This window comes from Mycolicibacterium frederiksbergense (genome assembly GCF_012223425.1).
In the GTDB taxonomy this organism is placed as follows: Bacteria; Actinomycetota; Actinomycetes; order Mycobacteriales; family Mycobacteriaceae; genus Mycobacterium; species Mycobacterium frederiksbergense.
In genome coordinates, this window is sequence record NZ_CP038799.1 from 3,486,543 (window position 1) to 3,710,251 (window position 223,709).

General features: G+C 67.7%; 228 protein-coding genes, 1 tRNA gene, 4 pseudogenes and 1 riboswitch (2 of these 234 cut by a window edge). Of the genes and pseudogenes, 112 read left to right on the forward strand and 121 right to left on the reverse strand.

The window, feature by feature from the left end:
- Together EXE63_RS19910 and EXE63_RS19915 are read left to right on the forward strand one after the other, a co-directional pair.
- Window positions 1-208, forward strand: partial view of an NCS1 family nucleobase:cation symporter-1 gene (locus EXE63_RS19910; protein WP_168143348.1) — the 3' end only. Its footprint begins 1,340 nt before the window's first position; only the last 208 of its 1,548 coding nucleotides appear in the window; its start codon lies beyond the left edge, outside the window; it ends in the stop codon at window positions 206-208.
- The gene (locus tag EXE63_RS19915) at window positions 205-921 is read left to right on the forward strand and encodes an aspartate/glutamate racemase family protein (RefSeq protein ID WP_168143349.1); all 717 of its coding nucleotides are present in this window, start codon (window positions 205-207) and stop codon (window positions 919-921) included. Before EXE63_RS19910 ends, EXE63_RS19915 begins: the two co-directional genes overlap by 4 nt.
- A gap of 93 nt (window positions 922-1,014) precedes the next feature.
- On the opposite strand, the gene EXE63_RS33020 is transcribed toward EXE63_RS19915, so the two are convergent.
- The 7 genes and pseudogenes from EXE63_RS33020 to EXE63_RS19945 form a co-directional block, all read right to left on the reverse strand.
- Window positions 1,015-1,287 (reverse strand): HNH endonuclease signature motif containing protein, encoded by a 273-nt coding sequence (locus EXE63_RS33020; protein WP_234904190.1) that lies wholly within the window; start codon window positions 1,285-1,287, stop codon window positions 1,015-1,017.
- Window positions 1,288-1,352: 65 nt separating this feature from the next.
- Window positions 1,353-2,381 (reverse strand): annotated as a pseudogene (locus tag EXE63_RS19920) (DUF222 domain-containing protein); the annotation flags it as partial.
- A gap of 203 nt (window positions 2,382-2,584) precedes the next feature.
- A complete protein-coding gene (gene puuE / locus EXE63_RS19925) occupies window positions 2,585-3,493 on the reverse strand; it encodes an allantoinase PuuE (protein ID WP_168143350.1) in 909 nt (302 codons plus the stop codon).
- Window positions 3,490-4,452, reverse strand: a complete 963-nt coding sequence (alc, locus tag EXE63_RS19930; protein WP_168143351.1) for an allantoicase — start codon at window positions 4,450-4,452, stop codon at window positions 3,490-3,492. Before alc ends, puuE begins: the two co-directional genes overlap by 4 nt.
- On the reverse strand, window positions 4,449-5,660 hold the full coding sequence (locus EXE63_RS19935; protein WP_168143352.1) for a DUF6986 family protein: 1,212 nt from the start codon (window positions 5,658-5,660) through the stop codon (window positions 4,449-4,451). The genes alc and EXE63_RS19935 overlap by 4 nt, the downstream gene beginning before the upstream one ends.
- Before the next feature lie 17 nt (window positions 5,661-5,677).
- Window positions 5,678-6,838, reverse strand: a complete 1,161-nt coding sequence (locus tag EXE63_RS19940; protein ID WP_168143353.1) for a pyridoxal phosphate-dependent aminotransferase — start codon at window positions 6,836-6,838, stop codon at window positions 5,678-5,680.
- Window positions 6,839-6,848: 10 nt separating this feature from the next.
- Window positions 6,849-7,328, reverse strand: coding sequence for a MarR family winged helix-turn-helix transcriptional regulator (locus EXE63_RS19945; protein WP_168145667.1), 480 nt, complete (start codon window positions 7,326-7,328; stop codon window positions 6,849-6,851).
- A 45-nt stretch (window positions 7,329-7,373) separates the two neighbouring features.
- Between EXE63_RS19945 and EXE63_RS19950 the strand changes: the two genes are divergently transcribed.
- A complete protein-coding gene (locus tag EXE63_RS19950; protein ID WP_168143354.1) occupies window positions 7,374-7,802 on the forward strand; it encodes a RidA family protein in 429 nt (142 codons plus the stop codon).
- Window positions 7,802-8,716: a zinc-binding dehydrogenase gene (locus EXE63_RS19955; protein ID WP_168143355.1), complete on the forward strand. Its 915-nt coding sequence runs from the start codon at window positions 7,802-7,804 to the stop codon at window positions 8,714-8,716. The genes EXE63_RS19950 and EXE63_RS19955 overlap by 1 nt, the downstream gene beginning before the upstream one ends.
- Here the strand turns inward: EXE63_RS19955 and EXE63_RS19960 are convergent.
- The 3 genes from EXE63_RS19960 to EXE63_RS19970 are packed head-to-tail and all read right to left on the reverse strand — an operon-like array spanning window position 8,709 to window position 12,141.
- On the reverse strand, window positions 8,709-9,560 hold the full coding sequence (locus EXE63_RS19960) for an NmrA/HSCARG family protein (RefSeq protein ID WP_168143356.1): 852 nt from the start codon (window positions 9,558-9,560) through the stop codon (window positions 8,709-8,711). The genes EXE63_RS19955 and EXE63_RS19960 overlap by 8 nt on opposite strands.
- A 20-nt stretch (window positions 9,561-9,580) precedes the next feature.
- Window positions 9,581-11,002, reverse strand: a complete 1,422-nt coding sequence (locus tag EXE63_RS19965; RefSeq protein ID WP_168143357.1) for an APC family permease — start codon at window positions 11,000-11,002, stop codon at window positions 9,581-9,583.
- Between the two features lie 41 nt (window positions 11,003-11,043).
- On the reverse strand, window positions 11,044-12,141 hold the full coding sequence (locus tag EXE63_RS19970; protein WP_168143358.1) for an alcohol dehydrogenase catalytic domain-containing protein: 1,098 nt from the start codon (window positions 12,139-12,141) through the stop codon (window positions 11,044-11,046).
- A 129-nt stretch (window positions 12,142-12,270) separates the two neighbouring features.
- Here EXE63_RS19970 and EXE63_RS19975 point away from each other — a divergent pair, with 129 nt between their 5' ends.
- The gene (locus tag EXE63_RS19975; protein ID WP_168143359.1) at window positions 12,271-13,719 is read left to right on the forward strand and encodes a PucR family transcriptional regulator; all 1,449 of its coding nucleotides are present in this window, start codon (window positions 12,271-12,273) and stop codon (window positions 13,717-13,719) included.
- 11 nt (window positions 13,720-13,730) lie between these two features.
- Here EXE63_RS19975 and EXE63_RS19980 read toward each other — a convergent pair whose 3' ends face one another.
- Together EXE63_RS19980 and EXE63_RS19985 are read right to left on the reverse strand one after the other, a co-directional pair.
- Entirely contained in the window at window positions 13,731-14,300 is a 570-nt protein-coding gene (locus EXE63_RS19980; protein WP_168143360.1) for a VOC family protein, read from the reverse strand.
- Window positions 14,297-15,703 carry a cytosine permease gene (locus EXE63_RS19985; RefSeq protein WP_168143361.1) on the reverse strand — a complete coding sequence of 469 codons (1,407 nt, stop codon included), beginning with the start codon at window positions 15,701-15,703 and terminating at the stop codon, window positions 14,297-14,299. The genes EXE63_RS19980 and EXE63_RS19985 overlap by 4 nt, the downstream gene beginning before the upstream one ends.
- A gap of 108 nt (window positions 15,704-15,811) precedes the next feature.
- Between EXE63_RS19985 and EXE63_RS19990 the strand changes: the two genes are divergently transcribed.
- Window positions 15,812-17,386, forward strand: a complete 1,575-nt coding sequence (locus EXE63_RS19990) for a PucR family transcriptional regulator (protein WP_168143362.1) — start codon at window positions 15,812-15,814, stop codon at window positions 17,384-17,386.
- Here EXE63_RS19990 and EXE63_RS19995 read toward each other — a convergent pair.
- From EXE63_RS19995 to EXE63_RS20005, 3 genes are read right to left on the reverse strand one after another with little or no spacing between them, the layout of a single operon-like run.
- The gene (locus tag EXE63_RS19995) at window positions 17,377-18,222 is read right to left on the reverse strand and encodes a polysaccharide deacetylase family protein (RefSeq protein ID WP_168143363.1); all 846 of its coding nucleotides are present in this window, start codon (window positions 18,220-18,222) and stop codon (window positions 17,377-17,379) included. The genes EXE63_RS19990 and EXE63_RS19995 overlap by 10 nt on opposite strands.
- Window positions 18,219-19,331, reverse strand: a complete 1,113-nt coding sequence (locus EXE63_RS20000; RefSeq protein ID WP_168143364.1) for an NADH:flavin oxidoreductase — start codon at window positions 19,329-19,331, stop codon at window positions 18,219-18,221. The genes EXE63_RS19995 and EXE63_RS20000 overlap by 4 nt, the downstream gene beginning before the upstream one ends.
- 2 nt (window positions 19,332-19,333) lie before the next feature.
- Window positions 19,334-19,951: a DUF1989 domain-containing protein gene (locus tag EXE63_RS20005; protein WP_168143365.1), complete on the reverse strand. Its 618-nt coding sequence runs from the start codon at window positions 19,949-19,951 to the stop codon at window positions 19,334-19,336.
- 117 nt (window positions 19,952-20,068) lie between these two features.
- On the opposite strand from EXE63_RS20005, the gene EXE63_RS20010 reads away from it, so the two are divergent.
- From EXE63_RS20010 to EXE63_RS20020, 3 genes are read left to right on the forward strand one after another with little or no spacing between them, the layout of a single operon-like run.
- Window positions 20,069-21,337, forward strand: a complete 1,269-nt coding sequence (locus EXE63_RS20010) for an amidase family protein (protein ID WP_168143366.1) — start codon at window positions 20,069-20,071, stop codon at window positions 21,335-21,337.
- 4 nt (window positions 21,338-21,341) lie between these two features.
- Window positions 21,342-22,082, forward strand: a complete 741-nt coding sequence (locus EXE63_RS20015; protein WP_168143367.1) for an SDR family NAD(P)-dependent oxidoreductase — start codon at window positions 21,342-21,344, stop codon at window positions 22,080-22,082.
- Between the two features lie 19 nt (window positions 22,083-22,101).
- Entirely contained in the window at window positions 22,102-22,875 is a 774-nt protein-coding gene (locus EXE63_RS20020) for a helix-turn-helix transcriptional regulator (RefSeq protein ID WP_168143368.1), read from the forward strand.
- A 2-nt stretch (window positions 22,876-22,877) separates the two neighbouring features.
- Here the strand turns inward: EXE63_RS20020 and EXE63_RS20025 are convergent, their stop codons facing one another.
- Genes EXE63_RS20025 through urtA form a run of 7 tightly spaced genes read right to left on the reverse strand, consistent with a single transcriptional unit; the run spans window position 22,878 to window position 29,145 of the window.
- Window positions 22,878-23,576, reverse strand: coding sequence for an urease accessory protein UreF (locus EXE63_RS20025; protein WP_168143369.1), 699 nt, complete (start codon window positions 23,574-23,576; stop codon window positions 22,878-22,880).
- Window positions 23,557-24,051, reverse strand: coding sequence for an urease accessory protein UreE (locus EXE63_RS20030; protein ID WP_209999771.1), 495 nt, complete (start codon window positions 24,049-24,051; stop codon window positions 23,557-23,559). Before EXE63_RS20030 ends, EXE63_RS20025 begins: the two co-directional genes overlap by 20 nt.
- Window position 24,052: 1 nt before the next feature.
- Window positions 24,053-24,856 carry an urease accessory protein UreD gene (locus EXE63_RS20035; protein WP_168143371.1) on the reverse strand — a complete coding sequence of 268 codons (804 nt, stop codon included), beginning with the start codon at window positions 24,854-24,856 and terminating at the stop codon, window positions 24,053-24,055.
- Window positions 24,853-25,470, reverse strand: a complete 618-nt coding sequence (ureG, locus tag EXE63_RS20040) for an urease accessory protein UreG (RefSeq protein ID WP_168143372.1) — start codon at window positions 25,468-25,470, stop codon at window positions 24,853-24,855. Before ureG ends, EXE63_RS20035 begins: the two co-directional genes overlap by 4 nt.
- Before the next feature lie 13 nt (window positions 25,471-25,483).
- On the reverse strand, window positions 25,484-27,199 hold the full coding sequence (gene ureC / locus EXE63_RS20045) for an urease subunit alpha (protein WP_168143373.1): 1,716 nt from the start codon (window positions 27,197-27,199) through the stop codon (window positions 25,484-25,486).
- Window position 27,200: 1 nt separating this feature from the next.
- Window positions 27,201-27,902 (reverse strand): urease subunit beta, encoded by a 702-nt coding sequence (locus EXE63_RS20050; RefSeq protein ID WP_168143374.1) that lies wholly within the window; start codon window positions 27,900-27,902, stop codon window positions 27,201-27,203.
- 4 nt (window positions 27,903-27,906) lie between these two features.
- Complete coding sequence (gene urtA / locus EXE63_RS20055; protein ID WP_168143375.1) at window positions 27,907-29,145, reverse strand: urea ABC transporter substrate-binding protein; 1,239 nt, start codon at window positions 29,143-29,145, stop codon at window positions 27,907-27,909.
- A 186-nt stretch (window positions 29,146-29,331) separates the two neighbouring features.
- Here urtA and EXE63_RS20060 point away from each other — a divergent pair, with 186 nt between their 5' ends.
- The 3 genes from EXE63_RS20060 to EXE63_RS20070 all read left to right on the forward strand — a co-directional run bounded on the left by EXE63_RS20060 (window position 29,332) and on the right by EXE63_RS20070 (window position 32,453).
- Window positions 29,332-30,339 carry a helix-turn-helix transcriptional regulator gene (locus EXE63_RS20060; protein ID WP_168143376.1) on the forward strand — a complete coding sequence of 336 codons (1,008 nt, stop codon included), beginning with the start codon at window positions 29,332-29,334 and terminating at the stop codon, window positions 30,337-30,339.
- Between the two features lie 111 nt (window positions 30,340-30,450).
- Window positions 30,451-31,470, forward strand: coding sequence for a LacI family DNA-binding transcriptional regulator (locus EXE63_RS20065; protein ID WP_168143377.1), 1,020 nt, complete (start codon window positions 30,451-30,453; stop codon window positions 31,468-31,470).
- A gap of 62 nt (window positions 31,471-31,532) precedes the next feature.
- Window positions 31,533-32,453 carry a substrate-binding domain-containing protein gene (locus EXE63_RS20070; protein ID WP_168143378.1) on the forward strand — a complete coding sequence of 307 codons (921 nt, stop codon included), beginning with the start codon at window positions 31,533-31,535 and terminating at the stop codon, window positions 32,451-32,453.
- Here EXE63_RS20070 and EXE63_RS20075 read toward each other — a convergent pair.
- Window positions 32,440-33,567, reverse strand: a complete 1,128-nt coding sequence (locus EXE63_RS20075; RefSeq protein ID WP_168143379.1) for an MFS transporter — start codon at window positions 33,565-33,567, stop codon at window positions 32,440-32,442. The genes EXE63_RS20070 and EXE63_RS20075 overlap by 14 nt on opposite strands.
- Complete coding sequence (locus EXE63_RS20080) at window positions 33,564-35,072, reverse strand: aldehyde dehydrogenase family protein (protein WP_168143380.1); 1,509 nt, start codon at window positions 35,070-35,072, stop codon at window positions 33,564-33,566. Before EXE63_RS20080 ends, EXE63_RS20075 begins: the two co-directional genes overlap by 4 nt.
- A gap of 267 nt (window positions 35,073-35,339) precedes the next feature.
- Between EXE63_RS20080 and EXE63_RS20085 the strand changes: the two genes are divergently transcribed.
- The 6 genes from EXE63_RS20085 to EXE63_RS20110 are packed head-to-tail and all read left to right on the forward strand — an operon-like array spanning window position 35,340 to window position 42,302.
- The gene (locus tag EXE63_RS20085; protein ID WP_168143381.1) at window positions 35,340-36,551 is read left to right on the forward strand and encodes an amino acid ABC transporter substrate-binding protein; all 1,212 of its coding nucleotides are present in this window, start codon (window positions 35,340-35,342) and stop codon (window positions 36,549-36,551) included.
- A gap of 31 nt (window positions 36,552-36,582) precedes the next feature.
- Window positions 36,583-37,464 (forward strand): branched-chain amino acid ABC transporter permease, encoded by an 882-nt coding sequence (locus EXE63_RS20090; RefSeq protein WP_168143382.1) that lies wholly within the window; start codon window positions 36,583-36,585, stop codon window positions 37,462-37,464.
- Window positions 37,461-39,341 (forward strand): branched-chain amino acid ABC transporter ATP-binding protein/permease, encoded by a 1,881-nt coding sequence (locus EXE63_RS20095; RefSeq protein ID WP_168143383.1) that lies wholly within the window; start codon window positions 37,461-37,463, stop codon window positions 39,339-39,341. The genes EXE63_RS20090 and EXE63_RS20095 overlap by 4 nt, the downstream gene beginning before the upstream one ends.
- Complete coding sequence (locus EXE63_RS20100) at window positions 39,338-40,096, forward strand: ABC transporter ATP-binding protein (RefSeq protein WP_168143384.1); 759 nt, start codon at window positions 39,338-39,340, stop codon at window positions 40,094-40,096. The genes EXE63_RS20095 and EXE63_RS20100 overlap by 4 nt, the downstream gene beginning before the upstream one ends.
- Before the next feature lie 20 nt (window positions 40,097-40,116).
- Entirely contained in the window at window positions 40,117-41,061 is a 945-nt protein-coding gene (locus EXE63_RS20105; protein WP_168143385.1) for an NAD(P)-dependent oxidoreductase, read from the forward strand.
- Window positions 41,058-42,302 (forward strand): M24 family metallopeptidase, encoded by a 1,245-nt coding sequence (locus tag EXE63_RS20110; protein ID WP_209999773.1) that lies wholly within the window; start codon window positions 41,058-41,060, stop codon window positions 42,300-42,302. Before EXE63_RS20105 ends, EXE63_RS20110 begins: the two co-directional genes overlap by 4 nt.
- Here EXE63_RS20110 and EXE63_RS20115 read toward each other — a convergent pair.
- From EXE63_RS20115 to EXE63_RS20130, 4 genes are read right to left on the reverse strand one after another with little or no spacing between them, the layout of a single operon-like run.
- Window positions 42,299-42,886, reverse strand: coding sequence for a carboxymuconolactone decarboxylase family protein (locus tag EXE63_RS20115; protein ID WP_168143386.1), 588 nt, complete (start codon window positions 42,884-42,886; stop codon window positions 42,299-42,301). The genes EXE63_RS20110 and EXE63_RS20115 overlap by 4 nt on opposite strands.
- Window positions 42,887-42,888: 2 nt before the next feature.
- Entirely contained in the window at window positions 42,889-44,265 is a 1,377-nt protein-coding gene (locus EXE63_RS20120; protein WP_168143387.1) for an NADP-dependent succinic semialdehyde dehydrogenase, read from the reverse strand.
- Between the two features lie 23 nt (window positions 44,266-44,288).
- A complete protein-coding gene (locus EXE63_RS20125) occupies window positions 44,289-44,951 on the reverse strand; it encodes a GntR family transcriptional regulator (RefSeq protein WP_168143388.1) in 663 nt (220 codons plus the stop codon).
- A gap of 1 nt (window position 44,952) precedes the next feature.
- On the reverse strand, window positions 44,953-45,477 hold the full coding sequence (locus EXE63_RS20130; RefSeq protein WP_168143389.1) for a VOC family protein: 525 nt from the start codon (window positions 45,475-45,477) through the stop codon (window positions 44,953-44,955).
- A 157-nt stretch (window positions 45,478-45,634) separates the two neighbouring features.
- On the opposite strand from EXE63_RS20130, the gene EXE63_RS20135 reads away from it, so the two are divergent.
- The 5 genes from EXE63_RS20135 (at window position 45,635) to EXE63_RS20155 (ending at window position 53,742) form a co-directional block, all read left to right on the forward strand.
- Window positions 45,635-47,821, forward strand: a complete 2,187-nt coding sequence (locus tag EXE63_RS20135; RefSeq protein WP_168143390.1) for an alpha-ketoacid dehydrogenase subunit alpha/beta — start codon at window positions 45,635-45,637, stop codon at window positions 47,819-47,821.
- Window positions 47,821-49,026 carry a dihydrolipoamide acetyltransferase family protein gene (locus tag EXE63_RS20140; protein WP_168143391.1) on the forward strand — a complete coding sequence of 402 codons (1,206 nt, stop codon included), beginning with the start codon at window positions 47,821-47,823 and terminating at the stop codon, window positions 49,024-49,026. The genes EXE63_RS20135 and EXE63_RS20140 overlap by 1 nt, the downstream gene beginning before the upstream one ends.
- 57 nt (window positions 49,027-49,083) lie before the next feature.
- On the forward strand, window positions 49,084-50,190 hold the full coding sequence (locus tag EXE63_RS20145) for an alkene reductase (protein ID WP_168143392.1): 1,107 nt from the start codon (window positions 49,084-49,086) through the stop codon (window positions 50,188-50,190).
- Window positions 50,191-50,376: 186 nt separating this feature from the next.
- Entirely contained in the window at window positions 50,377-51,585 is a 1,209-nt protein-coding gene (locus EXE63_RS20150; protein ID WP_168143393.1) for an acetyl-CoA C-acetyltransferase, read from the forward strand.
- A gap of 9 nt (window positions 51,586-51,594) precedes the next feature.
- Complete coding sequence (locus tag EXE63_RS20155) at window positions 51,595-53,742, forward strand: 3-hydroxyacyl-CoA dehydrogenase NAD-binding domain-containing protein (protein ID WP_168143394.1); 2,148 nt, start codon at window positions 51,595-51,597, stop codon at window positions 53,740-53,742.
- On the opposite strand, the gene EXE63_RS20160 is transcribed toward EXE63_RS20155, so the two are convergent.
- Window positions 53,700-53,921 carry a hypothetical protein gene (locus EXE63_RS20160; RefSeq protein ID WP_168143395.1) on the reverse strand — a complete coding sequence of 74 codons (222 nt, stop codon included), beginning with the start codon at window positions 53,919-53,921 and terminating at the stop codon, window positions 53,700-53,702. The genes EXE63_RS20155 and EXE63_RS20160 overlap by 43 nt on opposite strands.
- A gap of 71 nt (window positions 53,922-53,992) precedes the next feature.
- Between EXE63_RS20160 and EXE63_RS20165 the strand changes: the two genes are divergently transcribed.
- The 4 genes and pseudogenes from EXE63_RS20165 to EXE63_RS20180 all read left to right on the forward strand — a co-directional run bounded on the left by EXE63_RS20165 (window position 53,993) and on the right by EXE63_RS20180 (window position 58,815).
- Window positions 53,993-55,018 (forward strand): helix-turn-helix domain-containing protein, encoded by a 1,026-nt coding sequence (locus EXE63_RS20165; protein ID WP_168143396.1) that lies wholly within the window; start codon window positions 53,993-53,995, stop codon window positions 55,016-55,018.
- A gap of 99 nt (window positions 55,019-55,117) precedes the next feature.
- Window positions 55,118-56,350, forward strand: coding sequence for an ICP22 family protein (locus tag EXE63_RS20170; RefSeq protein ID WP_168143397.1), 1,233 nt, complete (start codon window positions 55,118-55,120; stop codon window positions 56,348-56,350).
- Between the two features lie 22 nt (window positions 56,351-56,372).
- Window positions 56,373-57,828: pseudogene (locus tag EXE63_RS20175) on the forward strand (class I adenylate-forming enzyme family protein).
- A gap of 15 nt (window positions 57,829-57,843) precedes the next feature.
- Window positions 57,844-58,815, forward strand: coding sequence for a GGDEF domain-containing protein (locus EXE63_RS20180; RefSeq protein ID WP_168143398.1), 972 nt, complete (start codon window positions 57,844-57,846; stop codon window positions 58,813-58,815).
- On the opposite strand, the gene EXE63_RS20185 is transcribed toward EXE63_RS20180, so the two are convergent.
- Window positions 58,801-60,009, reverse strand: a complete 1,209-nt coding sequence (locus tag EXE63_RS20185; protein ID WP_168143399.1) for an FAD-dependent monooxygenase — start codon at window positions 60,007-60,009, stop codon at window positions 58,801-58,803. The genes EXE63_RS20180 and EXE63_RS20185 overlap by 15 nt on opposite strands.
- A gap of 75 nt (window positions 60,010-60,084) precedes the next feature.
- Between EXE63_RS20185 and EXE63_RS20190 the strand changes: the two genes are divergently transcribed.
- Entirely contained in the window at window positions 60,085-60,657 is a 573-nt protein-coding gene (locus EXE63_RS20190) for a TetR/AcrR family transcriptional regulator (RefSeq protein WP_168143400.1), read from the forward strand.
- On the opposite strand, the gene EXE63_RS20195 is transcribed toward EXE63_RS20190, so the two are convergent.
- Window positions 60,621-61,046, reverse strand: coding sequence for a pyridoxamine 5'-phosphate oxidase family protein (locus EXE63_RS20195; RefSeq protein ID WP_168143401.1), 426 nt, complete (start codon window positions 61,044-61,046; stop codon window positions 60,621-60,623). The genes EXE63_RS20190 and EXE63_RS20195 overlap by 37 nt on opposite strands.
- A 3-nt stretch (window positions 61,047-61,049) precedes the next feature.
- Window positions 61,050-61,730, reverse strand: a complete 681-nt coding sequence (locus EXE63_RS20200; RefSeq protein WP_168143402.1) for a furin-like repeat-containing protein — start codon at window positions 61,728-61,730, stop codon at window positions 61,050-61,052.
- Window positions 61,731-61,843: 113 nt separating this feature from the next.
- Here EXE63_RS20200 and EXE63_RS20205 point away from each other — a divergent pair, with 113 nt between their 5' ends.
- On the forward strand, window positions 61,844-62,833 hold the full coding sequence (locus EXE63_RS20205) for an LLM class F420-dependent oxidoreductase (protein ID WP_168143403.1): 990 nt from the start codon (window positions 61,844-61,846) through the stop codon (window positions 62,831-62,833).
- On the opposite strand, the gene EXE63_RS20210 is transcribed toward EXE63_RS20205, so the two are convergent.
- Entirely contained in the window at window positions 62,814-63,176 is a 363-nt protein-coding gene (locus EXE63_RS20210) for a YybH family protein (protein ID WP_168143404.1), read from the reverse strand. The genes EXE63_RS20205 and EXE63_RS20210 overlap by 20 nt on opposite strands.
- A complete protein-coding gene (locus EXE63_RS20215; RefSeq protein WP_168143405.1) occupies window positions 63,176-63,886 on the reverse strand; it encodes an SDR family NAD(P)-dependent oxidoreductase in 711 nt (236 codons plus the stop codon). Before EXE63_RS20215 ends, EXE63_RS20210 begins: the two co-directional genes overlap by 1 nt.
- Window positions 63,887-64,006: 120 nt before the next feature.
- Here EXE63_RS20215 and EXE63_RS33300 point away from each other — a divergent pair.
- Both EXE63_RS33300 and EXE63_RS20225 read left to right on the forward strand, forming a co-directional pair.
- A pseudogene (locus EXE63_RS33300) lies at window positions 64,007-64,213 on the forward strand (LysR family transcriptional regulator); the annotation flags it as partial.
- 28 nt (window positions 64,214-64,241) lie between these two features.
- A complete protein-coding gene (locus EXE63_RS20225) occupies window positions 64,242-64,586 on the forward strand; it encodes a cupin domain-containing protein (RefSeq protein WP_057168497.1) in 345 nt (114 codons plus the stop codon).
- A 13-nt stretch (window positions 64,587-64,599) separates the two neighbouring features.
- Here EXE63_RS20225 and EXE63_RS20230 read toward each other — a convergent pair whose 3' ends face one another.
- Entirely contained in the window at window positions 64,600-65,013 is a 414-nt protein-coding gene (locus EXE63_RS20230) for a DUF5313 domain-containing protein (RefSeq protein ID WP_168143406.1), read from the reverse strand.
- 44 nt (window positions 65,014-65,057) lie between these two features.
- Between EXE63_RS20230 and EXE63_RS20235 the strand changes: the two genes are divergently transcribed.
- The 4 genes from EXE63_RS20235 (at window position 65,058) to EXE63_RS20250 (ending at window position 67,211) form a co-directional block, all read left to right on the forward strand.
- A complete protein-coding gene (locus EXE63_RS20235; RefSeq protein ID WP_168143407.1) occupies window positions 65,058-65,537 on the forward strand; it encodes a MarR family winged helix-turn-helix transcriptional regulator in 480 nt (159 codons plus the stop codon).
- 79 nt (window positions 65,538-65,616) lie between these two features.
- Window positions 65,617-66,375: an EspA/EspE family type VII secretion system effector gene (locus EXE63_RS20240; protein ID WP_168143408.1), complete on the forward strand. Its 759-nt coding sequence runs from the start codon at window positions 65,617-65,619 to the stop codon at window positions 66,373-66,375.
- Window positions 66,376-66,377: 2 nt separating this feature from the next.
- Complete coding sequence (locus tag EXE63_RS20245; protein ID WP_168143409.1) at window positions 66,378-66,707, forward strand: ESX-1 secretion-associated protein; 330 nt, start codon at window positions 66,378-66,380, stop codon at window positions 66,705-66,707.
- An 18-nt stretch (window positions 66,708-66,725) separates the two neighbouring features.
- Entirely contained in the window at window positions 66,726-67,211 is a 486-nt protein-coding gene (locus EXE63_RS20250; RefSeq protein ID WP_234904191.1) for a YbaB/EbfC family DNA-binding protein, read from the forward strand.
- Between the two features lie 14 nt (window positions 67,212-67,225).
- On the opposite strand, the gene EXE63_RS20255 is transcribed toward EXE63_RS20250, so the two are convergent.
- The 4 genes from EXE63_RS20255 to EXE63_RS20270 all read right to left on the reverse strand — a co-directional run bounded on the left by EXE63_RS20255 (window position 67,226) and on the right by EXE63_RS20270 (window position 72,129).
- Entirely contained in the window at window positions 67,226-67,567 is a 342-nt protein-coding gene (locus EXE63_RS20255) for an MmpS family transport accessory protein (RefSeq protein WP_168143410.1), read from the reverse strand.
- A gap of 249 nt (window positions 67,568-67,816) precedes the next feature.
- Window positions 67,817-68,164 carry a VOC family protein gene (locus tag EXE63_RS20260; protein WP_168143411.1) on the reverse strand — a complete coding sequence of 116 codons (348 nt, stop codon included), beginning with the start codon at window positions 68,162-68,164 and terminating at the stop codon, window positions 67,817-67,819.
- Window positions 68,161-69,810 carry a DNA repair helicase XPB gene (locus tag EXE63_RS20265; RefSeq protein WP_168143412.1) on the reverse strand — a complete coding sequence of 550 codons (1,650 nt, stop codon included), beginning with the start codon at window positions 69,808-69,810 and terminating at the stop codon, window positions 68,161-68,163. Before EXE63_RS20265 ends, EXE63_RS20260 begins: the two co-directional genes overlap by 4 nt.
- A 42-nt stretch (window positions 69,811-69,852) precedes the next feature.
- Entirely contained in the window at window positions 69,853-72,129 is a 2,277-nt protein-coding gene (locus tag EXE63_RS20270; RefSeq protein WP_168143413.1) for a helicase-associated domain-containing protein, read from the reverse strand.
- Between the two features lie 65 nt (window positions 72,130-72,194).
- Between EXE63_RS20270 and EXE63_RS20275 the strand changes: the two genes are divergently transcribed.
- From EXE63_RS20275 to EXE63_RS20290, 4 genes are read left to right on the forward strand one after another with little or no spacing between them, the layout of a single operon-like run.
- Window positions 72,195-72,374 carry a hypothetical protein gene (locus EXE63_RS20275; RefSeq protein ID WP_209999775.1) on the forward strand — a complete coding sequence of 60 codons (180 nt, stop codon included), beginning with the start codon at window positions 72,195-72,197 and terminating at the stop codon, window positions 72,372-72,374.
- Window positions 72,375-72,419: 45 nt separating this feature from the next.
- Complete coding sequence (gene moaC, locus EXE63_RS20280; protein WP_168145670.1) at window positions 72,420-72,848, forward strand: cyclic pyranopterin monophosphate synthase MoaC; 429 nt, start codon at window positions 72,420-72,422, stop codon at window positions 72,846-72,848.
- Complete coding sequence (locus EXE63_RS20285; protein WP_168145671.1) at window positions 72,845-73,324, forward strand: MogA/MoaB family molybdenum cofactor biosynthesis protein; 480 nt, start codon at window positions 72,845-72,847, stop codon at window positions 73,322-73,324. The genes moaC and EXE63_RS20285 overlap by 4 nt, the downstream gene beginning before the upstream one ends.
- Window positions 73,314-73,775 (forward strand): molybdenum cofactor biosynthesis protein MoaE, encoded by a 462-nt coding sequence (locus EXE63_RS20290; protein WP_168143415.1) that lies wholly within the window; start codon window positions 73,314-73,316, stop codon window positions 73,773-73,775. The genes EXE63_RS20285 and EXE63_RS20290 overlap by 11 nt, the downstream gene beginning before the upstream one ends.
- Window positions 73,776-73,827: 52 nt before the next feature.
- Here the strand turns inward: EXE63_RS20290 and EXE63_RS20295 are convergent, their stop codons facing one another.
- The 4 genes from EXE63_RS20295 to EXE63_RS20310 all read right to left on the reverse strand — a co-directional run bounded on the left by EXE63_RS20295 (window position 73,828) and on the right by EXE63_RS20310 (window position 77,280).
- Window positions 73,828-75,129: a transglycosylase family protein gene (locus EXE63_RS20295; RefSeq protein ID WP_168143416.1), complete on the reverse strand. Its 1,302-nt coding sequence runs from the start codon at window positions 75,127-75,129 to the stop codon at window positions 73,828-73,830.
- A 9-nt stretch (window positions 75,130-75,138) separates the two neighbouring features.
- Window positions 75,139-75,322: riboswitch (cyclic di-AMP (ydaO/yuaA leader) on the reverse strand.
- Window positions 75,323-75,569: 247 nt separating this feature from the next.
- Window positions 75,570-75,827, reverse strand: coding sequence for a MoaD/ThiS family protein (locus EXE63_RS20300; protein WP_105362109.1), 258 nt, complete (start codon window positions 75,825-75,827; stop codon window positions 75,570-75,572).
- A gap of 2 nt (window positions 75,828-75,829) precedes the next feature.
- Window positions 75,830-76,885 (reverse strand): GTP 3',8-cyclase MoaA, encoded by a 1,056-nt coding sequence (gene moaA, locus EXE63_RS20305; RefSeq protein WP_168143417.1) that lies wholly within the window; start codon window positions 76,883-76,885, stop codon window positions 75,830-75,832.
- Complete coding sequence (locus tag EXE63_RS20310; protein ID WP_168143418.1) at window positions 76,882-77,280, reverse strand: YccF domain-containing protein; 399 nt, start codon at window positions 77,278-77,280, stop codon at window positions 76,882-76,884. The genes moaA and EXE63_RS20310 overlap by 4 nt, the downstream gene beginning before the upstream one ends.
- Window positions 77,281-77,400: 120 nt before the next feature.
- Between EXE63_RS20310 and EXE63_RS20315 the strand changes: the two genes are divergently transcribed.
- A complete protein-coding gene (locus EXE63_RS20315; protein ID WP_105362106.1) occupies window positions 77,401-77,811 on the forward strand; it encodes a cold-shock protein in 411 nt (136 codons plus the stop codon).
- A gap of 35 nt (window positions 77,812-77,846) precedes the next feature.
- Here the strand turns inward: EXE63_RS20315 and EXE63_RS20320 are convergent.
- Window positions 77,847-78,721 (reverse strand): annotated as a pseudogene (locus EXE63_RS20320) (endonuclease domain-containing protein).
- 119 nt (window positions 78,722-78,840) lie between these two features.
- Between EXE63_RS20320 and EXE63_RS20325 the strand changes: the two are divergent.
- A complete protein-coding gene (locus EXE63_RS20325; RefSeq protein ID WP_168143419.1) occupies window positions 78,841-79,845 on the forward strand; it encodes a glutathione S-transferase family protein in 1,005 nt (334 codons plus the stop codon).
- Here the strand turns inward: EXE63_RS20325 and EXE63_RS20330 are convergent.
- The gene (locus tag EXE63_RS20330; protein WP_168143420.1) at window positions 79,830-80,363 is read right to left on the reverse strand and encodes a DUF2771 domain-containing protein; all 534 of its coding nucleotides are present in this window, start codon (window positions 80,361-80,363) and stop codon (window positions 79,830-79,832) included. The genes EXE63_RS20325 and EXE63_RS20330 overlap by 16 nt on opposite strands.
- Window positions 80,360-81,973 carry an MFS transporter gene (locus tag EXE63_RS20335; protein ID WP_168145672.1) on the reverse strand — a complete coding sequence of 538 codons (1,614 nt, stop codon included), beginning with the start codon at window positions 81,971-81,973 and terminating at the stop codon, window positions 80,360-80,362. Before EXE63_RS20335 ends, EXE63_RS20330 begins: the two co-directional genes overlap by 4 nt.
- Window positions 81,974-82,123: 150 nt before the next feature.
- On the opposite strand from EXE63_RS20335, the gene EXE63_RS20340 reads away from it, so the two are divergent.
- Window positions 82,124-82,909, forward strand: coding sequence for a DUF3027 domain-containing protein (locus EXE63_RS20340; RefSeq protein WP_372513132.1), 786 nt, complete (start codon window positions 82,124-82,126; stop codon window positions 82,907-82,909).
- A 30-nt stretch (window positions 82,910-82,939) separates the two neighbouring features.
- Here the strand turns inward: EXE63_RS20340 and EXE63_RS20345 are convergent, their stop codons facing one another.
- Both EXE63_RS20345 and EXE63_RS20350 read right to left on the reverse strand, forming a co-directional pair.
- Window positions 82,940-83,395: an SRPBCC family protein gene (locus EXE63_RS20345; RefSeq protein WP_168143422.1), complete on the reverse strand. Its 456-nt coding sequence runs from the start codon at window positions 83,393-83,395 to the stop codon at window positions 82,940-82,942.
- 15 nt (window positions 83,396-83,410) lie between these two features.
- Window positions 83,411-83,662, reverse strand: a complete 252-nt coding sequence (locus EXE63_RS20350; protein WP_168143423.1) for a DUF2530 domain-containing protein — start codon at window positions 83,660-83,662, stop codon at window positions 83,411-83,413.
- A gap of 44 nt (window positions 83,663-83,706) precedes the next feature.
- On the opposite strand from EXE63_RS20350, the gene EXE63_RS20355 reads away from it, so the two are divergent.
- The 3 genes from EXE63_RS20355 to EXE63_RS20365 all read left to right on the forward strand — a co-directional run bounded on the left by EXE63_RS20355 (window position 83,707) and on the right by EXE63_RS20365 (window position 85,224).
- Complete coding sequence (locus EXE63_RS20355) at window positions 83,707-84,141, forward strand: Rv0880 family HTH-type transcriptional regulator (RefSeq protein ID WP_105362100.1); 435 nt, start codon at window positions 83,707-83,709, stop codon at window positions 84,139-84,141.
- A gap of 109 nt (window positions 84,142-84,250) precedes the next feature.
- Complete coding sequence (locus EXE63_RS20360; RefSeq protein WP_234904192.1) at window positions 84,251-84,958, forward strand: TrmH family RNA methyltransferase; 708 nt, start codon at window positions 84,251-84,253, stop codon at window positions 84,956-84,958.
- Window positions 84,955-85,224, forward strand: a complete 270-nt coding sequence (locus tag EXE63_RS20365; protein ID WP_168143424.1) for a DUF2537 domain-containing protein — start codon at window positions 84,955-84,957, stop codon at window positions 85,222-85,224. The genes EXE63_RS20360 and EXE63_RS20365 overlap by 4 nt, the downstream gene beginning before the upstream one ends.
- Here the strand turns inward: EXE63_RS20365 and EXE63_RS20370 are convergent.
- The 3 genes from EXE63_RS20370 to EXE63_RS20380 are packed head-to-tail and all read right to left on the reverse strand — an operon-like array spanning window position 85,221 to window position 89,419.
- The gene (locus tag EXE63_RS20370) at window positions 85,221-86,006 is read right to left on the reverse strand and encodes a TIGR03620 family F420-dependent LLM class oxidoreductase (protein ID WP_168143425.1); all 786 of its coding nucleotides are present in this window, start codon (window positions 86,004-86,006) and stop codon (window positions 85,221-85,223) included. The genes EXE63_RS20365 and EXE63_RS20370 overlap by 4 nt on opposite strands.
- 18 nt (window positions 86,007-86,024) lie before the next feature.
- The gene (gene helR / locus EXE63_RS20375) at window positions 86,025-88,208 is read right to left on the reverse strand and encodes an RNA polymerase recycling motor ATPase HelR (RefSeq protein ID WP_168143426.1); all 2,184 of its coding nucleotides are present in this window, start codon (window positions 88,206-88,208) and stop codon (window positions 86,025-86,027) included.
- Window positions 88,209-88,237: 29 nt separating this feature from the next.
- Window positions 88,238-89,419, reverse strand: coding sequence for a glycosyltransferase (locus EXE63_RS20380; RefSeq protein WP_168143427.1), 1,182 nt, complete (start codon window positions 89,417-89,419; stop codon window positions 88,238-88,240).
- 243 nt (window positions 89,420-89,662) lie between these two features.
- On the opposite strand from EXE63_RS20380, the gene EXE63_RS20385 reads away from it, so the two are divergent.
- Window positions 89,663-91,144, forward strand: coding sequence for a DUF222 domain-containing protein (locus EXE63_RS20385; protein WP_234904193.1), 1,482 nt, complete (start codon window positions 89,663-89,665; stop codon window positions 91,142-91,144).
- Between the two features lie 61 nt (window positions 91,145-91,205).
- Window positions 91,206-91,331 carry a hypothetical protein gene (locus EXE63_RS33305; RefSeq protein ID WP_272955789.1) on the forward strand — a complete coding sequence of 42 codons (126 nt, stop codon included), beginning with the start codon at window positions 91,206-91,208 and terminating at the stop codon, window positions 91,329-91,331.
- Window positions 91,332-91,365: 34 nt separating this feature from the next.
- Here EXE63_RS33305 and sepH read toward each other — a convergent pair whose 3' ends face one another.
- The 3 genes from sepH to EXE63_RS20400 form a co-directional block, all read right to left on the reverse strand.
- Entirely contained in the window at window positions 91,366-92,310 is a 945-nt protein-coding gene (gene sepH, locus EXE63_RS20390; RefSeq protein ID WP_168143428.1) for a septation protein SepH, read from the reverse strand.
- A gap of 78 nt (window positions 92,311-92,388) precedes the next feature.
- Window positions 92,389-93,495, reverse strand: a complete 1,107-nt coding sequence (gene serC, locus EXE63_RS20395) for a phosphoserine transaminase (protein WP_168143429.1) — start codon at window positions 93,493-93,495, stop codon at window positions 92,389-92,391.
- A 28-nt stretch (window positions 93,496-93,523) separates the two neighbouring features.
- Window positions 93,524-94,516, reverse strand: a complete 993-nt coding sequence (locus EXE63_RS20400) for an SPFH domain-containing protein (protein WP_234904194.1) — start codon at window positions 94,514-94,516, stop codon at window positions 93,524-93,526.
- Between the two features lie 243 nt (window positions 94,517-94,759).
- Between EXE63_RS20400 and EXE63_RS20405 the strand changes: the two genes are divergently transcribed.
- Both EXE63_RS20405 and EXE63_RS20410 read left to right on the forward strand, forming a co-directional pair.
- On the forward strand, window positions 94,760-95,791 hold the full coding sequence (locus EXE63_RS20405; RefSeq protein ID WP_168143430.1) for an AurF N-oxygenase family protein: 1,032 nt from the start codon (window positions 94,760-94,762) through the stop codon (window positions 95,789-95,791).
- A gap of 3 nt (window positions 95,792-95,794) precedes the next feature.
- A complete protein-coding gene (locus EXE63_RS20410) occupies window positions 95,795-97,441 on the forward strand; it encodes a 4Fe-4S binding protein (protein WP_168143431.1) in 1,647 nt (548 codons plus the stop codon).
- On the opposite strand, the gene EXE63_RS20415 is transcribed toward EXE63_RS20410, so the two are convergent.
- The gene (locus tag EXE63_RS20415) at window positions 97,438-97,863 is read right to left on the reverse strand and encodes a nuclear transport factor 2 family protein (RefSeq protein ID WP_234904195.1); all 426 of its coding nucleotides are present in this window, start codon (window positions 97,861-97,863) and stop codon (window positions 97,438-97,440) included. The two genes, EXE63_RS20410 and EXE63_RS20415, sit on opposite strands and share 4 nt — an antisense overlap.
- An 82-nt stretch (window positions 97,864-97,945) precedes the next feature.
- Between EXE63_RS20415 and EXE63_RS20420 the strand changes: the two genes are divergently transcribed.
- Complete coding sequence (locus EXE63_RS20420) at window positions 97,946-100,447, forward strand: family 1 glycosylhydrolase (RefSeq protein ID WP_168143432.1); 2,502 nt, start codon at window positions 97,946-97,948, stop codon at window positions 100,445-100,447.
- On the opposite strand, the gene EXE63_RS20425 is transcribed toward EXE63_RS20420, so the two are convergent.
- From EXE63_RS20425 to EXE63_RS20435, 3 genes are all read right to left on the reverse strand, one after another.
- Complete coding sequence (locus EXE63_RS20425; protein ID WP_168143433.1) at window positions 100,428-100,880, reverse strand: VOC family protein; 453 nt, start codon at window positions 100,878-100,880, stop codon at window positions 100,428-100,430. The genes EXE63_RS20420 and EXE63_RS20425 overlap by 20 nt on opposite strands.
- A gap of 107 nt (window positions 100,881-100,987) precedes the next feature.
- A complete protein-coding gene (locus EXE63_RS20430) occupies window positions 100,988-101,596 on the reverse strand; it encodes a maleylpyruvate isomerase N-terminal domain-containing protein (protein ID WP_168143434.1) in 609 nt (202 codons plus the stop codon).
- Window positions 101,593-102,720, reverse strand: coding sequence for a citrate synthase 2 (locus tag EXE63_RS20435; RefSeq protein WP_168143435.1), 1,128 nt, complete (start codon window positions 102,718-102,720; stop codon window positions 101,593-101,595). The genes EXE63_RS20430 and EXE63_RS20435 overlap by 4 nt, the downstream gene beginning before the upstream one ends.
- A 54-nt stretch (window positions 102,721-102,774) precedes the next feature.
- Between EXE63_RS20435 and pdxH the strand changes: the two genes are divergently transcribed.
- The 6 genes from pdxH to EXE63_RS20465 all read left to right on the forward strand — a co-directional run bounded on the left by pdxH (window position 102,775) and on the right by EXE63_RS20465 (window position 108,145).
- Window positions 102,775-103,434 (forward strand): pyridoxamine 5'-phosphate oxidase, encoded by a 660-nt coding sequence (pdxH, locus tag EXE63_RS20440; protein ID WP_234904196.1) that lies wholly within the window; start codon window positions 102,775-102,777, stop codon window positions 103,432-103,434.
- A 40-nt stretch (window positions 103,435-103,474) separates the two neighbouring features.
- Window positions 103,475-104,164, forward strand: a complete 690-nt coding sequence (locus EXE63_RS20445; protein WP_168143436.1) for a TetR/AcrR family transcriptional regulator — start codon at window positions 103,475-103,477, stop codon at window positions 104,162-104,164.
- Window positions 104,157-104,852 (forward strand): TetR/AcrR family transcriptional regulator, encoded by a 696-nt coding sequence (locus EXE63_RS20450; protein ID WP_168143437.1) that lies wholly within the window; start codon window positions 104,157-104,159, stop codon window positions 104,850-104,852. The genes EXE63_RS20445 and EXE63_RS20450 overlap by 8 nt, the downstream gene beginning before the upstream one ends.
- Before the next feature lie 45 nt (window positions 104,853-104,897).
- Window positions 104,898-106,226 (forward strand): citrate synthase, encoded by a 1,329-nt coding sequence (locus EXE63_RS20455; protein WP_234904197.1) that lies wholly within the window; start codon window positions 104,898-104,900, stop codon window positions 106,224-106,226.
- 94 nt (window positions 106,227-106,320) lie between these two features.
- Entirely contained in the window at window positions 106,321-107,742 is a 1,422-nt protein-coding gene (locus tag EXE63_RS20460; protein ID WP_168145677.1) for a DHA2 family efflux MFS transporter permease subunit, read from the forward strand.
- Window positions 107,735-108,145, forward strand: a complete 411-nt coding sequence (locus tag EXE63_RS20465) for a MarR family winged helix-turn-helix transcriptional regulator (protein ID WP_168143439.1) — start codon at window positions 107,735-107,737, stop codon at window positions 108,143-108,145. The genes EXE63_RS20460 and EXE63_RS20465 overlap by 8 nt, the downstream gene beginning before the upstream one ends.
- Here the strand turns inward: EXE63_RS20465 and EXE63_RS20470 are convergent.
- The gene (locus tag EXE63_RS20470; RefSeq protein WP_168143440.1) at window positions 108,142-109,698 is read right to left on the reverse strand and encodes a phytoene desaturase family protein; all 1,557 of its coding nucleotides are present in this window, start codon (window positions 109,696-109,698) and stop codon (window positions 108,142-108,144) included. The two genes, EXE63_RS20465 and EXE63_RS20470, sit on opposite strands and share 4 nt — an antisense overlap.
- A gap of 32 nt (window positions 109,699-109,730) precedes the next feature.
- Between EXE63_RS20470 and EXE63_RS20475 the strand changes: the two genes are divergently transcribed.
- Genes EXE63_RS20475 through arfB form a run of 3 tightly spaced genes read left to right on the forward strand, consistent with a single transcriptional unit; the run spans window position 109,731 to window position 111,194 of the window.
- Window positions 109,731-110,093, forward strand: coding sequence for an FKBP-type peptidyl-prolyl cis-trans isomerase (locus EXE63_RS20475; protein WP_168143441.1), 363 nt, complete (start codon window positions 109,731-109,733; stop codon window positions 110,091-110,093).
- A 17-nt stretch (window positions 110,094-110,110) separates the two neighbouring features.
- The gene (gene arfA, locus EXE63_RS20480; protein ID WP_168143442.1) at window positions 110,111-111,076 is read left to right on the forward strand and encodes a channel-forming protein ArfA/OmpATb; all 966 of its coding nucleotides are present in this window, start codon (window positions 110,111-110,113) and stop codon (window positions 111,074-111,076) included.
- 1 nt (window position 111,077) lies between these two features.
- Complete coding sequence (gene arfB / locus EXE63_RS33625; RefSeq protein ID WP_436277612.1) at window positions 111,078-111,194, forward strand: channel accessory protein ArfB; 117 nt, start codon at window positions 111,078-111,080, stop codon at window positions 111,192-111,194.
- Window positions 111,195-111,267: 73 nt separating this feature from the next.
- Here arfB and EXE63_RS20485 read toward each other — a convergent pair whose 3' ends face one another.
- From EXE63_RS20485 to EXE63_RS20495, 3 genes are read right to left on the reverse strand one after another with little or no spacing between them, the layout of a single operon-like run.
- Entirely contained in the window at window positions 111,268-112,626 is a 1,359-nt protein-coding gene (locus EXE63_RS20485) for a sensor histidine kinase (protein WP_168143443.1), read from the reverse strand.
- A gap of 15 nt (window positions 112,627-112,641) precedes the next feature.
- Window positions 112,642-113,346, reverse strand: coding sequence for a response regulator transcription factor (locus tag EXE63_RS20490; RefSeq protein ID WP_087027092.1), 705 nt, complete (start codon window positions 113,344-113,346; stop codon window positions 112,642-112,644).
- A gap of 46 nt (window positions 113,347-113,392) precedes the next feature.
- Window positions 113,393-114,136 (reverse strand): potassium channel family protein, encoded by a 744-nt coding sequence (locus EXE63_RS20495; protein WP_234904198.1) that lies wholly within the window; start codon window positions 114,134-114,136, stop codon window positions 113,393-113,395.
- A 146-nt stretch (window positions 114,137-114,282) separates the two neighbouring features.
- Here EXE63_RS20495 and EXE63_RS20500 point away from each other — a divergent pair, with 146 nt between their 5' ends.
- The 3 genes from EXE63_RS20500 to EXE63_RS20510 are packed head-to-tail and all read left to right on the forward strand — an operon-like array spanning window position 114,283 to window position 118,675.
- Complete coding sequence (locus EXE63_RS20500) at window positions 114,283-116,070, forward strand: ABC transporter ATP-binding protein (protein WP_234904199.1); 1,788 nt, start codon at window positions 114,283-114,285, stop codon at window positions 116,068-116,070.
- A complete protein-coding gene (locus EXE63_RS20505; protein WP_168143446.1) occupies window positions 116,067-117,887 on the forward strand; it encodes an ABC transporter ATP-binding protein in 1,821 nt (606 codons plus the stop codon). The genes EXE63_RS20500 and EXE63_RS20505 overlap by 4 nt, the downstream gene beginning before the upstream one ends.
- Window positions 117,884-118,675 carry a nitrilase-related carbon-nitrogen hydrolase gene (locus EXE63_RS20510; protein ID WP_168143447.1) on the forward strand — a complete coding sequence of 264 codons (792 nt, stop codon included), beginning with the start codon at window positions 117,884-117,886 and terminating at the stop codon, window positions 118,673-118,675. Before EXE63_RS20505 ends, EXE63_RS20510 begins: the two co-directional genes overlap by 4 nt.
- Here the strand turns inward: EXE63_RS20510 and EXE63_RS20515 are convergent.
- Window positions 118,672-119,484: a LuxR C-terminal-related transcriptional regulator gene (locus EXE63_RS20515; RefSeq protein WP_168143448.1), complete on the reverse strand. Its 813-nt coding sequence runs from the start codon at window positions 119,482-119,484 to the stop codon at window positions 118,672-118,674. The two genes, EXE63_RS20510 and EXE63_RS20515, sit on opposite strands and share 4 nt — an antisense overlap.
- A 59-nt stretch (window positions 119,485-119,543) precedes the next feature.
- Here EXE63_RS20515 and EXE63_RS20520 point away from each other — a divergent pair, with 59 nt between their 5' ends.
- Genes EXE63_RS20520 through EXE63_RS20545 form a run of 6 tightly spaced genes read left to right on the forward strand, consistent with a single transcriptional unit; the run spans window position 119,544 to window position 126,901 of the window.
- Window positions 119,544-121,229, forward strand: a complete 1,686-nt coding sequence (locus EXE63_RS20520; protein WP_168143449.1) for an AMP-binding protein — start codon at window positions 119,544-119,546, stop codon at window positions 121,227-121,229.
- Window positions 121,229-122,863, forward strand: a complete 1,635-nt coding sequence (locus EXE63_RS20525; protein WP_168143450.1) for an AMP-binding protein — start codon at window positions 121,229-121,231, stop codon at window positions 122,861-122,863. The genes EXE63_RS20520 and EXE63_RS20525 overlap by 1 nt, the downstream gene beginning before the upstream one ends.
- Window positions 122,864-122,912: 49 nt before the next feature.
- Entirely contained in the window at window positions 122,913-123,302 is a 390-nt protein-coding gene (locus EXE63_RS20530; RefSeq protein ID WP_168143451.1) for a hypothetical protein, read from the forward strand.
- Window positions 123,303-123,323: 21 nt separating this feature from the next.
- A complete protein-coding gene (locus tag EXE63_RS20535) occupies window positions 123,324-124,202 on the forward strand; it encodes a rhomboid family intramembrane serine protease (RefSeq protein WP_168143452.1) in 879 nt (292 codons plus the stop codon).
- 20 nt (window positions 124,203-124,222) lie between these two features.
- On the forward strand, window positions 124,223-124,888 hold the full coding sequence (locus EXE63_RS20540) for an ATP-binding cassette domain-containing protein (RefSeq protein WP_436277616.1): 666 nt from the start codon (window positions 124,223-124,225) through the stop codon (window positions 124,886-124,888).
- 18 nt (window positions 124,889-124,906) lie between these two features.
- Window positions 124,907-126,901, forward strand: coding sequence for a YhgE/Pip domain-containing protein (locus EXE63_RS20545; RefSeq protein WP_209999807.1), 1,995 nt, complete (start codon window positions 124,907-124,909; stop codon window positions 126,899-126,901).
- Here EXE63_RS20545 and EXE63_RS20550 read toward each other — a convergent pair.
- Together EXE63_RS20550 and EXE63_RS20555 are read right to left on the reverse strand one after the other, a co-directional pair.
- Window positions 126,898-127,305: a DoxX family protein gene (locus EXE63_RS20550; RefSeq protein ID WP_168143454.1), complete on the reverse strand. Its 408-nt coding sequence runs from the start codon at window positions 127,303-127,305 to the stop codon at window positions 126,898-126,900. The genes EXE63_RS20545 and EXE63_RS20550 overlap by 4 nt on opposite strands.
- Window positions 127,306-127,380: 75 nt before the next feature.
- On the reverse strand, window positions 127,381-127,791 hold the full coding sequence (locus EXE63_RS20555) for a DoxX family protein (protein WP_168143455.1): 411 nt from the start codon (window positions 127,789-127,791) through the stop codon (window positions 127,381-127,383).
- A gap of 204 nt (window positions 127,792-127,995) precedes the next feature.
- On the opposite strand from EXE63_RS20555, the gene EXE63_RS20560 reads away from it, so the two are divergent.
- Window positions 127,996-128,700, forward strand: coding sequence for a response regulator transcription factor (locus EXE63_RS20560; protein WP_168145679.1), 705 nt, complete (start codon window positions 127,996-127,998; stop codon window positions 128,698-128,700).
- A complete protein-coding gene (locus EXE63_RS20565; protein ID WP_168145680.1) occupies window positions 128,700-130,193 on the forward strand; it encodes a sensor histidine kinase in 1,494 nt (497 codons plus the stop codon). Before EXE63_RS20560 ends, EXE63_RS20565 begins: the two co-directional genes overlap by 1 nt.
- Here the strand turns inward: EXE63_RS20565 and EXE63_RS20570 are convergent.
- Window positions 130,172-131,626 carry an acetyl-coenzyme A carboxylase carboxyl transferase subunits beta/alpha gene (locus tag EXE63_RS20570; protein ID WP_168143456.1) on the reverse strand — a complete coding sequence of 485 codons (1,455 nt, stop codon included), beginning with the start codon at window positions 131,624-131,626 and terminating at the stop codon, window positions 130,172-130,174. The two genes, EXE63_RS20565 and EXE63_RS20570, sit on opposite strands and share 22 nt — an antisense overlap.
- A 26-nt stretch (window positions 131,627-131,652) precedes the next feature.
- Here EXE63_RS20570 and EXE63_RS20575 point away from each other — a divergent pair, with 26 nt between their 5' ends.
- The 8 genes from EXE63_RS20575 (at window position 131,653) to EXE63_RS20610 (ending at window position 142,646) form a co-directional block, all read left to right on the forward strand.
- Entirely contained in the window at window positions 131,653-132,387 is a 735-nt protein-coding gene (locus tag EXE63_RS20575; protein ID WP_168143457.1) for an enoyl-CoA hydratase, read from the forward strand.
- Window positions 132,387-133,481, forward strand: a complete 1,095-nt coding sequence (locus EXE63_RS20580) for an MBL fold metallo-hydrolase (RefSeq protein WP_168143458.1) — start codon at window positions 132,387-132,389, stop codon at window positions 133,479-133,481. Before EXE63_RS20575 ends, EXE63_RS20580 begins: the two co-directional genes overlap by 1 nt.
- Window positions 133,482-133,499: 18 nt before the next feature.
- The gene (locus EXE63_RS20585; protein WP_168143459.1) at window positions 133,500-135,068 is read left to right on the forward strand and encodes a serine hydrolase; all 1,569 of its coding nucleotides are present in this window, start codon (window positions 133,500-133,502) and stop codon (window positions 135,066-135,068) included.
- 5 nt (window positions 135,069-135,073) lie between these two features.
- Entirely contained in the window at window positions 135,074-137,437 is a 2,364-nt protein-coding gene (locus EXE63_RS20590) for a cation-translocating P-type ATPase (protein ID WP_209999812.1), read from the forward strand.
- Window positions 137,438-137,447: 10 nt separating this feature from the next.
- Window positions 137,448-137,705, forward strand: coding sequence for an antitoxin (locus EXE63_RS20595; RefSeq protein ID WP_168143461.1), 258 nt, complete (start codon window positions 137,448-137,450; stop codon window positions 137,703-137,705).
- Window positions 137,706-137,708: 3 nt separating this feature from the next.
- A complete protein-coding gene (locus tag EXE63_RS20600; RefSeq protein ID WP_168143462.1) occupies window positions 137,709-138,140 on the forward strand; it encodes a type II toxin-antitoxin system Rv0910 family toxin in 432 nt (143 codons plus the stop codon).
- A 124-nt stretch (window positions 138,141-138,264) separates the two neighbouring features.
- Window positions 138,265-139,032: a VOC family protein gene (locus EXE63_RS20605; protein ID WP_168143463.1), complete on the forward strand. Its 768-nt coding sequence runs from the start codon at window positions 138,265-138,267 to the stop codon at window positions 139,030-139,032.
- 689 nt (window positions 139,033-139,721) lie between these two features.
- Complete coding sequence (locus EXE63_RS20610) at window positions 139,722-142,646, forward strand: cadherin-like domain-containing protein (protein WP_168143464.1); 2,925 nt, start codon at window positions 139,722-139,724, stop codon at window positions 142,644-142,646.
- Window positions 142,647-142,684: 38 nt separating this feature from the next.
- Here EXE63_RS20610 and EXE63_RS20615 read toward each other — a convergent pair whose 3' ends face one another.
- Window positions 142,685-143,125: a cupin domain-containing protein gene (locus EXE63_RS20615; RefSeq protein WP_168143465.1), complete on the reverse strand. Its 441-nt coding sequence runs from the start codon at window positions 143,123-143,125 to the stop codon at window positions 142,685-142,687.
- A gap of 42 nt (window positions 143,126-143,167) precedes the next feature.
- On the opposite strand from EXE63_RS20615, the gene EXE63_RS20620 reads away from it, so the two are divergent.
- Both EXE63_RS20620 and EXE63_RS20625 read left to right on the forward strand, forming a co-directional pair.
- Window positions 143,168-143,602 (forward strand): hypothetical protein, encoded by a 435-nt coding sequence (locus EXE63_RS20620; protein ID WP_168143466.1) that lies wholly within the window; start codon window positions 143,168-143,170, stop codon window positions 143,600-143,602.
- The gene (locus EXE63_RS20625; RefSeq protein WP_168143467.1) at window positions 143,599-144,189 is read left to right on the forward strand and encodes a GNAT family N-acetyltransferase; all 591 of its coding nucleotides are present in this window, start codon (window positions 143,599-143,601) and stop codon (window positions 144,187-144,189) included. Before EXE63_RS20620 ends, EXE63_RS20625 begins: the two co-directional genes overlap by 4 nt.
- Here EXE63_RS20625 and EXE63_RS20630 read toward each other — a convergent pair.
- Genes EXE63_RS20630 through EXE63_RS20640 form a run of 3 tightly spaced genes read right to left on the reverse strand, consistent with a single transcriptional unit; the run spans window position 144,160 to window position 147,712 of the window.
- Window positions 144,160-144,999, reverse strand: coding sequence for a winged helix-turn-helix transcriptional regulator (locus EXE63_RS20630; protein WP_168145681.1), 840 nt, complete (start codon window positions 144,997-144,999; stop codon window positions 144,160-144,162). The genes EXE63_RS20625 and EXE63_RS20630 overlap by 30 nt on opposite strands.
- A 23-nt stretch (window positions 145,000-145,022) precedes the next feature.
- Window positions 145,023-146,510, reverse strand: coding sequence for a carotenoid oxygenase family protein (locus tag EXE63_RS20635; RefSeq protein ID WP_168143468.1), 1,488 nt, complete (start codon window positions 146,508-146,510; stop codon window positions 145,023-145,025).
- On the reverse strand, window positions 146,507-147,712 hold the full coding sequence (locus EXE63_RS20640; protein ID WP_168143469.1) for an acetyl-CoA acetyltransferase: 1,206 nt from the start codon (window positions 147,710-147,712) through the stop codon (window positions 146,507-146,509). The genes EXE63_RS20635 and EXE63_RS20640 overlap by 4 nt, the downstream gene beginning before the upstream one ends.
- A gap of 130 nt (window positions 147,713-147,842) precedes the next feature.
- Between EXE63_RS20640 and EXE63_RS20645 the strand changes: the two genes are divergently transcribed.
- From EXE63_RS20645 to EXE63_RS20665, 5 genes are read left to right on the forward strand one after another with little or no spacing between them, the layout of a single operon-like run.
- Window positions 147,843-148,265, forward strand: a complete 423-nt coding sequence (locus EXE63_RS20645) for an RNA polymerase sigma factor (RefSeq protein WP_234904612.1) — start codon at window positions 147,843-147,845, stop codon at window positions 148,263-148,265.
- Window positions 148,262-148,849, forward strand: a complete 588-nt coding sequence (locus EXE63_RS20650) for a methylated-DNA--[protein]-cysteine S-methyltransferase (RefSeq protein WP_168143471.1) — start codon at window positions 148,262-148,264, stop codon at window positions 148,847-148,849. Before EXE63_RS20645 ends, EXE63_RS20650 begins: the two co-directional genes overlap by 4 nt.
- A gap of 49 nt (window positions 148,850-148,898) precedes the next feature.
- Complete coding sequence (locus EXE63_RS20655) at window positions 148,899-150,110, forward strand: MFS transporter (RefSeq protein WP_234904200.1); 1,212 nt, start codon at window positions 148,899-148,901, stop codon at window positions 150,108-150,110.
- A 27-nt stretch (window positions 150,111-150,137) separates the two neighbouring features.
- Window positions 150,138-150,500: an STAS domain-containing protein gene (locus tag EXE63_RS20660; protein ID WP_168143473.1), complete on the forward strand. Its 363-nt coding sequence runs from the start codon at window positions 150,138-150,140 to the stop codon at window positions 150,498-150,500.
- A 32-nt stretch (window positions 150,501-150,532) separates the two neighbouring features.
- Window positions 150,533-150,979: an ATP-binding protein gene (locus EXE63_RS20665; RefSeq protein ID WP_168143474.1), complete on the forward strand. Its 447-nt coding sequence runs from the start codon at window positions 150,533-150,535 to the stop codon at window positions 150,977-150,979.
- Here the strand turns inward: EXE63_RS20665 and EXE63_RS20670 are convergent.
- The 3 genes from EXE63_RS20670 to EXE63_RS20680 are packed head-to-tail and all read right to left on the reverse strand — an operon-like array spanning window position 150,952 to window position 154,171.
- On the reverse strand, window positions 150,952-151,395 hold the full coding sequence (locus EXE63_RS20670) for a response regulator (RefSeq protein WP_105363231.1): 444 nt from the start codon (window positions 151,393-151,395) through the stop codon (window positions 150,952-150,954). The two genes, EXE63_RS20665 and EXE63_RS20670, sit on opposite strands and share 28 nt — an antisense overlap.
- Window positions 151,392-152,960: a sensor histidine kinase gene (locus tag EXE63_RS20675; protein ID WP_168143475.1), complete on the reverse strand. Its 1,569-nt coding sequence runs from the start codon at window positions 152,958-152,960 to the stop codon at window positions 151,392-151,394. The genes EXE63_RS20670 and EXE63_RS20675 overlap by 4 nt, the downstream gene beginning before the upstream one ends.
- A 2-nt stretch (window positions 152,961-152,962) precedes the next feature.
- Window positions 152,963-154,171, reverse strand: coding sequence for a PP2C family protein-serine/threonine phosphatase (locus EXE63_RS20680; RefSeq protein WP_168143476.1), 1,209 nt, complete (start codon window positions 154,169-154,171; stop codon window positions 152,963-152,965).
- Window positions 154,172-154,370: 199 nt separating this feature from the next.
- On the opposite strand from EXE63_RS20680, the gene EXE63_RS20685 reads away from it, so the two are divergent.
- Entirely contained in the window at window positions 154,371-154,823 is a 453-nt protein-coding gene (locus EXE63_RS20685; RefSeq protein WP_168143477.1) for a carboxymuconolactone decarboxylase family protein, read from the forward strand.
- Here EXE63_RS20685 and EXE63_RS20690 read toward each other — a convergent pair.
- The gene (locus tag EXE63_RS20690; protein WP_168143478.1) at window positions 154,805-155,986 is read right to left on the reverse strand and encodes an MFS transporter; all 1,182 of its coding nucleotides are present in this window, start codon (window positions 155,984-155,986) and stop codon (window positions 154,805-154,807) included. The genes EXE63_RS20685 and EXE63_RS20690 overlap by 19 nt on opposite strands.
- 24 nt (window positions 155,987-156,010) lie before the next feature.
- Between EXE63_RS20690 and EXE63_RS20695 the strand changes: the two genes are divergently transcribed.
- On the forward strand, window positions 156,011-156,613 hold the full coding sequence (locus EXE63_RS20695) for a TetR/AcrR family transcriptional regulator (protein WP_168143479.1): 603 nt from the start codon (window positions 156,011-156,013) through the stop codon (window positions 156,611-156,613).
- A 273-nt stretch (window positions 156,614-156,886) separates the two neighbouring features.
- A complete protein-coding gene (locus tag EXE63_RS20700) occupies window positions 156,887-157,177 on the forward strand; it encodes a hypothetical protein (protein ID WP_168143480.1) in 291 nt (96 codons plus the stop codon).
- 53 nt (window positions 157,178-157,230) lie between these two features.
- Here the strand turns inward: EXE63_RS20700 and EXE63_RS20705 are convergent, their stop codons facing one another.
- The 10 genes from EXE63_RS20705 to EXE63_RS33505 all read right to left on the reverse strand — a co-directional run bounded on the left by EXE63_RS20705 (window position 157,231) and on the right by EXE63_RS33505 (window position 164,122).
- Entirely contained in the window at window positions 157,231-158,688 is a 1,458-nt protein-coding gene (locus EXE63_RS20705; protein ID WP_168143481.1) for a phage major capsid protein, read from the reverse strand.
- A gap of 14 nt (window positions 158,689-158,702) precedes the next feature.
- A complete protein-coding gene (locus EXE63_RS20710) occupies window positions 158,703-159,230 on the reverse strand; it encodes an HK97 family phage prohead protease (RefSeq protein WP_168143482.1) in 528 nt (175 codons plus the stop codon).
- A gap of 169 nt (window positions 159,231-159,399) precedes the next feature.
- Window positions 159,400-159,678: a hypothetical protein gene (locus EXE63_RS20715; protein ID WP_168143483.1), complete on the reverse strand. Its 279-nt coding sequence runs from the start codon at window positions 159,676-159,678 to the stop codon at window positions 159,400-159,402.
- Complete coding sequence (locus tag EXE63_RS20720; RefSeq protein WP_168143484.1) at window positions 159,671-159,964, reverse strand: hypothetical protein; 294 nt, start codon at window positions 159,962-159,964, stop codon at window positions 159,671-159,673. The genes EXE63_RS20715 and EXE63_RS20720 overlap by 8 nt, the downstream gene beginning before the upstream one ends.
- 201 nt (window positions 159,965-160,165) lie before the next feature.
- Window positions 160,166-161,950: a hypothetical protein gene (locus tag EXE63_RS20725; RefSeq protein WP_168143485.1), complete on the reverse strand. Its 1,785-nt coding sequence runs from the start codon at window positions 161,948-161,950 to the stop codon at window positions 160,166-160,168.
- Complete coding sequence (locus EXE63_RS20730; protein ID WP_234904613.1) at window positions 161,947-162,717, reverse strand: bifunctional DNA primase/polymerase; 771 nt, start codon at window positions 162,715-162,717, stop codon at window positions 161,947-161,949. Before EXE63_RS20730 ends, EXE63_RS20725 begins: the two co-directional genes overlap by 4 nt.
- Before the next feature lie 5 nt (window positions 162,718-162,722).
- Complete coding sequence (locus EXE63_RS20735) at window positions 162,723-163,001, reverse strand: hypothetical protein (protein ID WP_168143487.1); 279 nt, start codon at window positions 162,999-163,001, stop codon at window positions 162,723-162,725.
- Complete coding sequence (locus EXE63_RS20740) at window positions 162,998-163,354, reverse strand: hypothetical protein (protein WP_168143488.1); 357 nt, start codon at window positions 163,352-163,354, stop codon at window positions 162,998-163,000. Before EXE63_RS20740 ends, EXE63_RS20735 begins: the two co-directional genes overlap by 4 nt.
- Complete coding sequence (locus EXE63_RS20745; protein WP_168143489.1) at window positions 163,351-163,578, reverse strand: hypothetical protein; 228 nt, start codon at window positions 163,576-163,578, stop codon at window positions 163,351-163,353. Before EXE63_RS20745 ends, EXE63_RS20740 begins: the two co-directional genes overlap by 4 nt.
- Window positions 163,579-163,768: 190 nt before the next feature.
- Entirely contained in the window at window positions 163,769-164,122 is a 354-nt protein-coding gene (locus tag EXE63_RS33505; RefSeq protein ID WP_366515287.1) for a helix-turn-helix transcriptional regulator, read from the reverse strand.
- A gap of 166 nt (window positions 164,123-164,288) precedes the next feature.
- Between EXE63_RS33505 and EXE63_RS20755 the strand changes: the two genes are divergently transcribed.
- Window positions 164,289-164,717 carry a hypothetical protein gene (locus EXE63_RS20755; protein WP_168143491.1) on the forward strand — a complete coding sequence of 143 codons (429 nt, stop codon included), beginning with the start codon at window positions 164,289-164,291 and terminating at the stop codon, window positions 164,715-164,717.
- On the forward strand, window positions 164,707-165,867 hold the full coding sequence (locus EXE63_RS20760; protein ID WP_168143492.1) for a site-specific integrase: 1,161 nt from the start codon (window positions 164,707-164,709) through the stop codon (window positions 165,865-165,867). Before EXE63_RS20755 ends, EXE63_RS20760 begins: the two co-directional genes overlap by 11 nt.
- 46 nt (window positions 165,868-165,913) lie before the next feature.
- Here the strand turns inward: EXE63_RS20760 and EXE63_RS20765 are convergent.
- The 18 genes from EXE63_RS20765 to ku all read right to left on the reverse strand — a co-directional run bounded on the left by EXE63_RS20765 (window position 165,914) and on the right by ku (window position 181,776).
- Window positions 165,914-165,986: transfer RNA gene (locus EXE63_RS20765), tRNA-Arg, on the reverse strand.
- Window positions 165,987-166,015: 29 nt separating this feature from the next.
- Window positions 166,016-166,627 carry a DUF2867 domain-containing protein gene (locus EXE63_RS20770; protein WP_168143493.1) on the reverse strand — a complete coding sequence of 204 codons (612 nt, stop codon included), beginning with the start codon at window positions 166,625-166,627 and terminating at the stop codon, window positions 166,016-166,018.
- A complete protein-coding gene (locus tag EXE63_RS20775; RefSeq protein ID WP_168143494.1) occupies window positions 166,624-167,046 on the reverse strand; it encodes an LIC_13387 family protein in 423 nt (140 codons plus the stop codon). The genes EXE63_RS20770 and EXE63_RS20775 overlap by 4 nt, the downstream gene beginning before the upstream one ends.
- Before the next feature lie 56 nt (window positions 167,047-167,102).
- Window positions 167,103-167,768, reverse strand: coding sequence for a response regulator transcription factor (locus EXE63_RS20780; RefSeq protein WP_168143495.1), 666 nt, complete (start codon window positions 167,766-167,768; stop codon window positions 167,103-167,105).
- Entirely contained in the window at window positions 167,765-168,934 is a 1,170-nt protein-coding gene (locus tag EXE63_RS20785; protein ID WP_209999813.1) for a sensor histidine kinase, read from the reverse strand. The genes EXE63_RS20780 and EXE63_RS20785 overlap by 4 nt, the downstream gene beginning before the upstream one ends.
- Before the next feature lie 69 nt (window positions 168,935-169,003).
- The gene (gene mbp1, locus EXE63_RS20790; RefSeq protein ID WP_168143496.1) at window positions 169,004-169,240 is read right to left on the reverse strand and encodes a microaggregate-binding protein 1; all 237 of its coding nucleotides are present in this window, start codon (window positions 169,238-169,240) and stop codon (window positions 169,004-169,006) included.
- 168 nt (window positions 169,241-169,408) lie between these two features.
- Window positions 169,409-170,575: an AI-2E family transporter gene (locus EXE63_RS20795; RefSeq protein ID WP_168143497.1), complete on the reverse strand. Its 1,167-nt coding sequence runs from the start codon at window positions 170,573-170,575 to the stop codon at window positions 169,409-169,411.
- 87 nt (window positions 170,576-170,662) lie between these two features.
- Window positions 170,663-171,460 (reverse strand): TIGR03621 family F420-dependent LLM class oxidoreductase, encoded by a 798-nt coding sequence (locus EXE63_RS20800; RefSeq protein ID WP_168143498.1) that lies wholly within the window; start codon window positions 171,458-171,460, stop codon window positions 170,663-170,665.
- 18 nt (window positions 171,461-171,478) lie between these two features.
- Entirely contained in the window at window positions 171,479-172,198 is a 720-nt protein-coding gene (locus EXE63_RS20805) for an anti-sigma factor (RefSeq protein ID WP_168143499.1), read from the reverse strand.
- Window positions 172,195-172,773 (reverse strand): sigma-70 family RNA polymerase sigma factor, encoded by a 579-nt coding sequence (locus EXE63_RS20810; protein ID WP_168143500.1) that lies wholly within the window; start codon window positions 172,771-172,773, stop codon window positions 172,195-172,197. Before EXE63_RS20810 ends, EXE63_RS20805 begins: the two co-directional genes overlap by 4 nt.
- A gap of 28 nt (window positions 172,774-172,801) precedes the next feature.
- Window positions 172,802-174,076, reverse strand: coding sequence for a class I SAM-dependent methyltransferase (locus tag EXE63_RS20815; RefSeq protein WP_168143501.1), 1,275 nt, complete (start codon window positions 174,074-174,076; stop codon window positions 172,802-172,804).
- A complete protein-coding gene (locus EXE63_RS20820) occupies window positions 174,073-174,816 on the reverse strand; it encodes a DUF1365 domain-containing protein (RefSeq protein WP_168143502.1) in 744 nt (247 codons plus the stop codon). The genes EXE63_RS20815 and EXE63_RS20820 overlap by 4 nt, the downstream gene beginning before the upstream one ends.
- Window positions 174,810-176,114, reverse strand: a complete 1,305-nt coding sequence (locus EXE63_RS20825; protein ID WP_168143503.1) for an NAD(P)/FAD-dependent oxidoreductase — start codon at window positions 176,112-176,114, stop codon at window positions 174,810-174,812. The genes EXE63_RS20820 and EXE63_RS20825 overlap by 7 nt, the downstream gene beginning before the upstream one ends.
- A gap of 61 nt (window positions 176,115-176,175) precedes the next feature.
- Window positions 176,176-177,183, reverse strand: a complete 1,008-nt coding sequence (locus EXE63_RS20830) for a poly-gamma-glutamate hydrolase family protein (RefSeq protein ID WP_234904614.1) — start codon at window positions 177,181-177,183, stop codon at window positions 176,176-176,178.
- 84 nt (window positions 177,184-177,267) lie between these two features.
- Window positions 177,268-178,512: an Nramp family divalent metal transporter gene (locus EXE63_RS20835; RefSeq protein ID WP_168143505.1), complete on the reverse strand. Its 1,245-nt coding sequence runs from the start codon at window positions 178,510-178,512 to the stop codon at window positions 177,268-177,270.
- Window positions 178,513-178,569: 57 nt separating this feature from the next.
- Complete coding sequence (locus EXE63_RS20840) at window positions 178,570-179,646, reverse strand: NAD(P)H-dependent amine dehydrogenase family protein (RefSeq protein WP_168143506.1); 1,077 nt, start codon at window positions 179,644-179,646, stop codon at window positions 178,570-178,572.
- Between the two features lie 9 nt (window positions 179,647-179,655).
- A complete protein-coding gene (locus EXE63_RS20845) occupies window positions 179,656-180,447 on the reverse strand; it encodes an SDR family oxidoreductase (protein ID WP_168143507.1) in 792 nt (263 codons plus the stop codon).
- Between the two features lie 396 nt (window positions 180,448-180,843).
- A complete protein-coding gene (gene ku / locus EXE63_RS20850; RefSeq protein ID WP_168143508.1) occupies window positions 180,844-181,776 on the reverse strand; it encodes a non-homologous end joining protein Ku in 933 nt (310 codons plus the stop codon).
- Window positions 181,777-181,807: 31 nt separating this feature from the next.
- Here ku and EXE63_RS20855 point away from each other — a divergent pair, with 31 nt between their 5' ends.
- Complete coding sequence (locus EXE63_RS20855) at window positions 181,808-184,114, forward strand: ATP-dependent DNA ligase (RefSeq protein ID WP_168143509.1); 2,307 nt, start codon at window positions 181,808-181,810, stop codon at window positions 184,112-184,114.
- A gap of 13 nt (window positions 184,115-184,127) precedes the next feature.
- Here the strand turns inward: EXE63_RS20855 and EXE63_RS20860 are convergent, their stop codons facing one another.
- The gene (locus tag EXE63_RS20860) at window positions 184,128-185,549 is read right to left on the reverse strand and encodes a serine hydrolase domain-containing protein (RefSeq protein WP_168145683.1); all 1,422 of its coding nucleotides are present in this window, start codon (window positions 185,547-185,549) and stop codon (window positions 184,128-184,130) included.
- Between the two features lie 173 nt (window positions 185,550-185,722).
- Here EXE63_RS20860 and EXE63_RS20865 point away from each other — a divergent pair, with 173 nt between their 5' ends.
- Entirely contained in the window at window positions 185,723-186,799 is a 1,077-nt protein-coding gene (locus EXE63_RS20865; protein ID WP_168143510.1) for a GGDEF domain-containing protein, read from the forward strand.
- 109 nt (window positions 186,800-186,908) lie between these two features.
- A complete protein-coding gene (locus EXE63_RS20870) occupies window positions 186,909-187,739 on the forward strand; it encodes an LLM class F420-dependent oxidoreductase (RefSeq protein ID WP_168143511.1) in 831 nt (276 codons plus the stop codon).
- Here EXE63_RS20870 and EXE63_RS20875 read toward each other — a convergent pair.
- The 3 genes from EXE63_RS20875 to EXE63_RS20885 all read right to left on the reverse strand — a co-directional run bounded on the left by EXE63_RS20875 (window position 187,736) and on the right by EXE63_RS20885 (window position 189,490).
- Window positions 187,736-188,326 carry an Rv1733c family protein gene (locus tag EXE63_RS20875; protein ID WP_209999816.1) on the reverse strand — a complete coding sequence of 197 codons (591 nt, stop codon included), beginning with the start codon at window positions 188,324-188,326 and terminating at the stop codon, window positions 187,736-187,738. The two genes, EXE63_RS20870 and EXE63_RS20875, sit on opposite strands and share 4 nt — an antisense overlap.
- Before the next feature lie 88 nt (window positions 188,327-188,414).
- A complete protein-coding gene (gene rnhA, locus EXE63_RS20880; RefSeq protein ID WP_168143513.1) occupies window positions 188,415-188,867 on the reverse strand; it encodes a ribonuclease HI in 453 nt (150 codons plus the stop codon).
- Complete coding sequence (locus EXE63_RS20885; protein WP_168143514.1) at window positions 188,864-189,490, reverse strand: VOC family protein; 627 nt, start codon at window positions 189,488-189,490, stop codon at window positions 188,864-188,866. Before EXE63_RS20885 ends, rnhA begins: the two co-directional genes overlap by 4 nt.
- 55 nt (window positions 189,491-189,545) lie before the next feature.
- Here EXE63_RS20885 and EXE63_RS20890 point away from each other — a divergent pair, with 55 nt between their 5' ends.
- From EXE63_RS20890 to idi, 4 genes are all read left to right on the forward strand, one after another.
- On the forward strand, window positions 189,546-190,739 hold the full coding sequence (locus EXE63_RS20890; protein WP_234904202.1) for an FAD-dependent monooxygenase: 1,194 nt from the start codon (window positions 189,546-189,548) through the stop codon (window positions 190,737-190,739).
- Window positions 190,740-191,089: 350 nt separating this feature from the next.
- Window positions 191,090-192,799: an HNH endonuclease signature motif containing protein gene (locus EXE63_RS20900; protein WP_168143517.1), complete on the forward strand. Its 1,710-nt coding sequence runs from the start codon at window positions 191,090-191,092 to the stop codon at window positions 192,797-192,799.
- Window positions 192,800-192,850: 51 nt separating this feature from the next.
- Window positions 192,851-193,381 (forward strand): hypothetical protein, encoded by a 531-nt coding sequence (locus tag EXE63_RS20905; RefSeq protein ID WP_234904203.1) that lies wholly within the window; start codon window positions 192,851-192,853, stop codon window positions 193,379-193,381.
- A gap of 55 nt (window positions 193,382-193,436) precedes the next feature.
- Window positions 193,437-193,982 (forward strand): isopentenyl-diphosphate Delta-isomerase, encoded by a 546-nt coding sequence (gene idi, locus EXE63_RS20910; protein ID WP_168145685.1) that lies wholly within the window; start codon window positions 193,437-193,439, stop codon window positions 193,980-193,982.
- Here the strand turns inward: idi and EXE63_RS20915 are convergent.
- From EXE63_RS20915 to EXE63_RS20940, 6 genes are read right to left on the reverse strand one after another with little or no spacing between them, the layout of a single operon-like run.
- Window positions 193,906-194,976: a Rieske (2Fe-2S) protein gene (locus EXE63_RS20915; protein WP_168143518.1), complete on the reverse strand. Its 1,071-nt coding sequence runs from the start codon at window positions 194,974-194,976 to the stop codon at window positions 193,906-193,908. The genes idi and EXE63_RS20915 overlap by 77 nt on opposite strands.
- Complete coding sequence (locus EXE63_RS20920) at window positions 194,973-196,508, reverse strand: FAD-dependent oxidoreductase (RefSeq protein WP_168143519.1); 1,536 nt, start codon at window positions 196,506-196,508, stop codon at window positions 194,973-194,975. Before EXE63_RS20920 ends, EXE63_RS20915 begins: the two co-directional genes overlap by 4 nt.
- Window positions 196,505-197,215, reverse strand: a complete 711-nt coding sequence (locus tag EXE63_RS20925; protein ID WP_168143520.1) for a class I SAM-dependent methyltransferase — start codon at window positions 197,213-197,215, stop codon at window positions 196,505-196,507. The genes EXE63_RS20920 and EXE63_RS20925 overlap by 4 nt, the downstream gene beginning before the upstream one ends.
- Window positions 197,212-198,183 carry a phytoene/squalene synthase family protein gene (locus tag EXE63_RS20930; protein ID WP_105361851.1) on the reverse strand — a complete coding sequence of 324 codons (972 nt, stop codon included), beginning with the start codon at window positions 198,181-198,183 and terminating at the stop codon, window positions 197,212-197,214. The genes EXE63_RS20925 and EXE63_RS20930 overlap by 4 nt, the downstream gene beginning before the upstream one ends.
- A gap of 13 nt (window positions 198,184-198,196) precedes the next feature.
- Window positions 198,197-199,708, reverse strand: a complete 1,512-nt coding sequence (gene crtI / locus EXE63_RS20935; protein WP_168143521.1) for a phytoene desaturase family protein — start codon at window positions 199,706-199,708, stop codon at window positions 198,197-198,199.
- Complete coding sequence (locus EXE63_RS20940) at window positions 199,708-200,823, reverse strand: polyprenyl synthetase family protein (protein WP_168143522.1); 1,116 nt, start codon at window positions 200,821-200,823, stop codon at window positions 199,708-199,710. The genes crtI and EXE63_RS20940 overlap by 1 nt, the downstream gene beginning before the upstream one ends.
- A gap of 251 nt (window positions 200,824-201,074) precedes the next feature.
- Here EXE63_RS20940 and EXE63_RS20945 point away from each other — a divergent pair, with 251 nt between their 5' ends.
- Window positions 201,075-202,301: a nucleotide disphospho-sugar-binding domain-containing protein gene (locus tag EXE63_RS20945; RefSeq protein WP_234904204.1), complete on the forward strand. Its 1,227-nt coding sequence runs from the start codon at window positions 201,075-201,077 to the stop codon at window positions 202,299-202,301.
- Here the strand turns inward: EXE63_RS20945 and EXE63_RS20950 are convergent.
- A complete protein-coding gene (locus EXE63_RS20950) occupies window positions 202,282-202,743 on the reverse strand; it encodes a nitroreductase/quinone reductase family protein (RefSeq protein ID WP_168143523.1) in 462 nt (153 codons plus the stop codon). The two genes, EXE63_RS20945 and EXE63_RS20950, sit on opposite strands and share 20 nt — an antisense overlap.
- 52 nt (window positions 202,744-202,795) lie before the next feature.
- Here EXE63_RS20950 and EXE63_RS20955 point away from each other — a divergent pair, with 52 nt between their 5' ends.
- Window positions 202,796-203,188 (forward strand): DUF5709 domain-containing protein, encoded by a 393-nt coding sequence (locus tag EXE63_RS20955; RefSeq protein WP_168143524.1) that lies wholly within the window; start codon window positions 202,796-202,798, stop codon window positions 203,186-203,188.
- Here the strand turns inward: EXE63_RS20955 and EXE63_RS20960 are convergent.
- Window positions 203,175-204,395: an MFS transporter gene (locus EXE63_RS20960; RefSeq protein ID WP_168143525.1), complete on the reverse strand. Its 1,221-nt coding sequence runs from the start codon at window positions 204,393-204,395 to the stop codon at window positions 203,175-203,177. The genes EXE63_RS20955 and EXE63_RS20960 overlap by 14 nt on opposite strands.
- A gap of 99 nt (window positions 204,396-204,494) precedes the next feature.
- Between EXE63_RS20960 and EXE63_RS20965 the strand changes: the two genes are divergently transcribed.
- Window positions 204,495-205,637, forward strand: a complete 1,143-nt coding sequence (locus EXE63_RS20965; protein WP_168143526.1) for an ROK family transcriptional regulator — start codon at window positions 204,495-204,497, stop codon at window positions 205,635-205,637.
- Window position 205,638: 1 nt separating this feature from the next.
- Here the strand turns inward: EXE63_RS20965 and EXE63_RS20970 are convergent, their stop codons facing one another.
- From EXE63_RS20970 to EXE63_RS20980, 3 genes are read right to left on the reverse strand one after another with little or no spacing between them, the layout of a single operon-like run.
- A complete protein-coding gene (locus EXE63_RS20970; RefSeq protein ID WP_168143527.1) occupies window positions 205,639-206,010 on the reverse strand; it encodes a nuclear transport factor 2 family protein in 372 nt (123 codons plus the stop codon).
- Between the two features lie 24 nt (window positions 206,011-206,034).
- Window positions 206,035-206,916 (reverse strand): LLM class flavin-dependent oxidoreductase, encoded by an 882-nt coding sequence (locus tag EXE63_RS20975; RefSeq protein ID WP_168143528.1) that lies wholly within the window; start codon window positions 206,914-206,916, stop codon window positions 206,035-206,037.
- Between the two features lie 49 nt (window positions 206,917-206,965).
- Window positions 206,966-208,159 carry a diiron oxygenase gene (locus tag EXE63_RS20980; RefSeq protein ID WP_168143529.1) on the reverse strand — a complete coding sequence of 398 codons (1,194 nt, stop codon included), beginning with the start codon at window positions 208,157-208,159 and terminating at the stop codon, window positions 206,966-206,968.
- A gap of 115 nt (window positions 208,160-208,274) precedes the next feature.
- On the opposite strand from EXE63_RS20980, the gene cobF reads away from it, so the two are divergent.
- From cobF to EXE63_RS21025, 9 genes are all read left to right on the forward strand, one after another.
- The gene (gene cobF, locus EXE63_RS20985; protein ID WP_168143530.1) at window positions 208,275-209,024 is read left to right on the forward strand and encodes a precorrin-6A synthase (deacetylating); all 750 of its coding nucleotides are present in this window, start codon (window positions 208,275-208,277) and stop codon (window positions 209,022-209,024) included.
- Window positions 209,025-209,029: 5 nt separating this feature from the next.
- Entirely contained in the window at window positions 209,030-209,425 is a 396-nt protein-coding gene (locus EXE63_RS20990) for a phage holin family protein (protein ID WP_168143531.1), read from the forward strand.
- Window positions 209,426-209,579: 154 nt separating this feature from the next.
- Window positions 209,580-210,434, forward strand: coding sequence for an Fpg/Nei family DNA glycosylase (locus tag EXE63_RS33355; RefSeq protein ID WP_168143532.1), 855 nt, complete (start codon window positions 209,580-209,582; stop codon window positions 210,432-210,434).
- 10 nt (window positions 210,435-210,444) lie between these two features.
- On the forward strand, window positions 210,445-211,959 hold the full coding sequence (locus tag EXE63_RS21000; RefSeq protein ID WP_234904205.1) for an MFS transporter: 1,515 nt from the start codon (window positions 210,445-210,447) through the stop codon (window positions 211,957-211,959).
- The gene (locus tag EXE63_RS21005) at window positions 211,952-213,175 is read left to right on the forward strand and encodes a threonine/serine exporter family protein (RefSeq protein ID WP_234904206.1); all 1,224 of its coding nucleotides are present in this window, start codon (window positions 211,952-211,954) and stop codon (window positions 213,173-213,175) included. The genes EXE63_RS21000 and EXE63_RS21005 overlap by 8 nt, the downstream gene beginning before the upstream one ends.
- A 41-nt stretch (window positions 213,176-213,216) precedes the next feature.
- The gene (locus EXE63_RS21010) at window positions 213,217-213,966 is read left to right on the forward strand and encodes an SDR family oxidoreductase (RefSeq protein ID WP_168143533.1); all 750 of its coding nucleotides are present in this window, start codon (window positions 213,217-213,219) and stop codon (window positions 213,964-213,966) included.
- Between the two features lie 85 nt (window positions 213,967-214,051).
- A complete protein-coding gene (locus tag EXE63_RS21015; RefSeq protein ID WP_436277633.1) occupies window positions 214,052-214,447 on the forward strand; it encodes a hypothetical protein in 396 nt (131 codons plus the stop codon).
- Window positions 214,448-214,602: 155 nt separating this feature from the next.
- Window positions 214,603-214,890, forward strand: a complete 288-nt coding sequence (locus tag EXE63_RS21020; protein WP_168143534.1) for a helix-turn-helix transcriptional regulator — start codon at window positions 214,603-214,605, stop codon at window positions 214,888-214,890.
- A complete protein-coding gene (locus EXE63_RS21025) occupies window positions 214,887-215,420 on the forward strand; it encodes a hypothetical protein (protein ID WP_168143535.1) in 534 nt (177 codons plus the stop codon). Before EXE63_RS21020 ends, EXE63_RS21025 begins: the two co-directional genes overlap by 4 nt.
- On the opposite strand, the gene pgi is transcribed toward EXE63_RS21025, so the two are convergent.
- On the reverse strand, window positions 215,417-217,066 hold the full coding sequence (gene pgi / locus EXE63_RS21030) for a glucose-6-phosphate isomerase (protein ID WP_168143536.1): 1,650 nt from the start codon (window positions 217,064-217,066) through the stop codon (window positions 215,417-215,419). The genes EXE63_RS21025 and pgi overlap by 4 nt on opposite strands.
- 50 nt (window positions 217,067-217,116) lie before the next feature.
- Here pgi and EXE63_RS21035 point away from each other — a divergent pair, with 50 nt between their 5' ends.
- Window positions 217,117-218,565 carry an NAD-dependent succinate-semialdehyde dehydrogenase gene (locus EXE63_RS21035; protein WP_168143537.1) on the forward strand — a complete coding sequence of 483 codons (1,449 nt, stop codon included), beginning with the start codon at window positions 217,117-217,119 and terminating at the stop codon, window positions 218,563-218,565.
- A gap of 7 nt (window positions 218,566-218,572) precedes the next feature.
- On the opposite strand, the gene EXE63_RS21040 is transcribed toward EXE63_RS21035, so the two are convergent.
- Window positions 218,573-218,830, reverse strand: a complete 258-nt coding sequence (locus EXE63_RS21040; protein WP_105362487.1) for a chorismate mutase — start codon at window positions 218,828-218,830, stop codon at window positions 218,573-218,575.
- 84 nt (window positions 218,831-218,914) lie between these two features.
- Between EXE63_RS21040 and pcrA the strand changes: the two genes are divergently transcribed.
- Complete coding sequence (gene pcrA / locus EXE63_RS21045) at window positions 218,915-221,254, forward strand: DNA helicase PcrA (RefSeq protein WP_168143538.1); 2,340 nt, start codon at window positions 218,915-218,917, stop codon at window positions 221,252-221,254.
- A gap of 31 nt (window positions 221,255-221,285) precedes the next feature.
- On the opposite strand, the gene EXE63_RS21050 is transcribed toward pcrA, so the two are convergent.
- Complete coding sequence (locus tag EXE63_RS21050) at window positions 221,286-221,846, reverse strand: hypothetical protein (RefSeq protein WP_168143539.1); 561 nt, start codon at window positions 221,844-221,846, stop codon at window positions 221,286-221,288.
- 34 nt (window positions 221,847-221,880) lie between these two features.
- Window positions 221,881-222,972 carry a M23 family metallopeptidase gene (locus EXE63_RS21055; protein ID WP_168143540.1) on the reverse strand — a complete coding sequence of 364 codons (1,092 nt, stop codon included), beginning with the start codon at window positions 222,970-222,972 and terminating at the stop codon, window positions 221,881-221,883.
- A gap of 275 nt (window positions 222,973-223,247) precedes the next feature.
- On the opposite strand from EXE63_RS21055, the gene sucC reads away from it, so the two are divergent.
- On the forward strand, window positions 223,248-223,709 hold the 5' portion of the coding sequence (sucC, locus tag EXE63_RS21060) for an ADP-forming succinate--CoA ligase subunit beta (protein ID WP_105362490.1). It continues 702 nt past the right edge of the window; the window shows 462 of its 1,164 coding nt (coding positions 1-462); it begins with the start codon at window positions 223,248-223,250; its stop codon lies beyond the right edge, outside the window.

Consider the following 223,709-nt stretch of genomic DNA (forward strand, 5'->3'; position numbering starts at 1 on the left):
CTGGTACACCAAGGGATACAACAAAGTGGCCGTCGTCGCCACCGTCATCGGTGCCATCTTGGCCATGATCCCGGTGTTGCTCGGTGGTTCCGTGGCGGGCATGGCTGCCGCCGCCCAGTACAGCTGGTTCATCGGTTGCGGAGTCGGCTTCGCGATCTACTACCTGTGGGGTAAGCGGGACGTCCTGGTGGCAGAATCGGTGTCGTGACACGTATTTGGGTGATCAACCCGAACACCACCCGGGCAATGACCTCGACGATCGAGGTCTGCGCCCGGGCGGTGGCGGCTGCGGGGGTGGATGTCACCGGTGTGACCTCCGAGTTCGGGCCGCCGTCCATCGAGAGTCATTACGACGAGGCGATGAGTGTGCCCGGCCTGCTGGCGGCGATCCAGCGCGGTGAGGCCGAGGGCGTCGACGGTTATGTCATCGCCTGTTTCGGGGACCCAGGCCTGGACGCCGCACGGGAACTGGCCACCGGGCCGGTGATCGGTATCGCCGAGGCCGCCATGCAGACCGCGAGCCACCTGGGCCGCGGGTTCAGCATCGTGACGACGCTGGGCCGTACCATCGGGCGGGCCGAGGAACTGGCCGAACGCTACGGGATGAGCCGCTTCTGCCGCGGCTATCACGCCTGCGAAATACCGGTCCTGGATCTCGAAACCGATCCGATGGCAACGAAACTCGTCACCGAAGCCTGCCGGGAGGCGGTGGAGCGGGACCGTTCCGACGCGGTGGTGCTGGGCTGCGCGGGGATGGCCGATATGTGCAAGCGTATCTCCGAGGAGATCGGTGTGCCCGTGGTCGACGGTGTCACCGCCGCCACGCTCACGGTGCAGTCGCTGGTGACGATGGGGCTGCGTACCGGCAAGCGCGGCGAGTTCGCGACGCCGCCGGCCAAGGAGTACGTCCACAAGGCCTAATCCGTGGTGGCGGGTCCGGCGGCGGGTTCTGCCGCCGGACCCGCTGCGCGGGCTGTTTCACTGTGGAGTTGTCAAGGTGCCGTGTGGTTTTGGTTATGCGGCGGTGGGCAGGGTGGTCATGGTGCGGCGCGCATGCGATCTCAGGTGCGCGGGTTCGGGTTCATCCGGGCGGTGCGGTGGGATGAACCAGGGGTGGCGGTCGGCGCCGAGGTAGACCTGCCAGCCGCCGTGGTGGATCGCGGTGTGGTGCAGTCGACACAGCAGCACACCGTTGTCGATGCTGGTGGTGCCGCCGCTGGCCCAGGGTTGGATGTGGTGGGCATCGCACCAGGAGACGGGTCGTCCGCAGACGGTGGGTGCGCGCACCCACCGTCGCGGACCGCCAACCCTTTACGGATCAGGGGCGTAAACAACCTTTCGCTGCGTCCGACGTCCAGGGGTGCACCCGCGCCATCGACAGTCACCGTCGTGAGGGTGCTGTCGCACGAGACAAGCTCTGCGGTGCCTGCGGTGATGGGGCCGGTGAATCCGAGGGTGTCGACGAACCCTGTTGCGGTGGGGCGGATCAGGGTGACGTGCGGGAGCACACCACCGCTCATCGGGCGCTGCGAGCTCGACAGGTAGGTGCGCATGATCTGTCCGAATGCGTCGGCGCGACGCTTACCGACTGGGCGTGGGTCCGGGGATCCGTCGGGCAGCGGTATCGGCCGGCACAGCGGGTCCAGTGCGGTGAGCAGCTCCTCCGCGGTGAGTGCGTCGAGATCCAGGCTGGCGGCGACCCGGCCGTCCTCGGTCTGCACCACGGTCATGTCGTTGAGGTCGGCGTTCTCCGCGACCGGCACCATGCCCTCGTCCTGCGGCGATGTGGCGGCCTGCGCGATGGCGATCTCGCGGGCCTTCTTGGCCACCCCGGAGGGGGTGGTCTGGATCATCAGCGTCGTCACGACGCCCGCCCGGTCTTCCTCGGACAGGGCGACTCTGGCGCTGATGTGGGCTATTCCTTTTCCGACGGCGTCGGCGAATTCGATGCCGATCCCACCGAGACGCTGCTGCTGGGTCAGCGCAGTCAGGGTGTGCGCTGCACGACCGACCCGGGCGGCCCGGTACGCCGCGCCCGGCGCCACACCCAGACTGGTGAGCAGATCGGCCCCCGAACGCAGGTGCTTGCGTGCCGGAATGCCCACACGCTCAGCCGCCGCGACCGCCTGGGCGATCACATGATCGAACAGATTGCGGGCGGTGACCGCGGCCACCAACACCGCCAACAAAGGCTGCTCATCAATCACCCGGCGGGGAGCGTCGAGCAGATGAAACGGAGTGCGATCCTCATCCCGCACAGGCGAGGGGGTGAGATCATCGATCAGCGCATCGATGACCGTGTCGAGATCAGTGGCGTCCATGTGGATACCGGCTTTCACAGAAGGTGCCCAAAGGGCACGATCAGTCACAACGGCTCGCATAATCCCGCGGGACCATCGAACCTCTCGGCGACCGGAGTCGCGGTCTGAAGCTCACCGTGGCGCTATGGGAGCTACGTCGCATTCGAACTTGTGTTCGATACTACGCCGAATCAAGGCCTCGCGCAAGGGAGATGCATCAAGATATCGGTGACACTTTGACGGCTGACGGGCCGGCCGCGGCGCTCGAAGCGCGGCACGACAAGCTACAGGTCCGGCGCCGGGTGGACCGCCCGCCAGTGTTCGGCGATCTCGATGCGTCGTGCCACCCACACCCGATCGTGTGACTGCACGTAGTCCAGGAACCGCTGCAGCGCCGCCGCCCGGGCGGGCCGGCCGACCAGCCGGCAGTGCAGGCCCACGGACAACATCTTCGCCTGTCCGGCAACACCTTCGGCGTAGAGCACGTCGAAGGCATCGCGCAGGTGCGCATAGAACTCGTCACCGTTGGCGAACCCGGCCGGCGACGAGAACCGCATATCGTTGGTGTCCAGGGTGTAGGGCACCACCAGATGATCGGTGTCGCGGACCCTCACCCAGTACGGCAGATCGTCGGCATAGGAATCCGAGTCGTAGACGAACCCGCCGTGCTCCACCACCAGCTCGCGGGTGTGCGGGGAATCCCGACCGGTGTACCAGCCCAGCGGCGCCGCGCCTGTCAGTTCGGTCAGGATCTGCATGGCCTCGGTCATATGGGCGCGTTCGGTGTCCTCGCCGATCAGCTGATAGGACTTCCAGCGCAGTCCGTGACAGGCGATCTCGTGACCCAGCTCCGAGAACGCCGCCACCGCTTCGGGATTGCGTTGCATGGCACGTGCCACCGCGAAGATCGTGAGTGGCAGGCCGCGCTGCTCGAAGATCCGCAAGATCCGCCACAGCCCCGCACGTGAGCCGTACTCGTACATCGACTCCATGCTCATGTGCCGGCTGCCGAACGCTTCGGCCGGGGTGATCTCGGACAGGAACGTCTCCGACGCGGGATCGCCGTCCAGGATCGAGTTCTCGGCGCCCTCTTCGTAATTCAGCACGAACTGGACGGCGATCGCGGCGCCGCCGGGCCACCGCGGATCTGGGGTGTGGCGCCCGTACCCGATCAGGTCGCGGGGATACGTCACGCCAGCTCCCCGTACAGCCGCAGCCGTGCGAGCCCGCCGTCCGGGTAGATGTCCAGCCGTACCTCGGTGAGCACGTCGTCGGCGTCGATGAGGAACTTGTGCCGGGTATCGGGCAGCAGATCGGTGCGTGGCAACAGTTCCACCCGGTCACCGTTGGCGCGGAACCCGGTGAGCGCGGCCGAGCCGGGGGAGTTGCCGATGAAATACGAGGTGTCGATCTCGGCCAGATTGACGCGGCCGGGACCGGCCAGCCGGAACCGCACCCAGTCGTTGGCGTCATCGCGGCGGCGTGCGGTCTCCCAGCCGTCGCCCATCACCTGGGCGTAGCCGGGGAAGATCAGGTTCTGCGGGGAACTGTAGAACCTGTTGGAGCAGTCCAGGACCAGGCCCCCGTTCTCCAGCGCGGCGAGGTCCAGCGGGCCGACACCGAAGAAGCGCTTGTCCGGCAGGCCTTCCCCGTGCACCCGCAGCCGCGCCACCCCACCGTCGGGGTAGATGTTGAGTCGCACATGGGTCCAGCGGTTTTCGGAACTGACCTCGAAGTTGTTGCGGGTGTCCCCGTAGGCGCGGCTGCGTTCGATCAGCGGCGTCCAGTTCTCGTCGGCGGCCAGCTGTTCGGCGGTGGGGTAGCCGTCGACCTCGAGCGCGTCCAACGAGATGGCGGGCGGGTAGTTGCCCTTGAACCATGCGGTGTCCACCACCACGCCGCGGATCACTCCGGGTACCCCGAGCCGGACGATCGCGGTGTCATGGCCGGTTTCGCGGCGGCGCCGGGTCTCCCAGCCGTCGTACACCTGGCCCTTGTGCCCGAACGAGGCCGGCCGGTACGTAGACGGTCCCTGCGAGATCAGGTTTTCCTTCTCGGCGAACGACTCGTCATTCGCCCAGACAACGGCGCCGCCGAGAGTGCGCAGCGCCAGATCCGGCAGCCAGGTGAAGTCGGGGAGAGATTCGGTCATATCAGCTTCCGGTCCTTGAGCTTTCGCAGTACATCGATGGTGGCCGCGGGGGCCAGGGTCGCGACGTCGTCGGAGTCGAACGCGCCGCAGTCCAATCCGCGCAGGACCACCGTCGACAGCGCCTCCGCGGTGGCGGGCTCATCGGCGATGGCGCCGCCCCGGCGGTCCAGGTAGGCCTGCAGCCGGGGTGCGGCCGCAACGACGGCGGCGCGGAAGAAGGTGAAGGTGGCCAGCCATCGGGTCACCAGATGGCCGGCATGCATATCCCAGCCCTGGTAGTAGCCGCGTTCCAGGGACCGGGTCACCAACCGGTGATGTCTGCGGATAGCGGCCACCACCTGGTCGTCGGAGCCGACCGGGAACACCTGGGTGGATCCGTCGGCGATCCACACCCCGGTCTGGGCGGCGGCGGTCTGCATGACGGCCTTGGCGTGGTCGGCGATGGGATGGTCCAGGGACTGCTGCTGCGGTGCGATACCGCAGGCTGCGCTGTAGTCGTAGGTGCCATAGTGCAATCCGCTGCATCGGCCGTCGGCCAGATCGATGGCCCGGGCCACTGTCGCGGTGCCGTCGGGTCCGATGACCGCCTGCGGGCTCTCGATCTGCAACTCGAACTGGAGGGCGCCCGCGGGCAGACCGTGCACCTGCTCCAGAGCCTCACACAGCCAGACCGTGGCGGTGACCTGTTCGGCCGCACGCAGTTTCGGCACGGTGAACACGAAACCCGGTGGGACGCCGCCGTCGAGCACCAGTTCCAGGGTGCGCACCGACCGTCGCCGATCCGCGGCGGTCAGCCCCTTGATCCGGATCCCGGAACAGTCCAGCGCCAGCGCGCGCAGGGTGTCTCCGGCCCGCACCGCGTCCGCGTCCTCGGCATCCTCGGCGCGCCGCCCGTACCCGTCCTCGAAGTCCAGCCGCAGATCCGCGATGGGTGCGGTGCGCAGCCGGTCCCTGACCATTGCCAGGGTGGTCTCATCCCCGAGTTCGGCGAACACCTCGGGGTAGCGGTCCAGCAGTTCGAGCGCGTGCGCGCCCCACTCGATGACGGTGGCCGGGCCGGCGTCCGCGGCACTGAGGTACACGGTGTGCACCGGCTGGCTGCCGGAGCGGTCCCCGGGGTAGCGAGCGGCCAACGCGGCGTCGACACCCTCGAGCAGGGCGTCGAGACGTGTGAGCGTGTCCTCGGGGACTCGGCGCACAGTGGGCATCGGTCCATCCTGCCGTGTCAGCGCGACTTGAGCACCCCGAGGCGACGGATCGCCTCGTTCATCGTCTCGTCGCGTTTGCAGAAAGCGAAGCGCACCAGGTGATTCCAACCGTGATCGCCGCTGGTGAACGCCGACATGGGAATCGCGGCGACGCCGGCGCGCTCGGGTAGTTCGGCACAGAACGTGGTGGAGTCGGAGTATCCGAGAGGCCGTGGGTCCGCACACAGAAAATAGGTGCCGTGGCTGTCGTGCACCCCGAACCCGATGTCGGTCAGGGCCGCGGCCAGCCGGTTGCGCCGGGCCTGCAACGTATCGCGCAGGGCCAGCGACCAGCCGTCCTCGTCGTTGAGGGCCCGGGCGACCGCGGGCTGGAATGGCGCGCCGCCCACGTAGCTCAGGTACTGCTTGGCCGCCCGCACGCCCGCGATGAGGTCGGCGGGGCCGCATGTCCACCCGATCTTCCAGCCGGTGACGTTGAACATCTTGGCCGCACTGGAGATGGTGACGGTCCGCTCCGCCATGCCGGGCAGCGCCGCGAGCGGCAGATGCCGCAGGCCGTCGAACACCAGGTTCTCGTACACCTCGTCGGTGATGACCAGCAGGTCGTGGGCGATCGCCAGTTCGGCAATCGCGGCCAGCTCCTCTGCGGAGGCCACGCTGCCGGTCGGGTTGTGCGGTGAATTGAGGATGAGCGCCCGGGTGTTGGGCGTCACCGCGCCCCGCAGGGCCTCGACGTCGATGGCGAAGCCGCTGCCGTCGGCCACCATCGGCACCGCGACCCGGTGGCAGCCGGCCATCGCGATCACCGGTGAGTAGGAGTCATAGAACGGCTCGATCACCAACACCTCGGAACCGGGCTCGACCAGCCCGATGACCGATGCGGCGATGGCTTCGGTCGCCCCGACGGTGACCAGGATCTCGGTGTCCGGGTCGTAGTTGACGCCGTACAGCCGGCGGCGCTGCTCGGCGATGGCCGTACGGAGCGCAGGGATACCCAGGCCGGGCGGGTACTGGTTGATGCCCTCGGCGATGGCGTCCTGGGCGACCTTCAGCATGCCGGCGGGGCCGTCCTCGTCGGGAAAGCCCTGTCCGAGATTCACCGCGCCGATGCGGGCCGCCAGTGCCGACATCTCGGCGAAGATCGTCACCGCGTACGGCTGGAGTCTGCGCACGGTCATGGCCTCGACCCTATCCGTGCTGGGATCTGAACCCGGGTGGCACCACCCGCAGCTTGGCGGCGATCCGCGTCAGCGCCGCCAGGTCGGTGCCCGTGAGTGGGTCGATGATCAGTTCACGGACCGCACGCACGTGGATCGGCGCGGCCTCGACGACCAGCCGGTGGCCGTCGTCGGTGAGCTCGGCCAGCGTGTAGCGGCCGTCGTCGGGGTCCGGGAAGCGGGTGACCCAACCGCGCTGCTCGAAGCGTTTCACCACATTGGACAGCCGCGACAGGGATCCGTTGGCCAGGAACGCCAACTCGCTCATCCGGATTCGCCGGTCCGGTGCATCGGAGATGTGGCTGAGCGTCAGGTACTCGAAAAGGGTGAGGTCGACGTGGCGCAGCGGAGCCTCGAGTTTCCCGGGCATCAGCAGGATCAGCGAGATCAGACCCGTCCATGCCTGCTTCTCGTCGTCGGACAACCACTGGGGTGCGTCGGTGCTCGCCATCGGGATGACTTTACGCATGAAGTCATCGGGTGTACGTTTGACTTCATGCATGAAGTGAAAAATGATATCGAGTTCTTCGTGACGCCGGGCTACGGGCAGAGCGCCCTGGCCGAACGGCACTATCACCAAGCCGTGCGGATCGGCGACAGGGTGGAGATCTCCGGGCAGGGCGGCTGGGACGACGATCTCAACTTCCCGGAGTCACTGGAGGACGAGATCGTCCGGGCTTTCGAGAACGTGGAGCGCACCCTCGCTGCGGCCGGCGCCTCCTGGCGAGATGTCGTGCACGTGAACTCGTACCACGTGCTCAAGGAGCCGGACGAGAACTTCGACGCCCACAACGAGGTCATGTTCGCGCAGCTTCGTCAGTGGATGCCGGACCGGCCGCCCATCTGGACCGAGATCGGTGTCACCGCGCTCGGGGCACCGAAGATGCGCATCGAGATCCGTGTCACCGCGGTGGTCGAGAGCTGATGCGCGCCATCGTCTTCGACCCCGATGCCCCGCGCAAGTTCGCGTTTGCCGATGCCCCCGACCCGGTGCCCACGGCGCCGAACGAACTGCTGATCGACGTCAAGGCCATCTCGCTGAACTTCGGTGAGGTGTACTACGGTGACAACGCCGAACATCCCGGGGACATCCCCGGCTGGGACAGCGCCGGCGTCGTGACAACCGCCGCCGCGGACGGTTCCGGTCCGCCGGTGGGCACCAGGGTGGCCGGGGCTTCCTGGTCGCAGGGCTGGGCGCAACGTCGGGTGCTGGCGTCGGAAAACGTTGCGGTGATCCCCGATTCGGTCGATTTCGACACGGCGGCCGCGCTGCCGGTCGCCGGGGTGACCGCCGTGCAGACCATCCGCCGGCTCGGTCCGGTACTCGGCAAGCGGGTTCTGGTCACCGGAGCCTCGGGTGGTGTCGGCCGACTGGCCGTGCAGTTGGCGGCCCGGGCGGGTGCGCATGTGATCGCCGCGGTCGGCAGCCCCGAGCGCGGTGCGGGCCTGCGCGAACTCGGCGCCGACGAGATCGTGGTCGGCCTCGACGGGGTGGAACCGGTGCATGGGGTGCTCGAACACATCGGCGGCACCATGCTGGCCGATGCGTACGGACTGCTCGCCGACGGCGGCACGCTGATCTCGGTCGGATCGGCGTCCGGCCAGTCGACGCTGATCGATTTCGAGGCGGCGCGAATGGCCAGGAAGAACAACAGGATCGAGTCGTTCATGGCGAACTGGCCGTTGGGCGAGGAACTGCAGTACGTGCTGGATCTCACCGGCCGCGGGCTGCTGGACGCCCAGGTGGGCTACCGCGACTCCTGGGACAATCTCGATGCCGCGATCGACGCCCTGCTCGGCCGGCGGGTGGCCGGCAAGGCGACGCTCACGGTCAGCTGAGCAGCGGACGCAGATCGGTCTCCAGCCAGTCGGTGAAGCTCTGCCAACCGATCTGCGGGTACCGCGTATGCAGTGCGGCGATATCGACGGTGTAACCGCCGGAGGCCAGGAAGGTAAACATCGCCCGCATGTCATCGGAGGCGATGAGCTCAGGATCGCGGGTCACCAGTTCCACGGGCCTGCCCAGCGTCTCGGACAGCGCGGCCGCCATCTCCCGGCCGGTCGGCTGATCGGAGGCGATATCGATCCGGGCGCCGCGCACCGGTTCGGGATCGGTGAGCACCGCGCCGACGAACCGTCCCAGATCGCGACGGGACAACTGCTGCAACGAGGCATCGGCGGGCAGCGGAAGCTCGAACACGCCGGCCTTGATGGCGTCGAGGCCGCCCAGCATGTTGTCGTAGAAATACGACGGTCCGACGATGGTGTACGACAACCCGGACCGTGCCAGCGCCGCCTCCACCGCGACCTTGCTGTCGAAATGCGGTATGCCGGTGTGCTGGTCGGCATCGGCGACCGAGGAGAACACCAGGTGCGGCACCCGCGCTGCCAGCGCTGCATCCAGGATGGTCCGGCCCTGGGCGATCTCGGCCTCGGGACCGTCCTCGAACGGCGTGGTCAACGCGTAGGCGCCGTCGACCCCGGTGAAGGCCCGTGTCACCGAGGTCTCATCGGACAGGTCCGCGGCGACGACCTCGACGCCGGCTGCGCTGAGCCGCTGAGCCGACGCGGAGTCGGTACGGCGGGTGATCCCGCGGACCGTCGCCCCGCTTTCCAGTAGCGCCCTGACCACGGCGCCACCCTGCGCGCCGGTGGCGCCCAACACTGCGAAATGTCCTGTCATCACTACAGCCTAATGGCCGGTTACCCAACGCCTTCCAGGGTGTCCGTCTCGGTCTGACCGATCCGGGCGATGACCTCGGGGCGATTGCGCACCAGGTGGTAGTACCAGCCCAATGCTACGGCGACGGTCGCCAGGAACAGGTACGGCAGGATGTTCAGCGGGAAGCTGGGCACCGGGTATACGTTGGCGAAGAAGGTGTAGGCCATGGCGAGGATCGCGACGACGGCGGTGACCCACACCAGCCGGTTCGGTTGGCCGGTGCGCCGGGTGTAGACCACACAGGCGGCGGCGACCAGCGAGTAGGCGACCATGTATCCGTAGGTGGCGTAGGTGTCGACCCACACCACGATGTCCATCGGATGCACACCGGCGGCGAGCAGGACGACGTCCAGGGCGATGGCCGCCGGCCCGGCGATCAGCAGCACCCGGTGCGGCGTCAGGTGGCCTTCGTGGGTGCGGCCGAACCTGTCCGCGACCACGCCCTCCTTGCCCATCACGTACACGATGCGGCCGACGACGTTCAGTGGGGCGACCACCACCGCGAAGAACGAGGCGCCGACACCGAACAGCAGGATTGGGTTGAACCAGGAGGGCATACCGATCAGAATCGCGATGTCCTGCAAAGGATTGGCGCTGTCGGCTAGCCCTTCCTGCAGCACCGCGATCTGCGTGTAGGCGGCGAACACATACAGCACACCCACCACGAGCGCGCTCCACATGATGGCGCGGGGGATGGCGGTGTACGGGTTGCGTGCCTCCCGGCCCAGCGCGTCGGCCGAGGAGAACCCGACGAAACCGAGGATGCCGAGCACCATGCCGGCGGCCACACCCTGTCCGGGGATATCGCTGAACGAGAACTGGGACGGATCCCAGGCCGCGGGTCCCGCCCATACCAGGGCGAGCACCAGCAGGACCACGATGATGGTGACCGAGACCAACTCCAGGGTCAGCGATACCCGCGCCGAGAGCCGGATCCCGCGGATGGTGAACAGCGTTGCCAGACCGCCTAATACGATCGCAAGCACGATCGTCGACCCGACGCCGCCCGCCGGAATCCCCAGGGAGATCAGGAAATCGCTGGTGTAGGAGACCGCCCCGCCGAGCGAGCCGGCGGCGATGCCCCAGCAGCCCACCAACAGCGCCACTCCCGCGAGGTAGGCTCCGAACGGCCCGAGGCCCTTGGACACATAGGTGTACAGCGAGCCGGCCGACGCGTTGCGGCGGGCGAACACCACCACGCAGTAGCCGACCGACAGGATGACCACCGTCGCCAGCGCGAACGACACGATGGTGCCGGTGCCCGCGCTCAGATAGATGGCCGCCGCCGTGAAGGCGATGACCGCGCTGGGCGCGATGTTGGCGATGGCCTGCGCGGCCAGTTCGGGACCGGACATCACTCCGTGACGCAGGCCGGCGTCGACGGGAGGGGTTTCGGTGGCCATTCGGCTCCTTGAGATTCGAAAGTTGTTGTCGATGAGGATTTTCAGGGAATGAGCAGGGTGCGCAGCGCTTCGCCGGACTCGAGGTCGTCGAACGCTGCGGCCGCCTCCTCCAACGGTCGGCTGGCCCAGACCAGCGCATCGAGTTTGAGCTGGCCGTCCATGTAGCGATCGACGAGCGCGGGGATGTCGATGGAGGGACGCACCGATCCGTAGTTCGAGCCGAGGATGCGCTGGTCGGCTTCGGCCAGCACCAGCGGTTCGAACGACGCCTTGGCCCCGGTGGGCGGCAGACCGACCACGACGGCCGCCCCGCCCAGCCCGAGCATCCGGATGGCCTGCTCGGTGGTGCCGGTGTGACCGAATGCGTCGAACGCGTAGTCGACACCGTCGGGGATCAACTCCCGCAACTGCTCCTCGGCATCGCCGGCGGCGGCGTTGATGCGGTCGGTGGCGCCGAACTGCACGGCCATCTTGGTCTTGTCGTCGCGGACGTCGATGGCGATGATCCGGCTGGCGCCGGCCAGCTTCGCGCCCTGGATGACGTTGAGGCCGACGCCGCCGCAGCCGATTACCGCAACGGAGGCACCCGGTTCGACCGCGGCGGTGTTGAGCACCGCGCCGACACCGGTCGCCACGGCGCAGCCGACCAGGGCGATGACGTCCAGCGGCGCATCCTCGCGCACCTTCACCGCGCCGGACGCGGGGACGACGACCTCCTCGGCGAAAGAGGACACCCCGAGATAGTGGTGCACGACCTCGCCGTTGCGCGACAGGCGCGATGTGCCGTCGAAAAGGGTCCCCAGCGGTGCGACCACGGTGGCGACCTTCTGGCAACGCGCCTCGTGGCCGGACCGGCAGTAGCGGCATTCGCCGCACGGCGGCACCCAGGAGAGCACCACATGGTCACCGACCGCGAGCGTGGTGACGCCCTCGCCGAGTTCGGTCACCACGCCGGACCCTTCGTGCCCCATGACCAGAGGCGCGGGCGCGTCCCACTCGCCGCGTTTGACGTGCAGATCCGAGTGGCACACGCCGGCGGCAGCGATCCGCACCCGCACCTCGCCCGGTTTGGGACCGGCCAGGTCGACGTCCACGTACTCGATGGGCGTGGCGGGATCTCGGAAGACGATCGCTTTCACGGTGCTCCTTTACAAGCGGAATCCATCGACTAGGGGAATCCACCGAATCGTAGGGAGCGGGCAGCTCCGAGCACAGCCGCAAAAAGTGTGATCAGTGGAGCCAAATCCATCATTTTGTACACTCCGGGCGTGGCCTATGACGTGCGGGCGATCGCCGAGCATTTCGGTGCCGAGCTGATCGCCGGTGCCGTCGACGGGGCGACGCCGGTGGAGGGCAGCGTGGCTCTGGCCGACCTGGTGCTGGCGAGCTCGCCCGGCTACGCCACGCTGGTGGTGGCCGCCCCGATGGACTGGGCGGCAGCGCTGGCGTCCAGAGACGGGCGGACGCCGCTCGCCGGATCCGTCGCGATCATCGCCGGGGGCACCGCCGCCGACACGCTCCGCACGGTCCTCGTCGACAGGGCGATCACCGCAGTCGTGGTGCCCGATCTGGCCGCCGACGTGCTGCATGCCAGGCTCACGGCTCTGGTCGCGGCCGACCAGGCCGCCGAGGACCGCAGGGTCACCACCGGGACCAAGGTGCTCACCCAGGTGGCCCGGCGCGGAGGCGTGGTCGCGGTGGTGGCCGAGCTGGCGCACCGGATCGACGGCTGGGCAGTGCTTCTCGACGCGCACGGTGAGGTGATCACCACCGCCGGCGCCGGCAGCCTGCACGTACGGGACGCGGGCTCGGTGGCGTTCGGGCGCCGGGTGCGGATCCGTCACCCCGGGCTGCAGGTGCACCCGGTCGGGCAGGGCGAGGATGTCAGTGCCTACCTGGTCATCGGCGCCCGGGGTTCCACCAGCCGCAGCCGTGATCTGGCTTCCCAGGTGGCCGCCCTGCTGGATCTGCTGCTGCACACCGCCGACCATCCGGCAACCGAGCGGCTGGGCCGAGAGGTGATGATGTCGACGCTGTTGCGCGGCGGCGCCGAGGCGGCAACGCTGTTGCGCCGGTGGGGCGTTCGCGAACAGTCGCTGACGGCGTTCGCGGTGGCGTCGAGATCGACCGCCATCGATCCGGAGCGGCAAGCGATCCGCTGGCTCGACGAGCTCGGAGCCGTTCACATGGTGTCGGCCGAGCGCGGGCAGGTGCTCGGTTTCATCGGAGCCGACCGTGCACCGGAACTCGCCGCCATGGTGGAGCGGCTCACCGCCGACGCAAGTCTGCCGCTGCGGATTGGGCTGGGATCGGCCGCGACGCCACAGCTGTTGGGCCGCAGCGCCGCCGAAGCCAGGCAGGCACTGGAGACCGCGGTGGTCGACTCCCGTCCGGTCGTCTGGTACCGCACGCTGGCCACCGTCTCGTACGTCTTGGACCATCTCGACCATAGCGCGATGACCCGCGTCGCGGCGGTGCTGGATCCACTACGCGACGACGGCGGGCACCACGGCGCGCTGACCCGCACGTTGGAGATCTACCTGGCCGAGCACGGCGCGTGGGGTTCCTCGGCGAGCCGGCTACACGTGCACCGGCAGACGCTGGCGGCGCGGATCCGCCGGATCGAGGAGCTGACCGGATTGTCGATGGCCAGCCCCGACGACCGGGCGGCCGCCTGGCTGGCCATCCGTGCCCTCAAGAGCCCGGCGCTGGGCTGAGGTGCGCTGCGCTACTGCTCGCGCACCGGCGGCGCCTGTCCCTCCGGAGGAGGACCGGGATACCACTCCTCGGGCTCGGGCCACACGAAACCCCTTGGAATCGAATATGTCTCGAACGTCGTACCCGTCGCTTCGGCGGTGTCGAAGAACGCGAAGGCGTTGGCGTCCATGAACCGGCCCGACTGGCTGAGCGGGAACCCGCGGCCGGCGAACTCGCCGAGCCGCCGGGCCCAGGGCAACTCATCGCAGTCGAAGGCCACATGCTGGATGCCCTCGCCGTGAGTGTCCAGATACTCCTGGAAGATCGACGGGCCGTAGAGCGGTTGCATGATCTCGACCGCCAGATCGCCCACATCGGCGAAGCACACCTTGATGGCGTAGTCGGCGGCCGCACCGCGGTAGGTTCGGTCGGTGACCGTCGCCGAATCGAAGGTGTACACCCGCCACGGCCCGATGCCGAGGCGGACCAGGCCCGCCATCGTCCGGCGGTGATCGGCGGTCACGAAGCAGATCTCGATCAGCTTGCCCAGGAAGCTGTTCGACAATTCGGTGGCGCTGACCACCGTCGGCAGCCCGGTCATGCCCGTACCTTTCGGTTCAGGGCGTAGTACAGCCCGCCGGCGACCAGACTGCCCGAGAGCCAGGAGAAGTCGGTGTTGCCCAGTGCGATGGCCAGCGGTCCCTGCATGGCGGGCACCAGGCCGTACTGCCAGGACCAGCCCGCGACGATGCCTGCGGCCAAGCTGATGAGCCCGGCCGCGTGGTACCTGCCGTGCTCGGTCCCGTACAGCGAACCGACGTCCAGGGCGCCGCGCCGGATCACCAGATAGTCGACCAGCATGATGGCCGCCCACGGGCTGATCCACACCAGGATGGACACCATCCAGTTGTCGAAGGCGTGCGCGAAGCTCTCGGCGTTGACGAACACCGCCAGCACCATGGTGGCCACCACACCGGCGATCAGCGTGACCTTCCAGCGTGCCGCCCGGACGCCGATCGACAGAGCGGCCAGCGAGCACGAGTACAGATTGAGGATATTGGTCGCGATCGGGCCGTGAATCAGCAACAGCAGCACCGGGATCGCCATCACTCCGAAGGTGCCGACCACCAGCGTCGACGGATCGCTGCCGTTACCGGCACTGGCCAGACACGCGCCGAGCGCGGCCAGCCAGACCGTGGGGATGTACATCCCCAGCGAGGACGACCAGAACACCGCCCGCGGGGTGGCGGATCTGCGCACGAACCGGCTGTAGTCCGAGGCGTAGGGAATCCAGGTCAGCCCCCAGCCGATTCCGATGGCGGTCAGCAATTGGGTGATGGCCGTGAACTTCTCACCCGGTTCCAGCGCCGTGCCCGCCAGGGACCAGTTGACGTCGGTGGTCGCGATGGCCATCGCGGTCATCGCCGCCATCACCAGCACGGTGGCCGGCACCGTGTACTTCTCGAAGCTGCGGATCGCGTAGAAGCCGTACAGCGCCAGGCCTAATTGCACCGCCATGATGCTCGAGGCCACCACGAAGTCCAGCCAGACACCGCCGGTGACACCGACCTCGGCGAGGATCGCCATCACCAGATCCAGCACCACCCAGGTGTTGACGCCGACCCAGCCCATCGTCAGGAAGAACTGCACGACTCCGGGGATCACGGCACCGAGCCGGCCGAATGGCGCGCGGCCGAGCACCATCTGGTTGACCGCCGTGCGGTGCCCGATCACATTGAAGACGCCGAAAACCGTGCATCCGAGCAGGTTTCCGGCGGCCACCACGATCAGCGTCTCGACCAGACTCAGGCCCAGGGTGATGCCGAGCGCACCGAGTACCCAGTTGATCGGCGCGATGTTGGCCCCCGACCAGATCCAGAACAATTCCCAGGGCGAACAGTCGCGGCTGTCATCGGGTATCGGTTCGATGCCGTGGGCGTCGAAGCGCACGGACGCATCCTGGTGCGACTCATCGGGCGCGATATCGGCGGGACTGGTTGTCATGTGGCTCTCCTCACGAGCGTGACTTGGACCATCGAAACACCGCCGCAGACGGCTGAGCAGTGTATAAAGATCCATCATCAGAGGATCTGATTGGATGTAGATACAGCCATGCTGAGTCTGAATGCGCTGCTGGACGAGCCCACCTTGGAGCTCCGCGTGCTGGTACCCGGCCCCGCCGGCGCGCTGGACCGGGAGGCGTTGTGGCTGCACAACACCGAACTGCCCGACCCGTCGTCCTATATCCGCGCCACCGAAGTCGTGCTGACCAATGGACTGTGGCGCGACAGCACCACCGCCACCGCGTTCGTCTCGGCATTGCAGCGCGGCCGGGCAGGCGGCCTGATTTTCGGTCTGACGGAGCAGAATCCGGGCGTTCCCGGCGATCTGGTGGACGCCTGCGAAGCCGCAGGTATGCCCCTGGTCTCGGTGTCGATCGCGGTGCCGTTCACCGCCATCACCGAGACCGCCGCCCGGATTCAAGGCGCGGCCCGTCAGGACGCGCTCGCCACCCTGGCCAGGCGAGGCGACGCACTGGCGATGTCGATCGCCCGCGGCGGCGGCGCCGAAGGGGTGCTGGCGGTGCTGCGCCGCGATCACGATCTCCCGCTGTTGGTGGTGGACCGGATGGGGCGGAGACTGGCGGGCACGGTGGATGTTGCCGGCGTCGATGCCGACGTCGTCGACCGCAGTGCCGCGGCGGCGCTCGCGCGCAGGCCACCGCCGCTGGAGGCAGAGCTGCCCGGTGTCGGTTCCGCCGCCCTGTTCCTGATCGAGGGCGCGATGGGCGACATCGACGCGGCGGTGTTCTGCCTGCGGGCGGCCAAGGACATCTCGGCCACCGAGCGCGATGCGGTGGAGCAGGCCGCCCGGTTCCTCAGCCTCGAGGTCACCAAACAGCAAGCACTGCAAGCGATCGAATCACGTTTCTCCAGTGAGCTGCTGGAGATGGTGCTCTCCGGTGTCGGCCGTGCCGGCGACGTGCAGGACCGGCTGCGTGCGTTCGGTATCGATCCGTCCGCGCAGCTTGCCGTCATCACGATGGTGGTGGGCGACGGTCCGGTGCGCCCGGCCGGATCGACCGACGAGATCGAGAAGTTCTTCCGGTCCCGCGGCGTGCCCGCGATCGTGGTCGCCGGCAGCCAGGACACCGTGGTGGTCTTCCCGTGGGGCGGCCGGGACACCGAGTTGGTGCATCTGTGTACCCAGTTGAGTGCTGCTGTGCGGCAGCGCTTCACCGATGACCGGGTGGTGATCGGCGTGGGAGCACTGGCCGCCGGGTCGGGTGCCCTGCGGGAGCCGCTGATCGGTTCCCGTGAGGTGTGCCAGGTGCTACGCCGACGGCATATCGACTCGCGGGTGGGCACTTTCGCCGACGTGAGCACCTATCGGATGCTGTTGGGGCTGCACGAGCGCAGTGTGCTGCGGCGCTTCGCCGACGATATCCTGGCGCCGCTGCGCCGCCACGATGAGCAGAGCGGAACCGAACTGGAACGCACACTGCGGGTCTTCCTGGGACACGACGCGCACTGGTCGACCACCGCCCAGGATCTCTACATCCACGTGAACACGCTGCGCAACCGGGTGGCGCGGATCGGGGAACTCACCGGCCGGGATGCCAACCGGCTCGATGACCGGGTGGATCTGTTCCTGGCGCTGGAGGCCGACGCGCTGGCTCAGGGATAGCCCTGCGGTGGCGCCAGCCTCCGTGGCGCGATGTCGGCGTCGGCATCGACGGCCGCCGCCAGATCACGGCACCGCATGAAGCTGACATCGCCGAGTTCCAGTGCCTCCTCGATCAATCCGCGCAGAGCGACGATCCGGCTGGGCCGCCCGGAAAGAAACGGGTGCACACAGAGATTGAACAGGCATCTGTACCGGCGCATGGCATCGAGCTCGGCGCGCCACATCTCGGCGACCTTGAGCGGCGACTCGATGACTGCGCCGATATGCGGGTCGGGCAGGAACGCGTACTGCTCCCAGTCGTCCAGCGACCAGTGCACCGGCAGTTCCACGATGGGTCCGCCGCCGGTGGCGATCCGGTACGGGCGGTCATCGCCCATCAGCGAAGAGTCATAGGTCAGCCCGTGACTCGCGATGAGCTCGGGTGTCTGCCAGCTCGCACCCCACAACGCGGCGCGGTGCCCCGCGATCTCGATCCGCTGTGCGGCGAACACCTCGAGTGCCCGTTCGAAATCTGCGCGCTCCTCGGCGGCGGTCATGGTGACCGGGGAGCGGTGGCTGTAGGAATGGTGAGCCACCTCGTGGCCGTGGTCGACGATCCGGGCCGCCAGTCCCGGGCGCTGTTCGGCCACCCAGCCGGGCATGAAGAAGGTTGCCGCCACGCCGAGTTCGGCGAGCATGTCCAGGATGCGAGGCACTCCCACATCGGGCCCGTAGGACTGGTGTGACATCACCATCATGTGGTCGGCGTAGTGGCCGCCCTGGGCCAGGATGGGGGACTCGGCGTCCACATCGAAGGTCAGCGTGGCCACCGCGGCGGCGCCACCGTGCCAGCTCACCGGCCGGCCGTCCAAGCGCGGGTGTTGCCGAGGGTGGCCATCGGCGAGAGCATCGCGTGATCGAACGTATCGAGATCGACCCCGGCTGAAACCTTCAGCGGCAGGTCGGGATTGGCCAGCGCGCCGCGCCCGAGTGTCAGCAGGTCGGCGTGGCCGCCGTCGAGCACGTCGGCAGCCTGCTGCAGGTCATGCATGCCGCCGTTGGCCAGCACCGGAAGACCGGTCACCGTGCGCGCCAGCGCGGTGATGGTGCGGCCATCGGAGAACCGGGCCGTGTCGATGAAATTGCGTCCCTCGCTGGCGATGTGCAGATAGTCGACGCCGGTGCCGGCCAGCGCGCCGAAGATGATCTCGGCCTCGGTGGCCCCGCCTGCCCAGCGATGGGTGAAGTCGTTGACCTTGGTCTGGGACAGTCGCACGCCGACCAGGAAATCCGGGCCCAGCGCGGTGCGCACCGCGGTGAGAACCTCCGCGGTCAGCCGGACCCGGTTCACGGTATCGCCGCCGTACTGGTCGTCGCGGGCGTTCGTGTAGTCGGTGAGGAACTGATCGAGCAGATAACCGTTCGCGGCGTGCACCTCCACCCCGTCGAAACCGGCCTCCCGGGCCCGGACAGCCGCGGCGGCGAAAGCCGCTGTCACCGTCTCGATCTCGGCGGACGTCATCGCGACGGGAGTCGGCCAGTCACCGGAACCGCCGTACTCTTCCAGCTGCTTGCCCCGCGGGGTGATCGCCGAAGGTGCGATGGTGTGCCGGCCATAGGAGTTGCCCTGCGACAGCGCGCCGGCATGCATCAACTGGGCGACGATCGGGGCACCGTGTGCGTGTACCGCGTCGACCGCCGGCCGCCAGGCCCGCACATGCACGTCGGTGGCCAGGCCGGGCTGGTTGAGGTAGCCCTGGCTGTGCGCGGTGTCGGTGTAGATGCCTTCGGTGATGACCAGACCGAAGCCACCGCTGGCGAATGTGGCGTAGTAGTCGGCCATCTCGGTGGTGGCGTCCCCATCCGGGGTGGCCGAGACCCGTGTCATCGGGGCGACGGCCAGCCGGTTCGCCAAGGCGAGAGGGCCGAGCTTCTGTGCGGTGAGGGCGGGGTGGCGGGTGGTCATGATCAAACCTCCTGTTGTGGGTGGGTGGCGATGGCCAGCGCAGTGGGCCGCTCGCCGTTGATGGCGTTCAGATCCATCGGGCAGGCCGACACCACCACCACGCAGTCCATTTCGGCCACCAGGGTGATGGCGTCGCCGGGCCCGGATACTGCGGGCAGCCACCGCAGTTCACCACCGTCGTGGACGGGGATGTTCATGAAGACGTTCACCGGCTGCGGGATCACCGCTGTCGTCAGGTCGAGACCGGCCAGGGCCAGCCGTAGATTTGCCGCGCACGACGCGTGGACGTCGGCACCGAGTATGCGGTAGCGCTCCGCGTCACACGCGGCAATCAGCATGTCGTGCACACCGGGGGAGGTGTCCGCGGCCAGGGCCAAGATCGGCCGGCGCCGGTTGGTGAAGAACTGCTCGCCGATGCGGGGGAACAGTCGACCGGTTGCGGTGCGGGTGTGCGACGCGGACAGGTGCTCGGAGGTGTCGGCGGCTGCGAAGGCGAAGAGATCGCCCACCTGGGCGCCGTCGACGTCGATCACCTGCACCGTATCGCCTGCCCGTAGCCGGACCGCGCGGCCCTGCCCGGCTGGGACGTCCACTTGAGTGGGGATGCGTGCGGTCTCCATGCCTGCATTCAACGGAGCGTTGACCCGGGCTCGTCATGGCCTTTCCTATAGCGTTCAGCTTGATCGGGTGGAGGTTCATCCATCGCTGCGGGCAAATCGGCGACATATCGTGCGGCTATGCGACCGAACAGTGCGCAGCAGGCGGCCGAACTGGCATTGAGCCGGGCCCACCGGCCCACCATGGTGGCCGTCACCACCGAGCGTGCCCGGCGGGAAGCACGGGCGAGCGATCGCCGACCGCGGCGGCTGAGCCCGCTGGACGGCACGCCGGTGGTGTGGAAGGACCTGTTCGATATCGCCGGTGTCCCCACCACCGCTGGGTCGGCGCTGCTGGCCGGGGCGCCCCCGGCGGCCCGGGATGCGGCGTTGGTGCGCAGACTGCGCGACCTCGGGATGGTGACCATCGGCAAGACCAACCTCAGCGAATTCGCCTTCTCCGGTCTCGGTATCAACGGGCATTTCGGCACCCCGGTGAACCCGCTGGACCCCGCCCGGGTACCCGGGGGTTCGTCCTCGGGTGCGGCGGTCGCCGTCGCCACCGGAATCGCTCCGCTGGCCGTCGGAACGGACACCTCCGGCTCCATCCGGGTGCCCGCTGCGTTCACCGGCACGGTGGGCTATCGCGCCAGTCATGGACGCTATGGCCGCAACGACTTTCGGGCGCTGTCACCGACGCTGGACTGCATCGGATTTGTGGCCCGCTCCGTACGCGGGATCCGGCTGCTCGACCATCTGCTGGCACCGCCGTCCGACGGTGCGCCCGCGCACCGGGCGGTGATCCCCACCGGGGAATGGCTCGACGATTGCACCCCGGATATCCGGTCGGCTTTCGAGGACGCTGTGCATCGGCTGCAGCGCACCGGCATCACGGTGACCACGAGAGGGGTACCGGCACTGGATCAGGCGCAACGACTGCTCGACGAACACGGCACCATCGTCGGCGCCGAGGCGTATGCCACCTACGGAGGACTCACCGGCGTCGAACCCGCCACGGCGCGTCGGTTGCGGCACAACGCCAACGTCACAGCGGAACTGGTGCAGCGCGCGATGCCGCAGCTGCGCAGCAGCTTTCGTACCGATCTGGCGGGCGCGGTGCTGCTGTGCCCGACGGTCCGCCATGGTGCTCCCCGCATCGCCGAGCTGCTGGCCAGCAACACCGCCTATGACGCCGCCAATGCCAGCACCCTGCGCACCACGATGGCGCTGAGCTACCTGGGAGCCTGCGGGGTGTCGCTGCCTGTCCCCGGCGCCGGAATTCTGGTCTCGGCGCCCGAAGGGAAGGACGCCACCGCGTTGGCCACGGCGCAACTGTTCGAGCGAGAGTTATTCCCGCACGAGGGGGTACATCGTGTGACTCCCCGGTCTGCCCGCGCCGAGCTGAAATGAGTACATGACCAACACTGATGACCCCATTGCCTTGGTGACCGGTGCGAACACCGGTATCGGCTTCCATCTGACTCAGCAACTCGCCCGCGCCGGCGTGCGCGTGCTGCTGGCATCGCGTGATCCCGAACGCGGGAAATCGGCCGCGGAGCAGCTGGCGGCCGAAGGTCTCGATGTGGACCTGCTGACCCTCGATGTCACCGACGACCAGACCATCGCCGACGCCGTCGGCCACATCACCGACACCTATGGTCGGCTCGACATCCTGATCAACAATGCGGCGATCGTCGGCGACGGGTTGCCGGCGTCCCAGGTGAGCCGCGCCTCCCTGTTGAAGACCTTCGACACCAATGTGGCCGGTATCTCCGCCACCACGAACGCGCTGCTGCCGCTGCTGCGGGCCTCGTCCCGGCCGCGGATACTGAACGTGTCCAGTGAGCTCGGATCGACCCGATTGGTCAACGATCCCGACTGGCCGCACAGCGATGTGGCCGCAGCCGCGTATCAGGCGTCCAAGAGTGCGGTGGACATGCTGACCGTGTTGTACGCCAAAGAGCTGGCGCACGAGAGCATCTCGGTGGTATCGGTGAGCCCCGGCTACCGGAGGACCGGTCTGAACAACGGCGAGCCGATGGAGGGGGCCGGTGATCCTGCCGTGGGGGCGGCCGGCATCGTCGGGGTTGCGCTGTCCGCTGAATTCCGCACCGGTCAGTTCCTCAGCGATCAGGGGGAGCTCGTCGCCTGGTGAGTCGTGCCAGTATCGAGGCATGGATGGACAGGCGGCCGGGGAGTTCCTGCGGGCGGTTCGGGAAAGCCGCGACCCCAGTGCCTTCGGGTTCGCCCCGAACGGGCGGCGCACCAGTGGGCTGCGGCGCTCCGAAGTGGCGGAGCTGGCGCACATCTCGGTGGAGCACTACACCAACCTGGAGCGTGGCCGGGGTAGCGGCCCGTCCGAGCAGGTGCTCGGTGCGCTGGCCGATGGGATGCGGCTGGGAGCCGATGAGCGGCGGCACCTGTTCCAGCTCGCCGGCCGCAACGTCCCCACGGGGAGCGAACCCAGCACGGAGGTCAGTCCGAGCGTGGTGAAGTTGGTGCAGGGTCTCGGGAGCACCGCGGCTCTGGTGCTCAGCGCGCGTTTCGACATCCTGGCCTGGAATGCCGCTGCCGCGGAGTTGATGGAGGATTTCGGCGCGCTGGCGCCGGCCGAGCGCAACATCGCACGCCGCCATTTCCTGTCCGAGCAGGGGCATTACGGCATGAGCGAGGCGCAGGAGTTCTCCCGGATGGTGGCGGGCCAGCTGCGCGCCACGGCGGCACGCTATCCCCGGGACGCGCGAACGCAGCAGTTGATCGGCGATCTGCTGGCCGGCAGCCCGGAGTTCACCGGCATCTGGTCTGACGCCACGGTGGTCAACACCACCCACATGATCAAACGGCTCGACCATCCCGAACGTGGACGCCTGACGCTGTCCTGCGACGCCCTGATGGACCCGCACCGGGATCAGACCATCGTGATGTTCTCCGTGATCGAGGCGGGCTGAGGTCAGGTGGCGAACAGCCGCGACGTGCGCTGCTCGTGACGCATGCCGCTGATCTCCAGGGCGGGGGACACGCTGCTCAGCTCTGACAGCGGACGCTCGCAGACCGAAGCCGCCACCCGGGTCATCGCCGCAGCATGGCGCAACTGGATGCGCTGGCTCTGCAGCGGCCCGAGCCGGCCCAGCCGCACTGCGGCGCTGAGCATCGAGGCCATCAGCGAGCGCAGCGAACCGAGGACGGCGAGTTGCTCGGTGACACCCAGATGGGCCTGCACCACCCCGTCGACGACGGCCGCATGACCGGGGGTGCTACCGGCCAGCACGGCGCGCAGGTATGGGTGCTGCTCGGCGATACCGATATCACAGGCCGTCGCGGTCAGCTGTCTGCCCGCCGACACCGACGCGGTGCGGGCGTTGTCGAACAGCTTGTAGGACGCGATCAACTCATCGAGCTCGGTCAGGCGCTGCGCCGACTGCCAGTCCCGCCATGCGGCCCCGGTGACGGTGGCATCCAGCGTCGCGTAACCGTGGGTGAGGTAACCGCACACCGCCGTCTCGATCGCATCCGCGCCGGCATCTGGCCGCTGCGCCAGCCATTCCTCGAGGCCGTGGCTGTGCACCAGCCGTCCGGCCGGAAACGCGCTGTCGTGCAACTGCACCCACAGCGCGATCGCGGTGGCGGGGTCAGTGGTGATGGCCGGCATGGTGATGGGCTGCGCTGTGGTCGGATGACGTCGCAGACCACCCGTCGGCGGCCATCGCCATCTCGGTGACCTCGCCGATCACGCCGAGCCCGGCGAGCATCTCCCGGGCGGCGGCCGCGCTGGTGAACAGAGGTGCGGTCAGCGTGTCATGGTCGACGTCGATGGGCGCGTGCTGATTGCCCAGCGTGTGGCCGAGCAGCAGCATGGCGCGTGCGGTGTTGTCCGCGAAGCGGACCCGGATGGCCGGTTCGCGCGGACGTCGCACCACCACGACATGGACGCCATCGTCGGCGATCACCATGTCGTGGCGCAGGAAGGCGCCGCGCGGCAGCATGATCCGCACCTCGATCCCGGTATCGGCGGTGACGAGCTGGCGATGCTTGCCGGCATCACCCCAGCCGATGTCGACATGGTGGCGGAGGCGCCCGGCGAAGGCCGGGTCGCCGACGGTTCCGAGAATGGTATCGGCCAGCACGTCAGGCGCTCCTTGCAATCGGTGGGTCCAGCACGGTGTGGCGGGCCGCGGCATGCAGCGCGCGGCAGACTTCGTTCAGCTCGGGGGCCCGTGCGGCGGTAATCCGCGCGAAAATGCCAGCCCGGTAGGGGAGTTCACCCGCGCCGCCGAGCGCACCCGGATGCCCGGCCAGGGCTGACCGGACCGCGGCCAGCGCCGGTTCGGGCGACAGGCCGGGTGTGACGATGAGCAGGGTGGCCAGGTAGTCGCAGTCCAGACCCGCCCGCGCGGTGATGAGCTGGCGGTCCCGTGCGACCACCCGGCCGCCCACCCGCACGGTGAACGCGGTGTCGATGGTGGCGTACCGGAACCGTTCACCGTGGGCGATGCGGCCCGCGGCGATGGCGTCCCAGCCGATGTAGGTCCCGCCCTCGTCGACGTCCACGTCGATGCTCTGGGTGAGCGTCGAATCCGCCTGCGGGATGACTGTTTTGGGAAGATACTCCAGCACGGCGCGCGGCTCGACGCTGAATCGCAGCCGGTGCCGGGCGCCCGGGCCGGTCCCGGCGAATACCTGGGTGGCGGCCTGGCTGGTCATGTGGAGATGGGTGCCTGCGGCGCAATGGACGGTGGTTTGCAGATCGTCATCGGAGAACGTGCCGCCGCTGGGGCTCTGCACGCACAGCACCGCGGCGTGCGGGTAGTCGGCGTCGGTGTGCAGTGCGGTGGTCACCCGCTGGGGATAGCGTTGCCGTAGTTCGGCGATCCGGGTGGTGCCGGTGGCGTCGGCCAGGGTGTGCACCGTCAGCTCGCCCGGCGCGATCATGTGCTGGCCGTGAGCATCACACCGCGCAGCAGTTCCTCGGTCAGCGCGTCGAGTCCGGTTCCGGAGCGGAGATCGGTGAACACGGTGGGCTTGACCGGACGGGCGATGGCGCAGTCGCGGCGCATCCCCGCCAGATCGGCGCCCACCAGCTCGGCCAGGTCGATCTTGTTGACCACCAGCAGATCCGCCTGCAGCAGTCCGATGCCCTTCTTGCGGGGGATGTCGTCACCGCCCGCGGTGTCGATGACGAAGATCCAGTAGTCCACCAGGTCGGAGGTGAAGGTGGCCGCCAGATTGTCACCGCCGGACTCGATGAGGATGATGTCGAGATCGTCGAACTCGGCGCACAACCGGCGTGCGGCGGCCAGGTTGGCCGACGGATCTTCGCGGATGGCGGTGTGCGGGCAGGCCCCGGTTTCGACGGCCAGCACGCGATTCGGGTCGATGACACCGCTGCGGCGGACCCGTTGGGCATCCTCGTCGGTGACGAGGTCGTTGGTGATGACCGCGACGCCGAGGCCCCTGCCGATGAGTTGGGGCACCAGCATCTCCACCAACCGGGTCTTGCCCGAGCCGACCGGCCCGCCGATGCCGACGCGGAGTACCTCAGACATGGTGATCTCCCTGCTATTTCAGTGTGTAGCGGCGGCCCAGCGGCACCGTCGTCATCGGTGTACTGGTACACACCTGACCGTCGACCATCACCCGGTAGGTGTCCGGCTCGATGGTGATCTCGGGCAGGTAGTCGTTGTGCAGCAGGTCGGCCTTGGTCAGCGCCCGGGCACCGCGGCAGGCCACCAGCGGGGTGCTCAGTCCCAGCCGGGAGCCCAGCCCCGCCTCGATGGCCGCCCCCGCGACGAAGTTGACCGACACATCGGCCGGGGTGCGGCCATAGGCGGCCCACTGCGGCCGGTACTTCAGCGGCTCGCAGGTCATCAGGGAGGCGTTGGCCTCGCCCATCACCGACCAGGCCGGGAACCCGCCCTTGAACACCACCTCGGGGCGGATGCCGAAGAACTTGGGTTCCCACAACACGATATCGGCGAGCTTGCCCGGTTCCAGCGATCCGACCTCGTGATCGATGCCGAACAGTTTCGCCGGGTTGATGGTCAACTTGGCGATATAGCGCAGGATGCGGGCATTGTCGGCTCCGGTGCCCACATCGGCCGGTAACGGTCCGCGGGTGGCCCGCATGTGGGAGGCCAGTTGCCAGGTGCGCGCGATGGTTTCACCGATACGGCCCATGCCCTGGGAATCCGAACCCATCGCCGAGATGGCGCCCAGGTCGTGCAGCACGTCCTCCGCGGCGATGGTCTCGCGCCGGATCCGCGATTCGGCGAAGGCCACATCCTCGGGAATCCGCGGGTTGAGGTGGTGGCACACCATCACCATGTCCAGATGCTCGTCGAAGGTGTTCAGCGTGTACGGGTTGGTCGGATTCGTCGAGGAGGGCAGGCAATACGGCTCACCCACCACCCGCATGATGTCGGGGGCGTGACCGCCGCCGGCGCCCTCGGCGTGGTAGGTGTGGATGGGCCGGCCGCCGATCGCGGCCATGGTGTCCTCGTAGAACCCGGACTCGTTGAGGGTGTCGGTGTGGATCTGCACCTGCAGGTCGAGTTCGTCACCGGCGTCCAGGGAGGCCCGGATGGCGGCCGGGGTGGCGCCCCAGTCCTCGTGGATCTTGTACCCGATGGCGCCCGCGAGGCCCTGTTCGATCAGCGGTGCGGTGCTCGACGCGCTGCCGTTGCCGATGAAACCGAAGTTCATCGGGAAGGCCTCGGCGGCACCGAGCATGCGGGCCAGGTTGTTCGGGCCCGATGAGGTGATCCCGACGGTGACCGGTCCGAGACCGCCGCCGATCATGGTGGTGATCCCGCTGGAGATGGCCTCCTCGACCAGGCCCGCGCTGTCGAAGTGCACGTGCACATCGATGGCCCCGGCGGTGGCGATCATGCCCTCACCGGAGCGGATGTCGGTGCCCGCGCCGATGATCAGTTCCGGATCGACCCCGTCCATGGTGCGCGGATTGCCGGCCTTGCCGACCCCGACGATGCGTCCGTTGCGGATGCCGATATCGGCCTTGCGGATGCCCAGTACCGCGTCGATGATCAGCGCGTTGGTGATCACGAAGTCCAGGGCACCATCGGCATTGGTGAGGTCGCCGTGGACCGCCATCCCCTCGCGCATGGTCTTCCCGCCACCGAACACGGCCTCGTCCCCGTAGACCGTGGCGTCGGCCTCGACCTTGGCCAGCAGTTCGGTATCGGCGAGGCGGACCCGGTCACCGGTGGTGGGTCCATACAACTCGGCGTAGCGGGCCCTGCTGATGCGGTAGGCCATGTCAGGATCCCGCGTCCAGGAATCCGAGCGTGTGCATCCTGGTCATGAGCTCCTCGCTCGGGGTCGTGTCGGTGCGTGCGTTGGTGACGTCGTTCTGCCCGATAACCAGCCGTTCACCGCCGTAGCTGGTCAGCGAAACCACTTGTGCTTCACCCGGTTCGAAGCGCACGGCGGTGCCGGACGGGATGTCCAGGCGCATGCCGTAGGCCGATCGTCGGTCGAAATGCAGCGCCCGGTTGGTCTCGAAGAAATGGAAGTGCGATCCGACCTGGATGGGGCGGTCGCCGGTGTTCTCCACCGTGACCGTCGCGGTCGGCCGGCCGTCGTTGAGTTCCAGCTCGCCTTCGGCGGGAAACACCTCACCGGGGTTGACGGCGAGTTCCTCGGCGCTGCGGTTGCCGGGTCCGATGGCGTCGTGCACGGTGACCAGCTTCTGCCCGTCGGCGAAGAACGCCTCCACCTGAACCGAACCCAGCAGGGTGCGCACCCCGGGCAGCACATCGTCATCGGTGAGCACGCGCGCCCCGTGCGCCGCCGCATCGGCAACGTTCGCACCGGCGCGGGCGGCCTCCACGACCTCGTCGGCGATCAGGGCACGGGCCTCGGCGTAACTGAGTGCCAGCCCGGCCGCGCGGTGCTTGCGGGCCAGTTCGGCGGCCAGGAACAGCAGCAGCCGGTCTTCGTCCTTCGGGGTCAGATGCATCGTGTCAGCCCGTGATGCCCTCGGCCCAGGGGTATTCCTTGAGATACGGGTCCGGGGTGATGGGCTGCGGGGATTCCCACACCTGCTGGATCAGGCCGTCCGGGGAGACCTTCCCGATGCGCGCGGTCTTGGTGACGTGGTGGTTCTCCCCGTCGATGGTGACGGTGCCCTCGGGTGCGTCGACGCTGACGCCGGCGGCCGCGCCCTGGATGTCGGGGACCGCGAACGATTGCGCCTTCTCGACGCTCGCCTGCCACAGTCTCACTGCGGTGTAAGCGGATTCCATCGGATCGGAGGTCACCCGGTCGGCGCCGAAGCGTTCCTTGAAGTCCGCGACGAAGGCGGTGTTCGCCGGTGTGTCCAGAGTTTGGTAGTAGTTCCACGAGGACAGCTGCCCGACCAGCGAGTCGGCGCCGATGCTGCGCACCTCTTCCTCGCCGACGCACATCGACATCACCGGCATCGTCTCCGCGGTGAGCCCGGCGCTGTTGTATTCGCGGAAGAAAGAGGTCAGTGACCCACCGACCACGACGTTGAACACCGCGTCGGCGTCGGCGGTGCGGATCTTGTTGACGATGGTGGAGAAGTTGGTGCTGTCGAGCGGCACGTAGTCCTCACCCTTGATCTCGATGCCGTTGGCCGCGGCGTAGGCCTTCACGATGGCGTTGGAGGTGCGCGGGAACACGTAGTCGCTGCCCACCAGGTAGAGCGATCTCACGCCCTGCTCCTTGAGATAGTCCAGCGACGGGATGATCTGCTGGTTGGTGGTGGCACCCGAGTAGTAGATGTTGGGCGAGGATTCCAGCCCCTCGTACTGCTGGCCGTAGTACAGCAGCGCATCCGAGCCTTCGAAGACCGGCAGCATCGCCTTGCGGCTGGCCGAGGTGTAGCCGCCGAAAACCGCTGCGACACAGTCGCTGTTGACGAGCTTCTGGGCTTTCTCGGCGAACGTCGTCGGCTCGGAGGCACCGTCCTCGGAGAGCAGGTCGAGTTGCTTGCCCAGTACCCCACCCTCGGCGTTGATCTGCTCGACGGCCATCACGATGGCGTCGTGGATCACCGATTCGCTGACCGCCAGGCCGCCGGACAGCGAGTTGACCGCCCCCACCTTCACGCTGGGGCCCGAGGTGTCCACACAGTCCTGTGCGGCCGCGGTATCCGTGTCGCCGGCGCGGCTGCCGCATCCGGCCGTGAGCATCGTGATCGCCGCGAGCAGTGCCACGCCGACGCGCAGTCGTTTCATGAGGGGCCGCCTTCGAGGTCAGGGATCGTTGGCGCCCAGCGTAGGAATTCCCGGTGGCCGGGGGCTATGGGAGGAATCTCCCATTTGTGCCGCCGCCGTTGCGTGTCCGCCGCAGCCCGGAAACATCCTCGAAACATGGCCTGCACATGATGCTTTCGAGGGGCAGAACCGTACGAAGGATGACCGATGGGTGCATACGGCGAGGTACTGGGCAGCACGTCCAGTATCGAAACCCGGGCGCACGACATGCTGGACGCGCTCAGCGCCAAGGCCGCGTCATCGGCATCGGCGATCAGTCTGTGGGATCCCATCCGCCGCTGCCATGTCGCGGTGGCCAACCACGGCTATCCCGACGCGGTGATGGACCATCTGAACACCTGGTTCATCGACCACGATCCGCTCTTCGAGACCATGCGGGCGCGCGGTCTCGGCGCGCTGCGGTGGCGGGACTTCCCCGAGTACCGCGATACCTATTCGGTCCAGGGTGTTTTCGCGCCCGCCGGGTTCGACGAGGGACTGTCGGCACGACTGATCACCGCCGACGGAACCTATGCCGGCACCATCCACGTCAACTGTGACGATGCCCGCTATCCCAGTGATGACGATGTGGGCGAGATCAATTCGTTGCGCGCGCAGATGGCCGAGCATCTGGACTTCTCGGTGCGGCCCCGGATGGTCGCCGATCTGCTGGCGCCCCGGGCCCAGGCGTGGGCGGTGGACGCCGGCGGTCGCGCCCATCTACTGAGCCTCGGAGACACTTTCGACCGGCCGATCGACCGTGATCTGGTGGCCGATATGGCGCTGGCCGCGCACACACCCGGGCTGGGCTTCCGTCCCGAGGCGACCCGCTGGCACGACGGCACCGGATGGCTGCACGTCCGCCACATCGCCACCGCCCCGCGCTACCGCCACGACAGCCTGGACGCGGTGGTCCTCATCACCTCCGACCCGTTGCCCTTCGCGATCACCCCGCGTGAACTCGACGCACTCACCTTGGCGATCCAGGGTCTGACCAACAACCAGATCGCGGCGCGGTTGTTCATCAGCGTCCGCACCGCTGGTCATCACCTAGAGAGTGCAATGGCCAAACTGGGTGCGGGAAATCGGGCGGCCTGTGTGTCGCAGGCGGTCTCGTGGGGTCTGGTGTCCGGCAGGCTGCTGGCCGGCAACGATGCGGCCGCGCGCACCGCATAGACCCGAATGCGATCGATTGCACCACCTGCCGGGAACGGCGGATGTGGCGCGGTAATCTGACCCCTGAGCCCGACAGCCGGGGCTCTGAGCAGGGGTGGGGGAACGCCGAGCATGCCGCGACGAGTGACCATCGACGATGTGGCGCGCCTGGCAGAGGTGCACAAGGCCACGGTGTCGAGGGCGCTCAACGCCCGCACGCGCGATCAGGTCAACGCCGAGACGCTCAAACGGGTCAAACGGGCTGCCCGACAACTGGGTTACGTTCCCAACGCCATGGCTCGCAGCCTGCGGACCAGCAGGTCGATGACGATCGGCGTGATCATCCCGGATCTGATGAATCCGATCTTCCCGCCGATCATCCGGGGGATCGAGCATGTGCTGCAGGCGCAGGGTTACACCGTGCTCATCGCCAACACCGATTCCCACGATGACGTCGAGATCTCGGTCTTCGAGTCGCTGCTGCAACGCCGGGTCGACGGTTTCCTGCTGGCCACCGGCCGGCTCGACGACCAGTCCGTGGTCGAGGAGGCGGCGGCGGCCGCCGTGCCGGTGGTGCTGGTCAACCGGGACGCCGGACTCGGTGACTTCCCCCTGGTGACCGGTGACAATGCGCGCGGTATCGAGTTGGCGCTGGAGCATCTGGTCGAGCTCGGGCACCGCCGGATCATCCACGCCGCAGGGCCGACGAATTTCTCCACGACACGTTCGCGGGCCGAGGCGTTCGAGGCCGCGGCCACCAGGGCCGGTGTGCAACATCAGACGATTTACGCGTCGGCGCTGACCATCGAGGCCGGGGTGGCTGCCGCTGACCAACTGCTGGCCCACAACACGATCAATCCCACGGCTCTGGTCGCGGGCAACGATCTGGTGGCGCTGGGCCTGATCCGCCGGCTGCGTGCCGAGGGTCTGCACTGCCCGGAGGACGTTTCGGTGGTCGGGTTCAACGACATGCCGTTCGCCGGTGACTTCTGGCCGCCCCTGACCACGGTGCGGATGCCGCTGCGCGAGATCGGCGCCGAGGCCGCCCGCCTGTTGCTACGCGGAATCGAGGCGGGCGAGCAGGAGGCGGCGACACTGACGCTGCCGGTGTCGCTGGTGGCGCGGGGTTCCACGGGGCCGACGAAGAACTGACCGGTGTTCGGCCGGGTCGCGTTAGGCTCCGGTGGAGCATTCCTACAATCGATTGCAGGGCCATGGATCAGATCACACTCGGAGTGTTCAGCCCGTCGGTGCTGCTCGACGTCGCCCGCAGCACCGGTCGACTCTCCGACGCCGGGCTCGAGGTGCGCGATGTGCCGGTGCCGTCGTCGCCGGCGCAGTTCACCTCCCTGCGAGCCGGCGAGTTCGATGCCGTATTCACCAGTCCCGACAACGTTCTCGCCTATCGGTTCTTGCCGAGAAACCCGTTGGGGGAGATGCTCGACGTCGAGATCGTCGCCGGTATCGACCGCGGGCTGCGGTTGTGTCTCGCCGCGCGGCCGGGCGTGACAGGACTCAGCGAGGTCGCCGGCGGACGCCTGGGTGTCGATGTCCCGAACTCGGGATTCGCCTTCGTCGGCTACGCGCTGCTCGCCGAGCTCGGGATCTCCCGGGACAACCTGGAGGTGATCGCGCTGGGTTCCACACCCAAGCGGGCCAACGCCTTACACAGCGGCGGCTGCGATCTGACGGTGCTCAACGCCGGCAACGAGCTGACGGCGCGGGCGCACGGCTGCCTGCTGCTCGCCGAGGTCACGCGGTTGGGTCCCTACCTGGGTACCGTCGTGGCCCGGCTGCGTGACGGTGCCGGCGCCGGCGCCGTCGACCGGCTGGTCGAGGTGCTGGGGGAGACCGCGCGGGCCATCCGTTCCGGGGCGCTGGACGGTCCGGCCGGAGAGGCCGCCGCCCGGTTGCTCGATCTCGGGCCGGAGCTGGCCGCCGAACATGTTGGTGTGCTGAAGGATCCCCTGCGGGGACTGATCGGCAACGGTGCGGTGGATGTGGCCGCGCTGGGCACCCTGGTCGGGTTGCGCAGGCAGTTTCTGCCGATGCCGGAGCTCGACGGTCTCGCCGCGCGATTCGGCGAGGTGGTACGCCCCGGCGTGCTGGTGGGCGCAGGAGTCAATCCCGGATGATGTAGCGGGCGCGGGCCACGGTGGTGACGGCGGCGTAGACCATTGACGCGACCGCGGCGAGTGCGAACAGTGCCCCGAAGCGGTCGGCGCCCGCCGCGATGTTCCCTGCCGCGGCGCCGGCGGATGCGCCGACGAACAACGCGATCGAGAAGAACGACATGCCGATGGCGCGGCTGTCGGCCGCAGCGTCGGTCATCCAGGTCTGCATCGTGGTGTGCCCGCAGGCCCAGGCCACCCCGAGCAGGATCGCGGCGGCCGATACGGTGCCCAGCGAGATCTGAAGCGCCACCGCCACATACGCGGTGACCGTGCTCAACCCGGCTAGCAGCATCAACACCCAGGTGGGCCAGCGGTCCAGGATGAGCTTCATGGACTGGCTGACGATCACGACCGCGGCGCCGAACATGGCGGTCGCCACCCCGGCCACCAGCACCGAGGCCCCCGTCGTCTGCAGAGCCACCGCGAGGTAGTTGAACACTCCGATCAACAGCGCACCCTCGGCGATCGTGAACGCCAGGATCGCCAGGGCCCACCGATTGCCCGCCAGCCTGCGCAGCGACGGGATCAGGCGTTCCGGCACGTCGTTCGCCGACGCCTTGAGTCGCGTGAAGCCCAGTGCCAGAACCAGCGAGATCGCGGATATCACCACGTACACCCAGCGCCAGCCCAGCCATTGGGCGATGACGCCGGCCCCCACCGTGCCCGCGGACAGACCGATCGCGATGGCGGCGGCGAGGTTGGCGGTGGCCACCGCGCGCTGTCTGATCGTCAGGGTCTCACCGTAGTAGATCAACACTGTCGTGATGGTCGCCGCGAACGCGGCTGCCGATGCGGCGCGCGCGATGCTGTAGGACGCGGCGTCATGGGTGAATGCCGTTGCCAGGTTGGCCAATCCGCCGAGCATGGTCGAGATCACCAGGATGCGGATCCGGCCGTAGCGGGCCGCCAGCGTGCTCCAGACCAATTGGGACGCTGCGTAGACCACCGCGTAGACCGTCAGCGAGTGGCCGATCGCCTCGATCGAGGTACCGAAGTCCGCCGCGATGACGGGGACCAGTGGCGGCATCACCGAACGGTCGATCAGGGAGACGAACGCGCCGATGATCAGGATCATCTAGGCGGCCACACCGGAACCTCCCCACGACCGGACCGGAACCGGACGGCCTTGGACCGGACGAACTCGTGCAATGTCTCCGGAGCGTTCTCCCGGCCGAACCCGCTGCCCTTCTGGCCCCCGAACGGTGACCCGAGGAAGGAACGGCGCATGTAATTGTTCACGAACACCATGCCGGCTTCCAGACGTTGCGCAATGTGCCAGGCCGCAGCCTCGTCGCGGGTGATCATGGCGGCAGTGAGGCCGTAGGCCGTGCCGTTGGCGATCTCGACCGCCTCGTCCAGGGTGTGATACCGCATCAGCAGCGCGATCGGACCGAAGATCTCCTCCTGTCCGACAGTCGAATCGGGGGCCACGTCGGCGAGCACCGTCGGCGGCACCCAGTAACCGTCGGCATAGGGCGCCGCGGTGGGCACCGTGCCCTGCCCGACGATGCGGGCGCCCTCGTCGAGGGCGGTCTGCAGGTATTCCAGCACCCGGTCGCGGTGTCTGGCATCGACCATCGGACCGATATCGGTCTGCGCGTCCAAACCGTCACCCACCACGAGCGCTGTTGCCGCGGCGGTGAACTTCTCCAGGAAGGTGTCATACACCGCGTCCTGCACCAGGATTCGTGCCGTCGATGTGCAGGCTTCGCCCTGGTTGTAGAACATCGCCTCGATCGCCACCGTGACCGCAAGGTCGAGGTCGGCGTCGGGAAAGACCATCAGGGCGTTCTTGCCGCCGAGTTCCATGGTCGCATAGGTCAGATTCTGTGCGGCCGTCTCCAGCACGCGCCTACCGGTGGCGGTGGCACCGGTGAAGCTGATGCGCTCGACGCCGGGGTGGCCGGCCAGCGCGGCCCCGGCGGTCAATCCGGGCACCGCGTTCAGGACACCCGGCGGCAGGACCTCGTTGGCGATCTCGACGAGCCGCAGCACCGTCAGCGGGGCTTGCTCGCCCGGCTTGATGACCACGGTGTTGCCCGTGATCAGCGCCGGTGCGCCCTTCTTGGCGAAATGGATGGGCGGCCAATTGAACGGCAGGATGCAGGCGACGACACCGTAGGGCTCATAGACGACCCGGGTCTCGATCGGGCCCTGGTCGATGATCTCGCCGGGCAGGCTGTCGCCGAGGCCGGCGAAGAATTCGAAACAGTTCGAGCTGAAGGCCACGTCGTTGGCCAGCGCATCCCGTTTGGGCTTGCCGTTCTCCCGGGACACCAGCTCGCCCAGTTCGTCGGCGTGGGCGCGGATGCGCTCGGCCACCTGCTTGAGGTAGGCGCCGCGCTGCCGGCCCGACAGATTGCGCCAGGCGGGCAGTGCCGCCCGGGCCGACCGCACCGCGCGGTCGACCAGGGCGTCATCTGCGCAGACGACGGTGGCGATGGCCGTGGCAGTCGACGGCTCGACCACCTCGAATGTCGGCAGGCCGCCGACCGGGACGAAGCCGCCGTCGATGAAGGCGCCCCATTCGGAGCGCGGCAGCGCCGCCGGCCGGGTGGTCCTGGTGTCGGCCTGGGTCATGGGCGCTCCGTCGCGAGTCGGTGGTACTGCAATCGATTGCGGTCGACTATAGACCGGGCCGTAGCTCTGTGGAAGCCCTTTGTCGCAGATGGCGGGGCGATTGCGCCGTATATGCCGTTGGGAGTGTGCGGTTGCCGTGGCGGACTGCCGGGAACCTGTTGACTACGCATCGACACTGTGTGACGATTCACTGCAATCGATTGCAAGTGATGTGGGCAACACTCGGCCACCGCCATCGGGGCAATCGGTCTGACAGAGAGGTTGGACATGCGCTTTACCAAAGTAATTCGCGCGATTGCCGCGACTGCGGCGATCGCGTTGACCGTGTCGGCGTGTTCTGCGGACGGGGGCGGTGACGGCGATACCCTCCGGATCGGCGCCTCGCTACCGCTGACCGGCGAGTTCAGCCAGGGTGGCCTGGACACCCAGCGGGGCTATGAGACCTGGGTCGAAATGACCAACGAAAAGGGCGGACTGCTCGGCAAGCAGGTCGAGATCATCGTCAAAGACGATGCCACCCAGCAGGAAACAGCGGTCAGCAACTACAACAACCTGATCTCGCAGGACAGGGTCGACCTGTTGCTGGGCAGTCAGTCGTCGCTGCTGAACATCCCGGCCTCGGCGATCGCGGAGAAGAACAAGAAGCTCTTCGTCTGCCCATCCTGCGGTTCGCCGGACATGTTCAGCCGCGGATTCTCCTACATCTTCTTCTCTCAGCAGGCCATAGCCACCGACCAGGCCAAGGTGTTCGCCGAATGGGTCGCCGCGCTGCCACCGGAGCAGCGCCCGGCGACCGCCGCCTACCCGACGCTGGACGACCCCTTCGCCGGGCCGGTGGTCGAGGGCGCCGAGAAGATTCTGTCCGCAGCCGGTATCCGGACCGTCTACAAGGACAAGTACCCCGCCACCACCAAGAACTTCGACTCGGTGGTCAACGCCATGCGTGATGCCGGCGCCGAAATCGTGGTGCAGGGAGCGCAATTCGAGGACGGGGTCAACATGATCCGGTCGATGAACCGCGCCAACTACCAGCCGACGATTCTGTACCAGAGCAGCTCGCCCACCTACGGCCAGCAGTACCTCGACGCCGTCGGGGCCGACAACGCCGAGGGAGTGTTCTTCTCCTCGAGCTACAGCCCGTTGTCCGACACCACCGACAACGCCGAGTTCGTCGAGCGCTTCGAGGAGAAGTTCGGCCAGAGCCCGCCCGAGGACGCCGCCGACGGGTTCGCCGCCGGACAGGTACTCGCGGCAGCGGTCACTGCGGTCGGCTCCATCGACGACCAGGCAGCCCTCGCAGACTGGTTGCGCAGCAACAGCGTCGACACCCTGCTGGGCACCCTCAGCTGGAACGAGGACGGCAGCCCCAAGGGTGACTTCCTGGTCGGGCAGTGGCAGGCCGGAGTCTCCCAGGTCGTCCTTCCCACCGAGGTGGCCACCTCGGATCAGATCCTCCGCTGGCGCGGCGGGGATATCTGACTCCGGCACACCTGATTAGGAGCCATTTCTCATGACATCCCTCGTGCAAACGCTCATCCTCGGGGTGCTGGTCGGCGCGCTGTACGCGCTGATGGCATCCGGACTGACCCTGATCTTCGGGGTCATGCGGGTGATCAATCTGGCCCACGGCGCGTTCGCGGTGCTCGCGGCGTTCCTCACCTTCACGCTGTGGCGCAGCCTCGGCCTGGACCCGCTGCTGTCCATCCCCATCGTCATGGTGGTGATGTTCGGGTTCGGCTGGCTGGTGTACGTGCTGGTCATCCGGCATGTCCGCGGTGCCCACGTGACGATGACGGTGCTGGCCACCTTCGGAATCGCGCTGATGCTCGAGGGCATCATGGGCTTCATCTGGGGCAACACCTCGACCACGGTGGTGGTGTCCTACACCGACGCGTCGCTGACCCTCGGATCGATCTACATTCCGCAGGCCATGCTCATCGCCGCGGTCATCGCGGCCGCGGTGATGGGCGCGCTCTACCTCCTGCTCAATCACACCTGGGCGGGCCGGGCGATCCGTGCCGCGTCCTCCAACGAGAGTGGTGCGCTGCTGGTGGGGGTGAGCGTCGCGACCATCGCCGCACTCACCTTCGCCATCGGCGTGGCCACCCTCGGCGCAGGCGGCGCGATGCTGTCCACCATCTACCCATTCCTGCCCGGCACCCATTATCAGTGGATTGCGCGACTGCTCGCGATCGTCGTCCTCGGTGGCCTCGGCAGCCTGCCGGGCGCGGTGCTCGGCGCACTGGTGATCGGCATCGGTGAGATGGCGGCCACCGCCTACATCGGAGCGGCCTGGCCGGTAGCGGTGCCCTTCCTCGTCATCATCGTCGTGTTGATCACCCGGCCACAGGGTCTGATGGGCACCCGACTCCGAGAGGACGCGGTCGCATGAGTACCTCCGATACCAGGTCACAGTTGCTCGATCCCGTACTGCACACGAGGGTGAGCCGCGGTGTGCTCACCGTCGCGGCCGTCGTGATCCTGCTGTTCCCGTTGTCGCCCAGCATGTCCGCGCAGAACATCGTCATCCTGTCGCTGGTGCTGGCCATCGGGGCCAGCGGGCTGAACATCATCACCGGATTCACCGGGTACCTGTCCCTGAGCCAGGGCGCATTCATCGGCATCGGCGCCTATGTCGGCGCCATCATGGCCAACCGGTTCCCCGATATCGAACCGCTGGTGTGGGTTCCGGTGGCCGGCGTGATCGCCGCACTCATCGCGATGCTGCTCGGACTCGTCACCTACCGGTCCCGCGGCCCGGCGTTCGTCATCATCACCGTGGCGTTCCTGTTTCTCATCCAGTTCGTCGCCATCGAATGGGTGTCGGTCACCAACGGCAGTTCGGGTCTGACGCTGCCGCTGCCGGATTGGCCTGCGGCGTGGGGTAACTGGCCCTTCCATCTGATCCTGGTCGCGCTGCTGGCCGCCTCCGTGTCGATGACGTGGTGGATCCGGCGCACCAAGTTCGGCATGGGCCTGATCGCCATCCGGGAGGACGAAGGCAAGGCCGGCACCATCGGCGTGAACGCACCCGTCTACAAGCTGCTGGCCTTCGGTCTGTCCGCGCTGTTCGTCGGGATGGCAGGCTCGGTGTACGGGTACTACCTGTCCTTTGTCGACCCGATCGGCATGTTCTCGATCATCACCAGTGCGCTGATCGTGCTCGCGGTGATCCTGGGCGGCCGCGGCACGCTGTGGGGCCCGGTTCTGGGCGCCTTCATCATTCAGCCGGTCAACATCTATGCCAACCAGGCATTCGGTGGCGGCAACGCGCGGCTGGTGCTCTTCGGCGGTCTGCTGGTACTGCTGGTGATCCTGCTGCCCAGGGGCATTCTGCCGACCGCGGCTGCATTGATCGCGAAGGCCAGAACCAAAGGTACCGTCGGCCTTTCCGGTGCCCGCCTCAATCCTCTCGACCGCCCACTGGTCCGCACCGAGCTGCGCGGGCCGGAGCCGACAGGCAAGACGATCCTGGAGGTGCGCGGGCTGTTCAAGAGCTTCGGTGGCAACCACGCGGTCAACGACTGCAGCTTCACCGTTCCCGAAGGATCCATCACCGCACTGATCGGACCCAACGGTTCGGGTAAGACGACGGTGTTCAATCTGATCTCGGGCACCATGGCCCCGGACAAGGGCGAGATCCTGTTGGGCGGCGAGCACATGGAGGCGCTCTCACCGTGGTCGCGGGCGCACCGCGGCCTGGGCAGGACGTTCCAGATCACCCGCCTGTTCCGCGAGATGACGGTGCTGGAGAACGTCGTCGCACCGCTGCGGGATTTCTCGGTGTCCCAGCTGGGGCTCGGCGCGGTCAGCGGCACGGAGGCCGCTCGGGCCGAGGAACTCCTGGAGTTCGTCGGGATGGCCGCCTACCGCGATGCGCAAGCCGGTGAATTGTCCTATGGCCAGCAGAAGCTCGTCGAACTCGCCCAGGTCCTGATGCTCGATCCGAAGTTGATCCTGCTCGACGAACCCGCAGGCGGCATCAACCCGACGCTGATCGAGCGGATGGGCGATCTGATCCGCGAACTCAACGCGGGCGGCAAGACCTTCCTGCTGGTCGAGCACAACATGCCGTTCGTGGTCGGCCTGTGCGATCCGATCCGGGTGCTCGCCCGCGGAGCGGTGATCGCGCAGGGCAGTCCGGAGCAGATCCAGAAGGACCCGCTGGTGCTCGACGCCTACCTCGGTGACGACTACCTGCTCGAAGCGCCTTCGAAGGGCTCGAAAGCAACTGTCGCTCAAGGAATCCGAGAAGGGAATCCAGCATGATCAAACTGGAAGGGGTGGTTGCCGGCTACGGCGGCGGCAATGTCCTGCAAGGTGTCGATCTCGAGGTGGGACCGGGCGAACTCGGCTGCATCGTCGGTCCCAACGGCGCAGGCAAATCCACGGTGCTGCGTGCCGTCAGCGGCATCCTCAAGCCCAGTGCGGGCCGGATTCTGCTGGACGGCAAAGACATCACCGGCCTTGCCCCCGATGAGGTGCTCGGCTGCGGCGTCACACAGGTGCCGCAGAGCAACGGGTTGTTCCCGACGCTGACCGTCAAGGAGAACATCCTGATGGGCGCCTACGTCATTCGCAGGCAGCGGGCTCTGGTCAAGCAACGCTACGACGAGGTGCTCGCCATGTTCCCGCTGGTGAAAGACAAGACGGGGATCCGCTGCGGCAACCTTTCCGGCGGACAGCGCCGCATGGTGGAATTCGCGCGCTCGCTGATGCTGGACCCGAAGCTGGTTCTGCTCGACGAACCGTCGCTGGGCCTGGATCCCAAGTCGCTCACGGTGATCGACGAGGCCGTCGCGATCATGCGGTCGCAGGGCAAGGCCATCCTGATGGTGGAACAGAACGTCCGGTTCGGACTTCGGATGGCATCGACCGGCATCGTGATGGAAAGCGGCCGGGTACTCCTCACCGGCCCTGCACGATCCGTCCTGGAAAACCCTGAGATCGCCGATCTCTACTTCGGTGGTGCGGTGCATGCACCCAGCACATCCGACACCCCGGCAACACAACCGACAGCCTGAGAAAGAAAAGGAACCAGAACATGTCTACCTCGAATCTGAAGATCGGCTGGATCGGCGCAGGCCGGATGGGTGCCCAGCTCGTCACCCGGCTGCTGGACGCGGGCTATGACGTCACCGTGTACAACCGCACCGCTTCCAAGGCCGCCGCGCTGGTCGAGAAGGGCGCCAAGGTCGTCACCAAGCCGGTGGACCTGGCCGATCGGGACCTGGTGTTCGCGATGGTGTCCACGTCAGCCGACCTCGAGCAGGTGATGCTCGGGGAAGGGGGTCTGCTGACCGGTAGCGCCTCGCCGCGGGTCATCGCCGACTCCTCGACGGTCTCCGCGGAGGCCAGCGCCAAGATCCGGGAAGCGGCCAACTCCCGCGGGTGCGATTTCCTGGCCACCCCGGTCAGTGGAAACCCGAAAGTCATTGCGGCCGGCAAGCTCACCGTCGCGGTCTCGGGCCCGCGTGAGGTCTTCGAGACCGTGGAACCGGTGCTCGCTGTGTTCGGCCGCAGTGTCACCTACGTCGGCGAAGGGGAGGTGGCGCGGTTGGTCAAGATCGCCCACAACCTGATGCTCGGTGTGGTGACCCAGTGCCTGGCCGAGATCACCGTCCTGGTCGAAAAGGGCGGTGTGAGCCGCGCCGACTTCTTGGCGTTCCTGAACGACTCGGTGATGGGATCGACCTTCACACAGTACAAATCGCCTGCCTTCGTCAACCTCGACTTCACCCCGACGTTCACCATGGGCCTGCTGCAGAAGGATTTCGATCTCGGACTGGAAGCCGCCTACCAGCTCAAGTCGCCCATGCCCATCGCGTCGGCGACCCGGCAGATCGTGGCCCAGGCCGCCGGCGCCGGTGTGGGTGTCGAGGAGGACTTCGCGACACTGCTGCTCGAGGTGGCCCGCGGCGCGGGCCTCGAGCTCGCGGCCGAGAATGTCGCCGTCGATGACGGCCTGACCCCGCCGGTGCACACGTGAGCACCACGCGGCAACTGGGGGCGCCCGGCCACATGGGCGTCGACTACGAGGAGCGCGTCGACTTCGCTCGGCTCCGGGACTACCGGATCTCCCGGGCGAAGGCGGCGCTGGAGGCCAGTGGCTGTGGCGCCTTCCTGTTGTTCGATTTCTACAACATCCGCTACACCACGCAGACGTGGATCGGCGGGGCGTTGGGCGACAAGATGATTCGCTACTGTCTGCTGACCCGCGACCGGGATCCGATCCTGTGGGACTTCGGTTCGGCGGTGCGCCATCACAAGCTCTACAGCCCGTGGCTGCCGCAGGAGAACTGGCGGGCCGGGTTCCTGGGCTTCCGCGGGGCGGTGGCCCCGGACGCGGGCCTGATGCGGGACGCGGTCACCGAGATCAAATCCATCCTCGTCGAAGCCGGGGTCGCCGACGCGCCGGTCGGCATGGACATCGTGGAGCCGCCGTTCCTCTTCGAGATGCAGCGCCAGGGTCTGTCGGTGGTGGACGCGCAGCAGAGCATGCTCGATGCCCGGGTGATCAAGTCCTCCGACGAGATCATGCTGCTCAACCAGGCGGCGGCCATGGTGGACGGGGTGTACCAGGACATCGTCGACGTGCTCAAACCCGGTGTGCGCGAGAACGAGATCGTCGCGCTGGCCAACAAGCGACTCTACGAGCTCGGATCTGATCAGGTGGAGGCCGTCAACGCGATCTCCGGAGAACGGTGTAATCCGCATCCGCACAACTTCACCGACCGGATCATCCGCCCGGGGGATCAGGCCTTCTTCGATATCATCCACTCCTACAACGGGTATCGGACCTGCTACTACCGCACCTTCGGTGTCGGGTCGGCAACCCAGAGTCAACGCGATGCCTACAAGACCGCGCGGGAGTGGATGGACCGCTCGATCGAAGCGATCCGCCCCGGTGTGGGGTCGGATCACATCGCCCGGCTGCTGCCCAAGGCCGAGGACTTCGGGTTCGAGAACGAGATGGCGGCCTTCGGTCTGCAGTTCGCGCACGGCCTGGGGTTGGGATTGCATGAGCGGCCCATCATCTCGCGCCTGAACTCGCTGGAGAATCCGGTCGAGTTGCAGGCCGGCATGGTGTTCGCGATGGAGACGTACTGCCCGGCTTCGGACGGGACGTCGGCGGCCCGGATCGAGGAGGAAGTGGTGGTCACCGACGACGGTCCGGTGATCCTCACCAAGTTCCCGGCCCAGGAGCTGTTCGTGGCCAACGAGTACTAGCCCCGCAACCGTTCGGCGACCTCGGGGGCCAATCCGGCGAGGCTCTCCACACCGAGATCCCCATGGCGCAGGTCCAGGGTCTTGAGAAACTTCTGCTGGCCCATGGTCAGGGCGATGAAATAGCCCAGTTCGACCAGTTCGGGTTCGGTGAAGTGGGCGTGCAGTTGCGCCCACAGCGTGTCGTCGGCCAGGTTGGGATCCCAGGCGATGGCCTCGGCCCACATCAGCGCCGATTTCTCCCGGTCGCCGAGCACGGTCGAATCACGGAACTCGATCACCTCGTCGAACTCCCGCTCGGTCAGGCCCGCCTCGGCGCCCAGGTGTGACCGCTGCCCCGCGCAGTAGCCGCAGTCCAGACTCTTGGCGATGAACACACGCGCGAGTTCCTTGATCGAATGGTCGAGCACACCGTCGCGGAATGTCTGCTGCCACGATGCGGTGAAGGTGCGCAGCACAGCGGGCACATGGGCGCGGATGGCCTGACTCTCCAGGCGGGGCGTGCCGAAGGTGCGGGACTGCGCCAGGATGTCGACCAGATCGGGCTCGGTGACGCTCTCCGGCCGGACATAGCTGATACGTGCCATCTTTACGCCTTCCAGACCGTCTTGAGGTTGCAGAACTCGCGGATGCCGGCCGCGGCGAGTTCGCGGCCGTAGCCGGAGTCCTTGATGCCGCCGAACGGCAGCTCGGGGTAGGACACCGTCATGCCGTTGAGGAACACCGCACCGGCATCGAGGTTGGCGACGAACCAATCCTGTTCCTCCGGGTCGTTGCTCCACACCGCCGAACTCAACCCGAAGGTGGTCTGGTTCGCGATGCGGACGGCTTCTTCGCGGTCGGCCACCTTGTACACCGATGCCACCGGTCCGAATGTTTCCTCCAGCACGATCCGCATCTCGTCGGTCAGCCCGGCCAGCACGGTCGGGTTGTAGTACCAACCCGCCCGGTCGGGTGCGCTCCCGCCGGCGAGCACCTCGGCCCCCTTGACCACGGCGTCGTCGACCAGTTCGGCGACGTCCGTACGGCCGGACTCGGTGGCCAGCGGTCCGACATCGGTGGTTTCGTCCAACGGGTCACCGACCTTGAGTGCATTCATCTTGGCGACGAACAGTCGGGTGAACTCGTCGTACACGTCAGCGTGGACGATGAAACGCTTACCTGCGATGCAGGATTGACCGTTGTTGGAGATGCGGGCCTTTACTGCGGTGGTGGCCGCTGCTTCGATATCGGCGCTGGGCATCACGACGAACGGGTCGGAGCCGCCGAGCTCGAGGACAGCCTTCTTGATCTGCTGGCCCGCGATACCGGCCACCGAACGCCCGGCGGGTTCGGAGCCGGTGAGCGTGACGGCGGTGACCCGGCTGTCCTCGATCACGGCCGCGACGTCACCCGCACCGATCAGCAGGGTGCGGAACGAGCCGGCCGGAAAACCACCTCGCTCAAAGAGGTCGTCGAGATAGAGCGCAGACCGCGGGACGTTCGATGCGTGTTTGAGCAGCCCGGTGTTACCTGCCATCAGTGCTGGGGCGGCGAACCGGATCACCTGCCACAGCGGGTAATTCCACGGCATCACCGCCAGCACCACGCCCAGGGGCTGCCACACCGTGCCCGCCGCCGACGCCGTCACCGACGACGGATCGGCCAGCTCCTCCGCGGCCAGGAAGGACTCGGCGTTGTCGGCGTAGTAGCGGATGTTCTTGGCGCACTTGAGCACCTCGGCCCGCGACTGGGCGATGGGTTTGCCCATCTCGATGGTGATCATCTCCGCGGTCTTGTCGACCTCGGCCTCCAGCAGGTCTGCGGTGGCGTGCATCCACCGGGCGCGCTGCGCATAGTTGGTGGTGCGCAGCTTCTGACTGGCCTCGAAGGCTTGCGCGATTCGTCGCTGCACCTCGTCCGCGGGATGCGCTTCGAAGGTCTCGACCGTCTCACCGGTCGCCGGATTGATCGTTGCGATTGCCATGAATTCCTTCTCTCGGGGACGGTTCAGTCGAAAACTTCTGGGTGGCGCGCGAGTTGGCGCCGAGTGCGCCGGATATGGCCGAGCAGAACGCGTTCGGCCTCCTCGGAGTCCTGATCGCGGATCGCCGCGACCAGCATGTGATGTTCGTCGTGCACGATGCGGTGGCTGTCATCGTCGAGCAGCCGGGTGAACGCGCGACGGTAGTGCTGGGTGGTGTTCCACAGCCGCTCCACGGTGGGCCCCAGGAAAAAGGTTCCGGCACCTGCATAGCTGCCCAGGTGGAACTCGCGGTCCAGAGCCAGGAACTGCTCGACGTCGCTGGTGCGGCGCATCTGCTCGGCGAGTTCGGCCAACCGCTGGACGCTCAGGTCGTCGAGGTGGGGCAGGCTGTAGCGCAGCAGCAGCGGCTCGATGCGCTCGCGGACCTGGTAGAGCTCCACGCATTCGTCGAGGCTGAGCGAGGCGATCCACGCCCCGGCGTTGGCCACCGTCGTCACCAGGCCGTCGGCTTCCAGGATGCGCAGCGCTTCCCGAACCGGCACCCGGCTGGCTCCGTACCGTTCGGCCAGCGCCTCCTGGCGCAGCCGGGTGCCCGGCGGGTACCCACCGGTCAGGATGGCTTCGCGCAGTTCGTCGGCGACTCGGGCCCCGGTGATCCCGTCGCGCACCGGCGGAGGTTGAGTCATGTCAGCTCGCCGGGTGATTCGGATTCCACAGCAACACCGGTGCATTGGCCTCGTACGCTTTGCCGCCCGGGAAACTGACCAGTTCGAATTGCATGCCCCACGGGCTCAAAAAGTACACCCAGCGCTGACCCTCGCTGGCGTTTCTGCTGGCGGTCGGGGCACCCAGCACGCGGATACCCTCGGCCCGCAGATAGGCGACAGCGGCGTCGATATCGTCGACGTAGAACGCCAGGTGGTGCCCGCCGATATCGCTGTTGCGGGGTTGCGCCGCCTGGCCGTCAGCGGCCTCGTACTGGAACACCTCGAAGTTGGCGCCGGTGCCGCACCGGTAGAACCGCAACTCGCGCATGACCGTGCGGGGGTGGACGTTGAGGTGCTCGGCCATCCAGTCGTCGTCATGGGCGTAGGGGCCCAGCGTGTAGACGTGTGCGCACCCGAGCACGCGGACGAAGAAGTCGTGCGCCTCGTCCAGGTCGGGCACGGTGAATCCGATGTGGTCGGTACCGACCAGGCCGGGCAGCGGCATGCAATCAACCTTCCCTAATGGATCCAATAGTAGGCAATCATACCGCTCGAGGCGGCGAATTTGGCATGAATATGGCCAAAGTGGATCCAAATGAGCTACCGTGGGAGCTGCATCACATACCGCCACCCGGACGTCCGGCCGATGGAGATTGAGGGCAATGCCAACCGAAACCCGCCTGGAGACGGGCTCTCCGTGGATCGAACTCGGCACCACCGACGCGGACTACGACGCCGCCGACCCGGTGCTGCTCGGCACGATGCTGGGCCAGCTGCACCTCATCCGGGCCTTCGAGGAAACCGTCCTGGAACTGGCCGGGGAAGGGTTGGTGCACGGGCCCGCCCACTCCAGCATCGGGCAGGAGGGCGGCGCGGTCGGGTCCATCGTCGGGCTGCGGTCCACCGACGCGGTCAACGGTTCTCACCGCGGTCACCACCAGTTCCTGGCCAAGGCGCTCACCCACGTGTCGGGCGGTGTCATCGATCCCGCAGCGGCCGTCACCCCGAAGATCCAGCGGGTGCTGCAGCGCACCCTGGCCGAGATTCTCGGTCTGGCGCAGGGGTACTGCCGAGGGCGCGGTGGATCCATGCACCTGCAATGGTTCGAGGCTGGGGCGCTGGGTACCAACGCCATCGTCGGCGGTGGCGTCCCGATGGGCGCCGGGAATGCCTGGGCGCAAAAGCACAGTGGCACCACCGATCTGACGATCAGCTACTTCGGTGACGGATCCAGCCAGATCGGTTCGGTACTGGAGTCGATGAACCTGGCCGCAGCCTGGAAGCTCCCGTTCTGTTTCTTCATCGAGAACAACCTGTACGCCGTCTCGACGCGGGTCGACGAGATCACCGCGGATCCACGGCTGTCGGTGCGTGGTCAGGGGTTCGGCATCCCGGGCTGGCGGGTCGACGGAATGGATCCACTCGCGGTGCACCTGGCAACGACGCAGGCGGCCGAACGGATGCGCGGGGGCGAGGGACCTGCCGTCATCGAGGTCGAGGTCTACCGTTTCTTCCACCAGAACGGCTCGTACCCCGGCAGTGCGTTCGGGTACCGAGACAAGGACGAAGAGGCGCAGTGGCGAGCGCGTGACCCGCTGGAGAAGATGGCCGCCCAGATGACCAGGCGGGGCCTGATCGACCAGGCCGGCGTGGCCGAACTGCGCAGGCAGGCCCAGGAGGCGATGACCTCCGCAGTGGCCGAGCTGCTGGAGACCGATCCGGAGTCGGCGGGCAAGCGGCGCATCCGGCCCGAACTGTGGCCCGACCCGAGCTTCGTCAACGTCGGCGTTCGCGGCGACGCCGGTGAGCTGTCCGCACTCGAGGTGCTGGAACCCACGGCCCACCAAGGGCCTTGGCGCGAGCTGAAATTCATCGAAGCCGTCGCAGGCGTGATGGACCGGCGGATGGCCACCGACGAGCGCATCGTGATCTTCGGTGAGGATGTCCACCGCCTCAACGGCGGCACCAACGGCGCCACCAAGGGCCTGGCCAAGTACGGCGAGCAACGCCTGGTGGGCACGCCCATCAGCGAGAACGCCTTCACCGGCCTGGGCGGCGGCCTCGCACTCGACGGTCGCTTCCGGCCGGTGGTGGAGTTCATGTATCCCGACTTCATGTGGGTGGCAGCCGATCAGGTGTTCAATCAGATCGGCAAGGCTCGCCACATGTTTGGCGGCGACAACGCGGTGCCGTTGGTGCTGCGGACCAAGGTGGCGATGGGTTCGGGCTACGGCTCTCAGCACCTGATGGACCCCGCCGGGATCTTCGCCACCAGCCCTGGCTGGCGAATCGTCGCGCCTTCGACCGCCGCCGACTATGTGGGTCTGATGAATGCGGCTCTGGCGCTGCACGATCCAGTTCTGGTGATCGAGCACGTCGACCTGTACGGCACCGCCGACAAGGTTCCCGACGGGGAACTCGACTACATCATCGCCCCGGGTACCGCTGCCATCCGGCGGGCCGGCAACGATGTCACCGTCATCAGCTACCTGTCGATGGTGGCGCGCTGCGCCGAGGCCATCGAACAGACCGGCATCGACGCCGAGCTGATCGACCTGCGCTGGCTGGACCGGGCGTCGATCGACTGGGACACCATCGAAGCGAGTGTGAAGAAGACGAATGCGGTGTTGATCGTCGAGCAGGGGGCGCGGGGCAGTTCCTACGGCGGGTGGCTCGCCGACGAGATTCAACGGCGGCTCTTCGACTGGCTCGATCAGCCGATCGAGCGGGTGTCGGGGGAGGAGGCCTCGCCCAGCATCTCTCGGGTTTTGGAGCGGGCGGCCATCGCCGGCACCGAGGAGATCGTGGTCGGCTTGGAGAAGATGCGCGCCGCGATGGGACGAGCCTGATGGCCACCGTGGTTCGGATGCCCGAGGTGCTCGCCAACTCCGGTGAGGCCATCATCCAGACCTGGCTGGTATCGGTCGGTCAGGAGATCGCCATCGGCGACCCGATCGCCGAAATCGAAACGGAGAAGGCGGTCGTCGAGTACGCCGCCGAAGTCGAGGGCATCATCGCCCAGCTGGTGGCCGAGCAGGGCGCGACCATCGCGGTGGGTGAACCCATCGCCGTGGTGACGGCGCCGGGCGAGACGGCCGACGCGGTCGATATCAGCGCACGGGACCCGGAGTCGGCGGCGCCGGTGATCGAGAAGATCGCCGAGATCGCCGAGCCTGCGCCACCGCCAAACGGCCACCGTCTTTTTGCCACTCCACTGGTCCGAAAGATCGCCCGTGAGAAAGGGATCGACCTCACGACGGTGTCGGGCACCGGGCCATCGGGCCGCATCGTGCGGCGCGATCTGGACCGGCTGCCCGCACCAGAACCCGTTGCGGTTCCGGCTCCGGCCGTCACGGCGGCTGATCAGGGGCAGACCGGCTACATCGACATTCCGCTGACCGGCATGCGCACGGCGATCGCGCGGCGGCTCACCGAGAGCAAGACCACGGTGCCGCACTTCTATGTCAGTGCCGACTGCCACGTCGACGCGCTACTGGAACTGCGCAGGAACGTCAACGCGGCCGCGCCCGCCAAGGTGTCGGTCAACGACTTCATCCTCAAGGCGGTGGCGGCGGCTCTCGTCGAAGTGCCCGAGGCGAATTCGATCTGGCACGGCGATTCGATCCGCCGGTTCACCGGCGCGGACATCGCGGTGGCCGTCGCCGTCGACGGTGGCCTGCTCACCCCGGTCCTGCGTGGCGTCGACCGGCTACCGATCTCCTCGGTCGCGGCCCAGGTCGCCGACCTGGCCGCCCGCGCCCGCGCGGGCAGGATCAAGCAGCAGGAACTCGAAGGCGGCAGTTTCTCGGTGTCGAATCTCGGTATGTACGGCGTCGACGCATTCTCCGCCATTCTCAACCCGCCGCACTCGGGCATCCTCGCCGTCGGCGGCGCCTCCCAGCGGCCCGTGGTCATCGACGGTGAGTTGGCCGTCGGCACGGTCATGTCGGTGACCCTGTCGGCCGATCACCGGGCCATCGACGGCGCGGTGGCCGCCCAATGGATGGCGGCCTTCACGCGCAGGATCGAGAATCCGCTGACCATCCTGATCTGAGAATGTGACATTGTCTGCGGCGGGAATGAACGGCCCGGTGGCGGTGCTGAGTGCAGCATGACGTTCACGCTCGCCCCCGATGCCACTCTGCTCACACCGCTGCGCGTCGGCGCGACCGAAGCCGCCAACCGGATCTTCATGGCACCGTTGACCCGCTCGCGCGCCCAATCCGATGGCACCCCATCGGATCTGGCCGCCGAGTACTACTCGCAGCGGGCCGGTGCCGGCATCATCATCAGCGAGGCCACCGCGGTGTGCGAGCAGGCCAACGGTGCCTACATGAACACACCGGGCATCTACACCGACCGCCACCAGGCGGTGTGGTCGGAAATCGCGTCCGCGGTGCACGCCAAGGGCGGCAAGATGTTCGTCCAGCTGTGGCACGTCGGCCGGATGGCCCATCCCGAGATCAGTGGCTTCGATGTGGTCGCCCCGTCGGCCATCGCCGCCGACGCGGTGACCCACACTCCGTCGGGTAAGCAGCAGCTGACGGTGCCGCGGGCGCTGCGGGTCGACGAGATCGAGTCCATCGTCGGACAGTTCCGTTCCGCCGCGCGGCGCGCCGTCGACGCCGGTATGGACGGGGTGGAGATCCACTCCGCCAACGGCTATCTGCTGCACGAGTTCCTCTCCGATGTCGTCAACGTCCGCACCGACGGCTACGGGGGTTCCCCGCAGAACCGGGCCCGGTTCACCGCCGAGGTCGTGGAGGCCGTCGCCGACGAGATCGGCGCCGAGCGGGTCGGGCTGCGGATCTCGCCCGGAAACGCCGCGGGGGACATGCACGAGAACGACCCCGTCGGTGCCTACGAGGCCCTGCTGAATCGCATCGCGGGCCTGGGCATCGCCTACCTGCACGTGCTGATCGACCCGTCCACCCAGACCTTCGGGGCGCTCCGGGCGCTGTGGAGCGGCACCCTGGTGCTCAACACCGGGCGCGACACCGGCACCGACTTCTGCCAGCTGGAAAGCCTGGCGGACTGGGGTGCCGCCAGCGCGGTCGCCGTCGGGCGGTCCTGGCTGGCCAACCCCGACCTGATCGACCGGTTGGTGCTCGGCGCCGAGCTGAACGAGCCCGATGTGAGCACGTTCTACGCCTCCGGGCCGGCGGGGTACATCGACTACCCGACGCTCGACGAGCTGGCGGACGCCCGCCCCGCCTGAATCCCGGCGCTCGAATGGCCACTTGTTGCACGTTTTCTCCCCGGAGGCGTGCGATAAGTGGCCATTCGCGTATCGAGGAACAGACGCCCAACCAACAGGTTGGTTTGCGGTTTTGCTAGGCTGCGCGTCCAGTGGACTACCGTCCCGATGGACGTCCCCTGTCACCCACCCGAAAGGGAACAACACATGTCCGATGCCTTCATCTACGAGGCGATCCGCACGCCGCGCGGCAAGCAGCGCGGCGGCGCCCTCAACGAGATCAAGCCTGTGCGCCTGGTCGTCGGCCTGATCGACGAGCTCCGCTCCCGCTTCCCCGATCTGGACGAGAACCTGATCAGCGACCTGATCCTGGGCGTCGTCTCCCCGGTCGGGGATCAGGGCGGCGATATCGCCCGCACCGCCACCCTGGTGGCCGGACTGCCGGAGACCACCGGTGGCTTCCAGCTCAACCGCTTCTGCGCCTCCGGCCTGGAGGCCGTCAACCTGGCCGCCCAGAAGGTCGCCTCCGGATGGGACGACCTGGTGCTCGCCGGTGGCGTCGAGTCGATGAGCCGGGTCCCGATGGGCGCCGACGGTGGCGCCTGGGCCTCTGATCCCGACACCAACTACCGCGTCGGCTTCGTCCCGCAGGGCATCGGCGCCGATCTGATCGCCACCATCGAGGGCTTCTCCCGCGAGGATGTCGACGCCTACGCCGCCCGCTCGCAGGAGCGCGCCGCCGCAGCATGGTCGGGCGGTTACTTCGCCAAGTCGGTCGTGCCGGTCAAGGACCAGAACGGCCTCGTCGTGCTGGACCATGACGAGCACATGCGTCCGGGTTCGACCGTGGAGAGCCTCGGCAAGCTGAAGACCGCGTTCGACGGTATCGGCGCCATGGGCGGGTTCGACGATGTGGCGCTGCAGAAGTACCACTACGTCGAGAAGATCAACCACATCCACACCGGTGGCAACAGCTCGGGCATCGTCGACGGCGCCGCCCTGGTGCTCATCGGCAGCGAGGCCGCAGGCAAGTCGCAGGGACTGACCCCGCGCGCCCGCGTCGTGGCGACCGCCACCAGCGGTGCCGATCCGGTCATCATGCTGACCGGCCCCACCCCGGCCACCAAGAAGGTGCTCGACCGCGCCGGGCTGACCGTCGATGACATCGACCTCTTCGAGCTGAACGAGGCCTTCGCTTCGGTGGTGCTGAAGTTCCAGAAGGATCTGGGCATCCCGGACGAGAAGCTCAACGTCAACGGTGGCGCCATCGCGATGGGCCACCCGCTCGGCGCCACCGGCGCCATGATCACCGGCACCATGGTCGACGAGCTGGAGCGCCGCGGCGCCAAGCGTGCCCTGATCACGCTGTGTGTCGGCGGCGGCATGGGCGTGGCCACCATCATCGAGAGGGTCTGAGGAAAAGTCATGGCAGAGAACACTATTCAGTGGGACCAGGATGCCGACGGCATCGTCACGCTGACGCTGGACGACCCCACCGGCTCGGCCAACGTGATGAACGAGCACTACAAGGAATCCATGCACAATGCGGTGGAACGCCTTGTGGCCGAGAAGGATTCGATCACCGGTGTGGTCATCGCGAGCGCGAAGAAGACCTTCTTCGCCGGCGGTGACCTCAAGGGCATGATCAACATCGGCCCCGACGACGCCCAGCAGGCGTTCGACGAGGTCGAATTCATCAAGGCCGACCTGCGCAAGCTGGAGACCCTCGGCAAGCCCGTCGTGACCGCCATCAACGGCGCCGCCCTCGGTGGCGGCCTGGAGATCGCACTGGCCACTCACCGCCGCATCGCCGCCGACGTCAAGGGTGTCGTGATCGGCCTGCCCGAGGTGACCCTGGGCCTGCTGCCCGGCGGCGGCGGTGTCGCCCGCACCGTGCGGCTGTTCGGCATCCAGAAGGCGTTCATGGAGGTCCTGAGCCAGGGCACCCGATTCAGCCCGGCCAAGGCCGAGGAGATCGGGCTGGTCCACGAGCTGGTCAAGAGCGTCGACGAGCTCATCCCGGCCGCCAAGAAGTGGATCAAGGACAATCCGGAAGGTGGCGTGCAGCCCTGGGATGTCAAGGGCTACAAGATGCCCGGCGGCACCCCGTCCAGCCCCGGACTGGCCGCCATCCTGCCGTCCTTCCCGGCGCTGCTGAAGAAGCAGCTCAAGGGTGCGCCGATGCCGGCGCCGCGGGCGATCCTGAACGCGGCCGTCGAGGGCGCGCAGGTCGACTTCGACACCGCCACCCGCATCGAGAGCCGCTACTTCACCCAGCTGGTCACCGGCCAGGTGGCCAAGAACATGATCCAGGCGTTCTTCCTGGATCTGCAGGCGATCAACGGCGGTGCCTCGCGGCCCGAGGGCATCGCGCCGGTCGAGATCCGCAAGATCGGTGTGCTGGGCGCGGGCATGATGGGCGCCGGTATCGCCTACGTCTCGGCCAAGGCCGGTTACGACGTGGTGCTCAAGGACGTCACCATCGAAGCGGCCCAGAAGGGCAAGGCGTACTCGGAGGCCATCGAGGCCAAGGCGCTCAAGCGTGGCAAGACCACCCAGGAGCGCAGCGACGCGCTGCTGGCCAAGATCACCCCGACGGCCGACGCTGCGGACTTCGCCGGTGTCGACTTCGTGATCGAAGCCGTCTTCGAGAGCCAGGAACTCAAGCACAAGGTGTTCCAGGAGATCGAGGACATCGTCGAGCCCAACGCCATCCTCGGCTCGAACACCTCCACGCTGCCCATCACCGGGCTGGCGACCGGGGTGAAGCGCCAGGAGGAATTCATCGGTATCCACTTCTTCAGCCCCGTCGACAAGATGCCGCTGGTGGAGATCATCAAGGGCGAGAAGACCTCTGACGAGGCGCTGGCCCGGGTGTTCGACTACACCCTGGCCATCAAGAAGACCCCGATCGTGGTCAACGACAGCCGCGGCTTCTTCACCAGCCGCGTCATCGGCACCTTCGTCAACGAGGCGCTGGCCATGCTGGGTGAGGGTGTCGAGCCCGCCACCATCGAGCAGGCGGGCGCGCAGGCCGGCTACCCGGCGGCACCGCTGCAGCTCTCCGATGAGCTCAACCTGGAGCTCATGCACAAGATCGCGGTCGCGACCCGACAGGGCGTCGAGGAGGCCGGTGGCACCCACGTGCCGCACCCGGCCGAGGCCGTCGTGGAGAAGATGATCGAGATCGGCCGCCCCTCGCGGCTCAAGGGTGCCGGTTTCTACGAGTACGTCGACGGCAAGCGCACCGGGCTGTGGCCTGGACTGAAGGAGACCTTCAACTCGGGCACCACGGAGATCCCGCTGCAGGACGCGATCGACCGCATGCTGTTCGCCGAGGCACTGGAGACCCAGAAGTGCCTCGACGAGGGTGTGCTCACCTCGACCGCCGACGCCAACATCGGCTCCATCATGGGTATCGGCTTCCCGCCCTACACCGGTGGCTCCGCGCAGTTCATCGTCGGCTACGAAGGGCCCCTCGGGGTCGGCAAGGCCGCGTTCGTGGCCCGCGCCAAGGAACTGGCCGCCCGCTACGGCGACCGCTTCGACCCGCCCGCCTCGCTGGAGGCGTAGTCACGCGGTAAGACCAGAGACCCCCGGGCCAGTCGTCCTCGAAGCGACCAGCCCGGGGGTTTCTTCGTGCGTGCCGCCGAGTGCGCGGACGGCTGGACCCCGTGGGCCAGGCCGTTGGCGGCGTGCAGGCCGGCGGCGAAGGCTGCGAGGGTGCGGAAAGGCGTGCGCTTCTTCGTCATGGTGTCGACGATGCCGCAGCCTGGCGGGCGCGAACAGTGGCACTGGTGCCGCTATTCGATAACATAGTGACATGCATACGGTCGCGATTCTTGCCTATGACGGCATGTCCGGCTTCGAATCGGGCCTGGCCGCGGAGATCTTCGGGATGGCCGAGCTACCCGCCTTGTTCTCGGCCGGGGTCGCGCCGCCCGGATACGCGGTGCAGCTGTGCTCGGAGCAAGCCGAGGTCCGGATGCTCGGCGGGGCGACGGTGCGCACGTCCTATGGCATCGACGACCTGGCGGCCGCGGATACCGTGCTGATCCCCAGCGTGCGCGATGTGCGGCAACGCCCGTCGGACGGGCTCATCGACGCGATCAGGGCCGCCGATGCCCGCGGGGCGCGGCTGGTGTCGATCTGCTCGGGTGCGTTCGCGCTGGCCGCCGCCGGCGTGCTCGACGGTCGCTCGGCCACCACCCACTGGGTGTACGCCGACATGCTCGCCCGGCAATACCCCGAGATCGACGTCGACCCCGCGCCGCTCTACGTCGACAACGGGCGGGTGCTCACGAGTGCGGGTTGCGCGGCGGGGCTGGATCTCTGCCTGCACATCGTGCGGTCCGACCACGGGATGCGGGTCGCCAACGACGTCGCACGGCGACTGGTGATCTCCCCGCATCGCGCCGGTGGGCAGGCCCAGTACATCGACACCCCGATCCCCGAGCCGACTGCCGACGGGCGGATCGCCGCCGGAATGGCTTGGGCGATAGAGCATCTCGACGGTCCGATCACCCTCGATGAGCTGGCCGCGCAGTCGACGATGTCGCGGCGCAGCTATCTGCGCCAGTTCGCCAAGGCCACCGGCACCACGCCCATCAAATGGCTCATCGAACAGCGCATCCAGGCCAGCCTCGCGTTGCTGGAGTCCTCCGATCTCTCGATCGAACAGATCTCGGCGCGCGTCGGATTCGAGTCCCCGGTGACCTTCCGTCACCACTTCGGCAAGCAGATGCACACCACGCCCAGCGACTACCGCAGTTGCTTCACCGGGTGGGCCGCGGTGTCCGGGGCACCCGCGCGGGCAGCGGGCGGGCTCGAGAACCCACGGTCATTTTGACGCTTTGGTTAATAATGGGAGAACCCGCTATGAGCAGGGTTTCCAGCGGATACGTTGATGCTCCGGGTGTGATGAGCGCGTGCCGAACAGGGGAGACCGATGGACGCTTCAGTACCGCTGTGGTTCGGCAGAGGGATCGCGATCGCCGGCGCGAGCGCGATGGCGCTGCCCCCGATCAGCCCGATCACGCCGGTGGCTTCGGCGTCGGTGTGGGAGGCGGGGGCATCGGTCAGGGCGATCTCACCTGAGGTCCAGCTGGCCGCGTTGGACCTGCCGTACCTCCTCACGCTGCCCGTCGTGCGGCAAGCCGTCAAGAACTGGGCCGAGAACTGGGTGGTCTACCTGGGCGGGCTCGCCAAAGCAGGCATCGGCACTGTGGAATCGCTGCTGTCGATTCCCGGTGTGACGAGAGAGATCATCCAAGAGGTCTTCGCGCTCAACTTCGTGGGAGCCTTCGAAACCTTCACGACGGCGATCCGCGACTCGGCGGTGGCCATCGGTGAGCCGCTGCTGAATTCGCTGGTGTGGCGCAACCAGAAGTACTACGTGGTGGAGGCCGCATTGCGGTCCGCGGTGCCGCAGGCATTCCTCGATGTGACCAACGGTTTCCTGGTGGCCGGAAACGTCGTTGTCGTCTCGCTCATCCAGGGAGTCCAGGATCTGGTGGGCGCGGTGCTGAGTTTCAATCTCGGCAACATCGTGGACGCCGTGATCGACGGCACCCGGAACTTTCTCCTCGCCATCGGCGAGGGCGCAGGCTCCATCATCGACGGGATCGAAGCCGCACAGTTGGGTATCGCCACCGCATTGGCGACGGCGCCGCCACCGCCGCCGTTCTCGGCCCTGCGGGCACCTTCGGTCGAATCCACGGTCGGTCTGGGTGGGGCCCAGTCCACCACCGGTCCGAACACCGTGACCCTGACGTTGGGGCAGGCCGGCGCCCACGCCGCCGAATCCGTTGTTGCCGAGGGAGTCCCGGCCGCACCTGACGAGCTGATCGAGTCGCCGAAGGGTGAGGCGGAAGAACCCAAGGCCCAGGAGGGCGAAGGTGACAATCTGGAGCAGGAGGAAACCGAAGCGATCGGTGAGCCCGCGACCGACGGGGGAGCCGACGGCGAGGTGGGCGAAGAAGAGATCGACTCGGTGGATGCGCCGGACGTGGCCGATGGGGTGACCCCGCCGAAGGACGATGACGAGGACGAGGAAGGCCCGGAAACTGGGCTGACCACACCGAAAGACACGGCCCCAGGCGCCGGCCCCGGTGCGGACGCCGGTGTCGGCTCGGTTGACAAAGAAGCGAACGGCGACCCGAAGAGGGACGCTGCCGCATAGCGTCAGGGTGCACAATGAACCCGTGACCGAAAGCTTTACCGAAAGGTTTGCGGCAGGCCTGGCGAGCTACCGTGACCGGCCGTGTATCGAGTTCGAGGGGCGCTGGCACTCCGGCGATCAGGTCGCTGCCTATGGCGCCGCCATCACCGCACTGCTCGACGCCGCCGGCTTCGCCCCGGACGCACCGGTCGGGGTGGTGGTGCGCAATCGCTATCCGCATGCCGCCGCCGTCATCGCGGCACTCGCGGCCGGTCGCCCGGCGGTGATGGTCTACTCGTTCCAGTCACCCGAGGCGATCGCCGCCGATATCGAACGCCTCGACGTCGCGGCCGTACTCGCCGACCCGCAGGACTGGACCGATCCCGTCCTGGCCGCGGTGCACCGCATCGGCGCTGCCGGGGTCTCGCTGGGCGCCGAGGTGGCCGCGGTTGCCGAGGCCGACACCACCCGGCAGCGTCCGCAGGTGCACGGTGCCCTGGCCATCCTCACCAGCGGAACCACCGGGCCGCCCAAGCGATTCGTGGTGCGCTCCGCGGTACTGGAGCACACCGTGTTCAGCGTCACCGGGGGCAAGCGGCGCCCGATGAACCCCGGAACTCGTCTACTGGCCGCTCGGCGGGATCGGCGGTGTCTGCCAGCTGGTCACCGGTGTCTACGTCGGCAAGCACATGGTGCTGATGGAGCGCTTCAGTGTGGCGGCCTGGGTTGATGTGGTGAAAAGACATGGTCTGCAACGCGTCGGCGTGCAACCGGCGGTGGTGCGCATGCTGCTGGAAGCCGACCTGCCCACCGCGGATCTGTCCTCGCTGCAGTTCGTCATGAGCGCGTCGGGCCCACTCGATGTGCCCACCCGCGACGCCTTCGAGCAGCGTTACGGCATCCCGGTGCTCACCGCCTACGGTGCAACGGAATTCGCCGGTTCGGTATGCACCTGGACGCCGGATCTCTACCGGGAGTTCGGCGCCCGCAAACGCGCCAGTTCCGGACGTGCACTGCCCGGCGTCGAGGTCCGGATCATCGACGGCGACACCGGTGCCGCGGCACCGACCGGGGAGCCGGGCATCCTGACCGCGAAGGTCCCGCTGCTGGGCCCGGACTGGGTGCGTACCACCGATATTGCGTCGATCGACGAAGACGGGTTCATCACCGTGCACGGCCGGGCTGATGGCGCGATCAACCGGGGCGGCTTCAAGATCATCCCGGAAACGGTTCGGGGCGTGCTCATCTCGCATCCCGCGGTGCGCGATGCCGGAGTGGTCGGGGTGCCCGACGCCAGACTCGGGGAGGTGCCCTTCGCGGCCGTCGAGACCGTCCCGGGCGCGACCGCCACCGAATCGGACCTTCTCTCGGCCGTGCGCGCGGCGCTACCGGCACATCATGTTCCGGTCTCGGTCGTCTTCGTCGACGAGCTACCCCGCACCCCGTCGCTCAAGGTGAGCGTGCCCGGGGTGGCGGCGTTGTATCGGCCCGCGACGTAGAGCAGACTGTCGGTCATGTCCCGCATCACCTCCCTCGCCGGGGCGAGGGGTCATTTCATCGGTGAGCAGCGTGTCAGATTGCTGCGCATCTACCTGGGTGCGACGACATTTCTCTTCACCTACGGCGTGGTGTTCACGCTGTTCCCGGTCCGCACCGACCTGGCCTACGGCAACCCGGTCGGCGGCATCATCGCCATCGTGCTGGGTGTTCTCGGCCTCGTGCAGCTGTCCGTCAGGCCGAACCGTGCCATGTTCGCCACTGCGGTCGCTGTCATCGCCACGCCGGTCGTGATGGCCTTTCACGTCACCCTCACCGCCGAGTACGTCTGCCTGATCGCGCCGATGTTCCTCGCGATGTACATCCGGGCCTTCCATCCGCCCCGGCAGGCGTGGGTGCTCATCGGCATCCTGATCCTGGCCTGCGTGGCGGCTGTCGCCATCGCGCCGGCACCGCACGTGGGTGTCATCACCCTCCTAATCATCGTGGTGGCGATCGCCGGGGCTGCCGAGTCCTTCGGGTTGCTGATGCGGGCGATGTTCACCGCGGCCTGCACCGACCCGCTCACCGGCCTGCTGAACCGGGCCGGCTGGGAGATCGCCACCACCGACCTGCTTGCCGCGCTCCGTGCGCCGTCGGCGATCACCGTCGTCGCGCTCGACATCGACGATCTGAAGGGGCTCAACGACACCCAGGGACATCCCGCCGGGGATCGTCTGATCATCGAGTACGCCCGGCACTGGGCACGAGCCGCTCCCCGCGGCGCGGTGCTGGCACGACTCGGCGGCGACGAGTTCGCCGCCTGCATCGCCGGGGATGATGTCGAGGGGTTCCTCGACGACGTGCGGTCGAGCACGCCGCGGGTCAGCATCGGCACCGCCACCCGGACCTCTGGCCCGGTCGACATTGCCGATCTGTACGCGCGGGCCGACGCCGAGCTGTACCGGGGCCGGGACCGTGCCCGCCGCGACGGCTCAGACGTCGGATAGCTGGTACTGCGGCACCTCGATCGAGTCGTAGAGCCGAATGCCCTTGCTGTTCAGTCCGGCCAGCACGGCGGTCACCCGGGTCGGCAACACCGAGATCAGCTGTCCGGCAACGATCAACGCGCGGATGCCGAGCGGCGATGACGGCAGAATGTTCTTCGCCATGGACTTGGCCAGCGCCCGGGCGCCGAGCACCGGCTCGCGCATCACGCGCTCATAGGCGGGGTAGGCGACGGCCGGATCACCGCCGGCCCGCTGCAGTTCGCCGGCCAGCACGTAGGCGCCGATCACCGCGAGGCTGGTGCTGCCGCCGACCGCGGGGCCCGGACAGTAGCCGGCATCGCCGACCAAGGTCACCCGTCCGCGCGACCAGCTGGTCAGTTGCAGCTGGGTGATGGCATCGAAATAGAAGGTCGGCGTGCCTCCGAGCTCGGTCAACCAGCGGTCCACCTCGGCGCTCATCCCGGCGAACCGGTCGGTCAGCTGGCGCTGCTGGCCCGGCGTATCGCGGTGGTCGTAGTGAAAGTCGTTCACCGGCCGGAAGATGAAGACCGCCCGCGCATCGTCCAGGTGATCGGCGGTGTAGATCATCGCGGTGCGGTCCACGTCGATGAAGCCCGCCATTTCTCCATCTCGCGCCAGCGATTTCGGCACCGAGACCACCGCGAGGTAGGCGCCCAGGAATTCCTCGTGCCCGCTGTCCGCCCCGAACACCAGCTGCCGGACGCCGGAGTGCAGCCCGTCCGCGCCGATCACCAGATCGAACTGCCGTGCCGCGCCCCGCGCGAACGTCACGGTGCCGTCCGCGCCGATTGCGGTGATGTGATCTCCGAACAGATACTCGACGGCGTCGCGGCCCGCGTCGTAGAAGATCTCGCTCAGGTCGTCCCGCATGATCTCGACGTGCCGGTCCGACAGCGCGGAGGACAACTTGTGGTAGTCGATCTGCGCTGGGCGGCGGGCGCCCCGGCGGTGGAAGATGATCCGCTCGGTGCCGGTGGCGTGGGACATCACGGCGTCGAGCACCCCCATTTTCTCGGCTATCCCCATCGCCGGCCCGAACAGGTCGATGGCGTGCCCGCCGGTCTTGCGCAGTTGCGGCGCCCGTTCGACCACCGTGACCTCGAAGCCGTGACGGCTCAGCCAATAGGCGAGCACCGGTCCGGCGATGCTCGCACCCGAAATCAGAACCCGCATGTCTGCTCCTTACTTAACGGTCGGTAAGTGAATGCCTATCAGCTTACTTAACGATCGGTCAGTTAGGCTGGGTACGTGAGCGCACCCCGGTCGGACACCCGCCAACGCATCCAGGAGGTGGCGCGCGAACTGTTCGCCGAGAAGGGTGTGCAGCGCACCAGCCTGCAGGACATCGCGGCCCGGCTGGGCATCACCAAACCGGCGTTGTATCACCACTTCTCGTCGCGAGAAGACTTGGTGCGCAGCATCGTTGCGCCACTGATCGATGGCGGGGAACAGTTCGTCGCCGAATGTGAGCGGGCCGACGGACTGACCCCCACCGAGCTTCTCGGGCGCTATTTCGACTACTTCTACCTACATCGCGCCGCTCTGGTGACCGTGGTGTCTGAGCTGAGCACCATCGCCGACCTCGGGCTGATCGACAGCATGCTGGCCTGGCGGGAACGCCTCGGACGGGTGATCTTCGGGCCGGACCTCACGCTGGAACAGGACGTGCGCGCCGTGATCGCGCTGGGCGGGTTACAGGATTGCTGCCTGCAGTTTCCCGATACGCCGGCCGATGCACTGCGGGCCGCGGGTGTCGCTGGGGCGCTGGACGCGCTGGGGCTGAGTCAGAAACCGCCCAGATCGGCCGACAGCCAGTGCTGAGGTTTCATGAACACCGCCACGCTGGGGCCGTGCTCGCGCCGGGCCATCTCCAGATACGGTTCGACCGCCTCGGGCGGCAGGTAACGCCTGGTCATCTCGACGAGTTGGTCGTCGGTGCCGTCCTCGATCCGGTCCACCGCGCCGTCCACCGCGACATAACGGACGGTGGGTTCGACGCGCTCGACCATCAACGAGAGGTATCCGCCGGCCTCGATCAACCGGTGCTTTCGTGACCCGGTGCCGGTGATGAACCAGGGCTGACCACCGGGGGTGTACTGGTACCAGATCGGCACGGTCAACGGACCGCGATCTTTCCCGGCGCTCACCGACAGAGCGGCAACATGGGGCTCAGCAAGGAACGTTTCGCGTTCTTCCCGAGAGAGGGCCATGGGTCAGAGGCAGGGGCGGAAAAAGAGCAGCTGCGGACCGCAGATGCCCGAGGCTCCGAGCTTCGGCGGGCCGATGGGCGGAAGCTGAGGCAAACCGACGGGCGGGAGCTGCGGCATGCCGATGGGCGGGGGAGGCGGGAGTTGCGGGAGACCGACCGGGACGTTCAGGGCAGCAGGGACGGCCGACATGAAGTTGGCCGCATTGGCAACTTGCGAGAAGCTGCTCACCAAGCTGGCTCCGCCGTAGCTGCTTCCGCCCGGAGCCAAACCGAGCAGGTCGAGAGCGATGGCGGTGTCAGCGACCGCGCCGGCGAAGAGGGCAGGCCAACCGACCACGGTGTTAGCCACGCCGAACGAGGTGCCGATGGTTTGGTTGATTTCGGGCAGGGCCCCGATGTTGTTGGCCAACTGCACCACACCGCCCAGCTGATCGGGCGTGAGCTTTGCTATAGCGGGAGTCTGAGCCTTCTGCAGGGCAGCGGACAACAGCGACTGGCATTCGCCGCTGTCAGCATTGCGGACCTGCGAATCGTTGCAGGTGTCCACGCAGTTACCGTTATAGGAGACCTGGCCCCGCGAGCAGCTCTCCGCCGCGCCGGGAGCTGCAGTGGCTATCGAGATCGCGGCCAGCGGCATGAAGGCTGCCAGTGATGCAGCCGCAAGGCGGCGTGGGTTGGCAGTCATCATCAGTCCTCGGGATCGGGTGCGCGAACGACTCGTATATCGGTTTCAGCGAACGATAGTTACAGAGTGTAGACGATTCAACAACGGAACGTGTGGGCCTAGAGTTTGAAGGTATGCGCTTCGGACTCTTCATCCCGCAGGGTTGGCGACTCGACCTCGTCGACATTCCCACCGATAAGCACTGGTCAGTGATGCGTGACCTGGCCACCTACGCCGATAACAGCACGTGGGACTCGGTGTGGGTCTACGACCACTTCCACACCGTTCCGGTCCCCACCGATGAGGCCACCCACGAGGCCTGGACCCTGATGTCGGCGTTCGCGGCCACCACCGAACGGGTCAAACTCGGCCAGATGTGTACCGCCATGAGTTACCGGAATCCGGCCTACCTGGCAAAAGTCGCAGCAACCGTCGACGTGATCGCCGGCGGCCGCACCCAGATGGGTATCGGCGGCGGTTGGTACGAACACGAATGGCGCGCCTACGGGTACGGATTCCCGTCCGCGGGTGAGCGCTTGGGCCGCCTCGATGAGGGCGTGCAGATCATGCGGGACGCCTGGCGTGACGGCCGGGTCACCTTCGACGGGAAGTACTACCAGGTGGACGGCGCCATCGTCGCCCCCAGGCCGCCGCAGGAGGGTGGGCTGCCGCTGTGGATCGCCGGCGGCGGCGAGAAGGTCACCCTGCGCATCGCCGCCAAGTACGCGCAGTACACCAACTTCAGCAGCGCGCCCGAGGAGTTCGAGCGTAAATCGCAGATCCTGGCCGGGCACTGCGGCGAGGTCGGCACCGATTTCGGCGCGATCGTGCGGTCGGCCAACGTCAACTCCGTGATCGCCGGCTCCGAGTCCGAGGTCAAGGACCGGCTCAAGGCCATCCGGGACCGGCAGGTGCCCAAGGCCGGCGAGGACGCCGTCGATGCCATGCTGTCCAATGTCGCCTCACCGGACTCGGCCACCGGCACCCCCGAACAGGTCATCGAACGGCTGACGCGGCTGCGCGACCTCGGGTGTGAATACGCCATCGTGTACTTCCCCGAAGCCGCGTACGACCGTTCCGGTATCGAGTTGTTCGAGCGTGAGGTCATCCCTGCACTGGGCTGACCTGGTAGTGCGCGATTCGCCAGCCGTCTGGCGTGCGGGTGACGAGCACGCTCAGATTCAGGGTGACGGTGGCACCGTCGGCGAAGGTGAAATCGGCCCGCGTGTAGCCGAGCACCACACCGTCGGCGGGTGTGCGGCTCTCCAGGATGCGGTAGCGCACGGTCAGTCCGAGCGGCTGTGACGCGTAGTAGTCGCGGACGCCCGCGCGGCCCACGCTGTAGGGCCGCAGTCCCTGGAAGATGGCGTCGGTGGTGAACACCTGCGCCACCCGATCCGGTTCGTGGGCGTCGATACCCGCCTGCCAGACGTCGAGGACCTCGTGGAGTACCTGCCCGCCGGACATCAGTGCCCCGCCGCCTGGCCGCCGTCGACGTGCAGGATCTCGCCGGTGACGAAGCCGGCGTTCTCCAGGTAGAGCACCGCGTCCACCACATCGTCGATGGCACCGAGATGGCCGACCGGGTGCAGCGCGGCCAGGAACTCGTGGGTCTCCGGTGGGTGCATCGGGGTATCGATGATGCCCAACGCCACCGCATTGGAGCGGATGCCGCGTCCCGCGTACTCGATGGCCAGCGCCTTGGTCGCCGCATTCAGGCCACCCTTGGTCAGCGATGCCAGTGCCGAGGGAACCTGCGAGTTCGCGTGGTCGACCAGGCTGGTCGAGATGCTGATGATGTTGCCGCCGCCATGGGATTCCATCGCGGCGACCGCGGCCCGGGTCACCTCGAAGAAGCCGCGCAGGTTCACCCCGGTGATGGCGTCGTAATCGGCGTCGGTGTACGCGGTGAACGGTTTGGCGATGAAGATGCCTGCGTTGTTCACGACGGTGTCGACGCGGCCGAAGTGCTCCAGTGCGGCGTCGATGATGCGCCGGCCGACACCGGGTTCACCGATATCGCCGGGTACCGCGAGCACCATCGGGTCATCGCTCGCGGCGATGGTGCGTGAGTTGGCGACGACGGCGTAGCCGAGCGTGCGGTAGCCCTCGACCAGTGCCGCGCCGATTCCCTGGGATGCGCCGGTGATGATCGCGACGCGGGTGGTGTTGTTCATGAGCTGAGCCTTTCTGGGGGTGATCTGTTCGCCTCAACCGCATTCACGGCGGCACCCATGCCTGGTCGATAGGACCGGAAAACTCGCTGGTGATAGCGCGGGCCTACTAGGCTGCACCGGGTGGAACTGCGGCAGCTGCGGTATTTCGTGACGGTCGCCGAGGAACTGAACTTCGGCAGGGCGGCCGAGCGGCTGCGCATCGCGGGACCGTCGCTGTCCCAGCAGATCAAGGCGCTGGAACGCGATCTCAAGGTTCAGCTGTTCGACCGGGACCGCCGGTCGGTGGCGCTCACCCCGGCGGGGACCGCGCTGCTGCCCGATGCCCGGCCTTGTCAGAGGTGCGATAGTTGAGTTCATGGAGAAGATCTCGCTCACTGCCCTCGCGCGTGAGCACCTGGAAACGGCCCGCGCCGCCACCAGCGGTCGCAGCGCGCACACGGTCTACGGCGGTCACGAGCACAGCCTGCGGCAGACCCTGATGGCGCTGACCGCGGGCAACGGTCTCGACGATCACGAGAGTCCGGGGGAGGCGACGGTGCAGGTGCTCCACGGCCGGGTCCGGGTGAGTACCGCCGACGCCGGCTGGGAAGGTTCGGCCGGTGACCACCTGGTGCTCCCGCGCACCCGGCACGCGCTGGCCGCGATCGAGGATTCGGTGGTGCTGCTGACGGTGGCCAAACAGGTCGGCCCGCACGTCTGACCGGGGCGGCGCCTCAGAAGGGACTGGAGTTCGACTGCCAGCGCGCCTCTTCGGGGCGGGCGCCGTAGCGCCGGGCATAGTCCTCGTGCACCCGGGCGTTCTTCTCGCGATTGATGCTGTCGACCAGGTTGGGGTTCAGACCGTGCTGGGCCAGGCGGTGCCGTCGCCACACCTTGTTCAGTACGTAGCCCATGATCAGCGCCCAGGTGTAGATCGGCACGGTCATCTCCAGGTGCACGTACAGCGAGGCCGGCAGCAGCCAGAGCGGCGCGAGGATCAACGCCGGCGGGATCGCGTAGCGGATCATGTGGCGGCGGATTGCGCCCGGGCCGGACAGGTCGGCGGCGACCCAGTCCTGCATGGAATCGGGCAGACGCCGCCCGTACGCGTAGAGAACCCGCTGAACGAAGGTGGGAGTGTCGGCCATGATTTAAATAGTACCCTAACTATTAGTGGGCTACTATTGTGAGCATGACCACGGTGTCCCATGAAGTCGATCCGCTCGCACTGGAGCGTCAGGTGTGTTTCGCGCTCGCGGTGACCAACCGCGCCGTGCTGGCGGTGTACCGGCCCCTGCTGGAGCCGCTGGGGCTCACCCATCCGCAGTACCTGGTGATGCTGGCGCTGTGGGACAACGCCAATGTCGATGGAGAACCGTTGTCCGTCAAGCAGATTGCCGCCCTGCTGCAGCTGGACCCGGCCACCACGTCACCCATGCTCAAGCGGCTGGAGACGCTCGGTTTCATCACCCGGACCCGTAGCGCTGCCGATGAGCGCACCACGCTCATCTCGCTGACCGCCGGCGGTGCGGCGCTGCGTCGCAAGGCCCTGGACATCCCGCCCGCCGTGGTGGCCCGGCTCGGCGTCGACCTCGCCGAACTGGAGCATCTGCACTCGGTGCTGACCCGGATCAATGCGGCCGCGGTGGCTGCCGGCGCGCTGGAAACCTGACTCCCGAACCGAGCGAATTTGGTGCAGCTGCGCCTGGTGGGGCGATGTTAGCCTCGAATGCGGCGGAGGTGATGGCAGCGTGGGGTTCTGGGGCTTTGTCGACGACGTCGTCGACGGTGTGTCCGAGGTGGCAGAAAAGGCCAAGAAGGCCGCCGAATGGGTCGCCGAGACCGCGGAGAAACTCGGCATGCCCAGCCTGGGCGAGACGGCCAGGACGATCGAGCATCGGGCCGGGAAACTCATCATTGCCCCGACGGTCGTGCTCCAGGAGGGGCAGAAGCAGATCGACCGGATGCTGAAGTCCTGTGGTGAGGGCGACCCGGACCATGCCAACGAATTCACGGACTCCGCCGAGGCTTTCGATGCGGCCGAGCTCCCGCTGGCCGGCGCGTATCCCGGCGATCAATGGTCCGGTGGGACCGCGGCCGACCGCTACTCGGAGCGGAACAGAGAGCAACACAATCGCGTGGTGACCCTTGCCGATCTGGACCGCGAGATCCACCGATTGATCAGCAACGAGGCGGACCTGCTTCCGCCGGTTCGCAGGTCCCTGGAGATCCACCACAACGACCTGGCCGACTTCGGCAATTTCACCCAGTACGTCGGAAGGATGGGGGCGTACGGCAAGGCGGCGCAGTACGCGATGGAGGTCGCGATGGTCGCCACCACCCTGGCCCAGGCCATTCCGGAATACGAAAGCATGCAGGACGAGGCCGATGCGATCGCCCGGTCGGTCGCCAAAGTCGGCGACGAGTACCAGAAGATCGCGGACGGCGTCACGATCTCTGATTCCGCCAATGACTACGATCCGCGGATGCCCCCGCCGGCAGGGAGATGACGATGAGCCAACCATTGAGCCCACTGCAGATTACCGCCGGGCACATCCGCGTGCTGGCCGATCAGCAGAACCAGGCTTCACGGGCGATATGGGACGCGCGACTCAAGGCGGTCGGGGTCCACACGGGGGTGGAGAAGACGCACGGAACCGTCTGCGATGACACTGCCAAGGCGCTCAAGCGGGCGGAGGAAGTACGCAAGCAAGCAACCAACATGGTGCGAGCGCAGTCCGACGATCTCGCAGTCAAGCTCGAGCGCGCGGCCGAGAGATACGACGCCATCGACGCGCAGGGCAAGCGCGACATCGATCGGCAGATGCAGCCCGGTGGCTGAACCGAAGGTAGCCCGCCGGTGAGTGGCGTTGGTTGGGACGACGACACCGTGGACGACTACGACGCCGAGCAGCAGGGCGGCGAACTCGCTGCCCTGGATTTCTCTCCGCCGGCTGATGACGAGCCGCGGGACACCCCGCACACAGGGACTGACGAAGATGACGACTCAGAGGTCCCGGTCTTCACTGTGACAAATCCGGCCGGCACAGTATCGGTGTCGGCGTACCTCACCGGACCGGTTCAGCGGGTAGATCTCGACCCGAGTGTGGTGAAGATGACCGAACGTGAACTGGCGGAAGAGATTCGGGTGATCGCCGAGCTGGCGCAGCTCAAGGCACGATCCGTGATGCACGGGTTCCTACTTGAGGGGTTGGCCCGGATGGGAAATGACCGTTCAGAATGGAGTTCCATCCTGAGCACCGCCATTCAGCTGCCGTCACCGGAGCAGGCCGCCGAGAACATCGCCGAAGTCTTCGCCGCCAGGTACGGCGAGGATGCGCACTGAGATATCGGTGTGGGTCACTGCCCGTTCACGCGGCCGTCGCAGCTCACGGACCCGCCGACGGTTCGATCCTCGACAAGCGTTGTCCCGTACGTGATCACCCGGCACGCAAGTTCCTGGTCGGATCCATCGGTCGTCTGCGCCGAGACCTCGAAGTAGGCGTCCTCACCCTCAAGTGTCACGGTCTCCCCCCACGGTAGAGGGACGGTTTGCACATGGACCTCACCGTCGGCACTCTGATATACGAGTTCCACCGACTCTGCAGCACCGGTCACCGAATAGGTCACCACGGTGCGGTGCGAATCGTAGCGATCGTCATCGCCGCCGGAACTGATCACGACAAGCCCCACGGCGGCCACGAGAACGAGAACAACTACGCCCCCGATGATCCACGGCCACCGGCTCTTGCCTTTGGGCGGCGGCTGTTGCGGATAGCCGGGTCCTCCGGGATAGCCTGGAGGCGGCCCCTGCGGGACACCCAGGGTTGTCCACCTGGTGGCGGGTAGTAGCCCCCGTCGTTACTCGTCACCGTCGAACTCCTTGCGTAAGGGTCCTTTCAGTCTAAATCGCCGCCCTCAGTGGCTTGACCGCATCTTTGCGTGACGATGTCAGCGGTGCGCCAGGACGTTGACGACGTTGCCGGCGCCGTCGGCGAAGAAAAACCGCCGCACGCCCCATTCCTCGTCGGACAGCGGGTGCACGATCCGCAGGCCCGCGGCGAGCGCGGCGGCGTGCGCGGCCTCGACATCGTCGACCTCGATCGACACCGTCGGGTTGACCGGCGCGGTCAGGTCCTTCGTCATCAAGCTGAGCTGGTGCCGATGCTCGGCGTCGGCGAGGGTGACGATCCACCCGTGGTTCATCACCTCGGTCAGGCCGAGCGTGGCGACATACGCGTCGCGGGTCGCCTCGATGTCGGTGACGGTGAGGATCGGCACCACCCGCCCGACGGTCATATGGCCGGGCCCAGCAGATCGTCGGCGTCCTTGATGATGTAGCCGTAGCCCTGCTCGGCCAGGAAACGCTGCCGGTGCGCGGCGTACTCGGCGTCCAGGCTGTCGCGGCTGACCACCGAATAGAACACCGCACCGCCACCGTCGGCCTTGGGCCGCAGCAACCGTCCCAGCCGCTGCGCCTCCTCCTGACGCGACCCGAAGGTTCCCGAAACCTGAACGGCGACAGAGGCTTCCGGAAGGTCGATGGAGAAGTTGGCGACCTTGGACACCACCAGGGTGCGGATCTCACCGCGCCGGAACTGGTCGAACAGCAGCTCGCGTTCGGCGTTCTTGGTCGAGCCCTGGATCACCGGGGCGTCCAGCTCCTGGCCGAGCTCGTCGAGCTGATCGAGGTAGGCGCCGATCACCAGCGTCGGCTCCTTGGGATGGCGCTCCAGGATCGACTTCACCACCGCGATCTTCGAGTGCGCGGTGGAGCACAGTTTGTAGCGTTCCTCTGGTTCGGCGACCGCGTAGAGCATCCGCTCGTTGTCGGTCATCGTCACCCGGACCTCGATGCACTCGGCCGGCGCGATCCAGCCCTGCGCCTCGATGTCCTTCCACGGCGCGTCGTAGCGCTTCGGACCGATGAGCGAGAACACGTCACCTTCGCGGCCGTCCTCGCGGATCAGTGTCGCGGTCAGCCCGAGCCGGCGCCGCGACTGCAGATCCGCGGTCATCCGGAACACCGGCGCGGGCAGCAGGTGCACCTCGTCGTAGATGATCAGGCCCCAGTCACGGCTGTCGAACAGCTCCAGGTGCTTGTACTCGCCCTTGGTACGCCGGGTGATCACCTGATAGGTCGCGATGGTGACCGGGCGGATCTCCTTGCGTTCGCCGGAGTACTCGCCGATCTCTTCCTCGGTCAGCGAGGTCCGCGCGATCAGCTCACGCTTCCACTGCCTGCCTGCGACGGTGTTGGTGACCAGGATCAGCGTGGTCGCACCGGCCTTGGCCATGGCGGCCGCGCCGACCAGGGTCTTGCCCGCGCCACAGGGCAGCACCACGACCCCGGACCCACCGGCCCAGAACGAGTCGGCGGCCATCTCCTGGTAGTCGCGCAGGACCCAGCCGTCCTGGGCGAGGGTGATCGGGTGCGCCTCGCCGTTGACGTAGCCGGCCAGGTCCTCGGCGGGCCAGCCGATCTTCAGCAACATCTGTTTGACCCGCCCGCGCTCGCTGGCGTGCACGATCACCATGTCGTCGTCGATGCGGGCGCCCAGCATCGGGGCGATCTTCTTGTTGCGCAGCACCTCTTCGAGGACGGCGCGGTCCAGGCTCACCAGCACCAGTCCGTGCACCGGACTCTTGATCAGTTGCAGCCTGCCGTAGCGGGCCATGGTGTCCACGATGTCGACCAGCAACGGCTGCGGCACCGCGTACCGGGAGAAGCTCACCAGGGCGTCGACCACCTGCTCGGCGTCGTGCCCGGCGGCGCGGGCGTTCCACAGGGCCAGTGGCGTGATGCGGTAGGTGTGGATGTGTTCGGGGGCGCGCTCGAGCTCGGCGAACGGGGCGATTGCCGCCCGCGCCGCACCGGCGAGTTCGTGGTCGACTTCGAGCAGCACGGTTTTGTCGGACTGCACGATCAGGGGGCCGTCAGTCATGCGCGATCCGCTTCGCTACTCGCTTGAAGGTCATTCCGTCCATTATCCAGAGTCGGCCGACACCACGGATGTCACGCGGTGGATGGCAAACTCCCGCACCCGGCCCGAGGCCGGATCAAAGGCGGTCAACTGGCCCCCGCGGATGTTGATCGGGGACACCACGCGCTGGGTGGCCACCCCCGCCGGATCCACGTAACCCATGACCACCGACGTCTGCTCCAGCGCCGCCTGCTGCAGCAGCGCGATGAGCACCGCCGGATCCAGGCGTTCACCGGAGCGCGGCGAGGCAGCCACGCTGCGCATCACCGCGACGATCGCGCCCAGGGTCTGGGCTCCGGGAGCGGTCAGCGGCCGGAACACCCGGCGCCGCCCCGGTGCGGGCACCCGGGCGCCACGGGCACGGATGTCGACGACGGCACCGGTGGAGTCCTCGGCAGCAGGCACGAACCCGCCGGCGCGCAGGGCCGCCAGCACATCGCCGATCGAGGCCTGCGACACCGCGACGGTGGGCGCCAGGATGCGCAGTTCCAGGGGTTCGGCGGCCGGCGTGGACACCGCCTGGGCCAGCAATGCCGGGTCCTCGCAGCGCACGAACGATGCCGCCATCCCGACCCGTAGCTGGCCGTGTCGGCGTGCGACATCGTCGATGAGGTACGTCAAACCTTGTGGCACAGGTGTTTTCGAGTGCTTCTCGAAGAAGGCGTGCAGCCCGCCCGCGGTGTGCCCGGCATCGAGAGCACGGCGGATCGTCGGTTCGCTGATCCGGTAGACCATCGCGGCACCGGCCGACTCCACGGTGGCCACCGCGTCGAGCTGTTCGGCGAGCTCGCGCAGCAGCGGGCCGGGCACCACCACCGTCAGATCGGCCTGCAGCAGGAAATGGTCCAGCGGTGCCGGTAGCACCTTGGCCATCGCGTTGATCACGGCCTCGGCGTCGTCCTCGCTGCGTTGGGCCAGCAACAACCGGGTCGGGCCGGCGATCGCGCCGCGCCCGACCAGCCCGACCGCGTGGGCTTCGCGTAGCAGGTTGGTCACCGGGTCGAGTTGTAGCCGGGCGGCCCATCGCGGCCGCTGCCACACCATCGCCAGCGCCGCCGATTCGGGTTCCACGCCCGCGCCGGCGGGCAGATCGTTGAGCACCGTCAACAGCAGGCGACGGTCCAGCGGGGCAGCGGTCGAGTACAGCGCATCCGAGAGCACTCCGAACGGCTTGCCGTCGGGACCGCGGCTGCCCACCAGGCTCGGCCGCGCGGGCAGGTTCAGCCAGGTCCAGGCGACCAGGTGCCAGCGCGCGGCGGTCGAGATCTCGATGAAACGGTCCGCGGCGACCGTCGGCGCCCAGTACGGGGCGTTGCCGTCGGCAGGTTCGGGGTCCGGGGTACCGGGCGCGATCAGACCCGCCGCGGCGGCCACCTCCAGGATCAGGCCCAGCCGCTGCTCGTCGATACCGGTCAACTTGGTCAGCTTCTTGACCTCGCGGACCCCGAGCCCACCGCTGCGCAGTTCGGGCACCGGGGTGGACGACAGCGTCTGGATCAGCACGTCGAACTCGCGGAGCAGGTCGATGGCGGCGCCGGCGGCCACCGAGTCGACGTCGGCCTGCGTCGTGGTGTGCATCGTCGGGTCCGGCGTGCGCAGACCGGTCGGGCCGGGCAGGTCACCGCGCATCACCTGGGCGACGACCCGCGGCAGGATGACGGTGTCCCCGGTGTCACTGCCGATGTGGTGCAGCAGCCCGGCGGCCAGCAGCCGCTGCACCGGCCGGTCGGCGGGCGTGCCGGGCAGCGCATCGCGGGTCCGTCCCACCGGTGAGCCCTCGACCAGCCGGGTCAGCAGTTCACGCGACGGTTCGTCGAGGTCCTCGAGCAGCGCCGGGATCTCCTCGGCGGGCAGATCGGGCACATCGGGCACCGCCTGGCCGGGGTACCAGGGCAGCCCGGCCGCGGTCTCGGCCACCACGCGTAGCACGTCTTCACCCCAGATCAGGGCGCGGTCGGCCAACGCGTCGAGCGCCTCCTTGAGCTGGGCGCTGTCGGCGCGGTCATCGAGGTACTCCAGCAGCATGTCCCGCGGCACCGGGGCGGTGTCCGCGTGCAGCACGAGAAGAGCGTCCAGCACCGCCAGGTGCAGGAAGTTCAGGGCGTCGGTGGCCGCCTTGACCGACTGGCGGGCCTGGGCGCGGGCCGCCAGCGCGGCGATGGTGCCCGGCGGTGGCTGGGTGAGGTCCGGCCGGCATTCGAGCAGCCGGACCAGGCTCTCGTCGGGCAGGTCGGCCAGCCAGACGCCGAGCGGCACGCCGGCCCCACCTACTTTGGTCATTGCCGACCAGCCTAAGCCAGCGTCCCGCTCTCGCCACCGCTCGTGGTACCTGCCACAATGTGGGTGTGGCAGACAAGAAGCAGTACGTCGATAATGGCTGGCCCGAGGTGGCCGAGGGCGATCATGCGGTGAGCGAGCTCGTCAGCGATCGCACCGGTTCGTTGTCCCCGTTCGGTGACGTGACCTTCCCGTTGCCCGCAGAGCAACTGCCGTACATTCACCCGGTCACCGTCGTCAACAAGTAACCGGTGAGCGGGCTCTCGCACCTCGACGAGTCGGGCGCGGCCCACATGGTCGACGTCACGGCCAAGACCGCCACCAGGCGCACCGCCGTCGCGCAGGGAGCGGTGCACACCCGCGCCGATGTCATCGAACTGATCGCCGGCGGCGGGCTGCCCAAGGGTGACGCACTACCCACCGCCCGGGTCGCCGGGATCATGGCGGCCAAACGCACCAGCGACCTGATCCCGCTGTGCCACCAGTTGGCGCTGACCGGGGTGGACGTCGAATTCGCCATCGGCACAACCGAAGTCACCATCACTGCCACGGTGCGCACCACCGACCGCACCGGCGTAGAGATGGAGGCGCTGACCGCGGTGAGCGTGGCGGCGCTGACGGTCTACGACATGATCAAGGCCGTCGACCCGGCCGCCCGTATCGAGGACCTGCACGTGGTGCGCAAAGAGGGCGGCAAGACCGGGACCTGGACGCCCGCCTGATGCGCTCGGCGCGCGTCGTCATCGCCTCCACCCGTGCCGCCGCGGGCGTCTACGAGGACCGCACCGGCCCCGTCATCGTCGAATGGCTCGGCGAGCGCGGATTCGACGTGCCTGCCGCCGTGGTCGTCGCCGACGGCAGCGATGTCGAGGCGGCCCTGCGGCAGGCTCTGGCGGACCGGATCTCGCTGATCATCACCTCCGGGGGCACCGGCATCTCGCCGACGGACCGCACCGCCGACATCACGGCCGAGCTGGTCGACTACCAGATTCCGGGCCTGGCCGACGCGATTCGCCGTTCCGGTCTGCCGAAGGTGCCGACCTCGGTGCTGTCCCGCGGCGTGTGCGGAGTGCGCGACGGGGTGCTGATCATCAACCTGCCGGGGTCCACCGGCGGTGTCAAAGACGGACTGGGTGTGCTCGCCGACGTGTTGGAGCATTCGCTGGACCAACTGGCCGGAGGCGACCATGCCCGCTGATGAGCGCTTGCGCGAAGAGGAGACCGGCGCTGAAGTCCTCCGCGTCGGCCTCTGCGAGGAACCGATCTCCCTGACCGAGCACGAAGCCCTGGTCGCTCACGAAGCGGCCGGCGCGGTCGTCGGCTTCTCCGGGGTCGTCCGCGACCACGACGGCGGGCGCTCGGTGACGCAGTTGGAGTACTCCGCGCATCCGTCGGCGTGGGAGACCCTGAACGAGGTGGTGCACGAGGTGGCCCGGGACAGCCATGGCGTGCGTGCCGTCGCCGTCAGCCACCGGATCGGCGATCTGCGCATCGGGGATGCCGCCCTCGTCGTCGCGGTGGCCGCCGATCACCGGCGCGCGGCATTCGAAACCTGCGCGCTGCTCGTCGACACCGTCAAGGACCGGCTGCCGGTGTGGAAGCACCAGCACTTCGGCGACGGTTCCGACGAATGGGTCAACTCGGCCTAGAACGCACCGAAGCCGCACTCCCATCGGGAATGCGGCTTCGGCGGATGCGGTCTTACGGTGCCGGCAGCGGCGCGGGCGGCAGCACCGGTGCGCCGGGCGCGGGCGGCGGAACCGGGGCACCCGGAGCCGGCGTTGCTCCGGGCGGTGCGATGACCTGCCCGGGGGGCGCCGTCGGAGCGGTACCGGTCAGCGAGCGCTGGGTGGTGACGGCGATGAGCGCGTCCTTGCCGGTGATCTGCTGGTCCTGCACGGCATTCCAGATCTGGCGCAGGTAGCTGACGTTGGGGCTCTCGTTGGGCAGCGCGTTCGGGTCGAGCGTCGCTCCCGGCGGCAGGTTCTCCGGGCTGATCAGGTGCGGGACGCCCTCGGCCGGGACCGGCGCCAGCGGATCGGCCGCGGGGGCGGCGATCACGGCGGGTGCGGCCGCCGGAGCGGGCACCGGTGCGGGTGCGGCGGCGGGCGCGGGGACCGGCGCCGGAGCGGGAGGCGCGGGCAGCACCGGCTCCAGGGGCATCGGGGCATCCAGCGACCACAGCTGCGGCTGGCCTTCGGGTGCCGGGGCAACGTCCCAGTCGGCAACCTGGATGGCCGGCAGCGCAGCCAGCTGATCGTGGGTCAGCGAGGCGACGGTCTCGACGGGCGCCGGGGGCGGCGGTACGTCGACCGGCGGTGCGGGCGGCAGCGGGGCGTCCAGCGCCACGGCGACGAACTCGGGGGCGGGTGCCGGGGGGAGCGGGGCGTCGATCGGCGGTGCGGGCGGCAGCGGGGCGTCCAGCGCCACGGGCACCACCTCGGGGGCCGGCGGCAGCGGGGCCGGCGGGGCAGGCGGCAGCGGTGCATCGATGGGCAGCGGGGCCGGGGCGGCGAGCGCATCGATCGGCGCGGGCGGCAGCATTTCGGGTGCCGGCGGGGGCGGCGGCGGGAGCTCGCCATTGATCAGGGGGTTGTCGAGCGGCTGCGGTGCAGGCTCGGCGACGACGTTGCGCGGGGTGGCACCGGACAGACCGCGTCCACAGGTGGGCCATGCGCCCTTGCCCTGGCTGGCGAGCACGCGCTCGGCGACAGCGATCTGTTCTTCCTTGGTGGCCAGGAATGCCGAGGGGGCGAATTCACCGCCACCGTGGCCGGACCAGGTGCTCGGCGAGAACTGCAGACCGCCGTGGTAGCCGTTACCGGTGTTGATGGCCCAGTTGCCGCCGGACTCGCAGCTGGCGACGGTGTCCCATTCGCCGTCGGTCGCGGCGCCGGCCTGACCCGCGAGGGCGAGGCTACCGCCGCCGATGACCGCACCGGTGAAGGCGATCTTGGCGACGCTTACAGACGAAGTTGTGGGCTTACGGTGCCGACCACTCATAGAACTAGAAATTCCTCTCGTCAGCGCCCGCGAGGTCAGCTGTCGGGTTCGGGCAGGAGAGGTTGCCCGGCCTTCGTTCGTCAGAGACGATTTCTGGCTTCACCCCAAGGAACCGGTGGTGGCGTTCCTGGTCTGCTTGTCGGCGGACCGGTTGGGTCCCCCGCCTCCATCCAGTGGTTCGTGGGTGTCCTTGTCCCGATGGATGGAGCTCGGCGCAATCGGGGAAGGCGGGCCGATCAATGTGGGTCGAACGGCTTGGCAAGACGGTAACCGTTCTCCCACCGGCCGTCATCTCGGCGGGCGCCCGGCGTTTCCGGTGCTTAAGAACTATGAGAGGACATTAAAGGTGCAGGGAGTCCGGGCGTTTCCGCAGGTGTTTTCGCGACTCAAACCGCAGGTGGCTACTTTGTGACCATTTTGTGATGTGACACAAATCACGGCTAGCCGCCGGCGAATGGGGGTAACACATCGACCGTTTCGCGCGTTTGAAGCGCGACATTTTTATCGCGCACCGCGACGCCGTCGCGCAGATACGAGCAGCGTGCAAGCACTTTCGCCAGTTCGGGTCCGCGACCCGACAGATCGGTGACCAGTCCGTCGACGGTGGTGCCCGCCGGGACCGACAACGTTTCGGTCTCGATTCCGGCTGCGGCCCGTGCGGCGGCGAAATATCGGATGGTGACCTGTACTTCGGACACGTTCAACCGCCGATGGCGCTCATCGGCCGGACCGGCTGGATGAAGCTCGGATCGTTGATCCCGTGCCCGGCCGGTTTCGCCCACATCGCCGTCCGCCAGGCCGCCTCCAGCGCGTCATCGTCGGCGCCGTCGCGCAGCAGGGCGCGCAGGTCGGTTTCGGTGGAGGAGAACAGGCAGCTGCGGATCTGACCGTCGGCGGTCAGCCGGGTGCGGTCACACGCCCCGCAGAACGACTCGGAGACCGACGCGATGACCCCGACGGTGCCCTCACTGCCGTCCACCCGCCACAGCTGCGCGGGGGCCGATCCGCGCGGGCCCGGATCGGGGCGCAGATCGAAATGTGCGCGCAGCGTGCGCAGGACGATATCGGCGTCGATCGTCTTGTCCCGGGTCCACTCATGGCCGGCGTCCAGCGGCATCTGCTCGATGATCCGCAGCTGGTATCCGTGCTCCAGGCAGAACCGCAGCAGGGGCACGACGTCATCGAGGCCGGTGCGCGGGTCCAGCACGGCGTTGACCTTGATCGGTCCCAGCCCAGCGTCGGCGGCCGCTGCCAGCCCGGCCAGCACGTCGGCCAGCCGGTCGCGCCGGGTGATCTCGGCGAAGTGCTCGGCGTTGACGGTGTCCAGGGAGACGTTGACCCGGTTGAGCCCGGCCGCCTTCAGCCTCGCGGCACGCTTGGCCAGGCCCAGCCCGTTCGTGGTCACCGCGATCTCGGGGCGGGGCCGCAGCGCGGCCGCGGCAGCGATGGTCTGCTCCAGGTGCGGGGAGACCAGCGGCTCGCCGCCGGTGAACCGCACGCTGGTGATGCCGAGCCGGGTGACCGCGATGCGCAGCAGGCGGGCCAGTTCGTCGGCGTTGAGCAGCTGACTGTCGGGCAGCCAGTCCAGGCCCTCGGCCGGCATGCAGTAGGTGCAGCGCAGATTGCACCGGTCGGTCAGCGATACCCGCAGGTCGGTGGCGGCGCGGCCGTAGGTATCCAGCAGGGGGCCGCTGGCGGGCATGCCCGCGGCGACCGGGCGGGTCGGCATCGGCAGTCCGAGATCGGTCAACGTCACCGTGACACCCCGGCGAACGGCTGGTCCGAAGGGACGATCACTTTACCCAGCGGCAGCAGCGACACCGGGATGAGCTTGATGTTCGCGATGGCCAGCGGGATACCGATGATCGTGATCGCCATCGCTATCGCCGTCAGCACGTGCCCGATCGCCAACCAGATACCGGCGACGATGAGCCAGATGACGTTGCCGATGGCGGCACCGGGCCGCGGTCCCGGCTTGTCGACGACGGTGTAGCCGAACGGCCACAGCGCGTAGATGCCGATCCGGAAGGCGGCGAACCCGAACGGAATCGTGATGATGAGGATGAAGCAGATGATTCCGGCCAGGAAATATCCGAGCGCCAGCCACAGGCCGCCGAAGATCAACCAGATGATGTTCAGGATCAGGCGCATGGTCTCCTCCGAGGCTGTCGCTGTCAGCCTACCGAGAGGCTAGTAGGATGCCTCCCATTGCGTCCTGCGCAGGCGGGACGCATTACTTATGCGATCTATCACGACGAACGGGTGACAGCAGTGCCGACCGGCAAGGTGAAGTGGTACGACTCCGAGAAGGGCTTCGGCTTCCTCTCTCAGGAGGAAGGCGAGGACGTCTACGTGCGTTCGTCGGCGCTGCCCGCAGGTGTCGAGGGACTCAAGGCCGGGCAGAAGGTCGAGTTCGGACTGGCCGCCGGGCGCCGGGGTCCGCAGGCGCTGCAGGTCAAGCTGATCGACCCGCCGCCGAGCCTGGCCAAGACGCGCCGTGAAGCGGTGACCGTCGAACACAAGCACACCCCCGACGAGCTGCACGGCATGGTCGGCGATCTGATCACCCTGCTGGAGAACACCATCCAGCCCGACCTGCGCAAGGGCAAGTACCCCGACCGCAAGGTCGCCCGCCGGGTGTCCGAGGTCGTCAAGGCTGTCGCCGCCGAACTCGACGCCTAGGTTCTGCTGCGCCCAGCGTCGACTTTTCGTCGATGTCAGGCTGATTTTTCGACGATAAGTCCACGCTGGGTGAGGGCTTGTCGCGTCCGTTGCAAGATGACATGCGGCCGTGCGCACAACATCTCGAAGCTGACCCTGATGATGATCCAGCCCAGTGCCTCGAGTTCGGCGATCCGGTCGATGTCGCGGCTGGGTCCCTCGCGTCGGTCCAGTGCTGGGCGCCGTCGAATTCCACCGCCACCTGGTAGCGGGGCCATCCCATATCGAGCCTGGCGACAAACGAATAGGCGTCGTGGACCGCGATCTGCGTACTCGGGGTGGGCAGCCCGTCCCTGATCAGAAGCAGGCGCGTCCGTGTTTCCTGTGGGGACTCGGCGCCGCCGTCCGAGAGTGCGACGGCCTCCCGCAGTTGCCGGATTCCTCGCGCGCCGGGGTAGCGGGCAATGATGATGTTGATCTGGTCCACGCCGACACCGGTGGCATTGCGTAGGGCGTCGAGTCGGATGACCGCGGTGGGCACGTCGGCGATGCGACCAACGTCGAAGGCGGTCCGCGCCGCGGTGGTGGTGGGCATCCCGCGGCGCTGACAGACCTCGTCCGCCGCGAGGGTATCGCTGTGCAGGATGATGCCGCGGACCTTGTCTCGGGATGACCGGTTCAGCTCCGCAGGCAGGTTCGCGTCGATCCAGCGCGTGTTGTGGAGCGCAGCAGCCGAAAGTCCGGCAAGCACGCCCCGACGCCCCGACCACAACCACGCAGCTACCGCCCGGTCCCTGGCATCAAGTTCCACTCCGCGCGGCACGTACACATTTCGGTGCACAGCGGTGTACGCCGTGCGCAGGCGGTAATCGGTGACGAGGCCGGCGGCGCGCGCCTCCGTCCCGAGGAACGGCCACCCGGGATTGCCCATGTGTAGTTGGACTCCGCGCGGGCCCGGTCGGTTCCACCTTTCGCCCAGCGTCGACTTTTCGTCGATGAATTTGAGTTCGATCGACATCAACTCGACGTTCGGCGGGAACACTGGTCTCCATGACCTACGTCAACAAGCAGGGTGAGTTCAACCGGGACGCCAACTACATCAGTACCCGCATCACTGCCGACGGCCGGGACGGCTACCCCGTTGAGCCCGGCCGCTACCGGCTCGTCGTGGCGCGGGCCTGCCCGTGGGCCAACCGCACCATCATCGTTCGGCGTCTGCTCGGCCTGGAAGACGTTCTGTCCATCGGGTTTTGCGGGCCGACCCATGACGAGCGGAGCTGGACCTTCGACCTCGACCCCGGCGGCGTCGACCCGGTGCTCAAGATCCCGCGGATTCAGGACGCCTACTTCAAGCGTGACCCGGACTACCCGAAGGGCATCACCGTGCCGGCCGTCGTGGATGTGCCCACCGGTGCGGTGGTCACCAACGATTTCGCCCAGATCACCCTGGATTTCTCCACCGAGTGGACCGAGTATCACCGCGAGGGCGCGCCCCAGCTCTACCCCGAGAATCTGCGCGACGAGATCGACGAGGTCGCCAAGCGCGTCTACACCGAGGTGAACAACGGTGTGTACCGATGCGGGTTCGCCGGCTCACAGGAGGCCTACGACAAGGCCTATGACCGGCTTTTCGCCACCCTGGACTGGCTGACCGAAAGGCTGTCCACCCAGCGGTATCTCGTCGGTGACACCATCACCGAGGCCGATGTCCGGCTGTTCACCACGCTGGCCCGGTTCGACCCCGTGTATCACGGGCACTTCAAGTGCAATCGGTCCAAGCTCGCCGAGATGCCCGTGCTGTGGGCTTATGCCCGCGACCTCTTCCAGACGCCCGGCTTCGGGGACACCACCGACTTCGTGCAGATCAAGCAGCACTACTACATCGTGCACACCGACATCAATCCCACCCAAGTCGTCCCCAACGGGCCCGACCTGGCGAACTGGCTGACCCCGCACGGTCGGGAAACCTTGGGCGGCAGGCCATTCGGTGACGGAACCCCACCCGGTCCGACAAAAGCCGGTGAGGAGGTCCCGGCGGGTCACTCCGCCGGGTAGTCCGAAACGGACTCCGAGTACTCGGCTGCCGGGTCCCAGATCGTGCGCACCGACCATTCGGCGTGCGGCAGTGGGAACTCGTTACCGGCCTCGTCGCGCACCAGCGTCGGCAGCTGCACCACGATGCCGGTCAGCTTGCCGTACAGCGCATCGACGCTGGGTACGGTGATTGCCTGCGCGACACCCGGCCGGAACTCCTGGGCGACGGGAGCCTCGGCGTCCTCATAGGTGCGCAACAGCAGCCAGGGCGCGTCGGCGATGGGCGGATCCACGGCAAGCTGCACCGGACCCCGTGATGTCACCGTGAGTTCGCCGGTGGTTTCCGGGTTCTCGCAGGCGTCGAGGTTCACCACATCGCAATAGAAGTACGGCCCCACCCGCACCGTTTTGCCGTGCGAGTACGCGCTGATCTCGGGATAGCGCGGCCCGTGGTCCTTGCTGAGCTGCCACACCAGCACGCCGGTGCCCGCAGTGGAGAGCAGCGCCACCACCGCGAGCAGCGCCACCGCCCGCTTCATCGTCGGCCCGCCGCGGTGCTTCTGGAGAAATTCAGGGGTCCGCCTTCGGTTTCGGCCAGGATCGGGCGGTTGCCGCCGAAGCCCGGGATGAGTGATGCGCCGTTGTAGCTGACCAGTGTCTGAGCCAGCCCGACAATGAGAATCGCGGTGATGGCGGTGAAGCCCGCCCACAGTTCGGTGTAGATCAGCACCCCGGTCGCCCCGCCGATCACCCAGGCCAGCTGCAGCACCGACTCGGAACGGCCGAACGCCGACGCCCGCGACTCCTCGGGAAGATCGTCCTGCAGCGAGGCGTCCAGGGAGGCCTTCGCGATGGCACTGGCGCCCGAGGTGATGAGGGTGGCCACCGCGACGACCATGAGGTTGCCGGTGAGCGCGGCGGCCAAGGCGGACAGCGTCACCGCGATCGCCGCGCGGACCACCAGCAGCGCCGGGCGGCCCAATTTGAGGCGGGCCGCGGTGAAGTTGCCGGTGAAGTTGCCGATCGCCGCGGCCGCACCGATCAGGCCAAGGATGCGCAGCTGTTCCCAGCCGCCGTCGCCGTGGGCCTTCGCGACGAACGCCGGATAGAGGAACAGGAACCCGACCATCACCTTGATGGTGCAGTTGCCCCACAGCGACGTGATGATGTTGCGGCCCAGCGGCTGCCGTGCCGCCGACCGCTCCGGATGACGACGCAGCTGATCGGTACCGCCGTGATAGCTCAGGGTGGTCGGCACCTCACCGGCGGTGACCTCGACCCACTTCGGGATCCGCATCGCCAGGAAGGCGCCGCCGACGGTCGCGGCCACCAGTACATACAGCGCCCCGGGCAGCTCGAACATGTTGAACAGGTACTCCGCGCCGGCCGCCAGGCCGCCGCCGACCACCGTCCCGAACAGCAGGCCGAACGTCGTCAGCCGGGAGTTCACCCGGACCAGATCGATGGACGGCGGCAGCACCCGTGGCGTCACCGCGCTGCGCAACACGCTGAATGACTTGGAAAGCACCATCATTCCGAGCGCACACGGGTAGAGCACCCAGGACGGGAAGCTGCCTGTCACACCGTCATAGTTGGCGATCAGCACCACCGCGAGCACGGTGCGGGCCGCAAACGACATCGCCAGCGCGATCCGGCGGCCGTGCTGCAGACGGTCCAGCGCCGGACCGATCAGCGGCGCGATCACCGCGAAGGGGGCGATGGTGATGAGCAGGTACAGCGCGACCTTGCTCTTGCTCTCCCCGGAGGCCGCGGCGAAGAACAGCGTGTTGGCCAATGCGACGGCCATGGCGGCATCGACGGCGAAGTTCGCGACCACCGGCCACGTCAGCGCCGTCAGCCCGGACTTGTCGGCGCCGTCCGCCGTGGCGGCCCGGTGCACCAGCCCGTACATCTTGGAACCCATCTCCCGGCTGCGCTGGGCGGCCGCGCGGGTGACGGTGACGCGCTCGCCCGCGGCGGCGCCGGCCCTCGGTGGGGGATCGGTGCGGCGCCGGGCCGCGTCGTGATCGTCAAGGGGCGGCAACCAACGGTTGGCGCTCGGGTTCTGCGGGTTGTGCGGGTTGCCCTGCCCACCCCGGGGCGTCTGCCCTCGGCGCGGCATTTCGCCGTCGCTCGGATAGTTCGCCATGCCGGGGTGCTCGTCGCCGGACGGAGGCCGCGGCGGGTAGTAGCGGGGATCCCGGGAAGACACGTTGTCGATTGTCCCTCAAACCGGCGGCCACGGTGTGCAGGCCACCGGTGTGGCTCTGGCGCGCATGGTCAGGCAATATGGACACCGATGGACAGCATGACGGAAGTGACCGAGCAGGCCCCGGATATCGAGCTGCCGCAAGAACGGCCGCCGGCACTGGAGGCCCTGTTGATGGGCGCCGTCGATACCGCCCGCAGCGCCGTCGAGGAACTCAGTGGCCCCGACAGCGTGGGCGAGTACCTCGGCGCGGTGTTCGATGATCAGACCGCGGCCACGCACCGCTTCCTGGCCGTGCTACCCGGTTACCAGGGCTGGCAGTGGGCCGTCGTGGTGGCCGGCTATCCGGGCACCGACCATGTGACCATCAGCGAAGCAGTGCTGGTCCCCGGCCCCACGGCGCTGCTGGCGCCGCAGTGGGTGCCCTGGGATCAGCGTGTCCAGCCCGGTGACCTCGGCCCCGGTGACCTGCTGGCCACCCCGCCCGACGACCCGCGCCTGGTGCCGGGCTACATGTCCAGTGGTGACCCCGAACTCGACGAGTTGGCCGGTGAGGTCGGACTCGGCCGCCGCCGGGTGCTCAGCCTGGAAGGCCGCCTCGACGCCGCCGAGCGCTGGAGCGAGGGTGAGTTCGGACCGGCGTCGGCCATGGCGCGCGCCACCCGCCGGACGTGCCGCGAATGCGGTTTCTACGTCCCGTTGTCCGGATCGCTGGGCACACTGTTCGGGGTCTGCTGCAACGAGTTGTCCGCCGACGGGCGTGTCGTGGAATGCGAATACGGCTGCGGCGCCCATTCGGACACCCCGGTGCCCGCGGGCACCGGTTCGCCGCTCTACGTGCCGTATGACGACGGCGTGCTTGACCTGAACACTTAGGCGCGTTCGGCCGCGGCCTGATCGATGGGCCTAAGCGCCTTCAGCGGCGGCCTTGAGCCGGCTCAGCGTCTCGTTCATCCCCTCGACGAGTTCGTTCTCGAAGCTCGGCACCCCGCCCATCACGGCGTTCACCGTGACCGTGGAGAACTTCTTGATGCCGTTGGGCGCGCGGCGGCTTTCCACGACCCGGGTGCCGCCGTCGATCGGCTCGAGCTCGTAGCTCCACTCGGTGCCGTTCGCATCGACGCGGAAGGCCAGCTTGCGCTCCGGCTCGACCACGGTGATGGTGCTGCTGGTCGGCCAGACCAGCAGGCGGCGCCGGTTGAGGTTCACCGTCTTGGCGCCGACGCGCAGTGGGCCGAACATCTTCATCACCCGGGTCTGCGGGCTCCACAGCGGCATCTTCTTCAGGTCCGAGATCAGCGCCCACACCGTGGCCGGCGGAGCGGCGATGTCGATCTGTGCCTGCAGTAGTGGGGCTCCCATTGTTCTCCTTGAGTTTCAGGTCAGACCCTGCTGGGCACCACGGTCACCGCGACGGGCGGAGCGACGCTGCAGCAGGAAGATGGAGGTGCCGAGCAGGCCGACGCCCAGCCCGGCAATCGTGATCGGCCGCCACTCGTGCAGGCCGGGGACGGTGAACGCCAGCGCCACCGCGATCAGCCAGCCGAGGGCGACCACGACGATCACCGGTGCCGGTTCGAGCAACCGCGCGGGCAGCGCAGGCGGCTCGGGCGGCGGATTCGCGGTCATCGCATGTCAACCTAGCCGATGCCCGCTGGGTATTGTTCGGACCTGTGACTGACGACGTCGATGCCCGGTTACCGAGTGATCTGTCGTTGGCCGTGGTCCGGTTGGCCCGTCAGCTCCGATTCCGCCGGCCCGATTCGCCGGTGTCGCTCACGCAGTTGTCGGCGCTGGCCACGGTGTTCAAGGAGGGGCCGATGACCCCCGGCGCGCTGGCCGCCCGCGAGCGCGTCCGCCCGCCGTCGATGACCCGGGTGATCGCTTCGCTGGTGGATCTCGGGTTCGTCGACCGGTCCGCGCATCCCGACGACGGCCGGCAGGTGCTGGTCTCGGTGTCGGCGGCCGGTGTCGATCTCATCGAGGCCGAGCGCCGGGCCAGCCGGGAATGGCTGACCCAGCGACTGGCCGCGTTGACCGCCGCGGAGCGGGCGACGCTGCTGGCCGCCGCGGACCTGATGCTGGCCATCGTGGACGAAGGCGCCTGAACTGGCGCACATAGTCGATATCGAGGATCCCGCCGATCCGCGCCTCGATGATTTCCGCGACCTCAACAGCGTTGACCGCCGCCCCGATCTGCCGAGCGGCAAGGGACTGGTGATCGCCGAGGGTGTGCTGGTGGTGCAGCGCATGCTGGCCTCCCGCTTCCGCCCGCGCGCGCTGCTGGGCACCGACCGCAGGCTGGGGGAGCTGACCGAGGACCTGGCCGGCGTCGACGTCCCGTACTACCGGGCAACTGCGGAGGTGATGGCGGCCGCGGTGGGCTTTCACCTCAACCGGGGTGTGCTGGCCGCCGCGCCACGGCCGGGCGAGCTGACCGTCGACGAGGTCATCGGGGATGCGCGCACCGTGGCGGTGCTCGAGGGCGTCAACGACCACGAGAACCTGGGCTCGATCTTCCGCAACGCCGCCGGACTGGGCGTCGACGGTGTGCTCTTCGGTACCGGATGTGCGGACCCGCTGTACCGCCGGGCGGTGCGGGTCTCGATGGGGCACGCCCTGCTGGTGCCGTATGCGTGGGCGGCGTCCTGGCCGGAAGATCTGGAGGTGTTGCGCAGCAAAGGTTTCCGGGTACTGGCGATGACACCGAATCCCGCCGCGCCGACGCTGGCATCGGCGATGACCGACCTGGCGGGGGACAAGGTGGCGATGATGGTCGGTGCCGAGGGGCCGGGCCTCAAGGAGCACACCATGCGCTCCGCCGATGTGCGGGTGCGCATCCCGATGGCGCGGGGCACCGATTCACTCAACGTCGCCACCGCCGCCGCGCTGGCCTTCTATGAGCGCGCTAGGTTGGACCCGTGACCGAAGCCGAGACTCCCTGGGGCACCGGCCTGACGGTGGCGGCCTTCGTGGCCGCGGTGGTGGGCGTGGCGATCGTGGTCCTGAGCCGCGGGTTGATCAGCGTTCATCCGCTGCTGGCGGTGGGACTCAATCTGGTCGCCGTCGGAGGTTTGGCGCCCACGGTGTGGGGCTGGCGCCGTAAGCCGGTCTTGCGGTGGTTCGTGCTGGGGTCCGCGGTCGGGGTGGCGGTCGGCTGGATCGTCGCGCTGGCCCTCGCCTTTTCCTAATCGATCAGCGTCGCAGCGAGTTTGGCCCGCCACACCGCAATGTCATCCGCGCCGACGATGCGCAGCACCACCTGATCGGCGCCGGCCGCATGGTACTCGGCAACGCGTTCGGCGATGCGCTGCGGTTCACCCCAGGCGGTGATGCCATCGAGCAGCCGGTCGCTCACCTGATCGATATCGGTTTCGGTGAACCCCTGGCGCAACAGGTTTCGGCGGTATCCGCCGGGCTTCCACGCCAAGAACTCCAGCGGGCCGGACGCCGCGCGGCGCGCATCGTCGCGGTCGGTCAGCGGAATCACCATCTGCAGCACCGCCAGGGTGCGGTCCGCACCGAGTTGATTTCTGGCCTGTGCCACATACTCGGGTGTCACCAAATAGGGGTACGCGCCGCCGGCACGTTCGCGCGCGAGCGCCAGCATGTTCGGCCCGAGCGCGGCCAGCACCCCGGCGCGGATACCGGCCGCGTCCAGTTCGTCGAGGTACCCGCTGATGGTCTGCAGTGGCCGCGGGCCATGCGCGCCACCGATTCCCACCACGAACCGGCCGGGCTCCAGGTCGGCGTGCAGCGCGATGACGTCGGCGGCCGGCACCCGCGACACCGAGATGATCCCGGTGGCCACCGGGATGGTGGTGGTGGCCCGCACCGCCGCCGCGACCATCGGCAGATCGCCGGAACGCCACAGGGTGGCGTATCCGAGGTCTTGGGCGTGGCGTGCTTCATCGGCGACGACGTCGGCATCGTCGGTGTAGGGATTACTACTGGCCAGCCCGATCGCACTCATGGTTCAGACGGTAGAACCTCAAGCATTCTTCAGGTCAAGCCCTTTCAGTGACGGCGGGAGGTCGCCGTGGTGCAGCACACCGAGGCGCTGCGTGGCGCGGGTCAGGGCGACGTAGAGTTCGGCCGCCCCGCGTGGGCCGTCGGCGATGATCCGCTCCGGTGCCACCACCAGGACGGCGTCGAATTCCAGGCCCTTGGTCAGCGCGGCCGGCACCGTGCCGGGCACTCCGGGCGGCCCGATCACCACGCTGGTGCCCTCGCGGGCAGCCTCGTCTTCGACGAATTCCTTTATGGCCATCTCAAGTGCGTCTTCGCTCACCTTCTTCGACCACGGCTGCACGCCGCATGAGCGCACCGATTCCGGTGGCTGAATGCCCGGCGCGAATTCGGAAAGCACCGCGGCGGCGACGGCCATGATCTCCGCCGGGGTGCGGTAGTTCACCGTCAGCGGCCGATAGACCCAACGCTTTTTCACATGCGGGGCCAGCATGGCGTCCCAGGACCTCGCACCCGCTTCGGAACGACGTTGCGCCAGGTCGCCGACGATGGTGAAGGACCGGGCCGGGCAGCGCCGCATCAGCACCCGCCAGTCCATCTCGGAGAGCTCCTGGGCTTCGTCGACCACCACATGGCGGTAGGTCCAATCCCGGTCCGCGGCAGCACGTTCGGCCAGTTCGCGGTTGTCCTGTTCGATGAACCTGTCGGCCAGTTCCTCGGCGCCGATCAGGTCGGCGGCGATCAGATGGTCCTCGTCGTCCATCAGGTCCTCGCGGGCCACCATCAGGTCCAGCACGCCCGCGGCATACGCCGCCTCCTCCTGGCGTTCCTTCTCCGCGGCCGCATCGGGTTTGATGCCGCCCAGCAGATCCACCAGCTCGTCGAGCAGTGGGACGTCCGACACCGTCCAGGCCCGCCCGTCCTGTCGCCACAACGACTCATCGGCACCGGCGGCCGCGAGCCGTTCGGGGGACTCGTAGAGCGCCGCCAGCAGTGATTCCGGTGTCAGCTCCGGCCACAGCTCGTCCAGCGCGGCCTTGAACGCGTCGTGATCTTCGAGCTCGTCGAGCAGTTCGGCGCGCAGGTGTTCCCAGGCCTGCTTGTCGTCACGGGTCAACCAGCCCTTGCCGATTCGCGCGATCGCGCGTTCGGTGAGCACCCAGGTGATCACGTCGGTAAACACCGCCCGGGCGTCGTTGTGCGGCAGACCCGCCTCGCGCGCCTCCTGGATCGCCCAGGCCGCGGCCTCGGCGTTGATCTCGACCGTGACGTCGGCCAGCTTGATGGGCAGCGGCTCCTCGGGGGTGCGCTGACGGTCGGCGACGGCGGCTTTGAGGACTTCGAGCATCTTCACCGAACCCTTGGCCCGCGCGGCATCCGGGGTGTCCTCGGCGGTGGTGTGCAGCCCGGGGACCAGATCGCCGGTGGTCATGAACACCACGTTGGTCTCGCCGAGCGAGGGCAGCACCCGACCGACATGGTTGAGGAACGCCGGGCTGGGCCCGATGACCAGCACCCCGTGCCGCTCCATTCGTTCGCGCTGGGTGTACAGCAGGTAGGCGACGCGGTGCAGCGCGACCACCGTCTTTCCGGTGCCCGGACCGCCCTCGATGACGAGCACACCGGATTGATCGAGCCGGATGATCTCGTCCTGCTCGGCCTGGATCGTCGCGACGATATCGCTCATGCCCTCGGTGCGCGGCGCGTTGACCGCCGCCAGCAGGGCCGCGTCGCCGCGCTCGCCGACGTCGGGGCGGCCCAGCACCTCGTCGGTGAAATCGAGGACTTTGCGCCCGCGGGTGTGGAACTGGCGCCGGCGCCACATGTTCTCCGGGCTGGCGGCGGTGGCCACGTAGAACGCCCGAGCCGCGGGTGCCCGCCAGTCCAGCAGCAGTGGCTCGTAGTCGTTCTCGTTGTCGAACAGCCCGAGCCGCCCGATGTAGGACCGCTCACCTTCGATGCTCTCAAGTTGGCCGAAGCACAATCCGCTGTCGGCCACGTCGAGCCTGCTGACCTCTTTTCCCAGTGCGCGCACGTCGGCATCGCGGTTCACCAGGGTGGCACCGTCCTGCTTGTCGATATCGCCCTTGAGCGCCGCGGAGTAGCGGTCCTTGGCGCGCGCCCGTTCGGCGTCCAGCCGGTCATACAGCGCGGCCACGTACTCGCGCTCAGCCTCTAGTTCTGCCTGATAGTCCTGGATTGTCATGTGCCCCTTGTTATTTCGTACGGTATGTATCATGCGCCCAGCAGCGTCCTTGCGGCCGTTGCGGCCCCGTCGGTGCGAATGGTGCCGGCCACGGCGATCGCTCTGGTTCGGGTCTCGGGGGTCAGTACCAGCCTAAGCGCCGCCGTGAGTGAGTGGACGGTCGGCGTCTGGTCGTGATGCGCCACCCCGATGCCGAGGTCGGCGGCCCGGCCGGCCCAGTAGGGCTGATCGACGATCTGCGGAATCACCACCTGCGGGGCGCCGGCCCGTGCGGCCGTGGTCGTGGTGCCCGCGCCGCCGTGATGCACCACCGCGGCGACCCGTGGGAAAAGAGCCTGCTGGTTGACCTCGCCGATGACGAAGCAGTCCGGGTCGGCCGTGGTCAGGCCGGCCCAGCCGCTGCCGATCAGCACCCGCCGGCCGTGCGCCCGGATCGCCTCGATGGCCACCTCGGCGGCCCGCTCGGGTGCCGTGACACTGCCGAAGCCGACGTATACGGGCGGCGAACCGGAATCGAGGAAGGCCTCAAGGTCGGGTGTCAGCGGGCGCTCATCGGGCACGATCCAGGCGCCGGTCTGCACGACATCGAACCCGGGATGGGCGTGCAGCGGGCTCAGCACCGGGTCGGACGCCAGCCACGGGGTGTGGGTGAACGTGTGGTCGCGGACATTGTCGATCGGTGCCAGGCCTCTCGCTTTTCGGTGTTCGTTCAGCGCCGGCCCGTACAGCACCTGGACCTTCTCGGCGTCCAGATCCCACAGCACCTGGTTGTCGGTCTCGTCTTCGGGGAACGGTTTACCCGGTCGCGGTAGCGGGCGGTAGTCCGGAGAGGGCAGCACCTGCGGAGTGAACATCACGCATCGGTAGGGCACCTCGACCAGTTCGGCGATCGAGCGCATCCCGGCGGGCATCAGACCGGTCGCGACGATGGCGTCACACGTGCGTGCTGTTTCGAGCGTTTCGAACTGCGAGGCCACCAAGTCGGCGGCGAGCGCCGGCGCGTCCTTGTGTGTGGCCTTCTGGACGTGCACCAGCTCACGCACCGAAGGGCCGGTCGGCACCATCGGGACTCCCGCTGCCGTGAGCAGTTCGGTGAAGTCCGGCGGTGCACAGACCAGGGCTTCGGCACCCTGGTTCTGTAGTTCGAGCGCCAGCGCCAGCAGTGGCTCGATGTCCCCGCGTGAACCGAATGTGTAGAGCAGAACTCGCATAGCGCCCCCCTGATGTGGTGAATTCTCTTTCAGGCGAGCGATTTTGCGGCATCACCCGGGTCTTGCCGCAAGCCCCGGGGTGCGCTATAAATTGAGAGTGGGAAGGCGAGGGCCTTCCCTTTTTTGTGTCCGGCGTTCAGTTCCCGCCGCTTGTCGCTGCGGTCCGCGAGGTCGGCACAGTTATCCACAGGTTGCAAAAACCATCTTCGACTCGTGTCAGTGGACGTCGGTAGAATCGCACACATGTTCGAGGTGTTGGATCGGGTCGCACTCGCGGAGTTGAGCGATGAAGCGCTCATCTCGGCGGTCACGGCCATGACCCAGACCGAGGCCATGGCGGCCGCGCAGCGGCTGGCCCTGATCGGCGAAGTGATCGCCCGCCAGTGCGATGACGAGGACGACACGGTTGCCCACCAGGTGATCGACGGTTGGGCGTGGGCCCAGGCCGCGGTCGCGGCGGCCTGCAATGTGAATCCGTATGCGGCGTCCAAGCAGATGCGCATCGCCCAGGCCTTGCGTGACCGGCTACCCCGCACCGCGGCCCTGTTCGCCAAGGGTGCGGTGTCGGCGACGTTGATCGATGCGATCACCTGGCGCACGCATCTGGTCGTCGACGAGGACGCGATCGCCCTGATCGATGCGGCGATTTCCGGCGAAGCGGGCGAGTATGGGCCGCATTCGGAGAAACAGCTGATCGGCGCGGTTGATCTGTGGGTGGAGAAATTCGACCCCGACGCCGTCGTGCGGTCCCGGCGGGCCGCCAAGGACCTCTATGTGGAGTTCGACGACAAGGACGACCCCAACGGGGTGGCCTCGTTCTGGGGCAGGCTGCGGATCACCGACAAGAAGATCCTCGAACAACGGCTCGACGCCCTGGCCGACACCGTCTGCCCGAATGATCCCCGGAAGCGTGGGGAACTGCGTGCCGCGGCCCTGGCCGCCTTGGGTGCGGTCGGCCCGGCCCTGGAACGCCTGGCCTGCGAATGCGGGGACACCGGCTGTGCGGGCAGCGGGAAAGATCCGCGCGCGGGCGCGGTCACCATCTATGCGCTCACCGACCAGGTGCCCGCCGCAGGTGAGGACACCCCGCCGCAGAGCACCCCGGGTACTGCAGGCACCCCGGACTCCGAGCCAACCGCACCCGCTGCACCGGAACACGAGCCGCAGACACCGGCCGCGGAATCCGAACCCGCTGGACCATCCGAGCCCGCCGCGCCGGCTGCCCGCACCGAACCAGCCGCGTCCAGCTCCGAACCTGCCCCGGCTGCGGCCAACGCCCGCCCTGCGGCTCCCGCGGCCTGCAACCCGAGCCCCGGGGTGATGCTCGATGGCGCCATCATCCCCGCCGCCATGCTGGCCGAACTCGTCGCCGCCGGCGCCAAAGTCACGCCGCTCGCCGAGATCGCGAATCTCCCCGCCGAACGCCAATACCGGCCCTCGACAGCGCTGACCGCGTTCGTCCGAATGCGTTCGATGACCTGCAGCTTCCCCGGCTGCAACCGGGCCGCCCACCGCTGCGACCTCGATCACCTGACCCATGGCCGGCCGGGGCCACCCACCCGGCAACCTCGGGCCGCTCTGCCGCCTGCACCATTTGATCAAGACATTCGGTGGCTGGACACCCACCGCCCAACCCGACGGCACCATCCAATGGACAGCACCCAGCGGGCACAGCTACACCAAGGCTCCCGGGGCGGCAATCCTGTTCCCGCACTGGAACATTGACACACCCATTCCCCGAAAGCGCGCGATCACCCTCATCAACGACACCGACCGCGACACCAAGATGCCGGTCCGACAACGCACCCGCGCCCAAGACCGCGCCCAACGCATCAACACCGAACGCGCCCGCAACCAACTCGAACTCGCCCTCGAACGCGCCGACAACAACAGCGACCCACCACCCTTCTGAGGGCGATGGGCCGGCTGCTCGAAAGAGTGGTCTGTCAGCGCTGGGTGCCGGACCGCACTCCCAGCAGGACGTCTTCCCACGCGGGGACAGATGGCTTGGCCTTGCGGGTACGGCGCTTTGGCGTGGTCGGCGCCGGCTCGTCGCCCACCTCGGGTTCCGAGCCGGCGGCAGCCGGAGCGGACTGCGGTGCGGGGGCCGGCGCGGGCGGTGCGGACTGCGGTGCGGGCGGAGCGACAGGGGGAGCGGCGGCCACGGGCGCGGGGGCCTGTGGTGGCAGCACCACCTGAGACGGGTGCACCGGGGCATGGGTCGGGTGCACCGGAGCATGCACCGCGACCGGCGACACCTCGAAGTCGAGTTGGGCGACGGCTGCCACCGGGCGCAACGGCCGGGCGAAGCTCGGGTCGATCAGCTCGGCTGCACTGTCATCGAACGCCACCACCGTGCCGCCGTGCGAACCGGGCGTGAAACGGAAATGGGCCTGCAGATCGGACTTGCCGGCCTTCCAGGCCAGCTGCACCGTCCAACGCCCGTCCTCATTGCGCCAGGCATCCCAGTTCGTGGCATTCGGGTCCAAGCCCCGGGAGACCAGTGCGGTGGTGATGGTCTCGAGCAGTGTCAGCACCGACGGACCGTCGGCCAGCACCGGGTGTGCCGCGGTGGCCAGTTCGGCCGCTCGCGAGCGCTCCAGCAGGACCGGGTTGGCAAACCGCCGGATCCGGTCGATGTCCTCACCGGCCAGCGCGGCGACCTGCTCCACGGAAGCACCCGCGCGGATGCGGGACTGGATCTCCTTGGGGCGCAAGCCTGGGCTCACCTCGACCTCGATCTCGGTTTGATTGGAGGTGGCCTTGTCGCCGCGCACGGCGGCCCGCAGACGGTTGTCGACACGAATGGCGAAATTGTCACCGGAGTCGGGGGCCTCGCAGATGAGCCGCTTGCCGTCCACGTCGAGCCCGACGACCTTGAGTTCCCGCATAGTGCACCTCCATCGCGCACCCTACTTTGTTATCCGCCCGTTACCGTGCAGACACGCAGATTGCCGGCGGAACCGTGCTCAGATTCTCTCCACAACCCAATCCACGCACGCCGTCAGCGCGCTGACATCCTCGGGATCGACCGCCGGGAACATCGCGACCCGCAGCTGGTTGCGGCCCAGCTTCCGGTACGGCTCGGTATCGACGATGCCGTTGGCCCGGAGCGCCTTGGCGACCGCCGCGGCATCCACCGAATCGGCGAAATCGATGGTGCCGACAACCTGGGACCGCAGCTTCGGATCGGTCACGAACGGCGTTGCGAACGAGGAGGTCTCGGCCCACGAGTACAGCCGCGCCGACGAATCTGCGGTGCGCTTCACAGCCCAGTCCAGCCCACCGTTGGCCAGCATCCAGTCGATCTGCTCGGCCATCAGAATCAACGTGCCGATCGCCGGGGTGTTGTAGGTCTGATTCTTCAGGCTGTTCTCGACCGCGATGGGCAGCGAGAGGAAGTCGGGCACCCAGCGATCGGTGGCCGCGATGGCGTCGATGCGGGCCAGCGCCGCCGGGGAGAGGGCCGCGAACCACAGGCCGCCGTCGCTGGCGAAGCTCTTCTGAGGTGCGAAGTAGTAGGCGTCGGTATCGCGGATGTCGACCGGCAGACCGCCGGCCGCCGAGGTGGCGTCGATGAGCACCAGCGCGTCGCCGGCCGGGCGCTGCACCGGCACCGCCACGCCGGTGGACGTCTCGTTGTGGGCCCATGCGACGACATCGACCGACGGATCCGAAACGGGTTCGGGGGCGCTGCCGGCGTCGGCCTTCACGATGATCGGATCGCCGACGAACGGGTTCTTCGCCACGCAGGACGCGAACTTGGCGCTGAACTCTCCGTAGGTCAGGTGCAGTGACTTCTTGTCGACGAGCCCGAACGCGGCGGCATCCCAGAATGCGGTCGATCCGCCGTTGCCCAGGATCACCTCGTAACCGTCGGGCAGCGCGAACAGCTGGCGCAGTCCGTCGCGCACCCGGCCGACCAGGTTCTTCACCGGTGCCTGCCGGTGTGAGGTGCCGAACAGGTCGCCCGCGGCGGCGAGGGCCGCCAGCTGCTCGGGGCGCACCTTGGAGGGGCCGCAGCCGAAGCGGCCGTCTTTGGGCTTGATATCGGCGGGGATCGTCAGTTCGGCCATGACCACCAGATTATCGGCCGAGCCGATGTCATCCGGCCTGGGGCACCACGTAGGTCGGCTGGTAGGGATTCTGCCCACTCTCGATCGCCAGCGCCCGCAGATACGCCTCCACATTGGGGTAGCCGGCAATCTCGGCCTGTTTCTGCAGCGCGACCTGTCGGGCCAGCTCGGTCTGGGCCTGGGCGGTGACCTTGTCGGCCTCGGCCTTGGCCCGCGCGGCATTCGCATCGGCGACACCCTTGGCCTCGGCCGCGCGGGCATCGGCGATGGCCTTCTGCTCGGCGATGATGGCGTCCTTGAGGCCCTCGTCCACCGGGTCCGGTTTCATGACCGTCACCTGGAAGTTGGTGAAGAACTCCCGGCCGTCGGTGCGGGCCCGCGACGCGCCGGGCAGCGCGTCACGTAGGGCGTTCTGGAACTCGATACGCACCTTCTCGTCATTCCAGATCTCGCGCCAGGTGTACTTCTGCGCGACGCTGATCAGCACCTGCTCGGCCGGCTGGCCGATCACGTAGCGCAGCAGGTTCACCCAGCCGGTGGTGACCAGGCCGTCGTTGTCGAGCCAGCCCTGGTACTTGGTGCCGAAATCGCGATGGAAGTCCATCAACATGTCGCAGTCGCTGGTCAGGTCGAAGGTGATGACCACCGGGACCCGCAACTCGGCGGGCGCGGTGGCGTTGGACACCACGATGGTGGGTTCCGCTTCGGAGTCGGGGCTGCCGGTCGCATCCCAACTGATCTGCCGCGACGGGTAGCGGTAGGCCTTGAAGCCGCCAGGCGGGTTGAAGGCCGACGTCTCCGGCTCGATGCAGCCGTCGACCTTGGGATCGGCGGGGATCAGGAAATAGTCATCGACCTTGATCGCGGTCTGACCCGGTCCTATCTGGGTGGCGCAGCTGGAGAGGATCACCCCGCCGACCACGGCGGCGATGATCCCGAGTCCGATCAGCACGAACTTCCGCTTCCCGCCGCCGGTCTTGTTGACGGTGGCGCCTGCGTCGAACCGCTTCTTGATGTTCATGGCTCCCCGTCTCCGAGCTGTCAGCTGTGACGTCGCTGACAGTGACGGCCAGATTTTAGCCAGATAGACGTCACTTTTGCCGACCGAGCGGCATCTTCACGTGATCTGAGTCACATGTGACCTGGATAACGCCGATGGCCCACACCTGAGAAAACGCCCTGGTTAGAATCTGGTACCGCGGGTACTGTTCCTAGACAGCAAGCAACCGAATGTAAATTTCACGGTAGGCATGGAGGCCCCCGAATGGCTGTCAAAGAAGCCAGGACACGCACGATTCGTCGGTGGCGCAAGAACATGGACGTCAGCGACGACACCGAGTACGTCGACATGCTGACCACCCTCTCGGAGGGGTCGGTACGCCGGAACTTCAATCCGTATACGGATATCGACTGGGACTCGCCGGAGTTCGCCGTGATCCCCGACGACGAGCGCTGGATCCTGCCCGCGACCGATCCGATCGGTAAGCACGCCTGGTACCAGAGTCAGCCGGTGGAGCGCCAGATCGAGATCGGTATGTGGCGCCAGGCCAACGTGGCCAAGGTCGGCCTGCACTTCGAGAACATCCTGATCCGCGGGCTCATGGAGTATTCGTTCTGGGTACCCAACGGCTCTCCGGAGTACCGGTACTGCCTGCACGAGGCGATCGAGGAGTGCAACCACACCCTGATGTTCCAGGAGATGGTGAACCACATCGGCGCCGACGTGCCGGGGATGCCGAAGCTGCTGAAGTGGATTCAGCCGACGATCCCGCTGGTCGCCGGACCGGCGCCGATTCCGTTCTGGTTCGGCATCCTCGCGGGCGAAGAGCCCATCGACCACACGCAGAAGAACGTGCTGCGCGAGGGCAAGGCGCTGCACCCGATCATGGAGCGCGTGATGGCGATCCACGTCGCCGAGGAAGCCCGGCATATCTCGTTTGCCCACGAGTACCTGCGCAAGCGTGTTCCGCATCTGTCCAGGGCCAAGCGGTTCTGGCTGTCGCTCTACGTGCCTGTCGTGATGCGCGTGCTGTGTTCGGCCATCATCGTTCCGCCGCGGGCGTTTTGGAAGAAATTCGACATCCCGCGTTCGGTGCGCAAGGAGATCTTTTTCAGGTCGCCGGAGTCGCGCCAGATGCTGCGCGACATGTTCGGTGATGTACGGATGCTGGCCACCGACTCCGGACTGATGAACCCGCTGGCCAAGCTGGTGTGGAAGATGTGCCGCATCGACGGCGCACCCAGCCGTTACCGCAGCGAGCCCCAGCGCGAGCACCTGGTCTCGGTCGCGTCCTAGGTCATGCCTCATGTGATCACCCAGTCGTGTTGCAGCGACGGATCCTGTGTCTATGCGTGCCCGGTCAACTGCATTCATCCCTCACCGGATGAGCCGGGCTTCGCGACCGCCGAGATGCTCTATATCGACCCGGACGCGTGCGTGGACTGCGGCGCGTGCGTCAGTGCCTGCCCGGTGGGTGCGATTGCTCCGGACAGCAAGCTCACCGACAATCAGCTTCCGTTCATCGAATTGAACGCCGGCTTCTACCCGAAGCGGGAAGGCAAGCTGCCGCCGACGTCCAAATTGGCCCCGGTGCTGCCGGCGCCGATGGTGTCGCCGCGTCCCGGTGGACCGTTGCGAGTCGCGATTGTCGGCTCGGGACCCGCGGCGATGTACGCCGCCGACGAGTTGCTCACCCAGCGAGGGGTCCGGGTGAACATCTTCGAGAAGCTGCCCACGCCTTATGGATTGGTGCGGGCCGGGGTGGCGCCCGATCATCAGAGCACCAAACGGGTCACCCGTCTCTTCGACCGGGTGTCCGAGCACACCGGGTTCACGGCCTTCCTCAATGTGGAGGTGGGCAAGCACCTGAGCCATGCCGACCTGCTCGAGCACCATCACGCGGTGCTCTACGCCGTCGGCGCGCCCAATGACCGCCGCCTCGACATCGCGGGGATGGGTCTGCCGGGCAGCGCCACCGCAACCGAGGTGGTGGCCTGGTTCAACGGGCACCCCGATTTCGCGGACCTGCCGGTGGACCTCGGCCACGATCGTGTCGTCATCATCGGCAACGGCAACGTCGCACTCGACGTGGCGCGCATTCTCACCTCGGATCCGGATGCCTTGGCGCGTACGGATATCGCCGATCATGCGTTGGCGGCGCTGCGGGCCTCGAAGGTGCAGGAGGTGGTGATCGCGGCGCGGCGCGGACCCAAGTTCTCGGCATTCACGCTGCCCGAGCTCATCGGACTGACCTCCACCTGCGATGTGGTGCTCGACGCCACCGATCATCAGCGGGTCATCGCCGACCTGGCCACCGTCGAGGATCGGCTCACCCGCAACAAGCTGGAGATCCTGACCAAGCTGGGAGATGCCTCCGCGCCGATCACCCGGCCGCGAATCCGGCTGGCCTACCAGCTCACCCCGCAGCGTCTGCTCGGCGACGAGCGGATCACCGGGGTCGGGTTCGCGGACGGCGGGACGCTCGATGCCGGCATGGTGCTGACATCGATCGGCTACCGCGGCAAGGCAATTGCCGATCTACCGTTCGACGACGTGGCCGCGGTGGTGCCCAATGACGGCGGCCGGGTGCTCGATACCGCCGGGGCGTATGTCGCGGGCTGGATCAAGCGCGGCCCGACCGGTTTCATCGGCACCAACAAGTCGTGCGCGGCGGAGACGGTGCGCAACCTGGTGGAGGACTACAACCGGGGACAGCTCGGCGACCCGGCCCACAAGCCGGCGGCACTGGACAAACTGGTCCGCAGCCGCCAGCCCGCGGTCGTTGACGCCGTGGGCTGGCGAGCCATCGACGCCGCCGAGATCGCGCGGGGTGGCGGGCAGCGCCCGCGGGACAAGTTCGTCGATATCGCCGACATGCTGGCGGCCGCGGCGACGGCGCCGAGACCGCCCGCATACAAACGGCTGCTTGCCGGCCTGCACCGTTAATTCAGGGCGGCGACGATCGCCGCGGTGTCCCAGTAAAACGGCCGCACTTCGGCGATGCGTCCGTCGACCACGTGCAACGTCTGCAGGATCGGGAAGCTCAGCTCGCGCCGGGTCGACCGCGCGCGAGCATTGACCCGGGTGAGCACCACCGCGGTTTCGGCCGTGCAGAGAAACTCCTGGCCGACCATCTCGAATTCGGACCAGGTGCGGCTCATCGCGAGGAAGAACCGATCCATGCCGCGATGTCCGCGCCACACCCCGCCGTAGGGCAGGGCCCGCGCCTGATGAAGGACGACGTCGGGGGAGAAGAACGGGGCAAGGGTGTCGAAGTTCGCCTGACCAGGTCCGCCCGCGGCCAGATAGTCGCGCTCGGCGGCATACATGCCGCGTAACAGGTACTCGGTGTCGATCGTTGCGTTCACACCCTGTAGACGGCAAGCGTGGGCGAAACGTGAGATGTGAGTTTCGCCGATATCGCCGCTGCGCAGCGTGTATACGAAATGAATGCGTAGTGGTCGGGTCGCGGGTGTGGCAGTGGTGGTCGGCATCTGGTCGGCGACCGGGTGGGGGTATCCGGGTCTGGCGGCGGCCGAGACCCCAGGTGCTCAGCAGGGCACGGAGCAGGGCGCCGACCAGGGCACGGCACAAGCCTCGACACCCGAGGCCGAGTCCGAGTCGAAACCGGAGGTCAAGAAGCCCGAGCGCCGGGTGGCGCCGCGGACCGTCCGGCAGGCACAGACCAGCCCGCGCGGGGGGTTGTCCTCGCCGCGCCTGAGCGGCCCCACATCGGGCACCCCGGCGGTCGATGAGGACGACGGCACCGAGCCCGTCGACACCGAACCCGCGGACACCGACACGCCCGCAGCTCCGAGTGTGTCTGAGCGGGCTCAGGTGCAGACCGCAGCGCCGGTGGTCGCGGCCGTTGCCCCGGTGGCCGCCACCGCAGCCGCCCCGGTGAAATGGACGTCGACGCTGCCCAACCCGGTCACCGCGATCCGCTATGTGGCCAATGTCGTCAAGAGTCTGGTCGGCGCGGTGCTCAGCCCGTTCGCCGCGGGACTGCCCGCGGGACCCGTCGGCCCGCCCTCGGTGTGGGCGGTGCTGGCCTGGGTGCGCCGCGAACTGTTCAACGGCTCACCGAAGATCGACCCCTCCGGCGAGACGACGCAGACCAGCACCGGTCAGGTGCTCGGCAACGTCGGCGCTTCCGATCCCGACGGCGACCCACTGACCTACACCGTGATCGGCCGCCCGATCAATGGTGGTGTAGTCCAGATCAACCAGAGCACAGGCGATTTCATCTATCGACCGACGAATGCCATGGCCGCCACCGGCGGTACCGACTCGTTCACCGTCGTGGTCGACGATGAACGCGCCGGCGTGCACTGGCACGGCCCGCTCGGTTTCCTGCAGCACGTCCCCATCCTGGGCAACCTGATCCGTCCCGGCGGCGGGCACGCGGTGGCCCGCACCATCACGGTGAACGTCGACCCGGTGGAGGGTGTCGACCTGTCCTTCCCCGACGATTTCCATTGGGGTGTGGCGCATGCCGGATTCCAGGCCGAAGGCGGGCCCGGATCGCCGATCGACCCGAACTCCGATTGGTACAAGTGGGTGCACCACCCGCTCAACCAGTTGCTCGGCCTGACCAACGGCGTCCCGGAAAACGGGCCGGGCACCTACGTGTCCTATGACTCCGATGCCGCGCTGGCCAAGGAAGAACTCGGCATGAACACCTTCCGGATGTCGATCGAGTGGAGCCGGATCTTTCCCAATTCCACTGCGGGCATCGACATCACGGATGAGGGCGGCGGGGTGAGCCTGGCCGATCTGCAGGCCCTGCAGGCATTGGCCAACCCGGTCGAGGTGGCGCACTACCGGGCCGTGTTCGACGCGCTACGCGCCCACGGGCTGGAGCCGCTGGTGACCGTCAACCACTTCACGCTGCCGCTGTGGGTGCACGACCCGATCACCGCGCGCCCGCTCATCCAGCTGGGGCTGCCCGCGCCCGCGGCGGGCTGGCTGTCGGATCAAACGCCCGTCGAGTTCGAGAAGTACGCCGCGTTCCTGGCCTATACCTTCGGCGACCAGGTGGACAACTGGGTGACGCTCAACGAACCGTTCCCGCCGGTGATGACCGAATTCCTGGCCATCCCCGGGCTGGTGCCGAGCTGGCCGCCGGGGGTGCTGCGCCCGGATCTGGCCGCCCGCTTCGTGACCAACGAGGCCAAGGGGCACGTCGCCGCCTATGACGCCATCCACAAGTGGGATGACACCGCGTTCGTCGGCTTCGCCAACAACATGGTGCCCGCGCGGCCGGCCAACCCGGTGAACCCGCAGGACGTCGCGGCCGCGGACGCCTGGAACAAGGTGTTCAACCAGTGGTTCCCCAACGCGGTCATCGACGGCTGGATCGACGCGAACTTCGACGGTAAGAAGACGGCCGACGAGATCCATCCCGAGTTCGCCGACAAGGTCGACTTCCTGGGGGTGCAGTACTACGGCTCACAACCCATGGGCGGCTTCGGGTTCGCCCCGCTGCCGGGCTTCAACTTCCTGCAGGGCATCCCGTTCCGGTGTGAGCCGTCGTCGCAGAGCTGCAGCGATTTCAACCAGCCCATCGACCCGGGCGGCTTCCGCGAGGTACTGGAAGTCGCTGCCTCCTACGGTAAACCCCTGTGGATCACCGAGAACGGCGTCGCCGACGATGACGACACCAAGCGGCCGTCCTACATCGTCAACCACATTGCCGTCGTGCAGGACCTGGTGGCGCACGGTACCGACATCCGCGGCTACACCTACTGGTCCTTCGTCGACAACCTGGAATGGTCGGAGGGATACCACCTGCAGTTCGGCCTGTATGGCTCCGACCCGGCCACACCCGAGCTCGAGCGGACCCCCAAGCCTGCCAGCATCTCGGCGATCAGCCAGATCACCGGCGCGAACGCGCTGCCGACGGGCCTGTTGGCGCTCTACCTGCCCGGGGCTACGACTGTTCCTGCATAGCCGCGGCGATCTCGTCCATGCTGACCTCACGGACCGGCTGCCCCAGCGACCACTGGTGGCCGAACGGGTCGCGCACCATGCCGTAGCGGTCACCCCAGAACTGGTCGTCAAGCGGCATGATCACCTCGGCGCCGGCCTCGACGGCACGCGCGAACTCGGCATCCACATCGGTGACGGTGAGGTGGATGGTGACCGGGGTGCCGCCGAAGGCCTTCGGGGTCTGGGACTTGCCGTTGTCGAACTCGGGGAAATCATCGTTCAGCATGATGGTGGAACCGTTGATCTGCACTGCCGCGTGGATCAGCCGGCCGTCGGCCTGCGGCACCCGGCCCATCTCGGTGGCACCGAATGCCTTGACATAGAAGTCGATGGCGGCGGGGGCGTCGTCGACGCACAGGTGCGGGATGACGGCGGGGGTGACTTCGATGGCCATGATGTTCTCCTGATCTCGGGGCGACTGACGATCTATAGACCGGGGGCGCGGCCCGATCTCATCGCATGCAACCACGAGGGTGTGACACGTATAGGGGCGAAAGGTGCTCAGACCACCGAGTAGCCCGGTGGTAGGGCGGATCTACCGGTCAGCGCCGTCAGCACCGTCTCGCCCTGTCCCAGCCGGGCGGCCACCCGGGTGGCCAGCACTGCGGACTGTTCCACGGCATCGGCGGGTAGCTCGACATCCAGGCCTGCCGCCCGTGCGATGTCCACCCCGTGCACCGTCAGCTCGAACACCCGGGTCTGCAGGTAGTGCGACAACCGGATGCCCAGCCCGCCGATGACGCTGATGACCGGATCGCCGGCATTCTCGACGTCGGCCAGTGCCCGCGCGACGAGGCGGTCCACGACGGAGGCCGGGTCGGCCCCGAGATCACGCCCGGCTTGGCGGCCGCGTTCGTTGATGGCCTCGGCGCCGGCGGAACCCATGAACTCCCGGACCCACACATAGTAGGCGACGGCGTCGTCGACATCCTCATGATCGGCCGGCGCGCGCAGATACTCGCTGACGGTGATGAGCGAGCGTGAGGTGTGTCCGACCAACGCGCGCATATCCCAGTCGCCCAAGCCCGGACCGTCCCAGGACGTTTCGGGTATCGCCCGCACCAGCCGCGCGAAAGCCGTAGCGGCCGAGGCGAATACCGAAGAGGTCATGACGCGGCGATGCGGTCCCACCCGGTGACCGACTCCGGGGAGCGCGGGTCGGGCCCGACGTACACCGCCGACGGGCGTACCAGCTTGCCCAGCCGCTTCTGCTCCAGGATGTGCGCACACCAGCCTGCGGTCCGCCCGCAGGTGAACATCGCGGGCATCATCTTCGGCGGCACCTGGGCGAAATCCAGGATGACCGCGGCCCAGAACTCCACATTGGTCTCGATGGCGCGGTCGGGCCGCCGCTCGCGTAGTTCGGCGAGCGCGGCCTGCTCGAAGGCTGCCGCCACCTCGTACCGGGGCACGCCGAGACGTTTCGCGGTCGCGCGCAACACCCGGGCCCTGGGGTCCTCGGACCGGTACACGCGGTGGCCGAAGCCCATCAGCTTGTCGTTGCGATCCAGGATGCCCTTCACCACCGCCCGGGCGTCACCGCTGCGTTCGGCTTCGTCGAGCATCGGCAGCACCCGGGCGGGCGCGCCGCCGTGCAGTGGCCCGCTCATGGCGCCTACCGCGCCGGACAGCGCCGCCGCCACATCCGCACCGGTGGAGGCGATCACGCGGGCAGTGAAGGTGGAGGCATTCATCCCGTGTTCGGCGGCTGTCACCCAGTAGGCGTCGATGGCCTCGACATGCCGGGGATCCGGGTCACCCTGCCAGCGGGTCATGAAACGTGCCGTGACGGTGGCACATTCATCGACGGAGCGCTGCGGGACGGCGGGCTGGTAGATCCCGCGGGCGGACTGGGCGACGTAGGACAGCGCCATCGCGGACGCGCGGGCGAGCTGATCACGGGCGGTGTCGTCATCGATGTCGAGGATCGGCGCGTATCCCCAGATCGGCGCCAGCATGGCCAGCCCGGCCTGCACATCCACCCGGACATCGCCGGAATGGATCGGCAGCGGGAACGGTTCGGCCGGTGGCAGCCCGCGCTCGAAGTCGCCATCGACCAGTAGGCCCCAGACCTCGCCGAAGGTGACCCTGCGGTCCACCAGGTCCTCGATGTCGACGCCGCGGTAGCGCAGCGCGCCGCCGTCCTTGTCCGGCTCGGCAATCTCGGTGGTGAACGCCACCACCCCCGCGAGTCCGGGAACGAAATCCTTGGGCACCGACGACAGCTCCGTCATGCGCCGATTCTCGCATTCGTCCGCGACCGCCGCCGCGCGCGTACCGTTTTGCAGATGGAACCGGAACAGCTCGCGCGGATGCGGGCCGAATACGGGTCGGTCGAGAAAGACGGCAGCGCGGATCTCGACGCGGACTGGGTGGCCGACGGGTGGCTGGTGTTGTTCGACCAATGGATGGCCGAGGCCCACGACGCCGGGCTGTCCGAACCCAACGCGATGGTGGTCGGCACCGTCGACGCCCAGGGCAGGCCGGTGACGCGCACCGTGTTGTGCAAGAGCGCCGACGAGCACGGGATCTCCTTCTATACCAACTACGACTCCGCCAAGGGCGAGCAATTGGCAATACAGCCGTATGCCTCCGCGACCTTCCCGTGGTACGGACTGGGTCGCCAGATTCATGTGCGCGGCCCGGTGATCCGGGTGCCGGCCGAGGCGACCGCCGACTACTGGTCCAAGCGGCCGCGCGGCTCGCAGCTCGGTGCGTGGGCTTCGCAGCAGTCCGCGCCGATCGCCTCCCGTGCGGCACTGCTCGGCCGGCTCGCCGATGTCACGGCCCGGTTCGCGGAGCTCGAAGCCGTTCCTGTTCCGCCCAATTGGGGTGGATACCTGATCGCGCCCGAAGTCGTCGAGTTCTGGCAGGGCCGGGAAAACCGGGTGCATAACAGGATTCGGATCACGCCGGCGGACGGACGAGTGGAGCGCCTTCAGCCGTAACCTCCGGCGCTCTCCCCGGCGGTCGGGTTAGGATTCCTTGGTGGCCGCTGCGGACAGGGAAACCGATCTCGGTTTGCGCGAACGAAAAAAGCTACGCACCCGGGCCATCCTGATCGACGCGGCGCTGGAGCTTTGTCTGCGTCACGGCTACGAGCAGACGACCGTCGACCAGATCGCTGCGGTGGCCGAGGTGGCACCACGTACGTACAGCCGGTACTTCGCCAGCAAGGAAGCCGTCTTCCTCACCCTGCTGGAGGATCTGTCCCACGAGATCGCTGCCGAAGTGGCTCTTCTGCCGCGCGGTATCGGCCCGATCGAGGCGCTGCGGGCCGCCCACATCGCGGTGCTCACCAAGTCCGCCGCCGGTCAGGTCGGTGGCTTCACCAGTGACCGCGTCGTGCTCACCCTGCGGGTGATCAACAGCGCAGATGCCCTGCAGCAGAGTGCGTTCCAATTCAGGTCTCCTGCGGTGCTGGCCGCGCTGGCCGAGCTCATGGGCGTAGCGGAGGATGACCGCCAGTTGTTGCTGGGGCTTTCGGTCTTCTCCGCGATCATCATCGCCGCATGCGGCGACCTGGTCGAGGACGTCGACGGAATTCCGCTGAGCCCGCTGTTGATGATCGAGCGGCTCAACCAGGCCTGTGAACAGGTCGCCGGGTTCGCCGGCCAGATCTTCGCCACCAGCCCGGACCAACAGGCGGCCGCCGACGATATCCCGGCGAATGCCTGAGCGGCAGCCGAGCGGGCTGCGGGAGCGAAAGAAGCTGCGGACCCGCGCCACGTTGATCGAGACTGCGGCAGAACTGTGTGAGCGGCAGGGTTTCGACAACACCACCGTCGAGCAGATCGCCGCCGCCGCGGATGTCTCGCCGCGCACCTTCAGTCGGTATTTCCCGACCAAGGAAGCAGTGATCTTCGCCATCATCGAGGACACCGCCGCATTCGTCGCCGACGAGCTGGAACGTCTGCCCACCGATATCAACGAGTTCGAGGCGATGTTGCGGGCCCATCTCAAGGCCGTGCAGCCCGGCCGGGACGGCCGGCCGACGCCGATCTTCCATCGAATGGCGGCGCTGATCCAGATCGTGAACTCCTCGGCGAGCCTCGCGGTGACCAACATTCCCTACCGCCAGCAGGCCGACCAGTTCCCCACGGTCGTCGCCGTCGCCAAGCGGATGGGTCTGCCCAAAGACCATGACGCGGTGCACATGGTGCTGGAGACCTGGACCGCGTTGATGAACGCCGCGACCCGGGGCCTGGGCACGCCCGGTCACCCGCCCATCGAGCCGGAGATCGTTGCTGCCCGCATCTCGGCGGCCTACGAGACCTTGACCCGGACGTGGCGGCCGTGGACCTCGGCCCCGGAGTCGACGGATCCGCGCGCCGGGGAACCCCCCGCAAGCGCGCCGGATTGTTAGCGACTACCGTCCAGTATCAAGAGACGGCTTCCGGTCGCCTCACCCATGCCGACGCCCAGAGAAGGGGTTCCAGTGGCCGACAACTCCAGCCCTGACGAGAAAGCCACCCTGTCCTATCCGGGCGGCTCCCTGGACTTGGAGATCGTCCACGCCTCTGAGGGTTCGGACGGTATCGCGCTGGGGCCGCTGCTGGCCAAGACGGGTTACACCACGTTCGACGGCGGTTTCGTCAACACGTCGTCGACCAAGAGTGCGATCACCTACATCGATGGTGACGCGGGCATCCTGCGCTACCGCGGTATCCCGATCGAGCAGCTCGCCGAGAAGTCGACCTTCATCGAGGTCAGCTACCTGCTCATCTACGGTGAGTTGCCGACCCCCGATGAGCTCGCGTCGTTCACCAACCAGATCCAGCGGCACACCCTGCTGCACGAGGATCTCAAGCGCTTCTTCGACGGGTTCCCGCGCAACGCGCACCCCATGCCGGTGCTGTCCTCGGCGGTCAACGCGCTGAGCGCCTACTACCAGGACTCGCTGGACCCGCTGGACAACAAGCAGGTCGAATTGTCCACGATCCGCCTGCTGGCCAAGCTGCCGACCATCGCCGCGTACGCCTACAAGAAGTCCGAGGGGCAGCCGTTCCTGTACCCGGACAACTCGCTGACGCTGGTCGAGAACTTCCTGCGGATGACGTTCGGCTTCCCGGCCGAACCCTACGAGGTCGATCCCGAGATCGTCCGCGCCCTGGACATGCTGTTGATCCTGCACGCCGATCACGAGCAGAACTGTTCGACCTCGACGGTGCGCCTCGTAGGGTCCTCGCAGGCCAACCTGTTCACCTCGATCTCCGGCGGCATCAATGCGCTGTGGGGCCCGCTGCACGGCGGCGCCAACCAGGCCGTGCTGGAGATGCTCACGAAGATCCGCGACGGCGACGACGATGTCGCGACATTCGTGAAGAAGGTGAAGAACCGCGAGGACGGCGTGAAGCTGATGGGCTTCGGGCACCGGGTCTACAAGAATTACGATCCGCGGGCGCGCATCGTCAAGGAGCAGGCCGACAAGATCCTGGCCAAGCTCGGCGTCGATGATCCGCTGCTGGACATTGCCAAGCAGCTCGAGGAGATCGCACTGACCGACGACTTCTTCGTCGAGCGCAAGCTCTACCCGAACGTCGACTACTACACCGGCGTCATCTACCGGGCGATGGGCTTCCCGACCCGGATGTTCACCGTGCTGTTCGCGCTCGGCCGGCTGCCCGGCTGGATCGCGCACTGGCGCGAGATGCACTCCGAGCCCGGCAAGATCGGCCGCCCGCGCCAGATCTACACCGGCTACACCGAGCGCGATTACGTCGACCTCGGCGGACGCTGACACCGCGAAACTGCGAGATTTCTCACGACGGGCGTGCTTGCCCGCTGAACAGTTGTAGTTTCACAATAGTTGTGTGAATGACACCATCGGCACGCTGACGCCACGGCGCAAGGCGATCGTCCTCGCGTCCTGTTGTCTGAGTTTGCTGATCGTGTCGATGGACGCCACCATCGTCAACGTCGCGATCCCGTCGATCCGCGCCGACCTGGGTGCGACGGCATCCCAGCTGCAGTGGGTCATCGACGTCTACACCCTGGTGCTCGCCTCGCTGCTGATGCTCTCCGGTGCCATGGGTGACCGCTTCGGCCGGCGCCGGGTATTCCAGGCCGGACTGTTGATCTTCGCGATCGGCTCCCTGCTGTGCAGCCTGGCTCCGGGCATCGACGCCCTGATTGCTGCGCGGTTCCTGCAGGCCATCGGCGGCTCGATGCTCAATCCGGTGGCGCTGTCCATCATCTCGCAGGTGTTCACCGGCCCGGTCGAACGTGCCCGGGCGATCGGTATCTGGGGCGCGGTGGTCGGTATCTCGATGGCGCTGGGCCCCACCGTCGGCGGCCTGCTCATCCACCTGATCAGCTGGCGGGCGGTGTTCTGGATCAACCTGCCGATCTGTCTGGCGGCCATCGTGCTGACGGCGATCTTCGTGCCGGAGACCCGTTCGGCCACGATGCGCAACATCGACCCGGTCGGCCAGCTGCTGGCGGTGGTGTTCCTGTTCGGCGCCGTCTTCACCCTCATCGAGGGCCCCGCGCTGGGCTGGGACAACGTGCGGGTCATCGCCGCGGGCGCGGCGTCTGTGCTGACCTTCGCGGCCTTCCTGCGTTATGAGTCGCGGCGCACCGACCCGTTCATCGATCTGCGCTTCTTCCGCAGTGTGCCGTTCGCCTCCGCGACGGTGATCGCCATCTGCGCATTCGCCTCCTGGGGTGCGCTGCTGTTCATGATGTCGCTGTATCTGCAGGGTGCGCGCGGCTATTCGGCCGTCCAGACCGGACTGATCTACCTGCCGATCGCGGTCGGTGCGCTGGTGTTCTCGCCGCTGTCGGGCCGGCTCGTGGGCCGCTACGGGGCCCGGCCGTCCCTGCTGGTGTCCGGGGTGATGATCGCGGTGGCCTCCACTGTGCTGGCGCTACTGCCGGAGTCCGCGCCGGTGTGGGCGCTGATGACGGTGTTCGCGGTGTTCGGTATCGGCTTCTCGATGGTCAACGCGCCCATCACCAACGCAGCGGTCAGCGGGATGCCGCTGGACCGGGCCGGCGCCGCCTCCGCGGTGACCAGTACCAGCCGCCAGATCGGCGTGAGTATCGGTGTGGCCCTGTGCGGTTCGGTAGCCGGAGCGGCGCTGGCCGGCACTGGGGACTTCACCGCCGCGGCACGCCCACTCTGGCTCGTGTGTGTGGCGCTGGGGGTGGTCATCACGGTGCTGGGCTTCGTGTCGACGTCGCCGCGGGCCATGGACTCGGCCCGCAGACTCGCCCCACTCATCGACGCCCCGAAGGCGGCGGCCGATGCCTGATAATCTGGCCGACGAGGTCTGGCGACTGATGTCGTCGACGGTGATCAACAACCAGGACACCTGGAAACGAGCCGTGGTGGACCGGACCGGTCTGCCGTTCAGCAGGATTCGCATCCTCAGCCGACTGGCCCGCGAGCCGCTGTCGGTCAAGCAGATCGCGGCCGCCGCCACGATCGATGCCCCCGCCGCGACCGTGGCCGTCAACGATCTGGAGGAGCGCGGGCTGGTGGTCCGGCAGATCGACCCGGGCAACCGTCGCTCCAAGACGGTGTCGCTCACCCCCGCCGGGCGTGAGCTGCTGGCGGTCATCGATACCGTCGAGAACCCGGCACCCGCACCGTTGCGTCGACTAGACGCTGCGGAACTTGCTGCGCTGCAGGCACTTCTGGAAAAGCTGGGCTAACTCTCCAACACCGCCATCGCCGCATTGTGCCCGCCGATACCAGACACCGCGCCGCCGCGGCGGGTACCCGAACCGCACAGCAGGATGGCGTCGTGGTCGGTGGCCACACCCCAGCGCCGTGCCGGGGTGTCGAGCTCCTCATCATCCTCGGCGAACGGCCAGCCCAGCGCGCCGTGGAAGATGTTGCCCGCGGTCATGCCCAGCGCGTCCTCGAGATCGGTGGTGGTCTTGGCCTCCACGCACGGCCGACCGGACGAGTCATGCATCACGACGTCCTGGATCGGCTCGGCCAGCACCGAGTTCAGCGAATGCAGCGCCGCCGCAGCCAGTTTGATGCGGGCGGTGTCCGGATCCAACTCCGCGAGCAGGCCGTGCGGGGTGTGCAGTCCGAACACGGTCAGGGTGTGGGCGCCGCTGCTGCGCAACGGTTCCGACAGGATGCTGGGATCGGTCAGCGAGTGGCAGTACACCTCGCACGGCAGCGGATCGGGTATCGCGCCCGACGACGCTGCCGCATAGGCACCGTCCAGCTGGCGCAGTGTCTCGTTGATGTGGAAGGTGCCTGCGAACGCCTGCTCCGGGCCGACCCACTGATCGCGCAGCCGGGGCAGCCTCTTCAGCATCAGATTGACCTTGATCTGAGCGCCCGGAGCCACTTTCGGCTCCGGCTCGCCGAGCAGCCGGGCCAGCACCGCGGGGGTCACCCCGGCCAGCACATGCCGACCGTGGATGGTGTGCTCACCATCGCGGGTGCGGTAGCTGACATCCCCGTCCGGGCTGATCGCATACACCTCGGCGCCGGTGCGGATCTCGGCGCCGAAACCGCAGGCGGCCGCACTCAACGCACCGGTCACCGCGCCCATCCCGCCGACCGGGACGTCCCAGTCGCCGGTGCCGCCGCCGAGCAGGTGGTAGAGGAAACAGATGTTCTGCACCAGCGACGTGTCGTCGGTGGCGGCGAAGGTGCCGATCAGTGCGTCGGTGGCGATCACCCCGCGCACCAGGTCGTGGCGCACCGCCTCGGCCACGGTGCGCCCGATGGGTGTCTCGATCAGCGCCTGCCAGGCGGCGCCGGCGGCCGGGTCACCGGCGGCCAGCACGCGGTTGTGGATGGTGTTGCGGGTGGTCAGCGGTGACATCAGCGTCGGCCACACGGCGCTGGTCACCAGCCGCGCGCGCCGGTAGAACTCGTTGAACCGCGCCTCGTCGGGACCTGCGCCGATGGCGGCGAAGGTGTTTCGCGGCCCGATCAACAGACCGGTGGCGCCCCGGTTGGCCGGATCCGGCGTGTAGGACGAGTAGCGGCGACGTGCCAGCCGGAACCGGGCACCGAGATCCTCGATGATGCGACGGGGCAACAAGCTCACCAGATAGGAATAGCGGGACAACCGTGCGTCCACACCGTCGAAGGCGTGCGCGGACACCGCGGCGCCCCCGACATGGTCCAGCCGTTCCAGCAGAGTGACCCGCCGTCCCGCGCGGGCCAGGTACGCCGCCGCGACGAGACCGTTGTGCCCACCTCCGACGATCACGATGTCTTGGTCTGGGGCCACAAAACCAGTTTGCCCGACTACGGTGGGAAACCGTGGCAACGAAACCCGAGATTGAATTTCCCGATGGCCCCGCACCCGCCGAACTGGTCATCGAAGACGTGACGGTCGGCGACGGCGCCGAGGCGGTGCCGGGTGGCACCGTGCAGGTGCATTACGTGGGAGTCGAGTACGACACCGGTGAAGAATTCGACAGCTCATGGAACCGCGGCGAGGCCATCTCGTTCCCGCTGCGGGGTCTCATCCAGGGCTGGCAGGACGGTATTCCCGGCATGAAGGTCGGTGGCCGTCGCAAGCTCACCATCCCGCCGGAGCTGGCCTACGGTCCGGCCGGTGGCGGACACCAGTTGTCGGGCAAGACGCTCATATTCGTGATCGATCTGCTGGCAGCTCGCTGAGCCAGGCGACCCGGAGCATGCCCGAGCCCGGCGCGACCCGCTTCTACCGGCGGCCGCCGGGCGCGGGCTGGCTGGCCGCCCTCATCGCGGTGCCGCTGGTCCTCGCCCTCATCGGGACGGGCGGGTGGCATCAGACCGAGGACTCGCTACCGCTCGCCGAGATCAACACGCAGGCCACCCCAACCCCCACCAACGGTGCGCGTGCCACCGTGCTGATGGCGCCACTGTCGTTGCAGCACAGTGGTAATGACGTCGTGTTCAGCGGTCAGGTGCCCGATGAGTTGTCGCGCACGTTTGCTCTCGACCGGGCCCGGACGCTGCTGCCGGGCTCCGATGTCATCGACCTGCTGACCGTCATCGACGGGATCACCGCGGTCGACCTGGCCGGTCTGGACTCGGTGCTGAACGCGGCGGCGACGCTGCCGGACTTCGGGTTCAGCATCGACGGCGGCGATATCGTCCTCACCGGTACCGCGACGTCGGAGGCGGTCGCCACCGGTGTGGAGGACGCGGTGCAGTCCGCCTGGCCCGATCTCGCGGTGGTCGACGATATCGCGGTGATCACGCCCGGTGTGGCGCCGCAGGCACCGACGAGTCCGGGCCTGACCGGCGAGTGCGCCGATCTGCAGCAAGCCATCTCGGGCCTGCTGCGTACCCCGATCCAGTTCGACGCCAACGGGTCCCGGGTGGCGGACAGTTCGGCACCGCTGCTCGCCCAACTGGCCGACGAGTTGCAGGCCTGCCCGGACGCGAGGGTGTCGGTCATCGGGCACTCTGATGACGCCGGCACCGACGCGGTCAATCTCTCGGTCGGTGCGAGTCGGGCGAAAGCTGTCGCCGACGCCCTGATCTCGAGGGGGGTGCGCCCTCGGCTGGTGACCTCGCAGGGGGTGGGTTCATCCGAGCCCGTCGCGAGCAATGACAGCGGGTCGGGCCGGGAGCAGAACCGTCGTATCGAGATCACGGTCAGCGCAGGGGGATGAGATGGCATTCGTGATGCAGTGGTTCTGGTACCTGCTGGCGTTCGTGCTCGGTTCGGCGGTGGCGTGGGGAGCGACCGTGCTGCTGGTCAGGCCGGCCGATGAACAGGAGTCGTCGTGAACGCCGCGTTGCTGGCACTGTCGTTCTTCCTCGGCGTCGTGCTGACGCTGGCCTTCACGTTGCGCAGGACACCCTAGTGCGGGCCGGGTAGTTTCAGCAGCAGGCGCGTTCCGCCCAGCGGGCTGGCTTCCAATGATGCCGTGCCACCGTGTAGTTCGGCCTGCTGGGCCACCAGGGCGAGGCCGAGGCCCGAGCCGGAATGCGATGCCGTCGAACCCCGGGAGAACCGCTCGAAAACCTTGGTGCGTTCCTCCTCGGGGATGCCGCAGCCGTCATCGTCGACCGCGATCTCCACGCCCTCACGGGAACTCACCGCCGACAGCTGAACCCGGGTCGCGTCACCGTGTTTCACCGCATTGGCGATCGCATTGTCGACGGCCAGCCGCAGGCCGGCCGCCAGGCCGAGAATCAGCACTGTCGGCGCGGGCACCAGCGAGACGTCCAACTCCGGGTACACCCGCATGGCGTCGTGCGCCGCGCGGTCCAGCAGTTCGGTCAGGTCGACCGGCGCGTGGTCATCGGAGGTGGACAGCTGGCCCTGGGCGAGGCGCTCCAGCGCGGACAGGGTGGCCTCGATGCGGGATTGGGTGCGGATGACGTCACCGAGCACCTCCACGCGTTGTTCGTCGGGCATGTCCAGGGTGGCCAGCACTTCGAGGTTGGTCCGCATCGCGGTCAGCGGGGTGCGCAGCTCATGGGAGGCGACCGCGGCGAAATCCCGGGCCGACTCCAATGCGGCCTTGGTGCGCTGCTGTTCATCGCCGATGCGGGCCAGCATGCCCTCCACGGCCTCGCCGATCTCGCTCGCCTCCCACACCCCGCGCACGTTGACCTCGTCCGGGTTGGACTGCGCGTTGATGGCGCGGGCCTGCTGGGCCAGCCGGCGGAAGGGGGTGATCATGACCGCCGAGATGATCCACCCGACCAGGGCGGTGCCGGCGATCACGCCGCCGCTGATGAGCAGCACCCGGCGGTGCTGGGAGTCGATCTGATGCTTGGTGTCGGTGAGGGTCGCGCCCAACGCGATGGAAGCCTGCCCGGCGGAGAAGGTACGCACCCGGTACTCGGTGCCGTTGATGGTGGTCGTCTCGAAACCGACCGGGAACTTCGGCAGCACCACATCGGCGGGAATCGACACGGTGGCGCCGCCGATGCGCGCGGTGCGCACCAGATCGGGGTCGGTCACCGGGGCGTCGGTCTCGTCGGCCATGGCGCTGCTGAGCAGGGTGCTGACGTCCCCGAGGCTGCTGATCGAGTCGAGGCGCCGGTCCAGCTGGCTGTACTGCTCGTTGGTGATACCGATCCACACCCAGGTACCGATGATGATGACGGTCAGAACGACCCCGAGCGCGGCCACGATGACGATGGTGCGCAGCGACAGGATGCGCTTGGGAAGGCCCAGCGCGCGGTACAGCCGGTCGTTCAGGTCCACGGGGTCGCCTCTGAACTACTGGGTCCGGAGCACGAAGCCGACACCGCGCACGGTGTGCAGCAGCCGGGGCGCGCCACCCGCCTCAAGCTTGCGGCGCAGGTAGCCGATGAACACGTCGACCACGTTGGTGTCGGCGGCGAAGTCGTAACCCCACACCAGCTCGAGCAGCTGGGCGCGGGACAGCACGGCGGTCTTGTGCTCGGCCAGCACGGCCAGCAGGTCGAATTCGCGTTTGGTCAGGTCGACATCGGTGCCGTTGACCCGGGCGCGGCGGCCCGGGATGTCGACCTCGAGTGGCCCCACCGAAATGGTCTCCGAAGAGAACGTCGCGGTGGACCCGCGGCGGCGCAGCAGCGCCTTGACCCTGGCCACCAGCTCCTGCAGGACGAAGGGCTTCACCAGATAGTCGTCGGCGCCGGCCTCCAGACCGGCAACGCGGTCATCGACGCTGGTGCGGGCCGACAGCACGCAGACCGGCACGTCGTTGTCCATCGCGCGCAGCGCGGTGACCACGCTGACACCGTCGAGCACCGGCATGTTGATGTCCAGCACGATCGCGTCCGGGCGGGTCTCGGTGGCGCTGCGCAGGGCCTCGGCGCCGTCGACTGCGGTGGACACCTCGAACCCGGACAGCCGCAGGCCACGTTCCAGCGAGGCGAGGACATCGGGGTCGTCGTCGACGACGAGAACCCGAGGCGACGCCGAGGTACCACTTTCCATGGCGCCAATACTGCCTGAAAGACGGCGGCATCCGGGGGATGCCGCGTCATTCGCCGGTGTCGCTGCCCACCCTGCTGTTCAGCTGCCGAACCTCGGCGCGTAGCTGATCGATCTCATCGAGGACCTCACGAATGTGCCCGGTCGTCACCGCATGGTCGGCGGCACGGTCGTCGGAGACGCGCTCGACGATCCAGGAGGCCAGCGTTGCGGTGATCGAACCGACCAGTGTGATGCCACCGATCATCAGCAGCACGGCGATCACTCTGCCGGTGGTCGTGATCGGTGTCAGATCGCCGTATCCGACGGTGGTGATCGTGGTCACCGACCACCACAGCGCTTCACCGAAGTCGGTGATGTGTGCGCCGGGCTCTGGGCGTTCGGCGTCCAGGACCGCCAGCGAGGCCACGAACACCAGCAGGACGGCGCCGAACACCGTGTAGAGCACCACCCTGCCGCGAATCGCGCTCCCGGCGGCCCGCTGCAACACCTGGATCAGGATCAGCAGCCGGACCAGGCGCAGTGGCCGCAGCAGTGGCAGTGCGACGATCAGCAGATCCAGTAGGTGCCGGTAGAACCATCGCCACCGGTCCGAGGCCAGGCTCAGTCTGACCACGTAGTCGAGCGCGAAGACCAGCCAGGATGCCCAGATGATGATGGCCACCGCGGCACCCCGCGGCTGGGCGAGTACTTCAACGGCATAGGCGGCGAGGAAGATCAGCGCGACCCCGGCCAGCGGCCACTCGGCTCGTCGTTCCCAGGCTTCCAGTTTGCCCAACGTTTCGGCGTACACGTGTTCCGACGGTAGACGTGGGCCGGGCGGGGAAACAATTGACCTCATCCATTGTTGAGGTTTTACGGTGGCCTGGCGGCGGTTAATCCGGTTGTCGGATTCATGGCGTAGAACTCAGTATGGGTAGGGGGAGGAGGTGGTTGCGCGTGTCAGGACTGCAATCGGTGCCGGCGATCGCGCCGCCACCGCGGCGCATCAGGTCGTCCTCGGACATCCTGCGGCTGCTGCCGTACCTGAAGCCCTACCGGGTCCGCTGGATCGCGATGGTGGTGGCGGCGTTCGTCAGCCTGGCCGCCACGGTGTCGGTGCCCCTGCTCACCAAGGCCGTCATCGACGGCCCGGTGCGCGAGAAGGATTCCGCGGGCCTGTGGACGCTGGGGCTGGCGGCCACCGCCCTGCTGGTCATGGAGGCGGTGCTGTGGTTCATCCGGCGCTGGCTGGTGGCCCGCGCGACCATGGGCGTCGAGGCCGATATCCGTAAGGACCTCTACGCCCGGCTGCAGATCCTGCCGATGTCGTTCCACGGCAACTGGCAGTCGGGGCAGCTGCTGTCGCGGGTGATGAATGATCTGAGCGCCATCCGGCAGTTCCTGTCCTTCGGGCTGCTGTTCCTGATGCTCAACGTCGTCCAGATCATCGTGGTGACGACCATCCTGCTGGCGATGTACTGGCCGCTGGGTGTCGTCGTGGTGGTGGCCATCGTGCCGATCACGCTCACCATCCTGCACTTCCAGCGCCAGTTCACCCTGTTGTCGCGGCAGTCGCAGGATCAGGCGGGCAATGTCGCCACCCACGTCGAGGAATCCGCGCTCGGGCTGCGGGTGATCAAGTCCTTCGGCCGTGAAGAGCACGCCTACCGCGGCTTCGACGAGCGGGCCACCGGCCTGTTCGACACCGAGGTGCGCAAGGTCGGGGTGTCCGCCAAGTTCTGGACGCTGCTGGAGGTCATCCCGAACATCACGCTGATCATCGTGCTCGGGTTCGGTGCGTACGCCGCGGGTCACGGCCTGGTCACCATGGGCACGCTGGTCGCGTTCATCACCATGATGCTGTCGTTGGTGTGGCCGATCGCCTCACTGGGCTTCCTGCTCTCGATGACCCAGGAGTCGATGACGGCGGCCAACCGTGTCGCCGAGATCTTCGACGAGCCCCGCACGATCAGCGACGGACCGCACCGTGAGGCGCCGCGCGGCGGCCGGCTGGAGCTCGTCGACGTCGGGTTCCGCTTCCCGGACAGCGAGCACTGGGCGCTGCGGCACGTGAACCTCGCGGTGGAGTCCGGGGAGACCGTCGCGCTGGTCGGTGCCACGGGATCCGGGAAATCCGTGCTGGCCGCGTTGCTGTCCCGGCTGCACGATGTCAGCGAGGGCGCGATCCTGGTCGACGGCACCGATATCCGTGAGCTGTCGCTGCCCGCGCTGCGCCACACCGTGGCGACCGCCTTCGAGGACCCGACGTTGTTTTCCATGTCGGTGGCCGAGAACCTTCGCCTCGGGAACCCGGACGCGACCGAGGAGCGGTTGGCCGAGGCCATCGACGTGGCGGCCGCCGGGTTCGTCTACGACCTGCCGTTCGGTCTGGACACCCGCATCGGTGAGCAGGGCATGAGCCTGTCCGGTGGGCAGCGGCAACGCCTTTCGCTGGCCCGCTCCATCATCGCCGACCCGCGCATCCTGGTGCTCGACGACACCCTGTCGGCGCTGGACGTGCACACCGAGGCCGAGGTCACCGAGGCGCTGGGCCGGGTGCTGCGTGATGTCACCGGCATCGTGGTGGCCCACCGGGCCTCCACGGTGCTGCTCGCCGACCGGGTCGCCCTGCTGGAGGGCGGCACCGTCACCCGGGTGGGGACGCACGCCGAGCTGCTGGCCGACGCGCCGGAGTACCGGTATCTGCTGGCCGCCGATGAGGAACTCGCCGAGGCCGGCCAATGAGCACCACCGACTGGCGGGGCAAGGCGGTCTCCGCGGATGACGAGAACCTGCCCATCGACGAGACGATCTCCCGGCGCCGCGAGGCCCGCACGCTGCTGGGATCGCTGCTGCGGCCCTACAAGTCGGTGGTGGCGGTGCTCGCCGTGGTCGTCGTGCTGGAGAACGCGGCCCGGCTGTCGGTGCCGCTGCTGGTGCAGCGCGGTATCGACCACGGCATCCCGCCGATCGCCGCCGGGGGCACCGCGCACGAACTGTTCCTGATCCTGGGCGCCCTGTGCGGTGTGGTGCTGCTGCAGGCCACCAGCCGGATGTACTTCCTGCGCCGGTCCGGCCGCATCGGCCAGGAGATCCTGATCGAGTTGCGGCGCAGGCTTTTCCGGCATTTCCAGCGCCTCGACGTGGCATTCCACGACCGCTACACCTCGGGGCGGGTGGTGGCGCGCTCGACCAACGACGTGGACGCCATCCAGGACATGCTGGCCACCGGATTCGACGGTCTGATCACCGCGGTGCTGACCATGTTCGGCACCGCCGTGTTGCTGCTCGTGCTGGACTGGCGGCTCGGGCTGGCGTGCCTGTGCGCGTTCCCGATCCTGGTCGGTCTGACGATGTGGTTCCGCAGCGAGTCCTCGCGCACCTACCTGAAGGTGCGTGAGGCCGCGGCGCTGGTGATCGTGCAGTTCGTCGAGACCATGACCGGCATCAAGGCGGTGCAGGCCTACAACCGGGAACCGCGCAACCAGGAGATCTTCGAAGACGTTGCCGACCAGTACAAGTCGATCAACGAGCGGGCCTTCAAACTGCTGGCGGTCTTCATGCCCGCGGTGCGGCTGACCGGCAACCTCGCCACCGGCGCGGTGTTGCTCTACGGCGGATATCTGGTGCTGGAAGACCAGATGACGCTGGGCACCCTGACCGCCTTCCTGCTGTATCTGCGCATCTTCTTCGAACCCATGCAGGAGATCTCGCAGTTCTTCAACACCTTCCAGTCCGCGTCGGCGGCGTTGGAGAAGATCGCCGGGGTGCTCGACGAGGATCCCGATATCGAGGACCCGGCGCATCCGGTGCGGTTGAAGGACGTGAAGGGCCACATCACCTTCGGCGATGTGCACTTCTCCTACGTGCCGGATCGACCGGTGCTGCCGTCGCTCACGCTGGACATCCCGGCCGGGCAGACCGTGGCGCTGGTCGGGACCACCGGCGCGGGCAAGACCACCATCGCCAAACTGCTGGCCCGCTTCTACGACCCGGTCAGCGGGTCGGTGACGCTGGACGGCACCGACCTGCGTGACATCGCCCAGGCCGACCTGCGTTCGCATGTGGTGATGGTGACCCAGGAGAACTTCATGTTCGAGGGCACCGTCGCCGACAACATCCGGTTCGGCCAGCCGTCGGCCACCGACGCCGAGGTCCGCGAGGCGGCGATCGCGGTGGGGGCGGACCGGTTCATCGACGCGCTGCCCGAGGGGTACCTGACCGATGTCGCCAAGCGCGGCGGCCGGCTCTCGGCCGGGCAGCGCCAGCTCATCGCGTTCGCCCGGGCGTTCCTGGCCGACCCGGCGGTGCTGATCCTCGACGAGGCCACCTCGTCGCTGGACATCCCGAGCGAACGGATGGTGCAGCAGGCCCTGGCCACGGTGCTGGCCGACCGCACCGCGGTGGTGATCGCGCACCGGCTGTCCACCGTGCAGATCGCCGACCGGGTGCTGGTGCTCGAACACGGCGAGGTCGTCGAGGACGGGCCGCCGGCCGAGTTGATCGGTGGGGACGGCCGGTTCGCCGCCCTGCACCGCGCGTGGGTGGAGTCGCTGGCATGAGCCTTTTGCGGGTGTCGTCGGTGGCGTTGCCGATCGAATTCGGCGATGAGGCAAGCAACTTCGCCGCTGCCCACGCTGCCCTGCAGCGCTCCGAGCCGGGGCCGCATCTGATCGTGCTGCCGGAGCTGGCCACCAGCGGGTACGTCTTCCACGACATCGATGAGGCCCGCGGATTGTCGATGACGGTGGATGACCCGCGGCTGACGGGGCTGGCCGATGCTGTGCCCGAGGGCGCGGTGGCGGTGATCGGGTTCTGCGAGCGCGTGGGCGAGCAGTTGTTCAACTCCGCGCTGGTGTTCGACCGGACCGGCACGCTGGGCTGCTACCGCAAGGCGCACCTGTGGGACGAGGAGTACCGGTTCTTCAGCCTGGGTGACGAGGCGGGGATGGTGCTCGACACTCCGATCGGCCGGCTCGGCGTCGCGATCTGCTACGACATCGAATTCCCGGAGGTGCCACGGCGGTTGGCGCTGGCCGGCGCGGAAGTACTGGCGCTGCCGGTGAACTGGCCGCTCGCCGAGCGGCCGACCGGCGAGCATGCGCCCGAGACCATCCAGGCGATGGCCGCCGCGCGGGCCTCGCGCCTGCCGATCGCGATCGCCGACCGGCACGGCACCGAGCGCGGTGTGCAATGGACCGGCGGCACCGCCGTCGTCGACCGGGACGGTTGGATTGTCGCGACGCCCGATGCGGACGGTATTGCCTCCGCGGTCGTGAGCGTCGATCCCAGCAAGACCCTCGGCGCGAACAACGATGTGTTCGCCGACCGGCGCCCGGAGCTGTACTAGGGAATCAACCGGGCCCGGCGCGCCCGGGACACCGACTCGTGCCGGGTCCGTGTGCCCAGTTTCGCTGCGGCGCTGCGCAGATAGCTCTTCACCGTCTCGGTCTTGAGCGAAAGCCGTTCGGCGGCCTCGGCATTGGTGCAGCCCAGCGCGATCTGGGCCAGCACGTCGAGCTCGCGCGGGGTCAGATGCACGTCCTGCGACGGCATCGAGAGCAGGTCGGCCAGCCGGTGCAGTTCGGTGCCGGTATCGGCGTCGGTGCGAGCAGCCAGCATGCGCAGCCCGGCGTATACCTCGCGGATGGTCTCCGGGTTGGCCGCCCCGGTCTGCTGCCCCTCCCGCAACCGCATCCGGCGGTCCACCTCGTCGCGGATACGGAGTTCGTCGGCCAGTCGGCGGCTGGAGCCGACCATCAGATCGGCGGCCCGGCCCCCGAACGGCGCCCCGGACCGGTACGCGCCGTACAGCATGGCCCGCGGCACGCCGTCCACGATCACCGGCACCGCCAGCACCGAACGGATGCCCTCCGAGAGCACCGGGGCGTCGTAGTCATGCGTGATGGTCGAGGCGTTGCGGTAATCGGCCACCGACAGCGGCCGGCCCTCGACCATGCTCGCCCCGCCGAGCCCGGAACTCGACCGCACCACCAGGCCGCGCAGCAGCCCGGTCCGGGTGCCGACGAACTCACTGAGCAGCAGCGCATCGCCCTGGACCTCGCCGCCGAACAGCACCGGGACCCCGCCCTCGACGGATACCCGGCGCAACTCGGCGCGCACCGCGTCGGTGTCGCGGGGCCTCAGCAGGGGAGTCACGGGTGTTCCCCTCTTTCGGGGGTAGCGGTCAGGTGAGTGTGACGTAGATCCTATCTTCCATGAGCACCAACACCGATCTGTATCGCGCCGCCCGCGACCACCTTGTCGCCGTGATCAGCGACTATGACAAGGCGGTCGGCACTTTTGCGTGGCCGGACATCACCGGAAACTTCAACTGGGCGATCGACTGGTTCGACGTCATCGCGGCGGGCAACGACCGCACTGCGCTGTGGATCGTCGAGGAGGACGGCACCGAGACGAAGGTGAGCTTCGCCGAGATGGCCGACCGGTCCGCCTCCGTCGCCACCTGGCTGAAATCCCTCGGTGTCGGTAAGGGCGACCGCGTCATCCTGATGCTCGGCAACCAGGTCGAACTGTGGGAGGCCATGCTCGCGGTGGCCAAGCTGGGCGCGGTGGTCATGCCGACCACCGGTGCGTTGGGGCCCGCCGACCTGGCCGACCGCATCGACCGTGGCGGGGCCGGGTTCGTCATCGCCAACGCCGCCGACGCGCTGAAGTTCGACGAGGTGCCCGGCGACTACGTCCGCATCGCGGTGGGGGACCACGCCGGGTGGCACCGCTACGCCGACGCCTACGACGTCACTCCGCAGCGCTTCGAGACCGTCACCAGCGTCCAGGATCCGCTGCTGGTGTACTTCACCTCCGGCACCACCAGCCGGCCCAAGCTCGTCGAGCATTCCCAGGTGTCCTACCCGGTGGGCCACATGTCCACGATGGCCTGGATCGGGGTCACCCCCGGCGATGTGCACTTGGCCATCAGCTCGCCCGGATGGGCCAAGCACGCCTGGAGCTGCTTCTTCGCCCCGTGGATCGCCGAGGCGACGATCTTCGTCTACAACTACGCACGCTTCGACGCCGCGAGCCTGCTGCACCAGATCCGGCGCGCCGGGGTCAACACCTTCTGCGCGCCGCCGACGGTGTGGCGGATGCTCATCCAGTCCGACCTGGGCGCCAAACCCGAAGGGCTGCGCGAGATCCTGGGCGCCGGTGAGCCGCTCAACCCCGAGGTCATCACCGCCGTCGAACGCGCCTGGGGGCTGACCATCAGGGATGGATTCGGGCAGACCGAAACCACCCTGCAGGTGGGCAACACCCCGGGCCAAACGGTCAAGGCCGGCTCGATGGGCCGCCCGATGCCCGGCGTTCCGGTGGTGCTCGTGGACCCGCTCACCGGGGAACTCGCCGACGAGGGGGAGATCTGCCTTGATCTGAGTACCCGCCCGGTGAACCTGATGACCGGCTACCTCGGCGACCCGAAACGCAATGACGCCGTGATGCACGGCGGGTACTACCACACCGGCGATGTCGCCAGCCGGGACAGCGATGGGTACATCACCTACATCGGCCGCACCGACGACGTCTTCAAGTCCAGTGACTACAAGGTCTCACCGTTCGAGCTGGAGAGCGTGCTGATCGAACATCCCGCGGTGGTGGAGGCCGCCGTCGTCCCGCAACCACACGACACCCGGCTGGCGATCCCGAAAGCCTATGTCGCCCTTGCCGACGGCTGGAACGCCGACTCCGGTACCGCCCGCGCCATCATGGAGTACGCCCGCGATCACCTCGCCCCGTACCTGAAGGTGCGCCGGGTCGAGTTCTTCGAGCTGCCCAAGACCATTTCCGGCAAGATCCGGCGCGTCGAACTGCGCACGCGCGAGGATGAAGCGCACCGGTCGGGCACCCCGATCGACACCGAGCACCGCTACGAGGATCTGGTGGACTAGTGAAAAGTTATGACGCCGGGCCGACGGACGTGCCCATCATCGAAGACACCATCGGCGCGAACTTCGAGCGCACCGCGGCCGAGCACCCGGACGTCGAGGCGCTCGTCGATGTCGCGCAGGGTCTGCGCTGGACCTACCGCGAACTCAACGACGAGATCGACGTGGTGGCACGGGGATTGCTGGGCCGCGGGATCGCCAAGGGCGACCGGGTGGGTATCTGGTCGCCCAACCGGGCCGAGTGGACCATCGTGCAGTACGCGACGGCCAAGGTCGGCGCCATCCTGGTCAACATCAACCCGGCCTACCGCACCCACGAGCTGGGCTACGTGCTCAACCAATCAGGGGTCCGGATGCTCATCTCGGCCACCGAATTCAAGACGTCGGACTATGTGACGATGGTCGGTGAGGTACGCGCCGAGGCGCCGGCCCTGACCGAGGTGATCTTCCTGGGCACCGAGGACTGGGCGGCGCTGCGGGCCGCCGCGGTCCCCGAAAGCGCGCTGCGGGACCGGCAGGCCACGCTGGCCAACACCGACCCGATCAACATCCAGTACACCTCGGGCACAACGGGTTTTCCGAAGGGTGCGACGCTGTCGCACCGCAACATCCTCAACAACGGCTTCTTCGTCACCGAGGGCATCAACCTCGAACCCGGGGACCGGCTGTGCATTCCGGTGCCGTTCTATCACTGCTTCGGCATGGTGATGGGCAACCTCGGCTGCACCACCCACGGTGTCACCATGGTGATCCCCGCACCCGGCTTCGAACCCGGCGTCACCCTGGAAACCATTGAGGCCGAACGCTGTACCGGCGTGTACGGGGTGCCGACGATGTTCATCGCCATGCAGAACCACCCGAGTTTCCCCGAACGTGACCTGTCGAGTCTGCGGACCGGCGTCATGGCCGGCGCGGTGTGCCCGATCGAGGTGATGAAGCACTGCATCAACGATATGCACATGGCCGAGGTGGCCATCGCCTACGGCATGACCGAGACCTCGCCGGTGTCGTGCCAGACCCTGCACGATGACGATCTGGAACGCCGCACCGCGACCATCGGCCGTGCGCACCCGCACGTCGAGGTGAAGATCATCGACCCCGAGACCGGCGAGGTCGTGGAACGCGGGCAGCCCGGCGAGTTCTGCACCAAAGGCTATTCGGTGATGCTCGGCTATTGGGAAGGGCGCGGGGAACCCGCCGCGACCGGAGGTCGCAAATACAACACCGAAGCGATCGACGAGGATGGCTGGATGCACACCGGCGATCTCGCGGTCATGCGGGAGGACGGCTACTGCACCATCGTCGGGCGCATCAAGGACATGGTGATCCGTGGCGGTGAGAACGTCTATCCCCGCGAGGTCGAGGAATTCCTCTACAGCCATCCCGGGATCGAGGACGCCCAGGTGATCGGCGTGCCCGATGCGAAGTACGGCGAGGAGATCTGCGTCTGGATCAAGATGAAGCCCGGCGCCGAACCGTTGAACGTCGACGCCGTCCGGGAATTCGCGCAGGGCCGGTTGGCGCATTACAAGATCCCGCGGTACGTGCACCTGGTCGAGGAATTCCCGATGACCGTCACCGGCAAGATCCGCAAGGTGCAGATGCGTGAGGAGAGCGTACAGATCCTGGGCCTGTAGAAGCGTCGTTCCCGCTGCGCCGAGGCCGCACTGCTGGAAGAGTTGATCCATGGCACTGTGTGGGCGGCGGCTCTGCGCGGTGCTCGCCGTGCTCTCGGCGGTGCTGCACCTGACGATGCTCGGCCACGCGAGAAGTGCCGTGGTGGCCGTGCTGATCGCGGCCATGGCATCGGTCTGCCTGTTCTGCGGGTACGAACTGTGGCGCGCCGGGTCGATCCGCATCTGGTGTCTGGTCGGGGTGATGAGCCTGGCCATGGTGGCGGCGCACCTGTCGCTACCGGGACACCGGCACGCCGAACAACCGGCCATCTCCGGTCCGCCGGCCGAGTCGATGAGCATGCTGATGGGGGTGGCCACCACGGTGTCACTGGCCGAGGCCGTCATCGCCGCCGCGGTGCTCTGGGTGGTGACCCGACGCCGTGCGGCCGGGCTGCTCTGAGGCATCGGCCAGAATGGACGCATGAGCTACCCGCCGCAGGTGCCCCCGCAGGCCGCCCCGGTCTGCTACCGCCATCCCGGTCGCCAGACCTACGTCCAGTGCACCCGCTGCGGGCGCTACATCTGCGGGGACTGCATGATCTCCGCGGCGGTGGGCCACCAGTGCCCCGAATGTGTGGCGGCGGGAGCGGCCACCATCCGGCCCACGCAGGGGCGGTTCGGTGGCAAGGTGGCCACCGACAAACCGTTGGTGACCTACACGTTGATCGGGATCAACGTGCTGATGTTCGTGTTGCAGATGGCTTCGGGTCAGCTGGAGAACAGCCTGGCGCTGTGGCCACCGGCGGTCGCCGACGGACAGTACTACCGCCTGGTGACCTCGGCCTTCATGCACTACGGCATCACCCACATCCTGTTCAACATGTGGGCGCTGTACGTGGTCGGTCCGTCGCTGGAGCAACTGCTGGGCCGGCTGCGGTTCGGCGCGCTGTACGGGCTCAGCGCACTCGGCGGATCGGTGGTGGTGTTCCTCATCTCACCGCTGAACAGCGCGACGGCCGGTGCCTCGGGCGCGGTGTTCGGCCTCTTCGGTGCCATCTTCGTGGTGTCGCGCCGGCTGAACCTCGATGTCCGCTGGGTGGTGGGTCTGATCGTGCTGAACGTGGTCATCACCTTCGCCGCACCGTTGTTGGGTGCCGGGGCGATCAGCTGGCAGGGCCATCTCGGAGGCCTGGCCACCGGAGCGCTGGTCGCGGCCGGGTTCGTCTACGCGCCGAAAGCGCAGCGCAACCTGATCCAGGGGGGTGTGACGGTCGCGCTGCTGGCGCTGTTCACGGTGCTCATCTGGTGGCGGGCCGACCAGTTGTTGACGATGTTCGGCGGCTACCTGAACCTGAGCTGAGTCTGTGCTGAGATTGGGCGGTGTCAGCCGCAGTCTCTGAACCAGAGCCCGAACCGGCGGTCAGCGCCCGCGCCATCACCATGCGCGGGCCCTGGGGGCCGGTGTACGGCCCCATCGATCTGGATGTCGACAGCGGCGGGGTCACCGCGCTGATCCATCCGGCCGGCACCGGGCGCACCGCGCTGCTGCTGACGCTGGCCGGGCGGATGCGGCCGATCTCGGGCACGGTCACGGTGTTCGGCCACTCCGACGCCCGCAATATCTTCGCGGTATCGGCGCTGGCCAATATCGACCAACTGGACAAGATCGCCGAGTCTGTCACGGTCCGCGACCTCATCACCGAGCAGTTGCGTTGGGACGCACCGTGGTACCGGTTCATCGGGCAGGCGTCGGCAACCGACCTCGCCGACATCTGCGCGAGCACCTTCGGCGACGTCGCGCTGCCGGACCTGGGCGCGTACTTCGACCAGATCGGTGAACTCGCCCAGGTGTTGTTGCGGATTGCGCTGGCCAACACGGGGACACCGCCGCTGTTGGTGGTCGGCGATCTGGACGGCATCACCGACGACGGCAACCGCGCCGTCGTGCTGGAGCGTCTCAATGCGTTGGGGGAGGACCAGACGGTGATCACCACATCGGCCAATGCTGTCCCCGGAGCCCGTGCCCAGATTTCTATGGAGAGTTGAGTAGCCATGCTTGCCGGAATGTCGCTGGGCACCGACCTGAAACGATTCTCCCGCGGGGCGATGCCACGCATCGCGCTGGTCACCGTGGTGCTGATGCCGCTGCTGTACGGCGCCATGTACCTGTGGGCGTTCTGGAATCCGTTCGACGCGGTGAACAAGGTGCCGGTGGCGCTGGTCAACGAGGACACCGGCACCGTCGTCGACGGTAAGAAACTCGACGCCGGCGCGCAGGTTGCCGACGCCCTGGTGGATTCGGGTCAACTGCAACTGCACCAGGTCTCGGCCGCCGAGGCCGCCGACGGGGTGAGCAGCGGCAGGTACTACTTCTCGGTGACGCTGCCGCAGGACTTCAGCGCCGATGTCGCCTCGCCGTCCGGCGAGGCACCGCAGCAGGCGCGCATCGACTTCACGTTCAACGATGCCAACAACTATCTGGGATCGATCATCGGGCAGAACGCCGCCCGCGAGGTGATCAACCAGGTCAACGCGAGCATCGGGCAGCGCACCCTGGAAACCGTGCTGACCGGGCTGACCGACGCCGGTGACGGCCTGGTCCAGGCCGCCGACGGTGCCCAGCAACTGGCTTCCGGCAACGCCGAGGCCAATGACGGTGCGCAACGGCTGGCCTCGGGCGCCGATCAGTTGACCGCCGGACTTGTTGTCGCGCGCGACGGTTCGGCCCAGCTGATGGCCGGAACCCGGCAGCTGGCGACCCGGGTGGACTCGGCCACCGGCCCGCTGCTGGAGATGCTGGACCGGGTGGGCGGTCTGCAACTCGATCCCGATGAGGTCGGGCTGCTCGCGCAGCGGCTGAGCTCTGCGGTGCGGTCCACCACCGATCGGATCGCCGCGCTGAACATCGATCAGGTGCAGGCCGCGGCCATCGTCGACCAGGCGCTGGGTCTGCTGCAGACCAATCCGGACCCGACGGTGCGCCATGCCGGCGATGTGCTGGCCGGTGCGCAGCGACTGCTGCGCACCAACGGTATCGACCCGGCCACCGATGACGGACTGATCCGTTTGCGGGACAGCGCGTCCCGGCTGGAAGGCGAACTCGGTGACCCCAACAGCAAGCTGCGGGTGTTCATCACCCGTGCGCTCGACGGTGGCCTGCGCAGCGATGTCGCCGCCCTCAAGGACGGGGTGGACCGGCTCGACAGCGGGGCGCACCAGCTCAACAGCGGTCTGGTGCAGCTGGCCAACGGCGGCGGTCAACTCTCCGATGGTGCCACGCAACTGGCCGATGGCACGCAGAAGCTCGCCGATGGCAGCGCCGAACTGGCGAGCAAGCTCAAGGAGGGCTCAGCGCAGGTGCCGTCGTGGACGCCGCAGCAGCGCACCGACGTTGCCCGGACCCTGGCCGCACCGGTCACCCTGGAGTTGCAGACCGACAACCCGGCCGCCACCTTCGGCACCGGTTTCGCCCCGTTCTTCCTGCCGCTGGCCCTGTTCATCGGGGCCATGATCATCTGGATGTTGTTGAAGCCCATGCAGTCCCGGCCGATCGTGCACGGCCTGGGTGCGCTGCGGGTGGTACTGGCCTCATACTGGCCCGCGCTGCTGATCGTGGTCTGCCAGGTCTCGGTGATGTATGTGGTGGTGCATTTCGGGGTCGGGCTCCAGGCCAAATATCCGCTGGCGACGGTGGCGTTCCTGCTGCTGATCGGCGCGACGTTCCTGGCCATCATCCAGGCGTTCAACGCGCTGTTCGGGGTGTCGGTGGGGCGCGTGGTGACCCTCGCCTTCCTGATGCTGCAACTGGTGTCGGCGGGCGGCATCTATCCGGTGGAGACGACGGCCAAACCCTTCCAGATACTGCATCCGTTCGACCCGATGACCTACGCCGTCAACGGGTTACGGCAGACCATCGCCGGCGGGTTCGACTCCCGGATGGTGGTCGCGGTTGCGGTGCTCGTCGGACTGCTTACCGTAGCGCTGGCCGCCAGTTCGTGGGCCGCGCGCCGCGACCGGCAGTACACGATGGAGAGGCTGAATCCGCCGATCGAGGTTTAGCGGCGCAGCGCCAGCGCGCCCGGGCCGGTGAAGACCAGCAGCGCGAAGATGAAGCTGTACAGCGCGGCGGTCTCGCCGCCGTTGTCGATGGGCCAGAAGCCGTCCGGGAAGTGCTTCCAGAAGTAGGCGACCGCCATCACTCCCGAGGAGATGAACGCGGACACCCGGGTGAGGACGCCGGCCGCGATGAGCAGGCCGAACACCACTTCCAGCAGGCCCGCCCACCAGCTCGGCCAGGCGCCGACGGCGACGGTCGATGCGCTGGGGAAGCCGAACAGTTTGATCGTGCCGTGCATGGCGAACATCAGGCCGACGAGGATCCGGAACACGCCCAGCGCGATGGGCGCCTTGGCTGTCAGCGGATCCTGAAATCGCGTGACGGTGTCGTTGATGGATGTGGACATGCGTCAGATGTTGGCACGCACGTACCGGAATGTGGGGGCTACGTCCGGGACCCAGAGATATTGCGTTTCAGTCAATTAGCGGCGCGACACGGCGAGCGACCCGGGGCCGATGAACACCAGCAGCAAGAAGATGAAGCAGTACAGCACCGCACTCTCGCCACCGTTGTCGATGGGCCAGAAGCCGTCCGGGAAATGTCGCCAGAAATAGGCGACCGCCATCATGCCGGAGGCGACGAACGCGGCCACCCTGGTGACCAGGCCGACCGTGATGAGCAGGCCGAGCACGATCTCGAGCACGCCGGCCCACCACGCCGGCCAGGTGCCGAACGCCACCGGGGTACCACTGGGAAAGGCGAACAGTTTCGCGGTTCCGTGCATGGCGAACATCAGGCCGACGAGAATCCGGAAGATGCCCAGGGCGACACCGGAGTTCGACGTCAGACGTGCGTCGAGCGCCGATGTCGAGCGAACGGTGGAGGTGGGCATGGTCTTCGACCCTTTCGGTAGCGGCACGGACTGCTGTCTGGACCAAGTCTTCTGGCTGGACGCGCGCGCAGGGCCACTCTCATAGACGATTCACATGTTGGAGCGGGTGACCCCGCGGCGGGCAGCGGCGACAATGGTCCGGTGACGTCCGCACCGACCGATGGCCAGGGGCCGCGCCGAGCCATCCTCGGACAGCTACCGCGGATGTACCGTGCTGACGGTTCACCGATCCGGGTGCTGCTCGTCGATGACGAGCGCGCGCTGACCAACCTGGTCAGGATGGCCCTGCAGTACGAGGGCTGGGATATCGACGTCGCCCATGACGCCGCCGAGGCCGTCGCCAAATACCGTGCCGCCACCCCGGATCTGCTGGTTCTCGACATCATGCTGCCCGATACCGATGGCCTCGGTGTGCTCGCCCAGATCCGCGAATCGGACACCTACACCCCGACGTTGTTCCTCACCGCCCGCGATTCGGTGGCCGACCGGGTCAACGGGCTGACCGCCGGGGGCGACGACTACATGACCAAACCGTTCTCACTCGAAGAACTCGTCGCCCGGCTACGCGGATTGCTGCGGCGCACCGCCTATCTGACCCCCGCCGAGGACGAGACGTTGACCGTCGGTGACCTGTGCCTCGATGTGGCCAGCCGGGCGGTGACCCGCGGCGGCGAGGCGATCGCTCTGACCTCCACCGAGTTCGACCTGCTGCGATTCATGATGCACAATCCACGACGAGCGTTGGGCCGCAACGAGATACTGCAGCACGTGTGGGACTACGACTTCGGCGGCAAGACCAGCATCGTCGATCTCTACGTGTCCTATCTGCGCAAGAAGCTCGACACCGACCGCGAACCGATGATCCACACCGTGCGTGGTGTCGGCTACCTCCTGCGCGCCGCGCCATGATGCGCATCTGGCGCAGCTGGACCCTGCTCAAGCAGCTGGTCGTCGGCGTCTCGGTGGTGGTGATGCTGGTGGTGGCGACCATCGGAACCATGTCGGTGCTGACGCTGCGGTCATCGGTGCTGGGCATCATCGATGCCCAGCTGGCGGCCGCGGCGCAGGGCTACGCCAGTTCGGTCACCAAGTACCGCACCACGCCGAGCGCCGACGGTGAGCGGCCCGCGCCGGGCGCCATGAAACCGCTGACCCACCTGATCGGCCAGGCGCCCGGCAATGTCGTGGCGCTGATCCAGGACGGACAGGTCGTCGATGCCGCGCACTTCCTGGACGGTGCGGCCGAGCCGGCACCGGCAGCGGCCGTCGCCCGGATCGCGGAGATGTCGTGGGCGGACCCGCAACCCCGCACCGTCGAGCTGCCCGGTCTGGGCTGGTACCGGATGGTCAGCGGTCCCGGAGATGGGAACGAGGTCCTGGTCACCGGGGTGTCACGGACCCCGGCCTGGCAGGCGATGGTCCGCGAGACCGCGGTGGTCTCCGTGATGACGCTGCTGGCGCTGGTGGTCACGGCGCTGAGCACGCTGGCCCTGGTGCGGTTCGCACTGCGCCCCCTGCACCGGGTGTCGGCGACCGCCGCGGAGGTGGCGGCACTGCCGCTGGACCGCGACAACCACGTCATCACCCCGCGGGTGCCCGCCGGTGACACCGATCCGCGCACCGAGGTCGGGCTCGTCGGGGCCACCCTCAACACCCTGCTCGATCACGTCGAACACGCGCTGTCCGACGTCGCCGCATCGGACCGCCGGATGCGCCAGTTCATCACCGATGCCAGCCATGAGCTGCGCACCCCGCTGGCCGCCATCCACGGTTACGCGGAGCTGACCCGGCAGGACAGCGCATCGCTTCCGAAGATGACCGAGTACGCGCTGGCCCGTATCGAGGGGGAGGCCAGCCGGATGGCCACGCTGGTCGCCGACCTGCTGCTGCTGGCCCGCCTGGACGAGGGTCAGGACCTGGATCGCACGGAGGTCGACCTCACCGAACTGGTGACCGACGCCGTCAACGACGCGGCGGTGTCCGCGCCGTCGCACCGCTGGCTGGTCGAGGTGCCCGACCATCCGGTGTGGGTGCTCGGTGACCGGGCCCGGCTGCACCAGACGATCGCGAACCTGCTGTCCAACGCCCGGGTGCACACGCCGGAAGGCACCACCGTGCGGACGTCGATCGTCGCCGGCCGGGCGCAGATCGATCTGACCGTCGCCGATGACGGACCCGGCATCGACGCCGACCTGCTGCCGCACCTGTTCGAACGATTCGTGCGCGCCGACAAGTCGCGATCCCGGGAGGCCGGCAGTTTCGGCCTCGGCCTGTCCATCGTATCGTCCATCGTCGAGGCACACGGCGGCTCCATCGATGCTCAATCAGGTTCGGGGCGAACAGCTTTCATCATGCGTATCCCCACCGTCGAGGCGACGGCCTACAGCCCGATGCGCCGGTAGCGGTGCAGCCGGGTGCCGACCCGTTCGATATCGGACATGGCGCGCAGCCGGTACAACTCGCCGGCGATGGACGCCGACAGCCGTGCGGTGAAGGCCATCGGTTCGTCGGCGGCGTCGGGTTGCTCGGGGACGATGACGTCGACGATCCCGGTGCGCAGCAGATCGGCCGACCGGATGCCTTGAGCGGCAGACAGTTCCGGCGCGTGATCGGTGTCGCGGAACACGATGGCGCTGGCGCCTTCCGGCGGCAGCGGCGCCAGCCAGCCGTGCTGGGCGGCCAGCACCCGGTCGGCGGGCACCATCGCCAACGCCGGGCCGCCGCTGCCCTGGCCGAGCAGCACCGACACCGTGGGGACCTGCAGCGTCACCAATTCGGCCAGGCAGCGCGCGATCTCGCCGGCCAGGCCGTCCTGCTCGGCCTCGACCGACAGCGCCGGGCCCGCGGTGTCGATGAACGACACCAGCGGCAACCGCAGACCGGCGGCCAGCGCCATCCCGCGGCGCGCCTCCCGCAGCGCCTCCGGGCCCAGCATCCCGAGGCGGCGCTGGCCGAGCACGACCGCGGGCTGTCCGCCGAACCGGGCCAGCGCCAGCAGCGTCTGACCGGAACTGGTGTTGGTCGCGCTCAGCACCACCGGGTCGGTCGCGCCGTGCCGCAGCACATACTCGGCGCCCGGGCGGTCGGGCCGCCGGGAGGCCAGCACCGAATCCCAGGCCGGGATGTCGGGAATGTCGGGGAGTTCGGGGGCAGGCGGCGGCGGGCCGGGCGGATCGAGGATCACCGCCAGCGTGCGGTTGAGCACCGCACGCAGCACCTGCAGCGTCACCACCCCGTCGATGACGCCGTGCCGGTACAGGTTCTCCGCGGTCTGCACCCCGGGCGGGAACTTCTCGCCGTAGAGATGCTCGTACACCCGGGGGCCGAGGAACCCGATCAGCGCGCCGGGCTCGGCGGCGGTGACGTGTCCGAGCGAACCCCAGGACGCGAACACCCCGCCGGTGGTGGGGTGGCGCAGATAGACGATGTAGGGCAGATGCTCGCGCTTGTGCAGCTCGACCGCGGCCGCGATCTTGACCATCTGCAGGAAGGCGACGGTGCCCTCCTGCATGCGGGTGCCGCCCGAGGCGGGAGAGGCCAGCAACGGTAACCGCTCGGCGGTGGCACGGGTGATCGCCGCGGTGATCCGCTCGGCCGCGGCCACCCCGATCGACCCGGCCAGGAAGTCGAACTCGCAGGCCAGCACGGCCACCCGCCGCCCGAACACGGTGCCCTCTCCGGTCAGCACCGATTCGTCCAGACCCGATTTCGCGGCCGCCGCGGCCAGTTCCGCGCGATAGGTTTCGGACTGGGCAACCTGCAGGGGAGCGCTGTCCCAACTGCGGAAGGAACCCTCGTCGAGGACGGCATCACGTAGTGCCAGCGCGCTGCTCACACGAGAAGGCTAATAGGCTGGGGTCCATGATTGGAGTGACCCGCGACGGCAACGTCGTCACCCTGGAAATGCAGCGCCCCGAGCGCCGCAACGCACTCAACGCCGCACTCGTCGACGGACTGCGGGAAGAGATCGAGAAGGCCGCCGTGTCGGATGCCCGCGCCATCGTGCTGACCGGGCAGGGCTCGGTGTTCAGCGCCGGCGCCGATCTGTCCGACGCCGAGGGCGTGGCACAGGAACTGCCGGACAAGATCACGGCCTTGAACCTGGCCATCGATGGCAGCCCGGTGCCCGTCGTGGCGGCGCTCAACGGGCCCGCGATCGGCGCCGGGGTCATCCTGTCGATGATCTGCGATCTGCGGGTCGGCGCGCCCGGCACCTACTTCCAGTTCCCGATCGCCAAGTACGGTCTGGCACTCGACAACTGGTCGATCCGACGGCTGGTGTCGCTGGTCGGGCACGGCCGGGCCCGGGCCATGCTGATCGCCGCCGAGCGCCTCGAGCTGGACACCGCGACGCAGACCGGCATGGTCAACCGGGTCGGCGACCTTGCCGACGCTCAGGCCTGGGCGGCCGAGATCGCCGGTTACGCGCCGCTCTCGGTCGCGCACTCCAAGCGTGTCCTCAACGACGACGGCGCCTACGAGGAGCCATGGCCCGCGCACAAGGAGGGCTTCGAAAAGGCCTGGGCCAGCCCGGACGTGATCGAAGCCCAGGTCGCCCGGATCGAGAAGCGCTCCCCGAACTTCTTCGGCGCCTGATGTTCGCGCAGGCGGCCCGGTTGCTGGGCGGCACCGCGGCGGTCGTCGCCGGTGGCTGGGTGCTGCGGGCGGTGCAGGGCGCACCGTCGGCGCTCGGTGCCGCCGACATCGGCCCGGCGGCCAAGAAGTCCCCGAACTATGACGGCGGTGTCTTCGTCAACCGGGAACCGGCCTCGCCGGCGCAGCTGACCAGAGCCGACCAGTTCGCGCTGGTGCGCGACATCCTGAGCGGCGGTCAGCAGCAGCGTCCGCCGCGGGAGATCCCGCTGGTCCGCCCCGCCGTCGACATGCCGCCCGCGGATCTGGGGGTCACCTGGTACGGGCATTCGTCGGCACTCATCGAGGTCGACGGCTACCGGGTGCTGGCCGACCCGGTGTGGAGCGAACGATGCTCACCGTCCCGGGTGATCGGGCCTCAGCGCCTGCACCCGGTGCCCGCCGAACTCGACGAGTTGCCGGCCATCGACGCGGTGATCATCAGCCACGACCACTACGACCACCTCGATATCGACACCATCAAGGCGTTGGCCCGGGCCCAGCGCGCCAAGTTCTACGTGCCGCTCGGCATCGGTGCACACCTGCGCACCTGGGGCCTGCCGCCGGAGCGGATCGTGGAACTGGACTGGGACGAGGGCGCCGAGCTCGGGTCGATACGGCTGGTGTGCACCCCGGCGCGGCATTTCTCCGGCCGCTTTCTGACCCGCAATGTGACGCTCTGGTCGTCCTGGGCGGTGATCGGTCCGCGGCACCGCGTCTTCTTCGGCGGCGACACCGGGTACACGCCCGGTTTCACCGGGATCGGGGACGCCTACGGGCCGTTCGACCTGACCCTCATGCCGATCGGGGCGTATCACCCGGGCTGGCCGGACATCCACATGAACCCGGAGGAAGCGGTGCGCGCCCACCGCGACGTCACCGACACCGGGCTGCTGGTGCCGATCCACTGGGCGACATTCCGGCTGGCGCCGCACCCGTGGTCGGAGCCGGTGGAGCGGATGTTGCGCGCGGCCGCCGCCGAGGGGGTGCCGGTGGCGACGCCGAAACCGGGACAGCTGGTCAGTGCATCCTCGATCAACCCATGGTGGCGGGACTGACCCGATAGCGTTGACGCCGTGAGACTGATCTTGAGTGTCGGCGCGGCTGCCGTGCTGCTGGCCGGATGCGGAACGCCCACCACGGATCCGCCGGGCACGACGTCGGCAGGTTCCATCGAGTCGCCCGCCCCGGTGCCGCCGCTGGTCCCGGCGATGCCGTTGCCGCGCAACGCGGTCGAGAACGCGGTGTCCGAGCTGGACGAGTTGGCCGCCGACCTGATGGAGAAGTCGGGTGTGCCCGGAATGGCGGTCGCCGTGGTGCACAAGGGAAAAGCGATCTACGCCAAGGGGTTCGGTGTACGCGACGTGCGGTCCGCCGAGCCGGTGGACCCGGACACCGTCTTCCAGCTGGCGTCGCTGTCCAAACCGGTGAGTGCCACCGTGGTGGCCCGGCAGGTCAGCGAGCAGGCGATCGGGTGGGACACCCCGGTGGTGGACGAGCTGCCCTGGTTCGCGCTGTCGGACCCCACCGTCACCCGGATGGTCACCATCGGGGACCTGTTCTCGCACCGCTCCGGGCTGCCCGATCACGCCGGGGATCAGCTGGAGGACATCGGGTACGACCGCCGCGCCGTGCTGGAGCGCCTGCGCCTGCTTCCGCTCGATCCGTTCCGGATCTCCTATGCCTACACCAACTTCGGTCTCACCGCGGCCGCGGAGGCGGTGGCCGCCGCGGCCGGCAAACCATGGGACCAGCTTGGCGAGGAGACACTGTTCGCCCCGCTCGGAATGGCCTCCACCAGTTACCGTTTCGCCGACTACGAATCCAGGGCCAACCGGGCGGTGGGGCACACCCGGATCGCTGACGGCGAATACCGGCCGCAGTATGTGCGCGACGCCGATCAGCAGGCGCCCGCCGGTGGGGTGAGTTCCTCGGTCAACGACATGACGCGCTGGATGGCGATGGTGCTGGGGGAGGGCAGCCACCGCGGGCAGCGGGTGATCGCCGCGGCGGCGCTGTTGCCCGCCACCACGCCGCAGGTGGTGTCCAGCCGGGCCACCGAGCCCGCGATGAGGTCGGGCTTCTACGGTTACGGGTTCAACGTGGGCACCACCTCGGGCGCGCGCATGGAGCTGAGCCACTCCGGTGCCTTCCAGCTCGGCGCGGGGACGAACGTCCTCATGCTGCCCTCGGCCGAGGTGGGCATCGTGGCCCTGACGAACGGGACGATGTCGGGTGTGCCGGAAGCCCTGACCGCGCAGTTCGCGGATCTGGTGCAGTTCGGCGAGATCCGGGAACCCTGGTATGACCTCTACCGGTCCAAGCTTCTGCCGATGAGCGATCCGGTGGGCTCGCTGGTCGGATCGCAGCCGCCGTCCACACCGCTACCGGCAGCGGCCTTGTCGACCTATACCGGCACCTACGGCAACGATTACTGGGGGCCGGCGCGGATCTCCGAGCGTGATGGCCAGTTGCACCTCGCCCTCGGTCCGAAGCTGGACGTGCCGCTGACCCACTGGGACGGCAACGTGTTCACCTTCACGATGGTCACCGAGAACGCACCGCCGGGGACGATCTCGAAGGCCACCTTCGACGGGGACTCGCTCACGCTCGAGTACTTCGATGAGGCGGTATTCATCAAGTGACGACCATGATGTCAGGCCTGTCCGATGCCGAGGTCGCCCAGCGGGTGGCCGACGGCCAGACCAATGACGTGCCGACCAGGGCGGCACGCAGCGTCTCGGAGATCGTGCGCGCCAACGTCTTCACCCGCATCAACGCGATCCTCGGCGTGCTGTTCGCGATTGTGGTGGCCACCGGCTCGCTGATCAACGGGCTGTTCGGGCTGCTGATCGTCGCCAACAGTGCCATCGGCATCATCCAGGAACTGCGTGCCAAGCAGACCCTGGACAAGCTGGCCATCGTCGGGCAGGCCAAACCGGTGGTGCGCAGGCAGTCCGGGACCCGCGCGCTCGCGCCCAGCGAAGTGGTCCTCGGCGACATCATCGAGGTGGGTCCGGGAGACCAGATCACCGTCGACGGGGAAGTGCTGGAGGAGAACAACCTTGAGGTCGACGAGTCGCTGCTGACCGGTGAGGCCGACCCGATGGCCAAGGACCCCGGGGACAAGGTGATGTCGGGCAGCTTCGTGGTCGCCGGCTCCGGCGCCTACCGGGCCACCAAGGTCGGGCGGGAGGCCTACGCCGCCCAGCTCGCCGAGGAAGCCAGCAAGTTCACCTTGGTGAAATCGGAACTGCGCAGCGGGATCAACAAGATCCTGCAGTTCATCACCTACTTGCTCTGGCCCGCCGGCGCGCTGATCATCTACACCCAGCTGTTCACCACCGACGCGGGCTGGCGGGAATCGGTGCTCCGGATGGTCGGCGCACTGGTGCCGATGGTGCCCGAAGGCCTGGTGCTGATGACCTCCATCGCGTTCGCCGTCGGCGTGGTGCGACTCGGGCAGCGTCAGTGCCTGGTGCAGGAACTGCCCGCCATCGAGGGGCTGGCCCGCGTCGATGTGGTGTGCGCCGACAAGACCGGCACGCTGACCGAGAACGGTATGCGGTTGTCCGAACTCAAGTCGCTCAACGAGACTGACAGCTCGTCCGTGCTGGCCCAACTGGCCGCCGATGACGCGCGCCCGAACGCCAGCATGGCGGCCATCGCCGAGGCCTACGGCGCCGCGCCCGGCTGGACGGCCACCGCGGCGGCGCCGTTCAAGTCGGCCACCAAGTGGAGCGGCACGTCCTACGGCGAGCACGGCAACTGGGTGATCGGCGCCCCCGACGTGCTGCTCGACCCGGCCTCGCAGGAGGCGCAAGAGGCCGAGCGGATCGGTGCGCAGGGCCTGCGGGTGCTGCTGCTGGGGTCGTGCGAGCACGCGGTGGACGCCCCGGACGCACCGGGGGCCGTCACCCCGGCCGCGCTCGTCATCCTGGAACAGCGGGTGCGTCCGGATGCCCGCGACACCCTGGATTACTTTGCCTCCCAGCAGGTCACGGTCAAGGTGATCTCCGGGGACAACGCCAAATCGGTGGGCGCGGTGGCCGGGACGCTCGGCCTGCACGGTGAGACGCTCGACGCCCGTCAGCTGCCCGAGAGCTCCGATGAGCTGGCCGCCGCCGTCGAGCAGTACACCACCTTCGGCCGGGTGCGCCCGGACCAGAAGCGGGCCATGGTGCACGCCCTGCAGTCCCGCGGGCACACGGTGGCGATGACCGGTGACGGCGTCAACGACGTACTGGCGCTCAAGGACGCCGATATCGGCGTGGCGATGGGGTCGGGCAGCTCGGCGTCCCGGGCGGTGGCCCAGATCGTGTTGCTGGACAACAAGTTCGCGACACTGCCCCATGTGGTGGGGGAGGGCCGCCGGGTGATCGGCAATATCGAGCGGGTCTCCAACCTGTTCCTCACCAAGACGGTCTACTCGGTGCTGCTGGCTGCACTCGTCGGCATCGGCGGTGTGTCGGCCAAGTTGTTCGGGTCGGATCCGCTGCCGTACCCGTTCCAGCCGATCCACGTCACCATCGCGGCCTGGTTCACCATCGGCATCCCGGCGTTCATCCTGTCGCTGGCGCCGAACTCCGAACGGGCGCGTCCCGGCTTCGTGCGCCGGGTGATGACCTCGGCGCTGCCCGCGGGCGTCGTGGTCGGGCTGAGCACCTTCATCTCCTACCTGGTGGCCTATCAGGGCCGGGGCGCCTCCGACGTCGAGCAGGCGCAGGCCTCCACCACGGCGCTGATCACCCTGCTGGTCGGTTCGGTGTGGGTGCTGGCCGTGGTGGCCCGCCCCTACGAGTGGTGGCGCATCGCGCTGGTCGCGGTGTCCGCGCTGGCCTACGTGGTGATCTTCTCGATACCGCTGGCTCAGCGGACGTTCCTGCTGGACCCGACCAATGTCGCGCTGACCTCGATGGGGCTGGCCATCGGTGCCGTCGCGGCGGTGATCATCGAGGTGGCCTGGTGGGTGGAGGGCCGGTTGTCGGGTGAACCCCGCACACTGTGGCGCTAGGGTTGGCGGCATGAGTTTCCTGGACAAGGTGAAGGGCCTGGTGGCCAAGAACGCCGACAAGGTCGATACCGCGATCGACAAGGCGGGCGACCTGGTCGACAAGAAGACGCAGGGCAAGTACGCCCAGCACGTGGACAAGGTGCAGGAGGCCGCCAAGAAGGCCGCCCGCGACCAGGCCGGCACCCCGCCGCCACCGGTGCCGCCCACCCAGCAGTCCGGACAGGTTCCGCCGGCCAACGAGCCGCCGACGGCCCCTCCGGCCTCCTAAACGGTGGCGAAGCTCTCCGTCTCCGTCGACGTCCCACTGTCGCCGGAGCAGGCCTGGGAGGCAGCCTCGGACCTGTCCCGGTTCAAGGAATGGCTGAGCATCCACAAGATGTGGCGCTCCGAGCTGCCCGAGACGCTGGACAAGGGCACCGAGATCGAGTCCATCGTCGAGGTCAAGGGCATGCTCAACCGGGTGAAGTGGACCATCGTCAACTACAAGCCGCCGGAGTCGATGACGCTCAACGGCAACGGTGTGGGCGGGGTCAAGATCAAGCTGATCGCACGCGTCAAACCGGTCGCCGAGAGCGCCTCGGTGCAGCTGGACATCCACCTCGGCGGGCCCGCGCTGTTCGGTCCCATCGGCATGGTGGTCGCCGGGGCCTTGAAGAGTGACATCCGGCAGTCGCTGGACCAGTTCAAGCGGGTCTACTCCTAGATACCCGCCTTCTCGAATGTGCGTCCTCATACGGCAGCCTCGGCGATTTGCGTATGAATGCGCACGCTCGGCGGGAGGGGGTGCGCCGCGATGAGTTTTGGCGGGGAGTCGAGTCGGTACCGGCATGACAACCTCACACCCCCTCGGCGCCCCGTGCTGGATCGACCTGTCCACCTCCGATTTGGAGCGCGCACAACAGTTCTACGGCGCGGTCTTCGGCTGGACCTTCGAATCCGCCGGCCCCGAGTACGGCGGCTACGTCAGCGCCTTCGTCGACGGCGTCCAGGTCGCCGGGCTGATGCCGAATGATCCGCAGTGGAACATGCCGGACGGCTGGAACACCTACCTGCACACCGCGGACGCCGATGCCACCATCGAGGCGATCACCGCCGCCGGTGGCTTCAGCTGTGGGGGAGCGATGGACATCCCGGCCAAGGGCCGCATGGCGATGGTCACCGATCCAACCGGCGGCATGATCGGATTGTGGCAGCCCACACAGCATCTCGGCTTCGAGGCGACCGGGGTGGCGGGCGCACCCGTCTGGCATCAGCTGACCACCCGGGATTTCGCCGGCACCCTGGACTTCTACCGGGCGGTCTTCGGCTGGCAGACCCACGTCGAGGCGGACTCCGACGAGTTCCGTTACAGCACCGTGGTGTTCGATGGCGAACAGCGGATCGGCGTGATGGACGGCGGCGCGTTCATGGCGGCCGACGAACCGTCCAACTGGTGCTTCTTCCTGGGCGCCGAGGACGTCGACAAGGCGCAACAACTCATCGTCGACAACGGCGGCAGCATCACCCGGCCCGCCGAGGACACCCCATACGGGCGGCTGGTCTCGGTGGCCGACCCGACCGGCGCCGGGTTCAACCTGTCCTCGCTGCAGCCCTAACTCGCCCCACTTCAAGCGACCTCAACGATGCACGATCGGACCCCTTCCGGGCATCACTCGGGAGTGTGCGGCGCCCATGGCGGCGTGCGTCTGCTGGTCGTCGCGATGCTCGACGCTGTTTGTCTCTGGTCCCCCAGCGGCCGAAAAATGGCTTTGACGCCGCGATCGTGTACACCGTTCGGATGAAGCCGCCGCTAGAAGAACGGACGGTACGACGTGCGCGTTGATGGGTTGGTAGATTTTCGGCGGGTTCGTCTACAGCGTTGAGCATCCAAAATACAGGAGCGAGTGTGCCGGGTAAGCATCGTTCGGGTCGGCACGCCAAAGCTACAGACCGCAAAGGTCGCGGCGGCCACCGATCACAAAGCCAACGAGAGCCGTATCGATGGCTAGGGGCCGGAGCCATCACGCTCGGCGTCGCGCTGGCCAGCAGCACAGGCGTTGCCCATGCTGACGACTCCGCATCGGGAACTTCAGCCGGTAACGAAAAAAGTGGCGCCTCTATTGAGTCCCGTACTGAAGCCCCTTCAAATGGTGCAGCTGACAAACCGAGTTCGAAGTCGACGGTGTCGAGCTCGAACGCACTTCCTTCGAATTCTGTAGAGCGCCGCGGAGCACAGGCGAGGCTTACGTCGTCGGTTGGCACCGCTGTGTCCAACCCGGATGACGATGTAGATGACGGCGACGGAGTGAAACGTGCGCTGACTGCGCCATCGGCTACCGCCCGAGAAGGTCAAAGCTCCGAGTTCGAGCCTGTCGTTTCAGATACGGAGGGTGATTCGGGCGACGGTGTTGATATCGACGTGCCTGTGGGCCCTGGTGAGGTCGACACCGGGGACGTCATACCCGATTTGGCCGAGACTCCGGCGCAGCCGGTTCCGGTCGTCGCGCCGACGGGGCCTGCTGCCGGGAGGGAAGTGCCATCGGCACCGGATAGATCCGATTCGTTCCCGATGAAAAACACCACGGGTGGGCGGGTGCCTACGAATGAGGCCCGCACTGGCGTGGTAGCGAACGAGGCTCGAGATCGAGTCGCTGACCACGAATCCACGGTAAAGCTGGTCTCATCAGCGGCCGGCGAACCGAATGTGCAGCGGACCAACGTCGCTGCTGCTTTCCATGCGCCCACTCAGCCGGGCCCAACCGTCGCAGCACCACGCTTCATCGATACGCTGCGGGCGCTGCCGGGTACGCTGATCAGTGGGGTTCTGCATGCCGTCGCTTCCGCACTCGCGCCGCTGATTGGTCCCGGGGCGCCGCTTGATAGTCCGTCCCTGTGGGGGGCGTTGGAGCTGTTGCGTCGTCAGTTCGATCAGGCCTATGCCAACCACACACCCATTGCGGCCCCGGTGCAGACCGGTCAGGATCTCGGCAACGGTCAAGTCCACGGCACCTTCGGCGCTTCCGATCCCGACGGTGACGCCCTGACCTACACCGTCCCTGCGAGCGGCGCCGGCGCACCCGCGCACGGAACCGTCACCGTGGACCAGTCGACCGGGACCTGGACCTACACCCCGAACGACAACGGCACCCCCTTTGACTATGGCGACGACTACACCGGCACGGATTCATTCGCCGTAATCGTCAGCGACGCCACCGCTGGTCCCCATATCCACGCCGTCGGTGCGACCCACGCAGTGGTGGCTTGGGTGGCAGTGCAGGTAAATGGCGTCGCAGTGAACCCCGAAAACCAACTCCCCGTGCCGCCGGCCGTCCCGCCAACCCGGACCGTCGATCACAGCGATGGGACGGTTGTCAGCACCATCGGCTGGACGGACCCCGACGGTGATGTCCTGCGTTACTACAGCTCTTCCAATCCCGGCGCGACGACGTGGACATCCACGACCGCGCGGGGCGGGACGGTCACCGTAACCTCAACCGGCGCTTACGCTTACACCCCGGAAGTGGCGGACAGGCTCAACGCATACACGCATCCTGACCAGGGAACCGATACGTTCAGTGTCGTGGTCACCGACGGGCGCGGCGGTACCCAGACCATTGATGTGCACGTCGATATCGACCCCACCGACGTCTCCATCACCAGAACCGTCAGCGCAGCTCTTCCCGCAGATGTGTTGAACTACTACCGATCCGTGGGTAGCGACGGCACCGTTGCGTTCACGAACTCCACGCTCGTGAACGGGACCGCCGACCAATACGAGACCACGGTGATCGTGGTACGTCCCGGCGCCATCACCCCCATCACCACGACCATTGCCGGCAACGCAAATGACGCCGCCCAGATCGGCGCCGATGGCACTGTCGCGCAGACAACGTTTGTCTATACAGGCAACGCCGTGAACCCGTATGCGATGACGGTGACGGTACTGCGGCCCGGCGCCACCACCCCGCTCACCATGACTGCAACCGGACGATCGGTACGCCCAGCATTCGTAAGCGCCGACGGCGCTGTCACTTTCGTTACCCATACCCGTTCGTCAAGCTCGGTTGAATCATACGAAGTGGCGGTCACCAGGCTGTCCTCTGGCGCCACCACCCCCATCATCGGCAGTATCACAAGCACCCTTTCCCCGGAGTACAACGTGCGCATCGGGGCGGACGGCACCGTCGCGGTCCGCACGGCCGTCACTGGATCGGGTACCGCCGCCGACCCCTTCCAGAACGCAGTTGCAGTGTTTCGACCCGACGCCGCCGCGGCCGAAACGACAACCGTCACCGGATACTTGTCCACTGAGGTTCACGACGACGACGATGAGTCGTGGTGGGTATGGGCAGACGGCACGGTTGCGCTCATTACCGCCACGCCCTCTGAGATTGCCGGTGGCACCATTCTGACCACGGTTACTCTGCTGCGTCCCGGCGCTGCCCTTCCCGACGTCACCACGGTCGCCGGCCCGGTAGGTAGTCGGGTGCTGGCTGGCGATGGCTCCCTCGTGCTCACGACCTCGGCCGGTACCGGTAGCTCCGACGACCCGTATCAAACGACGGTGACGATTTGGCGGCCCGGGCTCGCCGTCCCGACAGCGACGACAGTTACCGGACAACCATTCTGGGGTACGCAGGTGGGCGCAGATGGCACCGTCGCGTTGACCACCAGTCTCCCTACGGACGGCGACGGCGACCCGAACCATCTCACGGTGACCGTGCTACGCCCCGGCGCCGAAACACCGGTCAGCACCACCACCGTGGGATGGTCCTCGATCTCCTTGGGTTTTCCTCTTGGAAACTACTACTTCGGTCCGGCACGGGTGGATAGCGGCGGTGTCGTTACGCTGATCACCGTTATCGGTTCAGGCGATGAGAACGACATTCAGTTCACCGTGTTGCGCCCTGGTGCTGACACTTTCGGCACCCTCACTCTTCCCTACGGATTGCCTTGGGGTCCAGCGCAGGTCGGCACAGACGGCACCGTCGCAGCGCTAACTTTCTCGGCGCCGGGGAGCGGCGCTGACTCGTGGCAGAGCTTTGTTGCAGTGTTGCGCCCCGGGTCAGCCGCCCCCGTCACCACGTCGGTTGTCGGAATGCCTCTGGGGGCACCGCAAGTGAACGCGGACGGCACCGTCGTTCTGAGAACTCTTGTCCAGGACAATTCGCAGTTCTACTTGATGCAGAGCGTGATAACTGTCGCGGCGCCGCCGTCCAACACGATGTAACTGCATAGAGTGTGGTGCAGTGGTGTTTGAGATCGAGGCTAACCGGCGCTCAACGCGAAATCGGCGAAGTCGAAGCCCGGCACCACCACACAACTGACCAGGGTGGGCTCCTGATCACGCGGCATCGCCCGCTGCCAGTGACCGGGCGGCACCACCGACTGCGGCTGCTCGCCGGCGGCGATATCGGGTCCGAGCACCACGGTGTGCGCCGAGTCCTGCTCGCGGCCGACCTCCAGCAGCAGCGGGCTGCCGCGGTGGTGCAGCCACAGCTCGGCGCTGCGCACGGTGTGCCAGGCCGACTGCTGGCCGGGCATCAGCAGGAACAGGATCGCCGTTCCGGCGCACCGCGGCCCGGTGTAATCCGACGGCAGCACCGACTGCGGGAACGTCAGGTCACTGCGCCAGGTTTCGCGGTACCAGCCCCCCTCGGGGTGCGGGGACAGGTCGAGCCGGCGGGCCCAATCGGGTAGTTCCGTCATGGGGACCCAGGGTACGCAGCGTGACCCGATAGCCTGAGGCGCATGGCTCGATTGCGTCCCGGCTGGCTGGTTGCGTTGTGCGCGCTGGTCCTGGCGGTGAGTGCCTGGCTGCCGTGGCTCACCACGACCGCCGACGGCGGTGGCCGGGCCAACGCGATCGGCGGCAAGGTCGGGGCCATCGGGGTGCCGCCGCCGGGCTTCGGGGTGGGGCAGCTGATCGTGCTGTTGGCGGCGGTGCTGATCGTGGCCGCCGCGATGGCCGCCCGGCAGTTGTCGGCACGGCTGGCATCGTCTGCGGCACTCGCGGTTTCGATGATCGTGGCAGCGCTGATCGGCTGGTACTTCCGGCTCTACGTGCAGGCGCCCGTGGCACCCGGGTACGGCATGTACCTGGCCGCGGCGATGACGGTGCTCGCGATCCTGCTGTCCGTGTTGGCGATGGTGGTCGCCTGGGCGCAAACCGGGACGCATCGATGAGCTTCGTGGAACCGGTGGTGCTGACCGGGCCGCGCTGGGTGACTCTGGAACCGCTGCAGGCCGGGCACGCCGGGGAGATCGCGGCGGCCGCCGCGGACACCGGCGACCTGTGGTTCACCAATGTGCCGACACCGGATACCGCGGCCGCCTGGGTGCAGACCAGGCTGGCCGATCCGAACGCGTTCACCTTCGTGGTGCGCGGCCTCGACGGCACCGTGATCGGTTCGACGAGCTACCTGAACATCGACGGACCCAACCGGCGCCTGGAGATCGGCGCCACCTGGTATGCCTCACCGGCGCGGCGGACCGGGGTGAATACCGAGGCCAAGCTGCTGTTGCTGACACATGCCTTCGAGGTGCTCGGCTGTGTGGCCGTCGAGTTCCGCACCCACTACTTCAATTCGACCAGCCGAGCCGCGATCGAGCGCCTCGGCGCCAAGCTGGACGGTGTGCTGCGCAGTCACCAGTTGCTGGCCGACGGGTCGCGCCGGGACACCGTGGTCTATTCGATCCTGGACATCGAATGGCCCGCGGTGCGCAACAATCTGCGGTCGCGCTCAGACCACCACGACTCCGGATCCGGATAGCGGCCGGCCACACTGATCACAGGCCAGCGCCGCGGTGAACGCACCGCCGCACGCGGTATGGGTGACCTGCACCGCGGGGCCCTCGTCGGTGACATACCAGTGCTGCGCCCAGTCCAGGGCGGTGACGATGATGGGTAGCACCGCGCGGCCCTTCGCGGTGAGCCGGTAGCCGCCGTTCAGCACACCGCCCTCTACCAGGATCTGCAGGCGGTCGGTGAGCGAACCGGGCGGCGCCCCGAGTTGGCCCGCGAAATCGGTGAACCGGGTGGTCCCGACGAAGGCGGCCACCATGATGGCGAACGCCCACCGGTTGCCCAGGATGCTCATGGTCTGCGGAAACAGATCTGCCTGGCTGGTCCGGTCATCGTGCGAACGGCGCCGGGTGGATCCCACCGGCATCGACCGCGGCCAGGAACCGCTCGGGCCCCACCGCGCGACAAGATGTTTCTCGTCGGTCTCCAGCCCGCATCCACGGCAGGTGAGCAGCGGGGTGAAGTCCCGGCCGCAGTCGCCGTGCCGCATGGCGGGCAGGGGGTGTTCGGGCACCCAGTGGCGTTCCCACGCCCAGATCGCCACCAGCACCGGCCACAACGCCTGGCCGCGCGCGGTCAGCAGATACTCGTACCGGGTCGGCCCGGACTGGTACTGGCGGCGCGTCATCAGGTCGTGCTGGACCATGCCGACCAGACGCCGGGTCAGCACCGAATGGGAGATGGGCAGCCGTTCGGTGAACTCCCCGTACCGGGAGGCGCCCAGCAGGGCCTGCTGCACGATCAGCAGGGTCCATTCATCGCCGAGCACCCCGAGCATCCGGGCCACGGCGTTGGGTTGGGTCACTCGCGCCAGCGTCTCAGCTCCGAGCCGGGCGCCCAGGTGGAGTGCGTGCCGCTGGAGATCCGTTCGGGCAGCGCCAGTGTGCACACCGGGCCGTCGGATACCCGGGCCGCGTCGAACACCAGGCAGTAGGACGCGTCGGCGTTCATATCGGTGGTGAGGGTGATCAGGTAGCCGTCGTCCTCCCCGGTACTGCCGACCCGGGGTGCCATGGCGGTCTCGCTGCCGTAGACACCGTCTGCGAAGGCGAACCGTTGTTCGGCGCCGGTGTGCAGATCATGGCGGACCAGGCCGTCGAACAGGAACCAGCCGGGCTTGCCGGTGGCGGCGTAGGTGTAGCGGTAGGGTCGTCCGGCGAAGCCGGAGTTGATCATCCCGAATTCGGTGATGCTGTCCGACAATTGCTCTTCCCGGGTCTGGCCGGTGACAAGGTTGAACCGCCAGCGGTGCAGCCTGGTCTGCATCCCGTCCAGTGACAGTCCGCGAAAGATGCGCTGCCACTTCGGGTTCATGCCGTTATCGAAGCCCTCGGTGGGTTCGGGTTCGCCCTGGAAGAACCCGTCCAGCACGATCTCGTCGCCGTCCTCGTAGGCATTGGTGAAGTGCAGGACGTAGGTGGTGTCGGCCTCGAACCATTGCACGTCAGCGGCCCCGCCGCGCCGCGGCAGCACCGCGAACCGGGACGGCATGTCGCGGTGCAGTCGCGGGATGTGCGCGTTGTGCTTGAGGAATTCGGCATCCCAGAACAGCGGAAAGTCGTTGAGAATCACGTAATTCTCGGTGAACGCCATATCGTGCGGCAGCCGGGGCCCGGGCAGCTCGACATCGGCGTAGTGGACCAGCGCGTTGTTCTCGTCGACCACTCCGTAATGCAGGTACGGTGCGTCCTTGCCGTAGTTGAAGAACAACAACTCTCCGGTGGCGTCGTCGATCTTCGGGTGCGCCGATACACCCAATCCGATTGGGGCCCAGTCCTGTTTACCTAGGGTGTCGCCGGTGTAGGGGTCGATCCGATACAGGTCGCCACACTGGTAGAAGCTGCTGAGCGCGACACCGCGGTGCACGGCGACATCGGTGCTGGAGGCATCCTTCATCAGGGTGCGTGCACCCCAGCCGTAGTCGCGTTGGGCGAGCTCCACCGGCTCGGCGATCCCGGGCCACAGCGGGCCGGCGGCCTCGTTCTCGGCCAGGAACCCGTCGGTGCGGATGAACCTGTTGCGATAGCTTGCCTTTCCGTCCCGGAAGTTGACGATGTGCAGCATGCCGTCACCGTCGAATGGATGGTAGGCCTTGAACGCGGGGTGTAACGGGTTCTCGGTGTTGCGCAGATAGACCCCGTCCAGGTCGGTCGGGATCTCGCCTTCCACGGCCGCCAGGTCGTCGGCGTCCCATTCGCTGGTCTGCGGCCGCCAGGCGCCGGTGCGGTAGGGGTGATCGTCGTCCGGGGGCAGGGTGGATGCGAACTTGGTGACCAGATCGGTGTTCACAGAACCTCCTGGGATGAACCGACGACAAAGCTGACGGTGGTGGCGGTACTGCCGCCGAAGTTCAGGGTGCCGAACGTCTTTGCGCCCTCCACCTGGTAGGCGCCGGCGGTATCGCTGACCTGCTTGGCGGCATCGAGCAGCATCCGGATACCGGTGGCGCCGACGGGATGCCCGCCGCCGATCAGCCCGCCGCTGGGGTTGATGGGCAGCCGGCCGCCGATCTCGATCTCACCGTTCTCGATGGCCTTCCAGGACTCGCCGGGCCCGGTCAGCCCGATGTGGTCGATCGCGAGATACTCACTGGGAGTGAAACAGTCGTGCACTTCGAGACCGTCGAGATCGTCGAAGGTCACGTGGGCGCGGGCGAATGCGTCGAGCGCCGCACCGCGCACGTGCGGCAGCACGTACGGATCGTCGGCGGACCGGTCCAGTTTCTGCTGCAGACCCAGCCCGACCGTCCGGTGGCCCCAGCCGTCGATCCGCCCGATCGGCCGCACACCGGGGTGATCGCGCAGGAAGTTGTCGCTCACCAGCACCACGCCGGCGCCGCCGTCGGTCATCTGGCTGCAATCGAGTCGCCGGATCCGGCCCTCCACCACCGGATTCGACGAGGTGTCCAGCTGCCAGCCGCGGGTCTGCGCGTTCGGGTTCGCGCGGGCATTGGTGTAGTTCAGCAGGGCGATGGCATCGAGGTGCGTGTCGTCGAGGCCGTAGCGCCGGTCGTACTCGTCGGCGATCCGGCTGAACATGTACGGCCACATGAAGGTGGCATCCGCGCCCTCGTGCCCCGTCCAGGCGGCCGCGCCGAGGTAGGCGGCGGCGACATCGCCGGGGACCGTCTTCTCCAGTTCCACCCCGATGACCAGTGCGCTGTCATAGGCGCCGGAGCGCAGATCGGCGATGGCGGCCAGGGCGGCGACACTGCCGGACGCGCAGGCCGCCTCGTGCCGGGAGGCCGGGACGTTCCACAGCGCGGGTTCGACGGTGGCCGGCATCGCGCCGAGGTGACCTTGGGCGGCGAACATCTCGGCGAAGGCGTTGGCGACGTGCACGACACCGATGTCGGTGGCCGGTGTGCGCGCCGCGTCCAGGGTTTCGCGGATGACCTCGGCCGTCAGGTCGGCCAGGTCGTGGCCCTCGCGCTGCAGGTTGCGGGCGTAGTCGCTCTGGTAGCCGCCCAGGATCCACACATTGGCGCCCATGCCCCCGACGCTACTACAACTAAGAGAGTAAGTCGGGAGAACTGGCATCTCACGTTTCGGTCGCCGGCGACGTCTACACAATGTGACTGTGGGACGACCGTTCGAGGACATCGTGGCCGAGTACGGCCCGATGGTGCTGCGGGTGTGCCGGGCCGTCGTCGGCCCGACCGACGCCGAGGACGCGTGGTCGGAGACCTTCCTGTCCGCCCTGCGGGCCTACCCGGAACTCGATCCGAGCGCCAACATCGAGGCGTGGCTGGTGACCATCGCGCACCGCAGGGCCATCGACATCGGGCGCGCGGCGTCCCGGGCGCCGGCCCCGGTCGATGCCGTCCCCGATGCCGGGCACACCGATCACCACGACCTGGACCTGTGGGCGGCGCTGGCGGCGTTGCCGGACAAGCAACGCCGCACGCTGGCCTACCGCTACCTGGCGGGCCTGCCCTACGCCGAGATCGCGGATCTGCTCGGCGGGTCGACCGAGGCCGCCCGCCGTGCCGCCGCCGACGGCCTCAAGACGCTGCGCACGACCTACCTCAAGGAGGACGCATGACCGAGATCTTCGACGGCATCGACGCCGACGCCCCGACCCTGGCCCGGCTGCACCGCCGCCTGGAGCATGCGGCTCAGGACGCCGACCTGCTCGACGTGGCCTACCGCACCCTGGACACCGCCATCGGCCGGCTGCTGCTGGCGAGCACGCCGCTCGGTCTGGTGCGGGTGGCGTTCCTCTCCGGTGACGAAGACGTGCTTGCGACGCTGGCCCAGCGGATCAGCCCGCGGATCCTGCACGCCCCCGCCCGCCTCGACGATGCCGCCACCGAGATCGAGGAATACCTCGCGGGCCGGCGCACCGAGTTCGATCTTCCGCTCGATCTGCGGCTGGCCGACGGGTTCCGCCGCCAGGTGATCGAGCATCTGCGCGAGATCGGGTACGGGCACCGCGAGAGCTACGCGACCGTCGCGGCGGCGGTCGGCAGTCCCAAGGCGGTGCGGGCGGTGGGCAGCGCCTGCGCCCGCAATCCGCTGCCGCTGGTCATCCCGTGCCACCGGGTGGTGCGCACCGACGGATCGTTCGGGCAGTACGCCGGCGGAATGGCGGCCAAGGCGACGCTGTTGGAGCTGGAAGCGGCCTGACCCGGAGCGGGTACGCTGAGGTACCAATTCTTCGAGAGGTGAGGTGCGGGTGAGGCTGGCCAGAGCAAGTGCAGTGCGCCTCGGTCTGCTCGCCCTCGGCCTGTTCGTCGTCGCCACCAACGCCTTCGTCATCGCCGGCGTGCTGCCCCAGATCGCCCACACGTTGGGCGTCGGCCCCGGCACCATCGGCTACTCCATCTCGGTCTATGCCATCGTCGTCGCTGTCGCGTCGCCGCTGGTGTCGGTCACCTGCGGCCGGGTCCGTCCGGAACGCGTGATGGCCGCCGGGCTGGCCCTGATCGCCGCCGGCACCTTCCTGGCCGCGGCAGCGGACACCTTCACCGTCTTCACCGCGGGACGGGTCATCGCGGCCCTCGGTGGTGCGGCGCTGGTGCCCTCGGCGATCGGCGCCGCGCCGGTGATGGTGGCGCTGTCCCAGCGCGGCCGGGCCATCGCGCTGGTCGGTATGGGCTTCACCCTGGCCATGGCGATCGGCTCCCCGATCGGCACCGCGCTGGCCGATATCGGCGGTTGGCGGCTCCCGCTGTCGGTGCTGGCCGGCCTGGCCGCGCTGCTGGTCCCGGCCCTGCTGCTGGTGGTGCGCGATGTCCCGCGCAGCCCGGCGGTGGACCTGCGGTCGCGCGCCGTCGTCCTGCGCGACCCGCGCATCGTGTTCGCGATCGTCGCGTCGTTGCTGATGACGCTGGCGTTCAACATGGTCTACATCTTCAGCGCGGTGATCACCCACGACGCCACCGGCGGCGACCACAAACGGCTGGCGATCCTGTTGCTCGCCTACGGGGTGGCCGGCGTCATCGGCAACATCGTGGGTGGACGCCTGGCCGACCGCATCGGCAGCCGTCGCACCCTGCAGATCGTGCTGGCGGCCCAGGCCGTCGCCTTCGTCGCGCTCATCGCGGCGCACGGATCGATGGTGGCGACCGCCCTGGTGTTCACGCTGTCCGGGATCGCCGGGTTCGCCGCCTCGGTGGCCATCCAGTACCGGCTCGCGCTCATCGATTCGCGCTACGCCACCACTGCACTCGCGTGGTACTCGACGGCGATGTACGTCGGCATCTCGATCGCCCCGCTGATCGGCGCCGCGGCACTGCCGTACGGACCGCCCGTGCTGCTGGCCGCCGCGGCGGTGTCCATCCTGGTCGCGGTAGTTGCGTCGGAGATCAGTCACGCGAGGCGACGTGGCTACGATGGGGTAGCCCGGGACCAGGATCTGGTCGGCGCGTCCTCGACGCGCAGCTAAATCCGGGTGCGCGAAGACGGAGGAACGATGAACAGCCAGCCAGCTGCGGCCAGCGGCGATATCCAGCAGAGCAGTGTCGGCGATATCAGTGTGGTGTCGGTGGCCGGGACAGTGGACATGATCACCGCGCCCAAGCTGGAAGCTGCGATCAAGTCTGCGGCCGCCGCGGCACCGGCGGCGGTGGTGGTGGATTTCACCGCGGTCGAGTTCCTGGCGTCGGCCGGCATGGGGGTGCTCGTCTCCGCGCACGGTGACCTCGCACCTGCTGTGAAACTCGTTGTCGTCGCGGACGGTCCGGCCACCAGCAGGCCGCTGAAATTGGTGGGCATCGCCGACGTCGTCGAACTCCACGCGACACTCGATGAGGCACTCGCCGCTCTGCAGAGTTAGAAAAAGCTGCAAACGGGTAGCCACCGGTCGACATGACAGAGCAAGGCGATTCCGCATCCTTCGCGAAGATCGGCGTGATCGCCGGCCCCGAGCTCGCGGCTCAGATCCGGCAGGAGCTTGCCGCATGGCTGCGCCAGAACTTGCTCCTGGATCCCGAGAAATCCAGTGATGTGCTGCTGGCGGTGTACGAGGCGTTGGCCAACGCGGCCGAGTTCGCCTATGTCGGTGCCCCGCAACCCGGTCCGATGCATGTGCGTGCCGACTATGACGACACCGCCGCCGTGCTGACCGTGACGGTGACCGACGAGGGGCACTGGCGAACCAACGACAACGACATCAACGACGTGGCCCGGGGGCGCGGCATCCCGTTGATGCACGCGCTGGCCGACCGCGCCGATATCGATGCCACTGCGGACGGCACCGAGGTCCGCCTGCAGTGGGACCACATTGCTCAGAACTGCGGCAGCCGAACCACCTGAACGAAGAACTCGTCGATCTGGCGCACCGCGCTCATGAACTGATCGAGGTCCACCGGCTTGGTCACGTAGGCGTTCGCGTGCAACTTGTAGCTGCGCAGGATGTCCTCTTCGGCCGACGACGTGGTGAGCACCACGATGGGGATGAGGCTCAGGTTGTCGTCGGATTTGATCTGCTCCAGCAGTTGCCTGCCGTCGTACTTGGGCAGGTTCAGGTCCAGCAGGATCAGGTCGGGCCGTGGTGCGTCGGCGAACTTGCCCCGCCGGTACAGAAAGTCCAGCCCCTCTTCGCCGTCGTGGGCGACATGCAGATTGTTCTTGATCTTGTTGTGCTCGAACGCTTCCCGGGTGATCAATTCATCACCGGGATCGTCCTCGACGAGCAGGATGTCGATGGCTCGGGTCTCGGGATAGCTCACGGGGTTCCTTCCAGCTGAGGTTGCGGCGCCAGATCGGGCGCGGTGGTCGGGGTGATGGGCAGCGTGAATGTGAACCGCGTCCCGTCGGTGTAGGAGGTGTCGATCCAGATCGTCCCGCCGTGGTGCTCGACGATCTTCTTGCACAACGCCAGGCCGATCCCGGTACCGGTGTAGGCATCGCGGCCGTGCAGCCGCTGGAAGATGACGAAGACCTTGTCGACGAACTCCTCGGCGATGCCGATCCCGTTGTCGGTGACGGTGAACAGGTATTTCTCGGCGTCTTCGCCAGTGCCCTCCTCGCACTCGATCACGATCCGCGGCGCCGCATCCTCGCGATGGAACTTCACCGCATTGCCGATCAGGTTCTGCCACACCATCGCCAGCAGGGTGGGGTCGCCGTCGATGGTGGGCAGCGGTGTGTCGGGCAGCACGATCTGCGCGCCGGTCTCGTCGATGGTGGTGGTCAGATTGCTCAGGGCCGCGGTGACCACCGAGTTGAGGTCCACCTCGGTGTTCGTCGCGTTGAGCCGGCCGACGCGGGAGAAGGTGAGCAGGTCGTTGATCAGCACCTGCATCCGCTTGGCGCCGTCCACGGCGAAGCCGATGTACTCGATACCGCGCTCGTCGAGCTTGTCGCCGTAGCGTCTTTCCAGGAGCTGGCAGAACGACGCGACCTTGCGCAGCGGTTCCTGCAGATCGTGCGAGGCGACGTAGGCGAACTGTTCGAGTTCGGCGTTGGACCGCCGCAATTCGTCGGCCTGCTCATCGAGGGCGGCGCGCGCGGCGCGGGAGGTCTCGAGCTCGTCCACGATGCGCTGGCGCATGTCCTCGACGTCGGCGCTGATGGCCCGGATGTCGCGGGGGCCGCGCGGGATGATGCGTTCACCGAAGTTGCCCTCGGTGATGCGCCGGCAGGCCGCGGCCAGCGCGGACAACGGCCGGGTGACGGCGTTGCGCATCACCACCGCCAGCAGTATCGCGGTGGTCACGAACGTCAGGATCATCGCGATCATCACCGCGTCGCGCCAGCCGCGGATCTCGTCGAGATGTGCCAGGCCGGTGGCCCGGGCCTCGCTGAGGTGATCGTTCTGGACCGTGAACAACGCGCGGAGCCGGTCGAAGAGCGCCTTGCCCTCGTCGATGCTCGCATCCGCGGCCGGCTGCCCTGGCGTGGCGGTCGCGATCAGCTGATCCGCGTACTCGGCGCGCCAGGTATCGGCGGCAGCCTCGATGTTGTCGAGGTCGACGAGGAGCTCTTCGTTGCCCGCGATGGACCGCCGGATCTGTTCGGCGGCATCGGTTTCGGCGGTGCGCCCGTCCTTGTACGGGTCGAGGAACCGGGGGTCGCCGGTGATCTGGTAGCCGCGGACCGCGGTCTCCTGATCGCGCAACGCCGCCTGGAGTTGGTAAGCCGCGATCCGGGCCGGCTGGATGCCGTCCCGCAGCTGATTGGACACCTTGTCGGCCTGACCCACCAAAATGGTGGCGGCTATCGAGCAGGCCAGCACCGCCGTTCCGATGACGGCGAGCACCAGGTTCTGCCAGCCCTGCACGGTGAGTTTCATGGTCAGGATCGTTCCACTCTGATCACGGCGATGTCGTCGGTGAGCCCGCCGTGCAACTGAGCCCGCGACTCGGCGGCCTCGATGAGCGCTTCGACGAAATCGGCGCCGGGCAACTGAGCCAGCGAGCGGGCCATGGTCAGCAGCCCTTCTTCACCGAGCCGCTCGTCGCCGCGGCCCGAGTGACCCTCGAACAGCCCGTCGGTGAGCAGCAACAGTCCGTGCCCCGGGGGGAGTTCGTAATGTTCGACCGGCCACTCTCGGGCGCCCAGACCCAGTGCGGCGCCCGGGCGGGGCTCCACCCAGTCCACTGTGCCGCCGCCCTGCAGGAGCATGCCGGGGTGGCCGGCGCGCACCGCGGTGAAGTGGCCGGTATCGGGTTCGAGGGCCAAACTGAGCAGGGTCGCAAAGGTGCCGGAGCTCGTACGTTCGGTGGTCAGGATCCGGTCGAGTTCCCGCATCCGTTCGTTGCCGCGCAGGCCGGCGAAGGTCAGCGCCCGCCACCCGATGCGCAGGGCCACGCCGAGGGCCGCCTCGTCGGGACCGTGCCCGGCAACATCGCCGATCATCACGTGCACGGTGCGGTTGTCGGTCTGCACGACATCGAAGAAGTCCCCGCCGAGCAGCGCGTCCTGACGGCTGGGGCGCGAGCGCGTGACGATATGGACACCCGGTGTGTCCAGCAGCACCGGCGAGGGCAGCAGACCACGTTCCAGCCGGGCGTTCTCCAACGCTCGCAACCGGGTCGAATGCAGGTCGACGGTGGCCAGCTCGGCGCGCTTGCGTTCGATGGCGTACAGCACGGCGCGGCGCAGGGTGTCGGGCTCCACCCGGCCCTTGACCAGGTAATCCTGTGCTCCCGAGGACACCGCGGACACCCCGAAGGGCTCATCGTTGTAGCCGGTCAACACGATGATCGGGATGGTGTTGTCGAGGCCGCCGAGCCGGTGCACGGCATCCATGCCGGTGGAATCGGGCAGGTTCAGATCGAGCAGGATGCAGTCCGGGCGCTGTTCGGTGAGGGAGCGGGCGGCTTCGGAGACCGTCTGGGACCAGACGAAGTCGAACTCACCGTCCGCATCGGCGATGAGTTCCTCGACCAGCAATGCGTCCGCTCGATCATCCTCGACCAGGAGCAGTGAGAGCCGCCGCCCAGCGGCCGCCGTGGCTACGATCGGGCCGGGTGAGGGTAGCGGGGTCTGCGGTGCGCGCATGGAACGATCAAGTCCTCCACCTGGGGTGTTCACCCCGGTCGCGCTGTGCATAGGTATTGACGTCAACGTCTACGACCTTACCCAGAGACCTGATCTTGGACGGCGGCGTACCGACGATTGTCGCGCAGCGGCCGATGTTGTCACAATCCGGCGCCCAGCCGAGTCATATGTGTGAATGCCCCGCCGAGAAAGGAAAACCATGCTCCCGCAGGTCAACATCAGTAAGCAGTTCTCTGGTCCGTACGAGGCCTTCGCGGCGTTCGACGCCCAGGTGAAGGAGGCCACGCAGGCGGCGGGGTTGTCCGCGCTGTTGGTCGAACTGGTCAAACTGCGGGTGTCGCAGATCAACGGCTGCGCCTTCTGTCTGCGGATGCATACGCGCGATGCCATCGCCGCAGGAGAGTCCGCGGACCGGCTTGCGGTGCTGCCGGCCTGGTGGGAATCGCAGTACTTCGACGAGCAGGAGCGGGCCGCGCTCACCCTGGCCGAACGGAACACCCGGATCGCCGACGAGCACACGGCCGCCGCGCCGAGTGTCGATATCGAGGCGGCGTTGTCCACCCAGCAGATCGCCGCCGTCGCCTGGCTGGCCGTCGAGATGAACGGCTGGAATCGCATCGCCATCGCCAGCCACTATCCCGTCGGGCCCTGAAGCGCCCCGGCCCGCTTCCGCGTGGCGGTGCCAATCGCGAGTGCCGACACCGCCGATGCCGCGACGAAGGCGGTGCCGAAACTCGTGGTGGTGATGATGAGCCCGAGGGCCGTCGCGCCGGTTGCCTGTCCGAACATCAGGGCCACGAACAGTAGTGCGGTACCCGCGGCAGCGTTGGCGGGATCGATATCCGATGTCCACGCGATGAGCGATGACGTTGCGGCAGTGAATCCCCACCCGAAGATGAGGTAGGCCAGCAGCGCCACCAGCCGGACCTGTGGCGCGAAGGCCAACACCATCAGGGCGATGGTCATCACGCTGCAGCTCAGCATCCAGGCGGCCGTGGCCGACAGCTTCACCATCTGATGGGCGGTGGTGATCACGGCTGTCGCACCGACGCCGAGTGCGATCCATGCGCTCACGGTGCCGCTCTCGGATGCGGTTCCTGCTTCGACGAGATGGCTTCGGCCATAGGTCCACACCGCGCTGGAGCCCGCTCCCATCAGCGTTGCCGCGATGACGGCGCTCCGGTGGTCGGCCAGCCACGGAGCCGACACCGGGGGTGATGTCCGTGGCATAGCCGGCCGGGCACCGGGGCGTCGGTCGGCGACCAGTACCGCGACGGCGGCGCCGGCCGTCAAGAGCCCGGTCGCCACCCAGGCGATCCTCCATTCGGAGGCGACCAGCACTGCCAACAGTGCGGCGCCGACCAGGCCCGGCCCGGTGCCGGCGTTGACCACCGACTGTGCACCCTCGGCGTGCCGATAATCGACATTGCGATGCACGATCGCCACCAGTGCCGGCGAAGCGAAACCTGCACCGGCGGAGCTCAATACGGCGGCGAGACCGAACGCCGGGACGTTGCCGGCGGCGGCCATGCCCCATACGCCGCCACAGGCGGTGACGGCCGCGGCCACAATCAGGGCGCGTGGTGATCGGGGGCCGAGGCCAAAGCCGGCGGCTGCGGCCAGGCAATAGACGAGCGATGCGCCCGACGAGATGTAGCCCGCCCCCTTCGCGCTGAGGTCGAGTTCGCGCTGAATGTCGGGAAGAAACAGGCCGAACGCCAGTCGCACCAAGCCGTAGGTGGCGGCGATGAAGCACGTCCCGGACACCACGACGAACATGTCCCGTCCGGACCCAAACGAAAACGATCGTTTCACTTTTTCGAGTTTAGAGTGTCGGGCATGCCGATGCGCAAGGGCTCGGAGGACAAGTTGCTCGACGCGGTGGATGACCTGATGTTCACCGCGGGCATCGAAGCCACCTCGGTGGATGCAGTGCTCGCGCGTGCCGGGGTATCGGCGGCCACCTTGTACCGGGGCTTTCGCAGCAAAGAGGCACTGGTCGCCGCCGCGCTGGAGCGCCGCCAGCAGCGGTGGCAGCAGGTGTGGGACGACGCCATCGACACCGCCCACAGCGATGGGGAGCGGGTGCTCGCGGTCTTCGATGCGCTGGACACCTTCGCGGTCACACGGCATGGAGCGCGGTGGTGCGCCTTCCTGGGTGCCGCCGCCGAGTACGCGAACCCCTCCGCGGAGATCGCCGCAGCGATCAACCGCGACACCGATCACCTGCGCCACACGCTGCGGCAACTTGCGCGGCAGCTACCGTGCGCAGACCCGGACGGCCTGGCCGAAGCACTCCTCACGGTCTTCACCGGGGAACTCGCGATGCGCCTGCGCGGTGGTCGGCCGGATGGATCACGTGTGGGCCGGCAGATCGCCGAGACCGTCCTGGCCGCGGCTGTGGGGGCGAACTCACCTACGAAACGAGTGCCCCCGGCATGATTCGAACATGCGACACCGGCTTTTGGATTTGTCGCTACCTGTTGAATCGCGCTAAGTGTCGGTAGGCCCTGTGCCGCAACAAAGGTCGCGCCGAAGGCCACCGGATAGTAGTGGGCGATTCTCAGCGTTTCGCGTTCATATTCGATGAATAAGCGATGGATTCCTACCGCCGAGACTGGTCCCGCCCGGGCCAGACTGACTGAAGCCGACCGGCCCGGGCGGACCAACTCCTACGCTCTGGTGTGCCTGCACCTACAGCGAAGGAGAATCCATATGTCCACCCCCGACGACGCCAGGGCTGGGTTTCAAGCCCTACTCAACCAGATCCCCGACACCATGCCCGTGAGCTATACGGCCATCGACAGCCTGACCGAGATCATGCGATCGACCCGTGGTGACGACGGAAATGTTTCGGTAGAAGAAGTCCAGAAGTTCGCGAACGGCGTCCTTGCCATGCTCCTCACCAGCGTCGTCGAGTTGGAGAACCGAATGGAACGAATTGACGGGCGGGCCGGGGTTCCGCCCGGATTCATCGGCAATATCCTGTCGGAGTTTCGCACGTAATTCTTGCCGCACAATCTCGCGGACGCGCGCCTCAGACACAGCCGTGGGACTCATCAGGCCGCCGTCGGGATGGACAGCAGTCGGAACGCGTTGGGGATGACGACATCGGACCCGGTGCGGAACCACAGCAGGGCGCCGCGCTGTCCGGTGGGCCGGCGGTTGGACCCGAACAGGTGCGGCACCAGTTCCAGGGTGGATCCGATGCGGTCCACGATGACCATCCCGGCCCCGAAGTCGCCGTACACCAACGGGTAGTTCGTCTCCGTCGCCGCCGGGTTGATGCTGCCGTCCATGTTCGACAACTCGTTCATGGCGCGGCTGAGCAGGCGAGGCGGATTGTCCTGCAGTGACGGGAACTTCAGTGCACCGTTGGTGGTCTCGAACTGGCGCAGTGCGTTGATGATCGACAGGTTCGCGCACCACTGCGCGTTCGGCTGGAACCGCGGCGGCAACGCGTTCTGCACCGAGTACACGTCACCGGCGGCCAGTGTCTCCGGTGTTCCGGGCGCGACCAGCGGCACAGTGCCGGCCGAGGCGACGAGCTTGGTAATCAGACCTGTCGGTTGACCCGACCCGGAGCCGGTCGTGTACGCGGTCGCGTTGAGCTGCTCGGCGCCATCGACGAGCAGCTTGGACAGCTCCCCGAGGAAGTTCACCGCATCGCCCTGGACCTCGAAACTGAACGGCACGAACGCATCACCCTTGTGCACCGGGATCGACGGGTTCGCCAGCGTCGGGCTGGCATCGGCCACCTCGGCGGCCTCAGCGGTCCACTCAGCGGTCACACCCGCACTGGTGACACCCGACCATGCATCGGTGGCGGTCTGCACCACACGGGCGATCTGGCGCAGCGGATTGATGCTGCCGTTGGAGGTGAGCAGCACCGCCGGGTCGAGGGTCAGCGGGACGAGGAACCCACCCGCGCTGTCGGTCAGCGACATGGCGCGCTGCTCAGCCTGCACCGCGGACACCGCGCGCCAGGCGTCGGCCTCCTCGCCGGTCCAGGTGAGCTGACCGTTATCGGGGTCGGCGAGCTTCTTCGCGAACGCCCGCTCATACGCTTCGCTACCGGTGGCGGCGGCCCAACGCTGCGTCCAGGTCTGCGAGATAACCGGCCCGGTGGACATCAGGCCCTCGATGAGCTCGGCGCCGCGGGCGGCCAGGCGGTCGTCCTTGACGATGCCGTCCAGGGTGCGCATCGCGGCGTCGCGCTGGGTGTTCTGCGGGTGGCGGTCCTCGTTGCGGCTGTATGGGTTGACCCCGCTGCCTTCGCCTTCGCGCAACATGGTGCTGCCCGGCTGCCCCGCGCCGCGGATCAGATCGAGTTGGCGGTGGCGTTCCTGCACCGCGCGGATCTCGGTGTTGTGCGATTCGATCTGCCCGGTGAGCTGATCGAACCGTGCAGCGTCGTCGCCGGCCAGGTCGGCGTTGCCGGCCCGCTCGATGATGGCGCGGGCCTCGGTGCGGTACTCGTCGGCCTCCCGTTCCAGGGTGGCGAGGTCTTTGTTCATGGTGGTTCCTGCTTTCAGAGATCGAGAAGCCGCAGCCGGCGTTCGGCCGTGGCTCGGGGAATGACAAGGGATTGCGAACGGACACCCGCGATTTCTGCACCCACATAGGCCGGCAGACCGACAAGGCTGACTTCCATCAGCGCGACCTCGGTGCGGACCATGACGTCTCCGTCCCACCGTTCGCGGACACCGCGGAACCCGACACTGAAGGCGTCGACAGTCCCAGAGCGCACAAGCTCCAAGGCGTCGTCACCATCACGGGTAGCGGCGATCTCGAACGCAGCGTGCAGACCGTCCTGGTGCTCGCGGAGCTCGATGGCCTTACCGATCGGCAGCCGACGGGTGTTGTGGCTGTCGAACAGGCGCACCTTGGTGCCGCGTTCGCGGATGCTGCGGTCGAACGCGCCGAACTCGAACCGCTCCTGATAGGGGCGGCCGCCACCGTCGCTGACCTCGGCCACCTGGCCGTAAGGAACCACGGTGCCGAACACCGTGCGCCCATTGCCAGTCGAGAGGTCTGCACTGCGGAAAAAGAGAGTCATCGAATCACCAACCTGAGACGTGCGGGAATCGCTTGCGTCGCATGGTGACCGGGATAGCGCGGGTGGGCCTCCCCTGAGGCTCCCGGCGTCTCGCGTGATACCGAGCTAGGTACCAGCGTAACGCCCGTTTTGCCAAAACAGCAAGGGCACTTGCCAGCGTGGGTGCTGTTCACGTGTCGCGACGAGGGTCGATCGGTTCGGCATGCAGGGTCTCGCCGGGATGGTTGGCGGCCAGGGCGAGGTCCTCGCGGGTGATGTGGACCAGCGTCTTGCCGTCCGCGGTGAGGTAGGCGTGCTTGGCGTTCCCGTGCAGGCGAATGGTCATCTCGTCGAGCTCGTCGGCCACGCTCTCCGGGTCGCGGCCGGTCTGTCGCGCGACGGACGCAACGGCGAGCTGATTCATCACGGTGCGCTCGGCGTCGGTGAGTGGGCGGTTGATCTCAGTCATCGGTCAGACCTTCCAGAGTGTCGGGAATCTCGGTGGGGACGAACTCGCCGCGCAACGGCACATCGCTGTCCAGGTCGGCAGCACGCACCAGTGCGAGGGGACGGCCGCCCCAGACGAACTCGAGAAGGCCGTCAGGGTCGGTGCGCATCCGCACGCCGTGCTGATCGTGCTCACGGCACCAGGCGATGCGCTCGGCGCGGTCAGCCGGGTCCAGGCTGGCGGTCGCACTCTCAAGCAGCGCCCGCACACGGGCCATCAGTTGGACGTCGTCGTCGTTGTCGGTCATAGTCACCAGCTCCTTGCGTTTGGGCATCTGTGCACACTTCTCGTCACGCTTGTCACGCTTAACGGGCTATCCATGCAGGTCACAGGCTTTCTGCATTTATCTGTGACTGCACACTTCGGGGGAGGGAGACGGTTCTTCACTGGCGATGCCACCTGGTGTTTTGCTGGTTGCGTGGGTGGCCCGCCCCCCTGCCTGAGGTGTTCATGCGCTGTATCCGTCGTCGGTGCTGTGGGCGCTGGGGCTGGCGATCCTCCAGATGCGGTCCTTGCGGCTGTCTCCGTGGGCTGGGATGGACTCGATGCGGTTGGACATCCCGGCGGCTCGGCGGACGCTGTGCCAGGGGTGGCCGGCAGCTTCACCGGCGAGCTTGGCGTCGTCGGGGTCGACGGTGTCGGTGGTCTGGCGGTCGAGCCATTCATCAAGCCACTGCGGTGCACCTTGATATGCGGGTGGCCGCTTACCGGGTTCGATGGACCAGGTGGCGGTGCCGCCCTTGCGGTTGATCGTGTGTACGTCAGGGTGTGCTGATGCGGCGGCCCTGATGTTGCCTTTGGTGAAGCCGATAGCCATGCCGGCCTCGACTGCAGCAAACGATGTGGTGGTGGTTTGGCCGGCTACCCGGAGTTCTGCGATGTATTGGTTGAACCACTGGGAGCATGTCAGCTTGGTTGGGTCGGAATCATGCGACCTGCGAGTATCGAGGTCTGTGACTGTTGCCTCGGGTTCACCGGTGAACTCTTGGTTCACCCCTTCCGAGCTGGTGTTTTCTGGGGTGAACTCTGGTTCACCGGTGAACTCCGGGTTGAGCTTGTAGTGCGGCGCCTTCTCCCCGGCGATGACGATGACCTGGCTAACTTTTTCCAGGTGGGGCAGGACTGCGTCGAACGCCTCGCGGTAGTGCTGTTTACCCATCGCCCGGCGGAGCTCGCTGCGGGATTTCGGGCCGGTGGTGAGTAGGCGCAGGATCCTGCTGCGAACGGTCTTTTCGTGCCGGTCGTCGATCACCTCATCGAACGTCGCCCGGGAGATCGCCCGCTCTCGCACCTTGGCGCGGGCCGCTTGTTTGGCTTCCTCGACAATCCAGTCTCGAGTTTGATCCGAGACGGCCATCACCATGTCTGACAGCCTCCAATCGAGATCTGAAATGACGCTGCGGTGGTGCAGGATGGCGAGACCGGCGGCCACCTTGAGTCGGGTCAACATCCGGTGCCCATCGAGTGCGCTTGCTTCTCCGCGCTGCCGTGCCAGGTGGGCTGTGATGATGTGCTCGCGGATCTCGGTCGGCCCGTAGGTCATGACGGTGTCGGTGTGCGCCCAGGATGGGAGCCGGGTGTTAAGCGGCTCGGGGTCCGGTGGCGCCTCTGAAGGCATATCGGGGTCGATGGTCAGCACCCACACCACGCGTTGTGGGGTCCCGCCGCTCGTGTCGTTGAAGATGACATCACAGTGGCCGGGTTGAGCGCCGACGCTGAGAATCAGTCTGTAGCTGTGGGGCAGCACGATTCGAGATGTGGCGTCCGATGCGTTGCTCTGTCCCAACATCTCCCCCATGACGGCTGACTTGAGCTGGGCGAGGAAGATGTTGCCCTGGCGAGACGCGAGGCCAGCCATCGTGTCGATCTCCGGCGAGTGCAGAATGGCGCGCGTGATCTGTTCGGTGCCTTCTTTCTTCGGCGGGGCGAAGAGGGCCGCGATACCTTCGCCCGAACCGATGGGGCGTTCGATGATCGAGGACGGCCAGATCTCTCGGGCGACCCGGTCCGTAATCCCTTTGCCGCCACCGCTGGGGGCGACGAAGGCCATGATCATGTTCAGTGAGGCAGGTCCGCCGATCACCCCTGGGAGTTGGACGCCCGGACCGGTACTGGCGAGCACCCGGCCAAGGACCGCAAGGAAGACAGCCCATTTCGCGGCGAACCGGGCGTGAGCCCATTGCCTGATGGTCTGTAGCTCTGGGGTGGCGTCGAAGAATTCGTCGTCGATCACGACGTTGCCGCCTTTCGTTGGCCGCTCTGAATGGTCTGCTGGATCTCGTGGACACCGAGGCCAATTTCATGGGCCGCGGCGGCCAGGGCGGAATACACAGCGGCTGGTGCCGAGTCGGCTGCTGCGCGTGCTGCCGCCCAGAACAAGGTGCCGTTCCGATTCCCGGGCTGAGCCTCGGCGACGCTGCGCACCAACCCATCCCACCGATCTCCATAGAGACCAGAACTGCACTGAAGATTTGGTCTCGCGGGGGTGTAGGTGGGTTGGACGATCATTGCCAGCAGGTGTTCGGGGAGATCTGCGATAGGGATGTCGCGGTGCAGGCGGTAGGGCTTACCGGTGTCCGGGTGGATACTGCCGGGTGCGACCAAGTAGCCACGCCCGCCGGCCTTTACATCGATGCCAGGGATACCCTGAACCTTGCCCCGGACCGGACCGGAGTGGCGGTAGTAAATGTGCCACCCGCCGCTGCCCGTTCTGATCGTCAAAGTCTGATGCTCGGGACGGAGGTTGAGCGCCGACACGGTGCCGCCGTACCGGAGGTCGACATCCAAGGCCAACACACCGATCTGCGTTGCACCCCAGTTGCATCCCGGAAACTTCCGCTTCCAGGAGGCGATCACGTTGCGGTCGGTGGTGAAGTCGAGGACCCCGTGTGAGGTGAGGGGAGCCTTGCCGGCGAGCGGGCCGACGCTGAACCCATGGCCGAGCATGATGTCGAGCGGAGAACCCGCGCCTTCACCGGCGCGGGTCTCCGTCTCGGTCATGCCGCTCACAGCCGCACCGCCGTGAATGCCGATTCGACTGTTTGGAACTCTTGTCTGCAGAATCGGCATTCGACCCCGCCAGTCTCCGCGATCGACGACTGCGCTGTATCGAGGAAATTCAGCTTGTAGTGCTGACCGCACACGAGGTAGTCCTTGCAACCATGCAGGTGGACAACCCAGTTCGCGGTTCTCTTGCACTGGGTTTTCATCCCCATTTCGCACCGAACCTGCTCGCCCCACCCTGCAAGAGCTTCCTGGAACGCCGTGTCGATGTTTGCGGTCATCGTTCGAGCCCCTGCTTGATGTCCGCTGCACGAACCAGCGCAGCCGCCAACGATCGGGCCGCATCTGCGGACAGACGAAGAGTCTTGTCGGTCCACTCGTCGCCGACGCGGGTCTCGGTGGTGAGTTCGATGCCGTCGTACTGATCGGCGTCCGGAGCGGACTCGCCCGACGTCATCGCCGACGGGTGCGCCTGACCGGTGACGTAGACCCACAGGCTCGACTTCTGCTCACCAGGAGCCGGCGCGAGATCCACACCATGCACCTGCTTGAGGCAGTAAGGGTAGTTGTCGTCGTGGGTCTCGTTAGTTTCCCGGTGGCCACACCACACGGCGTGGAAGTTACTGCCGCTCATCGGGTCACCGCCTTGGCATCGGCTTCCAGGGCGTCGGTGGCCTTGTCGAGCACCACCGCTGCGTTGCGCAAGTTCCACAAGGCGTTCACGATGTCCACGAGCGCGAACATCGGCACATCCTCGGGCAGATCGCGGATGACGGCGTTGACGTCGGCGCGGACCAGATCGATGCGGTTGACAGCATCATCGAGTCGCTGCGCCGCGGTCTGAATCTGTGGTTTCATTGTTCTAGATCTCCTTATCGGTTGTGGTGACTGGATGGGATGGTCTGAGCGGTCCCCGCCAGGTGTTGGCGCACCTGGAGTTCGGGGGCCGTTCTGCATTCCGCCGGTTCGTCCCCGGCAGGTTCGTGATCGACCAGGTTGTGGTCGTCGAGCTGGTCCCGGTCGAGTTGGTCGACGTGGGGGTGAGACATCAGGCGGCGTCCCCGCCGGCCTGCTGAGCGTTCTCCCAGACGATGCACTCAGACAGCCGGTACCTGGTGTGGCGGCCGAACTTTCGGTACGGCGGACCTTTTCGCTGACAGGCCCACTGAGCCAAAGTCTTCTCTGGTATCTGCAGCCGTTCAGCGACCTCCGCGCGAGTGAGCCAAGGGTCGGTTGGTTGTTCGAGCGAGAGCGGTAGCGCCATCGCGCTCCTCCTAATTCTGCGTGCTGTTCCGCAATTCTCATTGCTTCCGGTCCACTCCTGCGTACCTGAACGAAGCATATACCCATTCCCGTCCCCTTCCGCAATAGGCGAGCCGAAATGGCCTAGACTGCGTGTCATGCCGCAAAGCAGGGATAGGCCACACGACTGGAGCGAGCCCCCGAAGAACTGGGCGGAGGAGCAGGCACGCCGGACAGCTCTGGAGATCCGGAGACTTCGGGGAAAGCGGTCAGCTCAGTGGCTTGCAGACAAGACCGGAGAGCTCGGAAGTCCGGTTACGAGAGCCGTGATCTCTGATCTGGAACTTGGCCGCCGAAGGTATGTCACGACCGCTGAGTTAGTCGTTCTGGCCGCAGCCCTCGACACTACGCCAACCACCTTGTTGTATCCGCCGCCATACGACGAGGTGATCGAACTATTGCCCGACGTTATGGAAGCGAAAATCAATGTAGTGGAGTGGTTTTGTTCAGATCTGGACGCCATGCAGTACCACCCTGGCAGGGGAATTGGCAAGTCGATCGAGGACTTTCACAACCATACGATGCCGCTCTATTCGGCTCGCGGGATAGCAAAACTAGAGCAGGCGCAGCGCAGCTTGCTGCAGTCGCTCGCTAAAGAGGATGACCCGGATTCCGCACTCGCTCAGAGTATTCGGCGGGAGCTTGAGTACATCGACAAGCGTCTCATAGAGTATCGGGAAGAAGATGGCGGGTAGGCCGCCGCTGCGTATCGGGCAGCACGGAAAGATCACCCGTACCCAACTCGGGGGTGGGGTTTGGTTGGCGCGCTGCAGGTTTCGTGACACGGACGGTGTGACGCGCATCGTGGAGCGTCGGGGGCCGGCTGAGGATCAATACGGCAAGCTCGCCGAGGATGCGCTCATTGAGACGCTTGCGCAGCGTCGGCCCGTGGGTGGCGGTGAGGTCACTCTCGACACCAAGATCATGGCGCTCGTCGATCGCCATATCGACCGGCTTGAAGAGGATGGCCGCGCCGTTCGGACCATTGATACCTACCGGTATGCCTCGAAACTGCTCTCCAAGGTGATGGGCGGTGTGCGGGTCGGGGAGGCGACACCTGCGCGGCTCGACGCAGCGATCCGGTCGATGCGCACGGCGCACGGTGATGTGTTGGCGGTGCAGTCCAAGACGCTGTTGATGGGCGGCATGCGCCTGGCGGTGATGGCCAACGTGCTTGCCTCCAATCCTGTGCGCGACGTCAGCCCACACCGATCCAAGGCCAGGCCGAAGGGCGCCACGGCACTCACGGCCGACGAGTTGCGTGACCTGTTCGGGAAGCTGCGAGCGTCGAAGGCGTGCCAGCGCCATGACCTGGTGGACCCAATCACCCTGTTCGCCGCCACGGGGCTGCGGATCTCCGAATTGCTCGGGCTGCAGTGGTCTGACTACGACGACGAGACGTTCACGCTCAAAGTGACCGGGAAGGTGATCCGCGCCGCGGGCAAGGGGCTGATGCGCATCGACGAGACCAAGACGGCCGCCGGCCGCCGCACGGTCCCGCTGCCCAGCTTCGCCACGGCGGTGCTGGCCGCGCGCCGTGAGGTGGCGTTTCTGGGGGAGCAGGTGATGATTTTCCCGTCAGGAGCCGGCACTTATCGTGACCCCGACAACTTCCGGGCCAGGTGGGCGGAGGTGCGAGACGACCTCGGAGTGCCGGGCGTGACGACCCACAGCTTCCGCAAGACGGTGGCCACGCTCATCGACGATGAAGGGCTGTCCGCGCGCATCGGCGCTGATCACCTGGGGCATACCCGGATCTCAATGACTCAGGACAAGTACATGGCCCGGGGGAGGGTGCACACCGCAGTGGCGGACCTGCTGGAGCGCACCATAAGCGATGAATAAACGATGGAACACGGTAGGTAGTGCCGCTAAGCACCACCTCTGACCGTGCCCCCGGCATGATTCGAACATGCGACACCGGCTTTAGGAGAGCCGTGCTCTATCCCCTGAGCTACGGGGGCCGGGGACCTGCGCCGAGAACTTTAGTGGATCATCGGGGATTCTCGGTAAGCGGCGTGACGGCGCCGCTGGACCCGGCCCGCTCACGCCAGGCGCGTTCCCACTGCCGCGTCATCGCGGGATAGACGATCAGATGCCGGAACGGCGCGATCGCGGCCAGGTACGCCCGCCCCAACAGGCCGTTCGGCCGCACCAGGACCGCCATCCGCAGCTGATAGTCGCCGTCGCGGGTGCGCACCCATCCCAGGTGGGCGATACCGTGCACCGTTCGGTTGATCACTTCCATCGCCACCTCGTCGCGGGTTTGGTAGAGCAAGGTGAACGGCAGCCCCGGCACCGAGGTGGCGGTATCGGTCCGGCGGAGGTCGTCGGGGAGGCGTTCGGCCAACGACGGCACCGCCGCCGGCGATGAATCCCAGCCGAAGAGTTCCCCGAGCTTCCAGCGCACCGCGAACAGCAACCGGGTCAGGCTCGGGCCGCTGTCGTGCGTCGCCGAGGCCTGGATGGCCGAGAGCATGGTCGCGAGGTCGTGCGGACCAGCTCCGGGTGTGCGGTAGGCCCACACGTCCAGCACCGCGAAGTCCGGGGCGACCCGGTGGATGCGCCAGGGCCGCTGAGTGTGCGCGGCAATCGGAAGCCTCATCGCCGCGCCTCCTGCTTGTCAGTCGCGCCGGCTCGCAGCGAGAGCGCGAAGGCGGCGCAGGCCAGGGTGAACAGGATGATCGGTGGGGGCGGGTCGAGCCAGATGCTCATCGTCAGCGACAGCGCCGACATGGATAGCGCCAGTACGGCAATGGGTCGGATGTCGCGGGCATGGGTTGCCAACTGCAACAGCAGGATCCCCACGCACACCAGCGCGATTCCCATGGCCAGGCTGAAACTCATCATCAGCTGGTAGTAGGTCCGCTGGGTCCCCATCAGATCCAATGCGTGGGCGCGCATCTGGGCGTCGATCGCGGGATCGCCACCGGCAGCACGCAGCGAGATGTCACCGAGCAGATGTCCCGCACCGGTGACGGTCCAGCACCACGCGCCCACCCGGAACCATGTGAGATCAGTCATCTCTCGACTATCGGCAGCCCGCCGCCCGGGCACATCGTCCGCAGGTCTCGACGCTCTCATCCTGAAGGATGAGCCAGCCCCGATTCGTAGGCCAGCACCACCGCCTGTACCCGGTCGCGCAGGCCCAGTTTCGCGAGCACATGACCGACGTGGGTCTTGATGGTCGCCTCGGAAAGGTGCAGTTTGTCCGCGATCTCCCGATTACTTGCGCCGGTGGCGATTTCGAGCAGGATGTCCAGTTCCCGGGGAGTCAGCGCGCGACGCACCGCGTCGCCCCTGCCGGTGTCGACGGTCGGTGCGTGAGCGACATGTTCGATGAGTCTGCGGGTGGTCGATGGTGCCACCACGCTGTGCCCTGCGTGCACGGTGCGGATCGCCTCGACGACATCCTCGCTGCGGGCGTCCTTCAGCAGAAACCCGCTCGCCCCGGCTCGCAGCGCTGGGAAGGCGTACTCGTCGAGATCGAAGGTGGTCAGGGCGATCACCCGGCACTCGGGCCACTCTGCGGTGATCGCCGCGGTCGCCTGAATGCCGTCCAGTCTGGGCATCCGAAGGTCCATCAGCACCACGTCCACCCTGCGCGACCGCACCAGGTTCAGCGCCTCGTGGCCATCGGCGGCGTCCCCGACCCACTCGAGATCGGGTTGGCTGTCAACCATCATCCGCAACGCCGACCGCATCAGTTCCTGGTCGTCGACGATGGCTACCCGGATGGCCGTCATGGCGACACCTTCACACTGACCCGCCATCCGTCGTCGACCGGCCCCGCCTGCAACGTCCCGCCGATGGCCTCGACACGCTCCCGCATGCCGGTGAGCCCGCGCCCGGGCTCGATGTCCGGGGACGCCGCGCCGGTGTTGCTCACCGTCACCACGAGTTCCCCGGCCGCAGAATCGATCCGAACGCGTGCGGCGGCTCCGGGGCCGCCATGGCGGGCCACGTTCGTCAACGCCTCCTGGACCACCCGGTACACCGTCAGGCCCACCGCGGGCGTGGTCCGGACGCCGCCGCCGATGGCGAGGTCGGTCGGCACGCCGGCGGCCCGCATCCGTTCGGCAAGCGCGGGGAGATCGCTCAGCCCGGGCTGTGGATCGGTCGAGGTGCCCTCGTCGCGCAGCACGCCGAGCAGCCCGCGCATCTCGACGAGCGCCTCGCGACCCACCTCGGCGATGGTCGTCAGAATCTCCGGCGCCCGCTCCGGTGAGTTCGGCACGACCAGACGGCCCGCCTCGGCGTGGCTGACCATCACCGCGACGGAATGCGCCACCACGTCGTGCATTTCGCGGGCGATACGCCGTCGTTCGTCGGCGGCCACCCGCTCGGCGAGCTGCACCGACCAGGCGACCCGGGTGGCGCGGTAGCGTCCCAGTGCCCAGGCGGCGAGCGTGCCGCCGACCGCGGTGGTGCTCAGCAGCAGCCACCAGGCCCATTCGTTGATCGGCGTTCCGCTGAAACCCCAGAGCCGGACCACCGCCAGCACGCAGCCCACCAACCCCGCACCGAGGGCGATGTCGGGCCACGGTGTCTTGGTGTGTGCGCTGACGGCGTAGAGCAGCGGGAAGAAACACAGACTGCTGGGCAACAGGATTGGCCCGTAGTCGGTGGTGTCTACGACGGCCGTGGCGGCGGGGAGATCGGGTGCCACGACCAGGACCAGGCAGGCGAGGCTGCCGGCGGCGAACGACGGCAGCGGCCAGCGTCGCGCGGTCGCCACACCGAGATGCAGCGTGATCAGGGCGCCTGCCAGGGCCGCCCGCCAGGCCGGTGCCGGGCCGTCATCGCGGACCGCCGACACGCCTGCGGGCAGCAGCACCAGCGCCAAGACGGCAGCGAACACCAGCTGTCCGGCCTGGCCGAACCGGCGCGGCTCGGTGACGCGGATCGACACGCCGTCACCCTACCCAGACACGACTTGGGGGACAGCCCTTCCGGACTGTCCCCCAATCAGCAGGTGTTGCTAGTCCTGCTCGGCCTTCTGGCGGGCCTCGTTGGCCTCGGCGGCGCCGCGGGCGGCTTCCGCCTCGGCTTCCTTCTTGGCGACATCGCGCTGCGCGTCGGCCTTGTCCTGCTGGGCCTCGCCCTCGCGACGCAGGTTGTCATTGCCGGTCACGGCGCCGACCGCCTCTTTGGCCTTGCCCTTGACGCCTTCGACGACGCCCGAGATACCTTCGGCAGCACCATTGTTGTCAGCCATATTCAGCTCCTTTGTCGCTTCGTGGGTGGTGCGCTGCTACATGGGGCGCACCATGACCGTGCCTGTCGGCGGTCACTTCGTTTCCACCTACGGGGTTCCCTGGTGCCGAATTGTCAAACCCCCTCCCGCCAGTGGTCTGTGCCACCATCTGCGCGACGGTGAGACCGATCAGACACTGTCCAGTCGCGGGTAGAGCACCTCCTGGACGATCAGTTGCAGAGCCGCGGCTATGGGGATGGCAACGAGCGCGCCGACGACGCCCAGCAGGGTGGCCCCGATCAGTACGGCGACGATGGTGGTCAGCGCCGGAACATGGACCGCGCGGCCGATGATCCTGGGCACCAGCAGATAGTCCTCGACCATCTGGAAGGCGATGTAGAAGACGATGGTGGCCAGGCATACCGGTATCGAGACGGTCAGGGCGACGGCGCCGACCACAATTCCGGCGATGGTGGATCCGACGACGGGTAACAGGTCGAGGATGGCGACCAGGATGGCCAGCAGCAGCGGATAGGGAACGTCGAAGGCCGTCAGCCAGATCAATGTCGCCGCACCCGCGAGCAGCGATATCAACACGTTGCCCAGGACGTATGCGCCGACTTTGGCGAACACCTCGTCGCCGATCAGGATGGCGCGCGGTCGCCGGGTGTGCGGCACCAGGCGGTAGAGGGTGCTGCGGATCCGCGGCATGTCGGCCAGGAAGTAGAGCGTCAATACGATCGCGATGAGGGTGTCGGCGACTCCTTCGACGACCGCGGTGCCGGCGCTGACCATGTGGTTCAGTGCCGAGCCGTCGATGCTGTCGACCGCGTCGGTGAACCGTTGCTGGAGCTGGAAGCGGTCGTTGAGCCTACCGATGAACGACGAATGATCTTGAGCCTGTTGCAGATACAGCGGTGCGCGGTTGACCAGATCGGTGATCTGGGCGAACAACGGCGGAAAGGCCGCGGCGGCGAACGTGGCGATCCCGGCGACGAAGACCACGAACACCAGCGCCGTCGACAGCCACCGCGGTAGTCCGTGGTTGACCAGCCGGGAGACCACCGGTTCCAGCCCGAGGGCGAGAAAGAAGGCGACGCCGATGACGGTCAGAATCGAGGACAGTTCGGCCAGCAGATGGACGGCACCGTAGGTGACCGCCACCCCTGCCGAGGCGGCCAGGCCGATGAAGAAGGGGGAGCGCCGGTCGAACTTCTTGCCCGGTTCCCCGAGTGGCTGTTCGGGCGAAGTCATTTCCGCCGCTTGGATTTCCGCCTCTGCGACGGGGCCCTCGTCCGGGGTGTGCGGCTGGGCCACCAGGTCGTTGTGCCCGTCGTCGGCTGCGGAGTCGTTCATGTGCACCCCTGTCAGCCGGCCGGAACCTGCTGGGGTTTACCCCGCTGTCAATTCCTGAAACTCCCAGGGTGCTAACGCAAGCGCGCACTATCTCAGGTGAGCGATGACCTTTCCGAACACCTCGGCGTGACTGGCCTGCACCACCAGATAGTTGGCTCCATAGGTGTCGCGCAACCCACGCACCTTGTCGGCCATCTCGGTGACCGAACCGGACAGCACCCCGGGCAGGGCCAGCAGCTGTTCGTCGCTGAGGCCGGGCGCATAGTGGCGGGTCATCGTCAGGTTCGGCATGTCGGAACCGTCGGCGGGCACGGCGGTGATCGCCAGGTTCAGCTCGATGTCGTCGAAGCGCGCACCGGCCACCTCACGCAGGAATGCGATGCGTTCGGCGACCGGATTACCGGTGACGCCGACGATGGCGGCCCACTTGCCCGCGACGGTGAGCAGCCGGTCACCACCACCGGCGATCATGATGGGCGCGCCGGGCACATGCGCGATGAGGTGCTCGACGACATGTTCCAGATAGTCGATGCGCTGACGCGCCGACGGGAAGGGCAGTTCGGCGGCCTCGAACTCCTCGCGGACGTAGCCGGCGCCGAGGCCCACCTCGAATCGGCCACCGGACAGATCGTGCAGCGCGCCGACGTCGCGGGCCAGCAGCGCCGGCTTGTAGAAGCAGGCGTTCAGCACGAAAGTGCCCAGCCGCAGCGTCTGGCTGGCCGCGGCGGCGGTCGCCAGCACCGGAAACGGTGCGGGTGCGCCGAGGTGGTCGGGTACCAACAGGACGTCGTAGCCGAGGTCCTCGGCCAGGCGCGCCGCGTCGCGGACCTTGGCCGCCGAGGAGGTGTCGCGCAGGCTGAGACCGAAGCGGAAGTCGCGGGGCATGCACCGACGGTAGCGCGGTCAGCTCAGCGGCAAGGAGGCAAAGGGGGTAGTGGTGGGCCGGTCCGAGCCCGAGCCGGGCTCGACGGTGAACGCCAGGGTGGTCGACGAGCCGAGATCGGGCAGCACCGCGGTCGTGGACGGGGCGATCGCGCCGGCGTCCATCACGCCCGCCGAGTGCGCTCCCTCGGTGTCGATCAGCCACATCTGGTAGACGGTGCCGGTGGTGGGCGGCTCGACGTTGTTCATCACCAGCACACCGGCATTGCGTTCGCGGGAGAACACCACGGTCGCGGTGCCGCCGGTCGGAATCTGGCCGGAGACGGTGCGCACGTCGGGCGCGGCGAAGATCTGCTCGGCGGTGGTCTCGGTGGGCACCGGGCGCAGCCACCACCCGACGCCGAACGTGGCCACCCCGATGACGACGGCCGCCGCCGCGGCTGCGACAGCGGTGCTCCAGCGCCGCCGGGGCGGGTGTAGTTGCCGCACCTGCCCCGTCTGTTCGGCGGACACCGTGGCGATCAGGCGCTCACGCAGCTGAGCGGGAGGCTCGGCGGCGGTCGTCGCCGATACTGCGGCCATCGCTTCGCGCACCTGGCGCACCTCGACGGCGAACGCCGAGGAGACCTCTTCGGGAGCCGCCTGCACCCGGCGTTCGATATCGGCGCGTTCGGCGTCGTCGACGGCGTCCAGCGCGTAGGCCGTCGCCAGGGTCAGGAGGTCGTCGTGGGGAGTGGTCATGCCGCCCCCAGACAGGTGCGCAGGCCGCGGATGGCATCGCGCATCCGGGACTTCACGGTGGCGAGGTTCGCCGACAGCCGGCTGGAGACCTGCACATAGGTGAGGCCCTCGTAATAGGCCAGCTGGATGCACTCACGCTGCCGGTCGGTCAGCGATCCCAGGCACGCCGTGACCTGCCGGTACTCGTCACGGGTGAGCACGCCCTCGGCGACCTGGTCGATCGGCAGTTCGACGGTGGCGGCGCCGTACCGGGCCTCCCGGTCGGTGGCGGCCTGCTCGGAGCGCACCCGGTCCACGGCGCGGCGGTGCGCGACGGTCATCAACCAGGCAAGCGGTGTCCCGGCGGACGGGTTGTAGTCGGCGGCATTGCGCCATACCTGCAGGTAGATGTCCTGCGTGGTTTCTTCGCTGTAGCCAGGATCGCGCAGAACCCGGGTGACGAGCCCGTACACCCGGGACCGGGTGTGGTCGTAGAACTCGGCGAAGGCATCGACATCGCGTTGCGCCACCCGGCGCAGCAACGCGTCGAGGTCTGCCGTCACGCTCCGTAGCCTAGCGGGCACGGACGCGGTCACGGTCTGCAACACCGGTATTTCGCCATGCTCATCGCCGGCCCCCGGTCGGGGCGAACGTCCACTGGTACACGTCCAGGTACCCGGAGCGGAATCCCGCCTCCGAATAGGCGAGGTAGAGCTCCCACATCCGCTGGAAGGTGTCGTCGAAGCCGAGCTCGGCCAGCGCCGCCGACCGGTTCAGGAAGCGTTCGCGCCACAGCCGCAGCGTTTCGGCGTAATCAGGCTGCAGCGACAACATGTCGACGGTGCGTAGCCGGGTGGAACGTTCGGTGATCCCGATGACCGCCTCCACGGAGGGCAGCAGGCCGCCCGGGAAGATGTACTTCTGAATCCAGGTGTAGGTGTTGCGCGAGGCCAGCATTCGATCATGCGGCATGGTGATGGCCTGCAGGGCGACCCGTCCGCCCGGGAGCACCAGCTTGTCCAGCGTCTCGAAGAACGTCGGCCAGAAGTGATATCCGACCGCCTCGATCATCTCGACCGATACGACGGCGTCATACTGGCCGTCGACATCGCGGTAGTCCCGGAGTTCGATGTGCACGCGGTCGGCAACGCCGGCCTCGGCCGCGCGCCGTCGGGCGAATGCCAGCTGTTCGGAGGACAGCGTGATGCTGTGCACGTGAGCGCCGCGCGCCGCCGCGCGGACGGCCAATTCGCCCCATCCGGTGCCGATTTCGAGGACGCGGCTACCGGTACTCACCCGGGCGGTGTCGAGCAGGCGGTCGATCTTCGCGCGCTGGCCGTCGGCCAGACCGTGCCAGTCGGGCCGGGAGTCGCCGAAAAGGGCGCTGGAGTACGTCATCGTCTCGTCGAGGAACTCGGCGAACAACGCATTCGACAGGTCGTAGTGGTCGGCGATGTTGCGCCGCGACTGGGCCGGGCTGTTGTGCATGGACCGCGGGTGCCGCACCACGGCCAGGGGGCGGAGGCGTTGTAGCGCAGGCGGGATCAGCACATCGACCGATGAGGCGAACTCGGTGAGCAGTGCCGGCAGGTTGTTGGAGGTCCATTCGCCGGCCATGTAGGACTCGCCGAAACCGATGAGCCCGTAGCGGCCCACCCGGCGGAACAACGCCTCGGGCCGGTGCAACGTCATGGTGGGCAGGGTGGGATCGGCGGCGCCCAGCACCGACCCGTCCGGGTGTTGCAGCCGTATCGGCAACTGGCGCACCGCCCGCCGCAGCAGTGCCCCGGCGATCCGTCCCTGCGCGGCGCTGACCGGGCCGCGGGGTGCTCCCGCGATCTGGGCCCATCGAGTGCCGTCCTGCCGGGTCTCGATGTTACCGGTGGTCTCCAGCGTCATCTGTGCGTTGCCTTTCTGGTCTCCGAGGTGGTGGTGCGGGGTATGACGGGCAGGCCGCGCAGCCAGAGCGCGATCCCGTGCAGCCGGATCTGCAGTGCGCCCACCCACGGCGCGACCGGGGCCACCAGCTGCATGCGCGCAACGCCCCACGCCGACGCGGGCCTGCGCTGACCGTGCAGTGACGCCGCGAAGACCAGTTTGTTGTTGCGGTGCCAGGAGATGGCCAGATCCGCGGTGGTGTCGGGCCTCGGAGCGTCGACAAGGTAGTAACCCTCGACCTCGTTGAACGGGGAGACGTAGAAGCTCTTCGTCACCGCCGCCGGCCCAGTTTCGGTGGGCGGCAACAGATATGCGTGCCGCCCGCCGTAGGTGTTGTGCACCTCCACGATGACGTGCGCGAGCTCGCCGGCGGCGTCGTGGCACCAGAAGACACTGATCGGGTTGAACACGTAGCCGAGCACCCGGGCGTGCAACAGCGCGGTGACCTGGCCGTCGACCGGATCGATCCCGTGGGTGGCCAGGAAGCTATCCACCCGTTCGCGCAGCGTCGGTTGCTGATCCGCGGGTGCCGAGAAGTGGTCCTGCGCACGGAAGACGGCGAAGGGCCGCAACCAGATCGGTAGCTTCGGCAGGTTGTCGATATCGACGTACCAGGTGTAGCTGCGGTGCTCGAACTCCGTGCGCACCGGGGCGTGCCGGACGTGGCCGATCCGGGTCCGGTACAACGCCGGGCTCAGCATGACACGGTCTGCTGCTCGGGGGCGGTGGGCCAGCGCGCGCCGAGCCGTTCAGCGGCACGCAGTCCCGCCGCCGCACCGTCCTCGTGGAAGCCCCAGCCGTGATACGCGCCGGCGAACACCACCCTGTCGTCGTCGAGGGTCGGCAGCAAGCGTTGGGCGGCAACCGATTCCGGGGTGTAGAGCGGATGGTCATAGATCATCTCGGCGATCACGGTGCTCGGATCGACGCGATCATGACCACCCAGGGTCACCAGGAACCGTCGCTCCCCGGTCAGCCCCATCAACCGACTGATGTCATAGGTCACCAGCACCGGGCCGTCGCCGCCGGTGGCGAGATAGTTCCAGGACGCCCGCGCGCGGGTCCGGGTCGGCAGCAGCGACGTGTCGGTGTGCAGTTGGGCGTGGTTTGCCGAATAGCAGATCGCGCCGAGGATCTCGCGTTCCCGGGAGGTGGGTTCGGCCAGCGCCAGCAGCGCGTGATCGGGGTGGGTGGCGATCACCGCGGCATCGAACTGCCGCGGTCCGCCTGCTCCGGTGCTGACCTGCACGCCGTGTTCGTTGCGTCGCACCGATCCGGTCGGCGACCCCAGCACCACCTCGTGCACCCGTTCGGCGACGGCGGCGACGTAAGTGGCCGAACCGCCGATCACGGTCTTCCAGGTCGGGGAACCGAACACCGTCAGCATGCCGTGGTGGTCGAGAAACATGAACAGGTAGCGCGCGGGGTAGCGCATGGCCTCGCCGGGCGCGCACGACCAGACCGCCGCCACCAGTGGGGTCATGAAGTGCTCGATGAAGTAGTCGGAGAACGCGTTGCGCTCCAGGAACGCACCCAGCGTCTCGGCGTCGCCGTCCTCGCCGACACCGAGCAGGTCGCCGGCCGCCCGGTGAAAGCGGGTGACCTCGGCCAGCATGCGCAGATACCGCGGGCGGGCCAGATTCGACGCCGACGGGAACAGTCCGCCCAGCCCGAGCGCTCCGGCGTACTGCAGTCCGATGCGGTCATCGCGCACCGACATCGACATGTCGGTGTCGCGGGTCTGCACGCCGAGTTCGGCGAACAACCTGCACAGCGTGGGGTAGGTCCGGTCGTTGTGTACCAGGAACGCGGTGTCGACGGCCACCGGGTTGCCCCGCCCGTCGTCGACCAACTGGGTGTGGGCGTGACCGCCGAGGCGGATATCGGCTTCGAACAGGGTCACCCGGTTGCGGGCCGACAGGACGTAAGCGGCGGTCAGCCCGGCCACGCCGCTGCCGATGACGGCGATGGAGCGGTCGGTGCGCTCGTTTCGTTCCACGATCGGTATTCGGAGCGGTGCGGAAAGTGGATGGGTCGGCGCGACGCCGATCTCACCGGGCTTACGGGAGTGACCAGGCTCTCGCGGCCGCGGACAGGCCGTCGATCAGCGCGGAGGTAGCCGGGGTGAGGCCGTCGGCGCCGGGCAATCCGCTGCGCGGGCTGGTGCCGCGCACCCGCGACGGCAGTTCGAGCTGGACGCCACCGCCGCGGGGCAGGTTGACCGGATTGTCGGGGTGCAGCCCGCGCAACTCGCGTGGGATCGCGTCGAGATCGCACACCACGTGGTGGCCGGGGACCTTGACGTGTCGGGCCAGATGCGCGGCGAGGTCGCGGTTACCGCCGCCGGCCAGAAGTTGGGTGCTGCGCCCGATCCGGCCATAGCCGTGCAGCGAAACCACCGTGTCGACATGGTCGAGGAAGGCGGCCAGCCGCTCGGACTCCGCGGGCCGGTAGCGCGTGGAGGACAGATGGTGGGGGTACCGGTCGGGGTGGCGCACCGTGTACAGCGAGGCGCCGGACGCTCGGGCGGCCCGGTCGGCGATGACATCGGTCATCTGTTCCAGCCCGCCGCCGTGGATGGCCAGGAACCCGAACCGGGATGCCAGGGTGCTGGTCTCGACGATGTTCGGGTCGGCAAGCAACTCCGAAAGCGATTGCGGTGCACGGGTATCGGTCACTTCGCGGCTCGGCCAGCTCGCGGGATCCCACTTGTGCAGGAAGTCGACCCAGCGCTGCGGCAGCCCGTGGTGGCGGGCGCCGTCGATGATCCGTTCCAGGTATCCCGGTCGGGGTGGCCCGGGCTCGACCCGCGGGTCGATGTAGACCCAGGCGGGGTCCGGGCCCTCGGCGGTGTGCACGACCAGTTCGTCGCGGCGGTAGCGCACCGGGACACCCTCGGCGCTGTCGAGCACGTCCAGGTCGTGATCGCTGAGCCGCCAGAGCACCCCGTGCACGACGGCGCCGTGGAACGGTTCGACGGTGGCCACCCCGCGCTCGTTGATCAGCCAGTCATGATCGGCGAGGGTGGCGGGCCGGGGATCGGTGGCGTCCGGGCAGCGCCGGGCCATCTGGTGCACGCATAGATTCGATCCGTATGCGAAGTACAGGTGGTGCAATCTTCTTCCCAGGGTCGCTGCGCTCCGGCCCGCCGCTCAACCCCTGACAGTCAGGTAGATCAACACGACGTTCAGCGCGGTGATGACACCGGCCACCAGCCAGCCTAAGGCCGTCGTCACCCGGTGGTTGATATCGGCACCCATCAGCGACCGGTTACTGGTCAGCCTGATCAGCGGGATGAGCGCGAACGGGATTCCGAACGACAGCACCACCTGTGAGAGCACCAGGGCGCGGCTGGGGTCCACCCCGATGGCCAGGATCACCAGCGCGGGGATCAGGGTGACCAGTCGGCGCAACAGCAGCGGGTAGCTGCGCTTGAGCAGCCCGGACATGATCATCGCGCCGGCGTACGCGCCCACCGAGGTCGAGGCCAGCCCGGATGCCAGCAGGCCGATCGCGAAGAACAGCGCCACCGTCGGGCCCAGTTGGCTGCTGACCGCGGCGTGCGCACCCTCGATCGAGTCGGTGTTCTCCATGCCCTGCAGGTTGGTCGCGGCGACCAGCAGCATTGCCAGATTCACCGCCCCGGCGACCAGCATGGCCAGGCCGACGTCGTACTTGGTGATGCGCAGCAACCGCTTTCGGGCCGGCCCGGCGTCGGGGTGCCCGTGCCGGTCACGGGCCAGCCCGGAGTGCAGGTACACCGCGTGCGGCATCACGGTGGCGCCCAGCATGGCGGTGGCCAGCAGCACGCTCTCGGCGCCGTCGAAGCGGGGCACCAGACCGGAGGCCACATCGGCGGCCGACGGTGGCGCGACGAAGAGGCTGGTGAGGAAGCCGATGGCGATGACCAGCAGCAGACCGGTGATCACCCGCTCGAAGACCCGCTGCCCGCGGCGGTTCTGGATCGCCAGCAGCCCCAGCGACACCGCACCGGTGATGATTCCGCCGACCAGCAGCGGCAGATCGAACAGCAGGTAGAGCGCGATCGCCCCGCCGACGATCTCGGCCAGGTCGGTGGCCATCGCGACCAGTTCGGCCTGGACCCAATAGGCGACGCGGGTTCGGGTGCGGGAGTGATCGGCCACGGCTTCGGGCAGCGAGCGCCCGGTGACCAGGCCGAGTTTGGCCGACAGGAACTGCACCAGGCCTGCCATCACATTGGCGACCAGGATGACCCAGACCAGCAGGAAGCCGTACTGTGCGCCGGCGCTGACATTGGCCGCGACGTTGCCGGGGTCGACGTAGGCGATGGCCGCGACGAATGCCGGTCCGAGCAGATACCAACTCGGCCGTAGCCGCGTGGGCGTGGTGTCGTGCAGCACGCTTCCCCTTCTCATCCATCCGGACTATCGAATAGAAAAGTTAGGGTAGCCGAAACCTCCACGTCAAGGGGGTCAGGGTGCCGCGTAGAGCCCCTTGCCGGTGATCAGCGGCAGATCCAGCGTCGTGGTGATGCCGGGAGCGGCCGCGACGACGGCCGGTATCGCGTTGACGACGCGGGCCGCGGTGGCGACCAGACCGGCATGGTTGTGGTCGCCCTTGCGGCTGCTCAGGCACAGGTCCAGCGCATAGGACGGTTCGCCGGTGACCTCGACGCGATACGAGCCGCCCTCCTGCGCGGGCTGCGGCCACTCCGGGCACAGGTCGTCGCGCAACCGGGTGATGTGCTCGAGCACCACCGCGGGGTGCCCGCCGACCATGCCACGGACCTCGAATCGCATGGCAGCTGTCGTGCCCTTGGCGATGTGGCCGGACGCGATCTCGAAATCTTCAGGGGCCGGGATCCGGACGTGGGTCTCGGTGACCTCGTCGAGCTCGATGCCCAGCCCGGCGGCCAGCTGGCGCACCACCGATCCCCAGGCCAGGCTGAGCACACCGGGCTGCAGCAGCATCGGCAGATCGTCGAGCGACTTGCCGAAGCCCATCACATCGAACATCACCGTGGGGCTGTCATAGGTGGCGTAGTCGACGATCTCCATGCACCGGATCTGCTCCACGCTCTGGCAGGTGCCCGCGAGAGCAAGGGGCAGAAGGTCATTGGCGAAACCGGGATCGATGCCATTGACGAAAATGCTGGCGCCGCCCTCTTCGGCGGCCTTCTCGATGGGCGCCAGCAGCTCCGCGGGCAGCACCTGCCACGGGTACTGCAGGAAGACCGCCGCGCTGGCCACCACATTGACGCCGGCCGCCAGGATGCGGCGGTAGTCCTCCAGGGCGTCGGGCAACCGGTTGTCGGCCATCGCGGTGTACACCGCGCAGTCCGGTTTGGCGGCGAGGATGGCGTCCAGGTCGTTGGTGGCCGTGATGCCGGTCGAAACATCAAGGCCGGCAAGCTCTCCGGCATCCTTGCCGGCCTTGGCCTCCGAGGACACCCAGACGCCGGTGAGTTCGTACTGCGGATCGTTGATCAGCTGGGTCAGGGCGTGGCGGCCGACGTTTCCGGTGCCGATCGCGGCGACTTTGATGCTCATGGCGTTCCTTTACAGATCCGGGATGGGCAGGTCGAGGTTGGGGAAGGTGAGGCCGCCGTCGACCTCGATGGTCTTGCCGGTCAGGTAGCTGCCGGCCGGGGATGCCAGATACACGGCGGCCGCGGCGATATCGCTCGGATCGCCGAGGCGGCGCATCGGGGTGGCCTTCTCCATCGGGTCGCGCAGCGCGTCGTTGGAGGCCACGATGTCCAGCGCCGAGGTGAGGATCGAGCCCGGCGCGATCGCGTTCACCCGGATGCGCGGGCAGAGATCCAGCGCGGACAACCGGGTGTAGTGCGCGAGCGCACCCTTGGCGGTGCCGTACGCGGCGAACGCGCGGCCGGAGAGCCGCCCCATCGTCGAGGTGATGTTGATGATCGACCCGCCACCGGAGTGCTCCAGCATCAGCGGCACGGCGGCGACGGTCAGCGCGTGGGCGGTGCCGACGTTGAACGTGAACGCGTCCTTCAGGTCCTTGGTGGACGTGTCCAGCAGCGGTCCGGGCATGGTGCCGCCGACGTTGTTGACGACGATGTCTAGTTTCCCGAACGCCTCGACGGCCTCGGCCGCCAGGGTCGCGGTGGACTCCGGGTGGGCGAGGTCGGCGACCACCACGTGGGCCCGTCTACCGACCGCGGCCACCTGTGCGGCGACCTCCTCCAGTTGCGACCGGGTGCGGGCCGCGATCACCACATCTGCACCGGCTTCGGCGAAGGCGACGGCGATCGCGGCACCCAGTCCGCGGCCGGCTCCGGTGACCACGGCGACCTGATCGTCGAGCCGGAATTTGTCCAGAATCATGCGGGCCTCATTTCTGTTCTCGGCGTCACCGTAACAAGACCGCGCGGACCGCTGGGCGGATTTCTGTAACACGTTCTAATTTGACGGTGGCTGACAGTTGTCTGGTCATCGGGGGTGCCTGCGTCGGCCCGTCCGGCGTGTGGTGTGCGTGAAAGGCCTACGAATGTGCTTGACACCCGGCCACTATCAGGAAGGAGGGCTCGACCATGAACGCAACCCGGCCGTGCTGGTGGTCGGGGGACACGACGCGGACGCCGGATTTCTACCTGGTTTCAGTTCCGCCGGGGGCATCTCCGCGATTCTGAAAGGAGGTAGCTCCCGCCGCTGGATCTCGTACCAGGATTCAGCCTCGGCGAGGGTGCGTGCGGAGAAACTGAACAGTGGTAGCTCGAGCCGCTACTTCTTGGCGGCGGCCTTTTTCGCGGGCGCCTTTTTTGCCGGCGTCTTCTTCGCTGGGGTCTTCTTGGCGGCAGCTTTCTTGGCGGGTGCCTTCTCGGCCTCAGCCTTCTTGGGCTCGGTCTTGCTCGACGAACCGGACCCGCGGGCCTTCACGCTGGCCTCCAGCTTGGCCAGTAGATCCGACACGTCCTCGGTGGACTCGTCGAGATCGGTGGGCTGCTCCTCGACCGTGAACGCCTCGCCGCCTTCCAGTTTCGCCTGCACCAGTTCGTGCAGCTGTTCCTGGTAGTCGTCGCGGAACTGGTCGGGCTTGAAATCGTCGGTCATCGATTCGACCACCTGCCCGGCCATCTTCAGCTCGGCGGGCTTGATGTCGACGTCCTTGTCCAGCGACGGGAAGTCCGGATCGCGGATCTCATCGGGCCACAGCAGCGTGTGGATCACCATGATGTCGCGCTTGCTGAAATCCTTGACGCGCAGCGCCGCCAGCCGGGTCTTGTTGCGCAACGCGAAATGCACGATCGCCACCCGGTCGGTCTCGGCCAGCGTCTTGGCCAGCAGCACATACGATTTCGTGGATTTCGAGTCCGGCTCCAGGAAATAGCTCTTGTCATACATCATCGGATCGAGCTGATCGGCCGGCACGAACTCGACGACCTCGATCTCGCGGCTGCGTTCCTCGGGCAGGGTGGCGATGTCCTCATCGGTGATGATCACCGTCTGCCCGTCATCGGAGTCGTAGGCGCGGGCGATGTCGCGGTACTCGACCACCTCGCCGCACACCTCGCAGGTCCGCTTGTAGCGGATGCGTCCGTTGTCCTTGGCGTGCACCTGGTGGAACTTGATGTCGTGGTCCTCGGTCGCGCTGTAGACCTTGACCGGCACGTTGACCAGACCGAAGGAGACCGAGCCCTTCCAGATTGATCGCATAGGCAACGGTAACAGCGGGTATTACGTTTACGTGGTGGAGCGCGACGGCCGGGTCACATTGACCAATCCCGACAAGGTGCTTTATCCCGCTACCGGAACGACCAAGGCCGAGGTGTTCGACTATTACGTGGCGATCGCCGACGCGATGATCCCGCATATCGCCGGTCGTCCGGTCACCCGCAAACGCTGGCCCAACGGCGTCGGGCAGCCGGAGTTCTTCGAGAAGCAACTGGCGTCGTCCGCCCCGGAGTGGCTGCGCCGGGGTTCGGTGACGCACCGGTCGGGAACCACCACCTACCCGATCATCGACACCCGGGAAGGGCTGGCCTGGATCGCGCAGCAAGCCTCGCTGGAGGTGCACGTCCCGCAGTGGCGGTTCGACCAGCACGGGGAGCCGGGTCCGGCCACCCGCATCGTGTTCGATCTGGACCCCGGCGAAGACGTCACCTTTCGGCAACTGTGCGAGGTCGCCCACGAGGTCCGCGGGTACGTCGAGGACATCGGCCTGACGGCCTACCCACTGACCAGCGGTAGCAAGGGTCTGCATCTCTACGTGCCGCTGGCCGACCCGGTGAGTTCGCGGGGCGCCTCGGTGCTGGCCAAGCGGATCGCGGTGCAGCTGGAGAAGGCCATGCCCAAACAGGTCACCGCGACCATGACCAAGAGTGTGCGCAGCGGGAAGGTGTTCCTGGACTGGAGCCAGAACAGCGCCGCCAAGACCACCATCGCGCCGTACTCGATGCGCGGCCGGGAAGAGCCGACGGTGGCGGCGCCGCGTACCTGGGAGGAGATCGAGGACCCCGATCTGCGCCATCTGCGCTTCGACGAGGTGCTAGCGCGGGTCGAGCGCGACGGCGACCTGCTGGAAGGACTTGACGAAAGCGCCCCGTTGCCCGACAAACTCAGCACCTACCGCAGCATGCGTGACGCGGCCAAGACGCCCGAACCGGTGCCGCGCACGGTCCCGGGCACCGGCAACGATGCTCAAGGTCGCCGCTTGGGCGGCTCCGACGACACCTTCGTCATCCAGGAGCACCACGCGCGACGGCTGCACTACGACTTCCGGCTGGAACGCAACGGGGTGCTGGTGTCCTGGGCGGTCCCGAAGAACTTGCCTGAGACCACATCGGTCAATCACCTGGCCGTGCACACCGAGGATCACCCGCTGGAGTACGCCACCTTCGAGGGCTCGATCCCCAAGGGCGAGTACGGCGGTGGTGAGGTCATCGTCTGGGATTCCGGCACCTACGAGACCGAGAAGTTCCGCGATCCCGGCGTAGACGGTGAGAACGTCGACGGTAAAAAGGGTGAGGTCATCGTCACCCTGCACGGCTCGAAGATCCAGGGCCGGTACGCGTTGATCCAGACCGGGGGCAAGAACTGGCTGGCGCACCGGATGAAAGAGCAACCGGTCGCGACACCGGAGGACCTGGCGCCCATGCTGGCCACGCACGGGTCGGTGGAGAAGTTGACGCCGGCGGTATGGGCGTTCGAGGGTAAGTGGGACGGCTACCGGCTGCTGGTCGACGCCGATCACGGTGAGCTGCAACTGCGCACCCGCAGCGGCCGCGATGTCACCTCAGAGTATCCACAGCTGCGGGCGCTGGCCGCCGACCTGGCCGACCATCACGTGATCCTCGACGGTGAGGTGGTAGCCCTGGACTCCTCGGGTGTGCCGAGCTTCGGTGCCATGCAGAACCGGGCTTCGGGAAGCAACATCGAATTCTGGGCGTTCGACATCCTGCAGCTGGACGGACGATCCCTGTTGCGGGCCAAGTACTCCGACCGACGCAAGCTGCTCGAGACGCTCGCCCAGGGTGGTGGACTCATCGTCCCCGAACAACTACCCGGCAGCGGATCCGAGGCGCTTGAGTACGCGCGTGCGCACGGCCTCGAGGGCGTGGTGGCCAAAAAGCGGGACTCCACCTACCAGCCGGGCCGGCGCTCCCAATCGTGGGTCAAGGACAAGCTTTGGCGGACACAGGAAGTCGTGATCGGCGGGTGGCGTGCCGGGGAGGGCGGGCGCAGCAGCGGCATCGGGGCGCTGGTCGTCGGGGTCCCCGGTGACGACGGTCTGCAGTTTGCCGGCCGGGTCGGCACCGGGTTCACCGAGAAGATGCTCGGTGAGCTACGAAAGATCCTCAAGCCGTTGGAGACCGACGAAACACCCTTCACCAAACGGCTTTCCGGCCCCGATGCCAAGGGTGTCACCTTCGTGCGCCCGGAGTTGGTGGGGGAGGTGCGCTTCAGCGAGCGAACCTCCGACGGCCGGTTGCGCCAGCCCAGCTGGCGGGGGTTGCGGCCGGACAAGTCGCCGGACGAGGTGGTGTGGGAGTAGGCGATCGCCTGTGCTAGTTGCCGTACAGATGCAGGGCCCTGGCCGCCGCCGTCGCCACGTCACCGCTGAGGCCCACGATCGGTGGGCCGCCGCGCTGGTGAATGACGTTCGCGAGCACGATCACGTAGGTGTCTGATCCGGGGTCGATCCACAGCGTGGTGCCGGTGAAGCCGGTGTGGCCGAAGCTTCCGATGGGGAAAATCGTGCCGCGCGGTCTGGAATGCGCTGTGTCGATGTCCCAGCCCAAGCCCCGTAGGTCGGGCCCAGGGCCGGGCTGCTGAGGACTGGTCATCATGGCCACCGTCGACTGTGTCAGCGGAAACGCGCTCGGCCGGCCGGCAAGCCGGTCGAGCAGGGCCTGCGCGAACAGGCCGACATCGTGCGCGATGGAGAACACCCCGGCAGCACCGGTCGCGCCGCCCATCCGGCGTGCCGTCGGATCGTGCACGGTGCCGCGCAGCAGACGGCCATGGTCAGGGTTGAGCCCCGGGGTGTCCTCATCGCGCGCTGTGGGCGCGACACGGGTCAGGAGATCGGTCCGCCACGACCCGGCCGGGCAGTCGGTCACTTCGGGTGCACGCGGGTCGACGACGATCGCGTTGCCCCGAACCTCGTGCGGCCCGCAGGCTTTTGACACCGGGAAGTAGTGGGTGTCGTTCATGCCCAGTGGCGTGAACACGTGGCTCTGCACATATGTGTCGATGGATTGGCCGGTGAGCTTCTCGATGATGGCGCCCACCAGAATGAAGTTGATGTCCGAGTAGTGAAAGAGCGCACCGGGGTCGAACACCACCCAGGCACCCAGTGCGCGGCGAAGGCCGTCGGCTTTGTCGGCCCGGTCCAGTCCCCACGGACCGTCCAGGCTGAGGTCGCCCGCGATGCCCGACGTATGGGTGAGCAGCATCCGCAGCGTCACCTGCCGGCCGCGGCGGGGGTCGTTGGCCGGGTTGAAGTCGGGTAGGTAGGTCTGCACGGGGTCATCGAGAACAACCCGGCCCTGTTCGTAGAGCTGCATGACGGCCGTCGCGGTGGCAATGCTCTTCGTCAGGGACGCCAGGTCGAAGATCGTGTCCTCGGTCATCGGCTCGGCGGGCGAGGGTGACCCGTCCAGTCCGGGTTCGCCGGCAAGCTTGCGCTCGCCGAAAGCCCAGCGGAATACCACTTCTCCGGCGTGCCCGATCTGGACCACCGCGCCGGGCAGCCGGTGTTGGGCAATCGCGTCGTTCATGAGCGCAGAGACCGGCGAGAACTCGGCAGAGGACACCGCGCCTGTCGTCGTGCCCACCGCGGGCGGCGTGGTAATCGACGGTGTCGGCTGCGCGGGTGCGGCGACCGGCGGCGGCTGCGCCGGCTGTCCGCAGGCGGGCAGCGTAGCGACGGTCAGCAGGGCGGCCGCCACGGCGCCGAGCCGGAGAGCGCGCGACCCTGAGGACATCACCCGATGACGGTATCCCCTTGCCGCGCGTTGCCGTTGTCGGCGATTGCTGGCGACCAACCCCAAGTTGTCCTCGGATGAACCAGTCATTGCACTTCACCGTTGCATACGTCGGCATCGCGGTACTGTCGTGGATGATTTGCTGACCAGCACCACGAGCAGGGACTACGACGATGACGGCGCCGGGACCGAGTAGGTGGTTGCTCCGCGCCAACCACTACGAGTGGATCACCGACTACCTTGTCGCCAGGCGGATGACCGGGGCGGTGCGGGTGGCCATGGCCTTCGTCGCCGGGTCGCTGGCCCTGTACCTGTTGGCGCTGCTGAACAGTGTCGACGGCCCCCGCGACGCCGTCCCTGTCGCGATGATGTGGACGGGGTTCGCCGGCGGTGTCGCGGGCGCGGTGCTGTGGGTGTTGAAATGGCCGACGCGCGGGCAGTCGCTGGCCTTTGCGTTGGTGTCGAACACGTCGGTGGCACTCGCGTGTCTGTCCTATCCGAACCCGCAGGGCGGGCTCACCGGCTGCATCGCCTTCGCGACCACCGCCGCCTATATCGCGTTCTTCCATGGCACGGTGTTGGTGCTGTACAACTTCGTGCTGGCAACCGCCGTTGCGCTGATCGTGGCGGTCCGCGTCGTCGACTCCGGTCACGTCGCGCTCGCCCTGGTCGACATCTTCCTGGTGCTGCAGGTCAACATCGTCATGCCGGTCGCCATTCATGTCCTCGTGCGCGCCCTCGGCGTCGATCTCGAACAGGCCGACCGGGATCCGCTGACCGGTCTGCTCAATCGGCGGGCCCTTCAGCAGCACATCACCAAGATGCTGGCCGCCACCGACCGTGCTCATCTGGTGGTCGCGGTGGTGGACCTCGACGATTTCAAGCACATCAACGACGCGTATGGGCATCAGGCCGGCGATGACGCCCTGGTGGCGGTCGGGCGCGCGCTGGGCCACGCCGTCTTCGACACCACCGCGGTGATCGGACGGATCGGTGGTGAGGAGTTCGTCGTCGCTGCCGCGTGCAGCACCGCGGACCCGACGCTGCTGTCCCGCCGGATCTGCAAGGCGATCGCCGATCTGCCGGTGCCGGTCACCGCAAGTGTCGGGACGTCGTCGGCCGAGGTCGACACCTTGGCGGGCGACGAGACGACCCGGCGCGCGCGGATCGACGAGCTGGTGGTTGCCGCCGATGAGGCGATGTACACCGCGAAGCGGGCCGGCGGCAACAGATTTCGTCACGCCAGCTGACCCGGCGACTGTGTGGTCGCGCGAGCACGTGCACCGGTCATCGGAGCCGCGGAATAGTCCGGTCTCTCGCCGGCGTTCCCCGGAACAGACTGGCTACGAGAGGCACACCATGAAGTTCGGCATCTCCACATTCGTGACCGACGACGGCATCGACCCGGCGTCGCTGGCAACCGCCATCGAAGAGCGGGACTTCCACTCGCTGGTCATCGCCGAACACACCAACATCCCCGCCAGCCGGGAGACCGCCTATCCGATGGGTGGGGAAATGCCCGACATCTACTACAAGACGCTGGACCCGTTCGTCACACTGGCCGCCGCGGCCGCCGTCACGTCGAAGATCCAACTGTTCACCGGGATCGCCCTGCTGATCCAGCGCGACCCGATCATCACCGCGAAGGAAGCGGCCAGCGTCGACCTCCTCTCCGGTGGCCGGTTCGTCTTCGGTGTCGGCGCGGGCTGGAACCTCGAGGAAATGCGCAACCACGGTACGGATCCGAAAACACGTGGCGCGCTACTGGACGAACGGATCGAAGCCATCAAGGCGCTCTGGACCGACGATATCGCCGAATACCACGGCAAATACGTCGATTTCGGTCCGACCTACATGCGGCCCAAGCCGGTCCAGGCGCCGCACCCGCCCATCTACATCGGCGGCAACTCCGATGCCACCGTCAAGCGGATCATCCGGCACGGCGCAGGGTGGATCTCCAATCCCTTCCCGGAAGATCAACTGAGCCGGCGCATCGGACAGCTGAAAGACGGTGCAGGACACAATGTGCCGTTGGCGATGTTCGGAACGCCGGTGGACGCGCAGTACTGGAGCGCGGTCGAAAACATCGGGTTCGGTCAGGTGGCACTGCTGCTGCCCAGCGTGTCGCGCGATGAATCCCTGCGACTGCTCGACGAGTACGCCGAAGCCGTGGCTCAGTACCGAGGCTAGTCGCGCCGATTGGCCCAGCCGTCGTCGTTGTGCGCCAACACAAGTAGCTCCCGGTCCCAGGCGCGGTGGCGAGAGCGGTCCAGGCCGCGCCGGATGAGGTACGCCACGAGCGCGCAGCACGTCACGATGCTGATCCAGAAGGACACCGCGGCGGCCGTGGCGGTCAGTGCGGCATCGTCGGCGCGAAGCGGCGCCGACACCACCTTCCCGCTGTCGTCCACCCAGACCGTCATGTGATCACCGGGCCGGATCGTCGCGGGGCCCACGACCGACTCGGTGCGCATCTGCGTGCCTTCGCGCCATTGCGCACGCACATAGGCAGGTGTGTCGAGCTCGGTGAGCGCACCTATGCCCGCCACCACGACAGCCTGCACGGAGTGCCGGCTCTGGGCCTGTTGCTCCGCGGTACGCAGGCTTGCGTCGTGCACCACGGTTCCCGCGGACACCGCGACGGGAATTGCGAAGAGACCGGCGACCAGCACGCCGAGCACCGTGAGCGCTTCGAGCCGGTCAACGGTGCGGACCAGCGGATGGAAGCCGAGCGCACGCAGGTACCAGCGGAGGCGTCCAGCTAACCGTGCATACATTGCATCCAGCGTGACACCGGCGATGAGGGTCTGCAAAGCCAGAGGGGTGCGAGGCGATGGATATCACACCGCGTGCGGTGTGCCCATTTCACGCGTTGGCGATGGCCTCTTCGAGCCCGCGGGTGGCCAGCACATCGGCCAGCTCATTGTCGGCGACGCCGGAATGACCCTTCACCCAGAACCACTCGACCTGATGTCGCGCGCACGCGGCCTGTAAACGCTGCCACAGATCCACGTTCTTCACCGGTTGCTTTGCGGCGGTGAGCCATCCGTTGCGCTCCCAGCCGAGCACCCACTTGGTGATGCCGTTTCGGACGTAGGTGCTGTCGGTGTACAGGTGCACCAGCGCCGGCCGGGTCAGTGCCTCCAGCGCCATGATCGGCGCGGTGAGTTCCATCCGATTGTTGCTCGTGTCGCCGGGCTCGCCACCGAACATCTCGCGGACATGATGGCGCTGGCGTAGCACCGCGCCCCATCCGCCTGGGCCGGGGTTCGGACGGCACCCGCCGTCGGTGTGGATCACCACCGGGACGTCGGTCATGTGCTGAGGATAGGTGCCGAGAGCATGGCGGTCCGCACCGACATACCGAACTCCTGATGATGCACCGTGGTGATCCGGCGGCCGGGCTGCACCGCATCCTTGACCCGCGTGGTTCGGCCGGCGAAGTACGCTGCCGTCCCGTCGATATCGGTGACGGTGTAGGTGATACCCCAGAGCGTGGATGGGCCCTGGCCGACGGTGTCCGGCGAGCCGACGGCCTCGATGATCACCGCACCGAAGCGGAAGAAGATCTGCCGGATGGGCCGGCCGCCCAGGTCGCCCAGCCGTTCCCGGCGCGGCGGTACACCTACTGCGGCAAGTGCCGAGACGGTGCGATCCAGGTCCGGGGAGAACAGCACGATGTGGTCGATCCCGGTGACACCGTTGGCGTGCTCGGCGGGCGCCACGGACCCGGCGTCCGAGATCGACGTCGGAATGCCGTCGAGTTCGGTGGTGTCGACCCCGCCCAGCGACCAGCCGATGATGCCGGCGCCGTGCTCACGCCCGACCAACCGGATACCGACGCCGCCCACCCGGCACAGGCCATCGGAGACGCTGAACCCCGCCGCCGTCCAAGCCTCGGGTGGGTCGGCGACCAGGATCTCGCCGACGGTGACGGTCATGGCCCCGAGACTACGGCGCGAGGCGTCTCACAGAACCAGCGGCTACGTTCGAATTGTGGTTCAACATGCTGTCATCTCAGGCGCCGGTATCGGCGGACCCGCCCTCGCCCATCAGCTCGCGGCCCGCGGTTGGCGCACCACCGTGATCGAGAGGTATCCCGAGCGCCGCGACGAGGGGCAGAACGTCGATATCCGCGGCGCCGCCCGTGAGGTCGTCCGGCGGATGGGCATCGATGCCGACGTGCGCGCGGCCAACACCACCGAGGTCGGCATGCGTTTCGTGCGGGACGACGGTTCGACGGCGGCCGCGTTCCCCGTCTCGCCGGGAACCGACGGGCCCACTGCGGAACTGGAGATCCTGCGCGGCGAACTGTCCCGCATCCTGATCGAGCATTCCGACTCGACCGACTTCCGGTTCGGCACCCGGATCGCCGATGTCGTCGACCACGGCGAGCGCGTCACTGTCACGCTGGATGACGGCGACATCATCGACGCCGACCTGCTGGTGATCGCCGAAGGACTGTATTCCCGGACGCGGCGCTTCGTCGCGGCCACCGAGGTCAACGACCTCGGTATGTACATCGCGTACGCGACCATTCCCCGCCGCGACGATGACGACAACTGGTGGATCTGGCAGCACGCGACCGAGTCCCGCTCGGTGCACCTGCGGCCGGACAATCTCGGCACCACCCGCGCCATGCTGAGCTTCATCTCCGATGTGCGCGGTCTGGACGACCTGGGCCGCGAGGACCTGAACGCCATCCTGCGACGGACGTTCGATGATCTGGGCGACGTCACGCCCCGCATCCTCGATGAACTGGATGCCGGTGCGCCGATGTACTTCTCGTCGGTGGGGCAGCTGAGCAGCCCGGCGTGGAGTAAGGGCCGCGTCGCGCTGCTCGGGGATGCAGCGCACTGCAACGCGACCTTCGGTGGCGCCGGCACCAGTCTGGCGCTCATCGGCGCGTACATCCTGGCCGGCGAACTCGGCTCCGGCGACGATGTGCTCGGGGCGCTGGCCCGCTATGAACGGCTGATGAAGCCCTTCATCGATGCGGCACCCCTCATCCGGCCGAGGATGCTGCGGCTGATGAACCCGCGTACCCGCAGCGGTATCCGGGCGCTGCACGCGTCGGCCGGCGTGGTCGCGGGCCCGGTCGGCAGAGCCCTGTCCTCGGCGGCGTCAGTGGCAGGCAAGCTCCCCATCAACCTCTCCGCCGGCGACCCGCAGCTGCCCAGCTACCGGTAGGCCGACAGGCTGCCGACGAAAAGATCGAGCAGATTCTCGAAGGTGGCCGCGCAGTCGGGGGTCTGCCCGATACCCACCTGTTTCGATGGTGACGGCGCCATGAATGGCGCCCCAGACGATCTGCGCAGCCTCGGCCGAATCCGGTTGAGCGGAAGGTGTTCTCATGCCCTTGATCAACCCTGTGAGGGTGTCGAACACCGCCCGGCCGGTCGCAGCCACCGTCGACAATTGATCCTGTAGCGGGCTCGGCCTCGCGAGTGAATTCCCGGGTTATCCACAATCGCGAATTCGTCCACAGCCTGGGGTTTCGGCGGTGGCGGTACGTCTCGGATCCGGCGATAATCGAATGCATGTTCGAGGAACGGTTGACGGAAGTGGGCGCTGCCAGGACCCCCGCAGCGCGGGTCCGCGCCTACGCGCGGCTGGAGAACGCCGCCTGCGCGGCCCGACTGTCGTCCATGGCCGACATGCTCGCGGCCGCGTATGCCGCGGCGGCCTCGGCAGCGCGTGAGCAGTGGCGGTTCGACAACTGGTCGGCGGTGTGTGCGCAGATCGGCGCGAGCCATGGCATCACCAGTGGAGTCGCCTCGGGGCTGCTGATGGACGCGGTGGCGCTGGCCGAGCGGCTGCCGAAGCTGCGAGCACTGTTCGCCGCCGGCGCGCTGTCCTACAAGACGGTGCACATCATCTGCACCCGCACCCTGCTGGTCAAGGATCCCGATGCGCGACGCAGCATCGACACCGCGCTGGCCACCGAGTTCGCGTCCGGCGCCGCGATGTCGGTGGATCAGATCGAGAAGGCCGTCGACACGGTGGTTCTGACCCACGATCCGCTGGCGGTGCGCCGTTCCGAGGCCACCGCGCACGGGCATCGGGCCGACGTATTTGTCGACGACGCCTCGGGGACCGCGCATCTGAACGCCTCCCTGTCGGTCGCCGACGGCTTGGCCGTCGACCAGCGGGCCGATGCGTTGGCCCGCACGGTGTGCGATCACGATCCCCGCTCGTTGGATATGCGACGCGCTGCGGCGCTCGGGGCGATGGGTTTCGGGTGGGATCGGCTGCCGTGTCTGTGTGAACGTCAGGACTGCGAGGCCGCTGCCAAGCCGCCGGCGGGTGGGGTGGTGATCTACGTGATCGCCCGCCAGGATGCCGTCGGCGCCGCGCCCGAGGCCGCGGCCGACGACCCGGCGCGGGGTGACGGTGGCGGTGGCGGCGACGCACCAGCCGGCGGGCCGGCCGAACCTGACCCCGCACCCGGTGCCGAGCCCGAACCTGACCCCGAGCCCGAGCCCGAGCCCGAGCCCGATCCAGAACCAGAACCGGAAACGCCACCGGTCGGTGATCTGACGGCTCAGCGGCGCGCACTGACCTCCAGACGCAGGCCGCTGTTCGCCAAGCCGTGGTACCTGCATACCTGGCCCGAGCTGATCTCCGGCCTGCGCGGGGACTGCGGTGAGTTCTGCCCGGTGGCTCCCGGGGTGATCCTGGGTGGACCGGTCGTGCCGGCCCCGGTCATCGCTCAGATCGCGCTGCACGCCACGCTGCGTCCCCTGATCCACCCCGGCCAATCCCCGCCGGAATCGGGGTACCGGCCATCGACGGCACTGGCGCGATTCGTGCGCTGTCGCGACCGCACCTGCCGGTTCCCCGGCTGCACTCGCACAGTGACCGATATCGATCACACGATCCCGTACCCGTTCGGGCCGACCGCAGCCTCGAACCTGGCCTGCCTGTGCCGCGAGCACCATATGGGCAAGACGTTCTGGGCGGGCTGGCGCAGCCGCCAGTTCGCCGACGGCACCCTGGAATGGACCGACCCCGACGGCGGCACACACATCACCAGGCCGGGAAGTTGGGCGCTGTTCCCCGAACTCTGCGCGCCGACGGCCGCGGTCCAGATCGACCGGACGCCGCCACGGAAGCACACCGAGGGGTTGACCATGCCGCGGCGCGAGCGCACCCGGGCCGAGGACCGCGCCCAACGCATCGACGACGAACGGCAATCCCACATCGGATGGGTGCAACGGTATCGGCGTGAGTTGGTCGCACCGTTCTGACGGCAGCGTGAACGAGATGCCGCGGCGTGGCGGGATTGCTAGTCTCCCGGGGTGAACTGCCTGCTCACTGCGCCCGCCGCCGTGCTCGTCGCGTTGTCGAGCGCCGCGCTGTCAGCTGCCCCGTCCGCCGGGGCCGACCCGGCCGCCGGGTCTGCCCGCTACGCCATCGGCATGTGTTATGACACGCAGAACCCGTTGCCGCAGCGCCCGGCGGTGTTCGACTACAACTGCGACGGCACCGGGGTGTTGCACAACATGGTCTGGTCGACCTGGGATGCGCACGGCGCCAATGGATTCGGTACCGACATCTCGGTCGAGTGTCAGCCCAACTGCGCGCAGGGCCCGCGCCTGACGAATCCCGTTGTGGTGCATGCCTGGAATCCGCTGCCGTCGAGCAGCGCCGCGTGCCCGCCGGATGCCCGCTTCTATGCGGACATGACGATCGCCTACCCCGAAGGTGCCCCGCCCTGGATCCGTCCCGGCACCCAGTGGTACCCCGGCACGGACTTCGTGCTCGTCGACGGCGCGCCCGCGGTGCACTTCTCGAACCGCACCTCGAACTGTGAGGAGGACCTGCGGTGATCTCCACCAGGTTTCGGCATCATCCCCACCGGCTATCTCCAGCACTGTGAACGCGATCCCGGAGGAGCAGGTCGTCCTGCTCGATGATGCAGGCAACACCATCGGGAGCGCCGTCAAGGCCGCCGTACACCACACCGATACCCCGTTGCACCTGGGATTCTCCTGCTACCTGTTCGACGAGTCCGGCCGCGTCCTGCTCACCCGCCGCGCGCTGCACAAGCAGACCTGGCCAGGAGTGTGGACCAACTCCTTCTGTGGCCATCCCGCTCCCGGTGAGGCGATCGTCGACGCCGTGCACCGGCGCGGGTACCAGGAACTCGGCGTTGCGATCCGTGATGTGCACTGCGTGCTCCCCGAATTTCGCTACCGCGCCCGCGCCGCCGATGGCACCGTGGAGAACGAAATATGTCCGGTCTTCTGCGCGCTCGTCGACGGTGCGCTGACACCGGAGCCGCGTGAGGTGATGGACATGGTCTGGGTCGACTGGAGCGAGGTGCGCTCCGCCGCTGCCCTGGACTGGGCGATCAGCCCTTGGGCGCAGGATCAGGTGCCACTGCTGGAGGCGGCGGATCTGCCGGGCTGGGCGCGGCCGGCGGCCTGAGCAAATCCGCTGTGCCATCGGCGTCCTGGCGGTTAACCACCTGCAGGCGCTCCGCGTACTCCAGGTCGTCACGCCACAGTCGATGGGCCGCCTTGCGCATGAACGGCACGATCAACGACTGCGCCGGCAGCGCCCGCGCAAAGCCGGGACGGTCGGAGTGTGCGACAACCGCTTCGATCACCGTGCTGCGCGGCCGGCCGTCCGGCCCGCGGCCGTTGGGGGTGGCATGCGTTTCGACCACGCTCCCACTGCCCTCACCGTCGATGATGCGCATGGTCAGTGTGCGTGGCTCGGGGCTGGTGAACTCGGCGATCACCGGCACCCCGAGCCGGCCGATCCGGAACGTCACCGCGACCAGGAACCGGTCCTCGTCCTCGGCCAGATCCGGGTCCTCGGCCGGCGCGCTCAACACCTCCAGCCGGGCGAACGAATAGGGATGGAACCAGGCGCCGTGCCACGGGTCCATGCGGTTGGCGATGATATCGGCCGGTTCGCACGCGCCGGACATGCTGGCGACCGCCGAGATTCGCGGACCATCGGGGCGGGCCGACAGAATCGGGGACTCGGTGGGTTGCTCGCCACCGATCCGATCCAGCCGAACCCACACCAGCACACCGTCGTCGAACACCGGCAGCGTGGGCCAGTCCGGCCGCCCCCGGCCGGTCAGCCGCAGTCCGTGCCACGGACAGACCAGATGCCCGCGGTCGATCGCCGCGGTGCACAGATCGGCGCCCAGGTGCGGACACCGCGCCGGTCCGGCGTGTAGTCCGCCGTCGCCATCGCGCCAGCACACCAGTTCGGCCCCGGCCACCGTCACGCCGAACGGCTTGCCCGCGACATCGGTGCTGGCCCCGACCACATACCAGTTTCCGCTGGGCCTGCGCTGGGACCTGGCCAGCGCGGCGGCGATGAGCGACGGCGCGGCCTGACCGAAGGTCGGTCGTTGTCGGCTCCATTCGAGGCGCGGAAGCAGTTGAAACGGCCAGGCTTTCATGTCCGCACGCGCCCCTCCACCCGGTCGGCGAGGCCGCGCAGCACCGCAGAGCGCCCGCGTACCGGCACCGTGTACAGATCGTGGCCCCGCACGCCGAAGCGCCCCAGGAGGGTGTTGGCCGCGGCGAGACCCGTGGTTGCCGCGCGCTCCATCAGCGCCACCGGCAGATCGATCCGGATACCGTCACCGGCCAGTACGAGTCCGTCCAGCGATGTCGCCACGGTGGGCCGGTTCGCGAAATCTCCCGGGCCCAGGCGCGGACAATCGCTGCGGCACAACGTGCTTTCGTGGACCACGCCGGCCGCCGCGGTCTCCGGGTACAGCTCGAAGAGCCGGGCGTCCAGTTGACTGCGCAGCTCCGGTGTGTCCTCGGCAACGGAGTAGGCGTGCAGTTCCACCACCGAGCCCCCGGTGCGCTGCGCCCAGGACGCCGCTTCACTCTCGTAGCGGTTCAGCACGCTGATGTTGTCCAGCGGCGGCAACCCACCGGTGCCCAGAAAGGCCGGTCTGTCGTCGTTTACCGGGCGGTCCAGCCAGAGCCGGCGCACCACGAAGGGAGCCGCCGACCCGAGATCGCCTATCTGGCCCCGCCATTCGCCGTCACCGAGACCCGGAGAGGCGGCGACGATGTGTTGCAGTGCCGGCACCTCGGTGGCCAGCACCACGCCGTCTGCGCTGACGGTGGCACCGGAGTCGTCGGTCACCGTGAACGAGCCGTCGCCGTCATCGGTGACGCTGCGGACCGCGGTCTCCAGGTAGATCCGGGCGTCGTGGCCGCGCAGATACCGCTCCAGCGGTTGCCACAGCGCGACATCGAAGTTCGCCGCGGCGACGTCGAACACCAGGCCTTCGCTGGAGCCGAGAAAGTAGATGTGGAACATCGTCGCCAACTCGGCGGCCGACAGCGCCTCGGGCCGGGTGAAGAAGCTGCGGGAGAACACCTCGAACGCCAGATGCCGGGCGGCCACGGGAAAGTTGATATCCCGCAGGAACGACTCGGCGTCGATATCGTCGAGTTGCCAGTAGGTCTCGGGCACCGACACCGCCGCAAGCGGGGCCGCCGCCTTGGCATCCAGGCGCACCAGGTCGCGCAGGCGGAAGGTCGGGCTGCGCAACGCGAATGCCATGGCGTTGAAGGGTGGCGTGCGGGGCAGCCCCCGGAAGGTGTCGCGGCGGCCGTTCGCATCGACGAGTGGATAGTCGTCGAGCGGGCTGAACATGGACAACTCGGAATCGATGCGCCGCAGCAGGTTGCGCAGGTTGTAGTACTGGCGGAAGAAGGCGTGAAAGCCGCGGTTCATCGCCACCGACGAGCCATCGGGCAGGGTCTCGGTCCAGCCGCCCACCCGCCCGCCCAGATAGGACTGCCGCTCGAAAAGATGCACCTGGACACCGCGCTCGGCCAGCGCGGCCGCCGCGCTCAGCCCGGCGATACCGCCGCCGATGACCGCCACCGTGGGACGGTCGGGTAGCTGTGCGGCGTTCGGCAGGCCCGGCGCCGCGGGGTGCAGGACCCGGCGGGTATCGCTCACGACGCCGCCCTGCCGAGGAAGGTGTGCACGATCCCGTTCTGCCACCCCGGCATGGTCTCGCTGCGGACATCGACGAAGCCGTTGTGTTGCAGGCGCTCCCGGAAACGGGCCGCGCCGTCGAAGTCGTTGACACTGCGGCGCAGGTATCGGTAGAGCTCCGCGTCGCCGGTCCGGATCTTTCCGGCCGGGATGATGACGGCGCACGACACCAGATTCCACATCGCGGCGGCGCGGCGGGAGTCGCGCACCGAATATTCGTGCGCGGCGAAGACGCCACCGGGTTTCAGCAGGGCCAGCAGCGCGCGGAGCACCGGGTCGGGGTCGGGCAGGTTGCGGACCAGATAGGCGGACAAGATCCCGTCGAACGGCCCGCTCACCCCGGCCTGCGCCAGATCTTCGGCGCGGCTCTGCACGAACGACACCGTGGCGGGCCACGTCTTCGAGCGGGCACAGGCGAGCATTCCCGCCGAACCGTCGACACCCACGATGCGTGCGTGCGGCGCCGCATGCAGCAGCGCGGCGGTGGAAGCTCCTGTACCGCAGCCGATATCGAGCAGCGTCAACCCTCGTCCGCCGTCCGGTAGGCACATGCGCTCGGCGGACAGCCGCAGGTGCCGGTGGTAGCCCGGGTTGGCGCCGACCAGCCCGTCGTAGGCGCCGGCACCGGCGTCGAAGGCCTCGGGAACGTTGTATTGCGTCGTGCTCATGCGGCATCGGCCTTGCCGGCCGGCGGTTCCCCCTTGTGGCGGGCGCGGGCGCGCCACGCATCGATCAGTCCGCGGCCCGCCACCTGCAGGCGGCGGCGGTTCGACACTGTCGCGCGATGGCTGAAGACCTCGAAGTTCATCTCCTCGATGCGGTCGAGGATCTCCGAATACAACGTCAGGGCCGCCCGGATACACGGCCGGGATTGCGGCTCCAGCAACGGGATACCGCGTTCGGCGTGGTCATAGATGCCCCGGGTCAGGGCGTGCTGCTCGACCAGGGCGGCCCGCAGCCGCGGATCGGTGCGGCGGTTCTGCTGGCACCAGGTGAGCACCTCGCGGTCCACGCCGTGGTGGGCCAGTTCATCGGCGGGCAGGTAGACCCGTCCACGGGTCAGGTCCTCGTCGATGTCACGCAGGAAGTTGGTGAGCTGGAACGCCTTTCCCAGGGCCGCGGCGTGCGGAGCCGCCTCCGCGCGGGAGACCACGGTGCCCAGCACGGGCAACAACTGCAGGCCGATCACCTCGGCGGACCCGTACATGTACCTGTCCAGCGCTGCCCGGTCGGGATAGTCGGTGACGGTGAGATCCATCCGCATGGAGGCCAGGAAGTCATCGAACAGTTGCCACTCCAGGCCGTAGTTGCGGGCGGTGTCGACCACCGCATCCAGCACCGGATCGTCACCTTCCACGCGGTTCATCACCAACCGGCTGTGCAACGCGTCGGCCAGCCCCTGCAACTCGTCGGCGCGCTCGGTGGTCGTGCGATCGTCGAAACCGTCCAGCACATCGTCGGCCCGCCGGGCGAAACCGTAGAGCGCGTGCACGGCCGGACGCTGTCGCGGCGACAACAACCGGGTCGCCAGGAAGAACGTCTTGCCATGGGCGGCATTGAGCGCCCGGCAACGTTGGTAGGCCGCCCGCAGCTGCGCCCCCTGTACCCCCGCCGCATCCAGTTCGGAGTGGATCATGTGCTGGCCCCCATCATCGAGTCACAGTCCGTGCGCGGGTCGGTGTTACGACGCCGGTGATTCTGTCGGCCGCCAGGCGACCCGACACGATGGCGGTCGGGATGCCGACGCCGGGCACGGTGGACGAACCGGCCAGCACCGCATTGTCGATACCGCGAATCGTGTTGGCCGGCCGGAACGGTCCGGTCTGACCGAAAGTGTGGGACAACGCGAACGGGGTGCCCGCGATCATTCCCTGGCGAGCCCAGTCCGAGGGTGTCACGACGTGCAGGATCTCCGGATCCGCACCGAGGTGCGGGAGCCGTGCGGTGACGGTGTCCAGCATCTGGGCGGTGTAGTCGGCGCGGTCGCTATCCCAATCCTTGCCCCCGACATCGGTATTGGGGGCCGGTGCAAGGACATAGAGCAGGTCGCGCCCATCCGGGGCGAGGGTCGGGTCGCCGGCGGTCGGGCGGGTGACGAGCAGCGACGGGTCCACCATCGGGCGACCCTGGTCGATGATCTCGTCGAACGTCCGGTCCCATTCGTTGCCGAACAGGATGGTGTGATGCGATGCGGCATCCGCGGAAGCGGAAGCGCGGCAACCGATATGCGCGACCACCGCCGACGGCGCCGGCTGCAGCCGGGCCGGACGTCGGGGCGTGCGCCCGAGCAGCCGGTAGGTGTCGGGCAGCTCCGTGGTGAGGATGACCGCGTCGGCCGGGAACCGTTCACCGGTGTCGGTGCGCACCGCGGTGACCCGCGATCCGGACCGCTCGATATCGGAAACCTTGGCGTCGTAGCGGAACTCGACACCGGCGTCCGACGCGGCGGCGGCCAGCGCATCGGGCAGGGCGCGCATACCGCCCCGCGGGAAATAGACACCCGAGACGGTGTCCATGTAGGCGATGACGGCGTAGGCGGCCAGTGCCCGCTTGGGCGGCACCCCGACATAGAGGGCCTGGAAGGTGAACACCCGCAGCAGTCGCTCGTCGGTGATGAACCGTCGTACCATCGGCTCCCACCGCCGGAAACCGCCGATCGCCGCCAGTTTCGCCAGCTGCGGGGTGAGCAGGGACAGTGGCGAGTCGAAGTTCGACCCGATGAACCCTTCGAACTCGAGCTGATACAGCCGGGTCAGCCACTCCCGCAGCCGCAAGTATCCGTCGGCCTCGGCGCGTCCCGCGAACCGCTCGATCTCGGCGGCCATCGCGTTGATATCGCTGTACACGTCCAGGCTGCTGCCATCGGCGAAAGAGGCGCGGTAGGCGGGGTCGACGGGCATCAGGTCGAGTCGGTCCGCGGTGGATTCTCCGACCGCGGCGAAGGTTTCATCGAGGATGTCGGGCATCGTCAGGACCGTCGGTCCGGTGTCGATGCGGTACCCGGACACATCGGCGCGGCCGACCCGCCCACCAGGGTGCGAGCCACGCTCGACGACGGTGACCCGCCGTCCCCGGCCGGCAAGGTGCAGCGCCGCCGACAGCCCGGACAGGCCGGCACCCACCACGACCACGTTCTCGGTTCGCCCGGGCACGGTGCGCATCAGGCCGCCCGCTCGGTGCAGGCCGAGGCCATGGTGATGAGTGCCGACCGTGCGCCGGCATCGAGTTCGTCGGAGCTGAGGCTATCCAGCGCCTCGACCGCCGCGGTGTGTCTTTGGCCGATCATGTCCTCTATCCACTTCACCGTTCCCACCTCCGAGATCAGGGCCTGCCACCGAGTCACGTCATCGGAGCTGAGATGGTCGGCCGTCATGAATTCCTTGAACTGGCGCTGTTGTGCGCCGGATGCCAATTCGTATCCCGCGACCACCACGGTCGTGGCCTTGCGCGCGATCAGATCGGTACCGGTGGGCTTGCCGGTCGTCGCGGGTGCGCCGAAGACACCCAGCAGGTCATCGCGGAGCTGGAAGGCCTCACCGATCGCGCCGCCGTAGTGGCCCAGCACGCCGAGCACCGTGTCATCACATCCGGCGAGGGCGGCGCCGATCTCCAGCGGCCGGCGCACCGTGTAGTTGCCGGACTTGCGGCGCGCGACGTCCAGGACCTCGGCGAGGCTGGGAAACCCCGCACTGTCATTCACCAGATCGGCGAACTGCCCGACCGCGAGCTCGGTGCGCATCGCGTCGTACCGCGGCCAGGCGCGTGCCAGCGCGGTCGTACCCACGCCGCTTTCGCGAAGCATCTGCTCCGCCCACACCAGACACAGATCGCCGAGTAGGACGGCGGCGGACTCGCCGAATCGGGCCGATGACCCGGGCAGGCCGCGTTCCTGGTGCCATCGCTCGAATGCGCGGTGAGCGCTCGGGCGGCCGCGCCGCATATCGGACTCGTCCATCACATCGTCTTGGACCAGTGCGAAGGCGTGCAGTAGTTCCAGGCTCGCCGCCGCCCGCACCGTCGCCTCGGAAGGTCGGGCACCGCATTGCCAGCCGAGATAGAGGTAGCTGGAGCGCACGCACTTGCCCTCGGCCAGCATGGCGCGCAGGACGCCTTCGGCGATATCGACGTGGGCGCCGTGCAGGGAGTCGCTGCAGCGCGTGTCCAGGAAGTCGGCCACGGCAGCCAGCACCCGGTCGCGCAACGGCGTCAGCCACGGAGAGTCCGTCGAGCCGGCGACGACGGGTGGCTGGGTCGCGGCCTCGGTTCGTGCTGCCATCGATCTTGAATGTACCCACTTTTTCCGGTTCTAAGCGGCGAGTGACAGCTTTGCCCGGACGGCTCCCACCCCCCGATGCTGACGGGCCCGCAGTGGGTCTCCGGCACAACGATATTCAGTGGGTAGCGTGGTGCGGGTGCTGCTCGGTTTGAGCGGGGAGCAATCAGGGCACCAGGGGTGTTCCGAGCGAAGGAAGTGGATTGGCGCGATACCTGCTTGCCGTCAGCCCGATTCGGGGTCACGTATTGCCGATGATCGATATCGGGACGGGGCTGCGGGAACTCGGGCACGATGTCACCCTGCTGACGGGCGCGGGGTTCGCCGACCTGGCACGCAGGGCCGGGCTGCCCGTCCTCGCCCTGCCCGAGGAGATCCAGATCGATCCGCCGTCGGCCGCCCCCGCGGTGTTGCGCCGTGTGCCGGTTCAACTGCGGCGGTTCTGGTTGGGGCGCGCCGAACTGGACACCGTGTTTGCCAGACCGCTTGCCGCGGAGGCCCGTTCTCTGCGTGCCGCGCTGCAGGGCGGCACCTTTGACGCCGTGCTGGCGGACGTGACCTTCACCGGTGCGCTACCCCTGCTGCTGCAGGAGGGGCCACGGCCTCCGGTGCTGGTGTGCAACGTGGGACCGCTGACCCTCTCCAGCGCCGACATCCCGCCCTTCGGCATGGCGTGGCAACCCGAAGCAGGCGTGGACTACCGGCCGATGACGGCCGTCGCGCACCGCGTCATCATGCGCGGCAGTCAGCGCCGGGTCGACCGCGCACTGCGCAGCGCCGGTTCCCGTCCGGCCCCGGTCTTCATCAGCGACTGGCCCCGCCTGGCCGACGCGGTGGTGCAGCTGTCGGTCCAGGAGTTCGAGTACCCGCGTTCTGATCTGCCGGCGACGGTGGAGTTCGTGGGCCCGGTCCTGGCTGCGAAAAACAAGGGAGACAAAGAGCTACCGGAATGGTGGTCCGATGTGCAGCAAGCCCGGGCGGTCGTCCACGTCACCCAGGGAACCTTCGACAACACCGACCTCGACCAGCTGATCTCGCCGACGCTGGCGGCTCTGGGTGATCGCGAGGATCTCCTGGTGGTGGTCACCACCGCGCGCGCCGATGCGACTCTGACCTGCCTCATACCGTCGAACACGCGGGTGACGGACTGGCTGCCGTATCCGGCGCTGATGCCACACGTCGATGTCATGGTCACCAACGGCGGCTACGGCGGTGTGCAGTACGCGTTGAGTCACGGGGTGCCGCTGGTGGTCGCCGGCGAGACTTCCGACAAGGCGGAGGTGGCCGCCCGCGTCGATCACACCGGCGTCGGGGTGGATCTGGGCACCTCCATGCCCACGGCCGCCGCAATCGGTGATGCCGTCGACCGAGTTCTGCGCGATGATCGCTACCGGGCGGCGGGACGGCGGATACAACGGGCGATCGAAGCGACGACACCGATCGATGCCATTGCCAATGCGCTCAAGCGCTGTGCCGCGTGAAGATGTCGATCGGTCGCCCGACGGCCAGCGCCACCAGAGGAATCCGGCGGCTCGTCGACTGCTGATAGGTGATGTAGGGCGGATACAGGTGGGTCATATACGACCAGGCTTCGTGTCGCTCCTCATCCTCGAGCTCACGCCAGGCCGCCTCGAAAGCCTGCGTGGCGACCTGTACGTCCACCGTTGAACTCGCCCGAATGTTGTTGTACCACTGCGGGTGAGCGTCGGCGCCGCCTTTGGAGGCCACCACGACGAGTTCGCCACCGAAGTTTCCGTAGATGAGCGGCTTCACGTAGGTCTTGCCCGACGTGCGGCCTCGGTAGCGGATCAGGCAGTTGGTGGTGAAGGCGCGGCCACCCCCTTCGCTCAGGTCCAGGATGTGGCCCTTGGCCCCGCCGGATTCGAGGTACATCGCCAGATGCTCGTCGGCCCAGTCGGTCATCTGTCCACCGTAACGGGTGGCCGTCTGCGCGCTGCAGTGACATCGTTGAGGCATGAGTGCAGAGACGCCGGAAGAGGCCGAGGGCTACAGCATCGACGACGAGGACCAGCTTCCCCAGGAAGACACCCTCGTAGATCGCGGCGTCGACGACGTGCTCGACGAGGGCTATTCGCCGCCCGACCGCTGGCAGGAGCCGCGCGAGCACGAATCGCTGGACGAGCGGCTGGCCGACGAGCAACCGGACCCGGCACTGCTGGACGGCGACGCCATCCCCGACGAGCAGTCCGGCGATGACGAGGTCGGGGTCCGACGTTCGGGCCGGCTGGTGGCACCGGACGCCGGTTTCGGCGAGGACAGGGAGTCCGAGTTGCTGGGGAGCGAGGTCGGTATCGACGGTGGTGCGGCCTCGGCCGAAGAGGCCGCGGTCCACGTCATCGAGGAGTAGCTGACCTGCCCAGCAGCACCGAGACGGTGAGCACCGCCAGCCCGGCCACGGCCAGCACGGCGCCGGCCGCGGCCGGCGCGGTGTAGCCGAATCCTGCGGCGATCACCAGACCGCCGACCCACGCACCGGTCGCATTGCCGATGTTGAGCGCGGAATGGTTCAGCGCGGCGGCCAGCGTCTGCGCATCCTGGGCGACATCCATCAGCCGGGTCTGCAGGGCGGGGCCGACGGCCGAGCCGGCAGCGCCGATGCCGAACAGCACCAGCAGCGCGGTCCACGGATTGTGCGCCGCGGCCACGAACACCGCGAGCAGCACGCCGAGCAGGCCCAGCGACAGGTACAGCGCGCGGATCACCGAGATATCGGCCAGCCGTCCGCCGACCAGGTTGCCGACGACCATGCCGAGGCCGAAGACCATGAGCGCCAACGGAACCAGTGTCCGGGACAGCCCGGACACGTCGGTCATCGTGGTGCTGATGTAGGTGTAGACCGCGAACATGCCGCCGAAGCCGATCATGCCGACCAGCACAGCCAGCAGCACCTGCGGGCGGCGTAGCGCGCCGAGCTCGGTCAGCGGGCTGGTGACGTGCATGGTGCGCAACTGATCGGGCAGCCAGAACCAGAGCGCGACGACGGTGAGCACGCCGATGAACACGACGAGCGCGAAGGCACTGCGCCAGCCCAGGCCCTGGCCCAGCCAGGACGCGATCGGCACGCCGAGCACGGTGGCGATCGTCAGCCCGGACAGCACGTGCGCGACGGCCTTGGCCCGGTTCTGCGGCCCCATCAGATGTGCGGCGGCCAGCGCCGCGATCCCGAAGAACGCACCGTGGGGCAGGCCGGCGACGAACCGCGCGATCACCAGCGTCGTGTAGGTCGGGGCGAGCATGCTGGCCAGGTTGCCCAGGGTGAAGACCACCATCAGCCCGAGCAGCAGGGCGCGGCGCGGCACCCGGGCAGTCAGCGCGGCGATGGTCGGCGCACCGACCACCACCCCCAGGGCGTAGGCGGAGATGACATGGCCCGCCGTCGGTTCGCTGACACCGAAGCCGGCCGCGATATCGGGGAGCAGGCCCATCGCGACGAACTCGGTGGTGCCGATCCCGAAACCGCCCAGAGCCAGCGCGAACACGGCCAGCCATCGGACCGTGGGATCGGTGGCGATGACGGACTGCGGGCGGGTGGGGCGTTCGAGGCTGGGTGTCACCGGTTCAGCGTAGGACGACTTACGCCGCAGCGACAACTTAGTTTTGCTCTTTTCAGTCGAAAGTGGCGAAACTTACGCCTTCATGGTGGAATCGAAGGCGTGACCAGCGTCGGTGAGACATTTGCCCTGATCAGGGGTCAAGGTGAGATCACCCGTGCGGAGATCGCCGCGCGCACCGGACTGTCCCGCACCGCCGTCGGCGCAAGACTCGCGGTGCTCCTCGAGACCGGGCTGGTCGTCGAATGCCAACCGGCGGCCTCCACCGGCGGCCGTCCGGCCACCCAGCTGAGCTTCAACGCCGACGCCGGTGTGGTGCTCTCGGTGGCCGTCGGCATCAGCCGCACCAGGCTCGCGGTGTGCAACCTCGCGGGCACCGTTCTGGCGCTGACCGATATAGACCAGGAGGTCGCGCTCGGGCCCGACGACCTGATGCCCGACGTGGTCAAGGGCCTCGACGTGCTGCTGGAACAGTTCCCGGGTGACCCGGTGTACGGGGTCGGCCTGAGCCTGCCCGGCACGGTGGACGCCGAACGCGGCTGCAGCTGCGGGTCGGCCATCCTGCGGGGCTGGGACGGTGTGGCGCTGCGGCCGTATTTCGAGGCCCTGCCGTCGTTGGTGGGCGTCCCGGTGGTTCTGGACAATGACGCCAACGCCATCGCGCTCGCCGAACGCGGCGACGAGGACGATGTGCTGGTTCTGAAGGCCTCCAGCGGTATGGGCGCGGGCATCGTCGCAGGCGGCCTGCTGCTTCGCGGAGCCGGTCAGGCCGCAGGCGAGTTCGGGCACAACAAGATCGCTGCCGCACAGGATGTTCCCTGCCGCTGCGGTGACACGGGCTGTCTGGAGGCGATCGCCGGCGGCTGGGCGATCGTGCGCGCGCTGCAGCAGCAGGGGCGCCCGGTGCGGCATCTGCGCGATGTGGCCGAACTCGCCAATGACGGTGACCCGGAAGCGCGCCGGATGGTCCGCGACAGCGGCCGATATGTGGGGGAGGGCATCGCCCCGGCGGTCAACCTGCTCAACCCGGCGCTGATCGTGGTCGCCGGCGATATGGCCGGCGTGCACGAGATCTTCGTAGCGGGGCTACGGGAGACGTTGTACCGCAACGCGACTGCGCAGGCCACGGGTGCGCTGCGGGTGCGTCCGGCGACCTATGGTGACCGGTCGGCCACGGTCGGCACCGCCACCATGGTGCTCGATCAGGTGCTCAGCGTGGCGGCCATCGACGCGCAGGGCGCCTGACTCACGGCGCCTGCGTCTGCTGATACAGCGCGAGCCGCCATGCGTCACCGGTGCGGTGGTACACGCTCGACATGACCCCCCGGAACGCAGGTTCCGCGCCGTCGCGCCACGCGGTGCCGGTGTAGACCAGTGCCGCGTTGTCGTCGTCGACCGGGACACACCGGACATCGCTGATCTCGTAGGTGCGCCAGGGCGGTGATTCGGACAGTGCGTTCACCACGGTCCGGCGGTCCATCACCATCCCGTTGGCCAGCACCATCACCGCGTCCGCGAGCATCGTCGCGCCGTAGAACTCCGATCCGGTGGAGTTGCACAGCGAGTCCCAGCCCGCGCGTTCCAATTCCAGCAGAGTGTCGACCAGGTTGTCCGTCATGGGTACCGGGTACCCACAGATGAGCTATCCGTTGGCCTTGGCGATCACATTCTCCGCGAACCATTCCAGGTTGCGGATCTTGTCGTCGAGCGGTTCGGTGTCCTGTCCCATGATGTAGGGAATCCGGAAGCCGACGATGACATCGGTGACGCCCTTGTCCTCCAGGCGCTTGACGCCATCCAGGGTGAAACCGTCGATCGAGATGACGTGGATCTGGAACTCGTCGGCCAGGCCGATGCGCTCCTCTTCCTCCCGGTACTTCTTCAGCTTGGCCAGCAGTGGGTCGAGCTCGGCGGGATCGCCGCCGCCGTGCATCCAGCCGTCGTTGCGCGCGGCGCGCTTGAGCGCGGCGTCCGCGTGCCCACCGATCAGGATCGGGATCGGCTTGGTGGGCGCCGGGGTCATCTTGAAGGACGGGAAGTCGTAGAACTCGCCGTGGTACTCGAAGTAGTCACCGGAGGTGAGCCCGCGGATGACGTCGATGCACTCGTCCATCCGCTTACCGCGGCGTGCGTACGGTACGCCCATGATCTCGTAGTCCTCCGGCCACGGGCTGGTGCCGACACCGAGGTTGAGGCGGTTGTCGAACATCGCCGCGAGCGACCCGGCCTGCTTGGCGACCAGCGCCGGCGGCCGGATCGGCAGCTTGAGCACGAAGACGTTGAACTGGAGTTTCGTCGTCACCGCGGACAAGGCCCCGATGAGCGCGAAGGTCTCGATGAACGACTTGCCGTCGAGAAATTCGCGGTTGCCGTCCTCGGTGTAGGGATATGTCGAGTCCGACACCTCGGGGTAGGCGACGCTGTCGGCGATGGTCATCCCGTGGTACCCGGCCTCGTCGGCGGCTTTCGCCAACGGGATGTAGTACTTGGGATCGGTCATGGCTTCCGCATAGGTGAACCGCATGACGCCGATACTAGAACACGTTCTAGTTCTGTGGCACGGAATGCGGGAGCTACCGCGGGAAGGGCGGAACGCCGACGCCGGCGATCGAGTAGCCGCCCTGCTGGCTGCGTTCGGTGAACCTGGCCGACGCGGACAGGTTTTCGATCGTGATGGACAGTGGATTACGTGCGTCATCGGGCAGCGCCTCGAAAACAGTTCCCTGCCAGTGGTACTGACCATCGATCGGGTCCAGGTGTCCGGTGAGCCGAACCCGCGACACCCGGCCCTCGATGGTGGCCGGCCCGTCATAAAGGTCCTCGGATTCCTCGATTTCGGAGCGTCCGGCCGGTTGTACCGCGCCGCCGGGCAGGAATCCGCTGCGCCGCCACATCCGCCGCGCGATCGGGCCCATCAGGCCGACCTCCTCCAGGAACGAGGCCAGCGGGGCGAAGCCCGCGATCTGCACCTGGTGGCGGTGCGGGGACCGGCGGGCCATCCGCCGCGCCGCCCGGCCGTCCAGGCCGACCCGGTGGTACTGCACCTTGTTGGTGAACAGGAACCGGAAGAACGGTCCGCCGAGTCCGTTGAGGTTGCCCACCCAGATCCGCTTGGCCCGCGACATCGTCGGCATGCGCTTGCGCAGCCCGTCACGGGCGAATTGGATGTGGCGGGCCTCCTCGGTGACATGGATGCGCATCAGGCGCTGCACCACCGGCTGCAGGTCGTCATCGTCCATCATCTGGCGTTGCAGCGAGTCGAAGATCTCCTCGCCGATCAGCGCGGCGACCCACAGCACCGACCCGCGGAACGCGAACGGCAGGGCGTTGATGGCGAGGCGCTGATAGAGCTTCGGCCGGACCGGATCGGCGCCGACCCTGGCGATGGCCTTGCCGAACATGACCATGTGCCGGGTCTCGTCGCCGAGTTCGGTGAGTTCGTAATGGGTGGTGGCCGCGGTGGGGTCCTGGTGCATCATCTTGCGCAGCAGCGCCTGGTTCAGGATGTTCTCGAACCAGATGCCGGCCGACAGGGTGTTCACCAGTTCCTGGCGGGACAGTTCGATCTGTTCGGCCCGGCTCATCGCCTCCCAGAGCGGGGTGCCGTACAAAGACACCACCTTGGGTGGCAGATAGAACTTGTCCGGATCCAGCGGCGCATCCCAGTCGATATCCACGACGGGTTCGTAGGACTTGCGCACCGACCCCTTGAGCAGGCGTTCGGCGAATTCCGCGCGGGTGGTCTGGGTCTTCACCGAAGCTGTCATCGTCGACTCCCTCGAAATGGTGCGTGAGCTTTGAAGCTACGTTCGATACCAGCGGTAGTCAATACCCGCGGTACTGGGTAACTGTCTCCTTCGGTGGCCCCGCTAGCCTTCGCGGGTGCGCACAATTCATGTCATCGGTATCGGTGCGGGCGATCCCGACTACGTGACGGCGCAGGCCATCTCGGCGCTCAATGACACGCAGGTCTTCTTCGCCATGGACAAGGGCGACGCCAAGGACGATCTGGTCGCACTGCGGCGGCTCATCTGCGAGCGGTTCATCGCCGAACCCGGCTACCGGTTCGTCGCCCTGCCGGACCCCAAGAGGGCCCCGGCGGCGGACGGGCCTGCCTACGAGCAGGCCGTGACCGACTGGCACGCCGCGCGCGCCGCACTGTGGGCGCGGGCCATCGAGACCGAACTCGGGCCCGACGGGGTCGGGGCATTCCTGGCGTGGGGCGACCCGTCGCTGTACGACAGCACGCTCCGCATCTTGGACCGCGTTGCCGAACACGTGGAATTCGAGTTCGACGTGATTCCCGGTATCACCGCCATCCAGGCACTCACCGCGCGGCATCGCATCCCGCTCAACGATATTGGCGAAGCCGTTCTCATCACCACCGGCCGGCGGCTGCGGGATGAGGGTGCCGTCGGAGCGGCCGTGGTGATGCTCGACGGCGAATGTTCATTCCTGCGCACCCCGCCCGACACCCGAATCTGGTGGGGCGCCTACCTCGGCACGCCCGACGAGTTGCTCGCCCACGGCACCGTGGGGGAGGTGGGTGAGCAGATCGCCGAAATGCGCGCCGCGGCAAGGGAACGGCACGGCTGGATCATGGACATCTACCTGCTGCGCACGGCAGACTGAGCGGCATGAATTTCCTGCTGCGCGCCGCACTGACCGGAGTGGCGTTGTGGGTGGTGACCCTCGTGGTGCCCGGCGTCAGCATCCTCGGGGGCGACTCCACCCTGCAACGGGCCGGCATCATCTTCGTCGTCGCGGTGGTCTTCGGACTCGTCAATGCGGTGATCAAGCCCATCGTGCAGTTCATTTCGATACCGCTCTACATCCTGACCCTCGGCCTGATCCATATCGTCATCAACGCGCTGATGCTGTGGATCACCTCGTGGATCACCGAGCACACCACACACTGGGGCCTGTTCATCGAGGATTTCTGGTGGACCGCGATCTGGGCCGCGATCGTGCTGTCCATCGTCAGCTGGCTACTGTCCCTGGTGGCGGGCGATGCGAAAAGGGCTGTGCAGTAACGGATCAGCCCCGTCGCAGCGATCGCCCCGGGATCGGCGGCGTTCGAACTGCCCCTGGCCCGCCGCGTGCTGCTCGGCCGGCGCTCCGGTCACCTGCGCACACGGGAGACGATATCGGTGCCCGCCCGGGCGACACTCGAGTCACACTGGTGGCATGCCCGAACTGCCCGAAGTGGAGGCCCTCGCCGATCACCTGCGCCGGCATGCCGTCGGCAAGGCCGTCAGCAGGGTCGACATCTCCGCACTGTCGGTGCTCAAAACCTTCGACCCGCCGGTGACCGCGCTGCACGGATGCGAGGTCACCGGGGCGGCGCGGTGGGGCAAATACCTCGGGCTGCAGGTCGGTGAGCTCTACCTCATCACCCACCTGTCCCGGGCCGGTTGGCTGCGCTGGTCGGACAAGCTGGCGCCGACGCCGCTGAAACCGGGTAAGGGCCCGATCGCGCTGCGCGTGCACCTGGGCGACTCGCAGGGCTTCGATCTGACCGAGGCCGGCACCCAGAAACGCCTCGCGGTGTGGGTGGTTCGCGACCCGCTGGACGTCCCGCAGATCGCCGGTCTGGGACCCGATGCGCTGGCGCTGGATCCCGACGGGCTGCGCGAGGTGCTGGCCGGTCAAAGGGGCCGCATCAAGACCGTCATCACCGATCAGAAGGTGATCGCCGGGATCGGCAACGCCTACAGCGATGAGATCCTGCACGTGGCGAAGCTGTCGCCGTTTGCGACCGCCAACAAACTCTCCGATGCGCAACTGGCCGACCTGCACGACGCGATGTCCTCGGTGCTCACCGATGCGGTGTCGCGTTCGGTGGGCCAGCAGGCCGCAACGCTGAAAGGGGAGAAGCGTTCCGGGTTGCGGGTGCACGCCCGCACCGGGCTGCCGTGCCCCGTCTGTGGGGACACGGTGGCCGAGGTGTCGTTTGCGGACAAGTCGTTCCAGTACTGCCCGACATGCCAGACCGGCGGCAAAGTGCTCGCAGATCGCAGAATGTCGCGTCTGCTCAAGTAGATTTCCAGCCGTGACCCGTCCGCACGTGGTGTCCGGCACCGCCGCGACGATGACGATTGTGGCGACGGGCCTGGGCGCCAGCATCACCGCCGCGGATCCGGTGATCCTGTCGGCGAACATCTCGGCGGTCCGGGAGGGGCTGGCGCTGTCGCCGGGCACCGCCAGCTTCGTCGCCAGCGTGGCCACCCTGTCCCTGGCGGCGGGCGTGCTCGGAGCCGGCGCACTCGGGGACAAATTCGGCATGAGGCGGATGTTCTCGCTCGGCCTGATGGGCACCGTCGTGTTCGGTGTGCTGGCCGCCTCGGCGCCGAACGCCGGGGTGCTGATCGCCGCCCGCGCCGGGGTGGGACTGGCATTCGCCCTGCAACTGGGATTGGCGCTGGCCATCGTCAACGTCGTCTTCCCGCCCGAGCGGCGGGCCACCGCGATCTCACTGCATCTGGGGGCCGGATTCGTCGCTGCGGTGCCGATGCCGGCCATCGGGTCCCTGCTCGCCGAACACTTCGGTTGGCGCACCTGCTTTCTGGTGGCCCCCGTCCTGGCGCTGGTCGCGCTGGCCATGGTGCGCAGGTACGTGCCGGAGACACCACGCGCCGAGCGCCGGCTCGACGTTGTCGGTCTGCTGCTGGTGGCCGTCGCACTGTCGGGGACGGTCTTCGGACTTTCCCGGCTGCAGAGCGGTCTGAACGCGGGTGTGATCGGGTCGCTGGCCGTCGGGCTGGTCGCCGCGGTCGCCTTCGTGATCTTCGAACGACGCACTCCGAGCCCCGCGCTGGACCTGCGGATATTCTCCTCCGGGCCGTTCAATGCCGCCGTCTTCGCCGGCATCGCCTTCAACTTCCTCAGCGGCGGCGTGACGGTGCTGCTGGCCTTCTACCTCGTCGCAGTCCGCGGCGAATCACCCACTGCGCTGGGCCTTCTCATGGCGCCCGCCGCGCTGCTGTCGGCCGTCGGGGCCGCGGCGGCCGGCCGGGCCGCGGTCCGACTGGGGCAGCGCGGCGTGCTCGTCGGCGGGCTGCTGTTGCTGGTCGCGGGACTGCTGGTGGTGACCCGGCTCGGCGAGCAGAGCTCACTGTGGGTGCTGTTCGCCGCGGTGGCCTTCAACGCCGTCGGCGCGGCCGTCGTCGAGACCATCGAGGCCACCGTCATGCTGCAGACCGCGCCGGTCGAGCTGAGCGGCGCGGTCGCCGCGGTGAAAAGTGCTGTCGGACAAGCGGCGTACTCGATGGGGCCGGCGCTGTTCGCGCTTATCGGCACCAGCGTCTTCGTGCACTCCGCGGCCGGCAAGCTCGCCGGCACCGGGATCAGCGAGGAGCAGGCGCGTGAGGCGTTGCGGGCGGCTCACGGCGGGGCCGGTTCGGCCGCGGGCACCAACGTGCTGGACCCGCAGCGGGCCCGTGAGGTGGTCGACGGTGCGCACGCGAGCATGATCGACGCCATCCATACGCTCGGCTGGACGCTGACCGCGGTGCCGCTGGCGGCCATCGTGGCGGCGCTGATTCTGATGAGGCCCGCCCGTGCCTGACGCCGACGACCCCACCGCCATCGAGTTCATCGCCCGGCTCGGCTCGGCGATGCTCAGCGCGGACTATCCGGTGACGATGGTTCGCCTTGCTCTGGAGCGGGTGGCCGCCCGGCAGGAAACAGAGTGCCCGGTGCTGGTGCTGCCGAACTTCATCCAGGCCGGCGACCGGCACCACACCACGGTGGTGCGTGGTGCCGCGTTGCGCTACGACCAGACCTTCCCGTTGGGCGAGTTGGCGGAGCAGGCCCAGCGCCGCCGGGTCGACCCGGTCGAGGGGATCGCCGAGCTGGATCGCATCCACGCGCTACCGCGGCGCTTCCCCAGTTGGGTCGGGGTGATCGGCTACGGGTTGCAAAGTGCCGCCTACGGGCTGATCCTGCAACCGACGGTGGTGTCGCTGATCGCCGCCACCGGTTTCGGGTTGATCGTCGGACTGCTGGAGCTGGCGACCCGCAAGAATGCCGCGTTGCGCCAACTGCTGCCGGTACTCAGCGCATTCCTGGTCACCTATGTCGCCTTCAGTCTCGGGCGGCTGCTGCACATGGGGCACGACAGCCTGCGGGTGCTGATCGCGCCGCTGACGCTGTTCCTGCCCGGGGTGGCGATCACGCTGGCGGTCATCGAATCGTCGACCAGTGAGATGGTGTCCGGATCGGCGCGGCTGATGGCCGGATTGATGCGACTGGCACAACTGGCGCTGGGGATCCTGCTGGCCGTCCAATTGCTCGGGCTGTCCTGGTCGGAGCTCGCCGATGCCCCCGTCAACACGCTCGGTAGCTGGGCGCCCTGGCTGGGTGTCGCCGTGTATGCCGTCGCGATCACCCTGCACCTCGGGCCGCCCCGCGGCTTCGCCCCGTGGCTGATGCTGGTCCTGTTCACCGCGTACGGCGCCCAGGTGCTGACCAACGCGGCGTTCGGCGGGTATGTCAGCGGCTTCGGCGGCGGGCTCATCCTGATCCTCTGTGCGTTGGCACTCAGCAGACTGTCGATGACACCGGTGGCCCAGGTGATGCTCGCCCCCGGGTTCTGGCTGCTGGTGCCCAGCTCGATCGGGATGATCGGGGTCGCCGAACTGGCATCGGGGCAGGGCAGTGCGGCGATCACGGTGATGCTGGTGTCGATGATGTCGATCGCGTTGGGATTCACCAGCGGATTCGCAGCCTGGAACACGTTTGCGCGCCGTGGAACGGACCCCGAATCGACGACCGAGCTGTGACGGTCTTCTCCCAAGATGTATAACTCGGTTATCCTGCTGCCATGACCCGCCAGAAGATCCTCATCACCGGTGCAAGCTCGGGCCTCGGCGCCGGAATGGCGCGTGCCTTCGCGGCCAAGGGCCGGGACCTGGCACTGTGTGCCCGCCGCGTCGAGCGCCTCGAAGAACTGCGCGCCGAGATCCTCGACAAGCACCCCTATGCCAAGATCGCCATCGCCGCCCTCGACGTCGACGATCACGAGGCCATCCCGCGGGTGTTCGGCGAACTGTCCGACGAACTCGGCGGCATCGACCGCGTCATCGTCAACGCGGGAATCGGCAAGGGCTGGCCGCTCGGCGAAGGTAAGCCGTGGGCCAACAAGGCCACCATCAACACCAACCTGATCTCGGGCATGGTGCAGATCGAGACCGCGCTGGAGATGTTCAAGAAATCCGGCGGCGGACACCTCGTGCTGATCTCGTCGGTGCTCGGAAACACCGGGGTGCCCGGCGGCAAGGCGGCCTACTGTGCCAGCAAGGCCGGAATGACCTCACTGGGGGAGTCCCTGCGCGCCGAGTACGACAAGGGGCCCATCCGGATCACCGTCATCGAGCCCGGCTACATCGAGTCCGAGATGACCGCGAAGTCGGCGACCACCCTGCTGATGGTCGACAACGAGACCGGTGTCCGCAAGATGGTCGAGGCCATCGAGAAGGAAAAGGGGCGCGCAGTGGTGCCGTCCTGGCCGTGGGCGCCGATCACGCAGATCATGCGGCTGCTGCCGCCGAAGTACACGAAACGGTTCGCCTGACGTCGTCGAGAATTTCTGTTTTCGCGATGTTTAGCCCAGCTAGGCCGGTGGTAACCGTTCTTCCATGATGGTGAAACTGACGAAGATGACGACCTTTGTGTTCGCCGGTGCCGCGGGAGCGGCCATCGCGTTCTCGCCGATCGCCGGAGCCGAGCCCGCTCCGCCGCCGTGCTGGAACCCCGATGGCAAGCCGTGTGCCAGCATCGGTACCGCGGGCCCGGGTGGCGCCGATGTGGCGATCCCCGGTGGCCCGGCCGGTGAAGCCGGTCCCGGTGGCGCCAGTGGCGTGATTCCCGGTGGCCCCGGTGGTACGGCCGGCCCCGAGGGGGCATCCGGCTCGATTCCGGGTGGTCCGGGCGGGACTGCCGGCCCAGGCGGCGCCAGCGGTGGGATCCCCGGCGGCCCGGTCGGTAGCGCCGGTCCCGGTGGCGCCAGTGGGTGCATTCCGGGCGTCGGGTGCGCCACCATCCCCGCCCCCTGATAGCTAACAACGCTCCCGAGCTTCACGAAATGGCTGTTCCCGGTGACTGATCCGGGGACGGCCATTTCGCGTATCGGGGGCGAGCTACTTGCCGTCCTCGCCCAGACTGTTCCAGTTGTTTGACAGAGTGTTGGGTTTTCCTAACAATAGATTGCATGAGTCCGGTGCGTCGTGGGGAGCAGCTTCCCATTCACAACCGCATCGGCGTGCTGCGCGCCGAGCGGCGCATGACACGCGTGCAGCTCGCCGGGCTGATCGACGTCAACCCGCAGACCGTCGGTGCGCTGGAGCGAGGCGACCACTACCCGAGCCTTGACCTGGCGTTCCGCATCTGCGACGTCTTCGAGTTGCCGGTGGAGGCGGTGTTCTCCCGAGAACCGTTCACGCCACTGTCGGCCGAACTCTATGGAAACAGGCAACGAGCGGAAGGGACACGGCCGTGACCGAGACGAGCATCCTCGACAGGTACCAGGATTTTCGGACCAGACGGTTCCTGAAACAGGAACGCACATATGCCAATTCACTGCCCACGTGGCGCAACCGCCGCCGCCGGCGGATGCTCGTGATCGGACTGGCGGTGACGTTCGCGTTCATGGCAGCCGTCGCGGTGCTGTGCGCGTTCGGCCTGTGGTGGGCGCCGCTGCTGTGGCTGCCGGCCTGCGTCGCGTTCTTCCCGATGTGGACCGTGCTGCAACTGGTCTCGGGCAGGCGCGGTGACGCGCCGGAGGCCGCGCTCGACGAATTCGAGATCGCCCAACGCAACAGCGCCCGATCCATCGGGCTGACCGCGACGCAGTACCTGATGATGCTGCCCATCGGGTACCTGATCTTCGGTTCCACGATCACCGACGGCACCGATACCGACATGGCGTATGCCGGCGGGCTGATGGCGCTGACGGTCCTGCTCATCGGCGGCTGCCTGCCCGCCATGATCCTCGGTTGGACGCGGACGGATCCCGATCCGGAGGACTAGGCGGTGCGGCCTCGCTCCTTGCGGTAACGGCGTACGAGGGCATCGGTGGAGCTGTCGGTCTGCTCGGCCGGTGACGCATCCTCGGTGAGGACCGGCAGCAGCGCCTTGGCCTGGGTCTTGCCCAGCTCCACACCCCACTGGTCGAACGAGTCGATCCCCCAGATCACACCCTCGGTGAAGACCTGGTGCTCGTAGAGCGCGATCAACTGGCCCACCACCGAGGGCGTCAGCTTGGTCGCCAGGATCGACGTCGTCGGGCGATTGCCCGGCATCACCTTGTGCGGGACGACGTCGGCTGCCGTGCCTTCGCCGGCGATCTCCTCGGCGGTCTTGCCGAAGGCCAGCACCTGGGTCTGGGCGAAGAAGTTGCTCATCAACAGGTCGTGCATGCTGCCGGTGCCGTCGGCGGTCGGCAGATCATCGGTGGGCTGGGAAAACCCGATGAAATCGGCGGGGATCAGCCGGGTGCCCTGGTGCAGCAACTGATAGAAGGCGTGTTGTCCATTGGTTCCCGGTTCGCCCCAATAGATCTCACCGGTGTCGGTGGTGACGGGCGTGCCGTCGGCGCGCACCGACTTGCCATTGGACTCCATCGTCAGCTGCTGCAGGTACGCCGCGAACCGGGACAGGTCATTGGAGTAGGGCAGCACCGCGCGGGACTGCGCACCGAAGAAGTTGTTGTACCAGAGGCCGATCAAGCCGAGCAGCGCCGGCGCGTTCTCGGCCAGCGGCGCGGTGCGGAAGTGCTCGTCGACCAGATGGAAGCCGGCCAGGAACTCCGCGAACCGTTCCTTCCCGATCACCGCCATCACGCTCAGGCCGATCGCGCTGTCCACCGAGTACCGGCCGCCGACCCAGTCCCAGAAGCCGAACATGTTGTCGGTGTCGATACCGAACTCGTCGACCAGCTTCTTGTTGGTCGACACCGCCACGAAATGCTTGGACACCGCGTCATCGCCGAGCGCCTCGGTGAGCCAGCGTCGCGCCGCGGTGGCGTTGGTCAACGTCTCCAACGTGGAGAACGTCTTCGAGGCGATGACGAAAAGTGTTGTCGCCGGGTCGAGACCGTCAAGCGTGGCGACCAGGTCGGCGGGATCGACGTTGGAGACGAACCGCGCCGAGATGCCGGCGTCGGCGTAGTGGCGCAGCGCGTCGTACACCATCACCGGACCCAGGTCCGAGCCGCCGATCCCGATGTTCACCACGCAGGCGATCCGCGCACCCGTCGCGCCCGTCCACTCGCCGGACCGCAACCGGTCGGTGAACGTGCCCATCGCGTCGAGCACCTCGTGCACGTCGGCGACGACGTCCTGCCCTTCGACCTCCAGTTCGGCGCCCTTGGGCAGGCGCAGGGCGGTGTGCAGCACCGCGCGGTCCTCGGAGGTGTTGATGTGGGTGCCGGAGAACATCGCCGCGCGGCGGCCCTCCAGGTCGGCGGCCCTGGCCAGATCGGCCAGCAGGCCCAGGGTTTCGCGTGTCACCCGGTGCTTGCTGTAGTCGATGTAGAGATCCCCGACGGTCAGCGTCAGTTCGGTGCCGCGGGCCGGGTCCTCGGCGAAGAGCTCCCGAAGATTCTTCGGCGCCACCGCGTCGTGGTGGCGTTGCAGCGAATGCCATGCGGCCGTTTCGGTGATGTCAGCACTCATTCTTCTGACCTTAGTGCGGCGCCCGGATCGAGGGTGTACATGATGGATGTATGCGCATTGAAGACTTGATTGCATCCGTGCCGACCGGTCTGTGGATCGGTGGTGAGGAACGGGCAGGCTCGTCCACCTTCGACGTGCTCAACCCGGCGACCGACGAGGTCATCACCTCGGTGGCCGATGCAGGAGCGCAGGACGGTATCGCCGCGCTGGACGCCGCCGCGGCGGTACAGGCCGACTGGGCCGCCACCCCGGCCCGCGAACGCGGCGAGATCCTGCGTTCGGTCTTCGAAACCCTCACCGCGCGAAGCGAAGACCTCGCCACCCTGATGACCCTCGAGATGGGCAAGGTGATCGCCGAGAGCCGCGGCGAGGTCAAGTACGGCGCCGAGTTCTTCCGCTGGTTCGCCGAGGAGGCGGTGCGCATCGCCGGCCGCTACACCCAGGCACCGGCGGGCACCGGCCGCATCCTGGTCACCAAGATGCCCGTCGGCCCCTGCTACGCCATCACCCCGTGGAACTTCCCGCTGGCGATGGGCACCCGCAAGATCGGCCCGGCTCTGGCCGCCGGCTGCACCATGCTGGTCAAGCCCGCCCAGGAGACGCCGCTGACCATGCTGCTGCTGGCCAAGCTGATCGACGAGGCCGGGCTGCCCAAGGGTGTGCTGTCGGTGCTGCCGACCACCAAGCCCGGCGAGCTGACCGGCGCCCTGATCGACGACGGCCGGCTGCGCAAACTGACCTTCACCGGGTCGACCGGGGTGGGCAAGGCGCTGGTGAAACAGTCCAGCGACAAGCTGCTGCGGACCTCGATGGAACTGGGCGGCAACGCCCCGTTCGTGGTGTTCGACGACGCCGATGTCGACGCCGCGGTCGAGGGCGCCCTGCTGGCCAAGATGCGCAACGGCGGCGAGGCGTGCACCGCCGCCAACCGCTTCCACGTGGCCAACGCGGTGCGTGCGGAGTTCACCGACAAGCTGGTGAAGCGGATGAGCGAGTACACCCTGGGCAACGGCCTGGAGGATTCGTCGACGCTGGGCCCGCTGATCTCGGCCAAGCAGCTCGGCATCGTCGCCGACCTGGTGTCCGACGCGGTGGCGCGCGGCGCCGAGGTGGCCGTCGGCGGGGTAGCGCCCGGCGGGCCGGGGCACTTCTACCCGGCCACCGTGCTGGCCGATGTTCCCGCCGACGCCCGCATCCTCAAGGAGGAGGTCTTCGGGCCCGTCGCGCCGATCACCGGTTTCGACACCGAGGAGGAGGGCATCGCTGCGGCGAATGCCACCGAATACGGCCTGGCGTCCTACATCTACACCCAGTCACTCGACCGGGCGTTGCGGGTGGCGGAGTCCGTCGAGGCCGGCATGGTCGGGGTGAACCGCGGCGTCATCTCGGATGCGGCCGCCCCGTTCGGCGGGATCAAGGAATCCGGGTTCGGGCGCGAGGGCGGCTCCGAAGGTATCGAGGAGTACCTGGAGACCAAGTACATCGCCTTCACGCCCTGAGTTGGGGCTAGTGGCCGAGCCGGCCGCGGCCCAGGCGTAACAGCAGCATGGCCAGGTCTTTGCCCTCCGGGCCGAGCTCGCTGTAGCGCTCGATGACCTTCATCTCCCGGCTGTGCACCAGCCGGGTGCCACCGGAGGCCATCCGGGCCTTGCCGATGATCCGGGAAACCTCGGTACGGCGTTGCACCGCGGCCAGGATCGTGGCGTCCAGTTCGTCGATCTCCAGACGCAGATCGTCGATGTTGGCGGCGGGCTCGGGTGACACGAACCGAGTGTGCCACCCGACGCAGATTCGGTGCAAAGCCGGGTCACGGGGATGTCACCGTTCAGCGGTAGATTCGAGACCGAAATGACATCGCTTTCTCACGCACCAGCTCACGCTTCCGGTGGGGCCTCCGAAACCGACCAGCTGCTGGACGGGCTCAACCCGCAGCAGCGCCAGGCCGTACTGCACGAAGGGTCCCCGCTGCTCATCGTGGCCGGTGCCGGGTCGGGCAAGACGGCGGTGCTCACCCGGCGCATCGCCTATCTGCTGGCCGCCCGCGAGGTGGGCGTCGGCCAGGTGCTGGCCATCACGTTCACCAACAAGGCCGCCGCGGAGATGCGCGAACGTGTCGTGGCACTCATCGGGCCGCGCGCCCGGAGCATGTGGGTGTCCACCTTCCACGCCACCTGCGTGCGGATCCTGCGCAACCAGGCCTCGCTGCTGCCCGGGCTGAATTCCAACTTCTCCATCTATGACGCCGACGACTCGCGGCGGCTGCTCATGATGATCGCCAAGGACATGGGCCTGGACACCAAGCGGTACTCGCCGCGGCTGTTGGCCAACAGCATCTCCAACCTGAAGAACGAGCTGATCGACCCGGACCAGGCGCTCGCCGATCTCACCGAGACCGCCGACGACATGTCCAAGACCGTGGCTTCGGTGTTCGGCGAGTACCAGCGCCGGTTGCGGGCGGCCAACGCCCTGGACTTCGACGATCTCATCGGTGAGACAGTCGCTGTGCTGCAAGCCTTTCCGCAGATCGCCCAGTACTACCGGCGGCGGTTCCGGCACATCCTGGTCGACGAGTACCAGGACACCAACCACGCCCAGTACATGTTGGTGCGTGAGCTCGTCGGCGTGGAGACAACCCAGGACGGTGTGACACCCGGCGAGCTGTGTGTGGTGGGCGACGCCGATCAGTCGATCTATGCGTTCCGCGGGGCCACCATCCGCAATATCGAGGATTTCGAGCGCGACTACCCGAACGCGACCACGATTCTGCTGGAACAGAATTACCGCTCCACGCAGACGATCCTGAACGCTGCCAACGCTGTCATCTCCCGCAATGCCGGGCGTCGCGAGAAGCGGCTGTGGACCGACTCCGGTGAGGGTGAACTGATCGTCGGCTATGTCGCCGACAACGAGCACGACGAGGCACGCTTCGTCGCCGAGGAGATCGACGCGCTGGCCGACGGCCACCAGGTCAACTATTCCGATGTGGCGGTCTTCTACCGGACCAACAACTCGTCGCGGGCGCTGGAAGAAGTGTTCATCCGCGCCGGGATCCCGTACAAAGTCGTTGGTGGGGTGCGGTTCTACGAGCGCAAAGAGATCCGCGACATCGTCGCCTACCTGCGGGTGCTGGACAACCCCGGCGATGCGGTGAGCATGCGGCGCATCCTGAACACCCCGCGCCGCGGCATCGGTGACCGCGCCGAAGCCTGCGTGGCGGTGTACGCCGAGAACACCGGCGGCAGCTTCAACGACGCCCTGCAGGCCGCCGCCGAGGGCCGGGTGCCGATGCTGAACACCCGCTCGGAGAAGGCCATCGCCTCGTTCACCCAGCTGCTCGACAGCCTGCGCGGCGGTCTGGACGGTGAGCTCGGCGATCTGGTGGAGGCGGTGCTGGACCGCACCGGATACCGGCGCGAACTCGAAGCCTCCAGCGACCCGCAGGACCTGGCGCGGCTGGACAACTTGAACGAACTCGTCAGCGTCGCACACGAATTCAGCATCGACCTGGCCAACGCGCAGGCGTTGCGCGACGAAGAAGGTATGCCCGAGGACGAGGATGTTCCCGACACCGGCGTGCTGGCCCAGTTCCTGGAGCGGGTATCGCTGGTCGCCGACGCCGACGGTATCCCCGAACACGAATCCGGCGTGGTCACCATGATGACGCTGCACACCGCCAAAGGTCTGGAGTTCCCGGTCGTTTTCGTGACCGGCTGGGAGGACGGCATGTTCCCGCACATGCGGGCACTCGGGGACCCGACCGAGCTGTCCGAGGAACGCCGGCTGGCCTATGTCGGGATCACCCGCGCCCGGCAGCGGCTGTACCTGAGCCGGGCCAAGGTGCGCTCCTCCTGGGGGCAGCCGATGCTCAACCCGGAGTCGCGGTTCCTGCGCGAGATCCCCGAGGACCTGATCAACTGGCGCCGCGTCGAGGCCCCGTCGGCGGCGCTGAGCGCCCCGCGGGTCGGACGGTTCGCCGACAGTGCACGCCCGGCGCCGGTCCCGGCGAAGGCGCGCAACCGGGCGATCATCACGCTGGAGCCCGGGGACCGGGTCACCCACGACAAGTACGGGCTGGGCCGCGTGGAAGAGGTCTCCGGGATGGGGGAGTCGGCGATGTCACTCATCGACTTCGGCAGTGCCGGGCGCGTCAAGCTGATGCACAACCACGCGCCGGTGCAGAAGCTCTAGACCGGCGGGCTGGAGCGCAGCGACCGGGGGATCAGCTGCGCGCCCACTCGCGGGTGCTCGGCAACAGGGCGAGCACGATCGCGGAGACCGGCAACAGCGGCATCGCGTACACCACCGGGTGCAGTTTGGCGCCGGCCAGGAACAGGCTGCCGAAGATCAGCAGTCCGATGGCGGCGCCGACGGCGATCAACAGCCGTCCCATCCGGCGCTGCAGCAGCAGCGCAATCAGCCCACCGATACCGGCGGCGGCCGAGATGGCGGTGAGGAATCCGATGGCTATGCAGAACAGCAGATCGGTGTTCCACCACCCGGCGATCAGATCGGTCGCGATGACGGCGGTGGCCCAGCCGGACAGGATGCTCAGCACGGCGGCCGCGATGGCGGTGGCGGGCCCGGGTGACCGTCGCGAGGGGACGGCGACCGGGACGGGCCGCGGGATGTAGGTGGTTTGTCCCGCCTCGGCAGGGGTACGCAACAAGGACGTGCGGTCGTCACCCAACGAGGGAGGGTTCAGCGTGGGAAAGGAACCGGTGGGGGTCCGGCGAATGATGCGAGGTTGATCAGCAGGCGGTTCGGGTGGATCCGGGGTCACCCGTCCAACGTAGCTTTTCGGCCGGCGTGGATTGTCAGCCGACGTAGCTGCCGGGGCTGAGCCCCCGCTGTGCCAGCCACGGCACCGGGTCGATCCGGTTGGAGCCGTTCGTCAGCACCTCGAAGTGCAGATGCGGGCCGGTCGAGTTGCCGCGGTTGCCCATGGTGGCGATCTGGTCGCCGGCCATCACCCGCTGTCCCTTGCTGACCAGCCAGGTGTTGATGTGGCCGTACAGCGTCACGGTGCCGTCCGAGTGGCGCAACTTCACCAGCGCGCCGTAACCGGCCGTCGGGCCGACCTCGACGACGACGCCGTCGCTGGCCGCCATGATCGGGGTGCCGATCGGACCAGCGATGTCGATGCCGCCGTGCAGCACGCCCCAGCGGTAACCGAAGCCGGACGTCCACACGCCCTTGGTCGGCATCGCGAAGAGCGGCCGCACCAGGCGGGCCTCGCGCTCGGCGCGCTCCTGCGCGAACGCGGCGGCCTTGGTGATCTCCTCGGCGTGGATCGCCCCTGAGGCGACCGGTTGGACCGCGACGATCTGCATGCCCTCGGGGGAGCCACTGATGGCGGCGCCGTTGATGAGCGCGTTGTCTGCGGCCAGCACCGTGTCGGTGGTCGGGGTGCTCTCCGGGTTGCTCAGCGAGTACGCGCCCGAGGCGGTCGCGCCGGCGGCCATGGCCGCGATCATCAGGCGGCTCTTGACCGCACCGACGGTCTGCTTACGGTGGGCGCCGCCGCTGCGTTGCAGGGGGCCACCGCGCATGTCGATCACATCGGTGAGGGCGTTGCCGTCGCTGAGGTCGGTGTGACTATCGCGATAGGCGTGCGACGAACCGTGATCATCGCCGGCATCGCCGGTCGGCGTCGTCCGTGACCGGAATTCGCTCGGGATGAGGAGCCGCAACGGCACCAGGTCGTCGGTGTCGTGAAGGTCGTCGAGTTCGGGGGCGGCGATCACACGCTGTTCTTTGTCGAACGCGGAACTATCGCGAAAGTCCAGGTCATGGAGGTCGCCGAACTCATTGAACGGGATGATGTCGGTGACTTCTGCGGGGCGTTGGGTGGAGAGCCCTTTCGTCGCTACCCCCCGGAGGGTGCGGGACGCACTGTGCTCAGCCAACCTGGAGTGCCCTTCGCGTCGTGACCTGTCCGTTATCAAGACCAGTAGGCACGTTAACCAAATCCCAATGTTGGTGGCAACTCAAGTGAGCATTCCCACCGGGATTGTGACTTGTATCACCAACGGGGTCCGGTGAGATGTACCACATGAGCGGTGGGCGATGACGGCGGCCGACACCGAGGTGGATACAGTGCCAGCGAGCCTGTCGCGGCCTTCCGGCCGGTCCGGCGGCCCACTTCAGAAGTCAGTTCGCACCGACGCGATTTAGGAAGCTCATGGATCTGTTCGAATACCAGGCGAAAGAGCTGTTCGCCAAGCACAACGTACCCACTACGCCCGGCCGGGTCACCGACTCGCCGGAGGACGCCAAGGCGATCGCCGAGGAGATCGGCAAGCCGGTCATGGTGAAGGCTCAGGTCAAGGTCGGTGGCCGCGGCAAGGCCGGCGGCGTCAAGTACGCGGCCACTCCCGCCGACGCCCTGGAGCACGCCACCAACATCCTGGGCCTCGACATCAAGGGCCACATCGTCAAGAAGCTGCTGGTCGCCGAGGCCAGTGACATCGCCGAGGAGTACTACATCTCCTTCCTGCTCGACCGCTCCAACCGCACCTACCTGGCCATGTGCTCGGTCGAGGGTGGCATGGAGATCGAAGAGGTCGCCGCGACCAAGCCCGAGCGCCTGGCCAAGGTGCCCGTCGACGCCGTCAAGGGTGTCGATCTGGCCTTCGCGCGCGAG

Bases quoted from the DNA above. Each gene is read 5' to 3' on its own strand.
- alc (WP_168143351.1), bottom strand. From the start codon at position 4,452: ATGACCGAATCTCTCCCCGACTTCACCTGGCTGCCGGATCTGGCGCTG.
- EXE63_RS19935 (WP_168143352.1), bottom strand. From the start codon at position 5,660: ATGCCCACTGTGCGCCGAGTCCCCGAGGACACGCTCACACGTCTCGAC.
- EXE63_RS19940 (WP_168143353.1), bottom strand. From the start codon at position 6,838: ATGACCGTGCGCAGACTCCAGCCGTACGCGGTGACGATCTTCGCCGAG.
- EXE63_RS19945 (WP_168145667.1), bottom strand. From the start codon at position 7,328: ATGGCGAGCACCGACGCACCCCAGTGGTTGTCCGACGACGAGAAGCAG.
- EXE63_RS19950 (WP_168143354.1), top strand. From the start codon at position 7,374: ATGCATGAAGTGAAAAATGATATCGAGTTCTTCGTGACGCCGGGCTAC.
- EXE63_RS19955 (WP_168143355.1), top strand. From the start codon at position 7,802: ATGCGCGCCATCGTCTTCGACCCCGATGCCCCGCGCAAGTTCGCGTTT.
- EXE63_RS19960 (WP_168143356.1), bottom strand. From the start codon at position 9,560: ATGACAGGACATTTCGCAGTGTTGGGCGCCACCGGCGCGCAGGGTGGC.
- EXE63_RS19965 (WP_168143357.1), bottom strand. From the start codon at position 11,002: ATGGCCACCGAAACCCCTCCCGTCGACGCCGGCCTGCGTCACGGAGTG.
- EXE63_RS19980 (WP_168143360.1), bottom strand. From the start codon at position 14,300: ATGACCGGGCTGCCGACGGTGGTCAGCGCCACCGAATTGTCGAACAGC.
- EXE63_RS19985 (WP_168143361.1), bottom strand. From the start codon at position 15,703: ATGACAACCAGTCCCGCCGATATCGCGCCCGATGAGTCGCACCAGGAT.
- EXE63_RS19990 (WP_168143362.1), top strand. From the start codon at position 15,812: ATGCTGAGTCTGAATGCGCTGCTGGACGAGCCCACCTTGGAGCTCCGC.
- EXE63_RS20000 (WP_168143364.1), bottom strand. From the start codon at position 19,331: ATGACCACCCGCCACCCCGCCCTCACCGCACAGAAGCTCGGCCCTCTC.
- EXE63_RS20005 (WP_168143365.1), bottom strand. From the start codon at position 19,951: ATGGAGACCGCACGCATCCCCACTCAAGTGGACGTCCCAGCCGGGCAG.
- EXE63_RS20010 (WP_168143366.1), top strand. From the start codon at position 20,069: ATGCGACCGAACAGTGCGCAGCAGGCGGCCGAACTGGCATTGAGCCGG.
- EXE63_RS20015 (WP_168143367.1), top strand. From the start codon at position 21,342: ATGACCAACACTGATGACCCCATTGCCTTGGTGACCGGTGCGAACACC.
- EXE63_RS20020 (WP_168143368.1), top strand. From the start codon at position 22,102: ATGGATGGACAGGCGGCCGGGGAGTTCCTGCGGGCGGTTCGGGAAAGC.
- EXE63_RS20025 (WP_168143369.1), bottom strand. From the start codon at position 23,576: ATGCCGGCCATCACCACTGACCCCGCCACCGCGATCGCGCTGTGGGTG.
- EXE63_RS20035 (WP_168143371.1), bottom strand. From the start codon at position 24,856: ATGATCGCGCCGGGCGAGCTGACGGTGCACACCCTGGCCGACGCCACC.
- ureG (WP_168143372.1), bottom strand. From the start codon at position 25,470: ATGTCTGAGGTACTCCGCGTCGGCATCGGCGGGCCGGTCGGCTCGGGC.
- ureC (WP_168143373.1), bottom strand. From the start codon at position 27,199: ATGGCCTACCGCATCAGCAGGGCCCGCTACGCCGAGTTGTATGGACCC.
- EXE63_RS20050 (WP_168143374.1), bottom strand. From the start codon at position 27,902: ATGCATCTGACCCCGAAGGACGAAGACCGGCTGCTGCTGTTCCTGGCC.
- urtA (WP_168143375.1), bottom strand. From the start codon at position 29,145: ATGAAACGACTGCGCGTCGGCGTGGCACTGCTCGCGGCGATCACGATG.
- EXE63_RS20060 (WP_168143376.1), top strand. From the start codon at position 29,332: ATGGGTGCATACGGCGAGGTACTGGGCAGCACGTCCAGTATCGAAACC.
- EXE63_RS20065 (WP_168143377.1), top strand. From the start codon at position 30,451: ATGCCGCGACGAGTGACCATCGACGATGTGGCGCGCCTGGCAGAGGTG.
- EXE63_RS20070 (WP_168143378.1), top strand. From the start codon at position 31,533: ATGGATCAGATCACACTCGGAGTGTTCAGCCCGTCGGTGCTGCTCGAC.
- EXE63_RS20075 (WP_168143379.1), bottom strand. From the start codon at position 33,567: ATGATCCTGATCATCGGCGCGTTCGTCTCCCTGATCGACCGTTCGGTG.
- EXE63_RS20080 (WP_168143380.1), bottom strand. From the start codon at position 35,072: ATGACCCAGGCCGACACCAGGACCACCCGGCCGGCGGCGCTGCCGCGC.
- EXE63_RS20085 (WP_168143381.1), top strand. From the start codon at position 35,340: ATGCGCTTTACCAAAGTAATTCGCGCGATTGCCGCGACTGCGGCGATC.
- EXE63_RS20090 (WP_168143382.1), top strand. From the start codon at position 36,583: ATGACATCCCTCGTGCAAACGCTCATCCTCGGGGTGCTGGTCGGCGCG.
- EXE63_RS20095 (WP_168143383.1), top strand. From the start codon at position 37,461: ATGAGTACCTCCGATACCAGGTCACAGTTGCTCGATCCCGTACTGCAC.
- EXE63_RS20100 (WP_168143384.1), top strand. From the start codon at position 39,338: ATGATCAAACTGGAAGGGGTGGTTGCCGGCTACGGCGGCGGCAATGTC.
- EXE63_RS20105 (WP_168143385.1), top strand. From the start codon at position 40,117: ATGTCTACCTCGAATCTGAAGATCGGCTGGATCGGCGCAGGCCGGATG.
- EXE63_RS20115 (WP_168143386.1), bottom strand. From the start codon at position 42,886: ATGGCACGTATCAGCTATGTCCGGCCGGAGAGCGTCACCGAGCCCGAT.
- EXE63_RS20120 (WP_168143387.1), bottom strand. From the start codon at position 44,265: ATGGCAATCGCAACGATCAATCCGGCGACCGGTGAGACGGTCGAGACC.
- EXE63_RS20125 (WP_168143388.1), bottom strand. From the start codon at position 44,951: ATGACTCAACCTCCGCCGGTGCGCGACGGGATCACCGGGGCCCGAGTC.
- EXE63_RS20130 (WP_168143389.1), bottom strand. From the start codon at position 45,477: ATGCCGCTGCCCGGCCTGGTCGGTACCGACCACATCGGATTCACCGTG.
- EXE63_RS20135 (WP_168143390.1), top strand. From the start codon at position 45,635: ATGCCAACCGAAACCCGCCTGGAGACGGGCTCTCCGTGGATCGAACTC.
- EXE63_RS20140 (WP_168143391.1), top strand. From the start codon at position 47,821: ATGGCCACCGTGGTTCGGATGCCCGAGGTGCTCGCCAACTCCGGTGAG.
- EXE63_RS20145 (WP_168143392.1), top strand. From the start codon at position 49,084: ATGACGTTCACGCTCGCCCCCGATGCCACTCTGCTCACACCGCTGCGC.
- EXE63_RS20150 (WP_168143393.1), top strand. From the start codon at position 50,377: ATGTCCGATGCCTTCATCTACGAGGCGATCCGCACGCCGCGCGGCAAG.
- EXE63_RS20155 (WP_168143394.1), top strand. From the start codon at position 51,595: ATGGCAGAGAACACTATTCAGTGGGACCAGGATGCCGACGGCATCGTC.
- EXE63_RS20160 (WP_168143395.1), bottom strand. From the start codon at position 53,921: ATGACGAAGAAGCGCACGCCTTTCCGCACCCTCGCAGCCTTCGCCGCC.
- EXE63_RS20165 (WP_168143396.1), top strand. From the start codon at position 53,993: ATGCATACGGTCGCGATTCTTGCCTATGACGGCATGTCCGGCTTCGAA.
- EXE63_RS20170 (WP_168143397.1), top strand. From the start codon at position 55,118: ATGGACGCTTCAGTACCGCTGTGGTTCGGCAGAGGGATCGCGATCGCC.
- EXE63_RS20180 (WP_168143398.1), top strand. From the start codon at position 57,844: ATGTCCCGCATCACCTCCCTCGCCGGGGCGAGGGGTCATTTCATCGGT.
- EXE63_RS20185 (WP_168143399.1), bottom strand. From the start codon at position 60,009: ATGCGGGTTCTGATTTCGGGTGCGAGCATCGCCGGACCGGTGCTCGCC.
- EXE63_RS20195 (WP_168143401.1), bottom strand. From the start codon at position 61,046: ATGGCCCTCTCTCGGGAAGAACGCGAAACGTTCCTTGCTGAGCCCCAT.
- EXE63_RS20200 (WP_168143402.1), bottom strand. From the start codon at position 61,730: ATGACTGCCAACCCACGCCGCCTTGCGGCTGCATCACTGGCAGCCTTC.
- EXE63_RS20205 (WP_168143403.1), top strand. From the start codon at position 61,844: ATGCGCTTCGGACTCTTCATCCCGCAGGGTTGGCGACTCGACCTCGTC.
- EXE63_RS20210 (WP_168143404.1), bottom strand. From the start codon at position 63,176: ATGTCCGGCGGGCAGGTACTCCACGAGGTCCTCGACGTCTGGCAGGCG.
- EXE63_RS20215 (WP_168143405.1), bottom strand. From the start codon at position 63,886: ATGAACAACACCACCCGCGTCGCGATCATCACCGGCGCATCCCAGGGA.
- EXE63_RS20225 (WP_057168497.1), top strand. From the start codon at position 64,242: ATGGAGAAGATCTCGCTCACTGCCCTCGCGCGTGAGCACCTGGAAACG.
- EXE63_RS20230 (WP_168143406.1), bottom strand. From the start codon at position 65,013: ATGGCCGACACTCCCACCTTCGTTCAGCGGGTTCTCTACGCGTACGGG.
- EXE63_RS20235 (WP_168143407.1), top strand. From the start codon at position 65,058: ATGACCACGGTGTCCCATGAAGTCGATCCGCTCGCACTGGAGCGTCAG.
- EXE63_RS20245 (WP_168143409.1), top strand. From the start codon at position 66,378: ATGAGCCAACCATTGAGCCCACTGCAGATTACCGCCGGGCACATCCGC.
- EXE63_RS20260 (WP_168143411.1), bottom strand. From the start codon at position 68,164: ATGACCGTCGGGCGGGTGGTGCCGATCCTCACCGTCACCGACATCGAG.
- EXE63_RS20265 (WP_168143412.1), bottom strand. From the start codon at position 69,810: ATGACTGACGGCCCCCTGATCGTGCAGTCCGACAAAACCGTGCTGCTC.
- EXE63_RS20270 (WP_168143413.1), bottom strand. From the start codon at position 72,129: ATGACCAAAGTAGGTGGGGCCGGCGTGCCGCTCGGCGTCTGGCTGGCC.
- moaC (WP_168145670.1), top strand. From the start codon at position 72,420: ATGGTCGACGTCACGGCCAAGACCGCCACCAGGCGCACCGCCGTCGCG.
- EXE63_RS20290 (WP_168143415.1), top strand. From the start codon at position 73,314: ATGCCCGCTGATGAGCGCTTGCGCGAAGAGGAGACCGGCGCTGAAGTC.
- EXE63_RS20295 (WP_168143416.1), bottom strand. From the start codon at position 75,129: ATGAGTGGTCGGCACCGTAAGCCCACAACTTCGTCTGTAAGCGTCGCC.
- EXE63_RS20310 (WP_168143418.1), bottom strand. From the start codon at position 77,280: ATGCGCCTGATCCTGAACATCATCTGGTTGATCTTCGGCGGCCTGTGG.
- EXE63_RS20325 (WP_168143419.1), top strand. From the start codon at position 78,841: ATGACCTACGTCAACAAGCAGGGTGAGTTCAACCGGGACGCCAACTAC.
- EXE63_RS20330 (WP_168143420.1), bottom strand. From the start codon at position 80,363: ATGAAGCGGGCGGTGGCGCTGCTCGCGGTGGTGGCGCTGCTCTCCACT.
- EXE63_RS20335 (WP_168145672.1), bottom strand. From the start codon at position 81,973: ATGGCGAACTATCCGAGCGACGGCGAAATGCCGCGCCGAGGGCAGACG.
- EXE63_RS20340 (WP_372513132.1), top strand. From the start codon at position 82,124: ATGGACAGCATGACGGAAGTGACCGAGCAGGCCCCGGATATCGAGCTG.
- EXE63_RS20345 (WP_168143422.1), bottom strand. From the start codon at position 83,395: ATGGGAGCCCCACTACTGCAGGCACAGATCGACATCGCCGCTCCGCCG.
- EXE63_RS20350 (WP_168143423.1), bottom strand. From the start codon at position 83,662: ATGACCGCGAATCCGCCGCCCGAGCCGCCTGCGCTGCCCGCGCGGTTG.
- EXE63_RS20370 (WP_168143425.1), bottom strand. From the start codon at position 86,006: ATGAGTGCGATCGGGCTGGCCAGTAGTAATCCCTACACCGACGATGCC.
- helR (WP_168143426.1), bottom strand. From the start codon at position 88,208: ATGACAATCCAGGACTATCAGGCAGAACTAGAGGCTGAGCGCGAGTAC.
- EXE63_RS20380 (WP_168143427.1), bottom strand. From the start codon at position 89,419: ATGCGAGTTCTGCTCTACACATTCGGTTCACGCGGGGACATCGAGCCA.
- EXE63_RS20385 (WP_234904193.1), top strand. From the start codon at position 89,663: ATGTTCGAGGTGTTGGATCGGGTCGCACTCGCGGAGTTGAGCGATGAA.
- EXE63_RS33305 (WP_272955789.1), top strand. From the start codon at position 91,206: ATGCCGGTCCGACAACGCACCCGCGCCCAAGACCGCGCCCAACGCATC.
- sepH (WP_168143428.1), bottom strand. From the start codon at position 92,310: ATGCGGGAACTCAAGGTCGTCGGGCTCGACGTGGACGGCAAGCGGCTC.
- serC (WP_168143429.1), bottom strand. From the start codon at position 93,495: ATGGCCGAACTGACGATCCCCGCCGATATCAAGCCCAAAGACGGCCGC.
- EXE63_RS20400 (WP_234904194.1), bottom strand. From the start codon at position 94,516: ATGAACATCAAGAAGCGGTTCGACGCAGGCGCCACCGTCAACAAGACC.
- EXE63_RS20405 (WP_168143430.1), top strand. From the start codon at position 94,760: ATGGCTGTCAAAGAAGCCAGGACACGCACGATTCGTCGGTGGCGCAAG.
- EXE63_RS20410 (WP_168143431.1), top strand. From the start codon at position 95,795: ATGCCTCATGTGATCACCCAGTCGTGTTGCAGCGACGGATCCTGTGTC.
- EXE63_RS20420 (WP_168143432.1), top strand. From the start codon at position 97,946: ATGCGTAGTGGTCGGGTCGCGGGTGTGGCAGTGGTGGTCGGCATCTGG.
- EXE63_RS20425 (WP_168143433.1), bottom strand. From the start codon at position 100,880: ATGGCCATCGAAGTCACCCCCGCCGTCATCCCGCACCTGTGCGTCGAC.
- EXE63_RS20430 (WP_168143434.1), bottom strand. From the start codon at position 101,596: ATGACCTCTTCGGTATTCGCCTCGGCCGCTACGGCTTTCGCGCGGCTG.
- EXE63_RS20435 (WP_168143435.1), bottom strand. From the start codon at position 102,720: ATGACGGAGCTGTCGTCGGTGCCCAAGGATTTCGTTCCCGGACTCGCG.
- pdxH (WP_234904196.1), top strand. From the start codon at position 102,775: ATGGAACCGGAACAGCTCGCGCGGATGCGGGCCGAATACGGGTCGGTC.
- EXE63_RS20450 (WP_168143437.1), top strand. From the start codon at position 104,157: ATGCCTGAGCGGCAGCCGAGCGGGCTGCGGGAGCGAAAGAAGCTGCGG.
- EXE63_RS20455 (WP_234904197.1), top strand. From the start codon at position 104,898: ATGCCGACGCCCAGAGAAGGGGTTCCAGTGGCCGACAACTCCAGCCCT.
- EXE63_RS20465 (WP_168143439.1), top strand. From the start codon at position 107,735: ATGCCTGATAATCTGGCCGACGAGGTCTGGCGACTGATGTCGTCGACG.
- arfA (WP_168143442.1), top strand. From the start codon at position 110,111: ATGCCCGAGCCCGGCGCGACCCGCTTCTACCGGCGGCCGCCGGGCGCG.
- arfB (WP_436277612.1), top strand. From the start codon at position 111,078: ATGGCATTCGTGATGCAGTGGTTCTGGTACCTGCTGGCGTTCGTGCTC.
- EXE63_RS20490 (WP_087027092.1), bottom strand. From the start codon at position 113,346: ATGGAAAGTGGTACCTCGGCGTCGCCTCGGGTTCTCGTCGTCGACGAC.
- EXE63_RS20505 (WP_168143446.1), top strand. From the start codon at position 116,067: ATGAGCACCACCGACTGGCGGGGCAAGGCGGTCTCCGCGGATGACGAG.
- EXE63_RS20510 (WP_168143447.1), top strand. From the start codon at position 117,884: ATGAGCCTTTTGCGGGTGTCGTCGGTGGCGTTGCCGATCGAATTCGGC.
- EXE63_RS20520 (WP_168143449.1), top strand. From the start codon at position 119,544: ATGAGCACCAACACCGATCTGTATCGCGCCGCCCGCGACCACCTTGTC.
- EXE63_RS20530 (WP_168143451.1), top strand. From the start codon at position 122,913: ATGGCACTGTGTGGGCGGCGGCTCTGCGCGGTGCTCGCCGTGCTCTCG.
- EXE63_RS20535 (WP_168143452.1), top strand. From the start codon at position 123,324: ATGAGCTACCCGCCGCAGGTGCCCCCGCAGGCCGCCCCGGTCTGCTAC.
- EXE63_RS20545 (WP_209999807.1), top strand. From the start codon at position 124,907: ATGTCGCTGGGCACCGACCTGAAACGATTCTCCCGCGGGGCGATGCCA.
- EXE63_RS20550 (WP_168143454.1), bottom strand. From the start codon at position 127,305: ATGTCCACATCCATCAACGACACCGTCACGCGATTTCAGGATCCGCTG.
- EXE63_RS20555 (WP_168143455.1), bottom strand. From the start codon at position 127,791: ATGCCCACCTCCACCGTTCGCTCGACATCGGCGCTCGACGCACGTCTG.
- EXE63_RS20560 (WP_168145679.1), top strand. From the start codon at position 127,996: ATGTACCGTGCTGACGGTTCACCGATCCGGGTGCTGCTCGTCGATGAC.
- EXE63_RS20565 (WP_168145680.1), top strand. From the start codon at position 128,700: ATGCGCATCTGGCGCAGCTGGACCCTGCTCAAGCAGCTGGTCGTCGGC.
- EXE63_RS20575 (WP_168143457.1), top strand. From the start codon at position 131,653: ATGATTGGAGTGACCCGCGACGGCAACGTCGTCACCCTGGAAATGCAG.
- EXE63_RS20580 (WP_168143458.1), top strand. From the start codon at position 132,387: ATGTTCGCGCAGGCGGCCCGGTTGCTGGGCGGCACCGCGGCGGTCGTC.
- EXE63_RS20590 (WP_209999812.1), top strand. From the start codon at position 135,074: ATGATGTCAGGCCTGTCCGATGCCGAGGTCGCCCAGCGGGTGGCCGAC.
- EXE63_RS20595 (WP_168143461.1), top strand. From the start codon at position 137,448: ATGAGTTTCCTGGACAAGGTGAAGGGCCTGGTGGCCAAGAACGCCGAC.
- EXE63_RS20605 (WP_168143463.1), top strand. From the start codon at position 138,265: ATGACAACCTCACACCCCCTCGGCGCCCCGTGCTGGATCGACCTGTCC.
- EXE63_RS20615 (WP_168143465.1), bottom strand. From the start codon at position 143,125: ATGACGGAACTACCCGATTGGGCCCGCCGGCTCGACCTGTCCCCGCAC.
- EXE63_RS20620 (WP_168143466.1), top strand. From the start codon at position 143,168: ATGGCTCGATTGCGTCCCGGCTGGCTGGTTGCGTTGTGCGCGCTGGTC.
- EXE63_RS20625 (WP_168143467.1), top strand. From the start codon at position 143,599: ATGAGCTTCGTGGAACCGGTGGTGCTGACCGGGCCGCGCTGGGTGACT.
- EXE63_RS20630 (WP_168145681.1), bottom strand. From the start codon at position 144,999: ATGCTCGGGGTGCTCGGCGATGAATGGACCCTGCTGATCGTGCAGCAG.
- EXE63_RS20640 (WP_168143469.1), bottom strand. From the start codon at position 147,712: ATGGGCGCCAATGTGTGGATCCTGGGCGGCTACCAGAGCGACTACGCC.
- EXE63_RS20645 (WP_234904612.1), top strand. From the start codon at position 147,843: ATGGTGCTGCGGGTGTGCCGGGCCGTCGTCGGCCCGACCGACGCCGAG.
- EXE63_RS20650 (WP_168143471.1), top strand. From the start codon at position 148,262: ATGACCGAGATCTTCGACGGCATCGACGCCGACGCCCCGACCCTGGCC.
- EXE63_RS20660 (WP_168143473.1), top strand. From the start codon at position 150,138: ATGAACAGCCAGCCAGCTGCGGCCAGCGGCGATATCCAGCAGAGCAGT.
- EXE63_RS20665 (WP_168143474.1), top strand. From the start codon at position 150,533: ATGACAGAGCAAGGCGATTCCGCATCCTTCGCGAAGATCGGCGTGATC.
- EXE63_RS20675 (WP_168143475.1), bottom strand. From the start codon at position 152,960: ATGAAACTCACCGTGCAGGGCTGGCAGAACCTGGTGCTCGCCGTCATC.
- EXE63_RS20680 (WP_168143476.1), bottom strand. From the start codon at position 154,171: ATGCGCGCACCGCAGACCCCGCTACCCTCACCCGGCCCGATCGTAGCC.
- EXE63_RS20685 (WP_168143477.1), top strand. From the start codon at position 154,371: ATGCTCCCGCAGGTCAACATCAGTAAGCAGTTCTCTGGTCCGTACGAG.
- EXE63_RS20695 (WP_168143479.1), top strand. From the start codon at position 156,011: ATGCCGATGCGCAAGGGCTCGGAGGACAAGTTGCTCGACGCGGTGGAT.
- EXE63_RS20700 (WP_168143480.1), top strand. From the start codon at position 156,887: ATGTCCACCCCCGACGACGCCAGGGCTGGGTTTCAAGCCCTACTCAAC.
- EXE63_RS20705 (WP_168143481.1), bottom strand. From the start codon at position 158,688: ATGAACAAAGACCTCGCCACCCTGGAACGGGAGGCCGACGAGTACCGC.
- EXE63_RS20710 (WP_168143482.1), bottom strand. From the start codon at position 159,230: ATGACTCTCTTTTTCCGCAGTGCAGACCTCTCGACTGGCAATGGGCGC.
- EXE63_RS20715 (WP_168143483.1), bottom strand. From the start codon at position 159,678: ATGACTGAGATCAACCGCCCACTCACCGACGCCGAGCGCACCGTGATG.
- EXE63_RS20720 (WP_168143484.1), bottom strand. From the start codon at position 159,964: ATGACCGACAACGACGACGACGTCCAACTGATGGCCCGTGTGCGGGCG.
- EXE63_RS20730 (WP_234904613.1), bottom strand. From the start codon at position 162,717: ATGACCGAGACGGAGACCCGCGCCGGTGAAGGCGCGGGTTCTCCGCTC.
- EXE63_RS20735 (WP_168143487.1), bottom strand. From the start codon at position 163,001: ATGACCGCAAACATCGACACGGCGTTCCAGGAAGCTCTTGCAGGGTGG.
- EXE63_RS20740 (WP_168143488.1), bottom strand. From the start codon at position 163,354: ATGAGCGGCAGTAACTTCCACGCCGTGTGGTGTGGCCACCGGGAAACT.
- EXE63_RS20745 (WP_168143489.1), bottom strand. From the start codon at position 163,578: ATGAAACCACAGATTCAGACCGCGGCGCAGCGACTCGATGATGCTGTC.
- EXE63_RS33505 (WP_366515287.1), bottom strand. From the start codon at position 164,122: ATGACACGCAGTCTAGGCCATTTCGGCTCGCCTATTGCGGAAGGGGAC.
- EXE63_RS20760 (WP_168143492.1), top strand. From the start codon at position 164,707: ATGGCGGGTAGGCCGCCGCTGCGTATCGGGCAGCACGGAAAGATCACC.
- EXE63_RS20770 (WP_168143493.1), bottom strand. From the start codon at position 166,627: ATGAGGCTTCCGATTGCCGCGCACACTCAGCGGCCCTGGCGCATCCAC.
- EXE63_RS20775 (WP_168143494.1), bottom strand. From the start codon at position 167,046: ATGACTGATCTCACATGGTTCCGGGTGGGCGCGTGGTGCTGGACCGTC.
- EXE63_RS20780 (WP_168143495.1), bottom strand. From the start codon at position 167,768: ATGACGGCCATCCGGGTAGCCATCGTCGACGACCAGGAACTGATGCGG.
- mbp1 (WP_168143496.1), bottom strand. From the start codon at position 169,240: ATGGCTGACAACAATGGTGCTGCCGAAGGTATCTCGGGCGTCGTCGAA.
- EXE63_RS20795 (WP_168143497.1), bottom strand. From the start codon at position 170,575: ATGAACGACTCCGCAGCCGACGACGGGCACAACGACCTGGTGGCCCAG.
- EXE63_RS20800 (WP_168143498.1), bottom strand. From the start codon at position 171,460: ATGCCCCGCGACTTCCGCTTCGGTCTCAGCCTGCGCGACACCTCCTCG.
- EXE63_RS20805 (WP_168143499.1), bottom strand. From the start codon at position 172,198: ATGACCACTCCCCACGACGACCTCCTGACCCTGGCGACGGCCTACGCG.
- EXE63_RS20815 (WP_168143501.1), bottom strand. From the start codon at position 174,076: ATGACGCTGGAGACCACCGGTAACATCGAGACCCGGCAGGACGGCACT.
- EXE63_RS20820 (WP_168143502.1), bottom strand. From the start codon at position 174,816: ATGCTGAGCCCGGCGTTGTACCGGACCCGGATCGGCCACGTCCGGCAC.
- EXE63_RS20830 (WP_234904614.1), bottom strand. From the start codon at position 177,183: ATGGCCCGGCGCTGCCCGGACGCCACCGATCCCCGGCCCGCCACCCTC.
- EXE63_RS20835 (WP_168143505.1), bottom strand. From the start codon at position 178,512: ATGAGAAGGGGAAGCGTGCTGCACGACACCACGCCCACGCGGCTACGG.
- EXE63_RS20840 (WP_168143506.1), bottom strand. From the start codon at position 179,646: ATGAGCATCAAAGTCGCCGCGATCGGCACCGGAAACGTCGGCCGCCAC.
- EXE63_RS20845 (WP_168143507.1), bottom strand. From the start codon at position 180,447: ATGATTCTGGACAAATTCCGGCTCGACGATCAGGTCGCCGTGGTCACC.
- ku (WP_168143508.1), bottom strand. From the start codon at position 181,776: ATGCGATCAATCTGGAAGGGCTCGGTCTCCTTCGGTCTGGTCAACGTG.
- EXE63_RS20860 (WP_168145683.1), bottom strand. From the start codon at position 185,549: ATGTCCTCAGGGTCGCGCGCTCTCCGGCTCGGCGCCGTGGCGGCCGCC.
- EXE63_RS20865 (WP_168143510.1), top strand. From the start codon at position 185,723: ATGACGGCGCCGGGACCGAGTAGGTGGTTGCTCCGCGCCAACCACTAC.
- EXE63_RS20870 (WP_168143511.1), top strand. From the start codon at position 186,909: ATGAAGTTCGGCATCTCCACATTCGTGACCGACGACGGCATCGACCCG.
- EXE63_RS20875 (WP_209999816.1), bottom strand. From the start codon at position 188,326: ATGTATGCACGGTTAGCTGGACGCCTCCGCTGGTACCTGCGTGCGCTC.
- rnhA (WP_168143513.1), bottom strand. From the start codon at position 188,867: ATGACCGACGTCCCGGTGGTGATCCACACCGACGGCGGGTGCCGTCCG.
- EXE63_RS20885 (WP_168143514.1), bottom strand. From the start codon at position 189,490: ATGACCGTCACCGTCGGCGAGATCCTGGTCGCCGACCCACCCGAGGCT.
- EXE63_RS20900 (WP_168143517.1), top strand. From the start codon at position 191,090: ATGTTCGAGGAACGGTTGACGGAAGTGGGCGCTGCCAGGACCCCCGCA.
- EXE63_RS20915 (WP_168143518.1), bottom strand. From the start codon at position 194,976: ATGAAAGCCTGGCCGTTTCAACTGCTTCCGCGCCTCGAATGGAGCCGA.
- EXE63_RS20925 (WP_168143520.1), bottom strand. From the start codon at position 197,215: ATGAGCACGACGCAATACAACGTTCCCGAGGCCTTCGACGCCGGTGCC.
- EXE63_RS20930 (WP_105361851.1), bottom strand. From the start codon at position 198,183: ATGATCCACTCCGAACTGGATGCGGCGGGGGTACAGGGGGCGCAGCTG.
- crtI (WP_168143521.1), bottom strand. From the start codon at position 199,708: ATGCGCACCGTGCCCGGGCGAACCGAGAACGTGGTCGTGGTGGGTGCC.
- EXE63_RS20940 (WP_168143522.1), bottom strand. From the start codon at position 200,823: ATGGCAGCACGAACCGAGGCCGCGACCCAGCCACCCGTCGTCGCCGGC.
- EXE63_RS20945 (WP_234904204.1), top strand. From the start codon at position 201,075: ATGATCGATATCGGGACGGGGCTGCGGGAACTCGGGCACGATGTCACC.
- EXE63_RS20950 (WP_168143523.1), bottom strand. From the start codon at position 202,743: ATGACCGACTGGGCCGACGAGCATCTGGCGATGTACCTCGAATCCGGC.
- EXE63_RS20955 (WP_168143524.1), top strand. From the start codon at position 202,796: ATGAGTGCAGAGACGCCGGAAGAGGCCGAGGGCTACAGCATCGACGAC.
- EXE63_RS20970 (WP_168143527.1), bottom strand. From the start codon at position 206,010: ATGACGGACAACCTGGTCGACACTCTGCTGGAATTGGAACGCGCGGGC.
- EXE63_RS20975 (WP_168143528.1), bottom strand. From the start codon at position 206,916: ATGCGGTTCACCTATGCGGAAGCCATGACCGATCCCAAGTACTACATC.
- EXE63_RS20980 (WP_168143529.1), bottom strand. From the start codon at position 208,159: ATGACAGCTTCGGTGAAGACCCAGACCACCCGCGCGGAATTCGCCGAA.
- EXE63_RS20990 (WP_168143531.1), top strand. From the start codon at position 209,030: ATGAATTTCCTGCTGCGCGCCGCACTGACCGGAGTGGCGTTGTGGGTG.
- EXE63_RS33355 (WP_168143532.1), top strand. From the start codon at position 209,580: ATGCCCGAACTGCCCGAAGTGGAGGCCCTCGCCGATCACCTGCGCCGG.
- EXE63_RS21010 (WP_168143533.1), top strand. From the start codon at position 213,217: ATGACCCGCCAGAAGATCCTCATCACCGGTGCAAGCTCGGGCCTCGGC.
- EXE63_RS21015 (WP_436277633.1), top strand. From the start codon at position 214,052: ATGACGACCTTTGTGTTCGCCGGTGCCGCGGGAGCGGCCATCGCGTTC.
- EXE63_RS21020 (WP_168143534.1), top strand. From the start codon at position 214,603: ATGAGTCCGGTGCGTCGTGGGGAGCAGCTTCCCATTCACAACCGCATC.
- pgi (WP_168143536.1), bottom strand. From the start codon at position 217,066: ATGAGTGCTGACATCACCGAAACGGCCGCATGGCATTCGCTGCAACGC.
- EXE63_RS21035 (WP_168143537.1), top strand. From the start codon at position 217,117: ATGCGCATTGAAGACTTGATTGCATCCGTGCCGACCGGTCTGTGGATC.
- pcrA (WP_168143538.1), top strand. From the start codon at position 218,915: ATGACATCGCTTTCTCACGCACCAGCTCACGCTTCCGGTGGGGCCTCC.